Annotated in this window: 162 protein-coding genes, 2 tRNA genes and 2 pseudogenes (1 of these 166 only partly in view); 88 read left to right on the top strand and 78 right to left on the bottom strand. The window is 59.7% G+C overall.

The window, feature by feature from the left end; genetic code table 11:
* Positions 1 to 94 precede the first annotated feature (94 nt).
* The 11 genes and pseudogenes from BUE09_RS10935 to pdxJ all read left to right on the top strand — a co-directional run.
* Positions 95 to 340, top strand: a pseudogene (locus BUE09_RS10935) (sigma-70 family RNA polymerase sigma factor); the annotation flags it as partial.
* 31 nt (positions 341 to 371) lie between these two features.
* Positions 372 to 971: a sigma-E factor negative regulatory protein gene (locus BUE09_RS10930; protein WP_073301004.1), complete on the top strand. Its 600-nt coding sequence runs from the start codon at positions 372 to 374 to the stop codon at positions 969 to 971.
* Between the two features lie 8 nt (positions 972 to 979).
* Positions 980 to 1924, top strand: coding sequence for a MucB/RseB C-terminal domain-containing protein (locus BUE09_RS10925; protein WP_073301003.1), 945 nt, complete (start codon positions 980 to 982; stop codon positions 1922 to 1924).
* A complete protein-coding gene (locus BUE09_RS10920; RefSeq protein ID WP_073301002.1) occupies positions 1921 to 2388 on the top strand; it encodes a SoxR reducing system RseC family protein in 468 nt (155 codons plus the stop codon). The genes BUE09_RS10925 and BUE09_RS10920 overlap by 4 nt, the downstream gene beginning before the upstream one ends.
* 289 nt (positions 2389 to 2677) lie before the next feature.
* The gene (gene lepA / locus BUE09_RS10915) at positions 2678 to 4477 is read left to right on the top strand and encodes a translation elongation factor 4 (protein ID WP_073301001.1); all 1800 of its coding nucleotides are present in this window, start codon (positions 2678 to 2680) and stop codon (positions 4475 to 4477) included.
* 1 nt (position 4478) lies between these two features.
* Positions 4479 to 5333 carry a signal peptidase I gene (gene lepB / locus BUE09_RS10910; RefSeq protein ID WP_073301000.1) on the top strand — a complete coding sequence of 285 codons (855 nt, stop codon included), beginning with the start codon at positions 4479 to 4481 and terminating at the stop codon, positions 5331 to 5333.
* A 90-nt stretch (positions 5334 to 5423) separates the two neighbouring features.
* Positions 5424 to 5801 (top strand): DUF4845 domain-containing protein, encoded by a 378-nt coding sequence (locus tag BUE09_RS10905; protein WP_073300999.1) that lies wholly within the window; start codon positions 5424 to 5426, stop codon positions 5799 to 5801.
* Positions 5798 to 6487, top strand: a complete 690-nt coding sequence (gene rnc, locus BUE09_RS10900; protein ID WP_073300998.1) for a ribonuclease III — start codon at positions 5798 to 5800, stop codon at positions 6485 to 6487. The genes BUE09_RS10905 and rnc overlap by 4 nt, the downstream gene beginning before the upstream one ends.
* Entirely contained in the window at positions 6480 to 7391 is a 912-nt protein-coding gene (gene era, locus BUE09_RS10895) for a GTPase Era (RefSeq protein WP_073300997.1), read from the top strand. The genes rnc and era overlap by 8 nt, the downstream gene beginning before the upstream one ends.
* Before the next feature lie 90 nt (positions 7392 to 7481).
* Complete coding sequence (recO, locus tag BUE09_RS10890) at positions 7482 to 8174, top strand: DNA repair protein RecO (RefSeq protein ID WP_073300996.1); 693 nt, start codon at positions 7482 to 7484, stop codon at positions 8172 to 8174.
* On the top strand, positions 8167 to 8913 hold the full coding sequence (pdxJ, locus tag BUE09_RS10885) for a pyridoxine 5'-phosphate synthase (protein ID WP_073300995.1): 747 nt from the start codon (positions 8167 to 8169) through the stop codon (positions 8911 to 8913). The genes recO and pdxJ overlap by 8 nt, the downstream gene beginning before the upstream one ends.
* Positions 8914 to 8947: 34 nt before the next feature.
* Here the strand turns inward: pdxJ and BUE09_RS10880 are convergent, their stop codons facing one another.
* Positions 8948 to 9154, bottom strand: coding sequence for a DUF2905 domain-containing protein (locus tag BUE09_RS10880; protein WP_073300994.1), 207 nt, complete (start codon positions 9152 to 9154; stop codon positions 8948 to 8950).
* Between the two features lie 39 nt (positions 9155 to 9193).
* Positions 9194 to 10087 carry a LysR substrate-binding domain-containing protein gene (locus BUE09_RS10875; RefSeq protein WP_073301042.1) on the bottom strand — a complete coding sequence of 298 codons (894 nt, stop codon included), beginning with the start codon at positions 10085 to 10087 and terminating at the stop codon, positions 9194 to 9196.
* 157 nt (positions 10088 to 10244) lie between these two features.
* Between BUE09_RS10875 and BUE09_RS10870 the strand changes: the two genes are divergently transcribed.
* A complete protein-coding gene (locus BUE09_RS10870; protein ID WP_083380674.1) occupies positions 10245 to 10526 on the top strand; it encodes a hypothetical protein in 282 nt (93 codons plus the stop codon).
* Here BUE09_RS10870 and cmoB read toward each other — a convergent pair.
* The 4 genes from cmoB to lon form a co-directional block, all read right to left on the bottom strand.
* Positions 10523 to 11485, bottom strand: coding sequence for a tRNA 5-methoxyuridine(34)/uridine 5-oxyacetic acid(34) synthase CmoB (cmoB, locus tag BUE09_RS10865; protein ID WP_073300993.1), 963 nt, complete (start codon positions 11483 to 11485; stop codon positions 10523 to 10525). The genes BUE09_RS10870 and cmoB overlap by 4 nt on opposite strands.
* Positions 11482 to 12225 (bottom strand): carboxy-S-adenosyl-L-methionine synthase CmoA, encoded by a 744-nt coding sequence (gene cmoA, locus BUE09_RS10860; protein WP_073300992.1) that lies wholly within the window; start codon positions 12223 to 12225, stop codon positions 11482 to 11484. Before cmoA ends, cmoB begins: the two co-directional genes overlap by 4 nt.
* Before the next feature lie 97 nt (positions 12226 to 12322).
* Entirely contained in the window at positions 12323 to 12715 is a 393-nt protein-coding gene (locus BUE09_RS10855) for a protease inhibitor I42 family protein (RefSeq protein ID WP_073300991.1), read from the bottom strand.
* 143 nt (positions 12716 to 12858) lie between these two features.
* Positions 12859 to 15246 (bottom strand): endopeptidase La, encoded by a 2388-nt coding sequence (lon, locus tag BUE09_RS10850; protein WP_073300990.1) that lies wholly within the window; start codon positions 15244 to 15246, stop codon positions 12859 to 12861.
* A 140-nt stretch (positions 15247 to 15386) separates the two neighbouring features.
* Here lon and BUE09_RS10845 point away from each other — a divergent pair, with 140 nt between their 5' ends.
* From BUE09_RS10845 to putP (BUE09_RS10835), 3 genes are all read left to right on the top strand, one after another.
* Positions 15387 to 16142 (top strand): helix-turn-helix transcriptional regulator, encoded by a 756-nt coding sequence (locus BUE09_RS10845; RefSeq protein ID WP_073300989.1) that lies wholly within the window; start codon positions 15387 to 15389, stop codon positions 16140 to 16142.
* A gap of 267 nt (positions 16143 to 16409) precedes the next feature.
* On the top strand, positions 16410 to 19571 hold the full coding sequence (gene putA / locus BUE09_RS10840) for a bifunctional proline dehydrogenase/L-glutamate gamma-semialdehyde dehydrogenase PutA (protein WP_073300988.1): 3162 nt from the start codon (positions 16410 to 16412) through the stop codon (positions 19569 to 19571).
* 206 nt (positions 19572 to 19777) lie between these two features.
* Entirely contained in the window at positions 19778 to 21262 is a 1485-nt protein-coding gene (gene putP / locus BUE09_RS10835) for a sodium/proline symporter PutP (RefSeq protein ID WP_073300987.1), read from the top strand.
* A 113-nt stretch (positions 21263 to 21375) separates the two neighbouring features.
* On the opposite strand, the gene BUE09_RS10830 is transcribed toward putP (BUE09_RS10835), so the two are convergent.
* Entirely contained in the window at positions 21376 to 21600 is a 225-nt protein-coding gene (locus tag BUE09_RS10830; protein WP_073300986.1) for a DUF3203 family protein, read from the bottom strand.
* 243 nt (positions 21601 to 21843) lie between these two features.
* Here BUE09_RS10830 and BUE09_RS20115 point away from each other — a divergent pair, with 243 nt between their 5' ends.
* From BUE09_RS20115 to BUE09_RS10815, 4 genes are all read left to right on the top strand, one after another.
* Entirely contained in the window at positions 21844 to 22131 is a 288-nt protein-coding gene (locus tag BUE09_RS20115) for a globin domain-containing protein (protein WP_143164655.1), read from the top strand.
* A 253-nt stretch (positions 22132 to 22384) separates the two neighbouring features.
* Complete coding sequence (putP, locus tag BUE09_RS10820; RefSeq protein ID WP_073300984.1) at positions 22385 to 23869, top strand: sodium/proline symporter PutP; 1485 nt, start codon at positions 22385 to 22387, stop codon at positions 23867 to 23869.
* A gap of 167 nt (positions 23870 to 24036) precedes the next feature.
* Positions 24037 to 24204 carry a hypothetical protein gene (locus BUE09_RS20390; protein WP_167369782.1) on the top strand — a complete coding sequence of 56 codons (168 nt, stop codon included), beginning with the start codon at positions 24037 to 24039 and terminating at the stop codon, positions 24202 to 24204.
* A gap of 308 nt (positions 24205 to 24512) precedes the next feature.
* Positions 24513 to 25919, top strand: coding sequence for an alpha/beta hydrolase (locus tag BUE09_RS10815; RefSeq protein WP_073300983.1), 1407 nt, complete (start codon positions 24513 to 24515; stop codon positions 25917 to 25919).
* Positions 25920 to 25989: 70 nt separating this feature from the next.
* On the opposite strand, the gene BUE09_RS10810 is transcribed toward BUE09_RS10815, so the two are convergent.
* A complete protein-coding gene (locus tag BUE09_RS10810) occupies positions 25990 to 26457 on the bottom strand; it encodes a nuclear transport factor 2 family protein (RefSeq protein WP_073301040.1) in 468 nt (155 codons plus the stop codon).
* Between the two features lie 201 nt (positions 26458 to 26658).
* Between BUE09_RS10810 and BUE09_RS10805 the strand changes: the two genes are divergently transcribed.
* Positions 26659 to 26907 (top strand): helix-turn-helix domain-containing protein, encoded by a 249-nt coding sequence (locus BUE09_RS10805; RefSeq protein ID WP_231975567.1) that lies wholly within the window; start codon positions 26659 to 26661, stop codon positions 26905 to 26907.
* Positions 26908 to 27007: 100 nt separating this feature from the next.
* On the opposite strand, the gene BUE09_RS10800 is transcribed toward BUE09_RS10805, so the two are convergent.
* From BUE09_RS10800 to metG, 4 genes are all read right to left on the bottom strand, one after another.
* A tRNA-Gly gene (locus BUE09_RS10800) sits at positions 27008 to 27081 on the bottom strand.
* A gap of 66 nt (positions 27082 to 27147) precedes the next feature.
* Positions 27148 to 27840: a pseudouridine synthase gene (locus BUE09_RS10795; RefSeq protein ID WP_073300982.1), complete on the bottom strand. Its 693-nt coding sequence runs from the start codon at positions 27838 to 27840 to the stop codon at positions 27148 to 27150.
* Positions 27840 to 28049 (bottom strand): cysteine-rich CWC family protein, encoded by a 210-nt coding sequence (locus BUE09_RS10790; protein WP_073300981.1) that lies wholly within the window; start codon positions 28047 to 28049, stop codon positions 27840 to 27842. The genes BUE09_RS10795 and BUE09_RS10790 overlap by 1 nt, the downstream gene beginning before the upstream one ends.
* A 96-nt stretch (positions 28050 to 28145) precedes the next feature.
* Entirely contained in the window at positions 28146 to 30188 is a 2043-nt protein-coding gene (metG, locus tag BUE09_RS10785; RefSeq protein ID WP_073300980.1) for a methionine--tRNA ligase, read from the bottom strand.
* Positions 30189 to 30381: 193 nt separating this feature from the next.
* On the opposite strand from metG, the gene apbC reads away from it, so the two are divergent.
* Positions 30382 to 31476: an iron-sulfur cluster carrier protein ApbC gene (apbC, locus tag BUE09_RS10780; RefSeq protein ID WP_073300979.1), complete on the top strand. Its 1095-nt coding sequence runs from the start codon at positions 30382 to 30384 to the stop codon at positions 31474 to 31476.
* 338 nt (positions 31477 to 31814) lie between these two features.
* On the opposite strand, the gene BUE09_RS10775 is transcribed toward apbC, so the two are convergent.
* Complete coding sequence (locus tag BUE09_RS10775; protein ID WP_003282211.1) at positions 31815 to 32024, bottom strand: cold-shock protein; 210 nt, start codon at positions 32022 to 32024, stop codon at positions 31815 to 31817.
* Positions 32025 to 32344: 320 nt separating this feature from the next.
* On the opposite strand from BUE09_RS10775, the gene dcd reads away from it, so the two are divergent.
* Complete coding sequence (gene dcd / locus BUE09_RS10770; RefSeq protein WP_073300978.1) at positions 32345 to 32911, top strand: dCTP deaminase; 567 nt, start codon at positions 32345 to 32347, stop codon at positions 32909 to 32911.
* 303 nt (positions 32912 to 33214) lie between these two features.
* Here dcd and BUE09_RS10765 read toward each other — a convergent pair whose 3' ends face one another.
* Together BUE09_RS10765 and BUE09_RS10760 are read right to left on the bottom strand one after the other, a co-directional pair.
* Positions 33215 to 33796 carry a superoxide dismutase gene (locus BUE09_RS10765; RefSeq protein ID WP_073300977.1) on the bottom strand — a complete coding sequence of 194 codons (582 nt, stop codon included), beginning with the start codon at positions 33794 to 33796 and terminating at the stop codon, positions 33215 to 33217.
* 363 nt (positions 33797 to 34159) lie between these two features.
* Positions 34160 to 34762 carry a LysE/ArgO family amino acid transporter gene (locus BUE09_RS10760; protein ID WP_073300976.1) on the bottom strand — a complete coding sequence of 201 codons (603 nt, stop codon included), beginning with the start codon at positions 34760 to 34762 and terminating at the stop codon, positions 34160 to 34162.
* Positions 34763 to 34858: 96 nt separating this feature from the next.
* On the opposite strand from BUE09_RS10760, the gene BUE09_RS10755 reads away from it, so the two are divergent.
* A complete protein-coding gene (locus BUE09_RS10755) occupies positions 34859 to 35746 on the top strand; it encodes a LysR family transcriptional regulator ArgP (RefSeq protein ID WP_073300975.1) in 888 nt (295 codons plus the stop codon).
* A gap of 6 nt (positions 35747 to 35752) precedes the next feature.
* Here BUE09_RS10755 and BUE09_RS10750 read toward each other — a convergent pair whose 3' ends face one another.
* Complete coding sequence (locus BUE09_RS10750; RefSeq protein WP_073300974.1) at positions 35753 to 36025, bottom strand: hypothetical protein; 273 nt, start codon at positions 36023 to 36025, stop codon at positions 35753 to 35755.
* A 369-nt stretch (positions 36026 to 36394) separates the two neighbouring features.
* Here BUE09_RS10750 and BUE09_RS10740 point away from each other — a divergent pair, with 369 nt between their 5' ends.
* Positions 36395 to 37297, top strand: coding sequence for an ATPase (locus tag BUE09_RS10740; RefSeq protein ID WP_073300972.1), 903 nt, complete (start codon positions 36395 to 36397; stop codon positions 37295 to 37297).
* Positions 37298 to 37372: 75 nt separating this feature from the next.
* Here the strand turns inward: BUE09_RS10740 and BUE09_RS10735 are convergent, their stop codons facing one another.
* Positions 37373 to 39289: an autotransporter domain-containing protein gene (locus BUE09_RS10735; RefSeq protein ID WP_073300971.1), complete on the bottom strand. Its 1917-nt coding sequence runs from the start codon at positions 39287 to 39289 to the stop codon at positions 37373 to 37375.
* A 421-nt stretch (positions 39290 to 39710) separates the two neighbouring features.
* On the opposite strand from BUE09_RS10735, the gene BUE09_RS10730 reads away from it, so the two are divergent.
* Complete coding sequence (locus BUE09_RS10730) at positions 39711 to 40904, top strand: GGDEF domain-containing protein (protein WP_073301039.1); 1194 nt, start codon at positions 39711 to 39713, stop codon at positions 40902 to 40904.
* A 7-nt stretch (positions 40905 to 40911) separates the two neighbouring features.
* Here BUE09_RS10730 and pncB read toward each other — a convergent pair whose 3' ends face one another.
* From pncB to hmpA, 5 genes are all read right to left on the bottom strand, one after another.
* Positions 40912 to 42111, bottom strand: coding sequence for a nicotinate phosphoribosyltransferase (pncB, locus tag BUE09_RS10725; RefSeq protein ID WP_073300970.1), 1200 nt, complete (start codon positions 42109 to 42111; stop codon positions 40912 to 40914).
* A 28-nt stretch (positions 42112 to 42139) separates the two neighbouring features.
* Positions 42140 to 42319 (bottom strand): hypothetical protein, encoded by a 180-nt coding sequence (locus BUE09_RS10720; protein ID WP_073300969.1) that lies wholly within the window; start codon positions 42317 to 42319, stop codon positions 42140 to 42142.
* Positions 42320 to 42507: 188 nt separating this feature from the next.
* Complete coding sequence (locus tag BUE09_RS10715) at positions 42508 to 42684, bottom strand: con-10 family general stress protein (RefSeq protein WP_019342274.1); 177 nt, start codon at positions 42682 to 42684, stop codon at positions 42508 to 42510.
* Between the two features lie 222 nt (positions 42685 to 42906).
* Entirely contained in the window at positions 42907 to 43140 is a 234-nt protein-coding gene (locus BUE09_RS10710) for a hypothetical protein (RefSeq protein ID WP_073300968.1), read from the bottom strand.
* 57 nt (positions 43141 to 43197) lie between these two features.
* Positions 43198 to 44376 (bottom strand): NO-inducible flavohemoprotein, encoded by a 1179-nt coding sequence (gene hmpA / locus BUE09_RS10705; RefSeq protein WP_073300967.1) that lies wholly within the window; start codon positions 44374 to 44376, stop codon positions 43198 to 43200.
* Between the two features lie 281 nt (positions 44377 to 44657).
* On the opposite strand from hmpA, the gene BUE09_RS10700 reads away from it, so the two are divergent.
* Positions 44658 to 44882 (top strand): DUF2188 domain-containing protein, encoded by a 225-nt coding sequence (locus BUE09_RS10700; RefSeq protein ID WP_073300966.1) that lies wholly within the window; start codon positions 44658 to 44660, stop codon positions 44880 to 44882.
* A 3-nt stretch (positions 44883 to 44885) separates the two neighbouring features.
* On the opposite strand, the gene BUE09_RS10695 is transcribed toward BUE09_RS10700, so the two are convergent.
* The 6 genes from BUE09_RS10695 to gcl all read right to left on the bottom strand — a co-directional run bounded on the left by BUE09_RS10695 (position 44886) and on the right by gcl (position 52771).
* Positions 44886 to 45770: an urea transporter gene (locus BUE09_RS10695; RefSeq protein ID WP_231975568.1), complete on the bottom strand. Its 885-nt coding sequence runs from the start codon at positions 45768 to 45770 to the stop codon at positions 44886 to 44888.
* 76 nt (positions 45771 to 45846) lie between these two features.
* Entirely contained in the window at positions 45847 to 47262 is a 1416-nt protein-coding gene (gene pyk / locus BUE09_RS10690; protein ID WP_073300964.1) for a pyruvate kinase, read from the bottom strand.
* A gap of 51 nt (positions 47263 to 47313) precedes the next feature.
* Positions 47314 to 48585 carry a glycerate kinase type-2 family protein gene (locus BUE09_RS10685; RefSeq protein WP_073300963.1) on the bottom strand — a complete coding sequence of 424 codons (1272 nt, stop codon included), beginning with the start codon at positions 48583 to 48585 and terminating at the stop codon, positions 47314 to 47316.
* A 346-nt stretch (positions 48586 to 48931) separates the two neighbouring features.
* A complete protein-coding gene (locus BUE09_RS10680; RefSeq protein WP_073300962.1) occupies positions 48932 to 49822 on the bottom strand; it encodes a 2-hydroxy-3-oxopropionate reductase in 891 nt (296 codons plus the stop codon).
* 193 nt (positions 49823 to 50015) lie between these two features.
* Positions 50016 to 50798 carry a hydroxypyruvate isomerase gene (gene hyi, locus BUE09_RS10675; RefSeq protein ID WP_073300961.1) on the bottom strand — a complete coding sequence of 261 codons (783 nt, stop codon included), beginning with the start codon at positions 50796 to 50798 and terminating at the stop codon, positions 50016 to 50018.
* 191 nt (positions 50799 to 50989) lie between these two features.
* Entirely contained in the window at positions 50990 to 52771 is a 1782-nt protein-coding gene (gene gcl, locus BUE09_RS10670; protein ID WP_073300960.1) for a glyoxylate carboligase, read from the bottom strand.
* A 116-nt stretch (positions 52772 to 52887) separates the two neighbouring features.
* Between gcl and BUE09_RS10665 the strand changes: the two genes are divergently transcribed.
* The 4 genes from BUE09_RS10665 to BUE09_RS10650 all read left to right on the top strand — a co-directional run bounded on the left by BUE09_RS10665 (position 52888) and on the right by BUE09_RS10650 (position 56895).
* The gene (locus BUE09_RS10665) at positions 52888 to 53796 is read left to right on the top strand and encodes a LysR substrate-binding domain-containing protein (RefSeq protein ID WP_073300959.1); all 909 of its coding nucleotides are present in this window, start codon (positions 52888 to 52890) and stop codon (positions 53794 to 53796) included.
* Positions 53797 to 53985: 189 nt separating this feature from the next.
* Positions 53986 to 54831, top strand: coding sequence for an exodeoxyribonuclease III (gene xth, locus BUE09_RS10660; protein WP_073300958.1), 846 nt, complete (start codon positions 53986 to 53988; stop codon positions 54829 to 54831).
* 61 nt (positions 54832 to 54892) lie between these two features.
* Positions 54893 to 55279 (top strand): DUF2946 domain-containing protein, encoded by a 387-nt coding sequence (locus BUE09_RS10655; RefSeq protein ID WP_073300957.1) that lies wholly within the window; start codon positions 54893 to 54895, stop codon positions 55277 to 55279.
* Positions 55280 to 55506: 227 nt separating this feature from the next.
* Positions 55507 to 56895, top strand: coding sequence for a PepSY-associated TM helix domain-containing protein (locus tag BUE09_RS10650; RefSeq protein WP_073300956.1), 1389 nt, complete (start codon positions 55507 to 55509; stop codon positions 56893 to 56895).
* Positions 56896 to 57094: 199 nt separating this feature from the next.
* Here BUE09_RS10650 and BUE09_RS10645 read toward each other — a convergent pair.
* Positions 57095 to 58056, bottom strand: a pseudogene (locus BUE09_RS10645) (HlyD family secretion protein).
* Positions 58057 to 58097: 41 nt separating this feature from the next.
* Here BUE09_RS10645 and BUE09_RS20260 point away from each other — a divergent pair.
* The 7 genes from BUE09_RS20260 to BUE09_RS10615 all read left to right on the top strand — a co-directional run bounded on the left by BUE09_RS20260 (position 58098) and on the right by BUE09_RS10615 (position 67195).
* Positions 58098 to 58250, top strand: a complete 153-nt coding sequence (locus BUE09_RS20260) for a hypothetical protein (protein WP_156889443.1) — start codon at positions 58098 to 58100, stop codon at positions 58248 to 58250.
* A gap of 421 nt (positions 58251 to 58671) precedes the next feature.
* On the top strand, positions 58672 to 59997 hold the full coding sequence (locus tag BUE09_RS10640; protein WP_231975591.1) for a lysine N(6)-hydroxylase/L-ornithine N(5)-oxygenase family protein: 1326 nt from the start codon (positions 58672 to 58674) through the stop codon (positions 59995 to 59997).
* Positions 59994 to 61190 (top strand): MFS transporter, encoded by a 1197-nt coding sequence (locus tag BUE09_RS10635; RefSeq protein WP_073300954.1) that lies wholly within the window; start codon positions 59994 to 59996, stop codon positions 61188 to 61190. The genes BUE09_RS10640 and BUE09_RS10635 overlap by 4 nt, the downstream gene beginning before the upstream one ends.
* The gene (locus BUE09_RS10630; RefSeq protein WP_073300953.1) at positions 61183 to 61758 is read left to right on the top strand and encodes a GNAT family N-acetyltransferase; all 576 of its coding nucleotides are present in this window, start codon (positions 61183 to 61185) and stop codon (positions 61756 to 61758) included. Before BUE09_RS10635 ends, BUE09_RS10630 begins: the two co-directional genes overlap by 8 nt.
* Positions 61755 to 63617, top strand: a complete 1863-nt coding sequence (locus BUE09_RS10625) for an IucA/IucC family protein (RefSeq protein ID WP_073300952.1) — start codon at positions 61755 to 61757, stop codon at positions 63615 to 63617. The genes BUE09_RS10630 and BUE09_RS10625 overlap by 4 nt, the downstream gene beginning before the upstream one ends.
* Before the next feature lie 129 nt (positions 63618 to 63746).
* The gene (locus tag BUE09_RS10620) at positions 63747 to 64910 is read left to right on the top strand and encodes an aromatic ring-hydroxylating oxygenase subunit alpha (protein WP_073300951.1); all 1164 of its coding nucleotides are present in this window, start codon (positions 63747 to 63749) and stop codon (positions 64908 to 64910) included.
* Positions 64911 to 65005: 95 nt separating this feature from the next.
* Positions 65006 to 67195, top strand: a complete 2190-nt coding sequence (locus tag BUE09_RS10615) for a TonB-dependent siderophore receptor (RefSeq protein ID WP_083380680.1) — start codon at positions 65006 to 65008, stop codon at positions 67193 to 67195.
* A 48-nt stretch (positions 67196 to 67243) separates the two neighbouring features.
* Here the strand turns inward: BUE09_RS10615 and BUE09_RS10610 are convergent, their stop codons facing one another.
* From BUE09_RS10610 to BUE09_RS10595, 4 genes are read right to left on the bottom strand one after another with little or no spacing between them, the layout of a single operon-like run.
* Complete coding sequence (locus BUE09_RS10610; protein WP_073300950.1) at positions 67244 to 68158, bottom strand: iron-siderophore ABC transporter substrate-binding protein; 915 nt, start codon at positions 68156 to 68158, stop codon at positions 67244 to 67246.
* Positions 68155 to 70149, bottom strand: coding sequence for a Fe(3+)-hydroxamate ABC transporter permease FhuB (gene fhuB, locus BUE09_RS10605; protein ID WP_073301037.1), 1995 nt, complete (start codon positions 70147 to 70149; stop codon positions 68155 to 68157). The genes BUE09_RS10610 and fhuB overlap by 4 nt, the downstream gene beginning before the upstream one ends.
* Positions 70150 to 70160: 11 nt before the next feature.
* Positions 70161 to 70928, bottom strand: coding sequence for an ABC transporter ATP-binding protein (locus tag BUE09_RS10600; RefSeq protein WP_073300949.1), 768 nt, complete (start codon positions 70926 to 70928; stop codon positions 70161 to 70163).
* Positions 70922 to 71674, bottom strand: coding sequence for a siderophore ferric iron reductase (locus BUE09_RS10595; RefSeq protein WP_073300948.1), 753 nt, complete (start codon positions 71672 to 71674; stop codon positions 70922 to 70924). Before BUE09_RS10595 ends, BUE09_RS10600 begins: the two co-directional genes overlap by 7 nt.
* Before the next feature lie 261 nt (positions 71675 to 71935).
* Here BUE09_RS10595 and BUE09_RS10590 point away from each other — a divergent pair, with 261 nt between their 5' ends.
* Positions 71936 to 72388 (top strand): ferritin-like domain-containing protein, encoded by a 453-nt coding sequence (locus tag BUE09_RS10590; RefSeq protein WP_073300947.1) that lies wholly within the window; start codon positions 71936 to 71938, stop codon positions 72386 to 72388.
* Between the two features lie 71 nt (positions 72389 to 72459).
* On the opposite strand, the gene BUE09_RS10585 is transcribed toward BUE09_RS10590, so the two are convergent.
* The gene (locus tag BUE09_RS10585; RefSeq protein WP_465304059.1) at positions 72460 to 74115 is read right to left on the bottom strand and encodes a putative bifunctional diguanylate cyclase/phosphodiesterase; all 1656 of its coding nucleotides are present in this window, start codon (positions 74113 to 74115) and stop codon (positions 72460 to 72462) included.
* A gap of 200 nt (positions 74116 to 74315) precedes the next feature.
* On the opposite strand from BUE09_RS10585, the gene BUE09_RS10580 reads away from it, so the two are divergent.
* Positions 74316 to 75236 (top strand): AraC family transcriptional regulator, encoded by a 921-nt coding sequence (locus BUE09_RS10580; protein WP_073300945.1) that lies wholly within the window; start codon positions 74316 to 74318, stop codon positions 75234 to 75236.
* 2 nt (positions 75237 to 75238) lie between these two features.
* Here BUE09_RS10580 and BUE09_RS10575 read toward each other — a convergent pair whose 3' ends face one another.
* From BUE09_RS10575 to BUE09_RS10560, 4 genes are all read right to left on the bottom strand, one after another.
* Positions 75239 to 76768, bottom strand: coding sequence for a phosphate ABC transporter substrate-binding protein (locus BUE09_RS10575; protein ID WP_172830719.1), 1530 nt, complete (start codon positions 76766 to 76768; stop codon positions 75239 to 75241).
* 325 nt (positions 76769 to 77093) lie between these two features.
* Positions 77094 to 78773 carry a response regulator gene (locus BUE09_RS10570; RefSeq protein ID WP_073300944.1) on the bottom strand — a complete coding sequence of 560 codons (1680 nt, stop codon included), beginning with the start codon at positions 78771 to 78773 and terminating at the stop codon, positions 77094 to 77096.
* Entirely contained in the window at positions 78757 to 80283 is a 1527-nt protein-coding gene (locus tag BUE09_RS10565) for an ATPase domain-containing protein (protein ID WP_073300943.1), read from the bottom strand. Before BUE09_RS10565 ends, BUE09_RS10570 begins: the two co-directional genes overlap by 17 nt.
* A 489-nt stretch (positions 80284 to 80772) precedes the next feature.
* Entirely contained in the window at positions 80773 to 81411 is a 639-nt protein-coding gene (locus tag BUE09_RS10560; RefSeq protein WP_073300942.1) for an FMN-binding negative transcriptional regulator, read from the bottom strand.
* Positions 81412 to 81781: 370 nt separating this feature from the next.
* Here BUE09_RS10560 and BUE09_RS10555 point away from each other — a divergent pair, with 370 nt between their 5' ends.
* The 3 genes from BUE09_RS10555 (at position 81782) to BUE09_RS10545 (ending at position 87372) form a co-directional block, all read left to right on the top strand.
* Entirely contained in the window at positions 81782 to 83746 is a 1965-nt protein-coding gene (locus tag BUE09_RS10555) for a DNA topoisomerase III (protein WP_073300941.1), read from the top strand.
* Between the two features lie 164 nt (positions 83747 to 83910).
* Positions 83911 to 84855 (top strand): class I SAM-dependent methyltransferase, encoded by a 945-nt coding sequence (locus BUE09_RS10550; protein WP_073300940.1) that lies wholly within the window; start codon positions 83911 to 83913, stop codon positions 84853 to 84855.
* Positions 84856 to 85017: 162 nt separating this feature from the next.
* Positions 85018 to 87372 (top strand): PAS domain S-box protein, encoded by a 2355-nt coding sequence (locus BUE09_RS10545; protein WP_073300939.1) that lies wholly within the window; start codon positions 85018 to 85020, stop codon positions 87370 to 87372.
* A 169-nt stretch (positions 87373 to 87541) separates the two neighbouring features.
* On the opposite strand, the gene BUE09_RS10540 is transcribed toward BUE09_RS10545, so the two are convergent.
* The 6 genes from BUE09_RS10540 to BUE09_RS10515 form a co-directional block, all read right to left on the bottom strand.
* On the bottom strand, positions 87542 to 88816 hold the full coding sequence (locus BUE09_RS10540; RefSeq protein WP_073300938.1) for a hypothetical protein: 1275 nt from the start codon (positions 88814 to 88816) through the stop codon (positions 87542 to 87544).
* A 49-nt stretch (positions 88817 to 88865) separates the two neighbouring features.
* Positions 88866 to 89336: a hypothetical protein gene (locus BUE09_RS10535; RefSeq protein ID WP_073300937.1), complete on the bottom strand. Its 471-nt coding sequence runs from the start codon at positions 89334 to 89336 to the stop codon at positions 88866 to 88868.
* Between the two features lie 88 nt (positions 89337 to 89424).
* Positions 89425 to 90261: a CsgG/HfaB family protein gene (locus BUE09_RS10530; protein WP_083380685.1), complete on the bottom strand. Its 837-nt coding sequence runs from the start codon at positions 90259 to 90261 to the stop codon at positions 89425 to 89427.
* A gap of 17 nt (positions 90262 to 90278) precedes the next feature.
* Positions 90279 to 90695: a curli assembly protein CsgF gene (locus BUE09_RS10525; RefSeq protein WP_073300935.1), complete on the bottom strand. Its 417-nt coding sequence runs from the start codon at positions 90693 to 90695 to the stop codon at positions 90279 to 90281.
* A complete protein-coding gene (gene csgE, locus BUE09_RS10520; protein ID WP_073300934.1) occupies positions 90692 to 91075 on the bottom strand; it encodes a curli production assembly/transport protein CsgE in 384 nt (127 codons plus the stop codon). The genes BUE09_RS10525 and csgE overlap by 4 nt, the downstream gene beginning before the upstream one ends.
* Complete coding sequence (locus BUE09_RS10515; RefSeq protein WP_073300933.1) at positions 91072 to 91728, bottom strand: helix-turn-helix transcriptional regulator; 657 nt, start codon at positions 91726 to 91728, stop codon at positions 91072 to 91074. The genes csgE and BUE09_RS10515 overlap by 4 nt, the downstream gene beginning before the upstream one ends.
* A gap of 246 nt (positions 91729 to 91974) precedes the next feature.
* On the opposite strand from BUE09_RS10515, the gene BUE09_RS10510 reads away from it, so the two are divergent.
* The 4 genes from BUE09_RS10510 to BUE09_RS10495 all read left to right on the top strand — a co-directional run bounded on the left by BUE09_RS10510 (position 91975) and on the right by BUE09_RS10495 (position 95057).
* The gene (locus BUE09_RS10510) at positions 91975 to 92610 is read left to right on the top strand and encodes a LysE family translocator (RefSeq protein ID WP_073300932.1); all 636 of its coding nucleotides are present in this window, start codon (positions 91975 to 91977) and stop codon (positions 92608 to 92610) included.
* Positions 92611 to 92711: 101 nt separating this feature from the next.
* Positions 92712 to 93176 carry a VOC family protein gene (locus tag BUE09_RS10505; RefSeq protein ID WP_073300931.1) on the top strand — a complete coding sequence of 155 codons (465 nt, stop codon included), beginning with the start codon at positions 92712 to 92714 and terminating at the stop codon, positions 93174 to 93176.
* Entirely contained in the window at positions 93176 to 93997 is an 822-nt protein-coding gene (locus BUE09_RS10500) for an aldo/keto reductase (protein WP_073300930.1), read from the top strand. The genes BUE09_RS10505 and BUE09_RS10500 overlap by 1 nt, the downstream gene beginning before the upstream one ends.
* An 85-nt stretch (positions 93998 to 94082) precedes the next feature.
* Positions 94083 to 95057, top strand: coding sequence for an SDR family oxidoreductase (locus BUE09_RS10495; RefSeq protein ID WP_073300929.1), 975 nt, complete (start codon positions 94083 to 94085; stop codon positions 95055 to 95057).
* A 23-nt stretch (positions 95058 to 95080) separates the two neighbouring features.
* On the opposite strand, the gene BUE09_RS10490 is transcribed toward BUE09_RS10495, so the two are convergent.
* From BUE09_RS10490 to BUE09_RS10465, 5 genes are all read right to left on the bottom strand, one after another.
* Positions 95081 to 95956, bottom strand: a complete 876-nt coding sequence (locus BUE09_RS10490; RefSeq protein WP_073300928.1) for a DUF6279 family lipoprotein — start codon at positions 95954 to 95956, stop codon at positions 95081 to 95083.
* A 397-nt stretch (positions 95957 to 96353) separates the two neighbouring features.
* On the bottom strand, positions 96354 to 96893 hold the full coding sequence (locus BUE09_RS10480) for a hypothetical protein (protein ID WP_073300927.1): 540 nt from the start codon (positions 96891 to 96893) through the stop codon (positions 96354 to 96356).
* A gap of 77 nt (positions 96894 to 96970) precedes the next feature.
* The gene (locus BUE09_RS10475) at positions 96971 to 97732 is read right to left on the bottom strand and encodes an ABC transporter substrate-binding protein (protein ID WP_073300926.1); all 762 of its coding nucleotides are present in this window, start codon (positions 97730 to 97732) and stop codon (positions 96971 to 96973) included.
* A 141-nt stretch (positions 97733 to 97873) separates the two neighbouring features.
* Positions 97874 to 98596 carry an RNA pseudouridine synthase gene (locus tag BUE09_RS10470; RefSeq protein ID WP_073300925.1) on the bottom strand — a complete coding sequence of 241 codons (723 nt, stop codon included), beginning with the start codon at positions 98594 to 98596 and terminating at the stop codon, positions 97874 to 97876.
* Positions 98597 to 98691: 95 nt separating this feature from the next.
* Complete coding sequence (locus BUE09_RS10465) at positions 98692 to 98871, bottom strand: hypothetical protein (protein ID WP_073300924.1); 180 nt, start codon at positions 98869 to 98871, stop codon at positions 98692 to 98694.
* 340 nt (positions 98872 to 99211) lie between these two features.
* Here BUE09_RS10465 and BUE09_RS10460 point away from each other — a divergent pair, with 340 nt between their 5' ends.
* The 13 genes from BUE09_RS10460 (at position 99212) to BUE09_RS10400 (ending at position 116701) form a co-directional block, all read left to right on the top strand.
* Positions 99212 to 101554 (top strand): glucose/quinate/shikimate family membrane-bound PQQ-dependent dehydrogenase, encoded by a 2343-nt coding sequence (locus tag BUE09_RS10460; protein ID WP_073300923.1) that lies wholly within the window; start codon positions 99212 to 99214, stop codon positions 101552 to 101554.
* 88 nt (positions 101555 to 101642) lie between these two features.
* A complete protein-coding gene (locus tag BUE09_RS10455; RefSeq protein ID WP_073300922.1) occupies positions 101643 to 102479 on the top strand; it encodes a CvfB family protein in 837 nt (278 codons plus the stop codon).
* A 660-nt stretch (positions 102480 to 103139) separates the two neighbouring features.
* A complete protein-coding gene (locus BUE09_RS10450; protein WP_073300921.1) occupies positions 103140 to 104303 on the top strand; it encodes an outer membrane beta-barrel protein in 1164 nt (387 codons plus the stop codon).
* A gap of 42 nt (positions 104304 to 104345) precedes the next feature.
* Entirely contained in the window at positions 104346 to 104879 is a 534-nt protein-coding gene (locus tag BUE09_RS10445; RefSeq protein ID WP_019342319.1) for a polysaccharide biosynthesis/export family protein, read from the top strand.
* Entirely contained in the window at positions 104879 to 107080 is a 2202-nt protein-coding gene (locus BUE09_RS10440) for a GumC family protein (protein WP_073300920.1), read from the top strand. The genes BUE09_RS10445 and BUE09_RS10440 overlap by 1 nt, the downstream gene beginning before the upstream one ends.
* 156 nt (positions 107081 to 107236) lie before the next feature.
* On the top strand, positions 107237 to 108583 hold the full coding sequence (locus tag BUE09_RS10435; RefSeq protein WP_073300919.1) for a UDP-glucose dehydrogenase family protein: 1347 nt from the start codon (positions 107237 to 107239) through the stop codon (positions 108581 to 108583).
* A 14-nt stretch (positions 108584 to 108597) separates the two neighbouring features.
* Complete coding sequence (locus BUE09_RS10430; protein ID WP_073300918.1) at positions 108598 to 109986, top strand: lipopolysaccharide biosynthesis protein; 1389 nt, start codon at positions 108598 to 108600, stop codon at positions 109984 to 109986.
* Positions 109986 to 111215 carry a glycosyltransferase family 4 protein gene (locus tag BUE09_RS10425; protein ID WP_073300917.1) on the top strand — a complete coding sequence of 410 codons (1230 nt, stop codon included), beginning with the start codon at positions 109986 to 109988 and terminating at the stop codon, positions 111213 to 111215. The genes BUE09_RS10430 and BUE09_RS10425 overlap by 1 nt, the downstream gene beginning before the upstream one ends.
* Positions 111216 to 111386: 171 nt before the next feature.
* Positions 111387 to 112511 (top strand): GDP-mannose 4,6-dehydratase, encoded by a 1125-nt coding sequence (gmd, locus tag BUE09_RS10420; RefSeq protein ID WP_073300916.1) that lies wholly within the window; start codon positions 111387 to 111389, stop codon positions 112509 to 112511.
* A 2-nt stretch (positions 112512 to 112513) separates the two neighbouring features.
* Entirely contained in the window at positions 112514 to 113482 is a 969-nt protein-coding gene (gene fcl, locus BUE09_RS10415) for a GDP-L-fucose synthase (RefSeq protein ID WP_073300915.1), read from the top strand.
* A 168-nt stretch (positions 113483 to 113650) separates the two neighbouring features.
* Positions 113651 to 114934, top strand: a complete 1284-nt coding sequence (locus tag BUE09_RS10410; protein WP_231975569.1) for a hypothetical protein — start codon at positions 113651 to 113653, stop codon at positions 114932 to 114934.
* Positions 114897 to 115661: a glycosyltransferase gene (locus BUE09_RS10405; RefSeq protein WP_073300914.1), complete on the top strand. Its 765-nt coding sequence runs from the start codon at positions 114897 to 114899 to the stop codon at positions 115659 to 115661. Before BUE09_RS10410 ends, BUE09_RS10405 begins: the two co-directional genes overlap by 38 nt.
* 59 nt (positions 115662 to 115720) lie before the next feature.
* Positions 115721 to 116701, top strand: a complete 981-nt coding sequence (locus BUE09_RS10400; protein WP_073300913.1) for a phosphoribosyltransferase family protein — start codon at positions 115721 to 115723, stop codon at positions 116699 to 116701.
* A gap of 56 nt (positions 116702 to 116757) precedes the next feature.
* Here the strand turns inward: BUE09_RS10400 and BUE09_RS10395 are convergent, their stop codons facing one another.
* On the bottom strand, positions 116758 to 117807 hold the full coding sequence (locus BUE09_RS10395; protein ID WP_073300912.1) for a glycoside hydrolase family 5 protein: 1050 nt from the start codon (positions 117805 to 117807) through the stop codon (positions 116758 to 116760).
* Between the two features lie 73 nt (positions 117808 to 117880).
* Between BUE09_RS10395 and BUE09_RS10390 the strand changes: the two genes are divergently transcribed.
* Positions 117881 to 118780 (top strand): WecB/TagA/CpsF family glycosyltransferase, encoded by a 900-nt coding sequence (locus tag BUE09_RS10390; RefSeq protein ID WP_231975570.1) that lies wholly within the window; start codon positions 117881 to 117883, stop codon positions 118778 to 118780.
* Between the two features lie 55 nt (positions 118781 to 118835).
* Here BUE09_RS10390 and BUE09_RS10385 read toward each other — a convergent pair whose 3' ends face one another.
* From BUE09_RS10385 to BUE09_RS10375, 3 genes are all read right to left on the bottom strand, one after another.
* Positions 118836 to 120140, bottom strand: coding sequence for a lipopolysaccharide biosynthesis protein (locus tag BUE09_RS10385; protein WP_073300910.1), 1305 nt, complete (start codon positions 120138 to 120140; stop codon positions 118836 to 118838).
* Positions 120141 to 120412: 272 nt separating this feature from the next.
* A complete protein-coding gene (locus tag BUE09_RS10380; protein WP_073300909.1) occupies positions 120413 to 120985 on the bottom strand; it encodes a DUF488 domain-containing protein in 573 nt (190 codons plus the stop codon).
* Positions 120982 to 121206: a hypervirulence associated TUDOR domain-containing protein gene (locus tag BUE09_RS10375; RefSeq protein ID WP_019342334.1), complete on the bottom strand. Its 225-nt coding sequence runs from the start codon at positions 121204 to 121206 to the stop codon at positions 120982 to 120984. Before BUE09_RS10375 ends, BUE09_RS10380 begins: the two co-directional genes overlap by 4 nt.
* 511 nt (positions 121207 to 121717) lie before the next feature.
* Here BUE09_RS10375 and BUE09_RS10370 point away from each other — a divergent pair.
* From BUE09_RS10370 to BUE09_RS10345, 6 genes are all read left to right on the top strand, one after another.
* Positions 121718 to 123526: a glycoside hydrolase family 5 protein gene (locus BUE09_RS10370; RefSeq protein WP_073300908.1), complete on the top strand. Its 1809-nt coding sequence runs from the start codon at positions 121718 to 121720 to the stop codon at positions 123524 to 123526.
* Positions 123527 to 123977: 451 nt separating this feature from the next.
* Complete coding sequence (locus BUE09_RS10365) at positions 123978 to 124880, top strand: hypothetical protein (protein ID WP_073300907.1); 903 nt, start codon at positions 123978 to 123980, stop codon at positions 124878 to 124880.
* Entirely contained in the window at positions 124877 to 125329 is a 453-nt protein-coding gene (locus tag BUE09_RS10360; RefSeq protein WP_073300906.1) for a phage holin family protein, read from the top strand. Before BUE09_RS10365 ends, BUE09_RS10360 begins: the two co-directional genes overlap by 4 nt.
* On the top strand, positions 125326 to 126129 hold the full coding sequence (locus BUE09_RS10355) for a DUF3618 domain-containing protein (protein ID WP_073300905.1): 804 nt from the start codon (positions 125326 to 125328) through the stop codon (positions 126127 to 126129). Before BUE09_RS10360 ends, BUE09_RS10355 begins: the two co-directional genes overlap by 4 nt.
* Before the next feature lie 96 nt (positions 126130 to 126225).
* Positions 126226 to 126301, top strand: a tRNA-Thr gene (locus BUE09_RS10350).
* A 494-nt stretch (positions 126302 to 126795) separates the two neighbouring features.
* Complete coding sequence (locus tag BUE09_RS10345) at positions 126796 to 127848, top strand: acyltransferase family protein (protein ID WP_073300904.1); 1053 nt, start codon at positions 126796 to 126798, stop codon at positions 127846 to 127848.
* 58 nt (positions 127849 to 127906) lie between these two features.
* On the opposite strand, the gene BUE09_RS10340 is transcribed toward BUE09_RS10345, so the two are convergent.
* From BUE09_RS10340 to BUE09_RS10310, 7 genes are all read right to left on the bottom strand, one after another.
* A complete protein-coding gene (locus BUE09_RS10340) occupies positions 127907 to 129088 on the bottom strand; it encodes a polysaccharide pyruvyl transferase family protein (protein ID WP_073300903.1) in 1182 nt (393 codons plus the stop codon).
* 8 nt (positions 129089 to 129096) lie between these two features.
* Complete coding sequence (locus BUE09_RS10335; protein WP_231975571.1) at positions 129097 to 130146, bottom strand: nitroreductase family protein; 1050 nt, start codon at positions 130144 to 130146, stop codon at positions 129097 to 129099.
* 109 nt (positions 130147 to 130255) lie between these two features.
* Positions 130256 to 131224, bottom strand: coding sequence for a dTDP-4-dehydrorhamnose reductase (rfbD, locus tag BUE09_RS10330; protein WP_073300901.1), 969 nt, complete (start codon positions 131222 to 131224; stop codon positions 130256 to 130258).
* Positions 131225 to 131253: 29 nt separating this feature from the next.
* A complete protein-coding gene (locus BUE09_RS10325) occupies positions 131254 to 132303 on the bottom strand; it encodes a hypothetical protein (RefSeq protein ID WP_073300900.1) in 1050 nt (349 codons plus the stop codon).
* Positions 132303 to 132551, bottom strand: a complete 249-nt coding sequence (locus BUE09_RS10320; RefSeq protein ID WP_073300899.1) for an acyl carrier protein — start codon at positions 132549 to 132551, stop codon at positions 132303 to 132305. The genes BUE09_RS10325 and BUE09_RS10320 overlap by 1 nt, the downstream gene beginning before the upstream one ends.
* On the bottom strand, positions 132548 to 134467 hold the full coding sequence (locus tag BUE09_RS10315) for an HAD-IIIC family phosphatase (protein ID WP_073300898.1): 1920 nt from the start codon (positions 134465 to 134467) through the stop codon (positions 132548 to 132550). Before BUE09_RS10315 ends, BUE09_RS10320 begins: the two co-directional genes overlap by 4 nt.
* Before the next feature lie 30 nt (positions 134468 to 134497).
* Positions 134498 to 136036, bottom strand: coding sequence for an MBOAT family O-acyltransferase (locus BUE09_RS10310; RefSeq protein WP_073300897.1), 1539 nt, complete (start codon positions 136034 to 136036; stop codon positions 134498 to 134500).
* Between the two features lie 588 nt (positions 136037 to 136624).
* Between BUE09_RS10310 and BUE09_RS10305 the strand changes: the two genes are divergently transcribed.
* The 9 genes from BUE09_RS10305 to BUE09_RS20480 all read left to right on the top strand — a co-directional run bounded on the left by BUE09_RS10305 (position 136625) and on the right by BUE09_RS20480 (position 144187).
* Positions 136625 to 138112, top strand: a complete 1488-nt coding sequence (locus BUE09_RS10305; RefSeq protein ID WP_073300896.1) for a SulP family inorganic anion transporter — start codon at positions 136625 to 136627, stop codon at positions 138110 to 138112.
* Between the two features lie 13 nt (positions 138113 to 138125).
* Positions 138126 to 138977 (top strand): universal stress protein, encoded by an 852-nt coding sequence (locus BUE09_RS10300; RefSeq protein WP_073300895.1) that lies wholly within the window; start codon positions 138126 to 138128, stop codon positions 138975 to 138977.
* 167 nt (positions 138978 to 139144) lie between these two features.
* Positions 139145 to 139333, top strand: a complete 189-nt coding sequence (locus BUE09_RS20825; RefSeq protein WP_341864712.1) for a TraR/DksA family transcriptional regulator — start codon at positions 139145 to 139147, stop codon at positions 139331 to 139333.
* A 44-nt stretch (positions 139334 to 139377) separates the two neighbouring features.
* Positions 139378 to 140340, top strand: a complete 963-nt coding sequence (locus tag BUE09_RS10290) for an SdiA-regulated domain-containing protein (protein ID WP_073301034.1) — start codon at positions 139378 to 139380, stop codon at positions 140338 to 140340.
* Between the two features lie 177 nt (positions 140341 to 140517).
* On the top strand, positions 140518 to 141021 hold the full coding sequence (locus tag BUE09_RS10285; protein WP_073300894.1) for a TIR domain-containing protein: 504 nt from the start codon (positions 140518 to 140520) through the stop codon (positions 141019 to 141021).
* 39 nt (positions 141022 to 141060) lie between these two features.
* On the top strand, positions 141061 to 142524 hold the full coding sequence (locus tag BUE09_RS10280; protein WP_073300893.1) for an SIR2 family protein: 1464 nt from the start codon (positions 141061 to 141063) through the stop codon (positions 142522 to 142524).
* A 26-nt stretch (positions 142525 to 142550) separates the two neighbouring features.
* Complete coding sequence (locus BUE09_RS10275) at positions 142551 to 143102, top strand: toll/interleukin-1 receptor domain-containing protein (RefSeq protein WP_073300892.1); 552 nt, start codon at positions 142551 to 142553, stop codon at positions 143100 to 143102.
* Positions 143103 to 143325: 223 nt separating this feature from the next.
* Entirely contained in the window at positions 143326 to 143643 is a 318-nt protein-coding gene (locus tag BUE09_RS20485) for a hypothetical protein (protein ID WP_197675244.1), read from the top strand.
* Complete coding sequence (locus tag BUE09_RS20480) at positions 143636 to 144187, top strand: hypothetical protein (protein ID WP_073300891.1); 552 nt, start codon at positions 143636 to 143638, stop codon at positions 144185 to 144187. Before BUE09_RS20485 ends, BUE09_RS20480 begins: the two co-directional genes overlap by 8 nt.
* A gap of 1331 nt (positions 144188 to 145518) precedes the next feature.
* Here BUE09_RS20480 and BUE09_RS20255 read toward each other — a convergent pair.
* The 9 genes from BUE09_RS20255 to BUE09_RS10220 form a co-directional block, all read right to left on the bottom strand.
* Positions 145519 to 145680, bottom strand: coding sequence for a hypothetical protein (locus BUE09_RS20255; protein ID WP_156889444.1), 162 nt, complete (start codon positions 145678 to 145680; stop codon positions 145519 to 145521).
* A gap of 335 nt (positions 145681 to 146015) precedes the next feature.
* A complete protein-coding gene (locus BUE09_RS20635; protein WP_231975572.1) occupies positions 146016 to 146609 on the bottom strand; it encodes a hypothetical protein in 594 nt (197 codons plus the stop codon).
* Positions 146609 to 148195 (bottom strand): YfjI family protein, encoded by a 1587-nt coding sequence (locus BUE09_RS10245; RefSeq protein WP_231975593.1) that lies wholly within the window; start codon positions 148193 to 148195, stop codon positions 146609 to 146611. Before BUE09_RS10245 ends, BUE09_RS20635 begins: the two co-directional genes overlap by 1 nt.
* Before the next feature lie 59 nt (positions 148196 to 148254).
* Positions 148255 to 149130 carry a toprim domain-containing protein gene (locus BUE09_RS10240; RefSeq protein ID WP_073300886.1) on the bottom strand — a complete coding sequence of 292 codons (876 nt, stop codon included), beginning with the start codon at positions 149128 to 149130 and terminating at the stop codon, positions 148255 to 148257.
* A complete protein-coding gene (locus BUE09_RS20385; protein ID WP_167369781.1) occupies positions 149127 to 149276 on the bottom strand; it encodes a hypothetical protein in 150 nt (49 codons plus the stop codon). Before BUE09_RS20385 ends, BUE09_RS10240 begins: the two co-directional genes overlap by 4 nt.
* A gap of 3 nt (positions 149277 to 149279) precedes the next feature.
* Complete coding sequence (locus tag BUE09_RS20630; RefSeq protein WP_231975573.1) at positions 149280 to 149471, bottom strand: hypothetical protein; 192 nt, start codon at positions 149469 to 149471, stop codon at positions 149280 to 149282.
* Between the two features lie 113 nt (positions 149472 to 149584).
* Positions 149585 to 149869 (bottom strand): helix-turn-helix domain-containing protein, encoded by a 285-nt coding sequence (locus BUE09_RS10230; RefSeq protein ID WP_073300884.1) that lies wholly within the window; start codon positions 149867 to 149869, stop codon positions 149585 to 149587.
* Positions 149870 to 150010: 141 nt separating this feature from the next.
* Positions 150011 to 150619, bottom strand: a complete 609-nt coding sequence (locus BUE09_RS10225; protein ID WP_073300883.1) for a hypothetical protein — start codon at positions 150617 to 150619, stop codon at positions 150011 to 150013.
* Positions 150620 to 150739: 120 nt separating this feature from the next.
* On the bottom strand, positions 150740 to 152110 hold the full coding sequence (locus tag BUE09_RS10220; protein ID WP_073300882.1) for a tyrosine-type recombinase/integrase: 1371 nt from the start codon (positions 152108 to 152110) through the stop codon (positions 150740 to 150742).
* Between the two features lie 393 nt (positions 152111 to 152503).
* Here BUE09_RS10220 and BUE09_RS10215 point away from each other — a divergent pair, with 393 nt between their 5' ends.
* The gene (locus tag BUE09_RS10215) at positions 152504 to 154705 is read left to right on the top strand and encodes an OsmC domain/YcaO domain-containing protein (protein WP_073300881.1); all 2202 of its coding nucleotides are present in this window, start codon (positions 152504 to 152506) and stop codon (positions 154703 to 154705) included.
* A 137-nt stretch (positions 154706 to 154842) separates the two neighbouring features.
* Here the strand turns inward: BUE09_RS10215 and BUE09_RS10210 are convergent, their stop codons facing one another.
* Both BUE09_RS10210 and BUE09_RS10205 read right to left on the bottom strand, forming a co-directional pair.
* A complete protein-coding gene (locus tag BUE09_RS10210; RefSeq protein ID WP_073300880.1) occupies positions 154843 to 156084 on the bottom strand; it encodes a polysaccharide pyruvyl transferase family protein in 1242 nt (413 codons plus the stop codon).
* On the bottom strand, positions 156081 to 157352 hold the full coding sequence (locus BUE09_RS10205) for an oligosaccharide flippase family protein (RefSeq protein WP_073300879.1): 1272 nt from the start codon (positions 157350 to 157352) through the stop codon (positions 156081 to 156083). Before BUE09_RS10205 ends, BUE09_RS10210 begins: the two co-directional genes overlap by 4 nt.
* A gap of 332 nt (positions 157353 to 157684) precedes the next feature.
* Between BUE09_RS10205 and BUE09_RS10200 the strand changes: the two genes are divergently transcribed.
* From BUE09_RS10200 to BUE09_RS10180, 5 genes are all read left to right on the top strand, one after another.
* The gene (locus tag BUE09_RS10200; protein ID WP_073300878.1) at positions 157685 to 158560 is read left to right on the top strand and encodes a YihY/virulence factor BrkB family protein; all 876 of its coding nucleotides are present in this window, start codon (positions 157685 to 157687) and stop codon (positions 158558 to 158560) included.
* Positions 158561 to 158736: 176 nt separating this feature from the next.
* Positions 158737 to 159852, top strand: a complete 1116-nt coding sequence (gene gpgS, locus BUE09_RS10195; protein WP_073300877.1) for an N-acetylglucosaminyl phosphatidylglycerol synthase — start codon at positions 158737 to 158739, stop codon at positions 159850 to 159852.
* The gene (gpgD, locus tag BUE09_RS10190; protein WP_073300876.1) at positions 159845 to 160609 is read left to right on the top strand and encodes an N-acetylglucosaminyl phosphatidylglycerol deacetylase; all 765 of its coding nucleotides are present in this window, start codon (positions 159845 to 159847) and stop codon (positions 160607 to 160609) included. Before gpgS ends, gpgD begins: the two co-directional genes overlap by 8 nt.
* On the top strand, positions 160606 to 161598 hold the full coding sequence (gpgF, locus tag BUE09_RS10185) for a glucosaminyl phosphatidylglycerol flippase (protein ID WP_073300875.1): 993 nt from the start codon (positions 160606 to 160608) through the stop codon (positions 161596 to 161598). Before gpgD ends, gpgF begins: the two co-directional genes overlap by 4 nt.
* A gap of 90 nt (positions 161599 to 161688) precedes the next feature.
* Complete coding sequence (locus tag BUE09_RS10180) at positions 161689 to 161880, top strand: CsbD family protein (protein ID WP_073300874.1); 192 nt, start codon at positions 161689 to 161691, stop codon at positions 161878 to 161880.
* A gap of 59 nt (positions 161881 to 161939) precedes the next feature.
* Here BUE09_RS10180 and fdxA read toward each other — a convergent pair whose 3' ends face one another.
* Positions 161940 to 162263 carry a ferredoxin FdxA gene (fdxA, locus tag BUE09_RS10175; RefSeq protein WP_019342347.1) on the bottom strand — a complete coding sequence of 108 codons (324 nt, stop codon included), beginning with the start codon at positions 162261 to 162263 and terminating at the stop codon, positions 161940 to 161942.
* A gap of 132 nt (positions 162264 to 162395) precedes the next feature.
* The gene (gene mutS / locus BUE09_RS10170; RefSeq protein ID WP_073300873.1) at positions 162396 to 164966 is read right to left on the bottom strand and encodes a DNA mismatch repair protein MutS; all 2571 of its coding nucleotides are present in this window, start codon (positions 164964 to 164966) and stop codon (positions 162396 to 162398) included.
* 205 nt (positions 164967 to 165171) lie between these two features.
* Between mutS and BUE09_RS10165 the strand changes: the two genes are divergently transcribed.
* The 3 genes from BUE09_RS10165 (at position 165172) to recX (ending at position 167267) form a co-directional block, all read left to right on the top strand.
* Positions 165172 to 165672: a CinA family protein gene (locus tag BUE09_RS10165; protein WP_073300872.1), complete on the top strand. Its 501-nt coding sequence runs from the start codon at positions 165172 to 165174 to the stop codon at positions 165670 to 165672.
* A gap of 84 nt (positions 165673 to 165756) precedes the next feature.
* Positions 165757 to 166800, top strand: a complete 1044-nt coding sequence (gene recA, locus BUE09_RS10160; RefSeq protein WP_073300871.1) for a recombinase RecA — start codon at positions 165757 to 165759, stop codon at positions 166798 to 166800.
* A 5-nt stretch (positions 166801 to 166805) separates the two neighbouring features.
* Positions 166806 to 167267, top strand: coding sequence for a recombination regulator RecX (gene recX, locus BUE09_RS10155; RefSeq protein WP_073300870.1), 462 nt, complete (start codon positions 166806 to 166808; stop codon positions 167265 to 167267).
* Between the two features lie 68 nt (positions 167268 to 167335).
* Here the strand turns inward: recX and BUE09_RS10150 are convergent, their stop codons facing one another.
* Both BUE09_RS10150 and BUE09_RS10145 read right to left on the bottom strand, forming a co-directional pair.
* Positions 167336 to 168427, bottom strand: a complete 1092-nt coding sequence (locus BUE09_RS10150; protein WP_073300869.1) for an LOG family protein — start codon at positions 168425 to 168427, stop codon at positions 167336 to 167338.
* Between the two features lie 267 nt (positions 168428 to 168694).
* Positions 168695 to 170095 (bottom strand): MBL fold metallo-hydrolase RNA specificity domain-containing protein, encoded by a 1401-nt coding sequence (locus tag BUE09_RS10145; protein WP_073300868.1) that lies wholly within the window; start codon positions 170093 to 170095, stop codon positions 168695 to 168697.
* A gap of 128 nt (positions 170096 to 170223) precedes the next feature.
* On the opposite strand from BUE09_RS10145, the gene BUE09_RS10140 reads away from it, so the two are divergent.
* Positions 170224 to 172629 (top strand): phosphoketolase family protein, encoded by a 2406-nt coding sequence (locus BUE09_RS10140; RefSeq protein WP_073300867.1) that lies wholly within the window; start codon positions 170224 to 170226, stop codon positions 172627 to 172629.
* Between the two features lie 52 nt (positions 172630 to 172681).
* On the opposite strand, the gene BUE09_RS10135 is transcribed toward BUE09_RS10140, so the two are convergent.
* Positions 172682 to 173074: a PA3611 family quorum-sensing-regulated virulence factor gene (locus tag BUE09_RS10135; protein WP_073300866.1), complete on the bottom strand. Its 393-nt coding sequence runs from the start codon at positions 173072 to 173074 to the stop codon at positions 172682 to 172684.
* Positions 173075 to 173190: 116 nt separating this feature from the next.
* Here BUE09_RS10135 and BUE09_RS10130 point away from each other — a divergent pair, with 116 nt between their 5' ends.
* A complete protein-coding gene (locus BUE09_RS10130; RefSeq protein ID WP_073300865.1) occupies positions 173191 to 173907 on the top strand; it encodes a tRNA-uridine aminocarboxypropyltransferase in 717 nt (238 codons plus the stop codon).
* A 12-nt stretch (positions 173908 to 173919) separates the two neighbouring features.
* On the opposite strand, the gene BUE09_RS10125 is transcribed toward BUE09_RS10130, so the two are convergent.
* The gene (locus BUE09_RS10125; RefSeq protein WP_073300864.1) at positions 173920 to 174843 is read right to left on the bottom strand and encodes a DMT family transporter; all 924 of its coding nucleotides are present in this window, start codon (positions 174841 to 174843) and stop codon (positions 173920 to 173922) included.
* 233 nt (positions 174844 to 175076) lie between these two features.
* Here BUE09_RS10125 and erdR point away from each other — a divergent pair, with 233 nt between their 5' ends.
* Complete coding sequence (gene erdR, locus BUE09_RS10120) at positions 175077 to 175727, top strand: response regulator transcription factor ErdR (protein WP_073300863.1); 651 nt, start codon at positions 175077 to 175079, stop codon at positions 175725 to 175727.
* A gap of 48 nt (positions 175728 to 175775) precedes the next feature.
* Here erdR and BUE09_RS10115 read toward each other — a convergent pair whose 3' ends face one another.
* Positions 175776 to 176702, bottom strand: coding sequence for a LysR family transcriptional regulator (locus BUE09_RS10115; RefSeq protein ID WP_073300862.1), 927 nt, complete (start codon positions 176700 to 176702; stop codon positions 175776 to 175778).
* A gap of 109 nt (positions 176703 to 176811) precedes the next feature.
* Between BUE09_RS10115 and fpr the strand changes: the two genes are divergently transcribed.
* Positions 176812 to 176882: the 5' portion of a ferredoxin-NADP reductase gene (gene fpr / locus BUE09_RS10110; protein WP_073300861.1), read on the top strand. It continues 706 nt past the right edge of the window; only the first 71 of its 777 coding nucleotides appear in the window; its start codon is at positions 176812 to 176814; the stop codon falls past the right edge of the window.

The raw sequence follows: 176882 nt of genomic DNA, 5'->3' as shown, positions 1-176882 counted from the left end.
GAGGGGATGATTTGATCGTTTTTTAGCCGAATCACCGTTTTGAAATCGGCAAGGGCTGGAGTCAGCCAGAAATACCTGACTACTTCAGACCATCCTTAAGGATATCGAGTCGCCGGAGCGAGCGCTTCTCAGGGATGAAATAGAAGACACAGTTCATAGAACTATCCAGCAACTTCCAGAAGATTTGCGTACGGCTCTAACACTGCGTGAATTTGATGGTCTTAGTTATGAAGACATTGCAAACGTCATGCAGTGTCCGGTGGGTACGGTCCGCTCACGGATATTCCGAGCGCGGGAAGCCATCGATAAAGCATTGCAACCCTTGTTGCATGAATCCTGAGACAGCGGCGATAGCCAAGAGAGGAACCGCCATGAGTCGTGAAGCCCTGCATGAATCGCTGTCCGCGGTGATGGATAACGAAGCGGACGAGTTAGAAATACGTCGAGTGCTCGCCGCAGAGGGCGACAATGAAATGCGATCGACCTGGTCGCGCTACCAGATTGCCCGTGCCGCAATGCACAAGGAACTGATCGAGCCTCGTATGGATATCGCTGCGGCAGTCTCGGCCGCTTTGGCCGACGAGCCTGCCATGACAGCGACCAAGCCACAGCGCTCGGCTTGGAAGAATGTAGGTCGTCTTGCTGTTGCGGCTTCGGTCACCGTTGCTGTGTTGGCGGGCGTGCGTCTGTACAACCAAAGCGAAGTAGCCGGTCCCCAGATCGCTCAGCAGCCTGCGCAGCCTAGCATCGCAGTGCCGCAGGCCAGCCAGGGGCCAGCCGTGTTGGCAGGCTATAGCGAGGGTGCGGTCGTTCCGGGTGCTCAGGTAACGGGAGCGGAGGCGTCGACTGACAGCTGGCATGAAAAGAGATTGCCAGCTTACGTACGTCAGCATGCTCAGCAGGCCGCTTTCGGTAGCGGTTCGGAAAGTGCGCTGCCCTATGCTCGTGCTGCCAGCATGGAAGATCGTTAAGGAACAACATGCGTGTAATACCGCTGTTTGTGGTGCTCGGAGGCTGGCTATCGATGCCGGCCTTTGCTGCTGAGGCCGACGTCTTGATGCAGCGTCTTGCTGCCGCTGAGAAAAAACAAAGTTACCAAGGCACCTTCGTCTATGAGCGAAACGGTAGCTTTTCTAGCCATGCTGTCTGGCAGCTGGCAGATGAGCAACAGTTGCGTGAGCGGTTGTTGCAGCTGGATGGTCCAGCTGCAGAGGTCGTGCTGCTGAACGGGAAGATTCAATGCGCGACTGAAGACATGGCGTCGCAAGTGCGGGAAATCACGCCATGGCGACAGCAGCTGGAGCCGGACGTTCTTTCCAAATGGTACGACTTTCAAGTCATTGGTGAATCCCGAGTTGCAGGACGCCCTACGGTTGCACTGGCCATACGTCCCCGTGATCAGCACCGCTATGGCTTCGAGTTGCATCTCGATCGAGAAACCTACCTGCCGCTTAAATCATTGTTGCTTGACGAAAGTGGGCAATTGCTTGAGCGCTTTCAGTTCACCCATTTTGCGCCAGGCTCTGCGGCGCCCTCCGATCTGAAGGGCGGCGCTGATTGCAAGCCGGTCTCGCTTGCTGCGGAGCAAAAGGAAGCGACGTCAACGAAATGGCGCTCTGATTGGTTGCCGGACGGGTTTCAGCTGATCGACTCGGACGTGCGTTCCAGTCCTGCCTCAAAAGAGTCGGTGACCTGGTTGTCTTATGGCGACGGAATAGCTCGCGTGTCGGTATTTATCGAACCTCTAGGCGGTGCTGTAGTTGAAGACGCGCGCAGTCAGATGGGGCCAACGGTGGCCGTCTCGAAGCGTATTTCAACAGCTGACGGCGACGTCATGGTTACTGTCGTCGGGGAAGTCCCGCTAGGCACTGCGGAGCGAATTGCCTTGTCTATGCGCTCCGGAGCCGGCCAGGCAACGCAATGATCGAGGAGTCGGGACGCGTAGTTGCGGTGGCAGTCGGCGCAGTTTGGGTTGAGACGAAACGCGGCAGCACCTGTTCCGGCTGTTCTGTCAAGAACGGCTGTGGGCAGGGCGTTATGGACAGGCTCGGTGTTCGTGAACGTCGTGGATTGACGCTCGCGTTATCAGACCTCCATCTTAGTGTTGGGGACGGCGTTGTAATCGGTGTGCGGGAGCGCGCGTTGCTTCGTGGTGCTGCGCTTGTCTACCTATTTCCCTTGATTGCATTATTGGTATCGGCTGCCATTGCTTCGGCACTTTCAGCTGCCGAGGCATATGTCATGCTGGCGGGTGTTTGCGGTTTCGCCATTTCTTGGTTGATCGTATACAAACGCAGCCGAGACACAGCTTCAGACCCAGAGCTGCAGCCAGTTGTCCTGCGAGCGACGATGGCAGTTGCGCCTGCTGATCAAACAGTCTGTATATAGCAACCGTCCGATATAGGCTTCAGATAGTTGCTTTTGGTTCTTTGGGCTCGTCTCGCTTTTTGTACCCCGATCAGGGGCGGTTGCCGATTCGATTCTTCGATCATGTGCTGATATCTGCGCCGAACTGGGCATTTTCGATCTTCCTATTGTTTGTCCGTTCGACTTGTCGGCTGCTTGGCACCTTGAAAGCAGGTTCCGGTGACCAGCGTGGCACTGGATAGACCTATCAGGTACACTTTACGGCTATTTTCGGCGGGCAATCGGCCCGCGACGTATTGAGTGTTGAGCTGTGAGCGACCTGAGTCATATCCGCAATTTTTCTATCATCGCGCACATCGATCATGGCAAGTCGACCCTGGCTGACCGTTTTATTCAGATGTGCGGCGGCTTGACCGAGCGTGAAATGAACGCCCAGGTGCTTGATTCGATGGACCTCGAACGCGAACGAGGCATCACTATCAAGGCGCACAGCGTCACGCTGTACTACAAGGCGAAGGACGGCAACACTTACCAGCTGAACTTCATCGACACCCCAGGCCACGTGGATTTCACCTATGAGGTCAGTCGCTCGCTGGCCGCGTGCGAGGGTGCGTTGCTAGTCGTTGATGCCGGGCAGGGTGTGGAAGCGCAGTCGGTAGCCAACTGCTATACGGCCATCGAGCAGGGCTTGGAAGTCATGCCTGTGCTGAACAAGATGGATCTGCCGCAGGCCGATCCAGACAAGGTCAAAGACGAAATCGAACATATCATCGGTATCGATGCTACTGACGCGGTGGCGTGCAGCGCCAAAAGCGGGATGGGTGTAGACGATGTGCTTGAGCGTCTGGTGGCAGTCATTCCCGCACCGACGGGCGAAATCGATGCGCCGCTGCAGGCGCTGATCATTGATTCCTGGTTCGACAACTACCTTGGTGTCGTTTCGCTGGTCCGTGTTCGTCATGGTCGGATCAAGAAGGGTGACAAGGTTCTGGTCAAGTCCACTGGCAAGGTGCACCAGGTCGATAGCGTGGGTGTGTTCAACCCGAAACACACCAGCACGGCGGACCTCAAGGCTGGCGAAGTCGGCTTTATCATCGCGGGTATCAAGGATATCCACGGTGCTCCGGTTGGCGACACGCTTACCCTGTCGAACACGCCCGACGTCGAGATGCTGCCTGGTTTCAAGCGGGTCAAGCCGCAGGTCTATGCGGGTCTGTTTCCGGTAAGCTCGGACGATTTCGAAGATTTCCGGGAAGCACTGCAAAAGCTCACGCTTAACGATGCGGCACTGCAGTACGAGCCGGAGAGTTCAGACGCGCTTGGGTTCGGCTTCCGTATCGGCTTCCTCGGCATGCTGCACATGGAGATCATTCAGGAGCGCCTCGAGCGTGAGTATGACCTGGACCTGATCACCACGGCGCCGACCGTGGTTTATGAGCTGTTGTTGAAGAATGGCGAGACTGTCTACGTCGATAGCCCGTCCAAACTGCCGGATCTCTCGTCGATTGAAGATATGCGTGAGCCCATCGTTCGGGCCAACATACTCGTGCCCCAGGAGCATCTTGGCAGCGTTATTACGCTATGCATCGAAAAGCGGGGCGTCCAGCACGACCTGCAGTTTCTCGGAAGCCAGGTCCAGGTGCGCTATGACCTGCCAATGAGCGAAGTGGTGCTCGACTTTTTCGATCGGCTCAAATCAGTCAGTCGTGGCTACGCCTCGCTGGATTACAGCTTCGAACGCTTCCAGTCAGCCAATCTCACCCGCCTGGATATCCTGATCAACGGTGACAAGGTCGACGCGCTCGCACTTATCGTGCACCGCGATAATGCGCATTACAAAGGGCGGATTCTTGTCGAGAAGATGAAGGAGCTGATCCCTAGACAGATGTTCGACGTCGCCATCCAGGCCGCGCTGGGCGGCCAGATTGTCGCGCGCAGCACCGTAAAGGCCTTGCGCAAGAACGTTTTGGCGAAGTGCTACGGCGGTGATGTGAGTCGTAAGCGCAAGCTTCTTGAAAAGCAAAAGGCCGGTAAGAAGCGGATGAAGCAGGTCGGCAACGTGGAAATCCCGCAAGAAGCCTTCCTCGCCGTGCTCAAGGTAGATAGTTGATATGTCGATCAATTTCCCGCTGGTGCTGGTCATTGCCGTTGCTGTGTGCGGTTTTCTTGCGCTGCTCGATTTGCTTGTGTTCGCGCCTCGGCGTAGGGCTGCGATCGCCAACTACGAAGGCCAGACTCGGGAGCCCGATCAGTCGACGCTCGACGCTTTGAACAGAGAGCCGGTTCTGATCGAATATGGCAAATCGTTTTTCCCGGTTCTTGCGATCGTGCTGGTATTGCGCTCGTTTCTGATCGAACCGTTCCAGATTCCATCGGGGTCGATGATCCCGACACTCGAGGTTGGCGACTTTATCCTGGTCAACAAGTTCGCCTATGGCATCCGACTACCGGTGGTCGACACCAAGATAATCGAGGTCAGTGATCCGCAGCGTGGCGATGTCATGGTGTTTCGTTACCCCAGTGATCCCAACATAAATTACATCAAGCGCGTCATAGGCCTGCCTGGCGATGTGATTCGCTACAGTAGCGACAAGCGGTTAAGCATCAACGGCGAGCTGGTACCTGAAATGCTGATTGGCGAAGAGCCTGGAAGTCTGGGCAGCGCCAAGCTTTATCAGGAAAAGCTTGGCGAGGTGGAGCACCTCATTCGCAAGGAAATGGCCCGCTATCGGGTCGAACCCAACCGCGAGTGGCAGGTTCCGGAAGGCCATTACTTCATGATGGGCGACAACCGCGACAATTCCAACGACAGCCGCTATTGGCACGATGCTGCGATTCCAGCGGAGTTCGCCGGCATGGTTCCAGACCGCAACATTGTCGGCAAGGCCTTCGCCGTATGGATGAGCTGGCCAGATCCGAAGTTCAGCAACCTGCCGCACTTTTCGCGCGTAGGATTGATTCACTGAGTCTGTGAATCAGGGCCCGGGTTCCAGCGAGCCGTGCCGTTATATTTGCACAGCCCCGATCCGCGGGTTACGTACGACATAGAGGTCGACATGAGTTTCGCTCGTTCGCAAAAAGGGCTGTCCATGCTGAGCTGGATCATGGTGCTGGCGCTGGTCGCTTTTTTTGCCAGTACCGCATTTAAGATGCTGCCGCATTACTTCGACTATATGTCGATGGACAAGATCATTTCCGGGGTCGAAAGTGACAAGGCGCTGGACATCCGCACCGTGCGAGATTTCTATAGCCATGTACGCAAAGGCATGGACGTCAATGGTATTCGCGACCTGGACCTCGAAGAGGCGATGCAGGTCGTGATTGAAAATAACGAGTTCAAGGTCCACTTGGACTATGAAAAACGCGAGCCCCTGATCCGCAATCTCGATCTGGTGGCGAACTTCGATAAAGAATATCGCCTAAGGATGCCGTGAGCACTTCGTTAGCCCGTCTCGAGCGCAGGCTCGGATATCAATTCAAGGACCAGGAGCTGATGCTCCTGGCTCTGACGCATCGCAGCTATGCCGGACGCAACAATGAGCGTCTGGAGTTTCTCGGCGATGCCATTCTCAACTTCATCGCCGGCGAGGCGCTGTTCAACCATTTTCCTCAGGCCAAGGAGGGGCAACTCTCTCGTCTTCGGGCACGCCTGGTTAAAGGTGAAACGCTGGCAGTTCTTGCCCGAGGCTTTGAGCTCGGCGAATACCTGCGGCTCGGTTCCGGCGAGCTGAAAAGCGGTGGTTTTCGCCGCGAGTCGATCCTCGCCGATACGCTGGAAGCCCTGATCGGTGCGATCTACCTGGATGCAGGGATAGATGCGGCGCGTGATCGCGTGCTTGCCTGGCTTGCCAACGAGTTGGAGGGGCTTACGCTCGTTGATACCAACAAGGATCCGAAGACCCGGCTGCAGGAGTTTCTGCAATCGCGCGCATGCGAACTACCCAAGTACGAAGTAGTAGCGATCCAGGGCGAACCGCATTGCCGAACCTTTTTCGTCGAATGCCAGATATCGTTGCTCAATGAGAAGACTCAAGGGCACGGTGCTAGCCGGCGTATTGCCGAACAGGTTGCCGCTGCCTCGGCATTGATTGCGCTGGGCGTGGAGAACGGTAATGACTGATGAACGAATTGAAGGTGAAAACGTCACCCGCTGCGGCTATGTAGCCATCGTCGGAAGGCCTAACGTGGGCAAGTCGACCCTGCTCAACCACGTCCTGGGACAGAAGCTCGCGATCACCTCGCGCAAGCCGCAGACAACTCGTCACAACATGCTGGGTATCAAGACCGAAGGCGCCGTTCAGGCGGTGTATGTCGATACGCCCGGCCTGCATAAGAATGGCGAGACGGCACTGAACCGCTATATGAACCGCACTGCCTCTTCAGCGCTGAAGGATGTTGATGTCGTCGTCTTCGTTGTTGATCGTACCCGCTGGACCGATGAGGATCAGCTGGTGCTCGAACGTGTCCAGTACGTCGAAGGTCCGGTCATCGTTGCGGTGAACAAGACTGATCGCGTCGAAGATAAGGGCGAATTACTGCCACATTTCGAATGGCTGGCTCAGCAACTGCCTAGAGCCGAGATCGTGCCGATCTCCGCCCAGCACGGGCAGAATCTGGATGTATTCGAGAAGCTGGTGGCCTCCCACCTGCCCGAGGGCGAGCACTTCTTCCCCGAAGACCAGATCACCGACCGTAGCAGCCGCTTCTTGGCCGCGGAGCTGGTACGCGAGAAGATTATGCGCCAGCTCGGCGCAGAAGTGCCCTACCAGATCACCGTCGAGATTGAAGACTTCAAGCAGCAGGGCCACGTGCTGCATATTCATGCGCTGATCCTCGTCGAACGCGACGGCCAGAAGAAAATCATCATTGGCGACAAGGGCGAACGCATCAAGCGTATCGGCCAGGAGGCGCGCAAGGACATGGAAGTGCTGTTCGACTCCAAGGTCATGCTCAATCTCTGGGTAAAGGTGAAGAGCGGCTGGTCCGACGACGAACGCGCACTGCACTCGCTCGGCTACAGCTGACGCTCGTCCCGCGACACCTGTCCGACGGCTACAGCTTTTAGCGGTCGGACTTCAGACACTTGTCCCGTCTCTGTCCGCGAGCTTCAGTCAATGTCCGCTCAGACCGCCTTCGTGCTGCACAGTCGGCCCTATCGCGAAAGCAGCGCGCTTGTGGATTTCTTCACGCCCGAAGGGCGGCTGCGGGCAGTGTTGCGCGGTGCACGCGGCAAGGCAGGCACCTTGGCGCGTCCCTTCGTGCCGCTCGAGGTCGAATTTCGTGGCCGCGGGGAGCTGAAAAATGTCGGACGGCTGGACAGCGCTGGCCAGGCATACTGGCTCGATGGCAATGCGCTGTTCAGCGGTATGTACCTGAATGAGCTGCTGATTCGCTTGCTGCCGGCTGAAGACGCTCACCCTGTCATGTTCGATCACTACGCGGCAAGTTTGCCGGCGCTGGCAGCGAAACGCCCCCTGGAACCGATTCTTCGTTCGTTCGAATGGCGCTTGCTGACCGAGCTTGGCTACGGCTTTGCGCTGGACACCGACATTGCCGGGCAGCCGATTGCTGGAGCCGGGCTCTACCGCCTGCTGCCAGACACCGGGCTGGAGCCTGTCGGCCAATTCCAGCCTGGTCTGTTCAACGGGGCGGAACTCCTGGCGATGGCGGAAGCCGATTGGAATGTGCCGGGGGCGCTGGCCGCCGCGAAAAGACTCATGCGCCAGGCGTTAGCGCCGCATCTGGGCGGCCGACCGTTAGTAAGCCGCGAACTGTTCATGAATATCAAGGAGGTCCCGCGTGACTGAAGCTAATCGAATCCTGCTCGGCGTCAACGTTGATCATGTCGCCACTCTGCGCCAGGCGCGCGGTACTCGCTACCCGGACCCCGTCAAGGCTGCCCTGGATGCCGAAGAGGCCGGGGCCGACGGCATTACGGTACACCTGCGCGAGGATCGTCGGCACATCCAGGAGCGTGACGTGCTGATGATGAAGGATGCGCTGCAGACGCGAATGAACTTTGAGATGGGCGTGACTGAGGCGATGTTGCTGTTTGCAGAGCAGCTGCGCCCTGAACACGTTTGCCTGGTGCCTGAAACCCGTCAGGAACTCACCACCGAAGGCGGTCTGGATGTTGCGGGACAGGAGGCTCGGATACGCGACGCGGTCAACCGCCTGGCCGCCTGCGGTGCGGAGGTGTCGCTGTTCATTGATGCCGATCCGCGTCAGATCGAAGCCGCCGCTCGGGTAGGTGCGCCGGCGATTGAGCTGCACACCGGACGTTATGCCGATGCGCACGGCGTGGCTGAGCGGGCCTGTGAGCTTGCGCGCATTCGCGACGGTGTGGAGTCCGGCTTGAGCCATGGTTTGATCGTCAATGCGGGCCACGGTTTGCACTACCACAATGCTGAAGCGATAGCCGCGATCCGAGGCGTCAATGAGCTGAACATCGGTCATGCGATCGTCGCCCATGCGCTGTTCGTCGGTTTCAAACAGGCCGTCAAAGAAATGAAGCACCTCATCCTCAGCGCTTCGGCGCGTGGCTGAGGCCTCAGGGCGATCCGCTGTACGGCGGCTTGCTTTATCGTCTGAATAGATTCAGCAGAATCGTCAGCAGCACGCTTAGGATGATCATCGACGTGAAGGGAATGAATGTCCGGCTGCGTTCCGAGTCGATGCGGATGTCGCCGGGCAGCTTGCCGAACCAGCTCAGCAGGCCCGGCGCGTAATGCAGAATCAAACCGAGCAGAAGCAGCAGCAAGCCTGCGGCAATTAGCCATTTCGCCATGGTGTCTCCGCTTTTGTATTGCCGTGGCGGTTGGGCCGGTTATTTGTGGTAGGCGGCAAACGCTGCGATGACATGCCGGGATAGCACGTCCACCGCCTCGCTGCGTCCAGCAGCGCAAAGCAATTTGATCTGATATTCACCGAGGGTCGGCAGGCTGTCGCCTTCTTCCAACCGCCTCAGCGGTGGCCTGATCAGGCTTAACGGATACGGCGCCACTGCTAGGTCGGCGATCATCGCCGCTTCCTGCCCAGCGCATTGCTCGCTGGAATAGGCGATGCGATAGGGGCGGCCGGCACGGTCCAGTGCGTCCATCGCCTGACGCCGCCACGCGCATTCGGGGCTCGACAGGGCGAGCGGCAACGGGTTGCGCTCGACCGCGACGCCGCCGGCTCGGCCGGCCCAGACCAGGGGTTCGCTGTGGATGGCCTCGCCGCGCGAGTCGTCCTGGCCGAGGTTGCCGACGCTGATGAGCGCGACGTCCAGCTCGCCGGCGTCGATACGCTGGATCATGTCGACACTGCGGCCCACCGAGACATTCACCTCGATCCCCGGGTGGGTGCGGGCGAACAGGGACAGCAGTCCAGGCAGGATGTGCGTGCCGATGTCCGCCGGGGTACCGAAACGAACCCGCCCGTTCAGCCGCGGCAAGATGAATGCATTGACCGTTTCTTCATTGAGCTTGAGCAGGCGCCGCGCGTAACCGAGTAGTTTTTCGCCTTCATCGGTGAGTGCGATGCGTCGAGCTTCACGGATGAACAGCGTGCAACCGAGCATGGTCTCGAGCCGTTTGATTTGCATGCTGACGGCCGAGGTGGTGCGGAATATCTGCCCTGCCGCACGCGTGAAACTACCGCTTTCGGCGATGGACACGAAGGTGCGCAACACATCGATCTCAAGCAGGGGCATGGCGGACTGGGGGAGGTCTTCGGGCATACCGGGCATAGATTGGTCTTCAATTTTTCTGAACCGACGGTTCTATTGTAGTCGTTTGTCTGAATCGTCAAGCGCACTCAATCTGTTTCTGCCGGCCACAAGTCGGTCGGCAGGCATCGGGTGCGCCCATGCACGCTCGCGAAAGCAGGAGGATGCGATGCGTCATTCTGAACAGCAGCAACAGTGCAATAGGACCGATGATCGGCCCCGTCCGCCGATGCCGGACTTCTATATGCCAGCGATGTGGCCCGTTGAACTTCAGCAGGCGGTAATTGACTGGTTCGTCGCTTGGCGCAAACGGCGCCTGTACCAGCGCCTGCTAAGGCTCAGTGATAGACAGCTGCGCATGCGTGACCTGAGCCGCCCGCGGCTCATTGAAAAACTGCAGATGTCGCTGCGCCAGGCGGTGGAGGAGCAGCGTTGCGAGCGCGGACGCTAGGGTTTGCGCGCAACAAGGACGGCGCGCATGGGCGCCGGGAGTCCTTCGATGGTCCGGCTGTGATCCTTGGGATCGAGGAATTCGGGGAGCGACTGATAGCGCATCCAGTCGGTACTGCGCTGCTCCTCGACGCTGGTGATGCTGACATCCACGCATCGCACATCGACGAAACCGGCGCGGCGCAGCCAGCATTCCAGCGCGGCTACCGAGGGCAGGAACCAGACGTTGCGCATCTGCGCGTAGCGGTCTTCGGGAACCAGAGCGGTGTGCTCATTTCCTTCAACTACCAGCGTTTCCAAGACCAACTCGCCACCCTTGAGCAGGCAGTCCTTCAGGTCCAACAGGTGATCGATGGGAGAGCGCCGATGGTAAAGCACGCCCATGGAAAACACCGTGTCGAAGCCTTCGAGCTTCGCCGGCAGTTCCTCCAAGGCCATCGGCAGATGCCAGACAGGGTGTTCGGCAAGGTAGCGCTTCATAGCGTGGAACTGGCAGAAGAACAGCCAGTTCGGGTCGATACCGACAACCGAGTCGGCGCCGGCACCGAGCATACGCCACATGTAATAACCGTTGCCGCAGCCGACATCGAGGATGCGCTTGCCGGCCAGGTTCAAATGCGGCGCAACGCGGTCCCACTTCCAGTCCGAGCGCCATTCGGTATCGACATGCACGCCGAACACATCGAAGGGCCCCTTGCGCCAGGGCGACAGGCCGAACAGGGCATCGTGCGTGACGGCGCGTACGGCTTCGTCGCAGTCGGCTTCCAATCGGAAGACATCACGCAGCTCCACCCCGCTAGGCTGGATATCCGGCAGCGCTTCGACGGCACGCCGCCAGCGCGGCAGGTCGCCGTGGCCAATCGCGAGTTTGGCATCGAGTTGCGCTTGCAAGCCGTTGGCCCAAGCCGCCAGTGGGGTGCCGGCCAGGCGCCAGGCGAGGGGAGTCAGGTCGAGATTCATGGCAGGGCAATCAGGGAGGCAAAATTCAGGCATTGGAACCAGGGCACGACTTTGGAAAAACCGGCGTCCAGCAATCGCTGGCGATGGGTTTCCAGGCTGTCGGGTTTCATCACGTTCTCGATAGCGCTGCGTTTCTGCGCAATTTCCAGCTCGCTGTAGCCATTGGCACGCTTGAAGGCGATGTGCAGATCCGTCAGCAGATTTTGTTCCTGCTCGTCTTCGAAGCGCAGCTTTTCCGAGAGGATCAGTGCGCCGCCCGGCACCAGCGCCTGGCGAATGGCGCCGAGCAGCTCAGGTCGCTGTTCAGGCGGGATGAACTGCAGGGTGAAGTTGAGAGCGACCAGCGAGGCGGATTGGAACTGGAGCGCGAGCACGTCGGCTTCGATCACTTCAACCGGGAGCAGCTCCTGGAACATCGAATCCTGCCCGTGCAGATACTCACGGCAGCGCTCGACCATCGCCGCAGAGTTATCGACGGCAATCACCTGACAGTTATCGGTCTTGACGTGTCGACGCAGCGCTTGTGTCACCGCACCCAGCGAGCAGCCGAGGTCATACAGGCAGGTATTTGGCTGGGCGAACTGCGCCGCCAACACGCCGATGTTCTCGACGATGGTGGGGTAGCCCGGCACCGAGCGCTTGATCATGTCGGGAAACACCCGCACCACATCCTCGTTGAAGACGAAGTCCTGGGGCTGGGCGAGGGGCTGGGCGAACAGGCGATCGGGTTCGTGGCTCACGGTGGCGTCTGGGCAGGCTGAAAAACAGGGGGCGGCATTGTAGCGGAAAGCCGCGCCGATGGCCGTGCCCGAGTGGACGGCCGGTGCCCGCTCCCGGCTATTCGACTTCGACTCGACAGTCGAACAGCCCAGCCGGTTCGGCGTCAGCTTCCCAGGGGCGCTGATAGGTGAGGTAGAGGCGGCCGCTGCCGGCCTCGGCCGCCTCGAAGCGCCAGGTAGACAGGCCATCGCCGCCAATGACGTCACTCTTGGGCGAGCTGAACACTTCCGGGCCGAGGCTTTTCAGCTGGTTGCTCGAAACCTCGCGCAGGTTCCAGCGATAACCCGTGGTGGGGTTGCTTGGCAGGCTCAGGATCAGCATCTGGCCGGGCTGCACGGTCAGCGGACAGTCAGTATCGTCGCTCAGCGCGATACTGCTGGGCGGGGCACTGGCGCAGCCGGCGAGCAGGAACAAAGGGGCAAACGACGACAGCAGACGGGTTACGGACATAGGCGACCGACTCAAACAAGGGAAAGGAAACGCTCGGGCGTCGGTTGAACCATAAGACCCGAAGTCGCGCGCGTAAAGCCATTCTCGGCTGGCAGAGGATCCAGGCCGCGGGGCCGTGGCGCATGGTCCACGGCCCCGCTTTGTCAGAACAGGACCTTGACCACGTCGCTGAAGCGCTTGGCGAAATGCATCGTCAGCCCTTCTTTGAGGTAATCCGGCAGTTCTTCGAAGTCACCCCGGTTCAGCTCGGGAATGATCAGCTCGTAGAGCTTCAAGCGCCGCGCGGCGATTACCTTTTCCCGCAATCCGCCGATGGGCAGGACCAGCCCGGTCAGGGTCAGCTCACCGGTCATGGCCACACCTTTTTTAGGTGCCTGGTTGCGTGCCAGCGAGAGCAGGGCGCTCGCCATGCTGATGCCGGCGCTGGGGCCGTCCTTAGGTGTGGCGCCTTCAGGCACGTGCATGTGTACGAAAGCCTGGTCGAAGAATTTCGGGTCGCCCTTGAACTCCTTCAGGTGGGAGTTCACGTAGCTGAAGGCGATTTCGGCCGACTCTTTCATCACATCGCCGAGCTTGCCGGTGAGCTTGAAGCCGCGGTTGAGCGTATGGATACGCGTCGCCTCGATGGGCAGCGTGGCGCCACCCATGCTGTTCCAGGCCAGACCGGTGACGACGCCAACGCCGGTGAGCAGCTGCTCCGGGTGCCAAAACGGCATGCCCAGGTAGCTTTCGACATCTTTCGGACCAATCTTGATCTTGATCTTGCTCTCGGGCTCGTCGAGCAACTTGACCACCGCCTTGCGCACCACTTTGCCGAGTTGCTTGTCCAGCTGACGTACACCCGCTTCCCGCGCATAGCCTTCGATCAGACTGCGCAATGCGCTGTCGCTGATCGCCAGACGGGCCTTGGGTACGCCGGCGCGCTCCAACTGTCGCGGCCAGAGGTGGCGCTTGGCGATGGCCAGCTTCTCCTCGGTGATGTAGCCGGACAAGCGGATGATTTCCATGCGGTCGAGCAGCGGACCCGGAATCGAATAAAGGCTGTTGGCGGTGCAGACGAACAGCACCTTGGACAGGTCCAGGCGTAGATCGAGGTAATGGTCGAGAAAGCCGACGTTCTGTTCGGGGTCGAGGGTCTCCAGCAGCGCCGACGCCGGGTCGCCCTGGTGGCTGCTGCCGAGCTTGTCGACCTCGTCGAGCATGATCACCGGGTTCATCACCTCAACTTCTTTCAGCGCCTGGACCAGCTTGCCAGGCAGGGCGCCGATATAGGTACGCCGGTGGCCTTTGATCTCTGCTTCGTCACGCATGCCGCCGACGCTGAAGCGATAGAAACGGCGCCCGAGGGACTCGGCGATGGACTTGCCGATGCTGGTCTTGCCCACACCTGGCGGGCCCACCAGCAGCACGATGGAGCCGGAAATTTCGCCACGGAAGGCGCCGACGGCGAGAAACTCGATGATGCGATCCTTGATGTCGTCAAGACCCGCGTGGTGCGCATTGAGCACTTTGCGCGCATGGTTCAGGTTGAGCTTGTCCTCGCTGTAGAGGCCCCAAGGCATGGAGGTGGCCCAGTCGAGGTAATTTCGAGTGACGGCATATTCCGGCGATCCGGTTTCCAGCACTGATAGCTTTTGCAATTCGTCGTCGATGCGTTTCTGTGCCGCGGGTGGCACGACCTTGCCTTCCAGACGCGAGCGAAACTCGTCGGCGTCGGCGCTGCGGTCATCCTTGGTGATGCCGAGTTCCTGCTGGATGATCTTCAGCTGCTCCTTGAGGAAGAACTCACGCTGGCGTTCGCCGATCTTGCGGTTCACTTCGCCGGTCAGTTCCTTCTGCAGCTTGGCGACCTCGACCTCCTTGCGCAGCAGCGGCAGGACCTTTTCCATGCGCTTGAGCACCGGCACGGTATCGAGCACTCCCTGCAGTTCCGGGCCTGGCGCAGTGGTCAGTGCGGCGGCGAAATCGGTCAGCGGTGATGGTGCGTTCGGGCTGAAACGGTTGAGGTAGTTCTTCAGCTCTTCGCTATACAGCGGGTTGAGCGGCAGCAGCTCCTTGATCGCGTTGATCAGTGCCATGCCGTAGGCCTTCACCTCGTCACGTGGGTCTTCGTCGCTTTGCGGGTAGTCCACTTCCACCAGATACGGCGGCTTGCGCCGCAACCAGCCGCGTATCCGCACGCGTGCAAGGCCCTGGGCTACGAACTGCAGCTTGCCGCCTTCCTTCGACGCGTGATGCACGCGAACCATGGTGCCGTGCTCGGGCAGGCTGTCCGGATCAAAGCTGGCGGCGTCTTGCGCCGGCGTATCCATATAAAAGAGGGCCAGGCGCTGATGCGGCGTTTTGGAGACCAATTCCAGGGTTTCGGCCCAGGGCTCTTCGTTGACAATGACCGGCAGCACCTGAGCCGGGAAGAAGGGCCGGTTGTGAATCGGGACGATGTACAGCTTGTCGGGCAGGTCCTGGTCAGGCAGCACCAGTCCGGTAGATGAATGATCCTGTTCGAGGTCCTGATGGATGTCGTCGTTCATGCGGCACCTGTGGCGAGTACGTGCTCTTTAGATGGGTATCCGACAAATGATTTCAATCCTATCGAGCCTTCGACCTTTGGGCTGGCTGTAAAAACGGGTTTGCCTCCGGTAGAGTGCGGCAACACGTCAGGTACCTCGCCATGCTCAACGCACGTCTGCTTCGCCTCGATGATCAGGCTCACGAACACGCTCACGACTACCACCAGTTGGTCATGTCGCTATCGGGCAGTGCGGAGTTTGAGGTGGATGGCTCTGGTGGTGAGGTCTGCCGTATGCGTGCCTGTCTGGTACCGGGATACGCTGGACACGAGTTTGCTGGCAAGGGCGATAACCGCATGCTCATCATCGATCTCGATGAGCAGGATATGAGTGCCGACGACCCACGCCTGCTGGCGCAGTTGTTCGAAACACCGCGTTATCCCGCGCTCGATGCAGACTTCCACAACCTGCTGAACTATGCGGGTGCCGAGCTGGCTCGCTACGGCAGTGACCCGTTGCTGGCGCGGGCGCTGGGTGGCGTGCTGTTGCGTGCGTTGCACCTGCGGGTGTTCGGCGAAGGCACGCGCCAGCCGACCGGTCCACTGGATGTTGCCCGGCTGGATGCACACATCGAAAGCAATCTGGCGCGGCGGATTACTGTCGCCGAGTTGGCGCAGGTCGTCTGCCTGAGCCCCAGCCATTTTCACGCGCAATTCAAGGACAGCGTCGGCCTGACGCCGCATCAATACCTGCTCAAAAGCCGCCTCAACCGTGCTGCACGGTTGCTACGCGAGAGCCCGTTGCCCTTGGTTCGGATTGCCGAGGAGTGCGGTTTTTCAAGTCAGAGCGCATTGACGACGGCGACACGCCGATATCTGGGGCTGACGCCTAAAAAGCTGCGACGCAGTGAAGGCTAGAACAGCGGAGCGCACCGCATTGGTGCGTTTTTCTGTTTGCAGTCGACATTTTCTGCGCCTATCTAACAAGCTTTTTATGAATGCATTTTTTCAGCCATGAAAGCCCGTAGCTTTTTGTAAAACTTCCGTAGCTATCTGCAACAACGCGGAACCCTCTCGCCTTAGATTCGACTACCCCGTTCGGCGGCCAGCGCAGCGCCATCATTGGTGTGAGCGTCCCGTCGGGCCTGATTTAACACAACAACACTCCACGAGAGGAGCGGCGCGATGTTCAAAGCCGGTCAAGTCTTGCAGGGCGATTTCGCCAACCTGAAAGCCGCCGAATTCTTCCCCGCCATCAGCGCCAATTACAGCGTTGACGAGGCGGCCTACCTGAACGAGCTGTTGCAACTGGCTGATCCGGGCGAGGCGGGCATCGAAGCCATTCGCCGCGAAGCACGCGGCCTGATCGAAGCCGTGCGCGGCCGAGATAACGCCGTCGACACCCTCGACGCGCTGCTGCGCCAGTACAGCCTGGATACGCATGAAGGCCTGATGCTGATGTGCCTGGCCGAAGCGCTGCTGCGGGTGCCGGATTCGGCCACGGCCGACGCGCTGATCCGCGACAAGCTCAATGCCGCCGAGTGGGAACGCCACCTCGGCCAGAGCGACAACGTGCTGGTCAACTTCGCGGCCTGGGGCCTGGTGATGACGGGCAAGGTGGTCGACCCGGACAATTCCGACGGTCGCCCGAAAAATGTCATTGGCCGCCTGGTCAAGCGCTCCGGCGAGCCGGTCATCCGCGCCGCGATGAATCAGGCGATGAAGCTGATGGGCAAGCAGTTCGTGCTTGGCCGGACCATCTCCGAAGCCTTGAAGAACGGCCGTCCCGAGCGCGAGAAGGGCTACACCTATTCTTTCGACATGCTCGGCGAAGCGGCGCTGACCACCGAAGATGCGCGCAAGTACATGGCTGACTACCGGCAGGCTGTAGAAACCGTCGGCGCGGAGCCTCAGGTAGGCCTTGGCCCGCGCCCGTCGGTGTCGATTAAGCTGTCTGCACTGCACCCGCGTTATGAAGTGGCTCAACGTGAGCGCGTGCTCACCGAACTGTTCGAAAGCGTTCGCGAGCTGGCGATACTGGCGCGCCGCCTGGATGTCGGTATCACCATCGACGCGGAGGAGGCCGATCGCCTCGAGCTCTCGCTGGAACTCTACGAAAAATTGATGCGCGACCCGGCCATCGCCGGCTGGGGCGAGTTTGGTCTGGTGATCCAGGCGTATTCCAAGCGCTGCCTGCCGGTACTGGTCTGGCTGACCCTGTTGGGTAAAGAGCTGAACGCGCGTATCCCGCTGCGTCTGGTGAAGGGCGCCTACTGGGACAGCGAGATCAAGCAGTGCCAGGTTCAGGGCCTGGACGGTTACCCGGTCTACACCCGCAAGGAAGGTACCGATACCTCCTACCTGGCTTGCGCCCGTTACCTGCTGTCCGAGCACACCCGCGGTGTGATCTACCCGCAATTCGCCAGCCACAACGCGCACACCGTCAGCTGCATCCTGTCGATGGTCGGCGAGTTGAAGACGCCGCGCGAGTTCGAATTCCAGCGTCTGCACGGCATGGGCGATGCGCTGTACGACACCGTGATCGAGAAATACCGCAAGAATGTGCGCATCTACGCGCCGGTCGGTGCCCACAAGGACCTGCTGCCGTATCTGGTGCGTCGTCTGCTTGAAAACGGCGCCAACTCATCGTTCGTTCACCAGCTGGTCGACCCGCGCGTGCCGGTCGAGACCCTGATTGATCACCCGGTCACCCAGCTGCGCCAGTTCAAAACCCTTGGCAACCATCGCATCCCGCTTCCGCCGGCGCTGTACGGCAATCGGACCAACTCGCAAGGCATCAACATGAACATCCAGACTCAGTGGAACGACCTGTCCAGCGCCTACCAGACCTTCCTCGATCGCCAGTGGCAAGCCACGCCAGTGATCGGCGGGCAGAAGCTCACCGGCACAGCGCACAAGGTGCATTGCCCCTATCAGCTCAGTCAGGAAGTGGGCACTGCGCAGTTCGCTACCGCCGAGCAGGCCAAGCAGGCCATCGACGGCCTGTCCGCCTTCTGGCCGCGTTGGAACGCCACGCCCATCGAACAGCGCGCACAGATCCTAGAGCGTCTTGGTGATCTGCTGGAGGCCAACCGCGCCGAGCTGATGGCCATGTGCACGCTGGAAGCCGGCAAAACCCTGCAGGACGGCATTGACGAAGTCCGCGAGGCGGTCGATTTCTGCCGTTACTACGCGCTGCAAGCTCGCCTGAAACTTGGCCGCGAAGAACTCAAAGGTCCGACCGGCGAGCGTAACGAGCTGTTCCATGAAGGGCGCGGCGTGTTCGTCTGCATCAGCCCCTGGAACTTCCCGCTGGCGATCTACCTCGGTCAGATCACTGCAGCCTTGGTCGCCGGTAACACCGTGCTGGCCAAGCCGGCCGAGCAGACCAGCCTGATCGCTGCGCGCGCGCTGGAACTGATGTTCGAAGCCGGTCTACCGAAGGAGGCGATTGCCTTCCTGCCGGGCGACGGCGCCACGCTCGGCGGCGTGTTCTGCCGCGATCCGCGTGTGGTCGGCGTGTGCTTCACCGGCTCCACCGACACGGCGCGCATCATCAACCGGCAGCTGGCCGAGAAGGAGGGCGCTATCGCCACCCTGATCGCCGAAACCGGTGGCCAGAACGCGATGATCGTCGACTCCACCGCGCTGCCTGAGCAGGTGGTCAAGGATGCGGTTGGTTCCGCCTTCACCAGCGCCGGTCAGCGCTGCTCGGCGCTGCGTGTGCTCTACGTACAGCGTGACATCGCCGATCGCGTAATCGAGCTGATCAAGGGCGCGATGGACCAGCTGAAGGTCGGCCCGACTCATTTGCGCGAGAACGACCTGGGCCCGGTGATCGATGCCGAAGCGCGTGACGGCCTGCTGGCGCATATTCAGCAGCTCAAGGCCGAAGGCAAGCTGATCGCCGAAGCCAAGCTGCCCGGCAGCCTCAACGGTCACTTCGTCGCGCCAGTGGCGTTCGAAATCGGCGGGATTCACGAGCTGAAAAAAGAGCAATTCGGCCCTGTATTGCACGTAGTGCGCTTCGATGCGGCAGATCTGGAGAAGATCGTCGCTGACATCAACGCCACCGGCTACGGCCTGACCCTCGGTATCCACAGCCGCAACGAGGAAACGGCAGCCCGCATCGAAGCGCTGGCGCGGGTCGGCAACCTCTACGTCAACCGTAACCAGGTCGGTGCGGTGGTTGGCGTGCAGCCGTTCGGTGGCTGTGGCCTGTCGGGTACTGGCCCGAAAGCCGGTGGCCCGAGCTACCTGCTGCGCTTCGTCAACGAACGCACCACCTCCACCAACACGACCGCGGTCGGCGGAAACGCGTCCTTACTGTCGCTGGGCGACGACTGATCGTCGACTCGACAGGAAACGGCCGGCGGCTCGGTTCAGAGACCGCCGGTTCAATAGAACAACCAGAACAGTTGGCGGATCGCTCTTCCGCCTCTGATGGGCTCAGGTGAGCCCGTCCCGGTGATGGCGCGAACCGCCATCGCCCTCTGCCAGGTGGGATCGGGAATACCCTCGCGCCCATCAACAACAACTAACGAGGGAACAAAATGAGCATCAGTACTCCCACTTTGATCACGTTCGTGATCTACATCGGCGCCATGCTGTTGATCGGCTTTATCGCCTACCGTGCCACCAAGAACTTCGATGACTACATCCTCGGGGGACGTAGCCTGGGAAGTTTCGTCACTGCACTGTCGGCAGGCGCTTCGGATATGAGCGGCTGGTTGCTGATGGGCCTGCCAGGGGCCATCTTCGTCGCGGGCCTGTCAGAAAGCTGGATCGCCATCGGCCTGATTGCCGGTGCCTGGCTGAACTGGCTGTTCGTCGCCGGGCGTCTGCGTGTGCACACCGAGCGCAACAAGAATGCACTAACCCTGCCTGACTATTTCTCCCACCGCTTCGAAGACGAAAGCCGCACGTTGCGGATCTTCTCGGCTTTGGTCGTATTGGTGTTCTTCACCATCTACTGCGCCTCCGGTGTGGTCGCTGGTGCGCGTCTGTTCGAGAGCAGCTTCGGCATTCCCTACGATCTGGCGCTATGGATCGGTGCTGCTGCAACCATCCTCTACGTGTTCATCGGCGGTTTCCTCGCGGTCAGCTGGACGGACACCGTGCAAGCCACGCTGATGATCTTCGCGCTGCTTATCACCCCGGTGTTCGTGATCCTTGCGCTGGGCGACATGGGCGCTGCGATGGATACCATTGCTACGCAGAACCCGGCTGCCTTCGACATGTTCAACGGCCTGTCCTTCGTCGCCATCGTCTCCTTGCTGGCCTGGGGCTTGGGCTACTTCGGTCAGCCGCACATCCTGGTGCGCTTCATGGCCGCCGATTCGGTGAAGACCATCCCCAACGCCCGCCGCATCGGCATGGCCTGGATGATTCTGACGCTAGCCGGCGCCGTCGCGGTGGGCTTCTTCGGCATCGCCTACTTCGCAGGCCATCCTGAGCTCGCGGGGCCGGTTTCCGAGAACGGTGAGCGGGTATTCATGGAGCTGGTGAAGATCCTGTTCAACCCATGGGTTGCCGGCATCATCCTGTCCGGTGTTCTGGCTGCCGTGATGAGTACGCTCAGCGCACAGCTGCTGGTGAGCTCCAGCGCCCTGACGCAGGACTTCTACAAAGCCATGCTGCGCAAGAACGCCTCGCAGACCGAACTGGTCTGGGTGGGTCGTGCGATGGTTCTGCTGATCGCCTTCATCGCCTTGGGCATCGCTTCCAACCCGGACAGCAAGGTGCTGGGCCTGGTGTCCTACGCCTGGGCGGGCTTTGGTGCTGCCTTTGGGCCGGTGGTATTGATCTCACTGCTGTGGAAGCACATGACCCGTAATGGCGCGCTGGCCGGCATGGTCGTGGGTGCCGTCACTGTGGTGGTATGGAAGGAATTCATCGGTATGGGCCTTTACGAGATCATTCCGGGCTTCATCCTCGCCAGCCTTGCCATCGTGATCTTCAGCAAGGTCGGAGCCGGTGCCTCACCGAGCATGATCAAGCGCTTCGAGGACGCCGAGAGCGAATATCAAGGCCGCTGATTGAGTAGCTGACGTAACCAAAAACCCCGCTGCCGGCATGCCGGCAGCGGGGTTTTCTTTTGTATCCGCGACCAACCGTTAACCGTTGGTCGGCGATGGCTTATGTGGCGTGGTTAGTCGTCGACAACGAGGTTCTTGCGATCGTCCTTCGCGCCTGCTGCGATCAAATGCTCGGCCATGTCTTCGGTCACGTGAACGCTATGGCCGCTGATATGAGCCATGGACATCCGAGCTGCTGGATCTGTCGAAACTCGCACGTCCTTGATGGCGCAGGTATGGGTGGCGTTTTCGAGTGTGGTTGAACAGGTGCCGTTTGCAGTATCGATGTTGACTGTCATGGCGGGTCTCCTCGGGGGTGCGATGGAGCCGCACTGAAAGGTGCAGCTACTCAGAGTGAGACCGTAGCCGGGACAATCCGTTTGTGCGTAGCGGTAATTGAATCCGATAACGGCGTAGGCAGAAGCGAAAATTATGCTGATCAACTGATGGCAATAGGCCGGCGTGATCAGGCCAGCAGCTTACCAAGGAAGGCGGTGGTTCGACGGTAATCGTCGAGATGGCGGGAGTCAGCCAGTGCTGTTCTGCTTATTGCTGGGTGTCGCACCGCCGAGCATTTTCAGGACATCGATATCCAGCGGCTGCACGCCAAACTGATCGAGCAGTTCTGCATCGAGGCGGGTGGCCCCTGCGTCTACTGCGGCGACAGTATGGAGAGAGCCATAAGGGTTTGGGAGTTGACGCGCAGCGATTTCAACGCGCTGGCTGAAGATCTGCAGGTGGCGATGACCGCTGAGGGCATCTCGATCCCGGCGCAGAACCGCTTGCTGGCACGCCTGGCGCACATACGTAGGCAAATCATCGACCGCTGACTGCGACAGCAGTGAGATCGAAGCGAACCGCCGCACGACCGGTTCATCCCTGGCCACTCAGCGGAACATCCATAGGTCGTCCCGTTCGCACCTTTCCCGGACAAAACTGTCCGGTCATGAGCGAAGAGTGCTTCGAGACGCTATGCTTTCCTTCTAAACCCGACCGTCCGTTGCCAACGCAGCGCCACAAGCGCTCGCGTTTCGTCAGTGGAGGCGGGGGCTACGTCCCCGCAGCACAAGGAAAACAACACCAATGAATGTGAGCACCCCCACTCTGATCACCTTCGTGATCTACATCGCGGCGATGATTCTTATCGGCTTCACCGCCTACCGCGCCACCAAGAACTTCGATGACTACATCCTCGGCGGACGCAGCCTAGGCAGTTTCGTCACGGCCCTTTCGGCAGGCGCATCGGGCATGAGCGGCTGGCTGCTGATGGGCCTGCCCGGCGCAATTTTCGTTGCCGGCCTGTCTGAAAGCTGGATCGCCATCGGCCTCATCGCCGGCGCCTGGCTTAACTGGATTTTCGTCGCCGGGCGGCTGCGTGTGCACACCGAGCACAACCACAATGCGCTGACCCTTCCGGACTATTTCTCCCATCGTTTCGAGGACACCAGCCGCCTGCTGCGGATCTTCTCGGCGTTGGTGATTCTGGTGTTCTTCACTATTTACTGCGCCTCCGGCGTAGTGGCGGGCGCGCGATTGTTCGAGTCGACCTTCGGCATGGATTACGGTACGGCGCTGTGGATAGGCGCGGCGGCGACCATCCTCTACGTGTTTATCGGCGGTTTCCTTGCGGTGAGCTGGACCGATACCGTTCAGGCCACGCTGATGATCTTCGCGCTGTTGATCACGCCGGTGTTCGTTATCCTCGCCCTGGGCGACCTTGGCACCGCCATGGACACCATCGCCGCGCAGGACCCTTCGAATTTCGACATGTTCAAAGGCTTGTCCTTCATCGCGATCATCTCGCTGCTCGGCTGGGGTCTTGGCTATTTCGGGCAACCGCACATCCTGGTGCGCTTCATGGCCGCCGATTCGGTGAAAACCATCCCCAACGCCCGTCGCATCGGCATGGCCTGGATGATCCTGACGCTCGCCGGCGCCGTGGTTGTGGGCTTCCTCGGTATCGCCTACTTCGCGGATAACCCTGCACTGGCCGGCCCGGTCACCGAGAATGGCGAGCGCGTGTTCATGGAACTGGTCAAGCTGATGTTCAACCCCTGGGTCGCCGGCATCATCCTTTCCGGCGTACTGGCTGCCGTCATGAGTACGCTCAGCGCGCAGCTGTTGGTTAGTTCCAGCGCACTGACCCAGGACTTCTACAAAGCCTTCCTGCGCAAGGGCGCATCGCAGACTGAACTGGTCTGGGTTGGCCGCGGCATGGTGCTGCTGATTGCCTTGATTGCCATCGGCATCGCCTCGAATCCGGACAGTAAAGTGTTGGGTCTCGTGTCCTACGCCTGGGCCGGCTTCGGCGCTGCCTTTGGCCCGGTGGTGCTGATCTCCCTGGTGTGGAAACGCATGACTCGCAACGGCGCGCTCGCCGGCATGCTGGTCGGCGCGATCACCGTGGTGGTGTGGAAGGAATTCATCGGTCTCGGGCTGTACGAAATCATTCCCGGCTTCATCCTTGCCAGCATCGCCATCTATGTGGTGAGCATCATGGGCAAGGAGCCGGCGGCTTCCATTCAGCAGCGCTTCGAAGTGGCTGACGCCGAGTACCACGCGGGCTGAGCAGGCCTCGACAGGATCGTCGCCCGCTGGCGATGATCCTGTCGAGTCACCTTCGCCTGCCACCGGATTCAAATGGTAGATGCCGCTGTCGCCCAGTGGCGCAGCAGTGGATACTGCCTTCCAGGCGCCGGGCTTCGGCGCCCATCAGGAAATTCAGGAGTATTCCAATGAAAGCGCAATCCGTAATGACTCGCGCCGCGGCCGTCGTGCTGGCGGCTCTGTTGATGACTGGCTGCAGCCTGCGCTTGCCAGGAGTCGGTATCGACATCGGTGATGGCGGTGGCCATGGCGGCAACCATTGCCCGCCGGGCCAGGCCAAGAAGGGTAACTGCTAACGCCGCTACACCCTCCCTCCGATTGCATGGCGTCCGCCATCCAGTTCCCGTCACGTGACGTCAGAGACATGGTCTCTGCTCGTCACCCTGCGCTCACTTCGTTTGCCGAACGTGCCTTTCATAAGCACGACGTCAGTTGTGATATTTCCGAGACGACATAGCCGCCCATCCTCCGAGCAGCCGGATCGTTTGACAGGTCCAAGCTTTCTGCCACGGTTAGTCTGGAGTGCGCGTACCGCTTGCGCTTGGCATGCCCGGCAAAGCTCGCATCGCTAGAACAAAAACAATAAACCACCGAGGAACCTCTCATGCTCCCAAGCAAGTTGGCTTCAGCCTGTGCGCGTACCGCCGCTGGCGTCATGCTGGTTGGCACCATCGGAATCGCTGCCGATGTTCAGGCACGGTCGAAACCGATCAAACCACCGGTGTCCCATAGCGAGTCCCGCGTACAGGATTTGCGCGTCTTCGTTCCAATCGTCTCGCCGCTAGCTGCTTTCCCCGGCCTGCCCAGCGAGCGCTGGACCGGTATTTACGAGGGTTCGTCGTACCAGATCGAAGTGCCGCCAAACTGGAACGGCATGTTGGTGATGTACGCGCACGGCTTTCGGGGCACAGGCCCGGAGCTTACCGTGGGGCCACCGCCAATCCGACCATGGCTGCTGCAACAGGGCTATGCCTGGGCCGCCTCCAGCTACAGCAAGAATTACTACGATGTGCGCGTCGGCATTGAAGACACCAACGCCCTGGCGCTGGCCTTCAGCAGCCTGACCGGCAAGGCAGAGCCGAGCAAAACCTATATTACCGGGCACTCCATGGGTGGCCACGTCGCGGCCGCTGCGGTCGAGGCCGAGACCTACGCCACCGCGAACAATCCGGTGCGCTACAGCGGCTCGGTGCCAATGTGCGGCGTGACCGGCGATGTGTACGAGTTCGAGTATCTGATGAACTTCACCCTGGCCGCGCAGCACCTGGCAGGTCAGGGCCCGACCAGCTTCCCGGCGACCGACTTCCAGGCCAAGCTGCCGCAGATCATCGGTGCGCTGTGGGAAACCTATCCGACCGATCCATCACCACAGGGCGAGAAACTGGAAGGCATCGTGCGTGAGCTCAGCGGTGGCGAGCGCCCGATCTTTGCCGAAGGCTTCCGTACCAGCCTGCAAAGTGTCGTGTTGGGGACGGGGGGCCGTGATGGCTCGGTCGACGGCATCCTCGCCGATTCGCTCTCGGGCAACCTCGCCACGCGCTACCAGTTCGATACGAACAAGGCGATGTCTCGTGAGGAGCGTGAATTCAATGACGCGATCATCCGCGTAATCGGACATCCGCCGGCCAACAGCATCCGCCCGGACGGCCTGCGCTGGATTCCGGTCGTGAACGGCCAGTTCAACGTCCCGGTGGTCAGCATTCACACCCTCGGCGACCTGTACGTGCCGTTCAAGCATCAGCAGATCTATCGTCGCAACGCCGAAGCCAATGGCAATGGGGAATTGCTGGTGCAACGCGCCATTCGTGCGCCTAGCCACTGCGATTTCACCTACCAGGAACAGGTCGAAGCGATGGCGGCGATGCTGCAGTGGGAGCAGCAGGGCATCAAGCCGGCCGGCGATAACGTCCTTAACCCGCGCGTCGTAGCCAATCCCGCCTATGGCTGCGAGTTCACGCGCAACGACGGCACGCAGAATCGGTCCGCGCTGCCGGCTTGCCCGAGCAATTGATTCACTAGCGACGGAAAAAAAAGCCCTGCGCATCTGACCGGCAGGGCTTTTTTACTACTCGAATAGCTGGTCAGGCTTTCCCTTTTGACGTTCCGCCATGCAGACTTGCGTTGCCCCAGCTGCGCAGCGTGTTCTGCTTGATGCTCGAAATCTTCCAGTCGCTGTCGATGTTCTCGAAGCCGAACTCATAGCTGCCACACGAGTGGAAAAAGTCCGCGTCCGAGCCGGCCGGGTCAAAGCGAAGAATCAGGTAATTGCACCGCGCCCCGACGACATGCTCGTCTGCGCTAGGCGTAATCAAGAGGTTGGAAAAGCTATGGTGCTTGGCCAGCGTGTCTACAGCGTTCTGCCTGCGGCTGACAAAGTCCGGACCGGACATCGACATCGGCTGCTCGCGCCCCGAGGACGAGTAATCAATCGCGACCTGAGGCGCCAGGCATTCAACCATGGCTGGCCAATCCCGGCTATCGAAGGTCAAGAAGAACCGGCAGAGTAGATCGTTGATCTGCATGAAGACGACTGGGTCTACTGTTTTCAAAATACGCTCCAATGACGATTCCAGTGCCCGAATAATTAAAGCATCGCGCGACGATCTAGGCGAAAGCCGCACGCGTCAGTGGCGCGTTCTTGGCTGCAGCAGCCCTTACAATCGACCACCCAAACATGAACAGGAAAGCCTGCACTTCAGGTGCAAGTCATGATCCATCGACTTGAAGACCTTATGGAAGGCGTCTAGCAGATGGACCAGATTCACCGTGGCAAACGTGAACCCTCGCGGGAGTTCGTCGTTGACTCGCTGCGGGTGAAAGAGATCCGCAAGGCGACCGGGCTGACCCAAGCCAAGTTGGCAGCCATGATCGATATTCAACTGGGTACGCTGCGTAACTGGGAACAAGGCCAACGTGAACCGACCGGGCCGGCAAAGGCTCTGCTGCGCGCCATCCATAACGATCCTAAGCACGTCATCCAGGCGCTGACGTCCGTCTGATCTCAGCCTGTACGGCTCGCCCCGTTCAACCCTTATTCGATACCACCAAAAGCCAGGAACGAAAAAGCCCTGTAAACACAGGGCCTTATCGTGTTGTATCTGGAGCGGGCGAAGGGAATCGAACCCTCGTCATGAGCTTGGGAAGCTCAGGTAATGCCATTATACGACGCCCGCGTGGCGCCTTTTTACCAGAAGGATGGTGTGAGTAGAAGCGGGTGCGACGTTTATTCACCTCTGAGGTCAGATTTGCTTGATTTCTTCCGTGGTCAGGCTGCGGTAGTGGCCATGAGCGAGAGTGTCGTCAAGCAGCAATGGGCCCATGCGTTCGCGGTGTAGCGCGGTGACCTTGTTATTGAAGTGGCCGAACATGCGCTTGACTTGATGGTAGCGGCCTTCATGCAAGGTCAAACGAGCCTGGTGCGAGCCGAGCAGTTCGAGCTCGGCGGGTAGGGTGGTGAGGTTCTCGAAGCGAAAGTAGAGACCTTGGGCGAAGCGGTCGACGCAGTTGGGGTCGATGGGGGCTTCCGTTTCCACGAGGTAGGTTTTGCCCAACAGGCTTTGTGGTTGCGTCAGGCGACGTGACCAAAGACCGTCGTTGGTGATGATCATCAGGCCGGTGGTGTTGAAGTCCAGTCGGCCGGCGATGTGCAGCTCTTCTTTGTCCGGTTCATGGAGCAGGTCGAGCACCGTAGAATTTCTCGGATCCGCAGTGGCGCTGACGCAACCGGCTGGTTTGTTCAGCATAAAGAAGCGTGCTGGTTTGCCGGCCTGCAGCAACTGGCCATCCAGCTCGATTCGGTCGAACACGCGAACGTCCTGGGTGCCGTCGTACACCGTCGCGCCATTTACCGAAGTACGGCCCGAGGCTAGCAGCAGGCGCGCCTGGCGGTGGCTGCAATGCGGCAGGTTGGCGAGGAAGCGGTCGAGGCGCATCAGGGTTTTGAAGGCAACTCGCCGCGCGCGCAACGGGGGCAGATGCAGGCTTTGTTCAGCGCGTCGTCCGGGATCTGATCGCGGGCTACAGGTGCTATTTCGGCGGTGAAGCACCAGCAAGGCCGTGTGGCAGTGGCTGGGTTGGCTAAGCCGCACTGGTTGAACTCGCCGCAGATCGGACATGTATTGGTGTCAGGCGAATCAGTCATAACCGCCTCCGGGCAGTGGCAGCGCTCAATGCGGTGGAGCGTAGCGGCTTCGAAAAGAAAAGCCCGGCATTGCGCCGGGCTTCTCGCATCACATCGTTACTTCACGCGCTGACCGGGCTTGGCGCCGCTGTCAGGGCTGAGCAGGTAAATCTCTTCGCCGCCAGGGCCGGCAGCCAGCACCATGCCTTCGGAGATGCCGAACTTCATCTTGCGCGCGGCGAGGTTGGCGACGTATAGGGTCAGGCGACCTTCCAGTTTGCTTGGGTCGGGGTAGGCGCTCTTGATGCCGGAGAAAACGTTGCGCTTGGCATCGCCGATGTCGAGTGTCAGGCGCAGCAGCTTATCCGCACCTTTCACGAATTCGCACTTCTCGATCAGCGCGATGCGCAGGTCCACGGCGGCGAAGGCGTCAAAGGCGATTTCGGCAGCGATGGGCTCTTTGGTCAGCTCGCCATTGCCGCTCGGTTGGGCGGCGGTTTCGGTAGAGGCGAGGTCTTCCTTGGAGGATTCGATCATGGCTTCGATTTTGGCAGGCTCGATACGGGTCAATAGCGGGGTGAAGGCGTTCAGCTGATGGTTGGTCAGCAGCGTTTGCAGGTCGGTCCAGCCCAGCGGCTCGACGTTCAGGAAGCGCTCGGCGTCGGCGGCCAGATTGGGCAGCACTGGCTTGAGGAAGATCACCAGCTGGCGGAACAGGTTGATGCCGGTGGCGCAGATGGCCTGGACTTCATCCTGCATGCCGTCCTGCTTGTTCAGTGCCCAGGGCGCCTTGTCGGCAATCCAGGCATTGGCGCGGTCGGCCAGCGCCATGATCTCGCGCATGGCGCGGGCGAAATCGCGGTTTTCGTAGGCGTCGGCAATGGACGGAGCGGCGGACTGGAAGGCGTCGGTGAGTTCCGGTGCGGCGTTGCGCTCGACCATCAGGCCGCCGTTACCCTTGTGAATGAAGCCTGCACAACGGCTGGCGATGTTGACGACCTTGCCGACCAGATCCGAATTGACCTTCTGCACGAAGTCTTCAAGGTTCAGGTCCAGGTCGTCCACGCCGCGGCCGAGCTTGGCGGCGTAGTAGTAGCGCAGGTATTCCGGGTTCAGGTGTTCAAGGTAGGTGCGCGCCTTGATAAAGGTGCCGCGTGACTTGGACATCTTCTGCCCATTCACCGTCAGGTAGCCGTGCACCGCAACGGCGGTAGGCTTGCGCAGGCCGGCACCTTCGAGCATGGCGGGCCAGAACAGGGTGTGGAAGTTGATGATGTCCTTACCGATGAAGTGGTAAAGCTCAGTGGTGGAATCCTTCTTCCAGAACGCATCGAAATCCAGCTCCGGGCGGCGCGCGCAGAGGTTCTTGAAGCTGGCCATGTAACCGATCGGCGCGTCCAGCCAGACGTAGAAGTACTTGCCGGGCTCATCGGGGATCTCGAAGCCGAAATAGGGCGCATCGCGGGAGATGTCCCACTCGTGCAGGCCGCTGTCGAGCCATTCGGCGATCTTGTTGGCGACCGACTCCTGCAGGCTGCCGCTGCGGGTCCATTCCTTCAGCATCGCCTCGAAGTCGGGCAGCTTGAAGAAGAAGTGCTTGGAGTCGCGCAGCACTGGCGTGGCGCCGGAGATGGCCGAGCGTGGGTTCTTCAGTTCGGTGGGCTCGTAGGTGGCGCCGCACTTTTCGCAGTTGTCGCCGTACTGGTCTTCGGCGGCGCACTTCGGGCAGGTGCCCTTGATGAAGCGGTCGGCGAGGAACATGCCTTTCTCGGGATCGAAATACTGGGTCACCGAGCGGGTGGCGATGTGGCCGGCATCGCGCAGGCGGGTGTAGATCATCTCGGACAGCTCGCGGTTCTCTTCCGAATGGGTCGAATGGAAGTTGTCGAAACTGACCAGGAAGTCCGCGAAGTCGGCGCTGTGTTCGGCCTGCACATTGGCGATCAGTTGCTCGGGCGTGATGCCTTCCTTTTCGGCACGCAGCATGATGGCTGAGCCATGAGCGTCATCGGCACATACATAAATGCACTGGTTGCCGCGCAGCTTCTGAAACCGCACCCACATGTCCGTCTGGATGTACTCGAGCATATGGCCAAGGTGAATCGAACCGTTGGCGTAGGGCAAGGCACTGGTAACGAGGATCTGACGGGCTTCGGACATTGGGAAATCTGCAGTCGAGGTTGCGAAGTGAGTCGGCCACTATAAAGGTCACGCAGTTTTTTTTCATCCGCACTGGAGCGGGTGGCGCATGTCGAATATCGAGTGCCGCGCCATGTTGACGCGGTTGATGAGCCCATACGGCACCACGGGGTAAGATGCCCGTCTGTTTTACTAGGTTTTCTTGGGAGTAGTCATGACCGTCACACGCGAAGCTGTGGAAGCCGTACTGCGTCAGTACACCGACCCTAACCTGAACCAGGACCCGGTGAGCGCCGGTTGCGTGCGTTCCATCGAGATTCAGGGCGACCGCGTCAGCGTGCAGATCGAGCTGGGCTACGCTGCCGGTCTATTTCGTAGCGGCTGGGCGCAAATGCTGGCGATGGCCGTCGAGCAGCTTGACGGCGTGACGCGCGCTGACGTTCAGGTCGATTGTGTAATCCGTTCGCACAAGGCGCAGGATCAGCTGCCGTCTCTCTCCAACGTGAAGAACATCATTGCTGTTGCCTCCGGCAAGGGTGGTGTGGGGAAATCCACCACCGCCGCCAATTTGGCGCTGGCGTTAGCGCGCGAGGGCGCGCGCGTAGGTGTGCTGGATGCTGATATCTACGGGCCGAGCCAGGGCATCATGTTCGGTATTCCAGAAGGCACTCGCCCGAAAATTCGCGACAACAAGGCGTTTATCCCGCTGGAGGCTCACGGTGTGCAGATCATGTCGATGGCGTTTCTGGCCGATGACAAGACGCCGATGGTGTGGCGTGGCCCGATGGTATCCGGCGCCTTGCTGCAGCTCATCACCCAGACTGCGTGGAATGATCTCGATTACCTTGTGGTGGACATGCCGCCGGGCACCGGTGACATCCAACTCACTCTGGCGCAGAAGGTGCCGGTGGTTGGTGCGGTCATCGTCACCACGCCTCAGGATCTGGCGCTGCTGGATGCGAAGAAGGGTGTGGAGATGTTCCGTAAGGTCAACATTCCAGTGCTGGGTGTCGTGGAAAACATGGCCATCCATATCTGCTCGAACTGCGGGCACGCGGAGCATCTGTTCGGCGAAGGCGGTGGCGAGAAGCTGGCAGCGCAGTACAACGTTGAGCTGCTGGCCTCGTTGCCGCTGTCGATCGCCATCCGTAGCCAGGCCGATGCCGGCAAGCCCACCACGATTGCCGATCCGGAAAGCCAGATCGCGATGATCTACCAGCAAATGGCTCGAAGCGTCGGTGCACGGATCGCGATGAGCGGGCAGATCATCGCGCAGTCGATGCCGAACATCAGTGTGTCCGACGATTGATCGACGGTGGCGGATCAGGCCGAGGTAGGCGTTGTTCTTTAGGATATGGGTGTGGCGCAGCTCGAGCAGCGCACCTATTGCCATCTCCTCGGTCATTAATTGAAAGGCAGCCGCCAGAGAGCGCCACCACTTTGAGCGTGTTGGGGCAGTGACGTGGTTCGACGGTTTGGGTCGCTTCGCGGTCAAGACCGCTCCCACGGACAAAGTCGGCGGGGGCATCTTTTAGCGTAATGTCAGCCAGAGGCCAGTCTCTCGCCCGGTCTTGCTGAAGCTGTAGCAAATCGCAGGCATAAAAAAGCCCCGCCGAAGCGGGGCTTTTTCAGCAGAGAAGCTTCAGGTTAGATAACCTGAACTTCCTCAGCTTGCATGCCCTTCTGGCCGCGAGTAGCGACGAAGGAAACTTGCTGGCCTTCTTTCAGGCTCTTGAAACCGTCGCCTTGGATGGCGCGGAAGTGTACGAAAAGGTCGTCACCGGATTGCGGAGTGATGAAGCCGAAGCCTTTCTCATCGTTGAACCACTTAACGGTACCGGTTTGGCGATTGGACATTTGAAATGTCTCCTTGAACAAGGTGTAGAGATAATTTGAACGGGCAAATACCCCGAACGGTGACTGTGTGCAAGGAGTTAGGAGTCGTAGCAATGATCGGATCGAAATCTAAACATGTAGCGATTCACGGTGACACATGCAGCAGCAGCCAATGAAAGATACTCCATTTCTGTCGCAATGCGAGCATTATTTTCAATTTCCGGCCGGCGTGTCAGAGATGCAACGCACGGAGGCGGTTCGGGGCCTTTGAACCGGCTCCATGTGCTCGGTAAGATGCACGCCTTTATCTACCACATATTAGCCAAATCAGGACGCCCGCCATGAGCATCAAATCGGACAAGTGGATTCGCCGGATGGCCCAGGAGCACGGCATGATCGAACCCTACGTGGAACGCCAGGTGCGGACCGAGGGCAGCGAGCGCCTGATTTCCTACGGCGTGTCCAGCTATGGCTATGATGTGCGCTGCGCCGACGAGTTTAAGATATTCACCAACATCAATTCGGCGATCGTCGATCCGAAGAACTTCGACGAGAAGAGCTTCGTCGACGTCAAAAGCGACGTCTGCATCATCCCTCCGAACTCTTTCGCACTGGCGCGCACGGTCGAGTACTTCCGGATTCCGCGTAACGTGCTGACCATCTGTCTGGGCAAGAGCACCTATGCTCGCTGCGGGATCATCGTCAATGTCACGCCACTCGAACCCGAGTGGGAAGGCCACGTGACCCTGGAGTTCTCCAATACCACTACGTTGCCAGCGAAGATCTACGCCAATGAAGGCGTGGCGCAAATGCTGTTCCTGGAATCGGATGAAGAGTGCGAGACCTCTTACCGGGATCGTGGTGGCAAGTATCAGGGCCAGCGTGGAGTGACCTTGCCAAAGGCATGATTGCGCTTCGCGAATTTCAAGAACCCTGGCGGGCGGTATTGACTGCCGCTCGCATCAGCTTTGCGATCCGGAGTTCCGGCTTAGGGCAGGCGCCATCTGGCAGCGCCCCGACTGTTCTCCCTGCGCTTGCCGCCAGTGTTGACCTGCTTGCCGTCGTGCGATGCCTCGAACAAGATGGCCAGAGTCTGATTCGCTCGACGCAGCTGCCGTTTCATTTTGCGTACGCAAAAAAATGCCCGCATGAATGCGGGCATTTTTGCTTGCGCGAAGGGCCGGCAGTCCTGCCCTCAAGCAGGCCTCGGCTTAGCCAGCGAAATTCTTCGCGACGAAGTCCCAGTTAACGACGTTCCAGAATGCCTCGACGAACTTCGGACGGGCATTGCGGTAGTCGATGTAGTACGCGTGTTCCCAGACGTCGCAGGTCAGCAGCGGCTTGTCGCCAGCGGTCATCGGGTTGCCGGCACCGATGGTGCTCGCCAGGCCAACGCTGCCGTCGGACTTCTTCACCAGCCACGCCCAGCCGGAGCCGAAGGTGCCGATTGCGGTCTTGGTGAACTCTTCCTTGAACTTGTCGAAGGAACCGAAAGAAGCATTGATGGCATCAGCCAGGGCGCCAGTCGGCTCGCCGCCGGCATTCGGGGCCATGCAGTTCCAGAAGAAGGTGTGGTTCCAGACCTGAGCGGCATTGTTGAAGATGCCACCAGAAGAGGTCTTGATGATGGTTTCCAGGTCCTTGCCTTCGAACTCGGTACCTGGGACCAGGTTGTTCAGGTTGGTCACGTAGGCCTGATGATGCTTGCCGTGGTGATATTCAAAAGTTTCAGCGGAAATGTGCGGCTCGAGGGCGTTCTTTTCAAACGGAAGCGGCGGCAATTCGAAAGCCATGGTGTATCTCCTGCTCAGGTGTCGAGAATAGATGCGGCTCGGAAGGAGGCAGTCTGCGCTGGTGACCAACGCCTCGCGGAACGGAGAAAACTACTGCACTGATGTTCGTCCGTTTACGCCTGTCTTTCCCTTCGCTTGCTACATGCGTGCGCATTCTTTGGCCGATCACGGGCGGCCGCGATGGCGGGCTGAAGCGTTCCACTCCATGCCCGCGGACCAAGGATCATAGCACCCAGCCTGTGGCAAAACCACGCGTCAACTGTGTGGAAAAGCCAGGGCCAGAGCCTTGTCGCAAGGTTCTGGCGCAGGGTGCGATGATGCCTGAGGCCCTCTGCGTGGACCTCCGATTACACTGGGCGTTCCTTAGGCCAGGACAACAAGCTGCGCGGCTACCGTGAACATCATCGTCGCCACGCCCAGGTCGATCAGTCGCCAGGTCAGCGGCCGCGCTAGCCAAGGCGCAAGCCAGGCGCCCCCCAGTGCCAGAATCAGAAACCACAGAGTCGAGGCGCTCGCGGCCCCAAGCGTATAAGCCGCGGGCTCGGGTTGCTGCGCCCCGAGTGAGCCAATCAGCAATACCGTGTCGAGGTAAACGTGCGGGTTTAGCAACGTCACGGCCAATGCGGCGAGCAACACGCTCTGAAGCGAGCGCGGGCCGCGTTGGGCGTTTTCCAGCAAGGCTTGTGGGCGCGCAGCACGGCGCAACGCAATGGCACCGTAGAACAGTAAGAACAGCACGCCTCCCCATCGCGTGATCTGTAGCAGCAGCGGATTTTCGGCCAGTACCGCAGCGAGACCGAAGACGCCGATGCTAACCAGCAGAATGTCGCAGAGGATGCAGAGCGCAGCTACCGGTAGATGGTGCTCGCGGCGCAGGCTCTGCGCCAGGACAAACGCATTCTGCGCACCGATGGCAATGATCAGCCCGGCGGTGATTAGAAGCCCGTTGAAGTAGCTCTGCCACATGATGCTTTGCCTGTGTCGTCAAGAGAAGGCTCGCAGTTTCGGTGCTGTTGTCTTATAAGAAAAACGAAATTAGGTAATGCCTCATTAGGAAATCGAATGTTCGATTACAAATTGCTGGTCGCTTTGGCAGCGGTGGTTGAACAAGCCGGATTTGATCGCGCTGCGCAGTCGTTGGGGCTGTCGCAGTCGGCGGTGTCGCAGCGCATCAAGCTGCTTGAGGCTCGGTTGGGACAACCGGTGCTGCTACGTGTTTCGCCACCCCAGCCAACGGAGGTTGGTCGGCGTTTGCTTAACCATGTGCAGCAGGTGCGCCTGCTCGAACGCGATTTGCAGGGGCAGGTGCCGGAATTGGGCGAGAGCCGACTGCCGGAGCGACTGCGCATCGCGCTGAACTCCGACAGCTTGGCTACCTGGTGGCCGGCTGCAGTCGCCCCTTTTTGTACTCGACATGGCGTGGTACTCGATCATGTGTTGGAAGATCAGGATGTCGGGCTCAAACGGATGCGTGCGGGGGAGGTTGCTGCGTGCGTGTGCGCGGTCGAACGGCCTTTGGCCGGCGCGCGCAGCGAGTTTCTCGGCGCCATGCGCTACCGCGCACTCGCCAGTCCCGCTTATGTCGCCCGGCACATCAAACCGGGCGCGCCAGTCGAGGACTTATTGAAGGCTCCGGCAATCGTCTTCGGTCCTGATGACCAGCTGCAGCATCGCTATCTCGCAGCGCTGGGCCTGAAAGGGGCGTTCAGCCATCACCTGTGCCCCTCGTCAGAAGGTTTTGTCCGCCTGCTGCAAAGCGACCTGGGATGGGGGTTGGTGCCTGAACTGCAGGTCGGCGCGGAGTTGGCGAGCGGGGCGCTGGTTGATATCTATTCAGGCGAACCCATTGATGTGCCCTTGTATTGGCATCACTGGCGCAACGGCGGTGAATTGCTCGCCGAGCTTACGCAGCAGCTGTCACGTTCTGCCAGGCAATGGTTGATCTGTTAAGGCGGATCAGCCAAGGACTCGCTGGCCGCGGTAGATGCGTACCGAGGGGCCGCTGCGGCCTGCTGGCTTGGACGGCGGGGTGAAGAGGGCGGGCATGTCGCTGTACGTGGCCAGTTGTTTGCCCAGGTCCCGGGTCATCTCATCACCGGAGCAGAGATAGGCGGTCAGCATGGCCTGGATTGCATCCGGTTGGCTCAGACGAATATTCAGCTGCTGCTCGTCACGCAGCCGACGGCGCAGCTGCTGCATGCAATCCAGTACGGACTTGTTGAACTCCATGACGATTCATCCTCCAATCTATCGGCCGTTCTTGGCGTTTTGGCCCGACATCCGTGTCGGAAAGCGCTATCCGCTGGCATCAAAGCCAAAGCAACAGGCGTACCAGTTCCTGTTCGGGCTGACCTCTTTCGATGTGCAATGCAGGATGAAGCCCACCGTGGTTGACCTTGCCGCTTGGATGCAGTCTTCCCAACATGGCGCGTGACGAGCTGATCGCTTGCCCGTTATGTCGGTTTGCACGGTCTTGATACACGGCGGCGCGGGACGCCTGTTCCGGGTGCAGTTTATGGGTGGTGTTCGCGCTGAAGTGCCTGGGCTGAATCGTTATACTGCGCGCTGTCTCTCGCTTCGCGCCATTAAAGGTATCCCATGCGCAACGATGCTCACGACGAACTGGACAACATACCCAGCCTGACCGCCGGCCGCGATCGCGATCCGTACCCAGCGCCGGAGCTAGAGCCGATCGGCAAGTCGAAGAGTCAGGCTGCCGATGATTCGCGGCCGCGCCAGAAGCGGCGTGCCGCCAGCACCACGCCGCTGTGGTTCTTGATTTTGGTGCTGTTCGGCTTGCTGATCGCGTTGGGTTGGTGGGGTCTGCAGCAGGTGTCCAGGCTCGAGGCTCAACTGGTTGCCACGCAGGAAAGCTTTGCGCGCATCAGCGAAGACGCGACCGGCCGGCTACAGGATATTTCCGGCAAGATCGTGGCGACCGAATCCAGCGTGACCACCGAAGGCGAGGCCTTGAAACTGCGCATCAAGCAGCTTGAAAAGCAGGCGCTGGACCTGGCTGAGCAACAGCGGGCCATCACTACCCAGCAGCAGAGCCTGACCGGTAAACAGGGTAATCAGGACAAGCGCCTGGAAGACCAGGGCGGCCAGATCGAGCGCATCACCACTGAGGTACAAGGGCATCAGTCCGCGACTGCCGCGCTCGCCAATACCGTTAAAAAAGTGGCAAGCGAACAAGCCGCGCTCACGTCATCGATGTCGGGTCTGAAGGGTTCGGTGGACGAGCTGGGCGAGCTGTCTGGTCGAATTGACGGGCTGAGCAAAGACGTCGCAGCGTTGAAACAGAGAGGCGATGCCAGTCAGGCGATCAGTCGCTTGGAGCAGGACGTGCTGATCTTGCGCAGCGAGCTGGATAACCGGCCTGCCGCTACGCCCGGCGTAGTGACGTCAGAGTTCGATGCGTTCAGAGCCCAGATGACCCGCAACATCAACACACTGCAAGGGCAGATTGCCAACCTCCAGCAACAGATAGACCAGCGCTAGCCAAGCCTTGATAAAAAAGGCCGCTGCGTATGCTGCGCAGCGGCCAGGCAAATCAGCCAAAGGAGGAGTAGCGGTTTACAGATCCAGCGCCAGGGATAACCCGACTCCGTGGTTGCGGTTGTCGTTGCCCTGGTAGTTGTAATTGGCTCGGACGCTGAGACCTGTCGTCAGCTGGTGCGCGATACCGACACCGAAGCGGGTCTGGTCGCCCGTCGGGGTCGCACCCGGCAGCTCAAAGCTGTTGGTCGGCACGCTGTTCAATGACATGCGCAGATCTTCGCGCTGCTCATCCTCTCGCTCGACCTCGCGCGCGACCTCGCCAAGGAGTCGAGTGCGGTCCGACAATGCATAACTGCCAAACAGGCCAACCGACAAACGAAGTGAATCGAGCTCCTGGTCTTCGTAGGTCAAAGCGGTCGACCTGACGCCTTGTTCGCTATAACCGTCTACATCGATTTTCTGATAGCTGGCGCCGATGAACGGGCCGAACTGTACCGGATCTCCCATCTGCATCAGGTTGAAACCGGTCTTGGCCGACACGCCCCAAGCCATGCCCTCGGTGCTGCCTTTTTCAGAACGCTCCGCTACGCCGAGCGCAAAAGTGCGGTCCAGCGAGTCGTAATCAAGGTAGCCAACGCTGGCATTGAAGTCCGCAAACAACCGGTCCTGTTGATAGCTGGCAAACGCAGTCGCCAGATAGCTGCGCATGTCGTAGTCCGAATCTCCGGCCCCGAGGCTGAGCGAATTCTGCGCCAGACCCAGACTGAGCCCTGCCAACCACTGCTCGCTGATACGATTGCTCATACCGACTGCAAGGGTCGGGCTGTCGCCGTCGCCACCACCGAAGCCATCATATTCGGGACGGTTGTACCCGCCTTGAACGAAGCTGCGCCAGACACCTACCGACTGCCAATTGCCACGCTGCGCAGCGAGCTCATTGTCGAGTAACTGCAGGTGATTGCGCAGTGCCGAGCGACCCATCTCGGGCAGCAGCGATACCTCTGCCGGTGCCGAAAGAATCGAATAGACATAATCGGCGCTGATCTGGTGGACTGCGGTAGTCGGGTGCACCTGATCGTTGAAGAGCAGGCGGCTTGGGTCAGCATTAGCGGTACCCAGACCGTAAGTGGGGTCGAGCGGGCAATTACCGCCATCAAAGCAGACAGCGGTTTGGTTGATGCTCGGATCGAATCCGTAGCGAGCGGGGTCGGCGCGAACTTCCGAGAGCAACAGCCGATTGTTCAACAGGACGTAGTTGCCGCCCTGCGCCTGGAGTCCAGCAGCGAGCTCAGCGTTGAACGTGTCGCTCAGGTTGTTCAAAACGCTACCGAAGCCCGGCCGGCTGTTACCCAATGGCGTGTTACCCACATCAGGCAGGTCGGAGATAACGATATAGCGCGCGCCGGCTGCTTGCAGTGCGCCGACTGCTGCGACCATATTTCCAGCAGCTTGCGCCATGGTCACAGGGTTGGTTTGAAGCTGGAAAATATCGTTGGCGCCACCGTTGAGGTAGTACAGGCCATTCGGGTCGACCCGCGGGTTTTGCACCAGATACCCTGGCCGGCTGCGTGTAAGTCCGCCTCCAGCGTCGACGGTCGAGGTGCCGACGAGCGAATCAAGAATTTGATCCGTACGGTAACCCCCCACCGCATAGTTCGTGCCGTCAGGATTGCCCGTCAGGAGGCGCGGCAGGATCGGTGTCGACGGCAGAGCCTGCAGGCCCAGGCGGTTAGCGAGTACTTGGGTAACAACCTGTCCGGCATATTCGGTGTTGTTGGCCAGGTAGGTCGGTCCAGTGCGGTTGGTAAAGCGCAGACCGCCTGTTGGGTTGCCCGATAAGAGAGGGCTGCCGGCGTCTGGAAAATTGCCAGCATCGCTCAGCGAGTCGCCGAAGCTGACGAATTGGTTGTACGGGCTGGTGTCCGCGTTAGCTGGGACGGATACGCCCGCCAGCAGTATGGCGAGGGCGAGGGGCTTTAAAGCGCTCTGCACTGGATAATCTCCTTATTGTTCTTGTTTGGCAGCCGAAGCCGTCGCTCCGGCACCAGCCAAGCTAGTCGCCCATTGAGGGAGGCATAAGCGCTCTAAAGCGTCATTTGGCAGAGTAGAGACTGTCGCTCAAACGGATTACTGGCGCGGAGGAGGGCCTCAATAAGGATTGTTACAATTTTTTTTGGCGATAACGCTGCAGTCTGATCGGCACAGGCCGTTAACGAGAAAGGCACCAAAGCCGCATGAAACATGAGGATTTTCCCCAGGCTGTTTCGTTGCTCACGGCTTCCGGTGTGCAGTAGGGTTTGGCAGAGTCCGTCGGTGGTGCGATGCCGCTTATGGCTAAGTGCTACTATTCGGCGCGGCTGGCACGTGGACGTGAGTGGCCGTTCCAATGCTCCATTCGGGTGACTATAAGAAAATGCCGTCCTTGATTGATCTGCTGTCGAGCCGCCTGGCTACACTGCTGCCCAGTGAACTCAAGTCCAATGAATTCATGAAGCTGGCCATTCCGCACCGCCATTCCATGCTGATGAGCCAGCGTCGCGCGACGCTAATCGTCAATCGGGTCAGGCTGTTCGCGTTTCTTTTCGCGGTGCTGACGCCGTTGTGGGGAATCATCGACATGATGGTCTTCACTTACCCGCTCTGGCTTGGCCTGGCAACTTTTCGGTTGCTTGCCTGCGCCGCCTTCGCCTGCCTGCTGCTGTTCTATCGACCCAGCGGTAACCTGTTTGATGCGTATCGGGCAGTTGCGCTGCTGTTCGCCATCCCCACCGTGTTCTATATCGCTTCGCATACGTTGCTTGGGGGTTATCAGCTCACCCAGATTTCCGCAATGGTCGCCACCGGGTATGCGTTCCTGCCCTTCGTACTGATAGCCGGACTGGCCATATTCCCGCTGACCTTGTTAGAGAATCTGGTCATGGCATCCGTTCTGCTTGTTGCGCACGCGGTGGCGGGTTATCTGTCGTGGACGACGCTCAACTGGCCTTCCTACGCGGGTGGGTTCTGGTTGCTGATATTGATCGCCGGGGTCAGCTCGCTGGCGAGCCTCAGTCAATTGGCGTTCATGATCGCGTTGGTACGCCAGGCGATCCGCGACCCGCTTACCGGTGTTTTTTCGCGCGGTAGCGGGCAGGAGATCCTGAAGCTGCAATGGGACACCGCCCGACGTCACGACACCGGTCTCGCCGTCGCCTTCATCGATCTCGACCACTTCAAGCAGATCAACGACACCTTTGGTCACGAAGCCGGCGACCTGGTGTTGCGCGAGTGCACCCAGCAGATGCTGGCTAGCCTGCGCAGCACCGATACCTTGCTGCGCTGGGGTGGTGAGGAGTTTGTTGTGATCATGCCTGACACTGATCGCGAACAGGCTCGCTTGGCGCTTACTCGCATGGTCAGGGGTGGCCTTGGAGCGCGACCTGATGGCAGCATTCTCACCGCCAGCATGGGTTTGGCTGAGCGTTGCGCTGACTTCGCCGAAAGCGCGGAGGAACTGCTAGACCTGGCGGACAAGCGGATGTACGTGGCTAAAACGTCCGGGCGCAACCGCCTGTGTTTCGAAACGGTTGCTGAGGCGGTATCCGAAACGCCTCTGTCAGCCGTCTGAGTGGCGGTCAGCGATTCACGCCAAACACGTGCTTGAGGTAGCTAATGAAGGCTTCGTCACGACACATGGTCTTGCCTGGTGAGTCGGAGATTTTAGCCACTGGTTGACCGTTGCAGCTGGTCATCTTGATCACCATGTTGGTGGGTTCGACGCCGGGTATGTCGCAGGTCAGTTGAGTGCCAATGCCATAACTGGTGTTGCTGCGCCCGGCCAGCGTGCGATAGATGCCAAGCGCCTTCGGCAAATTCAGACCGTCGGAAAACACCAGTTGCCGGGTCATCGGGTCGATACCCAGCCGTTCATAGTGAGCAATCGCCTTTTCAGCCCATTCGACCGGATCGCCCGAGTCATGTCGCAGCCCGTCGAACAGCTTCGCCAGATACAAATCGAAATCCGCAGTGAAGGCGTCCATGGTGATGCAGTCGGTAATGGCGATGCCCAGCGCACCGCGGTATTCACGTGCCCAGCAGTCCAATGCCGCGCTCTGGCTGTCGATCAGCCTGGGGCCGAGTTGCTGGTGGGCCATGATCCACTCATGTGCCATGGTGCCCATGGGTTTGAGATTCAGTGCGCGCGCCAGATGCACGTTGCTGGTGCCGACGAAGTGTCCGGGAAACGCCTCGCTCAACCGTTTGACCACCGCAGCCTGGACACCGAACGAGAAGCGGCGGCGGGTGCCGAAGTCGGCCAGTTTGAAACCGGCCAGTTCTGCGGGCGTGGCTTCGTCGCGCAGCCACTGCAGCTTTTCTTCCAGACGGTCGGTGGCCTGCCCCAGCGTTACCTGCGGATAGCGGGCACGGTTGCGCACCTCGCTGATGATGGCCAGCAGCGGCACCTCGAAAAGGATCACATGCAACCAGGGGCCGTGCAGGTAGACCACCAGCTCGCCGTCTTCAAGCTCCACCCGTACGTAGCGGGGGTCAAAGCGGAACAGCCCGAGAAACCGGATGAAATCCGGCTGCATGTAGGGAATGCGTTCAAGGAACGCCAGCTCATTCGGTTCGAATCGCAGCTCCGCCAATGCCTCCAATTGTTCGCGGATTGCGCCTAGATATGGCGCCAGGTCTTCGTCGGATCGACTGCGGAAGGCCCATTCCACCTCTGCATTAGGGTAGTGATGCAGCACTGCCTGCATCATGGTGAGCTTGTAATAGTCGGTGTCTAGCAGGTTCTGGATGATTCGTTCGGAGTAGGCGCTGACACGCATGGGCTGTTTCCTGGCTGCGGGGGCGGGATCAGGCTCCGCCGATGCCTTCGATCACCTTACCGGTGCCACCGCAATTTTTACATTCCTGCGCATCGGTGCGACCGCTGCCATTGCATATGGGACAGATGTTCTCACCGGTGCCGGGTGTGCCGGGCGCTGCTTCGTCGCCGGGGTTGGTTGAAGAGGGGGTATGGTTCGAATTGTTCATTTCGATACTTCCTCTGTTGTGAGTCTTCTATTTGTCGAGGCCAAGAAACTTAAGCTAATAGCCAAGTTATTAGTGCCGGTTTATTGTCGGCAGTACCGACTCCAGCTAGGGTTAGGCAACTACTGATAAAGCCGCGGGCAACAAAAAGGGCAAAGGTTTTAACCTTTGCCCTTTTTTGTATCTAAACATCAGCTGTTGCTGTTACGACCGCCGCCATGACTATTCTGTCCGCCCTTGCGGCCGGCTTCGGAAGCCTTTTCGCGGTCGTTGGCGAAGTTGCCACCGCTGTTATGGCCGCCTTTTTTGCCCGCTTCAGACGCCTTTTCGCGGTCGTTGGCAAAGTTGCCAGGATTCTTGTTTGCCATCTCTCTCTCTCCTCAATGGACAAGACTTCTGCGGGGCTGAACAACTTCATCAGCCTTCATGATTTCAGAGCGGAGGAGTGCGCCAGTAGTTTCCGCTATTTAACAAGCGGCGGACGAGTGGTTATATTTGGCGCTGATAAATAGCCAAGTGCACGAACAACGGAACGGTAACGGAAGCTGAGGTTGTTTAATGATTAGAAAATTGCCGCTGGCTGCGTAAAGTCAGGCCACCAATGCAAGTTGGCGTTGTGCCAGCAGCCGCATCACATAACCAATTTTCAGCGCAGTCGGTCCGAGGATCACCAGGGCATGGCTGGCCACCACTGCACCGAGCTGCAGATGGTCATCGAACACGTAAGCGCCGGCGATTCCCAACAGAAGCAGCAGTACGCCCATTACCATCGACAGGTTGGCAATAAACAGAAGACGGTGCGAGTCGAGTGGTTGCATAAACATAGGAAACACCTCGTGTCGGTGATGCGAGAGGGCCGACCTGGGTCGGCCCGTTCGGGTTTACTCCAGCGCGCTTGCCGGTCCGAAGAACTCGTGGCGCATCTGTTGGGCCGGCACGCCGAGTGCGTGCAGTTGCCTGCGAATCGCTCCCATGAACGGCTTCGGTCCGAGGAAATACGCATCGAGGTCGCGCTCGGCGGGTAACCAGGCGTCCAGCCGTGCTTCGGTCAGCAGACCGATGGCGTCTGGTTGATGCTCATCGCCGCGGTGCTCGTCGTAGCAATAAAAGCGCTTGAGCTGGGTGTGCTCTTCGGCGAGCCGGTCGATAGTCGTGCGGAAGGCGTGGACTTCGGCATTGCGCGCGCAGTGGATGAAGTGGATCGGCCGGCTGGTGCCGATAGCCGCTTCGAGCATTGCCAGCGTCGGGGTGATGCCAACGCCGCCGCTGATCAGTACCAGCGGCTTATCGCTGGGCTGCAAAACGAAATTGCCAGCCGGCGCGAACAGTTCCAGCGTCTCGCCGGGTTGCATCTGGTGCAGCGCGTTAGAGGCCACACCGCCCGGTTCGCGCTTGACGCTGATGCGGTAGTCGCGACCATTGCTGGCGGCTGAGAGTGAATAGTTGCGGCGGATCTCCTGACCCTCGACCAGCAGGCGCAGACCGATGTACTGGCCCGGCTCATGCGCGACCACGGGCTTGCCGTCTTCCGGCTCGAGATAGAACGAAGTGATTTCCGCGCTCTCGGCCACCTTGCGAGCGATCCGGAAACGCCGCGCCCCGCGCCAGCCGCCGAGCGTCTCGGCTGTCTGGCGGTAGAGCTGCTCCTCGCTGCCGATCAGGATGTCGGCGAGCTGGCCGTAAGCGGCAGCCCACGCATCAATAACCGCATCAGTAGCGATTTCGGCGCCGAGCACTTCACGGATCGCTCGCAGCAGGCAGTTGCCAACAATCGGGTAGTGCTCCGGCAGAACCTGCAGCGCGACATGCTTGTTGACCACTTGCGAGACCAGCCCGCCGAGCTGATCGAGGCGATCGATGTGTTTGGCATACATCAGCACACCATTGGCCAGCGCTCGCGGCTGGTCACCGCTGGCCTGATGCGCCTGGTTGAACAACGGACGAACTTCCGGGTGCTCGGCCAGCATCAACTTGTAGAAATGATCGGTGAGGGCTTCGCCGCCGCTCTCCAGCAAAGGGACGGTGGCGGTGATAAGGGCACGGTGTTCGGCGCAAAGCATGAATAACTCCAGTTATTAGTAACACTGTCTCTGATTCGGCAGCGTGGCGACCACGCGTCCCGGACAGGTACTGGAGTTGTTTCAATAATCGTTCCAGCCTGGAATTGACCATAATCAAGGGTTGCGACGTAACTAAGGTCTTTTTAACCTCGATTTCATGGGTTTATTAAACCGTTCTGGGTTATTTTCACCCATGTGGCGCAGCCGATCATCGGTCGAGCGAACCGTCCCTAACCGCAGCGTTCTATAGCTTCAACTATCGGTGAATGACGGAGGGCAACATGGAGAACTATCACATTACACACGATGACGATCGCTGGGTGTTGCGTGAGGAAGGCGACAAACGCGCGCTACTCGAAGCCGCAACCAAGGAAGACATCATCAACGAGACCCGCGACTACATGAAGTTGCGCACCGCCTCGGTAAAAATCCACACCCTTGACGGGAAAATCGAAGAGGAGCGGACCTACCCACGGGACCAGGACCCTCGTGCCACAAAGGGTTAGGGCTCAGCTCGGCTGCCATTCGCCCTGGCGCTGATACTGGCGTGTGCCCAGCGTGACCGCCCAGCAGGCGAGAATGAAGGGCATGGTCAGCGGCGGCAGGCCGAGCTGATCGAAGCACAGCCGGAAGATGATCGCCAAGCCGATTCCCAGTGCTGGCGCCAGTGCCGAGCGGTGCACCTGGCTCAACGCCAGAGCGGCTAGCGCCGGGTTGTAGCCAGCCAACCCGGCCAGCGCTGACGGCTCGGAAGCTCCGGCCAGCAGTGCCACAAAGATGCCTACCGCCGAACCGCACAGTGTCCACACAGCAGCGTTTCGATCTGCCAAGAGCAACGCCGCCAGCAGGAATAGCCCCGCGAGCGGATCTGGCAGAAACAGTACCTGACCCAGCCCTTTCAATATCCCGCCCAGCGCACCCCATCCATCCAGCTGGTGTTCGGGTACGCGCGCCTCAACCACAGCTTCCAGAACACCACAGACCCCCATCGCCAACCATCCCAACAATACGAAGGGCAGGGTGAAGCCCGGCAGGCTACGCCGCTCGCGCATCCGTCTGAGGAGGTGGTGTTGCACGGGGGTCGAGATTGCGCCGGACAGGATGGTCAGCAGGCAGGCCAGCGGCGCCAGACCGAGCATCAACGTGATCAGAATCCCCAGTAGCGAGGCGTTGTAACCATAGAGGCCGGTTTCGATATCGTCACGTGGATAACCGAGGCGCCATGCGGTGAAGGTGCCGCTCAATAGGCCGAGGACGGTGCCGGCCAGCAGCGCGAGGTCATGCAGGCCGATCGCAACCAGTACCAGCAGACCGCAGCCGAGATGGCGCTGCAAGAAGACCTGGCTGATGCCGTTGAGCATCGACCGCAACAGGTAGGAAATATGTGGGCGCATGAGCATGGCATGAGAAAAGGGCGATCAGACCAGCACCGGCGGAGCTGGGCTCCGCCGGTGAGGTTGTCCGGGAGGGTCAGTTGAGCATTTCGATGCGCAGCGAGTTGGTGGTGCCAGACTGCCCCAGCGGCACGCCCGCCGTGATCACGACGGTATCCCCCGTTCCCGCCATGCCCTGCGCTCGGGCCAGCTCGAGCGCATTGAGGCAGACATGTTCCATGTCGTACATGCGAGCGTCAATCACCGAATATACGCCCCAGGCCACGCTCAGCTTGCGCGCGGTGGCCAGGTTCGGCGTCAGGCTCAGAATCGGCGCGGCAGGGCGCTCCCGTGAAGCGCGCAAGCTGGAGCGGCCTGATTCGGTGTAATTGACTAGCACCGCAACCGGCAGGATGCCGCTGATGCGCCGAATGGCGCAGCTGATCGCATCGGGCAGCGTGGCCTCGGCGCTTGGCCGATTGACGTCCAGCTGAGCCTGGTAATCCGGACCGCTTTCCACCTGACGGATGATCTTGCTCATCATGCTCACCGCTTCCAACGGGTAGTCGCCGGAGGCGGTTTCCGCCGAGAGCATCACCGCGTCGGCGCCTTCGGCCACGGCGTTGGCCACATCAGTCACCTCGGCACGGGTCGGTGCCGGGGAGAAGCGCATCGATTCGAGCATCTGCGTCGCCACCACCACCGGCCGGCCCAGCTGGCGACAGGTGCGGACGATGTTGCGCTGGATACGCGGGACATTCTCGGCCGGCACTTCGACGCCAAGGTCGCCACGCGCCACCATGATCGCGTCGCAGAGCCGCGCGATTTCTCGCAGATGCTGCACCGCTGAAGGCTTCTCGATCTTGGCCATGAGGAAGGCGCGGTCGCCGATCAGCTCGCGGGCTTCGTGAATATCCTGCGGGCGCTGAACGAAGGACAGCGCCACCCAGTCGACGCCCAACTCCAGGCCAAACGCCAGGTCACGACGATCCTTCTCGGTCAAGGGGCTCAGTTCCAGCACCGCTTCGGGCACGTTTACACCCTTGCGATCGGACAGCTCGCCACCCGCCACCACGCGCGTGTCGATCGCGTCGGCGTGCTTGGCAGTTACCGTCAGGCGCAGCCGGCCATCATCCACCAGCAGGCTCATGCCGGGCTGCAGCGCATCGATGATTTCCGGATGCGGCAGGTTGACCCGCGTGCTGTCGCCCGGCGTGGAGTCGAGGTCGAGGCGCAAGGTCTGACCGCGCTTGAGCTGCACCTTGCCTTCGGCAAAACGACCGACGCGCAGCTTGGGCCCCTGCAGGTCCATGAGAATGCCGATTGGCTGGTTCAGCTGACGTTCCACTTCGCGAATCCAGCCGAAGCGCTCGGCATGATCGGCGTGCTCGCCGTGGCTGAAATTGAGGCGGAACAGGTTGACCCCGTTCTCCACCAGTTCGCGCACATCGTCGATGCTGCGCGTTGCAGGGCCCAGGGTGGCGAGAATCTTGACCTTCTTGTCGGGTGTCATGGCAGGCTCTATCGGCTGTTGTGGTTATGGACCGTGCATGCCGGTGCCCCGCTAGCGGGACGACGGCAGGATCAGGATGGCGCGGAAATCGTTGACGTTGGTCCGTGTCGGCCCGGTCATCAGCAGCGCATCGAGCGCCTGGAAGTAACCATAGCCATTGTTGTCCGCCAGCTCGTCGGCGGCGTTCAGGCCAAGGGCTTCGGCACGGGCGTAACTGTCTGGGGTCATCAGGGCGCCGGCGTTGTCTTCCGAGCCGTCGATGCCGTCGGTGTCGCCGGCCAGTGCATAGACGTTGGGCAGGCCCTGGAGATTTTCCGTGAGACTCAGAAGAAACTCGGCATTGCGGCCGCCGCGGCCATGGCCGCGCACGGTCACCGTGGTTTCGCCGCCGGAGAGAATCACACAGGGCGGCGTAATCGGCTGACCATGCAGCACCACCTGACGGGCGATGCCGCCGTGGACCTTGGCCACTTCGCGCGCTTCACCTTCCAGGTCGCCGAGGATCAGCGGCGTGATGCCAGCTGCACGCGCCTTCTCGGCCGCCGCGTCGAGGGATTGCTGCGGCTTGGCGATCAGCTGGAAATGGCTACGCGACAGGCAAGGATCATCCGCCTTGACCGTCTCGGAACGTGGATCTTCCAGCCACGCGCGAACGTTGTACGGAATCTCGATGTGATAGCGCGCCAGAATCGCCAGCGCCTGGGCCGAGGTGGTTGGGTCCGCAACGGTCGGACCAGAGGCAATCACCGTGGCCTCGTCACCTGGCACGTCGGAAATCGCGTAGGTGTAGACGCTCGCTGGCCAGCAGGCCTTGGCCAGACGGCCGCCCTTGATCGCCGAGAGGTGTTTGCGCACGCAATTCATCTCGCCGATGTGTGCGCCGGAGCGCAGCAGTGCCTTGTTGATCGCCTGCTTGTCGGCAAGGCTGATGCCCTCGGCCGGCAGCGCCAGCAAGGATGAGCCGCCGCCAGAGAGCAGGAAGATCACCCGGTCGCTTTCCTTGAGGTTGCTGACCATTTCCAGCACGCGGCGGGCGACGCGCTCGCCGGCATCGTCCGGCACCGGATGTGCGGCTTCCACCACCTCGATCTTGCGGCAGTCGGCACCGTGGCCGTAGCGTGTAACCACCAGCCCGGAGAGCTCGCCTTCCCAAACCGCTTCGATGGCTTCGGCCATTGCGGCTGCCGCTTTGCCTGCACCAATCACGATGGCCCGGCCGCTGCGGTCAGCCGGCAAATAGTCGGCCAGCACCTGGCGTGGATGGGCGGCATCGATGGCGGCGGTGAACAGGTCGCGCAGAAAGGCTTGCGGGTCGAGGCTCATGTACATCTCCATCAATTAGGTCAGGTGCCCGATTCCAGACCTTAGGGCTCGGCAATGCAAGTACAAAAGGCAAGCCCTAAGGTTTGGAATCGACCCGCCCGGCAGTCAGGCCGTGACTCCTCGTGCCGAGCAGGTCGAAAGGGGTGCCGCCCGAGGGCAGCGATCGGATCGCAGATGCGCAGGGCTGAGGTTGTGGGGGACGCTGTGATTCCGACCCCATGCACCTCCAATCCGACCCTTTGAGCATCGCTGGACCAAACGTTGCGGTTCCCACCACCTGGTCTGTCTGTCCCTGAAGGTGGGCCGCTTGGCTCGGCGCAGCGTGCTCGAAGGCTGAGGTTTCTGTTTAGTCCTTGCGGATCGAGAAGTTGGCCATGTGCTCCAGGCCCTTGATCAGCGCCGAGTGGTCCCAGCCGCTGCCGCCGATGGCCGTGCAGGTGCTGAACACTTGCTGCGCGTTGGCGGTGTTGGGCAGGTTCAGGCCCAGCTCGCGTGCGCCGGCCAAGGCCAGGTTCAGGTCCTTCTGGTGCAGGCTGATGCGGAAGCCCGGATCGAAGGTGCCCTTGATCATGCGCTCACCGTGCACTTCGAGGATCTTCGAGCCGGCAAAACCGCCCATCAGCGCTTCGCGAACACGGGCCGGGTCGGCGCCGTTCTTCGCTGCGAACAGCAGGGCTTCGCCCACTGCCTGAATGTTCAGCGCGACGATGATCTGGTTGGCCACCTTGGCGGTCTGGCCGTCACCATTGCCGCCGACCAGGGTGATGTTCTTGCCCATGGCCTGGAACAGCGGCAGGGCACGGGCGAAGCTTTCTTCGCTGCCGCCGACCATGATCGACAGGGTCGCAGCCTTGGCGCCGACTTCACCGCCCGATACTGGCGCGTCGAGGTACTGCGCGCCGGTGGCGTTGATCTTCTCGGCGAACGCCTTGGTGGCGCTGGGCGAGATCGAGCTCATGTCGATCACCAACTTGTTCGGACCGACGCCTTCGGCGATGCCGTTCTCGCGGAACAGCACGTCTTCGACATGCGGGGTGTCCGGCACCATGACGATGATGAACTCGGCTTCCTGGGCGACTTCCTTCGGGTTGGCCAGGGCAACGGCGCCCGCTTCGAGCAGAGCTGCTGGCGCCGCGTCGTGGTGAGTCGAAACGAAAAGGCTGTGTCCCGCTTTCAGCACGTTCTGAGCCATGGGCAAGCCCATGATGCCGGTGCCGATAAATCCAATCTTAGCCATGATAATTCTCCTCAAATTCGTTCTAGTTGCTGAAAAACTACCTGCGTTGGCAATACTTCGTTGAACTCGGTCTGGGTCGCCAGCCCGGTCAGAATGCTCATTTAGAAAACTAAACTCGCACGCGAGCCCGGTCCGCTTCTTCGGCCTCCTTCGCCTCGTCTTGCCTGCCTCGCTTACGTTTTTCGGCTATTTATTAGATCGCGTTGTGGCTCTTCATCCAGCCGAGGCCGGCCGCGGTGGTGGTGGCCGGCTTGTACTCGCAGCCGACCCAGCCCTGGTATCCGATGCGGTCCAGGTGCTCGAACAGGAAGCGGTAGTTGATCTCGCCGGTTCCTGGCTCGTTGCGGCCTGGGTTGTCGGCCAACTGCACGTGGTTGATCACTGCCAGGTTGTTCTCGATGGTGCGCGCCAGGTCTCCTTCCATGATCTGCATGTGATAGATGTCGTACTGCAGGAACAGGTTGCTGCTGCCGACCTTGTCGCGGATCTCCAACGCCTGCGAGGTGTTGTTGAGGAAGAAGCGCGGGATGTCGCGGGTGTTGATCATTTCCATGACCAGGCGGATGCCTTCTGCTTCGAGCTTCTTCGCCGCGTAGCGCAGGTTCTCGATAAAGGTCATCTCCAGCTTGCCGAGGTCTGCGCCCTTAGGTGCGATACCGGCCAGGCAGTTGATCTGGGTATTGCCCAGCACCTTGGCGTAAGCGATGGCCTTGTCGACCCCGGCGCGGAATTCCTCGACCCGCTCGGGATCGCAGGCGACACCGCGGTCACCGTTGGCCCAGTCGCCGGCCGGCAGGTTGAACAGCACCTGGGTCAGGTTGTGAGCGTCCAGGCGTGCCTTGATCTCTTCGGCCGGGTAGTCGTAGGGAAAGAGGTACTCGACACCGCTGAAGCCGGCTTCGGCAGCGGCGGCGAAGCGGTCGAGGAAGTCCATCTCGGTAAACAGCATGGATAGGTTGGCGGCAAAGCGGGGCATATCGTCTTCCTTCTGTCTGTAGGGACATCTATGTGTCGCGTTGCGGTGGTGCGATGACCACCCTCGGTGCTGCATGCGGTGGATATGCTTCGCGATATCCACCCTACGGGCCCGAGCTGCTCCTGCCGTAGGGTGGAAGACGGCGAAGCCTCTTCCACGCATTGGTGGCAGGTCGCGCTCGGTGTTAGCGGTCAATCCAACAATGCGACCGCAGTCGGTGCATCTTCCCGGCCTTCGGCCAGCGGCTCGAACTCGTTGATGGCATCGATCTCGGTGCCCATGGCGATGTTGGTCACCCGCTCGAGGATCACCTCGATCACCACCGGCACCTGATGCTCGGCCATCCAGGCCTGGGCCTGCTCGATGGCCGGGCGCAGGTCTTCCTGCTTGAATACGCGGATCGCTTTGCAGCCCAGCCCCTCGACCACGGCAACGTGGTCCACGCCGTAGCCTTCCATGCCGCTGTGGTCGGCATTGATGTTCTCGAAGCCCAGCTGCACGCAGTAATCCATCTCGAAGCCGCGCTGCGCCTGACGGATCAGGCCGAGGTAGGCGTTGTTCACCAGGATGTGGATGTAGGGCAGCTTGAACTGCGCGCCCACGGCCAACTCCTCGATCATGAACTGGAAGTCATAGTCGCCCGAGAGCGCTACCACCTTGCGAGTCGGGTCCGCGGCGACCACGCCCAGCGCCGCCGGAATGGTCCAGCCGAGCGGGCCGGCCTGGCCGCAGTTGATCCAGTGGCGCGGCTTGTAGACGTGCAGGAACTGCGCGGCAGCAATCTGCGACAGGCCAATGGTGCTGACGTAGCAGGCATCACGGCCGAACGCGTTGTTCATGCACTGGTACACGCGCTGCGGCTTCATCGGCACGCTGTCGAAGTGGGTCTTGCGCAACATCGTCCGCTTGCGCTCATGGCAGTCGGCAGCCCAGCTGCTGCGATCCGGCAACTGGCCAGCGGCCTTGCGCTCCTTGGCGACTTCGACGAACAGCTTCAGCGCAGCGCCGGCATCGGAGGTGATGCCGAAGTCAGGCGAGAACACTCGCCCGATCTGGGTCGGTTCGATATCCACGTGCACGAAGGTGCGGTCCTTGGTGTAGACGTCGACCGATCCGGTGTGGCGGTTGGCCCAACGGTTACCGATACCGAGCACGAAGTCCGAGGCCAGCATGTTGGCGTTGCCGTAGCGGTGGCTGGTCTGCAAGCCGCACATGCCGGCCATCAGCGGATGGTCATCGGGGATCGAACCCCAGCCCATCAGCGTCGGGATCACCGGCACGCCAACGGTCTCGGCGAACTCCACCAGCAGCGCTTCGGCGCCGGCGTTGTAGATGCCGCCGCCGGCGACGATCAGCGGACGCTCGGCGGCGCAGAGCATGTCGATGGCTTTTTCGATCTGCTTGCGGGTGGCCGCCGGCTTGTAAACGGAAAGCGGCTCGTAGGTCTCGACGTCGAACTCGATCTCGGCCATCTGCACATCGAAGGGCAGGTCGATCAGCACTGGGCCGGGGCGACCGGAGCGCATCACGTGGAAGGCCTGCTGGAATACGCGCGGCACCAGCGCCGGCTCACGGACGGTTACCGCCCACTTGGTGACCGGCTTGGCGATGGACTCGATGTCCACGGCCTGGAAGTCTTCCTTGTACAGCCGCGCACGCGGCGCCTGGCCGGTGATGCAGAGGATCGGTATCGAGTCGGCCCAGGCGGAGTAGAGGCCAGTGATCATGTCCGTGCCAGCCGGGCCTGAGGTGCCGATGCACACGCCGATGTTGCCGGCCTTGGTGCGGGTGTAACCCTCAGCCATATGCGAGGCGCCTTCGACGTGGCGAGCCAGAATGTGACGGATGCTGCCGTCTTCACGCAGGGCGGAGTACAGCGGATTGATCGCGGCACCGGGGATGCCGAAGGCGGTGTCGATACCTTCTTTGCGCATTACCGCGACAGCGGCATCGATTGCTCTCATTCGGGCCATGGATCATTCCTCCTACGTTTAACTCGATAGTTTTTATACGTGGCCTAAGCATGCAGGGCTGGAATGAAAGGGGGAATTGGTCGAAACTTCAGTTCTGTCGATATCAGGAGTATCGAATGGACCGTTATACAGCCGTACATAGCTTTGTTTTAGTCGCTGAAGCCGGCAGCTTTGCCGCCGCCGCATTGAAGGAAGGTGTGACGCCGGTAGTGATGGGGCGCCGGCTCGATGCGCTGGAGCGTCACCTGGGCGTCAAGCTGATGCACCGCTCTACACGCGGGCTGGCGCTGACCGACCTGGGCGAGCAGTACTTGGAGCGCGCGCGCGTCTTGCTCAAGGATTTCGACGAGGCCGATGCCAGCATCGCCAAGGACCGCACCTCGGTGCGCGGCCATCTGGTGATTTCGGCGCCGGCGGCATTCGGTCGCCGGCATATCGGTCCGCACGCGCCGGCTTTTCAGGCGCGCTTCCCCGATCTGCAGCTGTCCTTCAACTTCACCGACAGCGTGGTCGACCTGGTGCGCCATGGTTACGACATGGGCATCCGCATTGGTGAAGTGACCGACCCCAACTATGTGGCGGTCAAGCTGTTCCCCAATCGCCGAGTGGTGTGCGGTGCACCGGATTACTTTGAGCGTCAGGGCGTGCCCCGTGTGCTGGAAGATTTGACGCGGCACAATTGCCTCGCCTTCAACCTGCAGGGCGGCCAGCAGCGTGGCTGGACCTTCCTGCGTGACGGCAAGCAGGTAGCGGTGCGGGTGGCCGGCAACCTCGACTGCAACGATGGCGAGCTGCTGTTCGATTGGGTCAAGCAGGGGCTGGGTATCGGTTGGCGTTCGACCTGGGAAATCCAGGCCGAGCTCAAGCGCGGCGAGTTGGTGACGGTGCTCGACGAGTTCGCCTTGCCGGCTTACGACATCCAGGCGGTCTATCCGCAGCAGCGCTATCTGCCGGCCAAGGTCCGCTTCTTCATCGACTACTTGAAACAGGTCTACAACGCGCCTGGCTACTGGGAGGTGCGTTGAGTCAAACCCCCACGCACCTTCTGGTGGGCTAAAGCCCACCCTACGGGTGTGGCTGCGATGGCTGGCGCCGGGTTTTGCGTTGCTGCGGTCCGTAGGGTGGGCTTCAGCCCACCGCGTGACAAGAACACGCCGAACCACGCCGCGCCGGGGTGAGTCACAACAGGGTCATGCATCGGCGCGAGGCTACCCGTGGACTCCCTGAAAATTGCCACCTTCAACATCAACGGCATTCGTGCCCGTCGGACCAACTTGCTCGAATGGCTGGAGCGCGAACAGCCTGACGTCGTCTGCCTGCAGGAACTAAAGGCGCAGGACGCCGATTTCCCCATCGATGACATCCGCGCGGCCGGCTACGGCGCCATCTGGCACGGGCAGAAATCCTGGAACGGCGTGGCGATTTTGTCCAAGGGCGACGACCCGCTGGAAATCCGCCGCGGCCTGCCGGGAGATCCAGACGATACCCACAGCCGCTACCTCGAAGCTGCTGCCCATGGCGTGATCGTCGCCTGCCTCTATCTGCCCAACGGCAACCCGCAGCCGGGGCCGAAGTTCGAGTACAAACTTGCCTGGTTCGAACGCTTCATCAAACACGCCGCCGGGTTGTTCGACAATGGCCATCCCGTGGTCCTAGCCGGCGATTACAACGTCGTCCCCACCGACGAAGACATCTACAACCCGCGCTCCTGGACCAAGGACGCGCTGCTGCAGCCCGAGAGCCGTGAATGCTACGAGCGGCTGTTGGCGCAGGGCTGGACTGACGCGTTGCGCGCCAAGTATCCGGACGCGCGCATCTATACGTTCTGGGACTACTTTCGCCAGCATTGGCAGAAGAACTCCGGCCTGCGCATCGATCACCTGCTACTCAGCGCCGATCTGGCGCCACGGCTGATCGATGCCGGGGTCGATCGCTGGGTGCGTGATCAGGAGCATGCCAGCGACCACGCGCCGACCTGGATCACGTTAAAAGGCGAGGCGAGCGGCAAGGCGGTGCAGGAAAAGCCAGCCAAACGCAGCAAAGCCAAGACAACCCAGTAAACTCACTGCGCCAGCGCTCAACGCGCCTGGCGCTTTCCGCTTCTGCTGGAGCTTGCCCGTCATGCGTCGCCCTAGTCGTGCGCCTATCTGGATAGCGGCCTTTGCCGTTCTGCTGCATCTGTTCGCGATGCCGCTGATGGCCGCGCATACGCAAGGCATGGACGGTACGGGCGGGCATTGCCCAATGGCCGAGGCCAGCCAGCCTCACACCGGACACGTCCAGCACGCCCACGTCGATGAATCTACGCCCAAGCCCAGTCATCACCAGGGGATGCCCTGCTGCTGCGCGGCGGGTTCGGCATCTCTCGCTGCGATTACGACCGGCTCGCCGGTGCTCCATCAACCTCATCTGGTACGGGTCGGCAGCCTGCGCGCAGCAACTGCGCCGCAGCTGTCGCCGCGTTACCGTTGGCCTGCACTGAATCCCCGCGCATCCCCGCTCGCCTGATCGATAACCCCTGATCTGACCGGTAGTCATCGGCGGTCGCGTATGCGTGCCGCCGCTGTTTGCTGGCCCTTGCTGCAGGCCTACGTCCCGGCCGGCAGCGCGAAAAATACGGTCCCGCCTTTGTAGGAGCGAGCTTGCTCGCGATCCTGATCCATTGCAGCGCCATTGATCGCCAGCAAGCTGGCTCCTACAGAGAAGCTGCAGCCATTTCGATCGAGTAAGTAGTCATGACTTCAAGTACCGCCGCCCATCCCGAGGCGTCACCCCTGGCTTCGCGCACGCAGCAACCGTTGCTGGCGCTGTTGATTCGTCTGCATCTCTACGTCGGGCTACTGGTCGGCCCTTTCATCTTCATCGCTGCGTTGAGCGGCCTGGTCTATGCGCTGACACCGCAACTGGAAGAAAGGCTGTACGCCGAGCAGCTGTTCGCCAATAGCACCGGCACACCACAGCCTCTGGCCCGACAGATCGAGGTGGCTCAGGCCCATGTCGGCGAAGCGGCGACGCTGTCGGCGGTGCGCCCGGCACCGGAATCGGGCACCACCACACGGGTGATGTTCACGTCTCCAGAGCTGGGCGAGTCTGAGAGTCGCGCGGTGTTCATCGACCCCGTGACTGCTGAAATCCGCGGTGACTTGCTTGTCTACGGCACCAGTGGCGTGCTGCCGTTGCGTACCTGGCTCGACCAGTTCCATCGCAGCCTGCTGCTCGGCGAACCGGGGAGGCTATACAGCGAGCTGGCGGCGTCCTGGCTGTGGGTGGCAGCGCTGGGCGGCTTTGCGTTGTGGATCATCAGGCGGCGGCGCGCCTCGGCTACGGTCCGCTCAAAAGGGTTGAGGCACTGGCACGCCACACTGGGGTTGTGCCTGTTGATCGGGCTGCTGTTCTTCTCCGCTACCGGTCTGACTTGGTCACGCTGGGCCGGCGGCAACATCGGTGTAGCGCGCGCGGCGCTGGGCATGTCGACGCCGAGCGTCTCCACCGCGCTGAACGGCGAAAAGGCTGCCCCGCCAGGCGAACACGACCATCACACGGGCATGGCGATGCCGGCTGCGCAAACCCGTGATCCACAGAGCTTCGATGCGGTGCTGAACGCCGCGCGAAATGCCGGAATCGATGCGGGCAAGCTCGAAATCGTGCCGGCCACTGAACCGAATCGCGCCTGGTCAGTGACGGAGATCGACCGTAGCTGGCCGACGCAGGTCGACGCCGTCGCCATTGATCCGCGTTCGCTGATGGTTACCGACCGCATTGATTTCGCCAGCTTTCCCATCGCCGCCAAGCTGACGCGTTGGGGTATCGACGCGCACATGGGCTCGCTGTTCGGCTTGGCGAACCAACTACTGCTCGCGGTCACCGCACTTGGCCTGGCGACGCTGGTGGCCTTCGGTTACCTGATGTGGTGGCGCCGTCGCGCGCCCGTGCGTCGGGTCGGGGTGCTGCAGGCGCTGCGTGCATTGCCGCCGCGCGCCCTGGGCACCACGGTGCTGGTGACGTTGGTGTTCGGCATCTGCCTGCCCGTGCTGGGCGTCAGCCTGTTGCTTTTTCTGGCTATCGAAGCGCTGCTCGATGGTCTGGCACGGTCGCGGCCAGAGCGATTACGTCAGCCCGGGTGAGCCGGAGCGGCGGGCTGCCAGCCGCCAAGCACCTGATAGGGGCGACCAGCACATAGCTGGTTCCCGATGGCTGCACGGCAGCCAGCTCGCTTCGGGGCGTGGCGGCGCTAGCCCTGCGGCGGCGCATAGCCGAGAAGGGCGCTCGGCAGAGCACCGAATGGATCATCGGCCAGCAGAGGCTTGGCGATGCCCGGGTGGCTCATTGCATTTCAGTTTCCGGCTGACTCACGAGCGCATCGTCGGCCATGTCGACGCCGGTATCCACGTGCGCTACTACCGACAGTCCGGGGCGCGGCCGGTCGATCAATGGCTGATCCGGGTCCAGGATGATGCGCACCGGCACCCGCTGGACCACCTTGGTGAAATTGCCGGTGGCGTTGTCCGAGCGCAGCACGCTGAATTCCGAACCGGTGGCGGGTGCCAGGCGCTGCATGCGACCGGTCAGGCGCGCGCTCTCCAGTGCATCGACTTCGATCTCGGCTGGCTGGCCGGGGCGCATGGCGAAGGTCTGGGTTTCCTTGTAGTTGGCGATGACCCACAGCTGATCCGGCACCAGATAGAGCAGTTGCGAACCGGCCGCGACGTACTGACCCTGACGCACCGTGACTTCACTCACGCGCCCGTCACGCGGCGCGGTGATGCGCGTGTTGTCCAGGTCGATCTGCGCCCGGTTGAGGTTCGCCTCGGCAATGTCCACCTGGGCCTGGAGGCCGCCTCGGGACACAGGGTCTGTTCGAGGTTTTCCAGATCGAAGCGGCGCGCGGCCAGTTCGGCACGGCGCTGCTCGACCACCTGGCGATACTGGCGATCATCGATCTGCACCAGCGGCTGGCCCTGGCGTACTTCCTCGAAGTCCTGCACCAGCACCTCGGTGACGTAGCCATTCACCTGCGGCACAAGCGCGGTGATTTGCCCACGCACGTAGGCGTTCTCGGTCACGGCGACATTCCCGCCAAACGGCCACAGCTGCCAGGCGTAAAGAATTGCCAGCACGACGATAAGCGCCGCCAGTGCCATGAGGATGACCGAGCGACGGCTCGGTTTGATGGTCTTCGGCGGGTCGTCCGGCGTCGGGCCGGCGTCCGTGGCGCCTGCGGCGGCTTGCGGTGGCTGGGCCGTCTGCAGGGTTTGTTTGTCTTCGGGTTGCCTGGTTTCACTCATGGAGATGAGGCGTTCCTGTTCTACCGCGCGATGCGCAGGGTGTGGAAAAGTGTCCCGCCGAACACACCGATGGAAAGCATGCCGATCAGCCGGAAGACATCATTGAAGGCCAGTACATTGGCCTCGCGGGTAACCACCTGGCTCAGCTGCGCCGCGCTCTGAGCCTGTCACAGCTGGGGGTCGCTCTGGCGTGACGCCAACGCCTGGCTCTGGATCTGCAGACGCTGCGCCACCCGCGGATCGCCGGGCACCACCTGCTCGCTGAGGTAGCTGGAATGTTAGTTTTCTCTCTTCGAACAATCATCTGCGTGAAATTATTGGTCGGCGCTCGTTCGCGAATGGACGGCGGGCGCGCTGCGCGACGCTAGTCGGTGATCGCGTTCAGGTTCGGTGCCGAAAGTGCTGGGCCAGGCTGACCTTGGGTAGCGCGGAGAACGCGTATTTCGGGGTTTTGGTTGCTCCCGGTTGGCTGCACGCAACGGGTTCAGTTACATCGTTGTGTGGTGAATGTGGCTTACAGGCGCAGATAATAATAATTCGCGTTTGACACTTATTATCATCAATACTAGCCTCTCGGACCAAGATCGTTGATCGGAGTGACGAGCCGTGCACGAAATGCCCTATGACTTCATCGCCATTGGCGCTGGGCCCTGCAATCTCGGACTGGCCTGCCTCACTGCGCCGTTGCGTGATGTGCGCAGCCTGTTTCTCGAACGCAAGGCGGCATTCAGCTGGCACCCGGGCATGCTGCTCGACGGCACCACGCTGCAGAACCCCTTTCTTGCCGATCTGGTCTCGATGGCCGATCCCACCAGCCCGTTCAGCTACCTCAACTACTGCAAATTGCAGGGTCGGCTATACAACTATTACATCCGCGAAAACTGGTATCTCGATCGTCAGGAGTTCGACCGTTATTGCCGCTGGGCTGCAGCACGGCTGGAAAACCTTCGCTGTGGCCATGAAGTGAGCAACATTGGTCACGACGCGGCGTCCGGTCTCTATCAGGTCGTTGGTCGGACCGCGGAAGGCGAGAGTTTTGCCTACCTGGCCCGCAAGCTGGTGATTGGAATTGGCGGTGTGCCGCGCTTTCCTGATGGCTGCGCCGGCCAGGATCTTTCACAATTGGTGCACAGCAGTCAGTACCTCGCCGAGCGCGCACGTCTGCAAGCCGGCCGCAGCATTACCGTGATCGGCAGTGGACAGAGCGGGGCGGAGGTTTATCACGACCTGTTGCAGGCTTCCAAGCAGCACGGCTATTCGCTCAACTGGGTGACCCGCGCGCCGCGCTTCTTTCAGATGGAGGACGCCAAGCTCACGCTCGAGCTGATCACACCCGAGTATGGCGACTACTTCTACGACCTTCATCCGACGGTTAAAGCCGAGGCGTTGGATGACCAGCGCAGTATCTACAACGGTATCAACCAGTCGTTGATCCAACGGCTCTATGCTCTGCTCGACGAGCGTCGCCACCGCAACGCGCCGGCAACCCGACTATTGAGCTGCATGGCTCTGGAGAGCTGCCGGCGCGCGCAGGACGGGCGCGGCTGGGAACTGGACTTTCGGCATGCGCCGCTGGCTCGCCGATATCGGCACCGGACCGACGCCGTGGTATTCGCCACCGGCTATCGCTATCAGGTGCCCCTGTTCGTCAACGGCATCCGCGACCGCATCCGCTGGGACCAGCATGGCCGGTATGCCCCGTCGCGTCGCTGGGCCGTCGATCACCAGAACTGTGAGATCTTCGTTCAGAACGTTGGCCTGCAGAGCCATGGCCTGACCAACCCTGACCTGGGCCTGGCGTGTCACCGCAACAGTCGGCTGCTAGCTGAACTGACCGGCCACGATTACTACCCGAGCGAGACGAGGACGGCTTTCCAGGACTTCGTACCAACCGAAGACAGCGGCTTTGTCGCGCTGGGGCGGGAGGTCGTCGGCTCGTGACCTTGCGTACCACCATTCTGATCATGTCCGCTTTTGGCGTGATCAGCGACTCGATCCTGATCGCCTTCTACCCGCAGTTCTTCGAGCTGCGCTACGGCCTGGCCAGCTCGGTGCACGTCGGCGCCTACATCGCTGCTATCTCGATTGCGGTGATGTGCATGCTGCCGGTCTGGGCGCGTGTGGCGCGGCGTGTTGAGACCATGCATTTGCTGGCCTACACGCAGCTGGCCGCGACCGCCTTCTGCCTGCTGGCGATCTGGGCGCCAACGGTCGAGGCGTACTGGCTGCTGACCATGCTGATGTTCATGACCAAGGCCAGTTACCTGCTGATGTTTCCCTACCTGATGCGTCTGGAGCCGGCCAACCGGCACAGCGTGACCATCGGCCTGTTGTCGGTGGTGATCCACATCGGCGCCATCTTCGGTGCGGCGGTCGGCGGGCTGGCGCTGCAGGAATTCGGCCCACGTTTCTGCGTGGCGCTGATGGCGGCGGGCGACCTCGCCCAGTTCGGCCTCTGCACCTACCTGATCCGCAGCGGGCGTGTGGTGCGAGTGCTCTCGGCCGATGAAGGCGAGCGCGCCGCGCCGGCCCCGCGGCGTACGCCCGAGGCGCTTTCGGCGCTCCTCAAACTGAGCCTGCTGATGTTCCTGTTCGACTTCAGCGCCTATCTGGTTCGGCCGTTCTTCACGGTCTACTGGGAAGCACGAACCGGCATTTCCGATCAGCTGCTCACTGGCGTCATCTTCGCCATTCCCGGCATCGTCGCGCTGTTCGCTCTCGCGCTGCGCCACCGCATGGCCAGCCAGCCGCGCTGGGCCGATCACACCTTGCTCAACCTCGTCATCGGCGCAGGGGGGCTGGCATTGCAGGCAAGCGAATCGCTGTGGCTGATCGTACTGGGCCGCTGCCTGTACGGCTGGGCGCTGTATCAGGTAATCGTCAAGCTTGAAGTCACGCTGTTCAAGGTCAGCACGCCAGCGTTCTATGCGCGGGATTTCGGCGTGACCAACTTCTTCCAGAATCTCGGCGTGTTGCTCTCCTCATTCAGTGCAGGCTATCTGGTCGACTGGGTCGGCGTACCCACCAGCTTTGTTATCGCCGCGGCTGGCATGCTGCTGACCGCCGTCATCGACCGCGGCTGGTTCGGTGTCGACAGTCGCCACCGTACATCTGCGGAGGTTTGCCATGCCTGAATTGATCAAGCCGGCAGACAACCGCGCCGCGCTGAACCCAGCTTTCGGCCTGCGCCCGCTGTGCCTGGATGAAGACGTGGCGACCATCCAGCCCTGGTACCAGATGGACTACGCGCATTTCTGGAACATGCAGAACATGAGCATCGAGGCAACCATCGATTTCTATCGAGATGCCGCGACGCACGGCCTGCAGGCCTACCTCGGCTATTACGACGACAGCCCTGCGTTCGTCCTCGAATGCTACGACCCGCGCCGCGACCTACTCGGCGACTGCTATCCGGTGCAGCCCGGCGACATCGGCATGCACTTTTTTGTCGGCCCATCGCAGCGGCCGATCCGTCATTACACCCGCGACGTGCTGCGCACCGTCATGGCCTTTCTCTTCGATGCGCTCGCTGCTCAGCGGGTGGTGGTCGAGCCGGACCTGCGCAACGAACGGGTGCATCGCCTCAACCGGCTGGTCGGCTTTGTCGACGCCGGCACCATGGCGCTGCCGGGCAAGACCGCCCGGCTGGCGTTCTGCTCGCCCCACGATTTCGCTCAATCACTGGAGGAACAGGCCCCATGACGACGTCCCCGAGTCTCGATCGCCCCGCATCGGCAGTCACGCATCTGCAACCCGAGGTGTGGCGCAAGGTGAACCGGCTGCTGGTGCGCAAAGCCATCGCGGAGTTCACTCACGAGCAGGTGTTCGCCCCAACGGCGCTGGGCGAGACGGGGCGTGCCGGTTGGCGTCGCTATGAGTTGGTGTCCGACACGCCGGGCTGTCGTTATCGGTTCGAGGCCCGGCGCATGGCGCTGCGGCACTGGCATGTGAACGTCGCGAGCATAGAGCGACTCGTCGATGAACAGGCGCAGCCGCTCGATGCGTTGACCTTCGTCATCGACTTCAAGCGCACGCTGGGCATCCCGGCGGACAAGCTGCCGGTGTACCTCGACGAGATCAGCAGCACCCTGTACGGTGCGGCCTACAAACATGGGCGCCAGGCTTTGAGCAGCGCCGAGCTGGCCGATGCCGACTATCAAACGCTCGAATCCGCGATGATTGAAGGTCACCCGGGCTTCGTCGCCAACAATGGCCGGCTGGGCTTCGATTCGCTCGACTACCACAGCTATGCACCCGAGACCGGCGGGCGTTTCGCCATCGTCTGGCTGGCCGTGCACCGCGACAAAGCGCATTTTGCTGCCGTGCCCGGGCTCGATCACGAAAACCTGCTGCGCCAGGAGCTGGGTAGTGAACGCCTCATCACCTTGCGTCGGCATTTGGCCGGCGAGGGCCTGGACCCGGCCGACTACCTGTTCATGCCGGCGCATCCCTGGCAGTGGTTTAACAAGCTGTCGATGATGTTCGCCGCCGACATCGCCGAGCGCCGCATCGTGCCGCTCGGGCTCAGCGGCGATCACTACTGCGCACAGCAGTCGGTGCGGACCTATTTCAATGTTTCCGAGCCCGAGCGCTGCTACGTGAAAACCTCGCTGTCGGTGCTCAATATGGGGTTCATGCGCGGCCTGTCGCCGTATTACATGGCTGGCACGCCGGCGATCAACGCCTACCTCGACGAACTGATCAGCGCCGATCCGGTGCTGCGCGACCACGGCTTCGGCATCCTGCGCGAGGTGGCGTCGGTCGGTTACCGCAACCGCTACTACGAGGCGGCGCTGGAAACCGACAGCCCCTACAAGAAGATGCTCTCGGCGCTCTGGCGGGAAAGCCCGATCCCGCGGCTACAACCCGGCGAGCGGCTGATGACCATGGCCGCGCTGCTGCACGTCGATCCGCAGGGCGTGCCCTTGCTGCCCGAGCTGATCGGTCGCTCCGGCCTTACGGCAAAGGCTTGGCTGAGGCGCTATCTCGACGCCTTCCTGATCCCGGTAGTGCACTGCTTCTACGCGCATCACCTGGTGTTCATGCCGCACGGCGAGAATCTGATTCTAGTGCTCGAAGGCCACGTGCCGACGCGGGTGTTCATGAAGGACATCGCCGAAGAGTCGGCCATCCTCGACAAGGACGCGCAGATGCCGGAAGGGCTCGAGCGTTTGGCGGTCGACGTGCCGGAGGATTTCAAGATTCTCGGCATCTTCATCGACATCTTCGACGGTGTGTTCCGTCACATGGCACCGCTGCTGGAGGAGAGCGGCACGCTTGAGGAAACGCAGTTCTGGCGCACCGTCGCCGAGTCGGTGCTGAACTACCAGCACGCGCACCCGGAGCTGGCGGAGCGGTTCGCGCGCTACGACTTTTTCGCGCCGACCTTCCTGCATTCGTGCCTTAACCGACTGCAGCTAAAGAACAACCTGCAGATGGTCGACCTGGCCAATCCGGCCGGCAGCCTGATCATGGCCGAGCCGCTGGACAACCCCGTGGCGCCATACGGCCCCGAGCGACAGCGGCAAGGTGCGAAAAGCGAGGCAGCGCTGCCGGTTTAGCCCCACGCAACTGGCCCCTGACGGGGCCCTTCGCCCACGGCAGCAATGCCGAGATCAGGGTTTCGCATGCCTGGAAAAAAAGGCAGCGAAGCGGAGCGGCGTGGTCGATCCGCGCCAAAGGAGCCTTGCATGTTCAACCCCAACCGGCTGGCCGGTGTGATCAGCAGACCCGCCAGGCACGAGCCGCAGCTGGCGATACGCGATTACTGCGATCCGGCTGTTTACGAGCGCGAACAGGCGCTGATTTTTCGCCGCAGCGCCCGTTATGTGGGCCATGAAAAGATGGTGCCGCAGCCCGGCGATTGGTACGCGCTACCGCAGGACGAGCACAGCCGCATTCTGGTACGCAACGAGCACGGCATCGAGCTGCTGTCCAACGTCTGCCGGCACCGTCAGGCGGTGATGCTTGGCGACCACGGCCCGGACAGCGACCCCTGCGCCATTCGCCGCGGCAACCTCGGCGCTAGCGGCGGCCGCATTCTCTGCCCGCTGCATGCATGGAGCTACGACAACCAGGGCCTGATCGTCGGTGCGCCGAAGTTTCCCGAGCGCCCCTGCCGCAATCTGCCGCGCTATCCGCTGTACAACGTCAGCGGTTTTCTGTTCGAAGGCGAGCGCGATCCGGCGCAGGACATCGGCGCCTTGTTCGACCGACCGGAGATGGACTTCTCCGAATACGAGCTTGACCACGTCGAGGTGCATCCGTGTCGGTGCAACTGGAAAACCTTCATCGAGATCTACAACGACGACTATCACATCGCGTCTTTCCACCCCGGTTTGCGCCGCTACGTGCAGAGCACCGGGCTGAGCTGGGAATACGGCGACTGGTACAGCCTGCAGCGCATCGCAGTCAGCCAGAACCTCGCCCGTGCCGGCACCGAGGCCTATCGCGCCTGGCACGAGGGGCTCATAGCCCATGGAGGCGGTCGGTCGCCCGAGTTCGGCGCCATCTGGGCCAGCTACTACCCGACTCACATGATCGAGGTATTTCCGTACGCACTAGTGCTCTCGACGGTATACCCGCAAGGGGTGCACGAGACGCTCAATGTCGTCGAGTTCTATTACCCGGCCGAGCTACGCCAGAACCACCGGGAACTGTGCCAGGCGCACCGCGCCGCCTACCTGGAAACCGCTCTCGAGGACGACGAAATCGCCGAGCGCACCGATGCCGGGCGTCGCGCGCTGTACCGCCGGGGCGAGGAGGACAGCGGGCCGTATCAGGTGCCGCTGGAGGAGGGCATGCAGCACTTTCACCAGTGGTATCACGGGGTCATGCAGCAGTACCCGGAATGAAATCACCCTTCACCTGCACAGGAACGGACTCCATGAGCTGACTCGACCTTTTTCCAGCAAGCACCGCAACCTCAACCGATAAGAAAGCAGACATCATGATCGAAGTGATCTCCAACCCGCTGCCGCGTGCCGGTATTCCCGTCTCGCGTCCGTCTACCCTTGCGCTGGCCTGCCGACTGGCACCCTTCGCGCTGCTGTTGGCCTCGCCGATAACCTTCGGCCAACAGGCAGTCGACCCGCTGAAACTGGACCCGATGGACGTGACCGCCGAGCGCGAAGCCGCGCCGAGCGTCACCGAACGAAGCGACTCCTACACCATTGGCTCGACCAGCACCGCGACGCGGCTTGGTCTCTCTCCGCGAGAAACCCCGCAAACGGCCGTAACCCTGACCCGCGAGCAGCTTGATGACTTCGGTCTAGACAGCGCTAATGACGCGCTGCAGGCGGCCGGCGTGAACGTGCAGCGGGTCGAGACCGACCGCACCTACTACTCTGTTCGTGGCTTCGACGTGTCGAACTTCCAGGTCGACGGCCTCGGTTTGCCGTTCAGCTCCGAAGAGCAGATGGGCGACATCGACACTTTCCTGTATGACCACATTGAAGTGCTCAAAGGGGCCAACGGCCTGACTGCTAATCCGGGCAACCCGGCGGCGACCGCCAACTTCGTGCGCAAACGCCCGACGCGCGACTTCCAGGCCGAGGCCTCGCTGAGCTATGGCTCCTGGGACACCGCGCGTGGTGAGCTGGACGTCTCCGGCCCGCTGGACGATGCAGGCCACATCCGCGGTCGCGTGCTCGCCGTGCAGCAGGACGGCGACTCCTACCTGGACCGCTATTCGCTGGAAAAGACGGTGTTCTCGGCGATGCTGGAAGCGGATCTGGGCGACCGCAACACGGTGTTGTTCGGCTACTCGGAACAGCGCAACCGGCCCAACGGCATCATGTGGGGCGCCTTGTCGGTGTACGACAGCGAGGGCAATCCGATCGACTACAGCCGCTCGAAGAGCTATTCGCCGGACTGGACCTACTGGGACAGTCAGGACAAGCAGGTCTTTACCGAACTCACGACGGCGTGGGGCGGCGGCTGGCAGTCGCGCGTATCGCTGAACTATCGCGAAATCAGCTCGGACGCCGAACAGTTCCTCGCTTACGGCATACCGGATGCCAGCACCGGGCTGGGGCTGTCCACCTACGCATCGAAATACGACCGCATCGAGCGGCAGCTGGTGGGCGATGCCTACCTCAAGGGCCCGTTCGAGCTGTTCGGTCGCACCCACGAAGCGGTGATCGGTGCGAACTGGTCACGCTCGACATCGCGCTGGTCATCCTATGACGATGCCATCGGCGTTCCCCTGCCGGCCGGTTTCGACGGCGACTACCCGCGGCCGGGTTTCGACAACGGCTTGACCAGCGGCGCGGACTACACCACCTATCGGCGTAGCGTTTACAGCGCGGGGCACTTCAGCGTGACCGACCGCCTCAAGCTGATCCTCGGCGCCAATCACACCTGGCTGGACAGCAGCGGCTATCAGATCGGCGACGAGCACAGCTACGCCGAATCCAAGACCACGCCTTATGTCGGGGCCACCTACGATTTCGGCGAGCACTACTCGGCCTATGCCAGCTACACCAAGATCTTCAGCCCACAGCACCTGCTGGGTGCCGACCTGACGCTGGTCGATCCCATCGAGGGCGACAGCGTCGAAGGTGGGCTCAAGGGTGAATGGTTCGGCGGCCGGCTGAATGCCAGCGCCGGGATGTTTCGTACCGAGCAGGAGAACACGCCGGAATATGGCGGCTTCGACGCCGGCGCCGGGGTGTCCTACTACAACGCCGTCGACGCCATCTCCAAGGGCTACGAGCTGACCGTCGCCGGCCAGATCACCGATAACTGGGAGGCCAGCGCCGGATTGACCCATCTGTTTCCCCTGGAAGACAAGGAAGGCCGCACGGTGCGGACTTATGTGCCGCGCAACTATCTGTATCTCGGTACCACCTACAAGGTGCCTCAGGTGCAGGGGCTCAAGGTCGGCGGCAGTATGGTCTGGCAGGACGATATCTCCCGCGAGCAAGGCGCCACGGCCAGCGGCGAGACCATCGTCACGCGTCAGGATGACTACGCGGTGGTCAATGCGATGGCCAGCTACGACATTGACGAGCATTTCAACGTCGCGCTCAACGTCAACAACCTGTTCGACGAGAAATACCTGACCAGCCTCTACTGGGAGCAGACCTACTACGCGGCGCCGCGCAACGCGACCGTCACGCTGAGTTGGGCGTACTAGGACCCGGAAGCACAAAGCAAGCGCGCCGGGGTTTGCTCCGGCGCGTCGCTATGGGGTTTGACCGGCCTGGCCGCCGGCCGCCTGAATGGCGGTCGGCGGAATCGTCAGCAACGCTTCGGTAATGGCTTCGGCTAGAAATTGCACGCAGAACACGCCGCCGTGGGTCCAGGCGGGGCGCATGCCGGCGAAGCGCCCGGCCCTGACGAAAGGCATGCCCTGCCACAGACGACTGCGGAACAGCCGCTCGCCGGCCGCGAAAGGCTCGATGTGCAGCACGACACCTTCATCTATTTCGCTGAGCACCGTTACCGGCAGTTGCAGGTTGCCCCAACGGCTGACTGGCGTGGCGTAGGCGCTGTCCAATCCGAGCAGGCTTAGGGCATGCGCGGGCATCGAATTCGGTCCGTACACCAGCACGGCGGTGGGTGTGGAAAAGCGCACCACGGAGACAGCCGGTAGGGTCTCGCCGAAATGGGCGTGCAGCTGTTGGCGCAATGCATTCAACCGTGCATCCATGGCAGCCAGCGTCTCTCTGGCTCGATCGAGCCGGCCGATGCGCTTGGCCAGCGCCAGGTAGTTCTCGCGTTGCATCAGGTAATTGTCGCGCGCCTGGGTGAAGTCACCGTAGGCGACCACCGGTGCGATGCGCTCGAGCTTGTCGCGCAAGTCTTCGATCAGCGGGGTGATCACAATCAGGTCGAGGTCGAGCTGGGCTAACAGTTCCAGGTTGGGTTCGGTGCGCGTACCGACCGGGGTCACTGATTCAGGTAGCGTAGGCCGTACGACCCAGGCGCGGTAGTCATCGGCGTCGGCCACCGCCACCGGCTCGATGCCCAGCATCAACAAGTGCTCCACCGGCTCCCAACTCAGCGCGGCAACGCGCGGCGCTTCACTGGCATGCGACCGGCTGCCGATCAGCAGCAACAGGCCGAACAGCGCGACGAGGCGCGGCAAGCGCTTCATTTGCCGCGCTGCCGGATCAGCAGGTAGAGGAAATACAGCCCGCAGAGAATGGACGCCACCAGCCCGACCGGCACTTCCAGGGGGAACAGCAGCGAGCGACCGATCCAGTCGGACACCAGCATCAGCCAACCGCCCAGCAGCGCGGCGAGCAGCAGTTGCGGCAATGCCCGACGCGCGCCGAGCAGCGCGGCCATGTGCGGCGCCAACAGCCCGAGAAAGGCGACCGGCCCGAGCAGGCTGGTCACAACCGCGCACAGCAGCGATACCAGCAAAAGTAGCGCCAGCCGCGCGCGCGGCACATCGAGCCCTCGGCTGAGCGCCACGCCGCTGCCAATCGAAATAAGCGTCAGCGCACGGTGCAAGGTCAGGCTGATCGCTACCAGCACGGCGACGCCGCCGCTCAGTGCAATCGCCTCGCGCGCTTCGACTCGATAGGTGGAACCGGCCAGCCAGCCGAGCAACGCCAGCGCGTCGGCCGGGCCGCGCGTCAGGCCGACCTGCAGGGCGGTGTTGAGCAGCGCGGCGAGTGAAACCCCGACCAGCACCATGATGCCGGGCGAGTAGTGATGCCGGTGACCAAACAGCAATAACAGGCCGAGCACCACAAGGCTGCCGGCAAAGGCGGCGATCGGGGCGATCAGTTGCATCGACCCGGCCCCGAACAGCATCACTGCAAGCACCACGGCAAGGGTCGCGCCCGCCGTCAGCCCGAGAATGTCGGGGCTGGCCAAGGGGTTGCGCAGCAGACGTTGCAGCATCGTCCCGGCCACGGCCAATCCGCAGCCAGCCGCGATCGCCGCCAGAAGCCGAGGCCAGCGCAGCGACCAGAGCGCCTCCGTCGGCCAGCCAAAGGTCCAGCCGGATGGCCCGCGTGCGATTAGCAATGTGACGAGTGCTGCCGCGCCCCCGGCCAGCAGCAGGCGGACCAGCCTGCGCGCGTTCAATAGGCCTGCACCGGACGGTACCGCCAGGCTTTGCCGATCCTCAGCCGCCAATTGTCTGCGCGACAGCCAGAGCAGGGCCGGAGCGCCGATCAGTGCAGCGGTCGCGCCGCTGGGGATCAGTTCGGAGAACCAGCGATTCAATGCCAGCGTCAGGGTGTCCGTACCGAGCAGCAGCAAGGCGCCGAGTAGCGCACTGTAGAGCAGCTCGTCTCGTGCGGAGCGAGCGCCGAACAAGCGCGCCAGATTCGGTGTGATCAAGCCGATGAAGCCGATCAGACCGACGGCGGTGATGGCTGCCGAGGTAAGCCACAGGCTGGCCAGAAACAAGGCCAGCATCACGGGCCAGAGCGACAGGCCACGCGCGCTGGCACCCGTGGCGCCCAACTGCAGCAGCGTCAACGGGCGCGGGGCCAGCGCAATCACCAGCAACCCGATCAGCAGTTTAGGCCATAGCCACTGAACCCAGTGCCAGTCGATCTGCCCGAGGTCGCCGGCGCCCCAGATGAACAGCCCGCGGCTCTGCTGGTTGTGCAGCAGCAGAATCGCCGTGGCGATGGCGCCGAGCAGCAGGTTGAGCGCCATGCCGGCCAGAATCACCGGCAGTCCCGCTGCGCCCTGACGACCCGCGATCAGCAGTGCCAGCCCCACCGCGGCGAGTGCGCCGCCGAGCGCCGCCCAGTGCCCGTGGGTAGCCGCCAATGTCGGCGAAAGCAGGGCCGTGGCGGTCAAACCGAGCCAGGCGCCGGAGGCTGCACCCAGGGTCATGGGCGAGGCGAGGCGATTCTGCGTCAATTGTTGCAGTACGCTGCCGGACAGCCCGAGGGCAGCGCCGACCAGCAAGGCCATGGTCAAACGCGGCAGCACGGACAGGCCGAACTCCAGCGCATCGAGGCTGCCGGCCGCCGGTGGCTGAAGTGACCAATGCGCGGGCGTCCAGTGCGTCATGCCCAGGTTCAGGTGCAGCACGGCGAGTATGGCCAAGCCGATGAGCGTGATGAGGTAACGCGCCGAAATCCCGGCAGGCGGGGCTGGTGCCGTATCGGTCATCAGCGCCTGCATTAGCTCACCACGGCGATCCGGCGCGCCTGGCCCGGCTGGTCGATCAGGTGAATCCCAACGTCGTAGAGCGCGCTGAGGCGGTCGGCAGACAACAGCTGCTCGGGTGTCCCGTCGAAAAACAAACGCCCGCGCTTGAGCGCAACGATTCGATCAGCGAAGCGCGCGGCCAGGTTGACGTCGTGCAGAATCGCCACGATGGCCCTTCCGGTCTCACGGTTAAGTGTTTGCAACAAGGTCATCAACTGATACTGGTGCGCCAGGTCGAGCGCCGAGGTGGGCTCGTCCAGCAGCAGTAACGGTGCTTGCTGGGCCAGCAGCATGGCGATCCAGGCGCGCTGGCGTTCGCCGCCGGACAGGCTGTCGGCCAGATGTTCGGCGTAGTCAGCGATGTCGGTTTGCGCCAGGGCACGGTCGATGGCCTGTTCATCCTCGGCTTGCCAGGGTGCCAGCAGGCCTCGCCAGGGGAAGCGACCGAGGCGAACCAGCTCGCGCACATTGAGCCCGGCGACGTCGGGCAAGTGCTGCGGCAGAAAGGCAACTTTGCGGGCGAAGGCGCGTTGGCGATAACGGGACAGCGGCTGGCCGTCGAGCTCGATGCGCCCGCGATCCGGCGGGAACTGCCGAGCAATCAGGTTCATCAGGGTGGATTTGCCCGAGCCGTTGTGCCCGAGAATGACGGTAAAGCTACCGGCGTCGAGCGCGAGTCTGTCGAACATCAGCACGGTGCGACCGTCGCGGCTCACCTCGATGTCTTCGAGGCTCAGCATGACGCGGCCTCGCGCAAGCGTTTCAGGCGCTCGTCACGGGCAAGTTTCGGACAGCTGGCGCACAGCTCGCCATCGGCCCGGCGAAAATGCTGACAACAGACCTTTCGCCCCATCGCGAGGCAGTGCCGACCATCGTCCAGCTCAAGCGGGACCAGCGCGCTACCGCCAGGCAGCGCCAGGGCGTCGAGCCAGTGCCGTTCGGCTTCCAGTAATACGTCATCAGTGACAGGTTCATGCCGTTGCGCCAGCAATAGCGCGGCGCGCACGCAGTCGGCAACCAGCAGTCGCGCCATTTTCGGGTAGATGACGGCGACTGCATTGAATTCATCCAGCTGCGTTTCGACGAAGTCCTGAAGCTGATCGCTGGCGCAGGCGATCAGGGCACGCAGATCGCCTCCGTACGGACAGTGCGGCGGCAGACGAAAGCCGTGTACCGAACCTGCTATGACCGACTGCCCCATGTGGGCTAGGCATGGCGCGCGGCCGCCGAGATGGACCGCCAGAAGACTGAAATAGATGGGCTGCCAGATGAGCAGCGACCAGCTACGCGCGGACCAGTAGTGTGGGCCCGCTTCCGGATGCGACTGCTCCCAATATCGGTGCAGAGCGCAAACGCGCGCTGCGTTGTCGGGGCTGCCGCAGATCAGCTGGTGATCCTGCGCAGCTCCGATTTCGCCGTTCAGGCCAGGCAATGCCCGGGCTGCGACGTGCAACAGTCGTAGAAGATCATGGTAATCCGGGGACATAGAACGAGCCGGTCCACTTTTCAGATGCGACCAGTGTACGGCTGTTATTGAGAACTATTCAAATCTGGCGCCGGTCTCGTTGCTCTTGAGTTCTGCAAGGAGGGCGGTGCGGGCAGGATTTGGATTGTCGCCAGTTTTAAGCGCACCTCAGCTAGCAGCCATCGGGCTGGCAACCTGAACCTTTATCGAAACGGCACAGTCGACTTAACAGGTTGGCCGTGTTTGTTCCGGCCGTTCTTAAGCGCTCAGGAGGACTGTTCAATGGATACCAAAGACACGATTTCCGTACTCAACGATCTCATCGAAACCAGCAAAGACGGTGAGAAAGGCTTCCGCGAATGCGCTGAGGATCTCAATAATCCGCAGCTGAAAACCACCATGAGTCAGCGTGCCCAGGATTGCGCCACCGCAGCCGCCGAGCTGCAGCAGTTGGTCCGCACCCTCGGTGGCGACCCGGAAACCACCACCAGCACCGCTGGCGACATGCACCGCCGCTGGGTGGACCTGAAGTCCATGGTCACCGGCAAGGACGACGAAGCCATCCTCAACGAGTGCGAGCGTGGCGAAGACGTTGCCCTCAAGAGCTACCGCAAAGCGCTCGAGAAAGACCTGCCGATGGACGTGCGTTCGGTGGTCGAGCGTCAAATGCAGGGCGTGCAGCGCAACTATGACCAAGTCAAGGCACTGCGCGACGCCGAGCGCGCCCGTAGCTGACCGATTCGTGTATCGAAAAGCGCCGGCCCTTGTGCCGGCGTTTTTGTGTCAAGGCTAGAAACCCCGCTGCGTCAGTCACAAACGGGCTCCGCCGTTCTGGTGAACGGCTCGTACTGGTAGAGCTGTTCGGCTGACATGGGGCGGCTGAAGTGATAGCCCTGAGCGATATCGCAGCCGGCCAGCTTCAAGTAAACCAGCTGATCGCGCGTTTCCACGCCCTCGGCCACGACAGTCAGACCCAGGCGCTTTGCCAGGGTGATGGTGGAAGAAACGATGGGGTTGTCGTCGTAGCTATTGGAAAGTGGGGCGATCAAGGCACGGTCGATCTTCAGCGTGCTGAGCGGCATCGAATGCAGGTGCGCGAAACCTGCATAGCCTTTTCCGAAGTCATCGAGGCTTATGTTCAGCCCCGCCACACGCAGCCGTTCGAGATGCTCGACGGCCATCCCTTCATCATCGAGTACGACTGTTTCGGTGATCTCCAGCTCGAATTGCCAGGCTTCGACGCCGCGCTGTGCCAGTTCGCTGAGCAAACGTTCGCTGAAATCGGCTTGACGCAGCTGTATGGCCGAGACGTTGACCGCAAGTCGCGAGGAGCGGCCTTGAGCCCGCCAACCTTTCAGTTCCTCCAGCGCGAGACGTATCACTTCCCAGCCGAGCGCGACGATGAACCCACTGCGCTCTGCCAGCGAGATGAAGCGATCCGGGTAGAGCAGGCCGAACTGTGGGTGCTCCCAGCGCACCAGCGCTTCATAGCCGGTGACCTGCATCGAATCGAGCTGGATTTGCGGCTGGTAGTGCAGGATGAATTGCCGCTCGCTCAAGGCAGCAACCAGCGACTGCTCCAGCGAGAATTCATTGATATCCGTGAGGTTCAGGGAGGGGTCGAAGAACCGATACTGGCCGCGACCGGACTGCTTGGCCGAGTACATCGCCGCGTCAGCGCAGCGGATCAAACCGTCGACCTCCTGACCATCACGGGGACAGATGCTGACACCGATGCTCGGGCTGGTGTTGACCTCGTGTTCATCGAGCGCATAGACGGCGGTGAGCTTGTTCACCAGATCGCGCACCCAGCTATCGATCTGCTCCTCGCTGCGGTCGCCCGCGAGCAACACCACGAACTCATCACCGCCGAAGCGCGCCGCCTGATCGCCGGGTTCCAGCGCGCGGCTTATCCGTCCCGCCACGGCCTGTAGAAGCAGATCCCCGACCTTGTGCCCCAGCGAATCGTTGATCGATTTGAAGCGGTCCATGTCGATGAACAGTATCGCCATCAAACGCCGCAGGCTGCGCTGCCGGGCCAGGGTTTCGGCGCAGATATCCATGAACTGCCGGCGGTTATGCAGGCCACTCAGATGATCGGTCGCGGCCGCATGGCTGCTGCGCCGATGCTCGTCTTCCAGCCGGCTGATCCGCTCCTGGTTGTTTCGATACGCCTGCTCCAGCACGCAAAAAGCCTCGTGGCGTTTGTGCAGCAGCCGCATCATCCAGACCATTGCTCCGAGGATGGCCAGCGTCATACCCAAGTTCATCCATCGCTGGCGGCTGAACCTGTGCTGTTGCGCATCGAGGATTTCATCGAACTGCTGGCTGACCACCGCCTCCCTTCGAGACGTCTGTTCGTTGTGCCAATGTTGCCCCCATATGAATGCCTGCGTGGCTATACAGATCCATAGCAGCAGCACCTGCGGAAACTTGGGGGAGGACAGGAACCGTCGAATCACGACAGGGCACTCAATAATGCAGTGATGGCAAAATATCATCACCGTGTTTCATGCCGATGACAGCGGCGGTGGCGGCCTGCCGCTATTGCTTCGCATGCAAGTCGCTGGCACACGGGTCGTCTGCAAACAAGATTCGTCTCGCTCAGGCAACAGCAAACGAGCTGCTAAGCTGTTTCATCCGTTTCCGGAGCCTGTTGCCCATGACCTCCTTCATTTCCCCATCGAGTGACGAGAGCAGCGCACAGCGCGCCGAGCTGGCGCGGCTGGTCGAAGGCGCGGTCAGCGGCGACGGCATGCACCCGACCGCCATCGAGCCGCTGCATCTGATCCGCTGCGCAACGCCTGGCGAGATGACCTACGGCCTGCACAAGCCGGCGTTGTGCGTCATCGTTCAGGGCGGCAAGGAAGTGCGCCTGGCTGACGAGCTGTATCGCTACGATCCGCTGCATTATCTGGTGGTCTCGGTGACGCTGCCTGTCGCCGGCTGTGTGATCCGGGCATCCAGCGACGAGCCTTATATCTGCATTCGGCTGGACATCGATCCGACGCTGATTGCCGGGCTGGTCACAGACGTCAGCCCCGAGCCGACACCCGAACAGGTTGCGGGGCGTGGCCTCTATCTGGACCGTATCGATGCGCCTCTGCTGGATGCCACGCTGAGGCTGGTGCGCCTGCTGAGCAATCCGAAGGACATTCCGGTCCTGGCGCCGTTGGCGTTGCGCGAGATTTTCTACCGACTGCTTTGCGGGCCGCAGGGCCATCATCTGCAGGCGGTGGCGCTGCAGGGAAGTCAGTCGCACCGGGTCAACGATGCCATCGAGTGGCTCAACCGCAACTACGTCGAGCCGCTGCGCATCGAGGAGCTGGCGCGCCGGGTCAATCTCAGCAGTTCCAGCCTGCATCACCGTTTCAAGGCGCTGACCGCCATGAGTCCATTGCAGTACCAGAAGCAGCTTCGCCTGCAGGAAGCCCGCCGGTTGTTGGTGGCCGAAGGGCTGGACGTATCGGCGGCGGGTTACCGGGTGGGCTATGAAAGCCCCTCGCAATTCAGCCGTGAATACAGCCGCTTGTTCGGCGCCTCCCCGGTCAAGGACCTGGCCCGCCTGCGCAGCATCGCCTGATCTCAGCGTGCCGAGTCGTGCCCTTTGCTGGGCTTGATCTCGAAGGCAATGGACCAGTTGTAGAGCGGGTAGGGCTTGCCGACCAGCGCCTCAATGTTTGCCTCTTCCGGCATGCCTTCGTCGGGCAGGTATTCATAGTTGGCGTCCGCTACGGTCGGGTCGCTGTCATGCAATTCACCGGCGCCGCCTGTTGCCTGGCTGGCGTAGCGGATGGTCGGGATGCCCACCAGATCGCGACCGACGACTAGGCGCAACACGGTATCGGCGGCGGCTTCGATGTTTTCCACCGGCACCTTGCCCTTGTCATCAGTGATGACGAAGCCGTAGTTCTCGATCATTTGCGCCTTGTGCCCAATATAGGGCTCGCTGAAGGCCAGCGGGGGGTGCGGGACGTGGAAGTCCATCAGGATTTCCCGGCCTTCGACCGTCGCGTTCAGCGGTGACAGTGGCTGCCAGCCACGCTGCTCGACCACCACCTGATGGAACACCTTGCCGAGCATCTGGCCGAACCAGCGATAGCCATTGGCGGATAGATGCGTGCCTTTGTCGACGTAGGGATAGACCGGGCCGGCGAGGTACCAGTTGGGCTCTTCCTGCGCCAGTTCCCACTGCGCAAGGCCGACGTCCAGGCTGCCATCGACGACCGATGTCTTGGCATCGGTCTGGTAGCTGATGAACGCGGGCATCCGCTTCTGGTCGATGGCCTTGGCGGTGTCTTCGTACAGGTCGTTGCGCAACTGACGGAGCATCTTCTTGTAGGTGGCCTTGTCGTTGATGCCGCCCTGGACCTCGGCGTAGTCGTATTCGCCCTGTAACCAGAACAGCGCGCTGAAGCTGTAGCTGGCACCCTCGGCCAGCGCGACCTGCCGCGCCTGATCCATAGCCTGGAGCACACGCCTGTACTCGTGGGTACCGCCGACCTTGGACAGCTGTGCGATGGAGCGGCCCGAGGTGGCGGCGTTGCTGGCGACGAGCAGATGCTCGGGGTCGGCTTTGATGCCTTTGCTCTCCAGGTAGAGCCGTCGGGCCATGTTCAATGCGCCGACTTCCACCGATTCGCCTTCTTCCTGCGCCTGTTTTTCCAGCTGCGCGACGGCCTCGGCATCGAGCAGAACCTTCGGGTCTCGTTTGAGCTGCACCACTGCCTGGAGCGGCTTGAACGCGACGCCGCCGACCGGGACGAAGCGATCACCGCTGAAGGTCGCCGAGCGCGTCGCGTCGCCCAGCATCAGGTTGTCGTAGCCCGGCTGCTTCGACAGCGCGGGCCAGCCCTCAGCGGCCGAGGCCAGCGACTGGCCGAAGGTGATGACATGGTTGTACTTGGCCTCGAGCGATGGCGGCTGGCTTTTGGGCTGTTCGATTGTCTGTTGGCTCCAGCGCTTGTTCTGCGCGTCGCGCGCCGCGATAGCCTGGTTATCGGCATGCGCGAAGGGTGCGGCGACTGCTAACAGCAGGCTGGTAATGGCGGCGTGAGCAAGCGGGGCTCGAACGGGCCAAAAGGCTTTGCGGAACGGGTTGGAAGCAGGTGGCATCGATCGGTTCCTTGTGATTGAAGCGCAAACGAGCGCGATGCGAGGGAGACGGGTGGATGCGGCGTACCGCACGCGTGGGACTGGCGTTTCGACGACCTGAAAGGCGCTTAGTTCTGGTGGGCTGCTCGACGAGTGCGAGCAGTTAGGATGATGCGTGTCACCAGCTCACTGCCGGTGTATAGAGCTGAAGATGAAAACCGGACATGCGTTGACGCTAACCTGCTCGCTAGAGACCGCCACAGCGTTTCGCGGGCAAGCTCGCTCCTGCATCAGCGATGCTGCCGTTGACCGGGAAACGGCGTTCACCAACACCAAACTTGAACGATCAGGCCTCGATGGCTTCGACTGCGTTCTTCAGCGCTGCAGCCAGCTCTTCCAGCCGATAGGGCTTGGCCAACACCTGGACGCCTTCGGCTTCAGCCGACTGCTTGATTGCTTCGGCGTAGCCACTGGTGAGCAGGACCGGCACGCCGAACTGGCTCGCGCGGATCTCGCGGGCCAGGTCAAGGCCGTTCATGCCACCGGGCATCATCACATCGGAGAACACGACGTCGACCCCGCGCCCATCGGCAAGGGCACTTAGCGCTGCCGCGGCGCTGGTGGCGTAGGTCACTGCATAGCCGAGGTGTTCGAGCATTTCGCCGACCAACGCAGAGACCTCACCGTCATCATCGACCAGCAGTACGTTACCGGCCGAACGCCGCGCGGGTTCGTCCACCGTTGGCTGCTCCTTGAGCGGGCTCGGCAGGTTCATCGAGCGCGGCAGCAGCATCACCACGCTGGTGCCCTGTTCGCATTCGGTGTCGATCCACACCGTGCCGCCTGACTGCCGCGCAAAGCCGTATACCTGCGCGAGGCCGAGGCCCGATCCTTTGCCGATTTCCTTGGTGGTAAAGAAAGGGTCGAAGACCCGGTTGCGAACATCCGCCGGGATGCCAGCACCCGTATCGATAACTGCCAGCCGCACAAAATCGCCCCGATGACCAAGCACCTGCGCGTCGGGTGCATTGCTGGCCTGCAGGAGGATCGAGCCACCCTCAGGCATTGCATCGCGCGCATTGACCGCGAGGTTGAGGATGACCAGCTCAAGCTCGCCTGGATCCACTTCCACGGGCCATAGATCGGGCGCGAATTCTTCCTTGACGTGCACGTCACCACGCAGGCTACGGTCGAGCAGTTCGCGCATCTGGCTGATCCGCTGAGCCAGGTCAACGGCTTCGGGCGCCAGCGATTGCCGGCGGGAAAACGCGAGCAACTGCCGGGTCAGTGCAGAGCCGCGTTGGGCTGCCTGGCGCATGCCGTCCATCAGTCGCTTGCGACGGTCCGGATCGGCGCGACGGTCGAGCATGTCGAGCCCACCGGAGATCACCATCAGCAGGTTATTGAAATCGTGAGCGATGCCGCCGGTAAGCTGGCCGATGGCTTCGATCTTTTGCGTCTGCCGCAGGGTTTCCTCGATGTGCGCGCGCTCGGCCATCTGCGAGCGCAACTCAAGGTTGGTGCGTTCCAGTTCGCTGGTGCGTTCGACCACCAGTGCTTCCAGTTCCTGCGAGGCCCGCTCGCGGGCCTCAATCAAGGCGCGCACTTCGTACTGGCGCAGGCGACTGCGCACGGCGGCCTGCACAGCACTGGTCAGGGTGATGCTCTGCACCGGACGTTCCAGCAGCGAGACATTGCGCAGCGCCGCCACCATCCGCTGTCTCCAGGCGGCAACCGCCGGCTGCTGGTGCTTGCTGGTAAGAACTACGAATGGAAAATCCGACCAGGCCGGTTGCTGATCGACCCAGCCGGACAATGCCTGCAGGTCATGGCCGAACAGGCCTTCTTCGGCGATGAACACTGCCTCAGCATCAGTTTCGGCGCGTTGCAGCACCTCATCGACGCCGTGACAGACTGTTGCATCCATGCCGCTGCGGCGAAGCAGCTCGGCTGTGGCCGGGCCATCCCGGCCGATGGGGGCATAGACGGCGATCCGCGGATGCTCTGCTTTAGTGGGCGTTGTCATGCTCGTCTGTCAGTAGCTGAGTCGCATCACCGGTGTATTCCGGCGTGCCCGATAGAATCCCGCTGAAGTGACTCAGCGGTGGCCCAACCTGCACACCGGTGGTGCTGAGGCGGTATTCGCGAACGGTGTTTTCGTGGCGCCCGCTGCGCTTTTTGACCACGGACAAGGCCCTGCGAACGATGCCGGCGTGCTCGAAGTAGCGCAGCATGATAACCGCATCGCTGAGGTAGCTGATATCGATGGGCGTATCCATCGGGCCCACCAGCCCGTGCTGGGCCAGCACCATGATGCTGATTACGCCTTTCTGTCCCAGGTAGCTCAGTAGCTCGTGCATCTGCAGGATCAGGAAACGGCCGTCCGGCATCGCGTGCAGGTAGCCGTTGAGGCTGTCCAGAATCACCAGCCGTGAGCCTTGTTCTTCCACACCGCGCCTTACGGCTGCGGTGAATTCGCCGGGCGATAGCTCGGCCGGATCGACCTGTTGCAGATGCAGGAGGCCCTGTTCGATCCAGGGTTCCATGTCGAGACCCAACGAGCGTCCACGTGCCATTAAGGTGCCGATATTTTCGTCGAAGATGAAAAAGGATACCTGCTCACCGCGCTTGCACGCTGCGACCGCGAAACTCAACGCCAAAGAAGACTTGCCGACGCCCGCCGCACCGACGAACAACGCATTGGTGCCACGCTCCAGGCCACCGCCGAGCATGATGTCCAGTGCGGGATTGCCCGAAGAGGCCACGTCGCCGATGTAGCGCGACTGATGCTCTGCAGCGATCAGCCGAGGGAAGATCTGCAACCCGCCCTTGCGTATGACGAAGTCGTGATAGCCGCCGCGGAATTGGATGCCGCGCATCTTCACCACACGCAGACGCCGCCGCTCCGCGCCATAGTCGATGGCCAGCTGTTCCAGCATGACCACACCGTGGGAGATCGAATGCAGCTGCAGGTCGCCCACTTCCGAGGTCTGGTCATCCAGCAGAATCACGGTGCAACGGCGCGTAGTGAAGAAGTGCTTGAGCGCCAATACCTGGCGCCGATAGCGCAGCGGGCTCTGCGCCAGCAGGCGCATTTCCGACAGGCTGTCGAAGATCACTCGGGTCGGGTTGGTTTGTCTCACGCGGTCGAAGACTTGTTGAGTGGTTTCGCTCAGTTCCATCTCTGCCGGATGCAAGACGGTCAGTTCGAGCTCGGGGTCGAGGCTGGCCTCGGGGGTTACCAGCTCGAACACGTCGATGCCTTCGAGCGACCAGCCGTGACGCTTGGCGACCAGTTCCAGCTCTAGCTTGGTCTCAGACAGGGTGACGTAGAGTACGCGCTCACCCTGACGAACGCCTTCAAGCAGGAACTGCATGGCGATGGTGGTTTTGCCGGCACCCGGGCTGCCTTCATAAAGGTACATGCGATTGGCGTCGAGGCCGCCGCCGAGGATATCGTCCAGGCCTTCGCTGCCAGTGGAAATACGTGGGAGTTCGTCGTTCGGGTTGAAGGAAGGATCACTTGAATCGGTCATTCCGTACTCCTTACGCAGGCTTCTATTGCAAAGGAAGCCGCGTTGGTTGTTCCTGCCGGCCGAGTCCCTGAATCCAGGCAAGACCATGCGGAACACGCCCGTAAAATGCCTGCTAGGCGGTCGGGCAAAAACCCTCTCGAACGATCGTCAGAGGCGTGCCGAGCGAGCTTATTACAGGTGTTCGGCAGACGATAGCCGAGGGGCGCAGTCAGCTAATCCGACTCGTTTTTCCGCGGCCCGTTCCGTTTTTCAGGCAATTTGCCAGGTGACCCAGACGGTCTTGTCACGCATGTAATGTCCGGCCACACCACGCCGGCCGGCGCTTTGCTCGTTGCGCTGAAGCCTGCCGACCAGGATGACCCAACCGGCCGCAATCTGTGGCCCGGTGGAGCCAAGGTCGGCGACACGACTGTCCTGGTCCGCTGGTACAGATCAGGCGCCAATAACGGATGCTCAATGCGTTGCGCAGGCGGATCGAAAGCCGAGCGATTAATCTTCCTGGTCAAGCGTTATCCGTCGCATTGATTCGCCTAGGGCCTCACGTCCCCGCTCGATCAGAATCGTCGAAGCGCTACGGATATCCTCCGGATCCTTGTTCTGGCTCAGCTTGAACTTGCCAGTGAGCCGGGTGATTTCGATCTCTATACCGACGATAGCCTGCATCATCGATGCGATGTATTGCGCGGGTGCATCAGTCATTTTCCACTGCTTGGGCTCGGACGCTTCATGCGTGCGGGTAAGCCTCGCGACCAGCCCCCTTACATAGCGCTCATCATCGCGAACCATGATGCGGCCATGTGCATGTACCACCTTGTAGTTCCATGTAGGTACCTGCTTGTGGTGTTCCTGTTTGCTCGGGTACCAGTTAGGCGAGATATAGGATTCCTCTCCTCTAAATACGACAAGTACCTCATCACCGTTCCGAACCTCAGTCCAAACCGGGTTATTACGTGCGACATGGGCATGTAGCGTCCCAAGTGCCTGTTGCTCTGCGGCCAACTCGAAGGGGATGTGATTGGCATCCAGACCGCTACTGCCGTTTATGAACAGGATTCCCAAAGGGTGCTGTCTGATGAGATCGAGCATGGCGTCAGTCGATGGGGCATTAAAATGTTCAGGAACGTACATATCACCACCGGAAGTTGCCGGGACGCAGCTGTGAGGAGAGAACCTGGCTGGTCAGGTATCACCAGGCATGCAGTTGGGAATGCTATGGGGTGTTTTGGGGATGTCAGTGAGTTCCATCTCGCCTTGCCCGAAGGAAGTTCCCATCCTACCGATACGCCACAAAGCCAGCTAGATCAGGGCTGCCTTATTTCCCCGATACACGCGTGCGTACCGTCGATGAGCCTTAAAGGCTGCGGCCGTCTGATTGCCGGGCGCCTCTGGTGGTCACTTCGAGGGCGGCTAATAACTGTTTATCCATACAGATAAATGTTGCCTTGGACATCATCGCTGCGCATGCTGTGCGCCATTCATAAGTGACTAGTAAAACCCGATGCGGCTGTTTCTCTGCGAAAAACCTTCCCAGGCCAAGGACATCGCCCAGGTGCTTGGCGCTACGCGGCGTGGCGATGGCTGCTGGGTGGGCGCGGGCGTCACGGTAACCTGGTGCATTGGCCATCTGCTGGAAACCGCGCCGCCGGATAGTTACGACGCGCGTTACAAACGTTGGGTGCTGGCAGATCTGCCCATCGTGCCCGAGCGCTGGAAAATGCAGGTGAAGCCCAAGACCGCAAGCCAATACAAGGCGGTCAAGCGCCTGCTGGGCGAGGCGCAGGAGCTGATAATAGCCACCGACGCCGATCGCGAAGGCGAGATGATCGCGCGCGAGCTGGTCGAGCATTGCCGGTACCGCGGGCCGATTCAGCGGTTATGGCTGTCGGCGCTGGATGATGCCTCGATCCGCAAGGCACTCGGCGCGCTGCGTGCCGGTGCGGACACCTTCAATCTGTATCAGTCTGCATTGGGCCGGTCGCGGGCGGACTGGCTGATCGGCATGAACATGAGCCGGCTGTTCACGTTGCTCGGAAGGCAATCCGGCTATCAAGGCGTGCTGCCGGTGGGTCGCGTGCAGACGCCGACGCTGCGGCTGGTGGTCGACCGCGATCGCAGCATTGCCGATTTCGTGCCGCTGCCGTTCTGGGCTATCGACGTGAGATTGCTTGGCGACAGCGTGTCGTTCACCGCGCAATGGCGAGCAGCGGAAGAGTGCTGTGATGATCAGGGCCGCTGCCTCGACCCGAATCTTGCGCAGCAGGCTGCCGATGTCATGCGCCAGACGGGGGAGGCTAGGCTGCAGAAACTCAAGACCGAGCGCATGCGTGAAGCGGCACCGCTGCCGTTCGATCTCGGTACGTTGCAGGAAATCTGCTCGAAAAAGCTCGGGCTCGGTGCGCAGGAAACGCTTGATATCGCCCAGTCGCTGTACGAAACCTACAAGTTGATCACCTACCCGCGCAGCGATTGCGGCTACTTGCCGTTGAGCCAGCACAGCGAGGCGCCCACGATCCTTGGGGCGCTCGCCGGCGCTGACCCGATCCTGGCCGTGCTCAAGCCGTACCTTGACGCTCGGCGCAAGTCGCGCGCCTGGAACGATGGCAAGGTGGGCGCGCATCACGGCATCATCCCTACCGCGGCGGCCCGTTCGCTGGAGCGACTAACGGGCAAGCCGCGTGCCGTCTACACGCTGATTCGCGCCCGATACCTTGCGCAATTTCTGCCCAACCACGAATACGACCGCACGCAGGCGGATTTCGATTGTGCTGGCGAGGCGCTGCGAGCGGTGGGCAAACAAGTTGTCGAACCGGGCTGGAAGCGCGCCTTGCCCGAAGCGCTCGCGGCCAGCCACAGCCGATCAGCTGATACAACGACTGCAACGACCGCGGCGGCACAAAGCCTGCCGGCCTTGCAGCAGGGGCAGATCTACCCGGTGGCTGATGTCGCGCTCAAAGATTTGTGGACTCAGCCGCCCAAGCCTTTCACCGAGGGCGATCTGATCAAAGCAATGAAAAACGTGGCCAAGCTGGTGGACGATCCGAAGCTGAAACAGAAGCTCAAGGACACCACCGGCATTGGCACCGAAGCGACCCGGGCGGGAATCATCCAAGGCCTGCTCGACCGTGGCTACCTGACCAAACAGGGCAAAGCATTGGCGGCCACGCCAGCGGCCTTCAGCCTCATCGACGCCGTGCCGCGCGCCATCGCCGATCCCGGCACCACGGCGATCTGGGAGCAGGCGCTGGACATGGTGCAGAGCGGCGAAATGAGCCTGGACGAGTTTGTTACCAAGCAATCGGCGTGGATGAGCAAGCAGGTCGAGCGTTGCAAAGGCCTCCGCCTGACTATTACCGGCCCGGCCGCATCCGCCGGTCGTGCCGTGCCCTGGAAAAAGCGCAAGAGCACTGGCCGTAAAGCCTCGCCTCGCAAGGGCCGGGCAGCGAAGTCACCCAGCCCGGCGTGAGTGCACCTTCATGGCAGCACTCACCACACCGAGCGATGCAGTCTGAAGCGGGCGCCGTTTCGCGAGGTTCCGCCCGAGGATGACGCAGCATCGACCGCCATCGGGCCTGCAGGCCCGGCGGTTCACGTTTAGAATGCGCCCGCCTTTTTCGAGACGACCTAACAATGCAGCCCGATGCCCTCGCCACCCTTCAGCAGCACGTTAGCCAATCCTTGACCCAGCTGCCCGACGAAACCCGCCGGATCTTCCACGGTCGCGGTCGCTGCTGGGCCGGGTTGGAGCACGTCACGGTGGATTGGCTGCAGGGCATTGTGCTGGTGTCGCTGTTTCGCGAGCCGGCGGTGGCGGAACTGGAGGCGTTTGTTGAGATGCTGTTGGCATTGGTGGGCACACCGACCTGGACGGCGAGCGGGGCGCATACGCTGTTGTTGCAGCATCGCTACCTGCCGGACAGCCATATGCAACAGCTGCTTGGCGAGCCGGTCGAGGAATGGGTAATCAGCGAGAACGGCCTGCGCTACAAGCTCGACCTGGGCATCAAGCAGAACAACGGGCTGTTTCTCGACATGCGTTACGGCAGGCGCTGGGTACAGCAGCAGGCGCGGGGCAAGCGCGTGCTGAACCTGTTCGCGTATACCTGCGGCTTTTCGGTAGCGGCTGTCGCTGGAGGCGCGGAGCATGTGGTCAACCTCGACATGGCGCGCGCGGCGCTGAGTCGTGGGCGCGATAACCATCGGCTCAACGAGCATGACCTGAGCCGGGTCACTTTTCTGGGCCATGAGCTGTTCAAGTCGTGGGGCAAGGTGAAGAAGACCGGCCCGTACGATCTTGTGATCATCGATCCGCCGTCATTTCAGAAAGGCAGCTTCGCGCTGAGCCGCGATTACCAAAAAATTCTCAGGCGCCTGCCGGAGCTGCTCACCGAGAGTGGGACAGTGCTGGCCTGCATCAACGACCCGGATACCGGGCCGGATTTCCTCATCGAGAATATGGCGGCCGAAGCGGCGGAACTAGTGTTTCAAGTGCGTCTGGAGAACCCACCGGAATTCCCTGATATCAGTCCCAACAGTGGCCTCAAAGCCCTTGTGTTTAACCGCTGCCTACCGTAGATGATGCGGACTCGGGCTAGGGCAGTGGCTAGATACCGAGGTATTGCTGGGCCTGGTTGCAGCCGTGAATTCGAAGGCATAATGCTTGTCGAAGGTTGTTAGCTTCGACGGTTGGGCCAACACGACCTGCTTTTGCAACGAGGCTAGCCGCGACACAAAACCATCAGGAGCCACCCCATTTCCTCGCAGCAAGTACAGGCAATCTTCGAGGCCGCCAGCGATTGCGCAATGCTCACCACCGATGCCGAGGGCGTTGTCACAGCCTGGAGCGTAGGTGCCGAGGAGCTGTTTGGTTGGGCGGCGGAGGATATGCTCGGTCGGTCCTTCAGCAAGCTCATTCCCGAGCAAGACGATGTTCACCTGTTATCGCTGCTGCAGAGCGCCCTTGCTAACGGTGCCACACGGCATGAACGCTGGTACCAGTGCGCCGACGGTTCTCGGCTGCGTTGCCGCGGCACCTTGACGCCGCTCCGCTTGGAGGGCCGTCATGTCGGCTTTCTAAAGATCTTTCGCGACCGCACCGCGGAGGATCGGGCGGCGCGCGAGCTGGCCGAGAGCGATCAGCGCTATCGCACGCTGTTCAGCTCTATCGACGCCGGATTTTGCATTTTCGAGATGAAATACGACCAACAGGGTCAGCCCGTCGATTACCGCTTCATCGAAACCAACCCGGCCTTCGAGCGCCAGACCGGCCTTGTCGATGCTGTCGGCAAGTGGATGCGTGATCTGGCGCCAGTGCATGAGCAGCATTGGTTCGACATTTATGGTGAGGTCGCAACGAGCCGCCGTCCTGTTCGTTTCGAAAACCATGCCCGAGCCCTGGATCGCTGGTATGAGGTACAAGCGATGCCGATTGGTGAGCCGTCCGAGCTGCGCGTGGCTGCGCTCTTCAATGATGTCTCTGCACGGCGCTCGGCTGAATCCGCGCTGCAAGCGCTGACCAATTCCCTGCGCGAGGAAGTGGCCACGCGTACCAAGGACCGAAACCAGCTTTGGGATCTATCCAGCGACATCATGCTGCGGTGTCGTCTCGATGGCGACATCATCGCGGTCAATCCTGCCTGGGAACAGCTTCTGGGCTGGAGCGAGGCGCAGCTGTTGAATGCCAATATTCTCGATCTGATTCACCCGGCCGATCTCTCGAGTACCGGAAAAGCCATCGAGCGTCTAAGCGGCGGCGAGTCTGTCGTGCGCTTCGAGAATCGCTATCGCCGAGAGGATGGGCGTTACCGCTGGATAAATTGGTCGGCTCGGTCGGCCGAGCAGGTGATCAATGCGGTGGGGCGCGATATCACTGCCGAGAAGGAACAAGCTGATGCGCTTGCCCGCGCCGAAGCACAGCTGCGGCAAAGCCAGAAAATGGAGGCGGTTGGCCAGCTCACGGGTGGGTTGGCGCACGATTTCAACAACCTCCTGACCGGTATCAGCGGCAGCCTGGAGTTGCTCGAAAAGCGCATTGGGCAAGGCCGCGTCGAGTCGCTGAGTTCCTATCTGGACGTAGCCCAGACCGCGACCCGACGTGCTGCAGCCCTGACACATCGCTTGCTGGCGTTTTCCCGCCGGCAGACGCTTGACCCCATGGCGACCGATGTCGGCGAGCTGATCAATGATCTATACCAGTTGCTTAGCCGAACGGTGGGGCCATCGGTAAGACTACAAACCACGTTGTCTCCGGGCCTCTGGCCGACACTGGTGGACCGTAACCAGCTGGAAAATGCCCTGCTCAACCTGGGCATTAACGCCCGTGATGCCATGCCTGACGGTGGAACCTTGACCATCACATCCAGCAACCGTGAGGTCACGGATGACGATGCCCTGATGTTGGATATTAAGGCTGGTGCTTATGTGGTGATCTGTGTGGCGGACACTGGCGTCGGGATGCCGCAGGACGTGGTGGCCCAGGCCTTCGACCCGTTTTTCACCACCAAGCCGCTGGGCATGGGCACTGGCCTGGGCTTGTCCATGGTCTATGGATTTACCCGGCAATCCGGTGGCCAGGTAAGCATTCAATCCGAACCGGGGCAGGGCGCGCGGATCAGTCTGTACCTGCCGCGCGTCGCGATGACTACCGCACCTGCCCGGCCCGGGAATGGATCGCAAGCAGCCCTGCCGGCCAGTGAGGCGGCGGGTGAGACGGTACTGGTGGTGGATGACGAGCCGGCCATAAGAATGTTGGTCGTGGAAATTCTGGAAGAGCTCGGCTACCAAGTGCTGCAGGCGGCTGACGGTCATGGTGCCTTGCAAGCGTTCGAAAGCGGCGAGCCGGTCTCGCTGCTGATCACTGATGTCGGGTTACCGGGCGGCATGAATGGCAGACAGCTGGCCGATGCTGCGCGTCAACGCGATCCGCATCTTCGCGTGTTGTTCATCACCGGCTATGCGGAAACCGTGGTGATGGGAAATGGCCCGTTGGAGCCTGGGATGCGCATCGTCACTAAGCCGTTTTCCATCGAGACACTGGCAGCGCGCATCGCCGAGTTGCGCAGCGACGCCTGCAGGCCTTCGGTTGCACGCTGACGTACTGCTCGGCAGGTCTTCTAACGTCTAGCCCAGCGGGCAGGGGCACCCAGGCGCGACGTATCAGCGTCGGGCCACTCAATTCTTTCGGCCATTCGACCCCGTCGGAGTGATCTCCGTTGGAAACGAAGCTGCCGGCACAGGGCCGGCAGTTTCGCGTGTGGCGGTATTACTGTTGCGTAACGATTGCCATGTTGTTGATGCCCGCCTGGGAGATCAGCGCGTTGTTGCCCAAGCCACTCTGAACAGCCAAGGCCACGTTTCCTGCACCATTCTGCGCAACCGTAGCCTGAAGGTTGTCGCCATACTGGGAGACGGTGGCGTCGTTGCCGAAACCGAACTGGTTGACGTTGGCCAGGTTGTGATCACCGTCCTGGGCGATATCGACATCATTGTTGGCGACGTTGCTGGAGCCGGTAATGCTATTACCGGTCCCTTCCTGTACAGCGGCAAGCGTATTTCCGAAACCCGACTGGTCGAAGTCCAGCGAGTTGTTCCTGCCGTACTGATCGACAGTGGCGTCGTTATATCCACCATGCTGATTTACGGTGGCGATTTGATCGCGGCCATTCTGATCGATCGAGGCAGCATTGCCGAACCCGTACTGGCCGGCTTGCGCGGTGTTGCCGTTGTTCTTCTGAGTTACATCGGCTTGGTTGTCGTTGCCTTGCTGGTATACGAATGCGTTCTGATTCTTGCCGCTTTGGTAGACAGTCAGATCGTTGCGATCACCGCTCGAATAGGTATAAGCCTCCTGGCTTAAACCTGTCTGACTCACATAGGCATCGTTGTCGTTGCCGACCTGTTCGGTTTCGGCGACCGAGCCAACACTCCATGTCTGAACAACTGTGGCATCGTTCTGCCCGCCGCGTTGATCAATCAGGGCGCGGTCACTGGCGCTGAAGGACTGGCTGACGGTAGCGTTGTTGGAATCGCCGTCTTGGTACAGGGCGGTTTTGCTGCTACTGGCTGCGAACTGATAGCTCGAGGCGGCGTTGTGCGCGCCTACTTGCTTGGTGAAGGCTTCAACGCCATAGGTGCCGTTCTGTTCGGTATTGGCAACGTTGCGGCTTCCTTCCTGACGCTGTCCGGCGCTGCTGTACCCCACGCTATCCTGGCTGACGCTGGCTTCATTGTTGAACCCGTTCTGCCACTGCACGGAGCTGCTGTTAGCAGTCAGGTTCTGGTCGACGCCCGCCTTGTTGAAGTTGCCGGTCTGGGTTTGCAGCGCAGAGGAAGAAGACGAGTTGGTCTGCTCAGCTATCGCGCCGTTGCCCCAGCCACTCTGCACTTGTTTGGCCGAGTTTGAACTGCCGAAGCTTTGGGTTACTTCCGCATTATTATTGACGCCGTTCTGGCGTTGTTCGGACGTGTTATTGGCAGCCATAGCCTGAGTGGCAGCGACGGTCAGCAGGGCAGCTACAAGGGGTTTGATCTTGAACATTGTTGTATCTCCATGGAATGTTTTCAGCGGTACTTCCTGGTGGTGCTTTTTAGCGGTACTGGCGGACCAGTACGCTCAGACCCTGGCCATGCTGCGTGACGCTGCTGCGATGCCCGGTGCCGGTCTGTTCGATCAGCGCGTTGTTGTATGCGCCGTACTGTTCGATACGGGCCTCGTTGTGGCTGCCCGATTGAACAATTAATCCCAAGTTGTGGCTGCCTTGCTGCTCGATGGTGGCATCGAGGGCATAGCCGCTCTGAAGAATGACGGCTTCCAGTGCGTTGCCGGTTTGCGTGAGGTCTGCGGTCAGGTTGTCCCCGGCCTGCATGACGAGAGCCAGGTTGCTCGCCGTAGTACCGGTTTGTCCCAGTGCGACCCTCTGGGCGCGGCTAGAGGCGATTTCGTTAGGCGCCAGATCCAACGAGTTGGGAAGGTCGGCAGCCTGGAGGGTAGGGCTGCTTAGCGCTGCGAAAAGCAGCGGCAGCAGCGCTTGGCGGGCAATCCTTTGCGCGTCGATCATTACTCGTCCCTGGTTAAGTCGCGGTAGGTCATCCTGACTTAAACCGCGATCTTGCAAATCCATCGAACGGGTGAAACCGCTTCGTTTGTTATGGATTGGCTGGCGTGCCGAGATATTTCGCCAATTGAGCATCGACTGCCGGGGTGCTGTCGGCCGTTTGCCAGAGGCGACGATCGACGCCTTGGGCAATGAGGTGAGCAACGGCCGCCTCGATAGCTGACAGCACGCAAAGCTGCGCCGGTTCGTTGGTGGTGTAGCCGGCCTCGGCTTCGAGCAGCTCCTTGAATTCGATGAACTTGTAGACGTTGGCGCTGCGTCCGATGGAGTAGATGGTTTTGGTGGTCATCACGTTGGACAACACCTGACCACTGCGTACGTCGATGGCGCGCAGGTTGACCGTGACCTGGTCGACCCGATATTCCTGCGATACGCCGATGCCCAGATAACGAGCACCTTGCCCCCCACTGCGCACGTTGGTTTCGTAGGCGACGATGGCGCCTTCCATGATGATGTTGGCGGCCAGCAGCGACGGCAGTTCGGATTGGATGTTCGGCGCTACGTCCGGTTTGGCTTGTGATGCACGAATGATCTTGCGCTCGGTCAGCACGTTCTGCAGACCTTCACGCTCGAGCACGATGAACCAGCCGCTCGCCTGCATGGCGTCGACCAGCATGCTCGCTGCGCCCTGGGTTACCGCCGTGGAAAAGGAACTGGCGGGACTGGGCTTGTACTGCCCGGTCTGGTCGCGAAAGCCATAGACCGCCGCTACCAGCGGGCCACGGGGACGAGGCAGTTCAAGCAGATCCTGGTAGGTTGAGGTGCGCGGCGTGAGTGTTGGGGTTTCCTGGTCTGCCGACATTGGCTCGCGTACGGCGCAGCCTTGCAGAACAGCCATCATCCCGATGGCTACAAATAGGCTTCTCATGGCCTTTCTCTCCCTGATTATTGACCGATGATGATTTCGGATATCTCGCCGGTTACCCGGTCGGTGATTTCGACGATCAGTAAGCCTGCATCGCCGTTGTAAGCACGCACAAAAAAGTCTGTGGTGGTGAGCGAGCCGGTCTCGCCTGATTGCGCATCTCTCAGCAGTTCACTCAGCAGGCTTGATTCGAGCTGACTAGTCAGGCGTTCCAGATCCGACGGACGCTCATAAATCGACCGATCATATTCAACGGCGTCCGGATCTTTCTTGTCGTTCTGCGCCTGAGCACTGCCCAGTAGCCATGCGCCGTTAAGGGGGCTGCCGCCAAACGATGGATTGACTGGGGTGTACACCAGTTCGGTGGCACTCAGGCAGGAGCTGAGCAGCAATCCGCCCAGGAAGACGCCGGTAATTTTTTCTTGTAGCCGGTTCATAACTCATCCCTCGCGAGGTCAATGGTGTCTTCGAATAGTGCTTCGACTTTCCTACGGTTTATCTCTTGCAGCACGAAATCCGCCGCTTCATAGGCGGTCTGTTCCATGTCACTGACGTTCGGTTGCAGAAAGCGGCGATACAGCGGCTGGTTGTTCTGCTCCACCCAGACCAGAATCCCCCAGCGCGCCGATGGGCGCTCTTTAACGGCCAGGTTGAAATCCAGCGCGCTGGTGCTGTTCAGGCGTTCACAGAACTTGCGGTAGAACTCCTGGCCGGACCGGGAAACCGTATTGTTGGTGATGAACCCCTTGAGCTCGGCCTCGTCGGCACTGACCTGGAGGCTGATTAACAGCATCAGGCCCAGGCACGCCGCCCTCATATACCGGCCTCGCCGACATGTCCAAGCACCAGCGACGCCCCCTGCGCGCGGTTGGACGCGCCCAGTTTGCCGAGGGCGTTATGGATATGACTTTTGATGGTGTGGGTGCTCAGGTGCAGAGATTCAGCGATCTCAGCGTTCGAAAGGCCTTTGCCGGCTAGGGCCAGGATCTGCTTCTCCCGTACCGACAGGTCGTCGATGGCGCGCGAGGCGTGAGTCAGCTGGCGGTAGCGACCCAGCAGCTTTTCCATCAGCGCACGGGGCAACCAGTCGCCGCCCTCGAGGATGACGGCGACGCCGCGGCTGAAATTAATGCGGCTGGCGTTCGGGTAGAACACACCCTTGATCCAGGGGTGCTGAACCAGCAACCGCCGCGCCTGATCGGCTGGGACATTGACCAGTGCTGTGGAGGTGTCACGCAGTTGTCGAAGCAGGCGCAGGCAATCTTCATCCGTGAAGCTGCCTACGTCGAGCAGGACCAGATCCGCGTCGACGGTTCCGGGACGCAGCGTGCTGCTGCGCGCCAGACGCACCTGCCATTCTGGACATCCAAGGAAATACTGCTGAAGCAGGCCATCCAGCAATTCGCTATTGGATAGCAGGACGAGGCGGGTAGACGAGGCGACGAGCACCGCGGGGGCTTCATCGAACATATGCATATCCTTTGCAAAAGAAACTGTGGGGCGCCCGAAATCCATGGCCGGGACTGGCGCTTTGACATTGCCCGAGGAAAGATAGTTCAGAGTGGTGACAATAAAAAGTCGTCTTTGTGAAATTTCGCCTGTTTTCCGACGAATCGCATCATGCTATATGGGTTGGAGGGCGGTGAGAGGTGGAAAACAGACGCATGCTGGACTACATTCAAATGTCCACTTTTTTGTGAGTACCAGGTGCAGGTGATGTCTGAGCCGATGTTCTGGGTAGTGTTCTTCTCGGCTGCGCTGGCGCTCAATCTATCGCCGGGGCCCGACTTGCTGTTCGTTCTATCGCGCACGCTGTCGGGTGGGCGGCGGGTCGGAGTGGCTTCGGTATGCGGGGTCTGTAGTGGCGCGTTGGTTCACGTTGCGGCGGCTGCCCTGGGCATATCGGCCATCATCGCGACATCGGCGCTGGCCTTCGCTGTGGTCAAGTACCTCGGTGCGGTCTACCTGCTTTATCTTGGCGTTCAGGCGTTGCGCTCTCCTGGGTCTGCTGCGTCGCTCAATCTCAAAGCGGTGCCGCGAGTCACCGTTTGGCAGGCTTATCGTCAAGGCATTCTGGTGGACGTCCTCAATCCCAAAGCGGCGATTTTCTTCATGGCGTTTCTGCCACAGTTCATACGGCCCGACCACGGCGCAGTAGCACTGCAATTGTTGGTGTTGGGTGTGCTGGTCGTGCTGGTAGCGGTCGTTGTGGAATGCGCCATGGTGTATCTGGCGGCTCGGGCAAGTTCGGCGTTACGCGGTAATCGTCGTTTGAGTCTGTGGCTCGACCGCATGCTCGGCTCGGTGTTGATCGGGCTGGGTATCCGTCTTGGTTTGGCTGAGCGGGCATGAGCGGCCTGGGCGATGTTTGGGAACGTCAGCCCCGGTTTCGGTCTTAATGGTATGCGGTGCGTTTTTCATGGACGCAGCCGCGGCAACCGAAAGGAGCGCTCATGTCTCTGTACAGCAAGAACACCACGTCCAACCTGATTCCCTGTTTGCGCTATCGGGATGTGCCTGCGGCGCTGAAATGGCTTTGCCAGGTTTTTGATTTCGAGCAGCAGCGCGTGATCGAAGATACACAAGTCGGCGTCATTCACGCTCAGCTCAGTTTCGGCAGCGGAATGTTGATGCTAGGGCCGGTAGCGGATTCCGAATATGGCCGCCAAGTTAGACAGCCGGACGAAGTTGGCGGCATCTCTACACAAAGCATTTACGTGATCGTCAACAGTGCCGACGCCCTCTACACCAAGGCCAAGGCGGCTGGCGCGGAGATCGTCGTCGAGCTGAAGGACGAGGACTACGGCGGTCGTGGTTTCAGCTGCCGTGACCTCGAGGGGCATCTGTGGAACTTCGGCACCTACGATCCGTGGGCCGAGCCGGTTGCCGAGCAGAACGCACCGCGGGGGGACTGCTGATGCGCTGCCTCAAGCTAGCCGACGCCAGCGTTCCCGTAGTCGGGCAGGGCACCTGGCACATGGGCGAGAACCCGGCAGAGCGCCGCAGTGAGGTGGCTGCCCTGCAACTGGGCATCGAGCTGGGCATGACGCTGATCGATACCGCAGAGATGTACGGCGAAGGCGGTGCCGAAGAGGTGGTCGGCGAGGCGATCCGCAACTGCCGGGATCAGGTGTTTCTGGTCAGCAAGGTCTATCCGCACAACGCCAGCCGCAAAGGCGTGCCCGAAGCCTGTGAACGTAGTCTGCGGCGGCTGGGCACCGAGTGCATCGACCTGTATCTGTTGCATTGGCGCGGGCAGTATCCGTTGGCGGAAACGGTCGAAGCGTTCGAACGATTGAAAGAGGCGGGCAAGATTCGCCGTTGGGGTGTATCCAACCTGGATCTGGACGACATGCGCGAGCTGGATGCGCCGGACTGTGCGGTCAATCAGGTGCTCTACAACCCGCAGGAGCGGGGCATCGAATTCGATCTGCTGCCTTGGTGTCAGGCGCAGGGGATGCCCGTCATGGCCTACTGCCCAATAGGACAGGGCGGGGATCTGTTGCGCCACCCGACGATGCTGGAGGTTGCCCGGCGGTATAATGCGGAGCCCGCCCAGATTGCACTGGCATGGGCGCTGCGTCAGCCCAACGTACTGGTGATTCCAAAGTCATCAAACCCGGCCCATCTTCGAGTAAACGCCAGCGCGGCGGAGTTGACGTTGCACGCCGATGACCTGGCCCTGCTCGACAAGACCTTTCCGCCCCCGTCGCGTCCACGCCCATTGCAGATGGTCTGAAACTCCGCTTGCTGGACGAGGCGGGGGAATGTTTGTCTCCCGGCAGCTGTCAGCTTATGACTGACAGCAAACCGGAGAAGCGAACATGAGCGAATCCAGACTCGACGGCGTGGTGGTGGTCATCACTGGCGCCTCCAGCGGTATCGGCCGCGCAGCAGCACAGGCGTTTGCGCGTGAGCAGGCCCGGGTGGTTCTGGCAGCGCGCGATGAGGAAGCGTTGCACGAAGTGGCCAATGAATGCCGAGCTTTGGGGGCCGAGGCGCTGGTGGTGCCTACCGATGTGACGCTCAGTGATTCGGTCGAGCAACTGGCCAGCGCGGCGGCTGAGTTTGGCCGCGGGCGTATCGATATCTGGATCAATAACGCCGGGGTCGGTGCTGTCGGAGCCTTCGACGAGACGCCAATGGATGCGCACGAGCAGGTGGTGCAGACGGATCTGATCGGATATCTGCGCGGGGCACATGTCGTCCTGCCGTATTTCAAACAGCAGCACGGCGGCGTGCTGATCAATACGCAGTCGGTGGGCAGCTGGGTGCCGCAGCCGTATGCGGTGGCCTATTCAGCGAGCAAGTTCGGGCTGCGCGGGTTTTCCCATGCGCTGCGTGGCGAGCTGGCGCAGTGGCCGGGCATTCATGTCTGCGATGTGTATCCCTCGATGGTGGATACCCCCGGTTTCCGGGACGGCGGCAACTTCGCCGGTCGCTCGCTGCAGCCGCCACCGCCACTGTGCGATCCCCGTCAGGTGGCCGATGCGATGGTCAGTCTCGCCCTGCATCCGCGGCATACGACATCCGTTGGGCTGACGGCAACGCTGCTTCGTTTCGCCCATTTCATTACGCCAGGCTTCGACCGCTTGTCCGGCCTGCTAACCGGTGCGGCCTTGGGCCGTGCCGACCGTGTCGCGCCGTCCTCGGGCAACCTGTTCCATCCAGCGTTGGGCGAGCGTCGAATCGATGGTGGCTGGCGCAGTGATGAAAAGCCCCAGCGAGCTTTGTTGCTAGCCGGGGGTATTGCCGCAGCGGGCGTAGTCGGGCTGCTACTGGCTCGTCGGCGCCGTTAGCGTTTCATCGTGCCGGCGGCTGATCAGCGAGTCGCCGGCAGGCAATCCAACGAGCCGAGGTCACGCCTCATGTCCTGCAAACGCTCATCAAGGTGACGGCGCTGGGTCGCGTCGGCCATGTCGTACAGGTCGATCACCAAGTCGATTGTGGCCTGTTCGACAGCCGGGAAGGCGGCACGATAGGGCGCCGTCCAATAGACCTCACGGTCTTGAAGCAGCCGGGCGATGCGCTCGTCAAAATTTGCCTGTTCCCGGTTGCGAACGGCCTCGACCAGTGATCGCTGCCACTGGGCGCGGTTATCGAGCCAGAGCTGATTCTGCTCGCTAAGCGCTCTAGCCCACTCGCGGATGCGTTGGCGTTGAGCGGCGCTGGCTTTGCCTAACCATTGCTCGACGCGTTCTTGCATACGGTCGGTGCGCTTACGGATTTGCTGGTCCAGCGGTGGTTGCAGGTATTTCTTCTCGCGCTCCTGGCGGTCTTTCTCAAACTGTTCGTCCAGTTCACGCACCTGCCTGTCTTCAAGGTCGCGAAGCAGTTGAACGGAAGTTGGGGTAATTTCCAGCGCGATCGTCTGAATCGCCTCCTGGGCGTTCTCATAGTGTGCTCGTAGCGCGGACTCATCCAGCGAGCCCCGGCGGACCTGAGCCTGCACGCGCTCGATGAGATCCAGATAGCCGGGTAGCTGAGTGCGGCAGTGCCAGCTGATGTGCTCTCGTAGCTGCGCACGAAAGCGCGTTTGCTGGTCACGGCTCATGTCCAGGTAATCGTTGAGCGACCAGGGGATCAGCAGATCCAGGTTTCGGTAGGCCAGATTCATGCGGCTGCAACCGGACAACACGAGGGCACACGCCAGCAGGACCAGAATTGGTTTACGCCCATGCACCTGGCTGATCTGCATTGCAGTCCTCGTCGGGTCATCGTCGGGATGTTGAACGGGTTTCGGTTGCGTTGTTCTGTAGAGCCGCAAGTACCTCGTCAGTTCGAGGCGAAACAGCAACGGCTTGTTTCTGCGAGAAAACGCCGGCGGTTGTGGTCCTAATTCAAGAGCGCGCCGCAAGCGCGATGCTCGAAAGCTGACAGCAAATAGCGGAGGTGATTATGCAACGCAGGATCAAGCACCTGACCGGAGATGAAGTACCTCAGGGTTGGCGGCCGACCTGGGTCACTTGTTGGGTGTCGAGATCGATGGGCAAACGATTGCGGGCCCGTACGCCACCGAAGCGCAAGCGCAGGCAGTGCTGGATGGGGAGCAAGACCCCAAGGTCTCGCAGACACCTACGCCAAGGTGATGGCCGTCAGAGGCATTGATTAGCGCAGGGATCGTCTCTTTCCGGGAGCGGCGGAGGCGGCTCGACGAGCTGGGAAACCAGCTCCAAGGCTTTCTCGAACGAAGGATAGCCGCTCTGCGCAACGTCCAGCCCGGCATACGCCTGGCGATATCCTTCGGCCTTGACGACGTTGCGCTCATCCAGCAGGTAAGGTTCCTGGTAGATCTTATATAGCAGCGCTACGGCGTGCGGGTGGCCCTTGGCGCTGGCCTGTTCGAGCAGACGCAGGACCTGTTCCGGTTGTGGGCCTTGGCGGATCAACAGCAGTGCCTGGTAGAACTCGGTCTCGCCTCGCTTATCGAGGCGAGCGCTACGCTCGAGCAGCGCAGCGGCCAGTTCATAGCCGTTTTCGTCGCCGATGGAAATGAGGATCTTGGCCTGCAGCAAATCGTTCTGATAGAGCAGCCGCTCTGCGCGGCAACTGCCATCGCTGCCATATTGGTCACATGGCTGAGAGGCGCAACCGCCCAGCACAACGAGCAGTCCGATCACCAGTGCGTTCTTCATTGCTGCCTTGTTCTCTCTATTATGTAGTGTGTCAGCGCGTGTTCTGACCGGCGTATAGCATAACTGTTCAGCCTGTTTTACTGCGCAGTGGCAATGGGCTGCAGTCCGTAATGGAACAGGAGGATCTGCCACTCGGGGTTCTCTGGCAAGTTCTCTACGAATCGGGCGAGGTACTGGGTGGCCGCTTGGCCAAGCGCATCGGCGACCCATAGATGCCGAGTGAACTGATAAAGCGGCGTATTCGAGACGTACAAATCCTGTAGTTTTTTCTCTTTACGGTAGTAGAGCAGGGTGGAGCGCGGAATCAGCAGGGTGCCGATGCGACCTGACAGCAGCTTCTCGAGGTTTTGCAGGTCGCCTTGGGCGTTCTGGCGTTTGATTGCACCGCTGGCGATATCCGCTTCGAGCCCTTCGTATCGGTGCCCGAGTACGCCTCCCAAGACAAGGTTGTGTAGCGATTCGGGGTTTTCATATTCAAACGGGGCATCAGGCAACGAAACAAAGTCCTGTTTATCGATCAATAGCGGCCCCGACCATTTGCCGTTGGCTGCTTGCTCGGCAGTGAAGAAGTTCGGAGTGGCCCAGAGCAAAACGCCAGGTCGCTCTCGTGCTAGCCGTCTATCGACGCGCTTGCGCGGCAATTTGACCAGCTCGAAGCGAAAACGCTGGCTGTTAGCGGCGTCATTGTTGAGCAGGTCGACGAAGGCATGCGACAACCCTTTGCCGTCTTCGAGAATGAACGGTGGCGAGAAATGATACGTCCACACCTCGATTCGTTGCTGGGCCCCGCAGACCGACGGCAGCAGGACGAACATCAGCAACAGGACGAGTCTGTGCATGGAGAACCTTTTTCGATGGCGAAGGGCGACAACCTGGGCTTCTGACGATGAACGGCAGCTGGCTTTGCTCTCACTTGTCACGACATCAGCATAGCTCAGCGGTCGCGACGTGCGAGCAGCTATGCCAGAGACGGTGTCAGGCTAGAAGCGTTCATGTTCGCCGAGAAAACGCCACTCACCAACCGGTAGCTTGGCCATCGACAGCCGACCGATGCGAATCCGCTTGCAGCTGACCATCTGCAAGCCGATGGCTTCGCAGAGCTGCTGAAGGTCGCCGGCCTGAGGCGCCTTGAGCACGATGCGCAGGCGGGTTTCGTTCTGCCAGCTGGCTTTGGCTTTGGGCAGAATCCTGCCGCGATGGCCGATCCCTTTGCCCAGCAACTCCAGACCGCCTTCCTCCGGCTCGCCAGCAACTTCGACGATGTACTCCTGCTCTAGCGCATCGCGGGGATCGGCGAGCTTGCGGATCACTTCGCGCTGCTGGCTGAACACCACCAATCCGCTGATGTCCTGTTCCAGCGGCAGGATGACGGTCTGACGCGCGAAATGACGCTCGCGAGGAGCCAGGCGCGAGCCGTCGCCACTCCAGTGACTGGACTCGGCCAGTTGCTTCAGCGCGTCGGCGGCCTCTGCAGCTGTAGGCTGGCCGGCGGGTTTGTGCAGCAGCAGCGTGGCCGGTGGCAATTCAGCCGCCGTGGCGCCGGGCAGCAGTTCGATACGCTGCTCGCCGACTTTGAAATAGGGAGTTTCGATGACCTGCCCGTCGACGCTGACCCAGCCTCCCTCGATATATAGCTCGGCCTCGCGCCGGGAACAGCCGATCTGCTCGGCGAGGCGTTTGGACAAGCGTATCGGGTCAGTCATGGTGAGCTCGGGTGCTTCGGAAGGGGAAACCTGGCGAGCCACTGCAGACGGCTAATAGCAGTGGGGCTCGCTTACTAGGTCAGGTGTTGCGGATTTTACTTCTTGCTGATGGTGATCTGGCGCGACGGGCCCTGGGTCTGTCCGCTGACCCCGTTCGGGATCTTCTGCACTTCACCGCCGGACTTGAGGAAGGCTGCCATCTGGTTGGCTAGCGATTCGCTGGTTTCACTGGCAGGTTCGGGTTTGCGCTTAGCTGAGGTGGTCTTGGCGGCCATCGTTATCTGTTTCCTATGGTCAGTCGAACCGGACATTATACAGATCTGGCTAATTTTTGTTCGATTTTTTCGCTGCGGCTAGCTGTCTTTCGCCTGTACAGCCCGGCACCCTTGCTTCGGCTGGGCCTGCTTGTGTGCAGACTGAGCTTGGCTCAGATCCGTTTATCGGCAGTTTTTGCATTTGGCGGGGAGCATTCTCGTCGGCCTCCGGTCCACTGATGTATCGGCTGACCCAGGCGGTGGTCGTCCCTGCGTTGGGCAATTGGTAGGGGGATGTTCGTAGCAGGCAGTTTTTTGTTTCGCATCTCCAGAGCCTTACAACAAGACTAAGGAGTGGAGTGTGGCGGTCACCATCAGTGCAATCCTGTGCATCATTCTCGGTCTGGTCCTGGCCGTAGGCGGTTGGAGAGTCATCGACCTTGGCGGTACTTGGTATTTCGCGGTTCTCGCCGTGGGTTTTCTGCTGACGGGCGCACTGCTGTGGATTCGGCGTCGCGCAGCGCTCTGGGTTTACGCCTTGGTTATGCTCGGTGCGCTGGGTTGGGCTATCTATGAAGTGGGCTTCGACTGGTGGCAGCTGGCACCGCGCGCCAGCATCATTGGCCCGCTTGGGCTATGGTTCCTGACGCCCTGGATTGCGCAGCGACTGGGTTGGCAGCACTTCGGTGCGCGCGCCTGGGGCGGTAGCGCAATCCCGCTGATGATCGCGGTGGCGCTATGGGGCGCGACGGCTCTGCACGCCTTGACCTCCGACAGCAGTGACATCAAAGGCATGCTGCCGCCGCCTTTGGCTGCTGCGCCAGCGGCCGAGGTGAACACCGCTGATAACGTGCCAGCCAGCGATTGGCATGCGTACGGTCGCACCCAGCATGGCATGCGCTACTCACCGCTCGCGCAAATCACGCCAAGCAATGTCGAGCGGCTGGAAAAGGTCTGGCATTACCACACCGGCGATATGCGACGTCCTAGCGATCCCAACGAGACCACCTACGAAGTCACGCCGCTGAAAATCGATGACAGCCTCTTCATCTGTACCCCGCACAACTTCGTAATCGCGTTGGATGCCGAGACCGGGGAAGAGCGCTGGCGCTTCGATCCGCAGGTTCCGGATTCGACCAATCGTCAGCATCTGACGTGTCGCGGTCTGTCCTATCACACCAGCGAGACCCCCGCGGAGGGACAGGCCTGTCAGCAGCGACTGTTCATGCCCACAGCGGATGCGCGGCTGATCGCATTGGACCCCGAGACCGGCAAGGTCTGCGAATCATTTGGCGAAAACGGCGCGGTGAATTTGTGGAAGAACATGCCGAACGTCACGGAGGGTTTCTACTACTCCACCTCGCCACCGGTTGTGGCTAACGACTTGGTTATCGTCGGCGGGGCCGTCAACGACAACGTCTCGACCACCGAGCCATCTGGCGTCATCCGCGCGTATGACGCAATCACCGGCGAGCTGAAGTGGAACTGGGACCCGGGCAATCCCGAGCAGACCGCACCCATCGCGCCAGGCGAAACCTACAGCGAGAGCACGCCGAATAGCTGGAGCATCTCTAGCGCTGACGAGGAGCTGGGGTTGGTGTTCGTGCCGCTGGGCAATCAGGTTCCTGATCAGTGGGGCGGCAACCGCAGCGAGAACAGTGAGCGCTTCTCGTCTTCCATCGTCGCGCTGGATCTGGAAACAGGGCAGCTGCGCTGGGTGTTTCAGACGGTACATCATGATCTCTGGGACATGGATGTGCCGGCGCAACCAAGTCTTGTCGACATTCAGACCGAGTCGGGCATGGTCCCGGCACTCGTGCAGCCAACCAAACAGGGCGACATCTATGTGCTGGATCGCCGCACGGGCGAGCCGGTGCTGCCGGTGCGCGAGGTGCCCGCGCCGCAAGGTGCCGCGAAGGGCGATTATGCCGCGGCTACCCAACCTGTATCGGCACTGTCGTACGAGCCGCCTAAGCTGCAGGATTCCGATTTGTGGGGCGCGACCTTCATTGATCAGATGATGTGTCACATCCAGTTCAATTCGTTGCGTTACGAAGGGCGTTACACGCCGCCTTCGATCCAGGGTTCGCTGGTCTACCCTGGCAATTTCGGGGTGTTCAACTGGGGTGGGGTAGCTGTCGATCCGGTCCGGCAGATGGTGTTTAGCGCACCGTCCTATTTGGCTTTCACCTCAACGTTGATTCCGCGCGAGAACGATGAGAAGGCTTACGTCTCCAACAGCGAGCCGCACCTGAACGAAAATTTCGGCGCGCCGTTTGCGGTGGACCTGAAGCCGTTCGTGTCGCCGGTTGGTCTGCCGTGCACTGCGCCGCCATGGGGGTATGTGGCGGGCGCCGACCTTCGCACGGGTAAAACCCATTGGCTGCGCAAGAACGGTACGGTGCGTGACCGGGCACCGGTGCCGCTGCCCTTCGAAATGGGTGTGCCGAGTCTGGGCGGGCCGGTGATCACTGCGGGCGGGGTGGCGTTCCTCTCCAGTACGCTGGATTACTACGTGCGCGCCTATGACGTCACCACCGGCAAGCAGCTTTGGCGGGCACGGTTGCCGGCCGGTGGACAGGCGACGCCGATGACCTACCAGAGCCGTTCGGGTCGCCAGATGGTGGTGGTTGTTGCAGGCGGTCACGGGTCGCTCGGCACCAAGGCCGGGGATTCGGTCATCGCCTACGCGTTGCCGCGATAAAACCAGCCTCGTGCGCACTGAGGCGGTGCGCACGCGACAAGCGGGTGGCCTGCTAGAATCGCCGCCTTCGACCCAGAGGAATCGTTACATGGCCGCAATCGGGCGCTTCAACAGCCTGCAAATCGTCAAGCACACCGGTTTCGGCCTCTATCTGGATGGCGGTCCGGATGGCGAAATTCTGCTGCCCAACCGGTACGTTCCGAAAAACATACCGACGGAGGTCGACGACTGGCTGAACGTCTTCATCTATCTCGACAGCGAAGACAAGCTCATCGCGACCACCGAAAAGCCCAAGGTACAGGTCGGTGAGTTCGCCAGTCTGAAGGTCGTCGAGATCAACCGTATCGGGCTGTTTCTCGACTGGGGACTGCCCAAGGATCTGCTGCTGCCGCATTCTGAAGAGAAGCGGCCGCTCAACGAGGGCGATTACTGTGTCGTTCACGTCTATCTCGACAAGCACACCCGCCGCATCACCGCCACGGCACGGTTGGACCGTTATCTGGACAAGACGCCGGCGCGCTACAAGGTTGGCGAGGCGGTCGACCTGTTGGTGGTCGAGCCTACCGATCTCGGGCATAAGGCAATCATCAACGGCAAGCACTGGGGCCTGATCCACAAGAACGAGGCCTTCAAGTTCCTGCGTGGCGGGATCCGCGAGAAAGGCTACATCAAGGAAATTCGCCCTGATGGCAAGATCAGCCTGAGCCTTCAGCCCGTGGGCAGTGAGGCGGCCGACGCGTTGCAAGCGCTGATTCTGCAGAAATTGCAGGAGAACCAGGGCAGCCTGCCGGTTAGCGACAAGACCGCCGCAGACGAGATTGCACGCCTTTTCGGGGTCAGCAAGGGTAACTTCAAGAAAGCCATTGGTGGTCTGTACAAGCAAGGGCGCATCATTATCTTTCCTGACCGTATCGAGCGCGCTTGAGCTGCTGCGCGGGCGAGCCAGTCGCCCGCTTCCTCCCGCTGGGCATTCTCTTGCCTGTCTGTTAGCCCAGCGTCCGCAGCAATGCGGATACTAAGCGTCTCACTCATCTGCTCGGCATCGTTTCGGTCGTGTCTCGTCTGGAACGTCGGCGACTGACCGCTCATCTTTCGTCGGCATTGTCCGACCTCACGGCATGGAACTCCGTGCTTCTACGCTGGGTCCAGCAAACGATTGCCGACTTGCGAGTGCGAGCAGTCGTTTCGTTCGGCAATCTGTTCTGCATGGATGGGGTGACAGCCTCGACAGAGGCAACGGCAACGCCGCGGCACCCGATGCCGCGCGGGCGCGCAAGCGTTAAGCCGCTGCCAGGCTTCGCCGACGTTCCTTGGCCGGACCTGGCGCGGCATGCTGATGACCCAATCTCGACAGGATGTTTCGCTCCAGGCGCCCGATTCAAGGGCGGTAGCCTGTGCCAGCTGGCCGTCATGTGGGCCGTTTCGAGAGAAGTTGTTGACGCGCGAAAAGCGCCCCTCTGAGCGAATGTGCAACTGTCGGGGATATTTGCGGTCTGTTGCGTGTCTATGCCTCCTCACAGCAGCCAGGCGACGCGGCCAGAGGGTAGGTATGCACAACAATTTATCTCCGAGAAGGGATTCCATAATGAGGAACATCACGCTTCCATGCTTACCGCTGCTGTGCCTTGCAGCGACTCAGAGCTGGGCGCAGGCCGAGCGCGAGCCCGCATACATCCAGTTGGGTGGGTTCGAGTTCACCCCGACGCTGGTCGTGCGCGAAAGTTATGACGATAACTACCGCGGTCTGTCGGATGACGAGCAGGCCTCTTGGGTTACCGGTATTAACCCGACGTTTGTGCTGGGGACCGGCAATCGCAACAGCGAGTACGAGCTCGAATACTCGTTCAACAGCGATATCTTTCATTCGGATTCCGAAGCCAGCAACACAGACCACCATCTGCGGCTCAGAAGCGCGATGGAATTCACCTCTCGCCACCGTCTGACCTGGGGGCTTGCCTACCATCGGGTGGAAGAGACAGCTGACACCGAGACCAATACCGAAAACGACAAATACAGCACCGCCATCGCCCAGGCGGCTTATCGTTTCGGTGCCCGCACTGCTCGCAACCAGCTGGAGTTCGGTACGAACTACGAGCAGCGCCGCTACCACAACAGCGGCAATATCAACGCGTCGGAAGAGCGCGACAGCCTGATGTTCAACTCCATCTGGTTTCACCGGCTGGGTTCCAGAACCCGCTCACTGGTCGAAGTTCGCCATACCGACCATGACTACAAGCTCTCCAGCGCTCTGCGCGACAGCACCAACGTTGCATTGCTGGGCGGTGCAACCTGGGATGCGACCTCCAAGACCTCCGGCACATTCAAGCTGGGCGCCGAGCGCAAGGATTTCGACAGCGATCAACGCGAGGACTTCACCAGCCCCATGTGGGAAGTCGGTGTCACCTACAAGCCGCGTAGCTATTCAGCGTTCACGATTAATTCTCGCCGCGCCTTTGACGAAGGTGATGACGGGGCCAGCACCATCAACGACTGGACCACGATCGCTTCGTGGGATCACGAATGGACGTCGCGCGTCTCGACCGAGCTGCTCTATCGCTTCTCGGATCGCGAATATGAAGGGATTAACCGGGACGACGAACGCACCGGCTATGGCGCTGGCGTGACCTGGTCACCGGATCGTTGGGTTGACGTGACCCTTTCCTACCTCAGGACGGAAAACGACTCCAGCCTGAGCTCGGAGACCTACGACCGTAACGTTTACCTGCTGAGCTTCGACCTGAGCCTTTGAGCCCAGGTAGGACATTAACCAGTGCCTAAGGAGGAGCCGCCGATGCGCATCCCGAACATGTTCAAATTCTTTTCACTGCTGCTGATGCTAGCGTTCAGCGCTGGCGCAACTGCTGCGCAATACCAGTTGGGCTCGGGCGATGTCATTCGCATCAATGTGCATGGCGAGCCGGACCTGACATTCGAAGAAATCCGTCTGACTGACGCCGGTACGTTCACCTTTCCGTTCATCGGTGAGGTGGACGCCAATGGCAAGACGCCAGGCGAGGTTCGCAACCTCCTGGTCGAGAAGCTGAAGGATGGCTACCTGATCGATCCGCGCGTGTCGGTATCGGTTGCCAACTATCGCGAGTTCTACATCGCCGGTGAAGTAAAGCTTCCAGGCGGTTATCCATTCCAGCCCGGGCTGACGCTCGATCGCGCCATCGCGCTAGCGGGCGGTTTGACTGAGCGTGCCTCGACCAAACGCATGACCATCCTGCGCGGCTCGGAAGGCAGCCGCGAGGAAGAGAAAGCCACCATGAACACCTTGGTTCGCCCAGGCGACACGATCAACATCGATGAAGGATTCTTCTGATGAACAGCCCAGTTCGCCCGGATCGACCATGGCAGCGCCCCGTTGGGCCAGCGGCTGATAGCGACTTCATAGATCTGAAGAAGATCTGGCATTCAATCTGGTCCCGCAAGTGGGGTATTGCCCTGCTCGTAGCGGTCGTCGCGGTACTGACCGTTTTCCTGCTGTCGCGCATGACGCCAATCTACAAGGCTGTTGCTACGGTGCTCATTGAGTCCAAGGGCACGCCCGTGTTGTCGTTCCAGCCGACAGCCGATACTCCCGTTGAGCTCAGCGAGTATCTACAGACGCAGCTCAGCCTGATGCAAAGCAGGGGCGTTGCCGAGCGTGTGGTACGCGACCTGAATCTGACCGAGCACCCGGAGTTCGATCTGCGTCAGCAGCCGGGCCCGTTGTTCGACGTCGGTGGTCTCGTGGATACCCTGACAGGCGAAGAGCCCGAGCCGATCACTGAAGCGGAGGTCATGGATTACGCTACGCAGAAATTCATGGAGGTCACCTCGGTCTGGGTTGAGGGCAAGAGCCAGCTGGTTTATCTGTCGGTATCCATGGCCGACAGCCTGACCGCCGCACAGGCGACGAACCGGTTGGCTCAGGCCTATATCGAGGCACAGTTGGAAGCCAAGGTCGACATGTCGATGACGGCTGCCAGCTGGATGAATGAGCGCCTGGTTTCCCTGCGTGAAAACCTGCAGGCCTCGGAAGATCGCCTTCAGGAATATCTCGACGCGGAAGGGCTGGTCGATCTCGACGGCGTAGGTACCATCAGCGCCAACGAGCTTTCGCTGACCGGCGACCGCATGATCGATGCGCGTCGTGAGCGTGCCGAGGCTGAAAGCCAGTACCGACAGGTCGAATCCATGCGCAGCCAGGGCTGGGAGCGTCTGGCCAGTGTGCCGGCTGTTCTGGGCCATCCGCTGATTCAGCAGTTCAAGGCTGACCAGGCCCATGCGCGTTCGCGTGTCGAGGATCTTTCGCGTCGCTATGGCAATCGACACCCGGCAATGGTGTCTGCCCGATCGGATCTGAACGCCGCCACTGCCAGCTTGAAGCAGCAGGTCGAGCAGGTCGTTGCCAGCATCGAGCGCAACTATCAGTTGGCCCTGGCCAACGAAAATTCGCTGAAGGCGTCTTTCGACGAGAACAAGGGCCGAATTCAGGATATTTCCCGCAAAGAGTTCAAGGTGCGTGATCTGCAGCGTGAGGTCGAAAGTGATCGTGCGCTCTACGACACCTTCATGACCCGCCTGCAGGAAACCACCGCGACCTCGGACCTGAGTTCAACAAACGCTCGGGTAGTCGATGCAGCCATTCCGCCAACCGAACCCAGCGCGCCAAACAAGAAGCTGATTCTGGTGGTGGCGTTGTTCCTGGCGCTGGTGCTGGGGATTGCTCAGGCAATCATCCGCGAGATCCTCGACAACACCTTCAAGAGCTCGGAAGAGGTCGAAACCAAACTGGGCCTGCCAGTGATGGGTATCGTGCCGCAGGTGCCGCGTAAGTTGCGCAAGGAAGTCAGCCATCTGTTCGAGCGCAGCGGTGATAAGCGCTTCTGCGAAGCGGTACGGACCATCCGCACCAACTTGCTGCTGACTGAGGCGAGCCAGCCTCGACAGGTGCTGGTGATCACCTCGACCGCACCGGGCGAAGGCAAGAGTTCGGTATCGGCCAACCTCGCGTTCGCCATGGGCCAGCTGCATCGCGTGCTGTTGATCGATGCCGACCTGCGCCGTGCGACCTTGGACAAGGCGTTCGACTTCAAACCGGGCACACCGGGCCTGGTGAACCTGATTGGTGGTAACGCCAAGCTTGAGGAATGCATCCACACGGTTGGCAACGTGGACATGATCGCAGCCGGTGCGGTGCCGTCCAATCCGCTGGAGCTGCTGTCTTCGCCACGCTTCGCCAAGCTGCTTGAGGTGGTCAAAGGCCGTTACGACCGCATCATCATCGACTCGCCGCCGAGCCAGGCGGTCAGTGATGCGGCGGTTCTCTCGACGCTCGCTGATGCGGTGATTTATGTCGTCAAGTCCGACAGCACGCTGATCCCGCACGTACAGAAAGGCGTGAGCCAGCTGCAGAACAGCAATGCGCCGCTCACCGGCGTTGTGCTCAACCACGTCGATATCGAGAAAGCCAAGAAGAACGGTCAGTTCCGTGGCTACTACGACCATTACGGATACAGCGAGCCACAAACAGTGTGATCCGGCTCGTTTGATCCTTTACCGGGGTGTGTCCAGCCATGCGATGGGCCCGCCCCGGATTGACTATCTGCCCAAGCAAGAAAATTGCGCCTACGGCCACCGAAAAGGGTCGCGCCGAGGCACGCCTGTATCAATGTCTGAATCGAGGATCCTGCTATGAATATCACCGTCGTTGGAAGCGGCTACGTCGGGCTGGTTACCGGCGCTTGTATCGCTGAAATGGGTAACACGGTCTATTGCGTGGACGTCGACAAGACCAAGATCGATAACCTCAAGCAGGGCATTCTGCCGATCTACGAGCCGGGCCTCGAGGAGATCGTCACCGACAATCATCAATCCGGACGCTTGCACTTCACCACCTCGCTGTCCGAGGCGGTCGAGCAGTCCGAGGTCTTCTTCATCGCGGTTGGCACGCCGCCGGGCGAGGACGGTTCCGCTGATCTGCGTTACGTGCTGGAGGTTGCCAATCAGATTGGCGACATGCTGACCGCTCCGGCAATCGTGGTGAACAAGTCGACGGTGCCGGTGGGAACAGCGGATCTGGTGCGCGCTGCGGTGGCCGCGCGCCTTGAAGCGCGTGGTGTCGATATCGAGTTCTCGGTCGTATCCAATCCCGAGTTCCTCAAGGAAGGTGCGGCGGTCAACGACTTCATGCACCCGGATCGTATCGTCATCGGTGCCGACAACGAGCATGCGCGTCAGGTGATGAGCGCCCTCTACGCGCCCTTCATCCGCAATCGCCCGCGCACCATGTTCATGGGCATTCGCGATGCCGAGATGACCAAGTACGCGGCCAACGCGATGCTGGCGACCAAGATCTCGTTCATGAACGAAATCGCCAGCCTTTGCGAGCGCCTCGACGTGGATGTCGAGAATGTGCGTCTGGGCATCGGTTCGGATGAGCGCATTGGCTACCACTTCATTTATGCCGGTTGTGGCTACGGCGGCTCCTGCTTCCCGAAAGACGTCAAGGCGCTGATCAACATCGCCCACCAGAACGACTTCGAGCCCAAGCTGCTGCAGGCAGTTGAATCGCGTAACGATCAGCAGAAACATTCGCTGTTCAACAAGCTGTCCACTCACTTCAATGGGGACCTGAGCGGGCGCACCTTCGCAGTCTGGGGCTTGGCGTTCAAACCCGGCACCGACGACATGCGCGAAGCGCCAAGCGTGGTGCTGATCAACAGCCTGATCAACGCGGGCGCCAAGGTACGCGCGTACGATCCAGTCGCCCGTGAAACGGCACGTCGCGAGTTCCCGGAAAGCTGGTTCACCGACGGTCGCCTGCAAATCGTCGAGGGTCAATACGAAGCGGCGATCGATGCCGATGCGCTGTGCCTGGTTACCGAATGGAAACCGTTCCGTCGTCCGGATTTCCGTGCGCTTAAAAAGCTGCTGAACACGCCGCTGATCATCGACGGGCGTAATCAGTATGACCGCGAGCAGGTCAAGCGTGAAGGCTTCAGCTACTACGGCATCGGCCGTCAGCCGGTCCAGGCCTGAGCGAGGGGCAGCGAGTGAGCGCCATCGATCAGTCCAGCATGCGCCGCGATTCATCGCCGATGCGGGAACGGCTAGCCGCACTGCTGCAGGCAAGCATGCGCAGCAAACTGCTGCGCAATATCCTGACCGTGGTGAGCGGCACCGCCGGTGCGCAGGCGATCACCCTGGCGTTCATGCCGGTGATCACGCGCATCTATGGGCCGGAAGCCTACGGGGTACTCGGCACCTTTCTCAGCGTCACGATGATGCTGATTCCGGTGGCGGCACTGACCTATCCCATCGCCATTGTGCTGCCCAAGCGCGATGGCGATGCGCGCGGTTTGGTGCGCCTGGCGCTGGCCACGGCGCTGGCACTGGCGACGGTCGTCGGGCTGACGCTGTTGTTCTTCGGCGATCGGCTGGCTGCGGCGCTCGAAATCGAGATCATTCAGCCGTATCTGATGCTCATCCCGTTTGTCATGTTCTGTGGCGCAGCGCTGGAGATCTGTCAACAGTGGCTGTTCCGCACCCAGCGTTTCCGTATCACGGCGAGCGTGGCGGTGGGGCACTCGTTGCTCTTCAATTCGATACGAACGGTGGCCGGTCTGGTCCAGTCGTCTGCGCTGGTGCTGGTCTGTACCACCGCACTGCAACAGGCGCTGCATGCAGCGATGTTGGGGCTGGCGATGCTGCGGGCCAAGCCTCATGCGGACAACCATGCGGACGAAGCCGAACAGGGTAACTCCGGCATGTTCGAACTGGCGCGCAGGCACAGCGATTTTCCCAAGTTTCGTGCGCCGGTGATGTTGATCAACGCCGTGTCGCAGCATTTGCCGACGTTGGTGCTTGCCGCGTACTTCGGCCCGGCGGCTGCTGGCTTCTTCGCCCTGTGCAAGCAGGCGCTGACGATGCCGACCAATCTGATCGGCAAGTCAGTGGCCGATGTCTATTACCCACGCATCAGCCGCGCCATCCACGACCGCGAGCCGGTCGCGACGATGCTGCTGAAAGCGACCGCTGCGCTGGGTCTGGTCGGCCTGGTGCCGTTTTCCCTGGTGGCAGTGTTCGGCCCCTGGCTGTTCGCGTTGGTGTTCGGTGAGCAATGGCATGTGGCCGGTGAATACGCCCGTTGGCTGGCGCTGGCGGAGTACGTGATTTTCGTCTCGCGCCCTTGCGTGGTGGCGGTCCCGGCGCTGTCGCTACAGGCCCGCTTCCTGTTGTTCGAGATCTTCAGCACCAGCTTGCGCGTGGTTTCACTGTTCGGCGGTGCGCTGTTGATCGGCAATGCACTGGCCACCGTCCAAGCCTTCGCCGTCGCCAGCATCGTTATCTATTCGTTATTGATCGTGATCGTGCTGATTGCGTCGCGCAGGTGGTACGCGGCCCAGCAGAACGCCACGCATCCAGAAGAGAGTTTCGATTGATGAAGGTTTTACATTTGGTAGCGGGCGAATTGACCGGCGGTGCTGCCCGCGGTGCCTACTGGTTGCACCAGGGGCTGCGATCGCTGGGTGTCGACTCGCTCGTATACACCAACAGCCAGGAGACCCACGGTGATACGTCGGTGGTGTCGGTCAGTCGCAGCAAGAAAGACAAGATCATCAGCATCGCCAGAAGTCAGGCCGATCAGGCGTTCGCCAGCGTCTATCGCAAGCGTCAGTCCGGCATGTTCAGTGCCGGCATCATGGGCGCCGATTTCACTGATAGCGCCGAATGCCGCGAGGCGGATGTGGTGCACCTGCACTGGGTCAATGGCGGCTTCGTCGACATGAAACATCTCGCCAAGCTGCGCAAGCCAATCGTCTGGACCATGCGCGACATGTGGCCCATGACCGGTGGCTGCCATTACGCCATGGGCTGCGAAAAATTCACCACGGGCTGCGGCAGTTGCGATCAGCTGGGCAGCGGTTCTGACAAGGACCTGTCGCGCTTTGTGCTTAACCGCAAGCGCAAGTACTTGCCTGCGTCGATGAAGATGATCGGCATCAGCGACTGGGTGTCCGAACAGGCCAGGCAGAGTCTGCTGTTCCGCGACTTCGACGTGCGCACCATCCATAACAACGTTGATGCCAGCGAATTTTTCCCTCTGGATAAACAGCTAGCGCGGCAACTGCTTGGTATCGATACCGAGAAAAAGATCATCTTGACCGGCTGCACTAGCGCCAAGGACACCTACAAGGGCTTCAGCAAATATCTGGAGATGCTTAAGTACCTGGACCCGGCCAAGTACCACCTGTGCTTTTTCGGCAAGCTGGATCAGTCCGTCGCTGACGCCCTGGGGTTCGACTACACCTCGTTCGGCTACCTGCACGACAGCATTTCGCTGCGCCTGCTTTATTCGGCGGCAGATGTGTTCATCGCGCCGAGTCTGATGGAGGCGTTCGGCAAAACCCTGGCCGAAGCCATGGGCTGCGGAACCCCCGTGGTGTGCTTCGATGCCACCGGGCCGAAGGACATCGTGACGCATAAGCATGACGGCTATAAAGCCGAGCCCTTCGACGCTCGGGGATTGGCCGAAGGTGTCGAGTGGGTCACCGGCGAGGCGGACTATGCACGGCTTGCGCTCAACGCCCGGGAAAAGATTCTGACCACCTTCGATAGCCCCGTCATCGCCCGGCAGTACCAGGCGCTATACGAGGAAATGCTCGCATGAACGGACCGTTTGTCCGCACCTGGCAGGGCGGTAACGCCCCGTTAACGTCAGCGGCCAACCATCGACTCAATCAGCTGCACGGCGGAGCAGGGCGCTTGGGCGCCGCTGAGCTGTCTGTTCAGCATCGATCTAACACCTCTCTCGTCATCTGGAACCTACAGGTACTCTGAAATGGAAAAGAAACGCGCGCTGATCACCGGAATTACTGGCCAGGACGGTTCCTATCTTGCTGAGTTTCTGCTGGAAAAGGGCTACGAGGTGCATGGCATCAAACGCCGTGCCTCGTCGTTCAATACGCAGCGGGTCGACCACATTTATCAGGATCGCCACGTTGAAAATCCGAATTTCGTCCTGCACTACGGCGATCTCACCGACTCTTCGAACCTGACCCGCATCATCCAAGAAGTGCAGCCGGACGAGGTCTACAACCTCGGCGCACAATCGCACGTTGCGGTCAGCTTTGAGTCACCTGAATACACCGCCGATGTCGATGGTATGGGTGCCTTGCGCATCCTCGAAGCCATTCGTTTGCTCGGGCTGGAAAAGAAGACGCGCTTCTACCAGGCTTCGACGTCTGAACTCTACGGCCTGGTCCAGGAGATCCCGCAGAAGGAAACCACGCCCTTCTACCCGCGTTCGCCTTATGCGGTGGCCAAACTCTACGCCTACTGGATCACGGTGAACTACCGCGAAGCCTATGGCATGTATGCCTGTAACGGCATCCTCTTCAACCACGAATCGCCGCGCCGAGGCGAAACCTTCGTGACCCGCAAGATCACCCGCGGGCTGGCCAACATCGCCCAAGGGCTTGAGAGCTGCCTGAGCATGGGCAACCTCGATGCACTGCGTGATTGGGGACATGCCAAAGATTACGTGCGCATGCAGTGGATGATGCTTCAGCAAGAGCAGGCCGAAGACTTCGTCATTGCCACAGGCGTTCAGTACTCGGTACGGGAGTTCATCAAGTGGTCCGCCGCAGAATTGGGCGTCGAGCTGCGCTTCGAGGGTAGCGGCGTGGATGAACGCGCCATTGTTGCCGGCATCGAAGGGGACAAGGCGCCAGCACTTAAGGTTGGCGACGTCGTGGTCCGCATCGATCCACGCTACTTCCGGCCCGCGGAAGTGGAAACCCTGCTCGGTGACCCGAGCAACGCCAAGAACAAGCTGGGCTGGACGCCTGAGATCAGTGTGCAGGAAATGTGCGCCGAAATGGTTCGCGAGGACCTGAAGGTCGCCCAGCGCCACGCCCTGCTCAAAGAGCACGGCTTCGAAATTCCAGTGAGTGTGGAGAATTGAATATGAATCGTGACGCACGGGTTTTCATTGCGGGGCATCGCGGCATGGTGGGTTCTGCGATCGTCCGCCGCTTGCAAGCGCTGGGCTACACCAACCTCATCACGCGTGGTCGTGAAGATCTGGACTTGGTTGACCAAGCGGCAGTGAATGCCTTCTTTGCGGAAAACAAGATCGATCAGGTGTACATGGCCTCGGCCAAGGTTGGCGGCATCCACGCCAACAACACCTACCCGGCCGAATTCATCTATCAGAACCTGATGGTCGAGGCGAACATCATTCACGCGGCTCACTGCAACGACGTGAACAAACTGCTGTTTCTCGGCTCGTCCTGCATCTACCCGAAATTCGCCGAGCAGCCAATGAAGGAAGAGGCACTGGTGACCGGTGTGCTGGAACCGACCAACGAGCCGTACGCGGTCGCGAAAATTGCCGGTATCAAACTGTGCGAGAGCTACAACCGCCAGTACGGCCGTGACTACCGCAGCGTCATGCCGACCAACCTCTATGGCCCCAACGATAATTTCCATCCGGAGAACAGCCACGTCGTGCCAGCGCTGCTCAAGCGCTTCCACGAGGCGACGCAGCGTGGCGACAACGAGGTGGTGATCTGGGGCAGTGGCAAGCCCCAGCGTGAATTCCTCCATGTCGACGACATGGCTGCGGCCAGCGTGCACGTGATGGAGCTGGACGACGAGACCTATCAGGCCCATACCCAGCCGATGCTCTCGCATATCAACGTAGGCACCGGAGTGGACTGCAGTATCCGTGAGCTGGCCGAAACCATTGCGCGGGTGACCGAATACCAGGGTGAGCTGAAATTCGATAGCAGCAAGCCGGATGGTACGCCGCGCAAGCTGATGGATGTCTCCCGCCTCAAGGCGTTGGGTTGGCAGTCGAGCATCAGCCTGGAAAATGGTCTGCGCGACGCCTATCGCTGGTTTGTGGAAAACCAGCATCAGGCACGCCATTGACCGAATGGCGGCTGCCCCGGATGGATTTGGCCGTAGCGGACCTTTCTGCCGCTGCTGTTGTCCATCCATGGCGCATGTGTCGCGCCGCAGTGGGCAGCCTCATTCCGCATCAGGGTGGGCCGCTCGGTTCTATGTTTCGCCACGTCAATCGGATACTGGAGATAGCGCTTGTTAAGGAAAGTTCTGGCGTACAAGAATCTGTTGTTCATCCTGTTACTGCTGAACTCGACCTGCTTCTTCCTGACGGATGACAAGCGAGCCGGGATCGCGTACTTCCAGGAGCTGTTCCTGGTGGCGGTGGTTGCCGCGACGGCCTGTCTGTTCGTCGCGTGGAAATGGGTCTACCAATCGAAGACCAGCCTGTGGATCATCTTCATGGGCTGCCTGCTGCCAGTGGTCTCTGCGGTACTCGCCAACCTGAACTTCGGTCAGCCGCTGGCGTATGGCTTGCTGGAAGAACGTCGCTTCTTTCAGTATCTGGTGTTCTTCCCGATGCTGTTCTTGTTGATCAAGGCCTCTCCAACCCAGGAAGAGCTCGCGAAGTACTTTCTCTATGTCGCGCTGTTTTGCGCGACGCTGGGCTTTGCCTACTACCTGGGAATCATTCCCCAGAACCAGGTTGCCTCCTTCACCGTCGATGACTGGACGCAGTACGAGGATCTGCTGCGACCGAACCGCTTCCGGATCGGTTCGCCGTTCGTGACCATTGCCGCATTCATGGTGATGTACAGCATGAAGGAGCGCGTCACCCTCGGCCGGCTGGCGATCCTTCTTTATTTCGTCGCCTACCTGTGGTTGGTCATGCAGACCCGCCAGACCATGGTGGTCTGGGCGCTGGCCGGGGTGTGGATTTTCCGCAAGCGTATCGATTCGTTGATGAAGCTGAGTGCGCTTGGCGTGACGGTTCTGGTGGTCTCTTATCTACTGGTTCCGGAGTTCTATCATGAGCAGTTCGCACGCTTCGAAGCCTTGCTCTTCGATGCAACATCCGGCCCCAGTGTGCGTGACACGACTGTCTCGGTGATTCTTGACGCGATCAGCGCCAACAATTACTTCGGCATGGGTGCGCTCTCGCTGCAATGGAACGGTGGTTTCTCGAGGATTTATAACTCGCACTTCTACTTGGCCGACGTAGGGATATTCGGGGTTTATCATCGCTACGGTTTCCTGACGCCGGTCGTAGTTCTGCTGTTCTATGGCGGCTTTATTTGGGTCATGCGCCAGTGCTCGGACAAAGGCAACCTTCTTGCCGCATTACAGCTTTCGTTCGTGGTCAGCATGCTGAATATCACGTTGTCCAACGCACTGACGTTCTCCGGCGATGTGTATGGCATGGCTGCTGCGTTCTTCCTTTATTACGCCAAGCTACAAATGGCGGATGCTCCGCTCAATGCAAATCTAGAACAGGTGAATTATGGTCAGTTTCAGTATCGTAACTATAAACTGGAATAATTTTGATGGCCTGAAGGAAACCTATCGGAGCCTGGCCAGCCAGACTTACCGCAACTTCCGCTGGATCGTGATCGACGGTGCGTCAAAGGACGGCAGCGGTGAGTGGCTTAGAAATCTGGATGACAGCCAGGCTGAGATTACGATAGAACCGGACAAAGGCATCTATGACGCCATGGAAAAAGGGCGCCAGCGGGCCGTTAAAACTTCCGGCTATACCCTGTTCCTGAACAGTGGCGATTCGTTTGCCGACCCAGAAGTACTCGCCAGGATTAACGACGAGCTGACTGCAGTCACAGTCAAGCCGAAGTTTATCTATGGCGATTTCTATCGCAAAGAGGCCAGCGGCGAGTTGAAACTCACCAGCGCTCGACCCATCGAGCGTGCCCCGCTTGGCCTGCCTGCCAGCCATCAGACGATGTACTTCGAGAACGAGCGGCTGCAGCAGTATAAATTCAGATTGGATTACAAACTGTCTGCCGATTACTGTTTGCTTCTTGAGTTTCTTCAAGGCCTGGATTTACAGGCTGAAGTTTTACAGCTGCCGTTTCCGCTGTGCATATTCGATACAACCGGTGTATCGCATAAGAGGCGCTTCGAGGCGATTCGTGAAGACATGGATATCAGGAAGCGCTTCTTGAATTTTTCCAAACCCAATGCATTGGCGCTTTATATGTTGCATTACGTGCACACGCATACCAAGCAATGGCGTTCTTCGTTAGGGCGTTAAAACCGCTAGCGATCCAACAAGAATGGGCTGTCAAAGAACAGGGCGCAGGAGAGAGTTCGATGAATTACCGAAGCCTGAATGATCTGTCGCGGCTGAGTACTGAATGTGCCAGCAAAATCCCCAATGATGTCGACTTGATAGTCGGCATACCCAGGAGCGGGATGCTGGTCGCCAGCATTATCGCGCTGAAACAGAATCTGCCGCTGACGGATCTCTACTCGTTCCTGCGCAACGACGACCTGAAGAAAGGCAGCACCCGGACCTATAAGCACGCCGAGCTGGTCAAGCCAAGGGATGCGAAAAAGATTCTGCTGGTTGACGACAGCATTTCTTCTGCCAAGTCGATGCGTGCGGCGGATGAACAGGTGCGCGCCATTTATGGCGGCCAGGTTCTGACCATGGCGGTGTTTGCCGAGCGGCACAATCGCCACCACGTCGACATGTATCTGGAACTCGTGGAGCAGCCTCGGGTGTTCGAGTGGAACATCATGCACCATCCGTTTCTGGCCCAGGCGTGTCTGGATATAGACGGTGTGCTCTGTGTCGATCCGACCAACGAGGAAAATGATGATGGGCCGAACTATCGGGACTTCCTCAGTTGTACACGCCCGTTGTTCATTCCTTCAGTCAAGGTCGCGCATCTGGTGACCAGCCGGTTGGAGAAGTATCGCGCCGAAACGGAAGAGTGGTTGGAGCGTAACGGCGTGCAATACGGAACGCTGCATATGCTGGATCTTCCGACTGCCGAGGAACGCCGGCGTTTGAATATTCATCACAAGTTCAAGGCGGAAGTCTATGCCAAGCAACCGCTGACGCGGTTGTTCGTCGAGAGCGAAGTCAGGCAGGCCGTCGAAATCATGAAGCTCAGTCGCAAGCCGGTGTACTGCATCGAGACCAACGAGATGTATGTGCCTGGGCAGGTCTATAACCTCAAGTCCAACACGCTGCGGAAAACTCACAGCCTGAAGGCGAAACTGGTCCGTAAGGCCAGGTCGATCTTGAGCAAATGGGCGCCAGTCGCGCCTTCATCGAAGAGCTGAACGGGAGGTTGGATGTACCGGTGAGGTGCAACCAACCTGCTGTACCAGCGATGCGGTCAGGGGTTAGGTCCGATGCGACTGCAGTTACCCTGACCGACGTATTTGCTGAGGACCTCCCACTGCGGGCGGTCTTGGCCGTCCTTGGTGGGTTCGACGGACAGTTTGTATTTGCCCCACGAGGAGCCTGCTGCCCAGTACGTAATGGGAATGCAGTGGTCCTGAAGGTAAGCCAGCAAGTTATCCATGGCTTCAAGGTAACGAGGTTCATCGGCGGGAATGCCGAACTCACCGATATGGCCTTGTTTGTCATGCTTGATCAGCCAGTCGACGAAAGGTTTGACTCGCTTGACGCCCAGCATGGTGTCGAAGTTTTCTTCCAGCGGCTCTTTGTAGTGCCCGCTGCCATGTTTATCGATGTACAGGTGAGCAGAAAATATCAATTTGTCGGCGGGGTCTTTCAGTTGCAGCAGCGGATCATTGAATTTAGGCCAGCGATAGCTACTGGACCAGAAGTTACCTTCGATGAGCAGGGGCCGCTTCTGGTCATGTTTTCTGATGGCGTCGATACCAGCCTGAGCGGCAGCCGGCCAGTAGTCATCGGCGCCATGTGGCTCGTTCATGATGTCGTAGGCGTAAAGGCCTTTTTCATCTTTCCAGCGCTTGGCAACTCGTTCGAGCAGATCGGTATAGGCCGATATCGGCACGGCCTCAGTGCCGATGATCTGCTTCCGATAACGAGCGTAGTTATGAATGTCGAGGATGACTCGCATGTCATGTTCGGCAGCTTGCTGCAAAGTCTGGTCGATCAGTTCTGCATAGTTCTCATCAAGTTCAGCATTCAACGTTGGCTGCAAACGTTCCCACATGATAGGGAAGCGGATGGTCTCGATACCCTTGGATTTCCACTTGGCGAAGTAGCCAGGCGCGGGGAAGAAATAATTTGTTTTATATTTTCCGGGGATGACATTGCCGGAAAACGCGGCTCCGCCAATGTTCAAGCCAACCAGATCGATATTTTCCGCATGGCTAGCGGCACTCCAGAGCGCAACCGTGAGTCCGAGGAGTATTCCTTTTGATCGGTTCAAAGCGCTGCGTGTCCTTAACATCTCGCTACCTCTTTCTGCTCGTTGGGACGATGCCGCGGTTGCGGCTGCTTCGTTTGTCCGGTGTCGGCAAGCATTGTTCATTTTTGTCAGGCGAATCTTTCCGCTTGGCGGCGCCCGACGGCCAAGGTTGCTGTCTAGTGCCAACAACTTTCACGGGTTACAAACAGAGAACTTATTTATGAAAAATCCCCTCACCAAAAGGATGGATCCTTTGATAGGGAAGCTAAAACTACTGGATGAGTCGGATACCAGGCCTTTCATCTCTGAACTGAAAAAGCGCGAGTCGCCCACGATTCTTGGCTTTCTCAATCAGCACGGCTACAACATCGCGCAACGTCAGCCTGCTGTGCTGGATAGCTTTCTGCAGGTCAACTACCTGCTGCGCGACGGAATTGGGATCAAGATGGCCTGCTCATTCAATGGCCGCGATCCCAAGGCAAATCTCAACGGGTCTGACTTCATCCCTGAGCTGATCGAAGATCTGGTGGGTGAATCTCATGATCGTTATGAGCTGTTTGCCATGGGCACACGTGAGCCTTGGTTAAGCGAAGGTGCGCGCAACCTGTTCGGAAACAGGCATTTCCACGCCATTGATGGTTTCAAGTCGCCTGAGGAGTACCAGGCGTTCTACCAGCAGCATCACGTGCCAGGTCGCTTTCCAATCATCGTGCTGGCGATGGGGATGCCCAAGCAGGAGCGCGTTGCGTTGCATTTGCAAAAGGCCATGGACACCCGCGCGCTGCTGATTTGCGGCGGCGCCATTCTGGATTTCTCTGCGCAGCGTTTTCCGCGAGCGCCGGTAGTCTTTCGCCGCCTGGGACTGGAGTGGGCGTTCCGCATGCTCATCGAGCCACGCCGGTTGTTCAAGCGCTACGCCATCGGCATCCCGGTTTTCTTCTTTTATCTGTCTCGGAATGCGCTTTCCAATTCGCGCCGTGTAGGTGGTTGGAACGCGCTCAAGCGCGAGCCCTGAGGACAGAGCCCCGCCGCATGGCCATGGAGGGTCGCGGCAGAACGAGGTGATGACGTTATCGCGGAATCACGCGTAACGACATCAGTAGGCTGAACAGGTAATGCGCCGAAAGCGTGATCGCGTAGATCAGCACAACCGAAGTGACCGGCAGCCCCAGCAGGGGTCCGCTGGCAAAGCAAGCGACCGTGAGCAAAGCCCGTTGTACGTTCAGTAGCAGCAACAGTCGCTGCCCTTGGAAGACTGATAGCAGGTGCGAAGCAGGCGCATGCATGAACTGGAATAACAGATAAATCGCCAGTGACGACGCCATTTCGCCTGCCACGGCCCATTCTGCGCCGAACGCCACCGCAAATAATCGTTCGCCGAACAGCAATAACAGCAGCATCGGTGCAAGTGCGAGTAACAGCAACCTTTTGATCACCGAATAGGTCAGCGTGCGGATTTCTGCAGGGCGCTTACGTCCTATCGTGGCGATCTCGGCGTAGTACGCCTTGCTGGTCGAGTGGCCGAGTAAATTCATAGGCAAAGCCAGAGCCATCATCGCCAGCCCCAGTTGTCCGGTCGTTGCCGAGTCATAGAGGGCTGCAGTCAGTAGCAGGGGCGCCTGGCTGGAAAAGATCTGTAAGAGCTGTGACGGCAGCCGGTAGATTGGAAAACTCCGGTAATACCGGAACAGCCACCACGCCCGCAGCAAGGTGACCTGCCCCCAATAGCGCTTCACATCCGCGCTGAACAACCGCACCAGCTTGAACGTCCCCGCGCCAGCCCCCAACACCTGGCCAGCCAGGAGCCCGAGGGGCCTCATTCCCAGCAATCCCAACACCACCTTGGCAATCGAACCCACAGCGCTCTGCTGTAGTTGAGTGCGAGCGATAGCCGCGTAGGCGCGCCGGCGGATCGCCCAGATCAACAAGACTTCGTAGAAGCCAGCGCTCGCCAGTGCCACTACCAGCATCCAGCGATACGGAATCAGCACCTCCATCGAAATTTTGGTCAACAAGATGGGGCCAGCAAGCCACAGAACAGCACTCACCAGCACCGTTGTTGCGGCAACGAAGGCTGCAGCCAGTGCCATCAGCGTCATGGCAGTGCCGTTCTTGCTAGGCAGCGGAACCGCGAGTTCGTAGCGCAGCGTCATCAGAGGGGTGAAGATCAGCAGCAAAGCGGTAAAGACCGACAGGAGACCGAAATGCTCCGGGCTATAGATTCGAGTGAGGAGCGGGATGGAGGCGAGGCCAACTATTCTGGCCAAACCGTTGCCGACGGCAAGAGTCGCCATCCCCTTGAACACTTTTGCGGAAGCGTCGCCCGCCAGCCGTTGCCGGATTGCGAGCAGTTTGCCCGTACGGAGACTATCCACCTGAACTCCTTTCCCCGTGAGCGAGCAACGCGCAGCTTGTGCAGTTTCGTACTGCGCGTCATGGGCCGAGTTGACCGTTCGGCATGACGCTTGGAGTGCATCCGGCCATAAGAAGTCGCTCGAAAGGAAAAGTTCTGGTGCGCGAGGGCTGCTTTGTAACCGGCAAGCATTGACTCGCACCGCCGGGTTCAGTGGCCGTTTTGACCTAAGGCTACTGAGGCACCGCCGTGCATGAGCTGGCCAGCCACGCTGGCTCGATGTGGTCTACACGCTCAGTCGATGCCTGGACCGGATGTTTTTAGCGGCTGCCCGACGCCTTCGTCATACACCAACTTGCCATGCTTGAGTCTTGCCGGCGAGGTGTAGGGGTGCAGTGTTAGGTGTTGCTCGTCCTGAATATGCAGCACTTCGATTCCGCGCAGCTTCAACACGTCGGACACCATTGACCGGTGGCATCGCCACCAGAGCACTTCTGCACACATCATCGCGGTGGGTTGCTCGGCCGCCAAGTGCAGAAGCTGCTCCAGTCCGCTTGCAAATTCGTCGGTGTGCAGGTGTTCGGCATAGCCGCGAAAGGAGCTATTGCGCCAAGCACTCGCGCTAGGACCAGGCGAGGCCCGACGGCGGCCCCCCAGTGCTTCGATCCACTCATAGGCGATACGATTCTCGGCAAGCGTGGCTTGCAAGGTGGCCGACATGAACTGCGGTAACCGCCGCGAACCTGGGAAGCGACGAACATCGGCGATGGCCCGGATGCCGTAGTGCTCCAGTACGGCGACAAAGGCCTCGGGCGTTCGTGTGGAATGACCAATGGTCCAGATTCTTTGCGGCTGGGCTGAACTCATTTGGCCCGGCTCAGCGCGCTGCCCTTGTGCATTGCGACGTGATCGGTCTTGTCGCTTTCGATCTCGTATTGGGGCTCGTCAGGGCTGGCATGTCGCGTGTGGCCCTTATAGTCGGTATCACGAGTGTGCACCTTGATGATTCGCCCCGTTACATGCCCGGCTTCCGAATTCCAACGTACGTGGTCACCGACCTTGAATCGTTCTTGGGTCATAAATCGCATCCTCCTTCTCATGAGCCGGTAAAAAAGCAGCGCGCTTTCGAAGGGAAGCGCTGCTTCCTCCTCTATCAGCGACCGGAAAAAACGCTTCCTTACGCCTGCCGTCCGTCGGCTTGCGTCATAGCAGACCTGAGTGGATTGAATAGGTAGATTCAAAAAAATGACGCTGTATGGAAGACAAACGAAGCGGGCTAAAGCGGATTAACCCCTATTTGTCATGATGGCACCGAGCCACAAGTTAATAGCGGATTAATGGCCGGTCAAAATTGTGACGTAGAGTTGGCGATCTAAACCCGTCAAATAAATTTTGAATCGTTTTGGAAACCTATTATAAAGGCGCCACGCAACGGATTGCCGGGTTTCACTAACTGGTGATCCGGCTGTCGTTGCAACGCGGTTCGTCCGGTTGCGCGAGTGATGCATCTGCCCCAAGCGCCTGTACGACTTAATTACAACTCCCGCCACTTGTTTAAAGGCCTCGGCCTTTTGAAGTATTAAGTTTCGGAGAGACTGAATGTCTACCAATGTATTTATGGGCGCCCCTAAGGCACTCGTTCGTTCTATCGCGCTCGCTGCAGTATTCAGTACTGTTACCTTTACAGGCGAAGTGGCTGCTGCCGTCACAGCAAGTACGTCTTCCTCGACCGCTTTCACGTCTTCGATCAACAAGTTCACCAGTACCGATTTCCTAAACGGCGTTTGGCGCCGTACAGCGGGCTTTTCTGTTCCGGCAACCTCTGCCGCGATTGCAGCCTTCAAGCCTGGCGTTCAGGTCAAGTTTGCGGACGGTCAGGTTCGCAAGATCAGCAAGGTCTATGTGGTCGGCAAGAACATCAGTGTCTACGTCGATGGTGGCCTGCTAGACGGTGGCAAGGTCGGTGCGCCACGCACCGTCAGCACGGTAGTCGCCAGCACTACGGCTCCGGTTACGACCACTCCGAGCACGACTGCTCCGAGCTCTCCGGCTCCGGCTCCGGCCCCTAGCACCGCTTATTCCGCCGGGCTGAACAGCTTCACCAACGCCGATTGGGAAAATGGCATCTATCGCAAGGCCGCTGGCTTCTCGATCCCGGATACCGGCGCCAACAAGGCCGCGTTCGTGGTGGGTGCATCAGTCAAGCTGGCCGATGGCCAGGTGCGTACGGTTGCTGCGGTCTATGACGTAGGCGCTCATCTGTCTGTCATGCTCAAAGGCACTGTGCTGTCAGCCAGCGCTGTCGGTTATCCAAAGACCATCAGCGTGGCGTCCACCGGTACGGGTACCACCACACCTCCGGCGGCCGTTACACCTGCGCCTACCCCAGCGCCAACACCGACGCCTGCTCCTGCTCCTGCTCCGGTCGTCAGCGATGGCAGCGGTATCAACCTGGTTGGTGTGAACTTCGGTTCGGGTGTATTCGATCCGGGCACCGTTCCCGGTATCTACAACAAGGGCTACACCTATGCCGATGAGTCCTATTACAAGCGCCACGCCGGGCTTGGCTTCAAGCTGATCCGTCTGGGCTTCCTCTGGGAACGTATCCAGCCCAAGCTCGGCACTGAGCTGAACGCAGCCGAACTCGGCCGCATCAAACAGTCGCTGGATTACGCACAGAAGTACGGCATCAACGTCATCCTTGATATGCACAATTACTACCGTTACTACGGCAAGGTGATCAACTCGCCGGAAGTCCCGCGCGCTCAGTTCGCCGAAACCTGGCGCAAGATTGCGGTGGCGGTGTCCAAGCATCCGGCGCTGTATGGCTACGGTCTGATGAACGAGCCCTACAACACTGGCAACAACCTCTGGCCGCAGACAGCCCAGGCCGCAGGTCAGGCTATTCGCAAGGTCGATTCGTCCAAGTGGATCATGATCGCAGGTGACCGTTACTCCAGCGCCTTCCACTGGCAGAAGTACAACACTTCGCTGATCAACGATCCGTGGATGCGGGATCCGAAGAACAACCTGGTCTATGAAGCACACCAGTACCTTGATAAGGATTACTCGGGCACCTACCGTGATCGCGCTGAAACCTTCGCTCCCATGCTGGGTGTTGAGCGGGTCAAGCCTTGGGTCGAGTGGTTGAAGGCGAACAAGCTGCGCGGATTCCTTGGTGAGCACGGTATCCCCGACTTCTCTCCTTCTTCCGTGGTAGCTACCGACAACCTGTTGGCTTACCTGAACGCAAATTGCATCCCAAGCACCTATTGGGCTGCCGGCCCTCGTTGGGGTGAGAACATCATGGCGCTGGACGTAACGAGCGGTAAGCATCGTCCTCAGCTGGCTCCGCTGCAAAAGCATGCCGCTGCGAAGAGAACCTGCTCCACCATCGGTCCGCTGTAACAACGACGACGATATAGAGAACGGGCCTTCGGGCCCGTTTTTTATTGTCCGGTGATTTGTGCTGAGCCAGGTCAGCGATGCAGTTCGTCGGCTGCGGTTCCGCTCTGGATATAGTTAGAGACGATTTTTCCAATCCGCAATAGATACTTCGCTAGTTGATATGCCCGCTTCGCTTGTTTTTTGCCGCTTCGCTTTAACCCAGAATCGACGCGGTATAGCGCGAAATAGTGAGCGAAGTGCTATCGCAGGGTATCCGGTATATTCATTTCCAGTTTGAGTTTCAACTAGCTTTAAGAGGTTACTTCCGAGGTCCTGAAAATATGGAACTCAAAAATTTACCCCCGGTCACCATATATGTGCGCACCGAAAATGCACAGTTCGCGGCTCACCGCTCCTGCTGTGTCCCTACGGACCGTGGTCTTCCGGCCAAGCCATATAAAAGGTGAATCAAATGACTACACCCGATGACGAAATTACTGGTTACGGTGGCCTACCCAAGACCGGCCCCGATTCCACAACCGGCTCCACCGGCTCCAGCTCGGTAAATTCGGGAATGGGAACGAGTGGAAGTCATACTTCCGGTACATCTCAGAATACTCACACAAGCTCCGGCACGGCTGGTCATGCAGCTGAAGACGCTAAGGTGAAAGCTCGCCAAGCAGCCGAGCAGGTGAAGACTCAGGGCAAATCTCAGTTGGAAGGCTATCGGGCAACCGCAGCTGATGAAATTGAGAAAGTCGCCCAAAGCGCTAAAGCCGCCGCTCAAGAGCTTGAGGGGCAGGACCGCCTTGGGTTGTCCAATTATGTCTCTGACATGGCTCAAAGCATGGTGCAGTTCTCCGACAGTCTGCGCGGTAAGAATGTCGATGAGCTGCTGCAGGATGTAAATCGCATGGCACAAAACAATCCTGCGCTGTTTATTACCGGCAGTATTGCGCTGGGCTTTGGGCTAACTCGTTTTGCACGAGCTTCCAGCAAGCGCGCCTCTCACGACGATTACAACTATCAAGACAGCTCCAGTTCCGTCACCGGCTCCAGCAACCATCATGGTTCCGATCAGCGTGAGCTGAACGACCGCCTCAGCACCGGCGAGCCGGGCTCTGTCGGTAGTGTTAGCAACGCAGGTGTTTCGTCGGCAACCAGCGCTTCCCGGCCCACCTCCGGAACCTCTACTGGTGTAGGAACAGGTTCGGCTACCGGGGTAGGCACAGGTCTCGGCGCTGGTTCCGTGGGCTCCAGCACGGGAGCCAACACCAGCAATGGGCTGGGCCTAGGGTCAAATGCTGGCTCCAGCAGCACCGGCTCGACTACCAGCCGCGACGGCAAGGGTACCGACGGAGGACTTTTCCCATGAGCGAAGCACGTAAGACAACGACCACGACCACGACTTCCAACGCAACCTTGGAGCCTGGGCATCGCGTCGAAAACGACACATCCGTAGGTGGACTGCTTCGACAGCTGACCCATGAAGTCCCGTCCTTGATCACCAAGGAGCTGGCGCTGGCGAAGGCTGAGATTAGCGAGTCGATCCGCGCGACCAAAGCGGGTGCTGCCAGCGTCGCGACCGGTGGTGCAGTGCTTCTCGGCGGGTTCATCGTCCTGCTGATGTCGGCTGTTTACGGGCTGAGCATCGTCGTCGAGCCCTGGCTCGCCGCGCTGATTGTTGGCGCTGTCGTAGTGGTTATCGGGTTGATCATGGTGTCGTCCGGCAAGAAGAAGTTTCAGGCTTCTTCGTTCAAGCCGGAGCGCACTATTCATTCGGTCAACAAGGATAAAGAAGCTGTGAAGGGGCACACATCATGAGCACACGTAATCAGATTGATGCCGAAGCGCAGAAGGATCCGGACGAGCTCGAGCGCGAGATTGATCAGACGCGTACCGATATCGGCAACATTGTTCACGCGCTTGAAAACAAGCTGTCTCCCGGTGAATTGATTGATACCGCGCTGGGCTACGTCAAAGGCGGCAGTGGCGAATTTTTCAGCAATTTGAGCAATACGGTAAAAGCCAATCCGGTTCCTACCGTACTCACCTCGATTGGGCTGATCTGGCTAATGGCCGGGCAGAATCGTCAGCCCCATGCCAATGTCACCACGACGGGTTACAACACCGGCTCAAATGGCCCATCCATGGGTGACAAGCTGTCCGCGAAAACGGCTGGCATCAAGCAGCAAGGCGCCAGCATGAAGGAAAAGGCCAGCCATATGGGGCAGAGCGTTTCCGAGTCGTTGGGCAGCGCACGCTCGCGAGCAAGCGACTCGGGTCGTCAGGCATCCGCCCGGCTTCGCGGTGGTGCAGACCGGGCTCGCGGCGGGTTCAATCAGCTGTTGCAGGAGCAGCCCTTGGCCCTTGGTGCGATTGGCATTGCGCTCGGCGCGTTGATTGCTGCTTCGGTCCCTCCATCCCGTCGCGAGGACGAGATGCTGGGTGAGGCCAGTGATCGCATGACCGACCAGCTTCGACATAAGGCGGAAGAGGGTTACCAGAAGGCCTCTGCCAAAGGGGAGGAAATGGCCAACCGAGTCAAGCAGGACGTCAGCAGCAACAACGGCTCGAACCCCAGCTCGACAGGCACTACCGGTACCACCTCCGCGGGTATGTAACACAGCGCCACGCCGAGTTGACTTAGGTTCATGACAGCGCTTGTTCGCCGGTGCGGCTTGAGTCCGCACCGGCGAAACTCGATAATGCGCCCCGGCGCCGGTGTAGCTCAGTAGGTAGAGCAGCGCATTCGTAATGCGAAGGTCGGGGGTTCGACTCCTCTCACCGGCACCAATGAAATCAAGGCTCGCAGCGATGCGGGCCTTTTTCATTTGTGGGTCGGGGTTACGCCAGGGTTACGTTTCCATTTTAAGGCATGGTCAGCACCTACGTATGGCAAGGATCAACCACATCCGGAAGCTGCTCACATAAATGGCAGGCTCTGTTGTCGGGACGCCCGCGCCAGCTCGTGACGCTTAGCTAGAACTTCCTGGCTTGCGCGTCTCGATGTGCGAAGCCAGCCTGCACGGAGGCCATACAGGGTCCTTTTTGATGTCCGAGTCCTGTCGTTAGCACTATAGAGCGTCGCTCTTAGCTACGTGGCACATCACCTACATGGCTGCTTTCGGGCAACAGCGCACTAGGCGGACGGCTGAATCTTGCAGTCAGTTGTTACTGGGCGATTGTCTTGAACTGATGCGGCTAAATGTTCTCTAACAACGCTAGACGAGGGTGCGGGACGTTTTTCAACGCACCGGCATGGAAGAAACTTAAATAGCGAGGGAACAATGCAAAAGCTCTCCTTGGGCGTTCGGGACAACAACTTCGATTTTCTGCGTTTCGTCGCCGCGACGCTGGTTCTGCTGGGCCATTGCTTTTGGCTGAGCGGACGACTTCCTGAAGAACCGCTTCGCCCATTGACGGGCGGTACTGACATGGCGGATCTGGCAGTTGACGCATTTTTTGTCATCAGTGGCTTCTTGATTACCGCGTCTTACCTGCACGGTAGCGGCAATATCAGCTTCGTTTTAAAGCGCGCTCTGCGAATTTTCCCGGGACTGGCCTTTGCCGTGGTTTTCGCCATGCTGGTGATCGGCCCGCTAACCACACCGCTTCCGCTGAGTGAGTATTTCAGCGACAGCAAAACGGCCGCTTTCCTGACCAATACCTTTCTGATGACCCGCTATGAGCTGCCGGGCGTCTTTGCCAACAACCCGTTCCCGGAAGTGGTCAACGGATCATTTTGGACGCTTCCGCTGGAAGGCGCGATGTACTGCAGCGTGCTGCTGCTGGGTGCGTTGAAACTGCTCAAGCGCCAGATGGTGATCTTGGGGCTGGGCGTCTTGATGATGGGGCACTTCTTGGTTTTGCCGGCGCTTGGCGTCGAAAGCGTGACCATCCTGAAGCTGTTCCGCCTGGGAATGTTCTTTTACGGCGGGGCTGCGCTTTATCTCTTCCAGGACCAGGTACGCTGGGACGGGCGCATCGCCGTGTTGCTGCTGGCGGCCTCGGTGCTAGCTCTGGGAAGTTCTGCTTGGTTCGTCGTTCACATGCTCACGCTGCCCTACATGATTATCTACCTCGCCTATGCCCGGATCCCCAAGGTGGCCCACTTCGGCAAGCATGGCGATTTTTCCTATGGCATGTATATCTTCGGCTTCCCAGTGCAGCAGTTGATCATTCACTGGTTCGGTGCAGATATAAACCTCGCGGTTTTTGCCCTGTCGAGCATGGCTGTCACGCTGTGTTTCGCCGTGCTGTCGTGGCGGTTGGTAGAGGCGCCTGCCTTGCGTCTGAAGCGTTATACCAACATGAACGTTGCTCGGGCAGGGGGTCGCTGAGGAGAGCCTGGAGCGCGAGTTCCATGCATGGCCCGCTCGACGGAGCAGGCCATTTGCTTTAGGCCGATCTGGCGGCGCTGACCGCGTACTGCCGGCTTTCACACTGGTCGATCACAGCGTAGACCTGTTGCCACATCTGCTCGGATTGTTGCTTGAGCTGAGCGGTACGGGCCTGAATCAACGCCTGGATCCGAGCGGCATCGTCAATCACCAGGTCGATCTTGCGCTTGATTTCAGCCTCATCGGTGGTGACCTGCACCAGTCCCTCCGGGAAACCGTAGTCTTCGAACAGCATCTGGTACTTGTGGCTCCAGCCCGTGGCCAAGGCTGGCACGCCTTGGGATAGCGCGCTGACCAGCCCGTGGAAACGGCTGCCCAGGGTGCCGCTGCAGGCGCCGAGGATGCCTTTGATTTCCAGCGCGCCGCTTTCCTTGACGATCGGGATGCCGCCTACCGCCGCCGACAGTTCGTCAGCCAGGCGCTGATCGTCCTTGCCCTCGTGCACCAGCACGAAAGGCTTGGCGCCCTTTTCCAGCAGGTAGCGCGTGCAGCTGATCAGGAACGGCAGGTAGGCATCGCGCGTCTTCTGGTCGGTCTTGTCCAGCATTCGGCAGTTGGGGACGATGCAGAAACGGTTCTGCTCGGTATCGAAGCCCTGCGGCAGCACACCGGTGATGAGGTTGGTGAAGTCCGGTGATTGCTTGATCTTCGCCTGCTCACCCACCAGCTCGGTGAGATGCTCGTAGGACACGCGCTCGCGCGGGAAAATCAGGTCGACGTTATCGACCACCGTTTTCATTGCCGCCCGGTTTTTCTCCGATTTGAACGGCCCAAGCGCTTGCGGCATCAGGATCACCCGGGTGCCGTTCTTGTGCCAGCGCTTGGTTGACTGTGCCAGTTCAGCACAAGGATCCTCGCCCCACTGATCGCTGTAGGCGAAGCCCGCCGCATCGATGACCACGTCGACTTCTTTATCCAGCACCACCCCATACATCTCGCGCAGCGGACGCGGGGCGAAGTTGGCCAGCGTGCCCCACTGAATGCCGTAGCGCCACAGCCAGGCCTTGGGATAGAACCCCAGCTGGACCAGCTTGCGGAACGGCTGCTCGGCTTTTTTCGGGGTCGGGGCCATGACGAAGGTAGCGTCCGGATACCGGGTCCTCAGTTTCTGCAACGCCGCGTGCAACATCAGCTCAGCGCCTTTATTGACGAAGCCTGCCTTTCTGATCTCGATAATCATCGCTTACCTCAGTTGTATATGATCAAGTCTTTCTCGGTCTTCTTGTCCGAATAAGGAATCCCTCCCGTTGGATCGGCATAGCCCACCGCGAGGAGCATCACGGTACGCTCCTGGTAGGCCAAGCCCAGTATTTTCGCCAGTTGACGTTCTCTTTCTTCGACGTCAGGCCAGTTGATCGAGCAGCTCGACAAGCCCAGGCTTTCCAGTGCCAGCATCAGCTGCATGGCAGCCAGCGAGCCGTCGATATAGACCACGTGGCGGTCGCGTGCCTCTGGATAGCAGCCCAGGTCGCCGACTACTGCGATCACGCAGGGCAAATTGTCGTGGAAACCCGCCGTGCCGCCCGCGCACTTGGCGACCTCGGCGGCCTTTTCCTTGCCGTTGCTGACATAGAAGCGAAACGGCTGGCGGTTGCAGGCCGACGGCGCCAGAGCCGCGGCGCTTACCGCCTGTTCGATCAGCTCATTGCTGACCGGTTTGTCCTGGTACCAGCGAACCGAGCGGCGACGGCGGAACAGCACCATCAGCTCGTCATAGCTAACCGGGCAGTCCGGCAGTTGGCTGTGGGGATAGGGCACGCAGCGGTTGGTTTCGTCGGGGTTCTCGGTGCTGGTGAAGGCGCGCTTGGCCGAGTCGATGCGCGGCGTGCTGCCAACGGCTGAGAAATAGTCAGTAAGGACATCGTTGGCCCAGCGCTGTTGGCCGTTGACGACGCCGGCCCGGGTCGCATCGGCATAGCAGCGAACCGTCGGGCCGATGTAATCCTCGGCAAAGGTGCTGCGTCGCGGACGCATGATCAGGCCCTTCTCCAGGCGATGCACGTTGCGCCGCAGGAAGGCATCGTTCTCGCCCTTGCCGAGCATCCGCTGAGCGAAATGCAGTCGGCCCAGCAGCACCGCACGGTGTTCCCGGTCGAACTCACGGCTGATCAGGCAGTAATAGACAGAAGACAGAAAGCCGCTGGAGGAAAACAGGCGGACCAGGGCCAGGCCAGTGTTGTTCCGAGTCGTCTTGATCAGGTCTTTGACTGGCTCAGGTAGGGCTCTTGCTAGGAGCATTAAGCTCATTAGATTTTTTAGGCCTCTTGTCAGTTTCATTCGGCGCGCTTGGCGCCAGAGACCTGACAGCTTGAGTGCTGCATTGTTCAAACGCAGGAGGCGGAAAATGTTACGGCATGTCTGCAAAACGAATAGGGAGACGCACGTTTGACGATCGGCAGCCGCTAGCAGCCATGAGTGACAAACACTTATAAAGTTCTTCCCGCCAGTCTAGCGTGGTTATTCCAAACGTGGACTCGAAGCGCTGGCAATCTAGGACGGACCAAGCAGGTCTACATGACGGAGTCGGATACTCATCAGTCGAAACTGCCTGGATATGAGGCGCTTTCTCGAGAACGCCGATTGCTCCAGCCTGGCTAAATATTTCCCTGGCAAACTCGTACCAGGAGCAGGCGGATCGACCGCTGTAATGGTAGATACCCCAGGGCAGGTCCCCTTTCTCCACGTAGCGGCTGCAGAGTTCGAGTAGCACGCTGGCGATGCTGGCAGCGTAGGTCGGGCAGCCAACCTGATCGTTGACAATTGAAACGCTCGGCTGCTCACGACCCAGGCGGAGCATTGTCTTAACGAAGTTATGTCCATGCATGCCGTAAACCCAGCTGGTACGAAGCACTATATGGTTGGCTGCTGATTCGATAATGGCTTGTTCGCCCGCCAGTTTGCTCGCGCCATATACCGAACATGGCCCTGTAGGGTGTGACTCTGTTATGGGCTCGTTGCCTTTCCCGCTGAACACGTAGTCCGTTGATATATGAAAAAGGGGTATCGCTGCAAAATGGGCAGCTACAGCGAGGTGTCGCACGCCGTCAGCGTTTATGGCGAAGGCGCGCGCAGCATCCGTCTCGGCGCCGTCAACGTTTGTGTAGGCCGCGGCATTAATGATCAACGTCGGCTGGTAGCGTTCTAGCGCGTCGCTAACCGAAGCGCTGTCGGTGATATCAAGCGTCTGACTTGATGGGGCAATGACCCGTATCCCTCGGGTATTGGCTTGCTCGATGATGCTTTGCCCTATCTGTCCAGTACCCCCACATACCAAGACTGCCTGCGAACCTGATCGCGAATTTAATTTGTATGGCATCGTCTCGATTACTGCTTACTGATCAAGGCTTAATCCTGACCGGCCATGAGCTCATTTTCAACTGATGGCACTGGAACTGACATGTAGAGTCGTTCAGCCAGCGCTGCTGAAAAGCGTTGCGCTGCGGACCACCGCAAGTGAATGGCGTCAACGAAGTCGCTGGCAGGAGTCTCCAGTTCGCTATCTGCGTTCCAATAGGCCGCCTCGCTCCCTTTGAGGCTGCGTTTAACGTGCGAATCGAACTGGGCTAAGAACGAACCGTCAGGGTCGTATCGCGATTTCCATTCAGGATGAAGAGGGGTCGAGACCACGAAAAATTTGCGTGCCTCTCGCTGTAGACGATTTGCCATGGTGCTCAATGCATCGAAGCAATTGTGGTCAAGAGCGTCCGGCTTGCCGTAGAGCAGTCGCCTGCTGTTATCTGTGTCCAGTGGACCGCCACCGTATTGATCGAATACCAATGGGTCCCACTCGTTCTCCCCGCTTCGCTGCCCCCTGACCGTTAGGGCGTTGCGTACAAGTGAAACGGGTGCGAAATAGCGTACGTAATATGGCCAGCGAGACGCTTTGTCATAGACGTATGCGTCGGCGTCATCGCGATTGAATACTGAATCCGGCACTTTCCAACACCCTGCGAAATCTTGCGGATCGATAACCATCACTACCCGGCGAATGGTTGGTTCCCGATCGAGCAACCAGTTTCCAACGTACACCGACTGGTTGGCGAAAAGGCCACAGAATGCGCCATTCATTGGGATAGATGTGGGCGAGTTTCTGACCAGTTCATCGCCGTCTACATGTCGCCAAGCCACGGAAGAACCAATGACCAGCAGGTCAGGAGATTCAACCGGGTGGTCCCGCAGAAAGTTGAGTTTCTCATCCACGCACAAGCTGTTGGAAAAGGCCGGTGGCGGCAGATTGCCCGACCGGTCCAAGCCTAATAGCGTTAGACCAAAAGCAGCCAGCGAGCAGATCAGTCCACCAAACAGCGCCAGTAAGTAGCCGGACCCTATCCGACTGGCCGTGCTGGTATGAAGGGAGTTTTCCCCATCCATCGGGAGGTTTCCTTTGTTGATCATCAATGCGCTTCGAGCTTCTTGCTGATCACTTCGGCGAAATGGCCGACGTTGCGCAGCGATTCGAGCTCCGCCGTCCGAAACTTGATGCCGAAGCGTTGTTCGGCGGCGACCGTAAGCATCACGTGGGTCTGGCTGTCCCAGCCCTCGATGTCGTTGGCGGTCATTTTTAGCGACAGCACAATGCTGTCGTCACCGAACACATCATGGAAAACCGGGGTGAGTTGCTTGAGTACTTCTGCTTCGGTCATGCCGATACCTCGATGAAATGGCGGGGCGTGCGGGGGGAGGTGAGTTCATAACGCCAGAAGGTGGCGTCGCGGGCGCTGTCAGCGGGGGCGGGATGCTGGACGAAGCCCAGCCGGGGGAAATGCTCCGCGACCATGCCGTTACGTTCGGTTGGCCGGTACTCACCGATCAGTGCGCGATAGCCGGCAGCGGTGGCGGCGTTGGTCAGCACATCGAGCACCGCGTCTTCGACCTGGCGACCCAGTACACGGCAGCTCATCAGCCAGCTGTCGATCAGCAGCTCGTCGCTAGCGACAGCTGCATCCGGGCGCGCCAGGACGACGCTGATCAGGCCGTTATCACCGAACTTGTCGGCCAGGCGGATCGCCAGTGCCACCGCCGCCGGGTCGCTGGCGATGCGCTCGACTTCCGCCTCGCTATAGCGGCGCGTGGTGAGGTTGAACTGGTTGGTCTTGTTGATCAGCTGCGTGCTGCGGGCCAGCTCGGCGGCGCCGATCGGGGTGGCGGTCAGCACCATCTCCAGGCCGCGCAAATAACCTTCCATGTCGGTGGCCTGGCTCATCGCGGCTTTGCGCTCAGCGTTCAAGGCATAGTTGCGCCCGCGTGTGGCATCGTCCGAGGTGAAGGAGACGGCCTCGAAGTACCCGGCGGCGGCGACGCGTGCCGGGTAGTCGGCCACGTCATCCGGCAGTTCCGGCACCGCGACTTCCGGCAGCTCGCGATGCACGATGTCGCGCTCGGCGGGGTTGTCGTCGACGAACACCAGGCTGTCGAGCCCAATGTCGAGCATCGAGGCGATGCGCCGCAGGTTACTAGCCTTGTCTTCCCAGTTGGCGACGAAGGCCGCGATGTCGCTGCGCTTGAGCGCCATCTCGGGATGATTGAACGCCGCTTCGGCCACGCTCAGATCATTCTTGCTGCACACCGCGAGGATGATGCCGCGGCGCGCCAGCTGTGCTGCGTAGCGCTGGAAGGCGAGGAAGGCTTCGCCACTGGGCGAACCCTGGCCGAGGTGGATGCCGTCTACGCCATCGTCACCGACCACGCCACCCCACAGGGTGTTGTCCAGGTCCAGCACCAGGCATTTGCGCGACAGACCGATGCTGGCGGCGGCGATGCGAGCCAGTTGGTCGCCATACAGCGGCGCCAGGTTCGGGCTGACCAATTGCTTGGCCTGATGCCAGCGCACCGGTTCGGCCAGGCCGTCGCCATAACTGCCACGGGCGGCTTCCCAGGCAAGGTCCATCAGTAGTACGCCATCTTCTCGGGCTGCAGCACGGATGGCCGCATTGAGGCGATCGATGAGTGCGTAGGGTGAGGCCGGAACCAGCGCTTCGAATGAACCAAAAATCGGAGGGTCGGCGGGCACGATGGTTTGCTGGACGACCTGGGCGGCATAGCGCTCGCGTGCCCGGCGCCACAGCAGGCGCAACTCGTCGACCCGTTCGGCGACCGCGGCGTCGACGTCTGCCTGCGAGGCTTCGAGCGGCAACTGCAGGGGCGCGTCTCGCGCATCCAGCGCCAGGACGATCAGTTGCGGGGCAAAGTTGGCGAGCTCGGCGTCGTCCATCAGCAGCGCCTGACGGTACATGCCATAGGGCGCGACGTGCACCGAGAGCGCCAGGCGACGCTGCAGGCCCGCGACACGAATCGCCGGCACCAGATGATCGACGGTATGCGATGACAGCAGGGCGATGCGCAATGGTCGCAGCCCGTTGTTGGTCGTTTCGCCGTTCGCCAGCGCGCGCAAGCCTTCGCTTGCAAGCCGGTCCAGCCGGGTGGTGAGCGTGAAATCGCGACGGTAGCCGGCCAGCTTCGCTGCCAGATCCAGACGAGTGAAGGGGTCGGCTTCGCGTTTGGCCTCGCCGATGGCGCTGCCAAGATCAGGGTGTTGCGCTAACCAGAGAAGCTGATCCATTAGCGTGTCACTCCTTACTTGTAGACGGTTTCAGAACTGGAAATAGAGGAATTCGGTAGGGGCTACGGAAAACGCCACGGCCAGGGCGAAGAAGCCCAGCACGCCGATGGCCAGGCCGATGACCGGCGTCGGGGTCCACACGGCGATTGGGAACCAGCGCAGCAGCCAGTTCTCGCGCGGCTGGGCGTCCAGCGCGGTACGAAAGCCTGCCATCCACTGCTGCACGTTGGGCATGATCCAGACGAAGGCAAGCAGTATGGCGACGGTGAGGTAGTCGGACTTGTCGAAGTCGGTGTGCATCTCGCTCAAGCCAACCATCCCCGTCAGCATGGCCATCGCCGCCGTCAGGCTGTTGGCCCGGAAGAACACCATCGCCACGACTACACAGAGGAAGGTCAGCAGGACTGCGCCGGCGTGGTGCCAGAGCTTGTCGCTGTCCAGCGGCAGACCATGGCGCGCCTTGTAGGCCCGGAAACCGTGGGCGACAACTAGGTAGAAGCCGTGAAGCAGTCCGAATGCCACGAACTGCCAGCCGGCGCCGTGCCACACGCCAGAGATGAACATGGTCAGCACAGTGGGGTAGGCGATCAGCACGACGAAGGTTCCGACACTCATCTTCCCTCGCCGTGGCAACGGCTTGCCGGCGGCCATCCGCTTGCGGGTGATCCGCATCACGATGGGGTTATAGATATAGGCGGTGAGAAAGCGCGTCAGCGTCATGTGCCAGCGTGACCAGTAATCGATCACGTTGTGCGCCTTGAACGGGCTGTTGAAGTTCACCGGCAGACGCAGGCCGAACAGTAAGCCCAGGCCGATCGCCATGTCGCTGTACCCGGAAAAATCGAAGTAGATCTGCAGCGTATAGCTGAGCGCGCCATACCAGGCGTCGTACAGCGAAGGCACGGTGCCGCTCGCGGCAACCGCGAAAATCGGCGAGGCGTTTTCCCCTAGCGGGTCGGCGAGGATCACTTTCTTGAACAGACCGAGCACGAAGACCGTGAGCCCCAGCGAGATGTTGTCGATCCGAGGGCGAAAGGTGCTGCTGTCATTGAACTGCTTGAGCATCTCGCCGTGGTGGGTAATGGGACCGGCGATCAACTGTGGGAAAAAACTGATGAACAGGCAGTAATTGACGAAATCGTGCTCGGCGACTTCGCCGTCGTGCGCGTCGACCAGATAGGCGATCTGCTGAAAGGTGAAGAACGAAATCGCCAGCGGCAGGATGATGTCGCCCACCGACCAACCGAGGTCGAAGGCGCTGTCGAGTGTGCCGAAGAGAAAGCCCGTGTATTTGTAATAACCCAGCAGGGCGACGTTGGCGGCAACGCCAAGTATCAGCACAGCCTTCGAGGGCCGTCGCATCAGGTAACCACCGATCAGGTAGTTGACCACCATGCTGCCCACCAGCAGCGGCACATAAGCGGGGTTCCACCAGCCATAGAACACCAGCGACGCCAGTGTCAGCCATATGGCGGCAAAGCGTTGTCTGCCGGAGCCCGCGAGAAGAATGAAGCCCAAAAACACCACCGGAAGGAACCCGGCGATGAACACCATCGAGTTGAACAGCATATCCTTGCTCCGACGCAGTACGCTCCCCGCTACTGCGATTTCCGTTTACTCATCACACTTGGCGTTTGCCTGCATCAGCCATCGGCTGATCCGATTAGCAAATCGGACTGTCGTCATCGAAAAATAGTTTCACGTTGTAACTAGCAGACTGTCATATTCGCAACGCCCGGCGTTTTCAGCCTCTGGCACGGCTGAAAAGCCGTTAGTTTCAGCATGTTTGGCATTTTTTTATAAGTAGTCGGGTTCCTCTAGGCCGAGGGCTTCGATGTGCTTAGTCCCCGTCTTGAGCCGATCTCCATAGGGTACAGTTGTTCCAAGGGTCGAATATTTTGATATGGCTCTGTATGCTTTAAGCACAACTGGCTTGAGCTACACGATGATTCCGCAAAACAACCTATGGCTGCCTACGCCGCCATAGCGCTTCGCCCCCTCCGCTTTACCTTTTACGGCTACTGACTCGATGGCCGTGCTCTGCTGCGCGTGCCGATTTCTCTAGATCTGCCGCAACCTCCAAAAAACATTGATCGTGCTGCTCTCGCCGCTGGCTGCGTTGCGTTGTGCTAACGATTTATTGCCTTGGGAATTCCGATGCTCCACTCGTTAAAACAAACCTGGTTCTCCAACATCCGCGGCGACATCCTCGCGGGTATCGTCGTCGCCTTAGCCCTGATCCCAGAAGCGATTGCCTTCTCGATTATCGCTGGGGTCGACCCGAGAGTCGGCCTCTACGCCTCCTTTTGTATCGCCGTGGTGATCGCTTTCGTCGGCGGTCGTCCAGGCATGATCTCGGCCGCCACCGGTGCGATGGCGCTGCTGATGGTGACCTTGGTCCGCGAGCATGGTCTGCAGTATCTGCTAGCAGCGACGCTACTCTGCGGCGTGCTACAGATCGGCGCAGGCTACTTACGCCTTGGCTCGCTCATGCGCTTCGTTTCGCGGTCGGTCGTGACAGGCTTCGTCAACGCCCTGGCGATCCTGATCTTCATGGCGCAACTGCCTGAACTGACCAACGTGACCTGGCACGTCTATGCGATGACGGCAGCGGGCCTAGGCATCATCTACCTGTTCCCCTACGTGCCTAAGATTGGCAAGGTCATCCCTTCGCCGCTGGTCTGCATCCTGACGCTGACCGCTGTGGCGATCTATCTGGGGCTCGATATACGTACGGTCGGCGATATGGGCGACCTGCCCGATACGTTACCGATCTTCCTCTGGCCGGAAGTGCCGCTGACATTCGAGACGTTGGCGATCATATTCCCTTACTCAGCCGCTCTGGCTGTAGTTGGTCTGTTGGAATCGATGATGACCGCGACCATCGTCGATGACTTGACCGATACCGGTAGCGACAAGAACCGCGAGTGCAAAGGCCAAGGTGTCGCCAACATCGCCTCCGGGCTGCTTGGCGGAATGGCCGGCTGCGCCATGATTGGGCAGTCAATCATCAACGTTAAATCGGGGGGCCGGACCCGCCTGTCCTCACTTGCCGCCGGTGTGTTCCTGCTGCTGATGGTGGTGTTTCTTGGTGACTGGCTGTCTCAAATCCCCATGGCCGCGCTGGTGGCGGTGATGATCATGGTGGCCATCGGGACCTTTAGCTGGGATTCGCTGCGCAATCTGAAGAAGCACCCCCTGTCGACCAACATCGTCATGGTCGCCACCGTGATCGTCGTGGTCGCCACCCACAACCTAGCGTATGGCGTACTGGCTGGTGTGCTCCTGGCCGCGATGTTCTTCGCCAATAAAGTTGGGCATTACATGGAGGTCGGTTCTGCGCTGGACGAAGCCGGGGAACACCGGACCTACAAGGTTACCGGCCAAGTCTTTTTCAGCTCGGCTGATAAATTCGTCGCTGCCTTCGACTTCAAGGAAGCTCTGAGCAAGGTGACCATCGATCTTAGCCGCGCCCACTTCTGGGACATTACGGCTGTCGCTGCGCTGGACAAGGTCGTCGTCAAGCTTCGTCGTGAAGGCACTGAGGTCGAGGTGTTGGGCCTCAATCAAGCAAGCGCCACGATTGTGGACCGCTTCGGCGTTCACGATAAACCTGATGCCATCGACCAGCTAATGGGCCACTAAGAAGGAGACAAGCATGACCAGAGTAATCGCCTGTATCGACGGTTCTGCCTCAGCCCCGGCCGTTTGCGACTATGCGGCGTGGGCTGCCGTTAGCCTGGAAACACCTCTGACGTTTGTGCACGTGTTGGATCAGAGGCAGTACCCAGTTGCAGCAGATCTGAGCGGCACCATCGGTCTCGGCAGCCGCGAGCACCTGTTAGATGAACTGGCCTCGCTGGACGAGCAGCGCGGCAAGCTCGCGCTTGAGCAAGGGAAAATCATGCTGGCTGCGGCGAAAGACCGAGCGATGAAGAGCGGCGTAGACGCGCCGGAATGCAAACAACGCCACGGCGATCTATTGGATTGCCTTCAAGAGCTAGAAGGCGAAACGCGCTTGCTCGTAATAGGTCGCCAGGGCGAATCGAGCAGTGGTCTCAACCAGCACGTTGGGAGCCAGCTGGAGAACGTAATCCGCATCATGCACCGGCCAATCCTGGTAGCGCCGGTCCACTTTCAGAAACCTGAGAGCGCAATGCTGGCCTTCGATGGCAGCGCTACCACCCGCAAGGGCGTGGAGATGCTGGCGTCCAGCCCCCTGCTAAAGGGGCTGCCTATCCATTTGGTCATGGTGGGGCAGGAAAACCACGAATCATCCGCTCAGCTAGGTTGGGCAAAGGACATCTTGGTTAATGCCGGCTATGCGGTTTTTGCCGAGGCCCGAAGCGGTGAGATCGAGCCTACGCTGCACGCTTACCAAAAGGAGCATGGAATCGATCTGCTCGTGATGGGTGCCTATGGCCATTCGCGTATCCGGCAGCTCCTGGTCGGTAGTACTACTACCAGCATGCTCCGGACCACCACCAGCCCGCTCTTGCTGCTGCGCTAAGGCCATCAACGATAGCGACCTGAACCTTGCATATCTCAAACCTTGCTTGAGCAGCGGCTTGCCGACCTGGAGCTGCTATTGACGCAGAGTCTCACTCGCAATCGGTAGAGCTGGACCAGAGCTACGAGGGCCGGCTGTCGAAAGTGGGTGCGCTCCAACAGCAAGCAATGAGCGATGCCATCCGCAGTCGGGCACTACATGAGCGGACGCGTCTTCGGCTCGCCATGAAAAGCTGGCAAGGAGATGAGTATGGCTCATGTAACCAATGCGGCGAGATGATTGCGCCGGGCCGGCTAGAATTCGATCCGGCCGCGTCGCTGTGCATTGCCTGCGCAACCGGCAATGAGTCGCGTTGAAATCATTCGGCTTGTTGCGTCAGCTGCAATCAATGGGGTTTTTAATGTATTCGATGGCTAAAAATTTGTTGGGCCGAACCAGGAAAATACGCACTTGGGCGTGGGGGCTGCTGGGTCTGGTGTTGCTCGCTGCATTCCAAATCCGTACCCATCATCTTGATGATCGTTTGTACTACTGGATCAACACTTATTGGCACACCGAGGATTGGCAGGAGCGCTCAGTATGGCTGCCAGCCTATCGGGTCGAGCTGGACGCAAAACCGGTTTCTGGTGTGGACAACAACCTTTCGGGTCTGACATTCGATCCAGACCGAAACCTTCTGTGGGCTGTCACAAACGGCCCTAACGAACTTCTTGCTCTCAGTCGTGAAGGCGACGTTGAACGACGTTACACCCTGGATGGCTTCCACGATGTGGAGGCGGTGTCCTACGCCGGCAATAGTCAGCTGGTAATCGCCGAGGAACGTCGGCAGAGCCTGGTTATCGTTGATGTTCCCGTCGACGCAGACGATAGACTCACGCCCGGTCACGCGTTGCACCGCGACCAATATCCATCGTTGACTTTGTCGCTTGGCAAGGCAGACAACAAGGGCCTAGAAGGGCTGGCTTACGACCTGAAAGGCGACCGCTTATTCGTGACCAAGGAGCGTGATCCTCGACAGTTACTGAAAGTACACGGTCTTCGCGCGAGCCTGGAAAATGACTTCTCGCTCCGTATTCGTGACCTTTCCAGCATGGTAGAGGATAAGGTATTCGCCACGGACCTCTCGTCTGTCGTCTTCGATCAACAGAGCGGCCATTTGATTTTGCTAAGCGACGAATCGAAGCTGCTGATTGAAATGACCGATCAGGGCAAGGTTGTGAGCTTCCGCTCCTTGGCGAGCGGCTTTGCGGGCTTACAGAGTGGGATACCCCAAGCCGAAGGCGTAACCATCGACGCTGACGGCAATTTGTACGTGGTGAGCGAGCCGAACCTGTTCTATCGCTTCGCCCGGGAGTCAGATTAACCAGTCGCTAAGCTACACAATAGCGCTCGGGAAGCGGACGTTTGGCAAAACTCGATTTTGAGGATTCGAGGCGTCTACGAAACCGGGGGATTCATCTTGTAGATTCGCTCTTCCCAATCAGCTAGGTTCTATCGTATCGAGCACTAAGTCGTCCGTACCTCAAGCAGGAGCTATGCAATGGCAAGGAATGTATTCTTCAGTTTCCACTATAGGAATGATTTTTGGCGCACCCAGCAAGTTCGAAATATCGGTGCATTGGATGGTCAAAAACTCTATACACCGAACGAGTGGGAAGAGGTCAAGAAAAAGGGCAGTGCAGCAATTGAAAAGTGGATTGATGGCAGCCTGGTAGGGAAGTCCTGTCTAGTCGTACTGGTGGGTTCCGAGACCGCAAGCCGTCCATGGGTGGTGAAGGAAATCATCAAGGGCTGGAACGCCGGTAAGGGCGTCGTGGCCATTCGCATCAACAAGCTTCTCGATGCCAATGGAAATTCTTCGACGGCGGGGGCGAATCCTCTCGATCAGGTCGCGCTGAAGAACGGTACGGTGAGCCTTTCGAGCTACGCCCAGTTGATCACGCCAGTTGGGGCCGACAGTAAAGCAGTCTATGCCTCTATTCAGGCAAACATCGAGCAGTGGATCGAAGATGCCATTGCAATCCGGAACAATTACAAGCCGTGATGTCTGGGACAATCTCCGCGCATTTGACGAGTGCTGACCATGACTAAAGCGGCCTTGAACCGATTCCTCACTGAATACGCGGATGCGCTGAACGATGGCGTGGGGGCGATTTTCGTTGGTGCTGGCGTCTCAATGGCGGCGGGTTACCCTTCTTGGTCAGAGCTGCTCAGTGACATAGCTGTAGAGCTTGAGGTTGATTCGAAGAACGTCCACGACTTGGCGGCCTTGGCTCAATGGAGCATCCTAGAAAACGGTGGTGCCTCACGCGTCCGGAATGTCATTAGGGGTGAGATAGGCCCTGACAAACCTATCCCTGAGACGGTTGAGATCATCTCGCGGCTACCGGTCAGACATATCTGGACGACCAACTACGACCGGTTGATAGAGCGTGCGTTTGCATCCATTAGCCGCCCGCTGAATCCCATATCCAGCCCCAGTGATCTCGCCCTTAGGGTGACGCCTGGTGCAGCGCTGCTCTACAAGATGCATGGCTCTGTAGATCGCCTTGACGACGTTGTCATTTCTACGGACGACTACGAACTGTTCCGCTCAAAACGAGGCCAGTACCTGCCGTTGTTTCAAGCGCACCTCACCAGCATGTCCATGCTGTTCATCGGCATCAGCTTTACCGACCCTAATGTTCGACATGTCCTATCGCTGATTCGGGAAAGCTTCACCGATGCGCCGCCTGAACACTTCGCCATTGTGCGTGCGCCGCAGAAGGCAGACTTCGCGACCGAAGGGGAATTCGCAGCGCGCAATGCACAGCACAAGCTGTGGGCGAAGGATTTGAAACGCTATGGCTTGCTGGCGGTGGAGGTCAGCGACTATGCCGAGATCCCGGCGCTTCTGCGTCAAATTGAGAAGCGAATCGCGGCCCGCCGAATCTGGGTGAGTGGTAGCTGGCCTCTTGAGCGGGGAGGCTCCGATTCAGCCAACATCCATGCGCTGGCTGAAGACATTGGCCGGCAGATCGGTGAAACAGGGCGCCACCTGGTGACCGGTGCAGGCCTGTTGGTTGGATCCGCGTCGTTGTCGGGCTTCTTGGGCGCTCTGCGGCAAGGCGGTGGTTGGGATCTGGATCGGAGGCTCATCGCCAGACCTTTTCCTCAACCCTTGGCGGGAGCACAGCCCAACAACGAAGAATGGGCTGCGCTTCGACATGAGCTTGCGCGACAAGCCGGCATAGCTATTTTCATCGGCGGTGCGAAGTTGGCCGTCGACAAGTTGGAGGTCGCTCAAGGAGTTATGCAGGAGTATGAGATTGCCAAGGATGCAGGAGTGTTTCTGCTTCCTGTGGGGGGGGCTGGGGGCGCTGCGCAGAAAATTAGTGATCTGCTGTTGGGGTCTGAGTTCTCCTCATCGGGTCAGAACGCTGTAAGGCCTACGGATAAAGAGCTGCAAACACTTTCTGATCCAGGACTCCTGGCTAGCAAAGAAGGGCGGCACAAGCTCGTTTCCGTGGTGTTTGAAATCATCGACCGAATAGCTCGTGCTACCTGAGTGTCCCCAAGTTAGGAAAGGATTCGATGGCAAGGAACGTTACCAGGGCTGAGCTTCTAGCTTTTACGGCAAATAGATCGCAAAGTAGCCGCGAACAGCTTTTTAAATCCAATGCCTCAAGCAGTGGCACGAGCACATTCCTATCGCACTCCAGTAAAGATCAAGAGCTACTAGGGGGAGCAATGGAGGTGCTTCACAACCATGGAGCACGGGTCTATATCGATGAGATTGATCCTGAAATGCCACCCTATACCTCGGCAGAAACAGCGGCCCTACTTAAGCAGCGCATTAGTCAGACAAGACGCTTTGTTCTGCTGACGACTGAGAACAGTAAGGACAGTCGATGGGTTCCCTGGGAGTTGGGCATTGCTGATGGCGACAAGGGTTTGGTGAACATTGCCCTATTTCCAGCATCGGACAGCACCCGCGATGACAACTGGACGAGTTGGGAGTATCTCGGCTTGTATCACCGAATCGTCTGGGGAAAGCTTTCAGGGTACGAGAATGAGTTGTGGATGGTGCTGGATGCCAAAGCAAATACAGCCGTAACGTTGAGAAAATGGCTTTCGGGATACTGAAGTCTTGATGGCAATCAGATGATTATCGATCTCGAAGTCAATACCTAAAGCTTCTCAAGCAGTTGCTGCGAGCTGGTATCTACTTACGTATGGCTAACCAGGGCACAAAGTCCGGTTTGAATCAGCATTGAAGCGTCCAAGCAGTCACTAACTCTCTGTAATAATATGCTTTGACACCTCTTCTGGTACTAATTTGCCTTACTAACTAAGGAGGTCAGGTTGTATGTCGGAGATTCCAGGAAAGAGAAGGCGACTAACCGTCGCACAGAAACAAGACCGGGCTGATTTTGCCAGCCGGGAGGCACGCACTAAAGAATGGCTTTCAAACCAAGCCTTGCGAGCAAACAAGCTTCGTTCTAAGGATAAAGAATTTTATGGGTTGGAACGAGAATTTATAAATCTGCAGAATAAAATGCTGCGCGATTATGAGATATCAAAAGATATAAAGCACCCAAGGGATGTTGGTACAGTAAGGGAGGTGCTGCTCAGAGCTTTATGGGATCCCGGATCGCCAAGGATACTGTCTATATCAGTTGTATGAGATTATCTTCAATTTGCTTAATAAAACCCGGACGCAAGAAGCATTTCCTCATCAATATTTTAGGCTGCCATTAACAGCGGGTGACTACTCATACGAGTATAGCTTTGGTAATTTTGCAGAGTTTGGACACTGCGAGGAGCATGGGGACTATCCCAGAATCTTTTCACCTGAGAAGCTAGGGGAATTAATTACTTGGTGTCAGACTGCCGAGCCAATTAACTGGATCAAAGCTACAGATCTAGCGTATAGCAAGCCGGGCGATAATTTTGAGGCATATGAAAGGCAGCCGGGTGATGTCAGAATTTACAATCCTGAGGGTTTGCCTCTTAGCGATATTTTGGTTGCTGATAAGGAGGTCATGCTCGATGGTAAGGAAATTATTACAAAAGTACTTTCTTTCGATTCGATAAGAAGTTGCGGGTTAGAAATTTATATTCCTTACTACTACCAGATTACGGAAGATCTTGTTCAGGGTTGCTCAAAGTGTAAAAAGGCTCAGGCTCAAAGGCGCAAAGGCTCAAGTGGTGTCGGTAGCCAAGACTAACACCATACGAGATATCGCGGTCGCTCGTGTTTTCCTATTCACACACTTGGATTGGCAGCTTTTGGGCCGATCTCCGCCAGTCGCGGCGAGCTATCAGCAATCCATTTGTAACGAGCCTCCTAATGATCGACCACGTCCGCCCATGTTTTTATTATTCAAGATGGTCTCGGCGGTACAGGTTGCTAACCCATCATCAGAGTTGCCTCCGCTACCGTAGTAGGCTCTCGTCAATCGCCTGCAGGTTTTTAGCTCTGATTCCGGCGTAACCATGCCTGTAACCAGGCGTTGGGCCTCAATGGCCCCCCGCTCGGAAACAGCGAAAAGCGTGTTAACTGCTTGTTAACCACGTCGTGTTAACCCGTAGCATCGCCAGCGTGGCACTCTCTTGCCTTGATTTGCGCGCTAGCCTCGGTTCTAACCATCGCGACGTCACTGTTTAGCTGTGATTTCCGTGCGTACCTCACTGCGTACCGTCTCTTTGCGTACCAGCTACCTGTCAGTAAGAAATTTGCAGCTTTGTCTGGTTACTACACCAGTGGCAACCTTAGAGAAAGGGGCCAAACCGAAGTGTCGGAGAAACTGTGCCGCCGAGGCCGCACACAGCAGTGAAACCGAGCAAAAGCCAACTCAGTCGTCCAGGAAAGTCCAATCATGTCGATCCCAGTCGCTACTTACAGATGTACTGCGTGCGATCTTAGCCACTGGGACTCAGGTACCTGGGGCTACAGATATTATCTGTGTGGGGTACTCAAGGTACCGATGCGTGTTGCAATGGGCTGGTGTCACGCCTGTAGTAACCTTGGGGTAGTTGAAGTGTTACCAGATGCTGAGGGCGAGCTGGAGCGTCAAGGAATGCTGGAAGCCTTACAGGCTGAACTTGGTGAGGTGCTCGGGGCTATCCCACCCCGAAAGCGCTGGTGGCCGTTCCCGGCTAAAAAAAGCATAAAGCAAACAAACCTAGAGTACTCAGTCAAATCGGCAGCAGAAGCGCTGGCCGAATATCGGCAGACTCGCAAGGCATTGTCCGAAAGAGTTAGCCGGGCACGCTGCCTGCGCTGTGGGTCTGAGGATTGCCTGAGTCTGCCGCCTCACCAAGCCAACTACTTCGACCCGGAGTCTCTCCCTGAGCTTGTCGGTTTTGAGCACCCAGGTTGCGGCGGCCAGCTAACAATCACCTGCGATGGCACTCGGCTCAATGTGCTACTGACAGACAAGGCCTATGACCTAGAGGGTTCTCTAGTAGCTGACGTCGCGCCTAAATGTTGAGTTAGATAAGCGGATTCGTTGACCTTATAGCTCCGCGCCTAATTGGTTTTCACCTATCAGTTCACTTAACAGATCGGGGTCACGCAACGATGGCTATGAGCAAAGCGGAACAGGACTCCTTGGAAGCGCTTAGGAGCGGGGCGACGCTTGCCGAAGCGGTAGCTCTGCTGCCTGATCTGACGGTAGAGCAGATGGCACAGCTGGACGACAACGGCGACTTCGTCCATTCATTAACAAGCTCTGTGTTGACCACGGTAAGGCGCTCGACGCCACGTCTGCCGGGGTAGCATTCGCCCCTATCAATGGACGATGCAAACTTGGACGTGGAGTAGGGTTGAGTGAAATGGCGCGTCGCCGTAGCCAGAAACGACGCCCGGATCTCTAAGTACCTTGAGCGTCGCTATGATTGGGGTTGAGGAGGGCGTCCGCAGTCAGCTGGCGGACGCATCGCTACTGAAGGCTACGTAGCAGCTGTTCCTGATCCCGGAGTATCTGCCTCAGCTCTCGTAGTTGCGGTCGAATCCCCCCTTTGCAGGCATTGCGTGAGGCGCGGGATTTGCCTTCAGCGCTCGCAGGGCCGGTGCTTTGTTCCCACGGTCTCCATTGTTGTATCAGCGCCGCTTGGCGCGCTCGCCGTTCGGGTGTCCAGCCGTTCGCCATATTTAATCTCCAATAGTTCGTTTGGCTCATTTTGGATTTCACGTGCGCGCGTGGGCACGGTCCCATTGTTCACCTGTACTTGGTTACCGATGTTCGCTTGTCGTACGAAAGCGACCTGCTTCGGCGCTTTAAGCTCTGCCAGGGTCTGTAGTGTGGTACGCGTTTGGTTCTGCGCCTTCAGCGCCAGACGCATGTAACGCTCCATCACATCTAGCGACTTAACGGAATACGCACGATTAGCGAGATTGGCAAAGAGCCCATCCAACGCGTGGGCTTGGGCAATCAAAATGGTTTCAGGCCGCGACATATCATCAGCGTGGATTGCACTAGCTTGCTGCTTCAGTTCGGTGACGTACCCTGCGATTTGGGAGTTATCGAGACTATGGCAGGCTGTTATCACGGAGGCACTTAGAAGCTCCGGGTTCATTACTTGCTGTGCGGCGGTCATGTTGCTAGGTGTCTTACTGCGAGGCTCGGCTTGGATTTCTTTTTTCATTAGTGTTGCTCCAGGTTTTGGTTTTTGAGTGCTGCGACATTCGCGACAACTGCGACAGCTGCCGTATTTGCTAGCGGGCAGTGTTGCGACAGGTCAGCGACAGGTTGCGACATGGTTCCGAAATCGGCGGGTTTGTCGCTGGCTGTCGCAAGCGTGTCGCAGCTGCCTGTGTCTCGGTTTACGTGGGATGTCGCATCTGTCGCGGTTGTCGCGACCGGATTGACGCGGTACCGATTACGCCCTTCGGCTAGCAGATAGTCGTGTTCTACCAGTAGGGTAAGCAGTGCGTTTCGATGCTGGGCGCTCACTCGGGCAGCGGCCGGTCCTAGCCGCTGTAACGTCCTAGCGTCGAAAGCTTGCCAGTGGTTTTCGATCAGCCAGTCGATTACCTTTTGCGCCTGCTGTAACAGCGGATCCGTGCCCGCGGGGTAAGCCAGGCGCAGTGCCTCGCCCAGATACCAACTCACCAGCATGGAGGCTCGCTCAATAATGGAGCGGGTTAGGCTTTTAGCCCTCTCGGCAATGGCAAGCACGCCAGCAATGCGCAGAATGTTTTCTCCACCTTTGGCGGCTGTTGGCTTGATGTCTTGGAGGTTGCCATTTCGGCCCAACTTCGCCTCGATGGCATCGTGTGCTTCGATCCACACAATTTTCGCGTCAGCGTCGATCGTCAGCTCAGCCGGTTCGAGCTCGCCGCGATCGTTCTTGGGCGGCTCACGGAGCAGCAGATCAGTCATGCGCCCCCAATACCGCAGCAAGCGAGGATCCTGATTTGGGTTCGCATGTTGATAAAAGCGAGTACCTGCCAAAGACTGCGGCCATGCAACCAAGAATCGGGCAAGAAACCCCTGCCCGCGCAGTATCGGGTCCCCCAATACCTTATTCGCAACGACGGGTTGGATCATGAGGTGGGCGCTCAGACGGCAACCGCTGCGTGATGCGCTCTCGCCCTCGGCGGCACGGGTGCGGGTGATTGGTGCGCCGTCCCACAGCTTCGAAAGACCTGCAACGCTCTTGAGCATGTTTTCCGGCTTGTTGGCGTGACCTCCAAAAAACTGCCCGCCTTCATCGCTGAAGAGCCCTTGCGACGGGTATCCACGAAGCAGCGACTTTTGCAGTCCCTCCAAGGTGGGTTCTTCAATTAGGATGAATGGCAGAGGAGGCGGCTCGGGTTCTTGCAAGTTGTCCAGCCCAGCAGCAGCGGACGCGGGGTTGGCTTTCGCCTTTTCCAGGATCGCAACGCGTGCGCACTGATACGCGTCTCGCTGATCCCGATACTCCTTCTGCTCAGCGCTATAGAGCTCCAAAAGCGCGCTCTGTCGATCGTGGTGGGCGCGCAATGCCAAGCGGTCAGCAGCGGACTTGCGGTCGCCAGACTCCGCCACGGTAAGCACAAACAGCGACAGAGGGATCGGCTGCCCATCCCGGACGGCGTTACCGTGAGGCTGTGCCGCCATCGCAGCGGCCGCAAGGACCGATTGTGCCGCAAGCGCCGCAGGCACTTGTACAGCTTCCACAATGGCAGCGGCAGCACCTCCCAATACATCGCCCAAGGCTTCCAACGGATAAGGAACGGCCGCTTCCACTTCAGGCAACAGCGGCGTTGGTTCGGGGTAGCTCGGATCAGGAATTAGGAACGGCTCCATTAGTACCCCTCCTGCCAGTTTTTCAGGTCGTTGAAGTCGGAAAGACTTATCGGTTCAGCGCCGCTCCATGGCGGGAACACAACGCCGCAGCCGAGTTGTTCGGCGGCACGCTCCGCGGAGCTGCGCCCCGGATTGCCCTTGGTCTGGCGGTCGTCATCGCCGGCAATGACCAAAGGACTGTTAGGGTAAATGCGGCGCAACTGCTGACCGACAGCCAGCAGGTTGCCGGCGTTCATTGCGCAGGCCACGGCGGCACCGGTGTGCTCGTGGATCGTGGCGCCTGTCGCCCAGCCTTCGCAGACATAAATAGGTTTGCCAGGGGCCACCTGGCCTATAGGGCTGTGCGCCCCAGCCACACGTCCACCAAACATAAAGCGCTTGGTACCGTCCGTGCGGATGAGTTGAAGGTTGACCAGCTTGCGCTCGTGGTACAGCGGAACCAGCAGGGTTGCATCCAGTTGGCCCAGCTCGTGCGGCTGGCAACCCTTGGTTACCAGGTAGGGATGATTGGACTGGGCCGGCATCCCAAGCGCATACAGTCGCATCGATTTGGCCGCAGCAAGCTGCTGGCGGTGATGCTGCTCCGCTTCCCGTTGACGGCGGGCCTGCTCGACACGCTTACGGATTGACTCGAGCTCGAAGGGGGAGGAAGGCTTACGGCTGCTCCAGGTATGCCATGTGGAACCGCCTGTTTCTTTGAAACTCCCAAACCAGCCCGATGCAATTCCGTCCGAATAAAGTGCGTAAGCACCGTTGCGAGTGCCTGCGCGGTCACCAGGGACGTGGTAGCGGTGGATCTGGCCGTCCGCTTTGGGCAGCCAGTGAAGCGGGCCATGGACAGCTTGCATGGCAGCATGAAAGTAGGCTTCGATCATTTGAAATAACCCCAAATGAGGATCACGGCAATAACGCTCAGCCCAACAACATCGGTACTCATCGGGTGGTAGCGAAGCCAGGCAGTGACCTTTTTCAGAACGGCCGAGGGCGTCCCGGCCTTGCGGCGGATTGGTGATTTCGGCATGGGTTAGTCCTCGCGGTTGGAGGGCGCGTTACGTTTCAGAGTCGCCAAGATGGCGTTAGCGTGTTCCCGCTCGGTGGCGGGAACGCTGTAGCGGATGACGCGGCAAGGCTTGCCCCAGCGGTTAGGCACTTTCTCCGGCATGCGCTTGAAGGTGACGCCGTGGCGGTTCGCCAGTTCAGCGGTAGTGCTGTTCAAGCAGTGGTCCCCAAGGGGCTCTGCCTCAATACCGTTCAAACTGGCGTCTGTGAGGAAGTACGCCAGGATGCTCATAGTGTTGCTGGGAGCTTTAAGCGGAGTAGGCATTTTCATTAGCACACTTCGCCGGTATGGCCAGTAGTGCGACGCGCCAGGAACGCAGCAAGGTCCGATACGCGGTAACGCACCAGGCGGCCGACTTTCACAAACGGAAGGTTGTAACGGCCGGTGGAGCGCCAGACAGCCAAGGTGGTTGTTTTAGCACCCAATACTTCAGCGGCCTGTTTGTCGCTGACCTGAGACGGAGGGTGCTTGGGATCGAAGCCGAGCTGGGCGGCAATCTGCGCGACAATCTCAGCCTTTAGCTCCGCAAAATCTGAGACGTGGGTGGTAGACATGTATGCGACTCCATCAAGTGTGATTTGGCGGAGTCATGCTGTGAAAAAGCGGGCGGTAGAAAAAATCCTATCGTTACGAGTGTTTGATCATTCGTTACGACTGTCAGATCAGCGATATCTTCCTGGCCTGTGACCTCCACTTCATCCTGGCCCTGGCTGGCTTGCAAAGTATGGTGCTTCAGGTTTGATCCATCTCTTAACGGCACCAGCGCTGCTCACCAATTTGCAGTACTTGGTCTCTTTCAGGTCGCTGAATACCATTTCAGCCATTTTTCCAATCTTGAATTCCTGGTCGATATCATTACGCCACTTCTCGGCGGCAATCTTTCGGGCAAGAGCCATCACTTCCACTTTCCGCGCACGGACACCGGCCGCTCGCTTCTCAGCAGAATGCTTTCGATACGCCTCAACTGCGGTCATTGCGGTCATGGTTGATGTCTGAACCGTAATCTTAAAAAAGCTTTTAAATACCTTGTCCAGATCGGTCTTATCTTCTTCCAGCAAGCACTTCAACTCATCCGAATAAATCATGTGCTGGGCTGCTATGACAGCCATGTGCTCGGGAGTACAGGTTGCGAGTAACTCCCGTGCGAGATGATCCGCGTACCGGTCATATTCTTCAGCCGATTTAACTCTTACGCCGGGGCTCCAATGGCTTGGCCTGGCTAATTGCTCCATGCGGTATTTTTTAGCTTGAAGGGTGTGAAAACCTAAGCCCGGTGCTGGTGCTTCCTTTCCGTCGTCACTCATTACACGTTGCTCCAAGTAATCTCAATTATCGGATCGATCGACCAGCCGGGCGAGTGGGGTGCCCGTTGTTCGGGTACGAACCTAGGCAGACCGATAAGTTAGTCAGGTTGGTGGTCTATTTTACGAGTTGAGTTTTGTGGGTAGCTTTACCACTTCGGCGGGCTGTTTGATGCCGGCCGCTTCAAGCATGGCCTGTGTTGCTGTGTTGACGGACTGCCGCACCGGATCAAGATCAAGCCGCGCATAGATGGCGGTGGCTTGATGGGTCTTGTGGTTGAGGGATTTTCCGATGATTGCCAGAGATGCGCCGGTCTTGGCCTGCCAGCTCCCAAGAGTGCGGCGCAGGTCGTGAATCCGTAAGTCGGTCATGTCATAGATCGCCGGGTCGATTTCCAGGGCGTCGGCGCTGGCGCGGTAACGCTTCGCTGCGGCGGCTGGCGCGGCCGTAACCCGTTGGTCAGCCTGCTGGCGCTCCTCGGTGGTCAGCTTGCCTATCCCTTCCAGGTGGTCGAGGAGGCGGCGCAGGCTGGCGCGCAGCAGGACGGCAGCCCATGCCTTTTTCGGCTCGACTAGGTGGCCGGTCTTGCCTTCGCCGGGGAAGACGAAAGGCGACGTGCCGGTGGTGCGCTTGCGGGCTTTGAGTGCGGACACAGCTTCAGGCGACAGGGTAACGTTTTGCGGCGTGCCATTCTTGGTCATGCCGATGCGCCAGACGCGGGCGTCGAGGTCAAGGTCGCGCCAGGCCATCGCCTGGACATTTGAGCGTCGCGCGCCGGTTAATAGCGCCAGGAGAAAAAAGTCGCTCAAGCTCGACTCGCCGATGGCTTCGAATAAATAAGGTAGTTCAACTGCCTGAGCGAAGCGGTCGCGAGATGGCGCATGGTTTTTCTGAACGCGGATCGCCGGACTGATGCCCTCGAACAACTCCATATCCGCGGCGTAGCTGAACACCGAAGAAACGACGGCGAGTGCGCGATTGGCCTGTGCCGCGCTTTTTTTCGTAACCTTAGCGTGGATTGTTTTGATATCCGCGCGGGTGATGTGCGACAGCCTTCTACCTCTGATCGGCTCTAGATACAGGCGCAGCACATCCGAATAATCCCGCTTGGTACGTTCGCCGAGTGGTGTGCCGTCGCGCTTGCGCTTCTTCTTGAGAAAATCATCGAACACCTCGCCGAAAGTCTGCTCCTCCCGGATAGCTCGACGGGCGGCTGCTGGGTTCCCGCCTGCTTCGATTTCGGCATTAACGGCAGTGGCCTGTTTGCGCGCCTGCTCGACAGTCATTGCTGGGAATCGGCCAAGGGTAACGCGCTCAGGCTGGCCACCTTTCATGCGTCGATAAATTGAAAACGTCTTGACCCCACTCGGCGACACTCGAAGCTGTAAGCCCTGAATTTTAGTGTCGTGATAAGTGGCACGCTTACCGGCCTCGGACGGCGGTAGCGCCAACAGCCTTTCTTTGCTGAATGCAATATGGGTTGCGCTGGGCATGCCTTCCTTGCCGATTCTGGGGTTACGCTGGGGTTACGTATTTGGTCGAAATGAGGATATTTCGGTGTAACCCCGTTAAGCCTAGAATAGCCTTCAGGTCGCGCTATGTATAGGTCCGTAAAGATTCGTAAATGCGAGGGTATCCAGACACCCTCGCATTCGTAATGCGAAGGTCGGGGGTTCGACTCCTCTCACCGGCACCAATGAAATCAAGGCCTGCAGCGATGCGGGCTTTTTTCATTTCCTAACGGTAATGGCGCGGCACACTACGTTAGGTCGTTGGTCAGACGCGGAAAAAAGCGGCTGTTTGCCGAGCCCTATCGGGAAAAGGATAAGACTTCTCGTCTGGAAGCCGGATAATAGCGATCAAATGTATTGCGCTGGTAATCCCGCATGGAAATCAAGGTTAATTTTCTCGATAATCTCCGGCTAGAAGCCAAGTTTGATGATTTCACGGTGGTCGCCGATCAACCGATTCGTTACAAGGGTGATGGTTCGGCACCGGGTCCTTTCGATTACTTTCTGGCTTCCTCGGCATTATGCGCAGCCTATTTCGTCAAGTTGTACTGCCAGACCCGCAGTATCCCAACTGAAAATATTAGGTTGTCGCAGAATAATATTGTCGATCCGGAAAATCGTTATAACCAGATATTCAAAATTCAGGTCGAGTTGCCTTCGGATATTTCCGACAAGGACCGCCAGGGCATCTTGCGTTCAATCGAACGCTGTACTGTAAAGAAAGTAGTGCAAACCGGACCTGAATTTGTCATCGAGGAAGTCGCGAGCCTGGACGCTGACGCCCAGGCGTTACTGCTGCCCGGAACGGGGGCAGAGTCGAGCACTTATATTGCCGGTAAGGATCTGCCACTTGAGCAGACTATCGCCAATATGTCCGGCGTCCTGGCGGATCTTGGCATGAAAATCGAAATCGCCTCGTGGCGCAATATCGTGCCCAACGTCTGGTCGCTGCATGTTCGCGATGCCCATTCATCGATGTGTTTTACCAACGGCAAAGGCGCTACGAAGGAAAGCGCGTTAGCGTCGGCACTGGGTGAATTTATCGAGCGACTTAATTGCAATTTCTTCTACAACGATCAGTTCTGGGGTGAAGACATTGCCAATGCCGAGTTTGTCCATTATCCGAACGAGCGTTGGTTCAAGCCTGGCCGTAAAGATGCGTTGCCGGCTGAAATACTCGATGAGTACTGCCTGGATATTTATAACCCAGACGGCGATTTACGCGGCTCGCACTTATACGACACCAACTCTGGCAATGTGGAGCGAGGCATCTGTGCCTTGCCTTATGTACGCCAATCGGACGGTGAGGTGGTGTATTTCCCTTCCAACCTGATCGAGAACCTGTATCTCAGCAATGGCATGAGTGCTGGCAACACCCTGGCGGAAGCCCAGGTGCAGTGCCTGTCTGAGATTTTCGAGCGGGCGGTGAAGCGGGAGATTCTTGAAGGGGAGATGGCGCTGCCGGATGTCCCGCAAGCGGTGCTGGCGAAATTTCCCGGAATCGTTGCAGGTATCCAGGGGCTGGAAGAGCAGGGCTTTCCGGTGCTGGTCAAAGATGCATCGCTGGGCGGACAGTTTCCGGTGATGTGCGTGACCTTGATGAATCCACGTACCGGAGGCGTATTCGCCTCATTCGGTGCTCACCCCAGCTTTGAAGTCGCGCTGGAGCGCAGCCTCACGGAGTTGCTGCAAGGTCGCAGTTTCGAAGGGCTCAACGATTTGCCCCAGCCGACCTTCGAAAGCAACGCGGTGACTGAACCGAACAACTTCGTGGAACATTTCATCGATTCAAGCGGTGTGGTGTCGTGGCGCTTTTTCAGCGCCAGAGCAGACTTCGATTTCGTTGAATGGGATTTCACTGCCGAAGGCGACGACGCCAACGCCCAGGAGGCTGCAACCTTGTTCGGCATCCTTGAGGCGATGGGGAAGGAAGCCTATATGGCAATCTACCAAGACCTGGGCGCAACGGCCTGCCGCATCCTCGTGCCTGGCTATTCCGAGATCTATCCGGTGGAGGATCTGATCTGGGATAACACTAACAAAGCGCTGCTATTCCGTGCGGATATCCTGAATCTGCACAGCGTCGACGATGAAGGTTTGGCTGCACTTGCTGAGCGTCTGGAAGAAAGCGAGCTGGATGACTACACCGACATCACGACGCTGATCGGGATTGAATTCGACGACAACACCGCCTGGGGTCAGCTGACCATTCTTGAGTTGAAGTTGTTGATCTATCTCGCCCTGCAACGGTTCGAGGATGCCAAAGAGCTGGTTGAAGCCTTCCTGCAATTCAACGACAACACCGTCGAGCGTGGCTTGTTTTACCAGGCCCTGAACGCAGTTTTGGAAGTGGAGCTGGATGAGGATCTGCAACTGGACGATTTTGAGTCCAACTTCCGCAGGATGTTTGGCGATGCCCGGATGGATGCGGTGATCGGCTCGTTGGATGGCGGCGTGCGCTTCTTTGGCTTGACGCCTACCAGCATGAAGCTCGAAGGGCTCGATCGGCATCAGCGGCTGGTCGACAGCTACAAGAAGCTCCACACGGCACGAGCCAACGCGATGACGGGCCGCTAGTTGAGCGCCTGATGGCGCTGATGGCCCCAGAGCCCGCGTGATTCAGAGCCTGTGAAAACGCAGCGTGACCGAGCGCAGTTGTTTTCACACACCCTGATGATTGCGGGCTTCTCTTTCTTCTAGCGCGGCAGGTTGATTCAGTTCGCGGCTACAGCTTCCGGCTTGTGTTGTTCATTTCGTGGCGCCTCGCCGCGAGCGGGTGCCGCATCGTAGAGCTCGACCATATGATCGAGATTAGCCCGCACACGGCCCTTCATGGCTTCGACTACAGCGCGTAGTTCGGCCCGTTGACTGTCGCCAAACACACTGATCAGGTTGGTGCCGATCTGGCTGATCTGCGGGACTTCTGCAAAGCCGCACGACTGCTTGGGTACCCAGGTCTCAAGAAAGCTCGACAGTTTGATCACGCGCTGTGGCAGCAAGGCGATTTGCGGAACGGCGTAGGCCAGCGCGGTGATCGCGCCGTGCAGGCTGGTGCCGCAATAGAGCTTGCTGGTGGCGATGCAGCGGATGATGTCGTCGATGTTGCCGCTGTCGACACGGTAGGCACGCTCGTCGCCGAGCAGGCTATGCAGTTTGTCGAGCGGTTCGTCGTCCGAGTGGCCGGGTGCCTTGCCGATGGTGAGCAGCGCGATCTTGAGACCGGTATTGACGTTGAGTTCGGTCAGTTGCTGAGCGATCGCCTCGATGCGGCGCTTGGCATGGTGGTCAGAGATGTGGAAAACGATATGGCCGGGTTCGGCAGGCTCGGTCGGCTGCGGAAAAATGTCGGAGATGAGAATGGCGCTGTCTGGCACCAGGTTGTGTTCGACACCGAGCTTGTCCAGTTCGGCCGATGTTTCCCGGTCACGTACCGACACATAGGTGCAGTCTTTGAGGTTGCGTTTGATCGCGTCATGGATCAGCGGCTTCTTCCGGCTGATCTCGTTACCACCGACGCTGTTGTACATCACCTTGTAGCCTGGCAGGTCACGTTCGCCCAGGACCAGCGGGATGTCCGAAGGAATCGACGTGAACAGACGGCTCAGGCGGATGAAGGCTTTGTGTCCGATCAGATAGGGGCTGGCCTTGATCGGGTAGTAGATCGCCTGCGGTGCGAGGTAGCCGATGATGCTTTCCCATTGCGCCGTAAGACACTCGCCGCCCGCCACGATGAGCATCGTTTTCGGCTGCTGACGGGTGGCGTCCAGCGCTTTTTTCAGCGGGATGGTCGGCAGCGCACCATAACTGGAGAGATTGGATTTTTTGGTCGCAGCGATCAGTACCGAAAAGCGACCATCCGCTTCCAGGTAACGCTTGAGGACAATTGCAAAGAGCAGATCGCCATAGTTGTGCCGGTCATAGGCTCCGTAGGCGATTACGTTTACCCGGTCAGTCATGGCGTCGGACTCCTTTCGATATTCTTGAACTGCACGTAGAGCAGGGTGTTTTTGATCGCCAGCGCCACGGCGGTCGCGAAGCAGGCGCCGTTGACGCCGTAGCGCGGAATGAGGATCAGGTTTAGCGCGACGTTGATCACGCAGGCCGCGATGTTGTTGTGCAAGTAACGACGGTGATTGCCCGTCATGGTCATGAAGATGCCCAGCGGGCCTGCGGCCAGGACGAAGAAATAGCCGATGGCGAGTACCAGCAATGGATAGATGCCCTGCTCGCGATATTCGGGGCCGAACACGGCAAGGATGTATTCGCGCAGCAGCCCGATGGCGAGCAGGATCATCAGTGCCAGCGCCAGCATGAAGCGCGAATATTTGCGGACAATAGCGAACGCACCAGCGCGGTCGTTCTGCGCCCAGCGTTTGGAGATGTCCGGGGCGATGGTGCCGTTGATGATGAACAGCAGCGTGGTCGAGAGCGCGGCGATCTTGGCTGCGATGTAATAGATGCTGACTTCACTGGCTGAGCGCAGCACGCCGAGTAGCAGCGTGTCGGACAGCTCGATGATGCTGTTCATGACGGCAATCAGCATCAGCGGTATGCAGAGGATGAGCATTTCTCGCCAGCCCAGCGCAGCCTCGGTTCCTGAGCGGGGGAGGCTGGCTCGGGCACGCCAGATCGATCCGAGAATGGCCAGCGCGAAGCTGAACGCAAAGCAGGCCACTACGGTCGTCAGGTCGCTGCCGGTGATCGCCACCAGCAGAAGCGTTAGCGCAGGCTGGACAGCCGTTTGCCAGAACAGGCCCTCGCTGGTCTTGTGCTTGGCCTTCAAGGTCTCGCTGGCGATGCTCAGCAGTGACAGGCCAAGTGCAGTAACCGCAAACAGGACGGCGGCGTGGACGAAATAGGCCTGCGTGGTCTCGGAGAAATACACCACCAGCAGGCCGATCAGGAATGCAGGTATGTTCATCAGTGCCGAGAGCATCAAGGCTCGGTCGAAGTACTTGCGCTGCTGGCCTTCGTGCAAGGAGGAGATATTTTTCAGGCAAGCAATGTCGAGGCCCAGCCGGGCGAGCAGCGACAGGAAGATGCCCAGCGCCACGCAAAAGAACACCGTACCGGCCAACTCGGGCACCAACAGCCGCGCCAACAGGATATTCAGGCCAAGCGTAGCGCCAGCGCCGCTGCCTTTGGTCAATATGAGTCGGGCGTATTTGACGAGGTCGGCTTTCATTCCAGGGTGGGGTGCGTCCGTGGCGTAGGCCGATTTCATTCAATGCTCCTGCGGCCGCTAATCGCGACAAAAGCCATGGCTGGCGTCCGGGTTGCTACTGCTGGTCAAGTCAAACGCGCTGATTAAGCGGTTCGGACCTGGCAGCTGTATGCAGTCGCTTTCAGTCAGCGTTGGACTGAATTGGCGACTCCATCAAGAGCGTCAACAGCGTGGAAAGTTCCTCCGCCATGCGCCCGTCGTGCTTAAGCCGGTGGGCGCATCGCGTGCTAGACAGGCTCTACGTCGTCTCGCTCATCGCGGAAGGCGAACTCTTGCAACCGAGGGTCGTCCGACGATTAACGGCTTCGGCTTTTTTCAGAGCGAAAAGGGGAATGGCAATGCTGAATACGCGTGGCATCGGCAGCTTCGAGCTGTTGAAACGCACCTTCAAGGATTTCAGCAACGACGACATGACCACCTACGCGTCGGCTCTGGCATACCGAGCGATTTTTTCGTTGTTTCCCTTTTTGCTATTTCTGATTGCATTGCTGGGCCTGCTGGATCTGCAGGATTTTTTTACCTGGCTTCGCGAACAGGTTGCACTGGTGTTGCCCCCCGATGCGTTGGACTTGGTCAACCCTGTTATTGACGGAATGCAGGAGAAAAAAGGCGGTTTCCTTTCCTTCGGTATTCTCGTGGCGTTGTGGTCGGCCTCGGTCGGAGTTCGCTCGTTGATGAACGCCATGAACAAGGCCTACGACGTCAAGGAAGGACGACCGACCTGGAAATTGGTTGTACTTTCGGTTGTATACACGATTGGCTTGGCGCTGATTCTGCTGGCCACTGCGGCGCTGATGGTCGTCGGCCCGCAAGTTATCGAGTGGCTAGCTGATCAGGTCGGCTTAAAGGCAATCGTCGTCACGCTGTGGACCTGGCTACGCTGGCCAGTGGTGGTGGTGCTGATGATGCTGGTGGTGGCAGTGCTCTATTACGTCACGCCCGACGTCGAGCAAGAGTTCCGTTTCATCACACCAGGCTCGGTACTGGCTGTGATCGTGTGGATTGCCGCGTCCACCGGCTTTGGCTTGTATGTGCAGAACTTCGGTAACTATGACGCGACTTACGGCAGCATCGGGGCGGTAATTGTGCTGTTGCTCTATTTCTACATATCAGCGGCGGTTCTGCTCTTCGGTGCTGAGCTGAATGCGGTGATCGAACATGCCTCTACAGAGGGTAAAGATGACGGTGACAAGCGTGTCGACGGCTAGTGAGCAGATAGCGCAGATGCGACGGCGAACAACTGTCCGGACCGGTGGTCCATTGATTTCATTGCAGAATCTTTCGGGTGGTGGTCTGGCTGCGGGCCTGCCAAGGGTCGCCGCTCACGGCTAACTGAAACCGGCTCCGAAGGTTTTGCATCGAGACCTAACGGAGACGCTCCACTTTGCACATCGCCGATATGACCATGTTCTACGCACCTGCTAGCGGCGGCGTGCGTACTTATCTCGAGGCCAAACACCGGCGCTTGCAGCTATATGCTGGAGTTCGCCATAGCATCCTGGTTCCGGGTGAGCGCTATAGTCACAACGCGGGTATCTATCAAATTCCGGCACCCGCCCTGCCATTCGGCAAGGGCTATCGGTTTCCCATACGGCGCTCTCCTTGGCGTAATCAGCTGCGCTCTCTGCGCCCTGACGTGATCGAGGTCGGGGACCCCTACATGACAGCCTGGGCTGCTCTCGACGCCGGTCGGCGTCTGGACGTGCCGGTAATCGGCTTTTACCACTCGGATTTGCCATTGCTGGTGAGCAACCGTATCGGCCGATGGCTGGGCACCAACATGAACGGCTACGTTTCCAGGCTGTACAGCAGCTTCGACCGGGTACTGGCGCCGAGTCGCGTCATGGCAGAGAAGCTGACATCGCTGGGCGTCGATAATGTTTATGTGCAGCCGTTGGGTGTTGATCTGGATACCTTTCGGCCGAGTTTGCGTGACCCTCAGGTCCGCCGCGAACTGGGCCTTGCCGACGATGCGCGGTTGATGATTTTCGCAGGACGCGGATCACGAGAAAAGAACCTCAATGTACTGCTGGACACCGCACGGCGCTTGGGTGAGCCCTACCATCTCCTGCTGGTAGGTTCCGGTATGCCGCATCGCGTGCCGTCCAACGTGTCAGTGATCGACCGGTTTTGTCCTGCCGCGGAGGTGGCGCGCTACATGGCCAGCAGCGACGTCCTGCTGCACGCCGGAAACCAGGAGACGTTCGGCCTGGTAGCGCTCGAAGCCATGGCCAGTGGGATACCCGTAATCGCGGCACGCGCTGGCGCATTACCTGAACTGGTGCCGTTCCATACCGGTCGGCTCTGCCGCCCGTTGGACGCCGCAGCGATGGCGCAGACCGTACGAGAGTTGTTCGAGGACGATCCGCGATTACTCGGCATGCAAGCCCGTCAGCATGTCGAGGCGCACCATGCTTGGGATGCTGTGGTCGCCGGCTTGTTGGCGCACTATCACGCGGTATTGGGCACGGCGGAATTGCCGGTCGCCGTGCATGGCTGAGCGCAGCCTGATGCTGGTGCTGCATGACGTGGCGCCAGAGACATGGCCGGACTACCGGCCCTTCGTCGAAGCGGTCGACGCGCTGGGCCAGATACCGATTTCGTGGCTCGTGGTGCCGAATTTCCACCGCCGCAACCGGCTCGATGATCATGTGGAATTCCGACGTTTGCTGGATGGGCGACTCGCACGTGGCGATGAGCTGATCCTGCATGGGTGCTACCACGCCGATGAGGCGCCTGAACCGCGCACGCCACGTGACTGGTTTATGCGCCGCGTCTTCACCCATGAAGGCGAGTTCTACCCGCTGAGCCGCGAAGAGTCTGCCAGGCGTTTGCGGCATGGAATCGAACTGTTCGAACGCAACCAGTGGCCCCTGTATGGCTTCGTGGCGCCTGCCTGGCTTTTGGGGTCGGGGGCTCGAGAAGCGTTGGCTGCGACTGGGCTGACCTATACCAGCGACCCTGGCCACTTTTACTTGCTGCCCGACTACCAAGCCATAGACGCGCCCGGCCTGGTCTGGAGTGCTCGAAGTGCATGGCGCCGCGGTATGTCACGGCTGCTCAGCGAGCGAATGCTCCATCGGTACCAGCGGTCGCCGGTGTTGCGGCTCGGTTTGCATCCGGTGGATATGCGCCATCCGTTCTCGCGTCAGTACTGGCTGGATCTGTTGATCCGGTTGCTCGCAGACGGGCGCGAGCCAGTGACGAAAATAGACTGGCTTGATCGCCACGTACTGACTTCGAGCGCCGCGGCATGAGTCGTCGCTGGTGGTTGCTCGCTGGCGCTTTGCTGATGGCCGCCCTGGTGCCGATTTTGCTCGGCGGCAGTGGCTTGTTCGAGCGGTTACGCAGTTTTTCCCCAGGCTTGCTACTGACGATGCTTGGCATGATCGTATTTGGCTGGTATTTGAATGCGCTCCGGCTGCGCTTGCTCATTGGCCGTCGCCGCTTGGGACAGCATCGTGCGCTGGGCATCGTGATCGCAACGGAGTTCGCCATCTGTGCTACGCCGGGCGGCGCCGGTGGTCCGTTGACGATGATGGCGCTGTTGCTGCGCCATGGCGTGCCGCCCGCCAAGGGTACCGCGACCTATGCGGTCGAGCAGCTGACCGACCTGCTGTTTTTCGCCTGTGCGCTGGTGGGTGTGCTCATCTATGCGGTCACCCATTCGCTGAACAGCTATATCGCCAGCCTGCTTGGCTTTAGTGCGGCACTGCTGATCGGCTTAATGGTGCTACTTGCTTTGCTTGGCCGCTTTCATCGGCAGGTATTTCTGATCAACGGCTGGCTGGTCGGTCGACTGGGTGTGAAGCGTACGCGTCGGCGTAGCTGGGCCAGAAAGGTGTTGAGTTTTCGCAATGCATTGCTCGAGTGTTTCCGGTTGCCGCGGTCGATCCTGCTCGGGGTGTTCATCCTGACCACGCTGCATTGGCTGCTGCGCTATAGCGTGCTGTACCTGACCTTGCTAGGGCTTGGCAGCTCGCTGGCCTGGGCCTGGACCTTTATCGTGCAGCTGCTGGCGCTGACAGCCGGACAACTGAGCCTGCTGCCGGGTGGTGCCGGTAGTGCCGAACTGGCCTCTGCGGCCTTGCTGGCGCCTTTGGTGGGGAAGTCCACGGCGGCGGCGGGCATACTGATCTGGCGTTTCGTAACCTATTACTTCTATCTCATCGCCGGCGCGCCGCTGTTTCTGCATCTCGCCGGTCGGCCATTGTTCGATCGCCTGGCCAAAGCCCGAAATGTCTGACTGGCTCCGCCTTGCCGTTCCTCGGAAAAACGAAACTAATATCGGAGGCGTTCGGTCCACTGAACGTACCCAAGCAGAGAGGAATGAGCCATGAGCAGTACTGAAGATAAAGTGAAAGGCAACCTCAACGAAGCCGTCGGCAAAGCCAAGCAAGGCTTGGGTGAGGCAACCGATAACGAGCGCATGAAAGGCGAAGGCCAACGCCAGGAAGTCAAGGGCGACGCTCAGCAAGCCAAGGGCGAAGTCAAGGACGCAGTGAAGAAGGGTGTTGATCGCGCCTGATTCGCAGCTTTCATAAAAAATGCCCGCATCGCGCGGGCATTTTTTTGTCCGGACGCCTCTCAGCGCTCCAGATGTTGCAGCTTGTCCTTCACGCCGTCCCACTCTTCGGCGTCCGGCAGCGAGTCTTTCTTCTCGGTAATGTTCGGCCAGACTTCCGCTAGATCGGCGTTCAGCTGGATGTACTCCTGCTGATCATCCGGTACTTCATCTTCGGAGAAGATCGCTTGGGCAGGACACTCCGGCTCGCACAACGCGCAGTCAATGCACTCGTCCGGATGAATGACCAGGAAGTTCGGCCCTTCGTAGAAGCAGTCCACCGGACAGACTTCTACACAATCGGTGTATTTGCACTTGATGCAGTTGTCGGTGACGACGAAGGTCATTTCTAGCTATCTCCTCGGGCGTGTCGGGTGGCGTTGCAATGACGCCCCCGTTCGGCAGGATTATGGCGGCACCAGGCAAATGCCGCCTATATCCAAAAAATGCGCGCGATTCTAGCAGCTTTTTAGCAGCCGTCAGACACGCGCTTTCAGGTTGTATAGCAGGTCCAGCGCTTGGCGCGGGCTCATATCATCGGGATTGATCCGGAGCAATTCTTCGACCACCGGGTGCGGAAGACTTGCAAACAGGTCGTTTTGCTGGGGTGGCGCAGGCTGGCCAGGCGCCATCTTCGGTGTTTCGTGGGGCAAGCTGGTGGTTTCCAGCCGCGACAAATGGTCGCGTGCGCGCTGAATCACTTCGCCAGGCACGCCGGCCAGTTGTGCCACTGCCAAGCCATAACTCTGGCTTGCCGGTCCCGGCAGAACATGATGCAGGAAAACGATGCGTTCGTTGTGCTCGGTGGCCGACAGGTGCACGTTAGCCACCACCGTCTGGCTTTCGGGCAGTACGGTGAGTTCGAAATAGTGGGTCGCAAACAAGGTGTAGGCGCGCAGTTTGGCCAGGTGCTCGGCAGCCGCCCAGGCCAGCGACAAGCCATCGAAGGTGCTGGTGCCGCGACCGACTTCGTCCATCAGCACCAGGCTGCGGTCGCTGGCGTTGTGCAGGATGTTGGCTGTCTCGCTCATCTCCACCATGAAGGTCGAGCGTCCGCCAGCCAGATCGTCCGAGGAACCGATGCGGGTAAAGATGCGGTCGACCAGAGACAGCTCGCAGGCCTTGGCTGGAACGAAACTGCCGATCTGTGCCAACAGTACGATTAGCGCGGTCTGGCGCATATACGTCGACTTACCGCCCATGTTTGGCCCGGTAATCACCAGCATGCGAGTGTCGTCGTCGAGGCTGAGGTCGTTGGCGACGAACGGCGTCTGCAGGACTTGCTCGACTACAGGATGGCGGCCTTGCTCGATCTGCAGGCAGGGATGCTCGACGAAGCGCGGGCGATTGAGGTCGAGGGTCAGAGCCCGTTCGGCGAGGTTGCTAAGGACGTCGAGTTCGGCCAGCGCCGCGGCGCTGTCCTGCAGCGGCGCGAGATGGCCAATGAGCCGTTCCAGCAGTTCTTCGTAGAGCTGTTTTTCACGCGCCAGTGCCCGGCTCTTGGCCGACAGCGCCTTGTCTTCGAACTCTTTGAGCTCCGGCGTAATGAAACGCTCGGCGCCCTTAAGCGTTTGCCTGCGGATGTAGTCGGCCGGTGCAGATTCCGCCTGTTTGCTGGGCAGCTCGATAAAATAGCCATGCACCCGGTTGTAGCCGACCTTGAGGTTGGCCAGCCCGGTACGGGCTTTCTCGCGGGTTTCCAGGTCCATCAGGTACTGGCCGGCGTTCTCCGACAGCGATTGCAGTTCGTCCAATTCAGTGTCATAGCCGGTCCTCAACACGCCGCCTTCGCGGATTACTGCCGGCGGGTTATCGATGATGGCCTTTGCCAACAATGCAGCGAGCTCGGGGTAGGTCCGGATGGTGGTCGCCAGCTCGATCAGATGAGGGGCGACCAGTTCCGTCATAGCTTCCTGAAGCTGCGGCAGGGCCGCGAGCGCGTCGCGCAGGCGCGCCAGATCGCGGGGACGAGCGTTGCGTAAGCCGATCCGCGCGAGAATGCGTTCGAGGTCACCGATTTCTTTCAGCTGTGGCTGAATCTGCTCGAAGCGATAGTGCTCCAACAGGCAGGTGATCGAGTCCTGACGGGCTTCGAGCACGCTTCGATCACGCAATGGCCGATTCAACCAGCGGCTGAGCAGGCGGCTACCCATGGCGGTCTGGCAGCGGTCGACCACTGATTGCAGGGTATTCTCGCGCCCACCGCCGAGGTTAATGTCCAGTTCCAGATTGCGCCGGGTCGCGCCGTCAAGAATGACAGTCTCGTCGAGACGCTCGTGTCGAAGGCTGCGCAGATGATGCAGTGCGGTGCGCTGGGTTTCCTTGGCATAGGTCAGGAGGCAGCCTGCGGCGCCGATAGCGAGCGTCAATCGCTCGCAGCCAAAGCCTTTCAGATCCTGAGTCCCAAACTGTTGGCAGAGACCTTTGAAGCCACTGTCACGGTCGAAATCCCAAGGCGCTCGCCGGCGTACGCCGCGGCGCTTCTCGACTGGCAAATTGGCAGGCCAGTCGTCCGGGATCATCAGTTCAGCCGGGTTCAGGCGCTCTACCTCAGCCAGTAGCGTTTCCCAGCCGCCAAACTCCTGCACGCTGAATCGGCCGCTGGTGATGTCCAGCACCGACAGGCCGAACAGCTTCTCGTCGCCCACCACCGCTGCCAGGAGATTATCCCGGTGCTCGTCGAGCAGGGCTTCATCGCTCACCGTGCCGGGGGTGATGATGCGCACCACCTGTCGCTCCACCGGGCCCTTGCTGGTCGCCGGGTCGCCGATCTGTTCGCAGATCACTACGGACTCGCCAAGCTTTACCAAACGGCTGAGATAGCCCTCGGCAGAGTGAAACGGAATGCCAGCCATGGGGATCGCATTGCCACCGGACTGACCGCGCGCGGTCAGGGTGATGTCCAGCAGCTTGGCCGCTTTCTTGGCGTCGTCGTAGAACAGCTCGTAAAAGTCGCCCATGCGGTAGAACATCAGCTGGTCAGGATGCTCGCGTTTGAGCTTCCAGTACTGCTGCATCATGGGCGTGTGATGGGACAGGTCTTGTGACATATAGCTCGACTTGGTGCGATGTGCGGTAACAGTACCGGCGCGGCTCGATCTCGTTCGGGTAACGGCCGTTGCGGGTACTGCGCGCAGATGAAATAAACCGGGAAGGTTATCATGGCCCGTGCCGCTGCGACGGTGTTTGGCCACGCGTGGCAGACCCTCGAAGCAAGCGCTAAGGTAGCGATTGACATAATCATCGGGAGCTTTCATGTCCACCCTGACCGAGCTCGCGGCCCAGTTGGGCCATGTGCTGCAGCAAAAAATGGCCCAAGTAACCACTGCCGAGTCCTGCACTGGGGGAGGCATTGCCGAGGCCATTACCCGTATTGCCGGCAGCTCGGCCTGGTTCGAGGCGGGCTTCGTCACCTATTCCAACCGTCAGAAATCCTGTCAGCTGCGCGTGCCGGAACATCTGTTTTCCGAAGTGGGTGCAGTGAGCCGTGAGGTCGTCGAAGCGATGACCCGCGGGGCCCAGGCTGCCAGCGGGGCGCGCTACGCTGTGGCTGTCAGCGGCGTAGCGGGGCCGGGCGGCGGTTCGCCAGAAAAACCAGTCGGTACGGTGTGGCTGGCCTGGGCCTGCGACGATGAACGGTACTCAAGACGTTTTCAGTTCGACGGCGACCGGCAGGCCGTTCGTGAGCAGAGTGTGAAGGCGGCGCTCGTCGGATTGATCCGCCTAGCGGCTGGAGAAAATCCGATTGAGGGCTAGGCGCTCGTTTTTGCCTATGCTCTAATACTGTCTACTTATACAGTTGTCGTGGCCTCTGGCCCTCTTGATCAAGTGAGGATTGTAATGGACGAGAACAAGAAGCGCGCCTTGGCTGCTGCCTTGGGCCAGATCGAAAAGCAGTTCGGTAAAGGCGCGGTCATGCGCATGGGCGACCATGATCGCCAGGCGATACCCTCCATTTCCACTGGCTCGCTGGGCCTGGATATCGCGCTAGGCATAGGTGGTCTGCCAAAAGGGCGGATCGTTGAAATCTATGGTCCAGAATCTTCGGGTAAGACCACTCTGACCCTGTCCGTTATCGCGGAAGCACAAAAGATGGGCGCCACCTGCGCCTTCGTCGACGCCGAACACGCGCTTGATCCCGATTACGCTGGCAAGCTCGGCGTCAATGTTGACGACCTGCTGGTTTCCCAGCCGGATACCGGTGAGCAAGCGCTGGAAATTACCGACATGCTGGTGCGCTCCAATGCTGTCGACGTAATCATCGTCGACTCCGTGGCCGCGCTGGTGCCCAAGGCCGAAATCGAAGGCGAGATGGGCGATACCCACGTCGGCCTGCAAGCACGTCTGATGTCTCAGGCGTTGCGCAAGATCACCGGTAACATCAAGAACGCCAATTGCCTGGTTATCTTCATCAACCAGATTCGCATGAAGATCGGCGTTATGTTCGGCAGCCCGGAAACCACCACTGGTGGTAACGCACTGAAGTTTTATGCATCGGTTCGTCTCGACATCCGCCGTACTGGCGCGGTGAAGGAAGGCGACGAAGTGGTCGGCAGTGAAACGCGGGTCAAGGTCGTCAAAAACAAGGTAGCCCCGCCGTTCCGCCAGGCTGAGTTCCAGATCCTTTATGGCAAGGGTATCTATCGCAACGGCGAAGTCATCGACCTTGGCGTTCAGCAGGGACTGGTCGAGAAGTCCGGTGCTTGGTACGCCTACAAGGGCAACAAGATCGGTCAGGGCAAGGCCAACGCTGCCAAGTACCTGGAAGAGAACCAAGAGATCGGTCGCGAGATCGAACAGCAGATTCGCGACAAGTTGTTGGTGGTTTCGCCGAGCACCAAGGCCAGTCCGGTCGTTGAAGACCTGGCCGAAGCTGACCTCTAAGCGGCATGCCGGTCGTGCTCGACAGCTCTGCCGCAGTGCGGCGGGCTGCTATGGATCTACTGGCCCGGCGCGAGCATGGGCGTGTCGAGCTGAGTCGCAAATTGCGCTCACGGGGTGCGCCAGCTGAACTCATCGAACCTGCGCTGGAAAGGTTGGCCGATGAGGGATTGCTTAGCGAAGCTCGTTATTTGGAGAGTTTCGTGCGCATGCGAGCCAACGCTGGGTACGGTCCATTGCGCATACGTGAAGAGCTGACCCAGCGAGGGCTGGCTCGAGAAGATATCGAGCAGGCACTACGCGACAGCGGCTTTGATTGGAACGCGCAACTGCACGAAGTTTGGCTGCGCAAGTTCGGTGAGTTGCCGGGCGATCAGCGGGAAAGGGCTCGTCAAGGCCGGTTTCTCGGCTACCGTGGCTATCCGCTGGACTTGATTGGGCGCCTCCTGCGAGGCGCTTCGCTCGACTGATCCGGGCTCAGTAGCGTTTCTCCCTTACTACGGCCTCGTCCGTTTGCAAATCCTGTTTTCGCACCGCTTCAATCTTCGGCACCCAATGGCGAAGCCCAGTGTTCCCTCGCATTGATGAAGTCGATCAGTTCCCGTAGCCGGCCGTGATCCCGGCCGTTGAAAACAAAGCTCAGCCTGGGTAAAGGCTGCAGTTCCGGCTCGTCCAGCTCCATTTCACAGCACGCTTGCTGCTCGAAGCGGCCTTTGAGACAGAGGTCGGCGAAATGTTTATTCATGTAGGACATCGCGGCATCGTTCAGCACATGATTCATGCGCATGACGAAGCGATCCTGCAACCATCGGCTCGAGTGGAAGTTGCTGTAGAAGTGATCAATTTCTTCGGCAGCATCTTCGGCATTGTCCACGAGGCGCATTAATCGCATGTCGGTCGGCAGAATGTAACGATTGCCCTCTAGCTGCCGACGCATAAAATCCAGCGCATCTTTCCAGAACGTGCCGCCGGGTTCATCCAGCAGGACGATTGGCACCAGCGGACTCTTGCCCGTCTGGACCAGTGTGAGTACTTCCAGGGTTTCGTCCAGCGTGCCGAAGCCACCGGGACACAGTACCAACGCATCCGCCTCCTTAATAAAGAACAGCTTGCGCACGAAGAAGAAGTGAAAAGACAGCAGGTGGTCGGTGCCATCTACCGTCGGGTTGGCATGCTGCTCAAAGGGCAGGGTGATGTTCAGACCGAGGCTGTTATCCATGCCTGCGCCTTCATGGGCAGCCGACATAATGCCCCCACCGGCGCCGGTAATGACCATCAGATCGTAGCGTGCAAGCGTCTCGCCGAGCCCGCGGGCGAGTGCGTACAACGGGTGTTCGATGGGCGTTCTCGCCGAGCCGAAAACGGTCACCTTGCGGCGACGCTTGAACTGATCGAGGCGGCTGAAGGCGTGCTCCATTTCGCGCATGGTCTGTAGCAGAATCTTGGCATCCCAGCGACTTCGGTCGGCTTGCGCCATGCGCATGACGGTAACCAGCATTTCCCGATACAGCGGCAGGTTCTGGCTGCTGGATGGAACGACCAGTGCAACCAGTTCATCGATTTTCTTCGATAGTTCGGCACCACTGGTTTTGAAATGTCGCGACAGGTAATCGTCCGGTTCGAAAGGCATACGAGTCTCCTTAGAAAGCTTCGGCGCTGCTTAGCCGCCATACGCGAGGGCGGTGCCTCCCATGTTCGCATGCGTGCAAACGACCGCCAGAATCCAGCCCAGGCGAGGCCTGGCATGCGGCTTACTTGGGTCAATGGTTCTATGCCTAACAGTAGCCCAGCGCGAAGGCGCAAATGCAGGCCGCTCCGCTCAGTGAGCGAAAGCCCATCATCATACGTGCAGTGTTTTGCCTGAGCCGCAGGGTTGAGCTGCGGCTGTGTCCGGTCATCAGAGGGCGATGCGGTCGCCTGGTTCCGGAATGTTGGCTTGCCAGTCGAGACGATCACGCAGTGCTTCCTGCAAGGCACGCATCTTGTCTAGCTCCCCATGCACGAGATAGAGCTCCGGACGCGTCTTGAATTGGTTCGCCCATTCAATCAGCTGTGATTGTCCGGCATGCGCTGAGAAACCGCCCAAGGTATGAACCTGAGCTTTCACTGCTATGCGCTGATGCATCAGCTTGACGGTCTTGGCTCCGTCGACGATGGCGCGACCGAGCGTACCGCTCGCCTGGAAGCCTGGAATGATCAAGTGGCATTCTTCTCGCCAGAGGTTGTGCTTGAAGTGATGAAGCATGCGCCCGCCAGTGCACATGCCGCTGCCTGCGATGATGATCGCGCCGCTTTTGAAGCGGTTGATTGCCATTGATTCTTCGGTTGTCGGTGTTGGCCTGAATATCGGCAGCCATGACTCGATACGCTGTCGGTTGTGGTCGCCAGCTATGCCAGGCTGTATATCCAGTTGCTCTTGGAACAATGAGTAGATCGCGTTTGCGCCGATGGCCATCGGGCTGTCCAGAAAGACCACTTGCTGAGGTACACGACCTTGCTGGTAGAGGAGGCCGAGGTAATAGATCAGATCTTGCGTGCGGCCGACCGCGAATGACGGTATGAGTACATTTCCACCATCCCGGTGGGCCTGCTGAAGGATCTCGGCAAGCTCCTCGATGGTTGCCTGATGATCGCGGTGATCGCGATCACCGTAGGTGGACTCCAACAGCACTACGTCGGCCTCGCTTAATGGCGTCGGCGCATGCATCAGGGGCGAACAGGCGTTACCCAGGTCGCCGGAAAATACCAGGCGGCGGGTGGCACCGAAGTCTTCAACGTCGACCTGAACGATGGCTGACCCAAGAATGTGCCCCGCATCGAAGAAGTGCACGGAAACCCCCGGTGCTGCTTCGAAGGCTTCGCCATAAGCATGAGGCTGACGTTGCGCCAGCATGCGTTCGGTGTCGACCCGGGTGTAGAGTGGTTTGATGGGCGGCTTGCCCAAGCGTGCACGCCACCGATTTTCCCACTCGGCGTCCTTCTCCTGGATGTTTGCCGAGTCGAGCAGCATCAGCTCGAGCAGTTTCCCCGTCGCCTCGGTGACATGTATAGGCCCTTTGAACCCTGCTGCCACAAGCTTCGGTAGCAAGCCGCTATGGTCGATGTGCGCGTGTGACAGCACCACGGCATCGAGTGTTTGCGGGTCGAAGCTAAAGCCCGCACGGTTGCCTGCTTCCTCTTCGCGCCGGCCTTGGCGCATACCGCAGTCGAGAAGCACGCGAACGCCTTCATGTGTTTCGATCAGGTAACAGGACCCAGTGACCTGTTGGATGGCGCCGAGAAAGCTGAGCAAAGCCATGAGAACCTCCTGTCTGTACGGTTGTGCTCAGCATGCCCGCAATACCGGCGGCTCATCTTGATGCATATCAGAGAGAGCACCCGAGGCGCTGACTAGACTGTCGCCAATGCCCATCGAAGGAGTGCCACATGAATCAGCTACTGCCCAGTCTTGTTGAGCTGGACCATCATGCTGAGGCCCAGCCTGAGTTCGCTCGCTGGCGAACCGGGTATGGACCTTTTGAACATGCTCTGGAAACCCAGGCTGCCGTGTTTCGCCTGGCTCATCAGCTGGTACAGGCGAAGCTACAGCCGGATCTGGCGAGTGTGTATCGGCTGTTGCAGGCCATCGATCGGATCGGCGCTGCAGGACTCTGGCTGGTTGTGCACATGACCTATGCGCGTCGCGTTCGTCTCGACGGTTCAGCTCTCTGCGCCGAGGACTTCAAGACTGCGCCAGAAGGGCACACTGGTGGCTCGCTGAATATGGTGCCTGCCTACGCCGGTTATCTCGGACTGAATGCCCTGACTGGCAGTACACGTGCATGGTTGATGGGGCAGGGCCACTGCGTCGCAGCGATCGAAGCGCTGAATCTGCTTACCGACAATCTGCATCCCGAACAGAAGCAAGCCTACGGCGGTGGCGAAGCAGGCATCAATCGGCTCCTTGAGGATTTCTACGGTTACCACCAGGCGGCGGATGGCAGCCCATCGGCGCCCCTGGGTAGCCATGTCAATGCACATACCGGCGGCGGTATTGCCGAAGGCGGGTACCTTGGCTTCGCCGAGCTGCAATATGCCCATATGCCGCTGCCGGGCGAGACGCTGGTGGCTTTCCTCTCAGATGGCGCGGCAGAGGAGCAGCGCGGTAGCGACTGGATTCCGCGTTGGTGGCGTGCCGAGGATTGCGGCGTCGCGCTGCCAATCATGATTGCCAATGGTCGTCGCATTGAACAACGGACCCAGCTTGGCACTCATGAGGGGCTTGAAGGGTTTCGCCAGCACTTAAGTCGTTGTGGCTTTGACCCGATTCCCTTCGATGGTCGTGACCCGGCAGCTTTCGTCTGCACGCTGTGGGAAATGGAGCAGCGTCTGGCCCATCGTGTCGAGGACAAGTCCCGCGGCCTGCTGCGCTATCCGTTGCCGATCCCTTACGGCATTGCCGAGACGGTGAAAGGGTTCGGCTTCTATGGCGCCGGCAGCAACGCGGCGCATAACCTGCCTCTGCCGGGTAACCCGCATGTCGATGACTCATCGCGCGAGCTGTTTAATACGCATGTCGCCCCGCTTTTCGTACCATGGGATGAGCTTGAGCAGGCTCGCCATCTGGTCGCGCAGTCCCGTCAGGCGCGCCCCGCCGAGCGCGACAATGTGCTGGCGACCAGGCGGCCCACTGCGCCAGTCATGCCACAACTCCGGTATCACGATCATGCCTGTTCACCGATGGCAGCGGTGGATGATTTTTTTGTGGACCTCACCCGTGCCAATCCATCGCTGCGCCCCCGTGTAGGTAATCCCGATGAGCTGGCCAGCAATCGTCTTGGTCGGGTGCTCAGAGCGTTGAAGCACCGCGTGGTCGATCCTGAAGGAGAGTTAGAGGCGGTAGACGGAAAGATCATCACGGCACTGAACGAAGAGGCCGTGGTTTCCGCCTGTCTCGCCAACCAGGGCGGATTGAACCTGGTTGCCAGCTATGAGGCGTTCTGCGTGAAGATGCTCGGCGCGGTACGCCAAAGCCTGATCTTCTCCCGACAGCAGAAGGAAGTGGGACGGCCCGCCGGTTGGCTTGGCTGGCCGATCATCGCCACTTCGCACACCTGGGAAAACGGCAAAAATCAGCAGTCGCATCAGGACACCACCTTTTGCGAGGCCTTGCTGAGCGAAATGAGCGACATGGCGAGAGTCTTGTTCCCGGCGGATCACAACAGCGCCCTGGCGCTGCTGCCTTCCATCTACCAGGCCCGCGGTGCGCTGGCTTGCCTGGTCATGCCCAAGCGTGAGCGACCAGGCCTATTCAATCAGGCGCAGGCCGAGCAGCTTGCTCGTGATGGTGCGATCGTCGTCGACGAGCAGAAGGGCGATAACGACATTCTGCTGATCGCCAACGGCAGTTATCAATTGACCGAAATGCAACGCGCCACCCAGCGGCTCAAAGAAGCAGGTGTCAGCTATCGCCTGGTTTACTTGCAAGAGCCGGGGCGCTTTCGCGCGCCGCGGGATCGTTGGGAGATCGAGGCGCTAGCGGCGGAAGGTGTAACCGAGCGTCTGTTCCCCGAGCGGATGGAAATGAGGGTGCTGCTCACTCACATGCGCCCCGAGGTGGCGCGCGGCCATCTCTGGCCGATCCTGCCGGACGTGCGGCGCAATTCAGTGCTGGGCTACCGCAACCGTGGCGGCACGCTGGACGAAGGCGGGATGCAATTCGCCAATCGTGCGTCGTGGGCTAACGTGCTGGCCGCTTGCGCCCGGTTGCTCGACGTACCGCGAACTGCATTGCTCAAACCGGATGAGGCCGCTGCGGTAGCAGGCAAGGGCGATCCGCGCGTGCTGCGCTAGTCAGGCCTAGTCAAAGGGCAGCGCCGATGCTGCCCTTGGCATGTTGCTGGTTTCAGCAATCGCCGGAACGATAGCGTTCCGTGGTGATCGGTTTCTTGCTCTCGTATTCACTGAACTCGAAGCGCAACACTGCGCCCTGGCTCATCAGTTGACGCAGGCCCTCATTGCTGCAGACGCTAGCGGCCAGTTGGGTGCGGACCTGCTTGGGGTTGTCTCGCATCTGTGCGGCGTGGCGTGGCTGAACGCTCAAATGGTTGACCAGTTCATTTCCGTCGACGCTGTAGCCTTCGTCGAGCAGGTCGGAGTTGATCGCACGTGGAGTGCCTACACTGCTTTCGCGGGCGACTTTTTCCAGCAATTGGCCGAGCGCCTGGTCTTGTGCGGACGCGGTGTGGGCGAAGGGCAGGGCGAGGCAGAGCGTTAAAAGTGTGGTCAGACGGCGCATGGGTGATCTCCTGATGACTGCCGTCGTTCGACCGGTGCCTGCCCATACGGTTCAGCGCTGCCATGGTTTCGGGGCGGCTGTTAGACTGCCGCTCCGTCCTGATTGAACGAATTTAAATGTCTCATGCCGTAGTCCGCCTTCGCGATGCACGCCTGGCGCGTAGTGCTAAGCCGTTCATTGCGCGTGGCTCGCGCACGCCCCGGTGTGCTCGCTGCCGTGTAGCTGCCAGTCATTGTTTGTGCGAATGGCTGCCAGCGGTGACCACCACCAGTGCGGTGTGCCTGATTATGCATGATATCGAGCCGTTGAAGCCGAGTAACACCGGCTGGCTGATCGCCGATATCGTGACCGATACCTACGCCTTTACCTGGCAACGAACCGGCGTGGAACCCGCGCTACTGGAGCTGCTGGCCGACCCCCGCTACCAGCCGCTGGTGGTCTTTCCTGGCGAGTATGCGCAACCTGATCGGGTGGTTACAGAACTTAGCGTCACGCCGGAAAAGCGCCCGCTGTTCATCCTGCTGGATGCGACCTGGACCGAAGCGCGCAAGATGTTTCGTAAAAGCCCCTATTTGAATCATCTGCCGGTGCTGAGCCTGCAGGCCGACGTGCTCTCACGCTACCGGCTGCGCCGCTCGACGCGGAGCGAACATCTTTGTACTGCGGAAGTCGCTGCCTTGTGCCTGGGTTTGGCGGGAGATGAACAGGGCGCATCGGCGCTGGATACCTGGCTCGATGCGTTCACTGACCATTACCTGGGTGCCAAACACCACCGCACGCCAGACCCGGATGACGCAACCCATCGAGCGCTAGCTGCCCTCGGCGAGCGCTGATTTGCGAGACGGTCAATGCCTGGCCACCTGTGGAATTTCAGTCGCGGCCGGTACGGGTATGTCCCTGCGGGGCCAGAGCTGTGCCGCGAGCATGCCAACGAACATCAGTGCACAACCAAAATAACCACGCGGGCTTAGGCTTTCATCAAGCAAAAGGGCTCCAGCAAGCGCGGCGAATACCGCTTCGAGCGAGAGGATGATTGCCGCATGCGAGGCTATTGCGTGCTTCTGCGCCACGACTTGCAGGGTATAGCCGACACCAACTGCGAACATCCCGCCATAAATCAAGGCGGGTGCGGCGAGCCAGATACTGTTCAGGCTGGCTCGCTCGAAGACTGCTGCAAGCACCAGGCTGATGACTGCACAGGTCACGAACTGCAAAAAGGCCAGGCGAATGGCATCGTGACGACCGACGAAAAAGCTGACCAGCAATACATGTACGCCCCAGACGAAAGCGCCAGCCAGCTGTATCCAGTCGCCGGAAGCGATCTGGAAATTCTCATCGATGCTGAGCAGCGCCATGCCAACCACGGCGAGCACAGCGCCTAGCCAGGTACCCATGCCGGTCTTCTGGCCGATCACCAGCCCCAGCAAAGGTACGACGATGACGTACAACCCTGTAATGAAACCGGAATTGGTCACGCTGGTGAATAGCAGACCAACCTGTTGCAGGTTGATGCCTATGGTCAGGGCAAGGCCCATGCTTAGGCCTCCGAGCAACAAACCGCGCTGCAGGAACGGCTCGTGGCGAGCAGCGCCTCGGCCTTGATGCAGTAACAAGGGCAGCAAAACTATCGCGCCCAATGCGAAGCGCAGGCCGGTGAACAAGAAAGGCCCGATGTTATCCATGCCTACCCGCTGCGCGACAAATGCGCTTCCCCAGATCATGGCTGTGATGAGCATTAGAAAGTCGGCGCGAAGGGCTTGTTTGCGCATGTTTGAGCTCGTGCGGAAAACCGCGAACTTTGCATCAAACCGATGCGCTTTGCTACCGCTTCGCCGTTCGGCGCGGCAACCGGCTGATTAAATGCGGAACGATGATCGAATTTCGTGTGGTGGCGCGATATCATCACCGCGGTCACTCTCGAGCATATTGCGGGTTCTCGCCGTCCTGATGGTCAACACCCGGCTCAGGCAGGTGAAGCGCCAATAAAAACTATAGGTCCGCCATGGCTGCTTACGAAATCCTTATCGCCGATGATCATCCGCTGTTTCGCAGCGCCCTGCAGCAAGCGTTAACGCTTGGTCTGGGCGATGGCGTGCGGCTTTCCGAGGCGGCTAGCATTGCCGAGCTTGAAGCCCAGCTGACCCGAACCTCCGACTGGGACCTGGTCTTGCTGGACCTCAATATGCCCGGCGCTTATGGATTCTCCGGGCTCGTGCTGCTCCGCGGTCAGTATCCCCAACTGCCCGTGGTCATGATCTCCGCTCAGGAAGACGCTGCGGTTGTTGCCCGTTCGCGTGAGTTTGGTGCGAGTGGTTTCATTCCCAAATCCAGTTCACTCGAGACGATCCAGCAGGCAGTGCGGGTCGTGCTTGATGGCGACGTCTGGTGGCCTAGCAACATCGACGATGTGGCGCATGTCAGCGCTGAAGCCAAGGCCGCCAGCGAAGGGCTCGCGAGCCTTACGCCCCAGCAGTTTCGCGTGTTGACCATGGTATGCGACGGCCTTTTGAACAAGCAGATCGCCTATGAGCTCAGCGTTTCCGAGGCGACCATCAAGGCGCATGTGACTGCAATCTTCCGCAAGCTGGGTGTTCGCACCCGAACCCAGGCAGCACTGCTGTTGCAGCAAATGGGTTCAATTCCCAGCACCTGATATCCGTTTCGTTTGTTGATGCCTCGTTAACCTCGAACAGCCCAAGTTCTAGGCAATCGCCGGCAGCACAATCTCGTCGCTCCGTCGGACGCCGGCCGTCAGTGCTCGGCATTGCTCGATGAACTCACGCATCGCGGCCGTCTGGTATTTCAACGAGTGCCAGATGAAATAGAACTGGCGAGCTAGGTCCAGCTCGGGTGTTTCCAGAGCGACCAAGCTGCCGCGGCGGAATGCATCGCGCAACGCCAGTCGTGAAATGCAGCCAATCCCCAGCCCGGACTCGACGGCTCGTTTGATCGCCTCGGTATGCTCCAGTTCGAGCCGAATGTTTAGCTTGGCAGGATGATGGCGCATGGCATGGTCGAAGGTCAGGCGAGTACCGGAGCCTTGTTCGCGGAGAATCCAGGCTTCGCGCGCGAGCTGATCAAGGCTCACCTCGGTGTGTTCGGCCAAGGCGTGCTGGGGCGCGCAAAACACCACCAGTTCATCTTCGACCCAGGGTAATACCTCAATCTCCGGATGCTGACAGTCGCCTTCGATCAGACCTAGATCAAGTTCATGTTGCGCAACCTGCTGGACAATATGCGCAGTGTTTTGGACGTGGAGCTTCACTCTGCATTCAGGATGCCGCTGCATAAAACTGCCGATCAGAAGGGTGGCGAGGTAGTTGCCAATCGTCAGAGTGGCGCCCACGCTCAGCGAACCAAAGCCCGTTTTGCCAGCCAGCAGGTCCTCGATCGCTTTGGCCTGGTCGAGCAAGCCTACTGCCTGCGGTAACAATTGGTGGCCCAGTGCGTTCAGCCACAGTCTTTTGCCCGCACGGTCGAACAGCTGGCAGCCCGACTGGCGCTCCAGTTCAGCCAGTGACGTGCTGGTCGCCGACTGGGACAGGGCGAGGCTTTCGGCAGCGCGCGAGACACTTTCATGCCGCGCGAACGCGACGAACACTTGCAGCTGACGGAGTGTGAAATGCATATCTATATAACCGATAACATATATCGTTAATATTCGCTTAGCGGATATTAGCCGGCCCGGTAAACTGCCAGCAATATTGACGCGCCACACGCGCTAGAGGGAGCACTACATGAGCAACCTGAACGTTGAGCGAGTCCTCAGTGTGCATCACTGGAACGACACGCTGTTCAGTTTCAAAAC

Source organism: Stutzerimonas xanthomarina DSM 18231, from assembly GCF_900129835.1.
GTDB lineage: Bacteria > Pseudomonadota > Gammaproteobacteria > Pseudomonadales > Pseudomonadaceae > Stutzerimonas > Stutzerimonas xanthomarina.
Note: the sequence above shows the minus strand (reverse complement) of the source record. Positions and strands in the feature narration are given on the sequence as shown.

Excerpts from the sequence above, each read along its gene's own strand:
- BUE09_RS10930 (WP_073301004.1), top strand. The coding sequence starts at position 372 with ATGAGTCGTGAAGCCCTGCATGAATCGCTGTCCGCGGTGATGGATAAC.
- BUE09_RS10925 (WP_073301003.1), top strand. The coding sequence starts at position 980 with ATGCGTGTAATACCGCTGTTTGTGGTGCTCGGAGGCTGGCTATCGATG.
- BUE09_RS10920 (WP_073301002.1), top strand. The coding sequence starts at position 1,921 with ATGATCGAGGAGTCGGGACGCGTAGTTGCGGTGGCAGTCGGCGCAGTT.
- lepB (WP_073301000.1), top strand. The coding sequence starts at position 4,479 with ATGTCGATCAATTTCCCGCTGGTGCTGGTCATTGCCGTTGCTGTGTGC.
- BUE09_RS10905 (WP_073300999.1), top strand. The coding sequence starts at position 5,424 with ATGAGTTTCGCTCGTTCGCAAAAAGGGCTGTCCATGCTGAGCTGGATC.
- era (WP_073300997.1), top strand. The coding sequence starts at position 6,480 with ATGACTGATGAACGAATTGAAGGTGAAAACGTCACCCGCTGCGGCTAT.
- recO (WP_073300996.1), top strand. The coding sequence starts at position 7,482 with ATGTCCGCTCAGACCGCCTTCGTGCTGCACAGTCGGCCCTATCGCGAA.
- BUE09_RS10880 (WP_073300994.1), bottom strand. The coding sequence starts at position 9,154 with ATGGCGAAATGGCTAATTGCCGCAGGCTTGCTGCTGCTTCTGCTCGGT.
- BUE09_RS10875 (WP_073301042.1), bottom strand. The coding sequence starts at position 10,087 with ATGCCCGAAGACCTCCCCCAGTCCGCCATGCCCCTGCTTGAGATCGAT.
- BUE09_RS10870 (WP_083380674.1), top strand. The coding sequence starts at position 10,245 with ATGCGTCATTCTGAACAGCAGCAACAGTGCAATAGGACCGATGATCGG.
- cmoB (WP_073300993.1), bottom strand. The coding sequence starts at position 11,485 with ATGAATCTCGACCTGACTCCCCTCGCCTGGCGCCTGGCCGGCACCCCA.
- BUE09_RS10855 (WP_073300991.1), bottom strand. The coding sequence starts at position 12,715 with ATGTCCGTAACCCGTCTGCTGTCGTCGTTTGCCCCTTTGTTCCTGCTC.
- lon (WP_073300990.1), bottom strand. The coding sequence starts at position 15,246 with ATGAACGACGACATCCATCAGGACCTCGAACAGGATCATTCATCTACC.
- BUE09_RS10845 (WP_073300989.1), top strand. The coding sequence starts at position 15,387 with ATGCTCAACGCACGTCTGCTTCGCCTCGATGATCAGGCTCACGAACAC.
- putA (WP_073300988.1), top strand. The coding sequence starts at position 16,410 with ATGTTCAAAGCCGGTCAAGTCTTGCAGGGCGATTTCGCCAACCTGAAA.
- putP (WP_073300987.1), top strand. The coding sequence starts at position 19,778 with ATGAGCATCAGTACTCCCACTTTGATCACGTTCGTGATCTACATCGGC.
- BUE09_RS10830 (WP_073300986.1), bottom strand. The coding sequence starts at position 21,600 with ATGACAGTCAACATCGATACTGCAAACGGCACCTGTTCAACCACACTC.
- putP (WP_073300984.1), top strand. The coding sequence starts at position 22,385 with ATGAATGTGAGCACCCCCACTCTGATCACCTTCGTGATCTACATCGCG.
- BUE09_RS20390 (WP_167369782.1), top strand. The coding sequence starts at position 24,037 with ATGAAAGCGCAATCCGTAATGACTCGCGCCGCGGCCGTCGTGCTGGCG.
- BUE09_RS10815 (WP_073300983.1), top strand. The coding sequence starts at position 24,513 with ATGCTCCCAAGCAAGTTGGCTTCAGCCTGTGCGCGTACCGCCGCTGGC.
- BUE09_RS10805 (WP_231975567.1), top strand. The coding sequence starts at position 26,659 with ATGGACCAGATTCACCGTGGCAAACGTGAACCCTCGCGGGAGTTCGTC.
- BUE09_RS10795 (WP_073300982.1), bottom strand. The coding sequence starts at position 27,840 with ATGCGCCTCGACCGCTTCCTCGCCAACCTGCCGCATTGCAGCCACCGC.
- BUE09_RS10790 (WP_073300981.1), bottom strand. The coding sequence starts at position 28,049 with ATGACTGATTCGCCTGACACCAATACATGTCCGATCTGCGGCGAGTTC.
- metG (WP_073300980.1), bottom strand. The coding sequence starts at position 30,188 with ATGTCCGAAGCCCGTCAGATCCTCGTTACCAGTGCCTTGCCCTACGCC.
- apbC (WP_073300979.1), top strand. The coding sequence starts at position 30,382 with ATGACCGTCACACGCGAAGCTGTGGAAGCCGTACTGCGTCAGTACACC.
- BUE09_RS10775 (WP_003282211.1), bottom strand. The coding sequence starts at position 32,024 with ATGTCCAATCGCCAAACCGGTACCGTTAAGTGGTTCAACGATGAGAAA.
- dcd (WP_073300978.1), top strand. The coding sequence starts at position 32,345 with ATGAGCATCAAATCGGACAAGTGGATTCGCCGGATGGCCCAGGAGCAC.
- BUE09_RS10765 (WP_073300977.1), bottom strand. The coding sequence starts at position 33,796 with ATGGCTTTCGAATTGCCGCCGCTTCCGTTTGAAAAGAACGCCCTCGAG.
- BUE09_RS10760 (WP_073300976.1), bottom strand. The coding sequence starts at position 34,762 with ATGTGGCAGAGCTACTTCAACGGGCTTCTAATCACCGCCGGGCTGATC.
- BUE09_RS10755 (WP_073300975.1), top strand. The coding sequence starts at position 34,859 with ATGTTCGATTACAAATTGCTGGTCGCTTTGGCAGCGGTGGTTGAACAA.
- BUE09_RS10750 (WP_073300974.1), bottom strand. The coding sequence starts at position 36,025 with ATGGAGTTCAACAAGTCCGTACTGGATTGCATGCAGCAGCTGCGCCGT.
- BUE09_RS10740 (WP_073300972.1), top strand. The coding sequence starts at position 36,395 with ATGCGCAACGATGCTCACGACGAACTGGACAACATACCCAGCCTGACC.
- BUE09_RS10730 (WP_073301039.1), top strand. The coding sequence starts at position 39,711 with ATGCCGTCCTTGATTGATCTGCTGTCGAGCCGCCTGGCTACACTGCTG.
- pncB (WP_073300970.1), bottom strand. The coding sequence starts at position 42,111 with ATGCGTGTCAGCGCCTACTCCGAACGAATCATCCAGAACCTGCTAGAC.
- BUE09_RS10720 (WP_073300969.1), bottom strand. The coding sequence starts at position 42,319 with ATGAACAATTCGAACCATACCCCCTCTTCAACCAACCCCGGCGACGAA.
- BUE09_RS10715 (WP_019342274.1), bottom strand. The coding sequence starts at position 42,684 with ATGGCAAACAAGAATCCTGGCAACTTTGCCAACGACCGCGAAAAGGCG.
- BUE09_RS10710 (WP_073300968.1), bottom strand. The coding sequence starts at position 43,140 with ATGTTTATGCAACCACTCGACTCGCACCGTCTTCTGTTTATTGCCAAC.
- hmpA (WP_073300967.1), bottom strand. The coding sequence starts at position 44,376 with ATGCTTTGCGCCGAACACCGTGCCCTTATCACCGCCACCGTCCCTTTG.
- BUE09_RS10700 (WP_073300966.1), top strand. The coding sequence starts at position 44,658 with ATGGAGAACTATCACATTACACACGATGACGATCGCTGGGTGTTGCGT.
- BUE09_RS10695 (WP_231975568.1), bottom strand. The coding sequence starts at position 45,770 with ATGCGCCCACATATTTCCTACCTGTTGCGGTCGATGCTCAACGGCATC.
- pyk (WP_073300964.1), bottom strand. The coding sequence starts at position 47,262 with ATGACACCCGACAAGAAGGTCAAGATTCTCGCCACCCTGGGCCCTGCA.
- BUE09_RS10685 (WP_073300963.1), bottom strand. The coding sequence starts at position 48,585 with ATGAGCCTCGACCCGCAAGCCTTTCTGCGCGACCTGTTCACCGCCGCC.
- BUE09_RS10680 (WP_073300962.1), bottom strand. The coding sequence starts at position 49,822 with ATGGCTAAGATTGGATTTATCGGCACCGGCATCATGGGCTTGCCCATG.
- hyi (WP_073300961.1), bottom strand. The coding sequence starts at position 50,798 with ATGCCCCGCTTTGCCGCCAACCTATCCATGCTGTTTACCGAGATGGAC.
- gcl (WP_073300960.1), bottom strand. The coding sequence starts at position 52,771 with ATGGCCCGAATGAGAGCAATCGATGCCGCTGTCGCGGTAATGCGCAAA.
- BUE09_RS10665 (WP_073300959.1), top strand. The coding sequence starts at position 52,888 with ATGGACCGTTATACAGCCGTACATAGCTTTGTTTTAGTCGCTGAAGCC.
- BUE09_RS10655 (WP_073300957.1), top strand. The coding sequence starts at position 54,893 with ATGCGTCGCCCTAGTCGTGCGCCTATCTGGATAGCGGCCTTTGCCGTT.
- BUE09_RS10650 (WP_073300956.1), top strand. The coding sequence starts at position 55,507 with ATGACTTCAAGTACCGCCGCCCATCCCGAGGCGTCACCCCTGGCTTCG.
- BUE09_RS10640 (WP_231975591.1), top strand. The coding sequence starts at position 58,672 with ATGCCCTATGACTTCATCGCCATTGGCGCTGGGCCCTGCAATCTCGGA.
- BUE09_RS10630 (WP_073300953.1), top strand. The coding sequence starts at position 61,183 with ATGCCTGAATTGATCAAGCCGGCAGACAACCGCGCCGCGCTGAACCCA.
- BUE09_RS10625 (WP_073300952.1), top strand. The coding sequence starts at position 61,755 with ATGACGACGTCCCCGAGTCTCGATCGCCCCGCATCGGCAGTCACGCAT.
- BUE09_RS10620 (WP_073300951.1), top strand. The coding sequence starts at position 63,747 with ATGTTCAACCCCAACCGGCTGGCCGGTGTGATCAGCAGACCCGCCAGG.
- BUE09_RS10615 (WP_083380680.1), top strand. The coding sequence starts at position 65,006 with ATGATCGAAGTGATCTCCAACCCGCTGCCGCGTGCCGGTATTCCCGTC.
- BUE09_RS10610 (WP_073300950.1), bottom strand. The coding sequence starts at position 68,158 with ATGAAGCGCTTGCCGCGCCTCGTCGCGCTGTTCGGCCTGTTGCTGCTG.
- fhuB (WP_073301037.1), bottom strand. The coding sequence starts at position 70,149 with ATGACCGATACGGCACCAGCCCCGCCTGCCGGGATTTCGGCGCGTTAC.
- BUE09_RS10600 (WP_073300949.1), bottom strand. The coding sequence starts at position 70,928 with ATGCTGAGCCTCGAAGACATCGAGGTGAGCCGCGACGGTCGCACCGTG.
- BUE09_RS10595 (WP_073300948.1), bottom strand. The coding sequence starts at position 71,674 with ATGTCCCCGGATTACCATGATCTTCTACGACTGTTGCACGTCGCAGCC.
- BUE09_RS10590 (WP_073300947.1), top strand. The coding sequence starts at position 71,936 with ATGGATACCAAAGACACGATTTCCGTACTCAACGATCTCATCGAAACC.
- BUE09_RS10580 (WP_073300945.1), top strand. The coding sequence starts at position 74,316 with ATGACCTCCTTCATTTCCCCATCGAGTGACGAGAGCAGCGCACAGCGC.
- BUE09_RS10575 (WP_172830719.1), bottom strand. The coding sequence starts at position 76,768 with ATGCCACCTGCTTCCAACCCGTTCCGCAAAGCCTTTTGGCCCGTTCGA.
- BUE09_RS10570 (WP_073300944.1), bottom strand. The coding sequence starts at position 78,773 with ATGACAACGCCCACTAAAGCAGAGCATCCGCGGATCGCCGTCTATGCC.
- BUE09_RS10565 (WP_073300943.1), bottom strand. The coding sequence starts at position 80,283 with ATGACCGATTCAAGTGATCCTTCCTTCAACCCGAACGACGAACTCCCA.
- BUE09_RS10560 (WP_073300942.1), bottom strand. The coding sequence starts at position 81,411 with ATGTACGTTCCTGAACATTTTAATGCCCCATCGACTGACGCCATGCTC.
- BUE09_RS10555 (WP_073300941.1), top strand. The coding sequence starts at position 81,782 with ATGCGGCTGTTTCTCTGCGAAAAACCTTCCCAGGCCAAGGACATCGCC.
- BUE09_RS10550 (WP_073300940.1), top strand. The coding sequence starts at position 83,911 with ATGCAGCCCGATGCCCTCGCCACCCTTCAGCAGCACGTTAGCCAATCC.
- BUE09_RS10540 (WP_073300938.1), bottom strand. The coding sequence starts at position 88,816 with ATGTTCAAGATCAAACCCCTTGTAGCTGCCCTGCTGACCGTCGCTGCC.
- BUE09_RS10535 (WP_073300937.1), bottom strand. The coding sequence starts at position 89,336 with ATGATCGACGCGCAAAGGATTGCCCGCCAAGCGCTGCTGCCGCTGCTT.
- BUE09_RS10530 (WP_083380685.1), bottom strand. The coding sequence starts at position 90,261 with ATGAGAAGCCTATTTGTAGCCATCGGGATGATGGCTGTTCTGCAAGGC.
- BUE09_RS10525 (WP_073300935.1), bottom strand. The coding sequence starts at position 90,695 with ATGAACCGGCTACAAGAAAAAATTACCGGCGTCTTCCTGGGCGGATTG.
- csgE (WP_073300934.1), bottom strand. The coding sequence starts at position 91,075 with ATGAGGGCGGCGTGCCTGGGCCTGATGCTGTTAATCAGCCTCCAGGTC.
- BUE09_RS10515 (WP_073300933.1), bottom strand. The coding sequence starts at position 91,728 with ATGTTCGATGAAGCCCCCGCGGTGCTCGTCGCCTCGTCTACCCGCCTC.
- BUE09_RS10510 (WP_073300932.1), top strand. The coding sequence starts at position 91,975 with ATGTCTGAGCCGATGTTCTGGGTAGTGTTCTTCTCGGCTGCGCTGGCG.
- BUE09_RS10505 (WP_073300931.1), top strand. The coding sequence starts at position 92,712 with ATGTCTCTGTACAGCAAGAACACCACGTCCAACCTGATTCCCTGTTTG.
- BUE09_RS10500 (WP_073300930.1), top strand. The coding sequence starts at position 93,176 with ATGCGCTGCCTCAAGCTAGCCGACGCCAGCGTTCCCGTAGTCGGGCAG.
- BUE09_RS10495 (WP_073300929.1), top strand. The coding sequence starts at position 94,083 with ATGAGCGAATCCAGACTCGACGGCGTGGTGGTGGTCATCACTGGCGCC.
- BUE09_RS10490 (WP_073300928.1), bottom strand. The coding sequence starts at position 95,956 with ATGCAGATCAGCCAGGTGCATGGGCGTAAACCAATTCTGGTCCTGCTG.
- BUE09_RS10480 (WP_073300927.1), bottom strand. The coding sequence starts at position 96,893 with ATGAAGAACGCACTGGTGATCGGACTGCTCGTTGTGCTGGGCGGTTGC.
- BUE09_RS10475 (WP_073300926.1), bottom strand. The coding sequence starts at position 97,732 with ATGCACAGACTCGTCCTGTTGCTGATGTTCGTCCTGCTGCCGTCGGTC.
- BUE09_RS10470 (WP_073300925.1), bottom strand. The coding sequence starts at position 98,596 with ATGACTGACCCGATACGCTTGTCCAAACGCCTCGCCGAGCAGATCGGC.
- BUE09_RS10465 (WP_073300924.1), bottom strand. The coding sequence starts at position 98,871 with ATGGCCGCCAAGACCACCTCAGCTAAGCGCAAACCCGAACCTGCCAGT.
- BUE09_RS10455 (WP_073300922.1), top strand. The coding sequence starts at position 101,643 with ATGGCCGCAATCGGGCGCTTCAACAGCCTGCAAATCGTCAAGCACACC.
- BUE09_RS10450 (WP_073300921.1), top strand. The coding sequence starts at position 103,140 with ATGAGGAACATCACGCTTCCATGCTTACCGCTGCTGTGCCTTGCAGCG.
- BUE09_RS10445 (WP_019342319.1), top strand. The coding sequence starts at position 104,346 with ATGCGCATCCCGAACATGTTCAAATTCTTTTCACTGCTGCTGATGCTA.
- BUE09_RS10440 (WP_073300920.1), top strand. The coding sequence starts at position 104,879 with ATGAACAGCCCAGTTCGCCCGGATCGACCATGGCAGCGCCCCGTTGGG.
- BUE09_RS10435 (WP_073300919.1), top strand. The coding sequence starts at position 107,237 with ATGAATATCACCGTCGTTGGAAGCGGCTACGTCGGGCTGGTTACCGGC.
- BUE09_RS10425 (WP_073300917.1), top strand. The coding sequence starts at position 109,986 with ATGAAGGTTTTACATTTGGTAGCGGGCGAATTGACCGGCGGTGCTGCC.
- gmd (WP_073300916.1), top strand. The coding sequence starts at position 111,387 with ATGGAAAAGAAACGCGCGCTGATCACCGGAATTACTGGCCAGGACGGT.
- fcl (WP_073300915.1), top strand. The coding sequence starts at position 112,514 with ATGAATCGTGACGCACGGGTTTTCATTGCGGGGCATCGCGGCATGGTG.
- BUE09_RS10405 (WP_073300914.1), top strand. The coding sequence starts at position 114,897 with ATGGTCAGTTTCAGTATCGTAACTATAAACTGGAATAATTTTGATGGC.
- BUE09_RS10400 (WP_073300913.1), top strand. The coding sequence starts at position 115,721 with ATGAATTACCGAAGCCTGAATGATCTGTCGCGGCTGAGTACTGAATGT.
- BUE09_RS10395 (WP_073300912.1), bottom strand. The coding sequence starts at position 117,807 with ATGTTAAGGACACGCAGCGCTTTGAACCGATCAAAAGGAATACTCCTC.
- BUE09_RS10380 (WP_073300909.1), bottom strand. The coding sequence starts at position 120,985 with ATGAGTTCAGCCCAGCCGCAAAGAATCTGGACCATTGGTCATTCCACA.
- BUE09_RS10375 (WP_019342334.1), bottom strand. The coding sequence starts at position 121,206 with ATGCGATTTATGACCCAAGAACGATTCAAGGTCGGTGACCACGTACGT.
- BUE09_RS10370 (WP_073300908.1), top strand. The coding sequence starts at position 121,718 with ATGTCTACCAATGTATTTATGGGCGCCCCTAAGGCACTCGTTCGTTCT.
- BUE09_RS10365 (WP_073300907.1), top strand. The coding sequence starts at position 123,978 with ATGACTACACCCGATGACGAAATTACTGGTTACGGTGGCCTACCCAAG.
- BUE09_RS10360 (WP_073300906.1), top strand. The coding sequence starts at position 124,877 with ATGAGCGAAGCACGTAAGACAACGACCACGACCACGACTTCCAACGCA.
- BUE09_RS10355 (WP_073300905.1), top strand. The coding sequence starts at position 125,326 with ATGAGCACACGTAATCAGATTGATGCCGAAGCGCAGAAGGATCCGGAC.
- BUE09_RS10345 (WP_073300904.1), top strand. The coding sequence starts at position 126,796 with ATGCAAAAGCTCTCCTTGGGCGTTCGGGACAACAACTTCGATTTTCTG.
- BUE09_RS10340 (WP_073300903.1), bottom strand. The coding sequence starts at position 129,088 with ATGATTATCGAGATCAGAAAGGCAGGCTTCGTCAATAAAGGCGCTGAG.
- BUE09_RS10335 (WP_231975571.1), bottom strand. The coding sequence starts at position 130,146 with ATGCTCCTAGCAAGAGCCCTACCTGAGCCAGTCAAAGACCTGATCAAG.
- rfbD (WP_073300901.1), bottom strand. The coding sequence starts at position 131,224 with ATGCCATACAAATTAAATTCGCGATCAGGTTCGCAGGCAGTCTTGGTA.
- BUE09_RS10325 (WP_073300900.1), bottom strand. The coding sequence starts at position 132,303 with ATGATCAACAAAGGAAACCTCCCGATGGATGGGGAAAACTCCCTTCAT.
- BUE09_RS10320 (WP_073300899.1), bottom strand. The coding sequence starts at position 132,551 with ATGACCGAAGCAGAAGTACTCAAGCAACTCACCCCGGTTTTCCATGAT.
- BUE09_RS10315 (WP_073300898.1), bottom strand. The coding sequence starts at position 134,467 with ATGGATCAGCTTCTCTGGTTAGCGCAACACCCTGATCTTGGCAGCGCC.
- BUE09_RS10310 (WP_073300897.1), bottom strand. The coding sequence starts at position 136,036 with ATGCTGTTCAACTCGATGGTGTTCATCGCCGGGTTCCTTCCGGTGGTG.
- BUE09_RS10305 (WP_073300896.1), top strand. The coding sequence starts at position 136,625 with ATGCTCCACTCGTTAAAACAAACCTGGTTCTCCAACATCCGCGGCGAC.
- BUE09_RS10300 (WP_073300895.1), top strand. The coding sequence starts at position 138,126 with ATGACCAGAGTAATCGCCTGTATCGACGGTTCTGCCTCAGCCCCGGCC.
- BUE09_RS20825 (WP_341864712.1), top strand. The coding sequence starts at position 139,145 with ATGAGCGATGCCATCCGCAGTCGGGCACTACATGAGCGGACGCGTCTT.
- BUE09_RS10290 (WP_073301034.1), top strand. The coding sequence starts at position 139,378 with ATGTATTCGATGGCTAAAAATTTGTTGGGCCGAACCAGGAAAATACGC.
- BUE09_RS10285 (WP_073300894.1), top strand. The coding sequence starts at position 140,518 with ATGGCAAGGAATGTATTCTTCAGTTTCCACTATAGGAATGATTTTTGG.
- BUE09_RS10280 (WP_073300893.1), top strand. The coding sequence starts at position 141,061 with ATGACTAAAGCGGCCTTGAACCGATTCCTCACTGAATACGCGGATGCG.
- BUE09_RS10275 (WP_073300892.1), top strand. The coding sequence starts at position 142,551 with ATGGCAAGGAACGTTACCAGGGCTGAGCTTCTAGCTTTTACGGCAAAT.
- BUE09_RS20485 (WP_197675244.1), top strand. The coding sequence starts at position 143,326 with ATGTCGGAGATTCCAGGAAAGAGAAGGCGACTAACCGTCGCACAGAAA.
- BUE09_RS20255 (WP_156889444.1), bottom strand. The coding sequence starts at position 145,680 with ATGGACGAAGTCGCCGTTGTCGTCCAGCTGTGCCATCTGCTCTACCGT.
- BUE09_RS20635 (WP_231975572.1), bottom strand. The coding sequence starts at position 146,609 with ATGAAAAAAGAAATCCAAGCCGAGCCTCGCAGTAAGACACCTAGCAAC.
- BUE09_RS10240 (WP_073300886.1), bottom strand. The coding sequence starts at position 149,130 with ATGATCGAAGCCTACTTTCATGCTGCCATGCAAGCTGTCCATGGCCCG.
- BUE09_RS20385 (WP_167369781.1), bottom strand. The coding sequence starts at position 149,276 with ATGCCGAAATCACCAATCCGCCGCAAGGCCGGGACGCCCTCGGCCGTT.
- BUE09_RS10230 (WP_073300884.1), bottom strand. The coding sequence starts at position 149,869 with ATGTCTACCACCCACGTCTCAGATTTTGCGGAGCTAAAGGCTGAGATT.
- BUE09_RS10225 (WP_073300883.1), bottom strand. The coding sequence starts at position 150,619 with ATGAGTGACGACGGAAAGGAAGCACCAGCACCGGGCTTAGGTTTTCAC.
- BUE09_RS10220 (WP_073300882.1), bottom strand. The coding sequence starts at position 152,110 with ATGCCCAGCGCAACCCATATTGCATTCAGCAAAGAAAGGCTGTTGGCG.
- BUE09_RS10215 (WP_073300881.1), top strand. The coding sequence starts at position 152,504 with ATGGAAATCAAGGTTAATTTTCTCGATAATCTCCGGCTAGAAGCCAAG.
- BUE09_RS10210 (WP_073300880.1), bottom strand. The coding sequence starts at position 156,084 with ATGACTGACCGGGTAAACGTAATCGCCTACGGAGCCTATGACCGGCAC.
- BUE09_RS10205 (WP_073300879.1), bottom strand. The coding sequence starts at position 157,352 with ATGAAATCGGCCTACGCCACGGACGCACCCCACCCTGGAATGAAAGCC.
- BUE09_RS10200 (WP_073300878.1), top strand. The coding sequence starts at position 157,685 with ATGGCAATGCTGAATACGCGTGGCATCGGCAGCTTCGAGCTGTTGAAA.
- gpgD (WP_073300876.1), top strand. The coding sequence starts at position 159,845 with ATGGCTGAGCGCAGCCTGATGCTGGTGCTGCATGACGTGGCGCCAGAG.
- gpgF (WP_073300875.1), top strand. The coding sequence starts at position 160,606 with ATGAGTCGTCGCTGGTGGTTGCTCGCTGGCGCTTTGCTGATGGCCGCC.
- BUE09_RS10180 (WP_073300874.1), top strand. The coding sequence starts at position 161,689 with ATGAGCAGTACTGAAGATAAAGTGAAAGGCAACCTCAACGAAGCCGTC.
- fdxA (WP_019342347.1), bottom strand. The coding sequence starts at position 162,263 with ATGACCTTCGTCGTCACCGACAACTGCATCAAGTGCAAATACACCGAT.
- mutS (WP_073300873.1), bottom strand. The coding sequence starts at position 164,966 with ATGTCACAAGACCTGTCCCATCACACGCCCATGATGCAGCAGTACTGG.
- BUE09_RS10165 (WP_073300872.1), top strand. The coding sequence starts at position 165,172 with ATGTCCACCCTGACCGAGCTCGCGGCCCAGTTGGGCCATGTGCTGCAG.
- recA (WP_073300871.1), top strand. The coding sequence starts at position 165,757 with ATGGACGAGAACAAGAAGCGCGCCTTGGCTGCTGCCTTGGGCCAGATC.
- recX (WP_073300870.1), top strand. The coding sequence starts at position 166,806 with ATGCCGGTCGTGCTCGACAGCTCTGCCGCAGTGCGGCGGGCTGCTATG.
- BUE09_RS10150 (WP_073300869.1), bottom strand. The coding sequence starts at position 168,427 with ATGCCTTTCGAACCGGACGATTACCTGTCGCGACATTTCAAAACCAGT.
- BUE09_RS10145 (WP_073300868.1), bottom strand. The coding sequence starts at position 170,095 with ATGGCTTTGCTCAGCTTTCTCGGCGCCATCCAACAGGTCACTGGGTCC.
- BUE09_RS10140 (WP_073300867.1), top strand. The coding sequence starts at position 170,224 with ATGAATCAGCTACTGCCCAGTCTTGTTGAGCTGGACCATCATGCTGAG.
- BUE09_RS10135 (WP_073300866.1), bottom strand. The coding sequence starts at position 173,074 with ATGCGCCGTCTGACCACACTTTTAACGCTCTGCCTCGCCCTGCCCTTC.
- BUE09_RS10130 (WP_073300865.1), top strand. The coding sequence starts at position 173,191 with ATGTCTCATGCCGTAGTCCGCCTTCGCGATGCACGCCTGGCGCGTAGT.
- BUE09_RS10125 (WP_073300864.1), bottom strand. The coding sequence starts at position 174,843 with ATGCGCAAACAAGCCCTTCGCGCCGACTTTCTAATGCTCATCACAGCC.
- erdR (WP_073300863.1), top strand. The coding sequence starts at position 175,077 with ATGGCTGCTTACGAAATCCTTATCGCCGATGATCATCCGCTGTTTCGC.
- BUE09_RS10115 (WP_073300862.1), bottom strand. The coding sequence starts at position 176,702 with ATGCATTTCACACTCCGTCAGCTGCAAGTGTTCGTCGCGTTCGCGCGG.